Genomic DNA, 230,686 nt, shown 5'->3' on the forward strand with positions numbered 1-230,686 from the left:
CTTCTGCTGCTCGTAAAAAGCTTCGGCTTCGGCCTGTGTCACACCATCGTAGAAGTTCATGGCCGATGTCAGCAGCAAATCCTCGCCGTCGGCCTGATTCACACGTTTGGGCATTACCTCTTCGTCGAAGATCAAAGGGAAGAGTTCGTCGCACATCTCGTCGATGGTTTCGCCCGATTTCAGTGGCAGCTTGCATGCTTCAACCTGATGCAGTGCCTCGCGCAGATACTCGGCCGAGAATCCTGGCTTGAACTTTTCGCAACCATAGTGGTGGTGAATACCACTTGAGAACCACACACGCTTCAGATACACCTCAAGCGCCTTGAAGTCATCGTTATCGTGCGGCATATTCATATCAACATATACAACCTCCAACATCTTGCGGATGCGGAGGTTGTATTTACCAAACTGATCAAATGTAATGTCTCGTCCGAACAGTGTCGCTTTCGACAGGTAGTAAACTAACTTTTTCTGCTGTAACGATAGCTTTTCAAACCCGTTCAAACGATAACGGAGCATTTGCAGATCTGCAAAACGCTCGTCTTGATAGTTAAATCCCACGCTTATTTTGCATTTTTGGGTTTGCGACCACGTTTTACGTTTGTTGCCTTCATGGTTGGGTGCTGCTCCAGGTGCTGCAGACGGTAGTCGCGTGGAGTCATACCCATCACGCGATAGAACGAAGCGTAGAACGACTGGCGGTTAGCAAAACCTACCATATCACTCACCTCCTCCATGCGCAAATCCTGATAGCGCTTGTCAACCAGAATACTCATAGCCTCGTCGATTCTATACTTATTTACAAACGAAGTATAGTTCATGTGGAAACGAACGTTTACCACAGCCGAGATGTAACGTGTGTTTGTGCCTAAATCCTCGGCAAGCTTCTTTGCCGAATAATCCTTGTCGCGATACTTCTTCTGCATGACGATGATGTTCATGATTTTTTCCTGCATCTCGTCCATCATTTTGGGACTTACCAAACTTCTGTAAGCCGCTGCCTTCTCTTTCTTTTCAATAATGTTGTACTTTGCCATTTGCTTTTTTGACCTTTATTTTTAACGATGTGCAAAGATAAAAACTTTTTTTCATTTAACAAAGACAAATACCGAAAATTTGCAAAAAAAGTATTACCTTTGCCGAAAAATTGAAAAAATATGGATATTTTTGGCATTTTACGACAATATTTCGGCTATTCTTCCTTCCGTCAGAACCAAGAAGAAATCATCCGCCACGTGATTGCGGGCAATGATGCGTTGGTGCTCATGCCTACGGGTGGAGGTAAAAGTATTTGCTATCAGATTCCCGCTTTGGCGCTGCCTGGCATTACCATCGTTATCTCGCCGCTCATCAGCTTGATGAAGGATCAGGTCGAGACGCTGCGTTCGAATGGTATCGAGGCCGAAGCCCTGAACAGTGGAAACGACCCCACGCTGGATACCGTGATTCGTCGCAAATGCTTAGCCGGACAGATAAAACTGCTGTATATATCACCCGAGAAACTGCTGGCCGAGATGGATTATTTTATGCAGCATCTGCAGATATCGCTCTTTGCCATCGACGAGGCCCACTGCATCAGTCATTGGGGTCATGATTTCCGTCCCGAATATACCCAGTTGGGTGTGCTGCGCGAAAAATTTCCCAATGTGCCCATGATGGCATTAACGGCCACCGCCGATAAGATTACCCGCCAAGATATTCTTACGCAACTTAAACTAAGGAACGCGCGCGAGTTTGTGTCAAGCTTCGATCGCCCCAACCTTAGTTTGTCGGTAAAAAGAGGCTACAAATCGGCCGAGAAAATGCACTTTATTCTCAACTTCATCAAGGCGCGCCCCAACGATGCAGGCATCATCTACTGTCTCAGTCGTAAAACCACCGAGAAGGTAGCTGCCGACCTGCGTAAAAAAGGTATCAACGCCGCTGCCTATCATGCCGGTTTGTCGTCGTTAGAGCGCAGTCAGACGCAAGAGCAGTTCAAGAACGATCAGCTGCTGGTGGTATGCGCCACCATCGCCTTTGGTATGGGTATCGATAAGAGCAACGTGCGCTGGGTAATCCATTACAACATGCCCAAAAGCATCGAGAGTTTTTATCAGGAGATTGGTCGTGCCGGTCGCGATGGTGCCCCCGCCGATACCGTGCTGTTCTACTCGCTGGCCGATATCATCCAACTTACTGAGTTTGCTCGTCAGAGTGGTCAGCAGGATGTGAATATGGACAAGCTGAAACGCATGCAGGAGTATGCCGAATCCAACGTGTGCCGCCGCCGCATACTGTTGAACTATTTTAGTGAGCAGACCGACCACGACTGCGGCAACTGCGATGTGTGCGACAACCCACCCCAGCGCTTTGACGGCACCCGTTATGTGCAGATGGCCCTGAGCGCCGCCAAACGTGCCAACGAGGATATCCGCATTTCAACCATCATCGAGATTCTGAAAGGTATGCGCTCGCCTGCTGTGATGCGCCAGGGGTTCGACCGCCTGAAAACCTTTGGTGTGGGACATGACCTGAGCCTGACCGACTGGCAGGACTATCTGTTGCAGATGCTGCAGATGGGCTTTATCGAGATAGCCTATAACGATGGCAACAAGGTAAAGGTAACCGCCATTGGCGACGATGTGCTTTACGGTCGAAAACCCGCCCAGTTGTGTGTGGTAGATCATAGCGCCAAAGAGGCACCTAAGAAGAAACCCAAGTTGCGTTTGGAGATACCCACCATCACCATCCCCGGATTGCCCCCAACCACCGGTATCGAGGATCCCAAACTGTTCGAAGCCCTCCGTCAGCTGCGCAAGCAGTGTGCCGAAGAAGAAGGCTTTCCTCCATACATCGTTTTCAGCGATAAGGTGCTCCATTCATTGGCCACCATCAAGCCCACCTCGCTGGCTCAGTTTGGCAACATCCAGGGCATCGGCGAGCACAAAAAAGGCAAGTATGGCGAACGTTTTGTATCGCTCATCCAAAAGTACGTTTAAGGGCGTTTTTTACACCTTATTTATAATAAAAGCAACAAAGAAACTAAAAAAAGGGGCATAAAGTGCCTAATTTTTGCTAAAAACGAGCACAAATTCGCATTTTTGTGCAAAAATATTAGTACCTTTGCATGGTAAAATCATCCAAAGATGGCTAAAAAGAAGATACTATTTATCAATCAGGAGATCACTCCTTACGTCCCCGACAATGCATTGTCACTCATGGGAAAGAACCTTCCAAAGGTTATGCAGGAACGCAGTCACGAGATTCGTACCTTCATGCCAAAGTGGGGTAATATTAATGAGCGTCGTGGTCAGTTACACGAAGTCATCCGACTTTCGGGTATGAACCTTATCATTAACGACACCGATCACCCTCTTATCATCAAGGTTGCCTCAATCCAGTCTGCTCGTGTGCAGGTGTATTTCATCGATAACGACGATTACTTTGGTAAGCGCCTGATAGAGCGCGACGAGCAAGGTGTAGAGTACGACGATAATGGCGAGCGTGCTATTTTCTTTGCACGTGGTGTACTCGAAACCGTTAAGAAGCTGCGCTGGGTGCCCGATATCATTCACTGTCAGGGTTGGATGGCTGGCGTAGTGCCTTTCTATGTAAAGACCGCCTATCGCGACGAGCCTTCGTTTGCCGAGACCAAGGTTGTAACCTCGCTTTACAATAAGAGCATCGAGAAGGATTTCGGTTCTGATTTCAAGCAGTTCATGGAGTTCCGCGATGCCAAGCCCGAGTTGCTTACCGATTATAAGGATACATTCGACTTCGACGAGTTAGGTAAGTTGGCAATCGACTATAGCGATGGTGTTATCCAGGCTGTGCCCGATGCAAGCAAGGTGCTTTGCGATTATGCAGCAGCCAAGAACAAGCCACTGCTCGGTTATCAGGAGGACTTTGGCGATGCCTACGAGGCATTCTATGAGTCGCTGTATGCCGACGAGGCCAAGTAAGAGAAATAAAGTCCAAAACAACGATACATGAAACTTAGATTGTTTACAGCGATTGCAATCACCGCAATGGCGATGGCGTCTTGTAGCGAGGATACCGAAACTATCGGCTCGTCGATTACCAACGAGAGCGATAAGATGGTGTTCTCTACTGGTGTGTACCAGGCTACCTCACGTTCCATCATGGCCGATTCGGTATATTCAAAAACCTTTGATTGCTATTTCGGAAAGGTAAAGGATCCTGAGACCAACTCGTACGTAAAGAACGAGTTTATGGCTCAGTTTAATATGCTCGAAGGCTTTTCACTGCCCGATAAGAGCACCATTCTTAGCGAGAGCGATGGTGATATCGCTGCCGACTCGTGCGAAATCTGGCTCATCTTCGACCGTAGCAAGTGCTATGGCGACTCGCTCACACCACTCAAGGTAAAGGTTAAGGAGCTGGCTGTGCCCGTCGAGGATGGTTCGTACTACAGCAATTTCGACCCCGTTGTCGAGGGCTATGTACGTAAGGATGGCATCAACAAGAGTTCGTCGTTCGCACTCTCAAACCTGCACTTCTCCGATAGTCTTCGCAGCACATCAGGTTACGCCGAGTTTGCAAGCATTTCGCTCAACGATCCTTATACCGATAAGGACGGCAATACCTATAATAACTTTGGCACCTATCTCATGCGCCAGTATTATTCTAACCCTGAGAAGTTCAAGAATGCCTACACCTTTATCCACACATTGGTTCCTGGCTTCAACTTCGAGGTGTCGGATGGTCTGGGTGTGATGGCCAATATCAGTCAGATCGACCTGGTTTCGCAGTTCCGCTATAAGGAGGAAGATTCTACTTACACAGCCTCTATCTATCTGTCGTCGACTCCCGAGGTATTGCAGACTTCACATATCGAGAACGATAAGGCAGCGCTTAACCGCCTGGTAGCCGACAACAGCTGCACTTACCTCAAGTCGCCTGCTGGCATCTTTACCGAGGTAACACTGCCTGTTGACGATATCTCGCTGGCTCATGCCAACGACTCACTGCTGTCGGTAAGCGTTACTTTCGAGCGCGAGAACAGTGGTGTACAGAACACCAAGTACCCCATCGGCACCCCACAGAATATTCTGATGGTGCAGAAGGATAGCCTGTACTCGTTCTTCGAGAATAAGACCATGTACGATTACACCACATCATTTATGGCCACACTCAGCTCCAATGCTTACACCTTTAGTAATATTGGTAACCTGATTACACAGATGGCACGCCAGAAGGCCGAGGGCCTGAAGAGCGATGCTGCCTGGGAGGCCAAGCACCCCGATTGGAACAAGGTGGTACTGGTACCAGTTGCTACCACCAGCAAGACATCTTACGATAGCTACGGCTATAGCACCACAGTTATCTCGGATGTTCACAACCAGCTCGGACTCTCAAGTACCAAGCTTGTAGGTGGTGCTAACTCGCCTATCGAGGTAAAGGTAATCTATGCCAAATTTAAGCAGTAAACAGATATGGCCGACGGATTTTTAGAGAAGCATCACGAGGATTACGAAGCCCGCAAGGCGGCTTGGATCCGGAAGAAGAAGCATCTGCCGAAAGCCGGTAAAAGACAAATAGAGCGACCCGATGACGAGTCGCTCTAATTTTTTATGCTTGGCGTAAGCCTTAACCTATCACCTTGAACTTAGCAAATTTCAGCAGCAGCTGCTTGGTGCCCGCATTGGTAAATTCTACCGTTGCCTTGGTGTTCTCACCCGTACCCTCTATACGTACCACCGTACCCACACCAAAGCGCATGTGCTCTATACGTGCCCCCTCGCGCAGGTCGCTTGCACTCGGGTCGCTCGCCATGGGTCGTGGTGCCACCGCGTTATACACACGCTTAAAGTTGGCACCAAACGGGTTCACGGGCTTTTCTGGCTGTCGTGGAGCCACCGCTCTCGGCTTCGGGTCGGCCTTAAACTGCGTGGCCACCGGGCGTGGGTTCTGCATCCACTCCGGGCCCTCGCTCTCATACCTGCTGCTTCGGCTGTAACCACCTGTGGTACCAGTGCCGTAAGCCCCGCCATCGTAGCGGTTGTAAGCCTTACGCTGGGGCGCACCAAAGCTGCCTGCCCCACCCGCCTCGCTGTGTACCTGCAGCAGTTCTGGGTCGATATCACGTATAAAGCGCGATGGTGTGTCGTACTCCATACGTCCGTAGCGGAATCGGTTCTGTGCACAGGTCAATATACAGTGCTTCTCCGCTCGTGTAATCGCCACGTACAGCAGGCGTCGCTCCTCCTCCAGTTCGCGCATCGAATTGGTACACATCGGACTTGGGAAGATGTTTTCCTCCAGTCCCACCACAAACACCGTTGGGAACTCCAGTCCCTTGGCAGCGTGTACCGTCATCAGCACCACCTTATCGTTGCTGTCGCCATCGTCGCTGTCCAGATCCGTCAGCAGTGCCACCTCCTGCAGGAAATCAGGCAGATACACCTCGTCGCCCATATCCTCCTCGCGTCGACTCTCCACAAAGTCCTGTATACCACCTAAGAACTCCTCCAGGTTCTCCTGTCGCGATATGTCCTCAGGGTTGCGTCCGCTGTAGATGTCCTTGCTGATGCCCGAGTTCATAATGATATCGTGGCCCAGCGTGTAGGCATCCTCCGTTTGCAGGCGCTCTATCCAGCCCTCTATCAGCTGGCGGAAGTTCTGTATCTTCGTCATCGTGCCCTTGCTCACGTCCATCGGGAACAGCACTGGGTCCTTTATTACCCGCCACAAGCTTACCCCGTAAGCCTGCGCCGTTTGTATGATTTTGCCCACCGTGGTGTCGCCAATGCCGCGCGCCGGGTAGTTGATAATGCGCTTAAAGGCCTCCTCGTCATCCGGGTTCGCTATCAGGCGGAAGTAGGCTATCACATCCTTTATTTCCTTACGCTGGTAAAAGCTCAGTCCGCCGTAAATGCGGTATGGTATGCCGTCTTTGCGCATCTGCTCCTCAAAGCTTCGGCTTTGCGAGTTAGTGCGGTACAGTATCGCAAAGTCGCTCCAGTTGCAGTTGTCCTGTCGTTTCAGCTTCTTAATGTCCTGAGTCACTATCAGTGCCTCCTCACGGTCGCTGTAGGCAGGCTTCAGCTGCAGTTTTTCTCCATGCTCGTTTTTCGAGAACACGTTCTTCGGTATCTGTCGCTCGTTGCGTCGTATCAGCGAGTTTGCTGCCTGTACTATCAGCTGTGTCGATCGGTAGTTCTGCTCCAGCTTAAACAGCTTGGCATTGTTATACTGGCTTTGGAAATTCAGAATGTTATCAATGTTGGCACCACGAAAGCTGTAGATACTCTGCGCATCATCGCCCACCACGCACACCTTCTGTCGCTCCTTGGTAAGCTGATACACAATCGATTGCTGCGCGTAGTTCGTGTCCTGATACTCATCCACCAGCACAAACCCGAATTTCTCTACGTATTTCTGTCTTACCTCCTCGTTCTTCTCAAACAGCACCCATGTCTGCACCAACAGGTCGTCAAAGTCCATCGCATTCGCCTGTCGGCAACGCTCCGCATACCTTATATATATATTGGCCACCTGCGGGCGCTTCTGTGTGGCATCATCCGCAGCCCAGGCACTCTGTTGGTACGCCTGCGGCAACAGCAAGTGGTTTTTGGCCAGCGATATACGGTCGGCCACCGATGATGGCTTGTACACCTTGTCATCCAGTCCCATCTCTTTAATGATGGTCTTCACCAGCGATCGTGCATCCGTTTGGTCGTAAATCGTAAAGTTCGCGTTGTAACCTATCTTATCCGCTTCGACCCTCAGTATGCGTGCAAACACACTGTGGAAGGTACCCATCTGCAGGTAGCGAGCCTGCTCCTCGCCTACCAGCCGTCCTATACGGTCCTTCATCTCACGTGCCGCCTTGTTGGTAAATGTCAGCGCCAGTATCTGCCAGGGCTTCATCCCCTGTTCCAGCAGCCAGGCAATCTTATACGTCAGCACACGTGTTTTACCCGATCCTGCACCAGCAATCACCAGACTCGCGCCGTCGCAGTACTCCACTGCAACGCGCTGACTGTCATTTAGTTCGCGTAGTATATCGATGTTCATTCTTATCCTTTCTTGTATTGCAGATGCAAAGATACGAAAAAAGCCGAAAGCAAAAAAACTTTCGGCTCTATTTTTTACGCATTTATGAATAACACCTTATGTCGGTTATCTTTCGGCCTCACCGCAAAGTGTACCCAGATGGCGCCATAGCGATTCTTTTCTATCAGCAATTCATCAAACTCCTGTGCCGATTCCTTGGCGTAATCAATCAGTATCGCCGCATAGCAGATGGCCTGCTCATACCCCGAGGTTCGAATATCCACCGCACATCCCGTTAAGTGATTACTGGTGGGTGCTCCACCAACCTTACGATTTAACTGCGGCGATCGATAACCTGAGTTAATGATAATAGGTTGTGAGGCTTTCTCTCGCAAAACCTCCAGCCAAGTACAGAGGTTGGCAAGGTTCGCAATCGCCTCATGACTAGGAATGTTATACACTTCAGGATATTTGCTCCTAGTGAACTCCCCCAACACGAAATGTTGGGAGAGATTTGCTTTACTGTTCAATTGTACTATAGCTTCCATAATGTTTAATGTTTAATATTTAATGTTTAACGTTTCCTAAACTTTTCGCTCTTAACAAAACTGAAATCTGAAATCTGAAACACATACTTTCTGCTTTTCCAGATTCTTATCATTTTGATGGCCCTACTTGCATCCATGCCTTGCTTTTGGCGCATGCGCTTTGCATCGTCTAATGTAAACTCATCTGGCAACAGCTCCAGCAGATTTCGAGGGCCACGGGTTCCCATGCGCTCGCCTTCTTGGTTGGCTCTTTCAATATCTTCACCAAAGAACTGCATTTTGCACCATAGATCGTACTGCAGGCTCCAACGGACAAAATCTTCAATCGTCTTTTCCCATTGGCAGCCATTGGCCACATACAGCACACAGGCCTTTAACCAAGCTATTACGATGGCACGATGCGACAGGTTCCAATACGTTTCATCCTGCGACAATCGGGCAAATTCAGCGCACTCCTCCTGTAGCTTTTTAGCCAGTTTGAATGCCTGCGGACAATCCACCACGCCATGAGCCGACACAAGGTTGTCGATATACGTTTTCAGTTCAGCATCAAACGCCTCGTCGTATTTGCCGTAAATGGGCTGCTCTGCTCCAATCTCCATCTCTGGGATGGTACAGAAATTGATTCGGCTGATAGGACCATCAGTAAGTACTCGACTGAAGAAGCGACGACCTTTTTGGATAGTAGTACAGGCGTTCCAGTTGAATCTACACTTAGGTCTGGCTGTTACACTCTGGGTACCGATACGTGTTTGTCCGAACTCAGCACCAGGGTCGAAAGCCAAGCACATCAGTTGGAAATGCTGCTTGCCAGTCTGACCTTTCAGCTGCTCAAACAAGTCAATCTCGTTCAGCTTTACATACACAAAGTGGCCTTCAGCCTCGTCCATACGGGTAACCAATGCGGGCTTGGTCATATCGGGATCAATCTCTTGTATCACCAGTCCTTCTGGTCGCACCTGTTTATCCTTATTAGCACCCTTCTTTTGGCAATCCTTTTTCCACTCGGCCTCTCTTCGGGTGTTCTCGGCATCGCGGGCTTTAATATCGGCCATGATATGACGGATAGGCTCATCTATACAGCCTTTACCTGCGCCCGTATGCGCCATCAAGCAGTTCATCAGCGTGGCCTCATGCTTCACGTAATCGGTGTACTCAAACTCTACCTCTTTCAAGTGTGTGCCAAGCGATGGAAACACCGCATGCGCCACCGCAGCTTTGTATTGGTTGGGGGTATTCTTGGTAAGTAGTTTAATCAGTTTCGGCAGTTTTGCTGGCATCTCAGGAGGAATAGGAGCAGAACGATCACTCACTTCTGCTTCTTTATCATCCCCCAGTCTCCTACTCTTCGTAAATATTGCCTCTTCATCCTTATTCAGTTTTCGTTCAGGATTGTAATACTTGGCATAAAAATCACTCAGGCATTTCTGTACATTCGCATCGGCCCAATGTTCGGGCATCAGTTCCGCCAAAGCTCCGTTTGCCTCCTCCTTACTTAATAACTGGTTACAGCCACTCAGGAATATCTTCACCGCATTATGCCTACCACCAATATCCGTAAAGTCCGATTTCTCCAGTCCCTTAGCCTTCAGCACCGCCTCCATCACAAACCTCACCCTCTCATCAATTGGTTTATTTTGCAACGGACTACAGGACTTTGCTGTGACCAGGGACTGGTCCCTGTCGCAGGATGTGACTGGGCCCTGTCCCTCGTCACGGCTCTCGCGGCTATTCTCGCGGCCATCATCCGTTGCTAAATCATCTTCCCAAGGCTTATAGTGCTTCCTCGCCTTTTTAGCCCCAGCCGGCACCTGCTCCTCACCTTTACGCTCACGGTTTTTCAATCGGACGTATTCCGCCTCGCACTCCTCAACCGTCATGGGTTCATCAAACAGCTCGTCGTTGAGAAAAAGTAAATCATTTTCATCACCACTTGTTGAGTAAACCACCCTTTGCAAATCATGCACATTAGTATCCATCTCAATCTGCAGAATGGTCGCAATGCGCACCTGGTTCTCAAGAATAGTATAGCCAGGCTGGCGCTTACAAACCAAATGATATCCTCCACTCGCACTCTTCTCCAGCAGCATCAAGCCTATCTCATCTTTCTTGGCCAGTATCTGCTGTGCCATTGCCGCACTTTGGTCGGCATCATAGCAATCCACATCGTGAAAAAAGTAGCTACCAATGCTCTTGCAACCAGCCAAAGCCGAGCTATTCAGTACACCGATATTGTAGGCAAACTGCACCAATTGCGCCTTAGCTTTCTCATCGCCTTTGCGCGCTTTGACTAAGTTCTCCAGATTCTCCTTGGTGTTTCTGAGCGCCAAGAAATCTTCACGATTCTTTACCAGATAAGCAAACTTCTTACCCTTATTAACTATGCGGTAAATCATTTACTAAATCCTTTCTTTTGCAGGTGTTTAATGATGGGGCAAATACCCTTTCGCAGGATGGTTGGTAACTGGGCGCGCAGTTCGTTAGGTACCACAAATGTTACGCGATCGTTGCCATCAGCACCAAACGACAAACTGGCGTAATCTCCTTTAAATTCAGGCTTATGGCGTAATCGTTTGGTTCTCACAAACTCAAATGATCCGTTGGTCAACAATTGACCTAATCCACGACCACGAAAAGCCTCCACTTGTCCTATACTCGGATTATCTGGCAGGAACTGCACATAATCCATTTCCAAATCACTCTTTGTAACGGCCATCATGCCGTTAACAGTTACGGTCTTGTTTAATTTGTTACTTGTTTTCATTTTGTTTTTGAGTTTTAAAGCGAGAAGAAGTTTCGGATTCCTTGGCCATTTACTCGAGAATATCCTCCTCACGTCAACTCAAATAACTAGTAAAATATGAAATAAGGAATGTTTTAATCTTTTAATCGTTTCTTTAGTACGCTTGCCTAAGCAAGAATCTTTAATGTTTAATCTTTAATGTTTAATGTTCAACGTTTAATCTTGCAAATCTCGTTCGCAACAACGTCCATAAACGCTTGTCCATTGTACTCGCGAGTTTGGAATCGCAAATCAGCAACCACCAGTTCGTTCTCAGCAAACTCTATGGTGGCCAGGTTACCAAGTGTTGTAACCACATAGCTGTTAGCATATTTGCCACCAAGTTCCTGTAACACTAAGGTTCGCTTGTTCAGCACACCATTCTCACTTTTCTCACTCTGCACGGTAGTCATCACTCCGCACTTTTTTACTCTTAAAATCATTGTGTTCATAATTCTTTTACTTTTTAAGTTGTTAAACAAATTGTTACATTTTATCATTTTTACATTTTTAAAATTCCAAATAAATGCTTCCGTATTTAGCTTGGAACTCTTTTCTGATTTCCTCGATACTTTTTCGAGTAATGCGATATCCGCGATCATACGCTTGCTGCTCCTCAGCTCTCACGTTAGCCAGATACAGCAGATATTCTTTTCGTTTAATCCCAGCCATGACCGTTTTCAATCAGGTTAGTTATAAAATCGCGACCTTTCTCAGTCCAAACCAGATAGGTTTCGTATTTCAGCTTGCCTTTCAGCGAGTAACTCACATTCAATCGATCGGCCGTCAGCCCTAACCCTTCGTACTTGGGTAGTAGTCGGTACTGTCCGCATCGCCATCGTTGAATCTTCATGTCAACCAGAAACGAGTTCAGGTCGTGCGCTGTCATGTTGTAAACGGCAGCAATCTCCGAAACCGTCAAGCAGCCGTCGCTCTCCTCGTTCACCTCATCCAGCTGCTCGCCTACTATCTCTTCCGACTCGTGCAGCACCTCTTGCTTGGTGGTAAGCAATCGCATCGACTGGTGTTGTGCCAGTCGTTCCATTTCCAACTGTTCCCATCGCAGCACCAACTTTGCTCGCATCTCATCGTCATACTTAGTGGCGACATAGAGACACTCGGTTTTGGTGAGCGAATAGCATGGCTTTAAACGTCCACGCAAATCCTTATACTCAATGAGTCCAAACTTGGACCCATTAACTTTTTCCCACGCAGGCTCCATACTTCTAATGTCGCGCAATACGTGATTGTGTTGTTTCCCGCAAATCTCCGCTATTTCCAGCGACGTCATGTGCTGCTGGTTATACTGAGCATGCATGCGGGTTGTAAAACTTGAAGTTGTTTTTGAAATTGTAATTGTATTCATAATCTTTAAAATTTTAAATTGTTATTGTTTAATAATGTACGTGCGCCTCTGTGCGCACATGTGCGTATATATACGCCATTTTATCGCCCTCCGCCGTTCGGAAGGTGAATGTTGTACCAGCATGTCAAAGATCACGTCGGCAAAGGTAGAGTTCAACTATTCAACTCAAAAATTAATTTCAGTTGAGTTTTCAGTTGAACGGACAAAAATGCCCGCAAACGCCTTTGTTTACAGGCACGAAAAAAACAAAAAAAAATTCTACCAACATTCCAGTTGAATGCCAGTAGAACTTTTCAGTTGAATTTTAAGGCTTAAATCAGTCTTTCACATAGTTGACAATCCAGTCAGCAATATCCCCTTTCTTACCCCTACCCATATACACGGCAAAGGTTTTACTATCTGTGTTATCATCGCCCACGATAGCCGATGCAATACCCAAGTCGCTGCCTTGTATTACGCCAGCCCTTTTCAGACCATACACTACAGCAGCCTTCAGTTGGGGCCGCTTGCTGGCTATTTGCCATTCGTCAGCTATAACGCTACCTATCTTCGATTTCATCAGACTGCTCACCAGCTCATCACGCCACATGGTAGAATATTTCTCCTTATCAACCGAAACCGCATCAAACCAATCCTGCTGCAGCATTCGGCTGATGGTATTATAAGGTGCAAACAGGGTTGTATTCTCCAACGTTCCTGTTTGTGTAGGTTGTAGCACATTTACAAGTTCTGGGTTCAATCGGGCCATCTCCTTGTGTATCAGGTACAGCTTCATGTCGAGTTCAAAGATGGCTTGCAGCTGCGTATCGCTAAAGTCGTAGTAATGATTTTGGATGTATTTCCCGTATTTCTTGTAGTCGATAATAAGTATGGTGTCGTTCCAATGTATAAACTGCCGCCACTGGGCACATGCTACACAAAAATCGTCACTCATCACAAAATCATAAGGCAGAAATCCCTTCAGATAGTCGAGCCTAACCTCGTTCAATTCTTTCTGCGACGGCACAGGCGCAAAATTCATAATACCTTTTGTTAGCGATTCGGCTACCACTTTGGCCTGCAGTTCTCTCAGTTTGTCGATGGTTACACACAGGTTCTCGTACCGCCATTTCTCAAATCTCTTCGATATCGCATCGCCGCTGTAGTTCTGCTTTTTGGCAAAATAGAATTTCTCAAACATGGCAGAATCGCAATGCATCAACGCTTTCTCAGCCTCAGCCAATAGCGTTTTCAGGTCTTCGATGTAGCATTTCAGACTCTCGTAAAAGCTTTCACCTTCCATGTCGCTACAGATTCTTTCACACCACAGCCAGAACAATTCTTCGCGACGCAACCCTGACGAGATGCTGAACGCCTCCATGCACTTACCACGTTTCAGGTCTTCGATATACCCCGGTAGTAACTTCACGGCACCCTTCAGTTGTCGCATAAAGAACCGAGCAACAAAGGCTCTAATTCTACTGTTTTCAATAGATACCACACAATATTGGCTGGCTATTTCCCTGGCAAGGTTGAGGTAATTTTTTAAACTTGGCAGGTAGTCAAGGGGCGCTCCGCAGCCAGCAGCCGAAGCTGCCCCAAGTTGAGCTCTTTCAAGCTCATTGTTGATAGTTTCCATCGTTTTTCAAATTAATTTAATGTTGTTTATTAGTTAAAAAATCGGCTGCAAATATAATACTTCTCCAGTAATCAAAAGCAAAAATATTAATCTTTTTTATTCGCGAGCGCCACTAAATTTTTAGCGTATTTCCTTGGTTTTTCCAATAGATTCACTATATTACAACAGTTACCTGCTGCGAGTCGCAGCACCCCACCAAAAACCGCCCACATTTTGTAAATAAAACGTAGAAAAACCCCTCCACAAAAAATTTTTCACCCAAATCCCAAATTGCAAACTCCGACCTTACAAAATCGCCCTAAAATTCAAACAAGGTGGTCGCATTTTGCAGTAACTTTAGGATATTTTTTAGTTTTTCTATCAAAAAAATGCTTTTTTATTTGGAAATTCAGAAAATAGTTGTAAATTTGCAACCAACAAGCTTACCCCGCTTCCCGTAGAACAGCGCGCTTAGGGTGAGCCTTTTTTATTATTTAATCATGAACAAAGTACCATATCCCAAACATATTCAGACGTTTGCTAATCAAATTAGCATTCTTAAGCAGCGTGGTTTGTCTATAAACGACGAAGAGGAAACAGAAAAATGGCTCCGTAAAGTCAGTTACTATCGCATGAGCGGTTACTGGTATCCACTTTTGGAAGATAGACAGAATCACATCTTTAAACCAGGTAGCACTTTTGAGCAGGCAAAGATGCTTTATGAATTCGATAGCCATCTGCGTCGTATAGTGCTCTCTGCTATTGAGCGTATCGAAATTGCTATTCGCACCCAAATGGCCTACGTTATGTCTCAAGCTCATGATGGTTACTGGTTTACTGATGTCGATCTATTTACAAATTCGTCACAGCATGCCAAGACGCTTGCCAGTATTCACGATGAGTTTCACCGTAGTGACGAACAGTTTGTAAAGTCGTTCAGACGAAAATACAGCAATCCATTGCCTCCCAGTTGGATAACACTCGAAATCACATCATTTGGAACAATGTCTATCCTTTATCAGAATCTTAAACCTGGACGTTCTAAGCGTGATGTGGCAGCCGCCTTTGGAGTTAGCGATACAGTATTCGTCTCATGGCTCCACACTTTGGTTTACGTCCGTAACATCTGTGCCCATCACGCACGCCTTTGGAACAGAACTTTGGGTGTGCGCCCCCTGATGCCACGTCAACCTCGTAACACCTTTATTCCGCAACCAGCCTCAGGAACACAACGTACCTATTTCGTACTTGCCATCATCCGCTATTGGCTCAACCTTATCGAGCCATCCAACAAGTTGCCACAAGATCTTATTCAACTTTTTTCTCTCTATCCAAGTGTTTACCCCGGTGCTCTCGGATTCCCCCAATCTTGGCAGCAGGAAGCTTTGTGGAAGTAGTTGACTAATAATAGCTGCCGTTTCATTATAGAATCAAAATAATGCAGTTAATACAAATAATCTCCGAGAAAACAAACTTTTCTCCAATAGTTTCATTTAATGACAATCATCATTCGATCAATAAGTTCACTCAAAAGCCTTAATGACCTCTTCGTATTTCTTTATCCAGTAGGCCCCTCGTTGTTCCTGAAGACTCAACAATAACGACTTATTAAACACCTTGCCTTTCGTTTCATCCAAAGGTTTTTCTAAATGGATAAGCCAATATGTATTGTCGCGTGTGGGTTTATAGTCAGAAGTATGTGATGCCATTTCTGCAACTTGCTCTCGAGTTCTAACCTGCGGTTTCAAACCTGATATACGGCATAGTTGTGCTTTCTTCGAATCCTTTCCCAGAAACGCCAATACATATTCTGCACCAAGCAACTTTGGCATTGATAACACCTTACTAATGGGCAATATATAGTTTTTTGATTTTTCAAACCACTCCCATTGCTCATCAGAACCAATTCGGCCAACAAGCACATGATGAGGTTGTTCTGCTTGGATTGCACCATTGAAGTCAACCAGCACCATTTCTTTATATGCCTGGCAAATCTCTTTATTTTCTAATTCCTCACGACGTTTAGCAGCAAGTTCAAGAAAAGATTTTTCTATATCAATGCCCAGATACTTTCTACCAAGTAACGATGCAGCGACGCCTGTTGTACCACTTCCATTAAATGGATCTAACACCCAGTCACCTTCTTTTGTGGATGCCATAATGATTCGAGCCAATAAACTCAAAGGCTTCTGTGTAGGATGCTTTCCACACGATTTTTCCCATTTTGATACAGCTGGCATTCGCCACACATCAGTCATCTGTTTGCCGTCGTTCAACTGTCGCATCAGTTCATAGTTGTAACGATGCTGTGCCTTTTTCGATTTCTTGGCCCAAATAATGTACTCTGCAGAATGCTTGAATACTCGATGAGAAACGTTATCAGGTGGATCTGTCTTATTCCACGTCACCACATTAAGAATCTTAAACCCCAGTTCAGATAACTGCTCCGCTACAGAAAAGATGTTATGGTGTGTACCGCTAATCCAAATGGTACCATTATCCTTCAACTTATCTTTACAGGCTGATAACCATTTGTGATTAAACTCATCGATATATTCTGACGAAGGCGCTTTGTCCCACGCACCTTTATCCACGCATACGACCTTACCATTACTTACACTAATACCACCATTACTCAGAAAGTAAGGAGGATCGGCAAATATCATATCAAACTTAAAGTCGAACGCATTAAGCACCGACACACAATCACCCTCAACGAGGGTAAAATCTTTATTGGTTGAACGGTAATATGGTATGATTGTAGTCATTATTGTTTTGATATTATTTCTGATAGTTTGCTATTAATCTCCTCATCGCTTCGTTTGAATATAGTCGCAAGAACTTCTACAGAACATTGTTTCTCTTCATACAAAGTCTTCAGCAATTCCAAATCCTTTTCAGACCATTGGTTATTGTTCTTACCAATTTCCCTATGAGAACCAACTATAAGCTGCATTTCGTCTGTTCCTTCAGAGAAATTACGTTCTTTCTGCACTCCCATTGGTGATTGTCCAGAACCGCTTCTACGAGTTGTAATATGTGAATCACCTTTGAAACACTTTTCCCAATCACGTTCTGAATTAGGAAGACCAAATTGAAAATGCAAACCGACATTATCCAAGATTAGGCAAATACTTTTTCCTGCAGTTGGACGCAACCCACGCCCCACCTGTTGTAAATACTTTACTAGCGATTTTGTAGGGCGAGCTAATTGTATAAACTCAATATCAGGACAATCAAATCCTTCCGAGAAAATATCCACATTAACAATTATATCTATCAATCCCTTTTTGAATCGGTCAACATAGAGTTTGCGTTCATCTTTAGGAGTTTTGCTATCTATTCGCACAATATTTATACCTGCTTCACGATATTCCTGGCAGATATGGTCACTATGTTTTCTGCTAATAGAATAGATAATACCTTTCTTGCCCTTGGCATATTTAAGATAGCTATCCAATAATTGTGCTCGGATTCGAGTCGTGTCTATTTTTTTCTCCAGCGCAGAAATTTTATAATCACCTTCTACATCAAATTCAGTGATAGAATTTATCTCCTTTTGGATTTCGCTGTTTATACTAATTGAGTAATAATCATATGGTGCTAACCATCCCGCATCAATAAAACTTTGTATAGATTGTGAAATGATGATTCTATCAAATACTCTTTCAAAGCCACCATTATTCATTCGCCAAGGAGTAGCGGTAACGCCTAATTTCTTGGCATTTGGATACATATCCCAAAGTTTTTTATAAGAATTGGCTACGCAATGATGAGCCTCATCTACGATAATATAGTTGACATTCAAGTCACCGGCAACATCTAAATTGTTACGATGTGTAATAGTTTGTACTGATGCCACTTGTACAGGGTATCTCAAATCGCGTTGCTTTCCTCCTGCAATTATGCCATGTGAAACTTTGTATCGTTCCAAATTCTCACTAATTTGATCAATCAGTTCTATGCGATGTGCAATGATCAGAATCTTAACATCCTCATCATTTTGTACACCCCAAGTTTTTATATCACTGATGATAGATGAGAACAGACGAGTTTTACCGGTACCAGTTGGCATCTGAAACATAACTGCGTCACACTCGTCCCATGCTAAGAAGATAGCCTCCTTTGCTTGTTGCTGATAGGGACGCAGCGAATTATCTATTCTCGAAATATCCTTGTAGTTCATTCTGCATCAATGAAGTTAGCCAAATGAGTATTGATGAGTTCCAAACGATTCAAATCTGAACGTGTTAATGCAGAAGATTTCTTTCCCTTCGGCTCGCTAATTAGCGTCATCCAATTAAGTTTGTCTTTCTTGGATTTGAATGCAAGCCCGATGTTAATAGCGAATACTTCTTCGAACTCCTGATAGCTAAAATTTTTATCAATCACGTCGCGGTATTCGGATACCTCCAAGTAATCTTTCCAATCATATTCAGACAGGTCGAAATCATCGTTGTCACCATATTCCTTTATTATTCTACCTTCAACAGAATTCTTTAGAACAGCCACGTTGTTCAACCATTTAGCACCATACACCATTTCTAACCTAGCAAAGAGAAGCGTTCTAAGCTGTTTTCTTATATCAGCTTTACGATCTGCGCCTTCTTGCTGTAAAGATTGGTCTTGTGTTTCTTTCCATTCTACCAATTCTTCTGGTGCATATTCGGGGAACTTTTTATTGATTATATTCTGATAAGAACGAAGCCAAAAAGTATCGGCACCTTGTCCCAACACTCCTTTAATAATACGATTATCTTCATCAGAAAGATTGTTGAGACTATTAGCCAAATGTTGAATGTACGGTTCTATTGCTGCGATTCTATCAGGAATAGACGATTGTGGATTTATTGCGTTTATCTTGATAAGATATGTATGCAGAGATCCTAATAGTGCAATAAATGCAAAAGTGGCACGGTTAGAGAAAAGGTAGTCTTGTTTCACTTCTTCAGTCATAATAGAGTCAGCTATAGCATAGCCTCCATCAATGAACTTTGTGATTCTTGCACGAGAATCCTTCATCGCCTTATCTATATCCGTCTCGTTTGTATTGTAAATGCAGACATCCGTATCACCTGTCCATTGAGTTGATGTCGCTTTAGGTATTAACCCAGATCGACCTAATGCTGTGTCAAACGGTTTGAATGCCAACAATGAGGAGTCCTCTCCTACTGAAATCTTATTATATAGAACATGATTTGAATTGGCAGCCAACGCTTTTATGCAGGATGAACGTAATGCTTTCATTCTAGAGTCCAAACGGGATGATTTCCAATAAAGATCTTCTTCTAAGTCTAAGCGAAGACTCGGACTTACAGCTTTCTGGTTCTCGTTAATCTCCATAAATATTTTTAACTGTTCTTCCGATTCCATACTTTCAAAAGCCACCACGGGAATTGTGCTATCCTCTTTATGCAGAGACTGGGCATATCCATATACACGATGCTGACCATCAATGATATAGGCAATACCATAGGCGTTTGGAATGCGGAGGAATCCAAATTCAGATTGAGAGTCTTTCTGAGCCTTAATGGGGGTAAACTTTACTTTCAAATCCTCCTTTACGGCACTAAAATTGATAATAATGGAATTTGGGAAATAACCACCACCATCAATAAACTTAGTAATACCTTTCAGACGTGAAGGTACAAGAAGGCGCTGATAGGTCGGTGCCATCGAATCGTTAACACGTGTTCTATGTAACACAAATCCTATTTTTAGCAATGTACTGGGTTCTATGGAGAATATATAATAGTTACGTTCTCCCATTTTACCTCTCAATACAGGTATCTTTATAACCTCATCGTTGATCAGTTCATCCTTAAACATCAAACCATAGAACTGGTAGATAACAGATTCCTTGTATGACTTGATAAGGTTATTGATGTAATTAAAAGAATTATCATTCAGATGGAATATTCCTGCATTAGCCATACGAGCTATATCTTCATCGTTTACGCGATAATTGCGTGATGCGAACAGAAATTTTACACGTTTATCTTTTCCATATATTTGTTGCAATGTTTTAGCAACGCCATCCATATACAACTCCATTTTGTTGAGTTCCGTTTTAAAACTATGGCTTACTGCTGTTTGAGCAGCCTTACATTCTACAACAAATATAGCATCATCTCCTACGGCAACAACATCAAGTTGCAGAGTATCTTCTTTGTTAGCCCCCCATTGAACCACGAGTTTTTCGTCACCATTTAAGATGCGGAATCCAAGTTTATAGAACATACACCACACATCATCTTCAAACTGCACACCATGATCCTTTTTGCGAGTCATCGTTGTTTTGCGGGCAGAAGAACGCACTACAGAATAACCCATCTTCTCGTAGTCTTCAACTTCATTGTGAGGCCTACTGATAGTATCAAACTCTGTGTTCTTTGCCTTGAATTTAATTTTCAAAGCATCTTCCTCGCACATCATATGCGACTTGATTTTTTCCACTTGTAGTTCTGTCAGATGTTCCATATCATTAATATTTTGTATTCATTTCTTCAATAATCCTCCTACACCATTTCACAATATTATCAGATCTCCTCTCATATACAGTCTCACTATATCCGGGGTAGTATTCTTTTGTTAGTTCCAATGCAAATGTCGAATGGTCTTCGTTAGGAAGTACATAGATTCTTGCAAAAATTTGTCCCATCAACTCATCTGATATTATTCTCGCATATATGCGTTCTGATATCTCTGCGGGATTGTTAGTAAATATATCTACAGCAAGAGTAGTTTTGCTCCAATCGTCATTAATTAGGTCAAGATATTTACAAGCATTTGTGTAGTAATCAGCTTGACGGAGTGTAAAACCGCAATAATCAGCCAGTTCCTGCTTACTACATCCAGGATGCATATAGATATACATAAAGGTATCTACCACCAAATCCAAATTATTTGCTTGAATTAAAACCTTTCCCATAGCTTAATACCTTCTGATGACGACTTCGGTTTGCTTCTTTCGTTTTTCAGGATCTGCATTGATGAATCTCGTAGCGAGTACCCGATTAAGATTATACCCTTCGTATAGGTTTTCAAAATACGAATCTCCATTATCAGTTTTACTATCAGAATTACTTAACATTATCAGGCAATTCCGATTATAAAGCCTATCGCAGAACACTTTCAATTCTTTCTGTTGTCTGTCATCAAACGGCTCGTTCGTATATTCCTTAAAAGACGATGTTTCGTTCAAAGGACGATAAGGAGGATCGAAATATACAAAGTTTGAATTATTTCTGCTGAGGTTATGACTTACTTGTTTATAATCTCCTGGCTTGCGAATCACCAAATCAACAGAATTAAGAAGCTGGTGATCGGCCATTATCAGTTCTTCGTTGCAGATGACGGGCTTCCTGTAACGTCCGTATGGAACATTGAATCTCCCTGCCGCGTTTACTCTGTGTAGCCCGTTAAAACATGTATGATTTAAGAATATGAATAACGCAGCCCTTTCGTCAGGATGTATTCCTTCGCTATTATACTGATCGCGATAGAAATAATACAAATCTCTTCTTTCTAGGAAATCCACTCTAAAGTAGTTATCTTCAATATTCCTCAATCTATCAATAAGTGTTTGAGGCTCGTTGGTAACCAATTGATAACAACGGATAAGATCTGCATTGATATCATTGATAACGGCCCGCTTGATACACTTATGGCGTTGCAGCATGTGAAATAGCATTGCGCCACCACCAACGAAGGGTTCTATGTAAGTTACATTTTCAAGATCGTCGAAATCAGTTGGGAGTAGTGCTTCCAACTGCTGAAGGAGATTTCCTTTTCCGCCTGCCCATTTTACGAAAGGCTTGGGCGTGATGGCCTTTTTCTTTACTACCGTGTTTTGAGGCATCGGTCAGTTTATGTTCTGACTGATACCCGTTAGTCAGAGGGTTCATAGCTATTCAACGACAATATATACGAAAAAAACGGGGTATCCTCATCTGCCGTTCCCCATTTAGGCCGTCGGAAGCCCTCTCAAAAGAACAACAGAGTCTGAATACCCACGCTGGCCAATATACAATGCACCCAAAAGTGTGCGTGAGGGTATTAGCTACCCTCGCAGCACACTCCGGGATGTATATACAACCCGTCAGCATCCATCTCCGCTTTTGTCTTGATTTGAGATTTGAATTTCCGACGTTCAAATGGTCAAAACAAAGCATCAATGACGCTTAATCCGTAATGTCGTGTCTCAACCCACTATCCCGAAGGCGTGAGTACTGACGTTGCAAAAGTACAAAAAGTTTATGAGATTCCATCCAATTAAACAGAAAATATGCAATTTAATATGAATTTTGCTTTAAAAAGTGTGTCTATACATTACCAAATACTCCCATCTACCATTTTCAGACCTTCGTACAAGTTCACGACCTGCTTGTAGTTTAGAAACTTGACTCGATTTTCGATAGGTGAAAACATGGATACGTGCAACTTGTCTTCATATTCTTTCTTACGGCTTGAATCTGCTACAATGAAGAAACCGGCATTGAAATCCTGAAGCTCGTAAAACTTGGTTAATGAGTTCTTGATGTCAGTTGTATGTTCAACCTCGTAAAAATCGGATGGCATATTGCGTTCGTTAAACCAAATAACATCTATCGTACGTGCTCTACGCTTCAAATCATCATAAGTAAAGTCAGGTAGTTCAGTGGTATCCGTTATCTCTCCTAGCCTCTTATCAATAAAGAGCTTATTCTGATCTTGCGCTGGTACGTATGTTGTATGGTGGCGGAATTTACCGATCTCAACAAGCAATCCCTGATAGTAACCATGACTGAATTGTTCCACGCTTTTTTTGTTTCCTAGCTGTAAATCAAAATGCTGTAATACAACATCGCGCATTTCTTCTAAGGCCCAAAGACCGGGCTGTATTTTGAAAATCTTCGGGCTGTTTTGAACGATACGACGAATAGAAGCATCTGGAGTCTTTGTGCCCCATGTCGTGAAGTCCACAAGTTCGTTAAGTCTTCGTAGTGTAGCATAGCCTCCTGCATCACGAAGCACTTCAATTACTTGCTGTTCCTGGGTAATACTCCTCATTTCAATAATGCTTGCTATTTCGATTTACTCTAGGCGAAAGGCTATTGTATGTCTCAACACCGCCAGTACCTGATTTGTATATGATGGTATCAATAAAGTACAGATGGTCCTCATCGTCAATGAGCAACAATGTTACTTTTTAGACTAATCAGCTGGAAAGATTACCAAGCCGTTGCTCTCGCAAGTTCCTCAATCTTCTTAAGGCCCCCTCACGTGGTAGCGGATGCGCTTTCCAATATGCAACCTTTGCCATCTTGATAGCGTTCATTTTCTTGTGATAATCGTTCAGAACTACATCCATTCATCTATTAATTAGAAATTATCGCAGCAAATATACATCTTTTTGGGATAGAATCCAATTATTTTCATGTTTTTCTTTAGAAAAGTCCAAAAATATTTGGAATAAAATAAAAACAATCCTATATTTGCTACAAAGAATAAGTATTTAGAGAAAAATGGGAATAAAGAAGGTTACGTACGAGGAAGCATTAGCACGCATTAAGCGTTCGCTTGAAATCAGGCGGAACGTTGAACGACGTATGGCTGATGAATGGGAAAATATGGGGTTAAAAGGTACTGTCGAGTCCCTATGATTTTTTCTGCTCACATAGGGTATAATTCCCTTATGGTTTCGGCAGCTGTAGCTTCGTTATATTGGTATATATCCATTAACAACAGTTTGGCACATTCGCGCCAGGCAAATTTTCTTACTCCCATACGTGCAGCAATCTCGCGCGCAACCTTAACAAGTTCCTTAAATGGATCAAAATCTTTATCATTTTCGTCTAAGCCATGCAGATAACGTAAAATAGACGCGTGGGATTCACGGCCGAGTTTAGTCCAAAAATCGGAATCGTAAATAGTAGCGATGCCCATCTGCATAAAAATCTTGCTAAAGGTCATACTTAGTTTCAAACCTCTAGTCTGGAAACTTGTATCTACACCCAGCGACTCCAACTTATCAATCTTATCATAAAAAGCCTTGGCTACATCTTTTATATCGCCACAATTATTTAAACGGCGTTCGGTAACCTCAAGCGGTTCAAAACGGGTAAGATCACCAAGCGAGCGAACATGTTCGGTGCGGGCTGCTTGTGCCTTAGATAGCTGAGCATCTGTAAGGATGGTACGAACCTCGAAGACATTCTCTTTTCCCGACCGACGAATACCATGACCAGTACAATCGGTTGTGATACGGACCGTGATGCGTTCTACACCATTTTCATCGGGCTCCATCGGACTAACAGTGAACGATCTTGTTGAAGTAATAAATTTCATCAAGAGCTCGTTCTTATCGCCACTCACCCCCATACGCTCGGCATAACGCTGAAAAAAATGAGGGGTAAAAATGAGAACACAATTCATGTCGCCACCATGAATCAGTTCGTTAAAACCTACCATGAAAACACCAATAGAGCTGGCTGTTTCGAAATAACAAAAACAATTAGGCATGCAATTAGAAGCCAAGCTATCAGGATAGTAAAAGGCATTTTCGAAGCATATCCAACGATTGCCTTCTGACGAAGTGTAATAGACTGGCTTAGAGAGCATTGGACGCTGAGAATAAGCACACTTACGCAGCAAATCGTCGCGCATGGCTTCATAACGTTTTTCGCCACCGAACTGTTTAATCATCCAGTATTTAGCTTTTTCGTATTCTTTGGCCAAGGTGGCCCACATAACGTCTGATGGAGTATTTAAATTTATCATTTCATTTATTCAGTTTGTTAAGCGGGGCAAAAGTACAAAAAAGTTTTGAAAAAAATACAAGAATGGGGCTAAAAATATGCAATATAAAAGAAAAAAGTCCCAAAATATTTGGAACTTATTGAAATTGTTCTTGCTTTTTAGCAAGCGGCAGAGCCGATCGCTTATCTTTGCTACAAAAAAGACACCTTCATGGTGTCTTATTTTGTAAGCTTATCAAATACCGATTTACCTAAATCTGTTAGTACCCATTCGCCATCCTTGCGGCCACCTTTTCGAGTGAGAATGCCACTTGTTTGCAATTTTTCAATATCACGTTTAATAGTTCTAATCACCACACCTGTCTTTTGTGACATTTCAGATATTGTTATTGATGCGTTTGTATATATCATTTGCAATATAACCAATTGTCTTTCAGACAGTTCCTTGGTGACATCTTTGGTGACATCTTTGGTGACATCTTTTACGCCAACTTCCTCCTCAGCATTGGCATAAATGATGGTTTGGAACTGAGTGGGAGTAGATTTGAATACAGGTTTCAATTCGTCCCTGTAGCCCTCCAGCGCTTTTGTTTCGTTGCAGATTCGGGTTAATCCGCTTCCACGTTTCTCCATGTAGTCGAGCTGGGCCATCACATTGGCAAGAATGGGGTTGCGGCGCTCGGAAGACACATCAGCAATATTCAGATTCTGAATTAGCATGCCGTTATACATACCGCCAGGCGAGGTTACAACAATGCGATCGTCGTAAATATCCAGATGTACCTCGGACCCCATCACGGTATAATCACGATGTATAAAGTGGTTTACCATTGCCTCTAACACGGCACGCTCGGCATACTCGGGTTTGTTTTTGCGACCATCAGGCAGTTTCTCCCAGCCACGCTTGGTGTTAGATTTCACAAAGTTCATAGCCTCATTAAGCAATAGCAGTACGTTGCCGGTGTACTCAGCATCGTTAATGGCATCGCCCTTCTCCTTGCCATCCCATCGTGTACAATACAGACGCGACTGCGACATCGGACTGTAATCGGCAAACAATGCACCTGCATTAGTAAGCTGACCTTCTTCAGTTACAAGTCCGAAAGATAGGAGATACTTTTTATCCCATTCCTGACCGGTTCGCTTTTTAAAAGTATTAGCCAAGAAAGCAAAAGAGTTGTCCTCAACTTTATAGTCGGTAAGCAGCGAGTCGTAAGTCCTGTTGGTACCTTTCAAAACCAAACGTAGCATCTGTTCGGAGGTGGCTGGCAGGCTCTCGTCGCCCACACGTATAAAGGCAATGCGCTGACCATCACCCACGTAGTAGTATGGTGTGTAATTACCGGACTTTACCTTCAGCTGTAGTACATACATCCCGTCTATCCTATGCGGAATCATTTCTACATCTGGCAAAGGATCCATATAGTCGCGAATCTTGCAACTGATAGCTTCGCACACATGCTGCACATCGGCTAGTCCTACTACGATGCCCTCATTATTTACACCATAGAACAGACTACCACCCATGCCATTGGCAAAAGCGCTTACACTCTTAAGCCAGCTTTTAGGTTTGCTTTCCTCGAGTGCAACTTTATAGTCGTAAGCTGTACATTCAGCTATCAGTTCTTGTATAGTCGTCATTTTCAGTTCATTATTTTTAGTCTTTGCTTGCAAAGGTACAAAAAGTTTTGGGAAAAAATACAATATTAAGGCTAAAAATTCAATATACAAGAAAAAAGGACGGAGAAAACGATAACATTCTCCGCCCCATATGTTGCATTGTTATAGATTTACCAGTCGGACAACCCGTATATATAGCCTTCATATTTTTTTGCGAGATGATCTTTCATCAACTGTGGTTGTATTAGCTTTTATAATCGGTAAATCCCCAATGGACTGTACACTGGCATTAAAAAATGAAACAAAGAAGAACTGAGCAAGAAAAATAATCACTTCACGAAAGAAAAATTTCAGTAATTTCAGTTTCAGTTTTGTTAGTGAGCAAGATGCATATTTGCAAAAAATCAACCTATTTAATATAACTATTATATATATTACAATATATATAATAGTTAATCTTTGTATTGAGTTTTAACAGCACATAAAAGAAACTGAAACTGAAATACTGAAACCGCTAAGTAGCCGAGTGTACAAATTAACAATTCATTAACAGTTGATATTTTTATATATGACGAAAATTTCGTACCTTTGCATTGTCAAGATGAAGATGGAGATGAGGCTCCCACACGAGGAAAAAGATTCTCCCACGTGCACTAAGAAAATCTACCTCACGTGAGCGCAAAACCAACATCGGAGTTGAGACATTAAACATTAAAGATTAAACATTAAAAATTATTTTTACAACAACACAAAAACAAAATTAGAATTATGGCATTGAAAGTTAAAGCACAGGAAAAGTTGCAGAAGATTGGCAAGTATGAGGGCACTTATCGCTACATCATGATGCCGGAGTTGTACACCTCACTCTCTCAGGAAAAGGTGATTAAGGAGGCTGCCCTGCGCAGCGGAGTTAGCAAAGGCATTATGCAGGCCTGCTGGGATGCTGCTGGCGAGGTGATTAAGGCTTGGGCCACAGAGGGTCACTCGGTTGCGCTGCCAGGTTTGGGAACCATGCGATTCGGTATCCGCGCCAAGAGTGTGGCCAAGGTTGATGAGGTGAAAGCGGGACTGGTAACCAGTCGTCGAATCATCTTCACCCCAGCGGTGGATCTGAAGGAGGAGCTGGCAGGCACAGCCATCCAGATTACCTGCTACGACCGCGATGGTAAGGAGATTAAGCGTGTGACCAGTACCGACCCAGGTACGGTTGAGGATCCCGACGAGCCAAGCAATGGCGGTGGCAATACCGGTGGAAACACTGGTGGTAATACCGGTGGCGGCAATACCGGTGGCGGCGGAAATCATAACGAGCCGATTGGAGACTAAGGGCTTGGGGCTTAGGCCCCACCCTTCCTATTAAACATTAAACATTAAACATGAAACATTAAGAGATTATGAGTAAGAAAGAGACATTAAAGTTCATCGTGCAGATGATTGCATCGATCGCTACGGCGATAGTAACGGCACTGGGCACCACGAGCTGCGTTGCAACAATGTAAAAATGCAACAATGTAAGAATGTAAAAAACCTCAGGTTTCTTTGCGAAGCCTGAGGGTTTTTGTATTCCTGATAAGGTAAATGCATTATTCGATAGCAAAATGCATCTCTACGGGACTGTTATTGCATGGCAGCTGTTTGTTGAGTTTGATCCAGCGGCTCCAGCCGGTAGCCTTGTCGAATGACAACTGCTCGTAGGTATCTGCCAATGTGGATGGCCAGGTGGTTACTTCTGGCTCTGCTACGCCACTCTTGTAAGTTTCAAGTTTGCCGTCGGCATGGTAAATTTTGTGTCCTTTCAGAATCTCAGGTTTTTCCCTATCATAGTCGTAAAAATAGTAGTTACCCTCTACGCCTAACATGATGCTGCAATCTACCGACAGACCTTTGTTCATCAGGAAATCGCTGCAATACTGACTTACCAGACAGTTGTTGAAAGCTGTTCCTATCTCGAGAGCGAAATGATCATCGTAAACGTCGGGCAGTGCATCTACTATGCTCTTGGCGTAATCTACCAGATCGTAGCCCGGACGCTCGTTGTTAACCTTGAAGGCGTATTTGGTGATGGTATCAATCTTTGCCTTATGGCTTTCGTCGGCGTAAGCGGCCACGAGTTTATCGGTAAACTCCTTGAACTTTGCACCAAAGGCATCGAGGGCGCTGGTGCGGGTAACGGTCATGTCGTGATAGTCCCACTTGGAATCTGTACTTCCCTGTGCAGCTTGTTGGGCAGCATCCTTGTCCCACTTATCGACGCTGGCTTTGTTGAAGTTCTTCAGGGCTGTTTCTATGTCGCCAGTGTTCTTTGCCAGCTCGTCGATTAGTACCGAATAGCTGCCGCCAGCTCCAGGCACTGTGAATGATGACAGGATAAAGTAGTTGGCAAGTTCCTTGAGTTCGAACTGATACTCGATGGTATTCATGAGGCAGGCATCGAGATAAATCACGTCCATGTGAGCATTAGCACGACCGATGGCATACTTTAATGACGATGCGGTGAAGTGTTCGTTAGGGGTGTGGCTTTGGTCGTAAAGCACGCCTCTGGTTTGTGACGGCGCATTAAATGGCAGGTCGTCGTGTGGCTGATAGCCGCCACCATGGTCGCTCACAATCAGGATGTAGTGCTTGGCAGGACAGGCTTTGGTGGCCCAGTTGATGAAGTTGGTGAGCGAATCGACATTGGCCACGTAGTTGTCCTTGGGGCCATAAATATACTCCTTGTTCAACAGAACATTTTCATCGGGGGCATTTACGGTATTGTCGACGACGAAACGTACGGTCTGCAGTTCCATATCCTTAATAGCCTTTACGGTCTCGTCGGGCAGTTTTTCGTTAAGCATGTCGAACCAATACTTCTGCATATCTTCGGCCGACGAGTACTTGTACTGGCAGGCTATCTTTACCTTACCGTAGCTTTCGGACTTGGCTTTGTAGAAATCCATCATGTTGCCTAAGATACCAATGTCGAGATTGCGACCTCCATAACCATATAACAGGATGGCATACTCGGTTTGCCCTGATGGACGGTCGGAACCAGCAGAATTATCATCATTTACACAAGCGGTCATCACCGTCATAGTCATTACGCAGCAAAGAACGGCTGCAAGGGTTAATAGGTACTTTTTAGTCATAATCATAAAAGGTTAGTTAAACTTATTTTTCTTCGTTTGAAATCAAGTGTACATCGCACTGAGGGAAGGCGATGGTGATGCCCGCGGCGTTGAGGGCCTCGTAGATCACCTCCTTGGCACGATCACGATAACCAATCTGCTCGGCCACCAACACATACTGTTTCACATTGATGTCAACAGCACTGTCGCTCATATTTCCCACAACCACATAAACACCGTACTTGGGATCCACAATATCCCGTCCGTATTTATCTTTGGTACACATCTTCTGCATCGCCTCAACCAACACCTCACGCACATGCTGCACCGAGGTTCCGTAAGCCACACCCACGGTGATAATCGTCAACTCATACGAGTTGTTACGCGTCAGGTTGTTGAAGTTCTTACCAAACAGCGACGAGTTGAGGAACGACATCTCCGTGCCCTCGATAGTCTCGGCCTGCACACACTGGTAATTGATGGCCGTTACCTTACCACGGATACCATCGCACTCTATCCAGTCGCCTACACGCAGTCGTCCACCCATCAGCTGTATGCCGTAAATAAAGTTGTTGATCACATCCTTGAGCGCCAGACCGACACCAGCCGACAGACCTCCCGCTATCAGTCCTAACGACCCCGTAGGAATCTGCCATTCCGTGATAACCACCAAAGCAAACACCATCCAGATAAACACACTGATGATACTGTTGCCCAACGACAGGTTGATTTCGTTCGGACGGATGGAATCACGGTTATGCTTGCGCATAAAAGTAACGTAACGGGCATACTGCCAGATGGCGTGTACGGCCCTGCTGATGTAACGCAAGACGTAGAAGAGTATCAGCAGATAGATGATACTCTGGGCCGATATGCTCAATGTCTCCACATCGTTCATGTCGGTGAGATGGATAAACGGTCGTTCGTAGAAGCGTACAAACAGATCGTCGAAGTCGAAGATGCCTAACGACAGGCGCACACACAACGGCAACGAGAGCAGCACAATGCAGGGGATGGCCACCTGACGGATCAGGTCGTAGAACCACGTAGCACCAAACAACAGCTGTTCGCGGTCGTCGCCCGATACGTAGGTGATACGATTGCGCAGACTGTCAACCCGCTTGTCGATCCAGCGTTCCTTGTAGCGGCTCATCAGGTCGCGTATGCACACCACGGTGAGCCAGGCTGCCAACAGGAAATACCACCACACCAGGATGAGCAATGCCACAAAGGTATAGCCCATAAACGCGAACCCAAAGGACACCAGATAAACGGCCAATGCCCACCAGCCCAAGGTGCGGTCGATTGATGTGGCCTTACTGCCCAACCAGATACAGCAGCACAACTGCCAGATAACAATTAGCAGCAGGATGGGTGGAAACAGCAGCACCATCAGCTTGTCGGGCATAAAGGTGATACGGCACGAGATAATCATCAGCACCACCAGGAAGGTGGCCGAATAGAGCATGATGCCCTGTCGGAACTGCTCGGGCCTTACGCGCAGCAACAACGAGCCCGTGATGGCAATCAGCAGCCACAGGAAGGTGTTGATATGCGCCACACCCAGATTGATATATTCGTCGCCATACAGCGAGAATCCGAACACCACGAAGTAAATAAAGGTGCCTAGCAGTATCGAGATGATAGACAGCTTGCGCTTCGGCACATAGCGCTTCAGCCTTGTATAACGGTAGAGCAGCCATAGTACGAGCAGGGCCAACGCCCAGAACAATACCAGTCCCACCAGCTGTACGATACATACGACGACCAGCATGGTATTCTCGGCCTTACTCGAAAAGTGTTGTAAGAACGCGATATCATCCTCGTCGTCGTTATCCAAATCGCTTTCATCCATCCCGTCGCTCAGTTCCTTCAGGCTGTACTGTCCCCGCAAGTCAACTTTGGTTTTATTCCAATAATAACCAGGGTTGGCCATAATGTCCAAAAACGGCGTCTGTCCGTCCACAAAGATATAGCGTTCCAGTGCCTGATAGCGCTGCTCGGCATAGTCGTAGGTCTCCTTCAGTCGCAGGTATGCCTCCTGATAGTGCGTACTGTCGGCCACTATGGTAGCACGGTTACTGGCGTTCATCTTCAGTATCTCTGACACGAAGAAGATACACGAGTCGCGATATGCCTCGCCTATCGAATCCAGCACAAAGGGGGCAGATAGCGAATCCTTGAAGGCTATCCTGATAACCTCTTTTTCCAGCAATGAGAGCGAGTCGGAAAGATGCACATCGAGCGAGTCGTTACGGTACAACAAGCTGTCGGGCAGTATCTCCATCTCTATCTCCTTCATCATCGGCGGCAGTCGTCGCAGGGCCTCAATCAGTCGGGCATTGCGGTCAATCTCGTAGTTCAAACCGTTCACAATCCGGTCGTACGGGCGTCGGTCTTTACTGAAGTCCTTGTAGTTGGCCGTCACCTTCTTCAGCGCGTAGGCCAGATCGAACGTCATCTCCTGTTCCTGGGTGTAGAGCAGGATCGAGAGCTCGTTCGACTCGGTAATCACGTTGATCATCCGCTTATGCTGACGATCAAAATCCTCGTTAAAGCGCTTCTGCGCATCCGAGCGCTGCATAAAGGTTGCCTGCAACTCCGTACAAAGGTCTTTCAGCGTGTTGGTCAACGACCTTCCGCTCACAACAGCCATCAGCGGCAGCGAGCACACGCACAGAGCTAGAATGATTGTGAACAGTTGTTTTTTCATTGTCAGAGATATTATTCTAATTTACCGCCTCCAGTTATTAGTATCACGCCGCAAATATAAAGAATTAATTCTAAAGTTCCAAGTTTTTGTGGATAAAAATATTGCTGCCAGGAGCTGATGCCTGACATCAAATAAAACATCACCGCTTAAGGGCGGTGATGATATTCTGGATGAGTTGGGGTGAGTTATAGGGGGTGGCAGAGTTGATGCCTCGGACGACTGCATACGAGAAGTTATCGGCCATGCACTCCTCGGGAGAGATGACATATTCGGTGTTGTGGCCTACAACAGTCCAGAAGTCGCTGGCTTCGGTGACATCGTAAACCTTGCTCATATCGTCGAGTGGCACAAGGCCTGGCTTTACAAATTGGAAGAATACAATCTGGTTGCCCTTTTCGGCGCTGGCTTCGGCCCATGATTTATCGTAAAGCAGTATGAGCTCGCAGCGGCGCTTGGTGCCGTTGATAGTAAAATAGGCATAGTTGTCGAGGTGCTCAACATCGGGGTTGATACCCATGCGCTGTGTGATGGCATCGGGGAACGTGATGTCGTGATCCATGACCGTAAAGCCTATCAGGGCATACATCTTCTGACGGAATGCTGGTGAGTTGCGTGTTACGCAGTGGAACAACTCGTGGGCCACCAACTCGGTAAAACGCATCAATGCAATCTTATTTTTTTCGGCTGTTCTTTCGGCATTAGGCAGGCACATGCCCAAATACGTCTCGTTCAGGAATATGATGTTCTTGATGGTATATCCTGCCGAACCGCCTTCTTCGGCCTGGGTGGTTTTGGCGAATACGATTTCGGAGGGTACGGGCAGTTGGCAGCCGATGCTGTTCAGGCTGTCGGTAATCATACCTACGATGGTAGCCATAAATTCACGTTCGGCATCGGTCCAGTCGCGTGTCTGCTGCCAGGCCATCGTCTGCAGTTCGGCGAGTGTACTACCCTCTTTTCTTACTCGCCAGTCGATATCCATCTGATTCATCTTGGCGTAGTATTCGGTGTTGCTCTGCATCAGTTTACGTGTCTCGTCGGCCGAGGCTAAGCGGTAGTTAATGTTGGTACCCTCAGCAAACACATGGGTGCTGTAGATACTAAGGATGGCGACTAACGCCGATTTAAAAATCTTATTCATATTTATTATGGTTATAAAATTAATTTGCGTGCAAAAATAGTAAAAAAAGTTGGAATGATGTCATGTTATTACGATTTTTTGTATCTTTGCAGGCAAAAATTAGATTAGTAGTATTAACAAGACATAAGTTATGAAAAAGGTATTATTTGCAGCGGCTATCATGATGGCTGCAGGGGCTAAGGCCCAACAGGTTAACTACACCATCAGTGGTGTGAGTAAGGATAATGGCGCCAAGGTGGTAGTGATTGACGCTCAGGCGCGTAAGATGGAGAACGCTACGGTTGAGAACGGCAAGTTCAGCATTAGCGGTTCGGCCGAGAAGAATGCGTTGCTGATAATCAGAAACAGCAGCGTTAGCTGGATGATGCCCATTATCAACGATGGTACACCTATCACTGTGAACCTGAACGACACTACCGTAACTGGATCGGCCCAGAACGAGCGACTGGTGCGCTACGATATCGACATGAATGCGGCCTACGGCAAACTGGGTGTAAAGGCTGGCCTGGAGAAGATTTATACCGACGAGGTGAACACCATGATTCCTGTGGCTTTTGTGGAGCAGTATCTGGAGGAATTCGGACTGGAGAAGCTGCAGAAGACGATGGCTACCAAGCCTGTTTGGGCTAATCACCCCGCCGTGCAGAGTGCTATCAAGGAGTATGAGTTTGAGCAGGCCGACAGAGCCAAGAAGGCTGCCTACATTGGTAAGCAGTTTACCGACCTGGAGGAGCCCGATACCGACGGCAACATGCACAAACTGAGCGAGTACGTAGGCAAAGGCAAATGGGTGCTGGTAGATTTCTGGGCTTCGTGGTGCGCTCCTTGTCGCGCTGAGATGCCTAACGTGGTAAAGGCTTACGAGAAGTATCACGATAAGGGATTTGACATCGTAGGACTCTCGTTCGACAACAGAAAGGAGCCTTGGGTAAAGGCTATCACCGACCTGAAGATGCCTTGGACACATCTGTCGGACCTGAAGGGCTGGAAGACTGTGGCTTCGGGACTGTACGAGGTGAACAGCATTCCTGATAACCTGCTGATCGACCCACAGGGTAAGATTGTGGCTCGCGGCTTGCGTGCACAGGGACTGCAGGACAAACTGAAGGAGATTTTTGGCGAATAAAAACCAACGGCATGCTACATCTGCAGAAAGAACACGACATCATTGCCTTCTCGACTGAGCGAGGCTTTGTGGATATGGACGAACCTTACCAGGGGTTTAACATTACCTGGTATACCGACGACGATGCGCAGCACGTAGCCGATTGCCGACGCGACATGTGCCAGATGCTGGAGATAGACGACCAGCATCTGGTGCTGCCACGCCAGGTACACGACACGAAGGTGGCTGAGGTAACAGCCCAGAACCTGGGCGACCGCTTTGAGGGTGTCGACGCCCTGATTACTACCCTGCCCCGTACCTGCATAGGCGTATCAACAGCCGACTGTGTGCCTATACTTTTGTATGATGCACGCACGCGCGCGATAGCAGCTGCCCACGCGGGATGGCGAGGCACTGTGGCACGTATCGGCCGCAAAACCATCGAGGCCATGCAGCAGCGATACGGCACCAAACCTGAAGACCTGAAGATAGTGATAGGCCCCAGCATCGGTCCTGATGCCTTTGAGGTGGGCGACGAGGTGTACGACGCCTTTGCGCAGGCGGATTTCGACATGAACCGCATAGCCTTTAAGCGTAACGGCAAGTGGCACATCGACCTTTGGCAGGCCAACGCGCTGGATATGCAGCTGACGGGCGTAGATGAAAAACACATTGAAACAGCCGCCGTTTGTACCTACGAGCACTACGACCAATTTTTCTCGGCCAGGCGCCTGGGTATAAAAAGTGGAAGAATTTATACGGGAATTATGATAAAATGAAAGTAAATGGCTAAAAATTCTTTCAGAAATTTGGCCATTTGCTTAAAAACACTTACCTTTGCAGCGCCAGTGGATGAAGCCCTGCTTGTTTAAGGGTACCGCTAAAGGCAAGATAAATTGCATAGGAATATGAAAGTATTGAAATTCGGCGGAACGTCCGTAGGTTCCGTAAAAAGCATTCTTAGCTTGAAAAAAATCGTTGAGACAGAGGCTCGGACGCAACCTGTCGTAGTAGTAGTTAGTGCGCTGGGCGGTATCACCGATAAGTTGATTGCCACATCGCAGATGGCCCTGAAGGGTGACGACAAGTGGCGCGAGGAATTCGACGCTATGGTGACACGACATCACCAAATGATCGACACCATCATTACCGATGACAAAAAGCGCGTAGATTTATTCAATAAAGTGGATCAGCTGTTCGACCAGTTGAAGAGCATTTATTATGGCGTATATCTGATTCACGATCTCTCGAAAAAGACCGAAGATGCGATTGTAAGTTACGGCGAGCGTTTATCGTCGAACATCGTGGCCACACTCATTAAGGGTGGCAAGCGCATGAACAGTCGCGACTTTATCCGTACAGAAAAAAAGAACGGCAAGCACCGTCTGGTGGCCGATTTGACCAACCAGCTGGTTCGCGAGGCGTTTAAAGATATGCCCGAGGTGGCTGTGGTACCTGGCTTTATCAGCCGTGATAAGGACACCAGCGAGACCACTAACCTGGGACGTGGCGGTAGCGATTACACAGCCGCCATCATTGCTGCAGCACTGGATGCCGAGGTGCTGGAGATCTGGACCGACGTGGATGGCTTTATGACGGCCGACCCACGTGTGATTAAGACTGCCTACACCATTAACGAACTGAGCTACATCGAGGCGATGGAGCTGTGTAACTTTGGTGCCAAGGTAATCTATCCCCCAACCATCTACCCCGTTTGCGTAAAAAACATTCCCATTAAGGTTAAGAATACATTCAACCCCGAACACCCGGGCACGCTGATTAAGGATCATATTGAGAACGACCAGAAGCCTATTAAGGGTATCAGCAGCATTAAGGGTACCACGCTGATTACGGTTACCGGACTGTCGATGGTGGGTGTGATTGGTGTGAACCGACGCATTTTTACCACGCTGGCCAATAAGGGTATCAGTGTGTTCATGGTATCGCAGGCATCATCAGAGAACTCAACCTCAATCGGTGTGCGCGACGAGGATGCTGCCGATGCTGTAGAGGTGCTGAACGACGAGTTTGCCAAGGAGATTGAGACGGGCGCCATGTTCCCCATGCATGCCGAGAGCGGACTGGCCACCATCGCTATCGTGGGCGAGAACATGAAGCATACACCAGGTATTGCCGGAAAACTGTTTGGCACACTGGGCCGTAGCGGTATCAGCGTGATTGCCTGTGCACAGGGTGCTTCGGAGACCAACATCTCGTTTGTAGTGGATGGCAAGTTCCTGCGTAAGTCGCTCAACGTGCTGCACGACTCGTTCTTCCTCTCTGAGTACAAGGTGCTTAACCTGTTTATCTGCGGTGTGGGTACAGTGGGTGGCAAGCTGATTGAGCAGATTCGCAGTCAGTACGAAACGCTGATGCAGCGCAACGGACTGAAGTTGAACGTGGTGGGTATCGCCTCGTCGAAGGCTGGTATCTACGACCGCGATGGCATCGACCTGGAGAACTACCGTGAGCTGCTGAAGGCCCCCGAGGCGCAGGGTAAGAACCTACGCGACGAGGTGATCGGCATGAACATATTTAATAGCGTGTTTGTGGATTGTACCGCCAGCAAGGATATTGCAGCGCTGTACCAATCGTTCCTGGAGCATAACATCAGCGTGATTGCAGCCAACAAACTGGCGGCTTCGAGCGATTACGCTAACTATATGAAGCTGAAGAAGACGGCTCGCGACCGTGGTGTGTGGTTCCGTTACGAGACCAACGTGGGCGCTGGTCTGCCTATCATCGGCACCATCAACGACCTGCGTAACTCGGGTGATAAGATCCTGAAAATCGAGGCTGTACTGAGTGGTACGCTGAACTTTATCTTTAACGAGATAGCTGCCGACGTGCCTTTCTCGGAGACGGTACGACGTGCCAAGGAGCAGGGCTACAGCGAGCCCGACCCACGTATCGACCTGAGTGGTACCGACGTGGTTCGCAAGCTGGTGATCCTGACCCGCGAGGCTGGCTACAAGGTGGAACAGGCCGACGTAGAGAAGCACCTGTTTGTGCCTAACGAGTACTTTGAGGGCAGCGTGGATGACTTCTGGAAGAAGTTGCCTGCACTAGATGCCGACTTTGAGGCTCGTAGACAGAAGTTGGAGGCCGAGGGTAAGCGTTGGCGTTTTGTGGCCACGATGGAGAATGGCGTAACGAATGTGGCGCTGCGCGAGGTGGATATCAACCATCCGTTCTATCGTCTGGAGGGCAGCAATAACATCGTGCTGCTAACCACTGAGCGCTACAAGGAGTACCCGATGCTGATACAAGGATACGGTGCCGGCGCCAGCGTAACAGCAGCCGGAGTGTTCGCCAACATCATGAGCATCGCGAATATTTAATTTAGGCACGAATTACACGAATAACACGAATTTAAGATATGAAACACATTATTATACTTGGAGATGGAATGGCGGATTTGCCCGTAGAAAGATTAGGGGGAAAGACGCTACTACAATATGCGGCGAAGCCGATGATGGACCAACTGGCAAAGGAGGGACGCTGCGGGCGACTGATTACGGTGCCCGAGGGATTTCCTCCTGGCAGCGAGGTGGCTAACACAGCGATTCTGGGTTACGACCTGAATAAGGTGTACGAGGGTCGCGGACCACTGGAGGCAGCCTCGATAGGCTACGAGATGGCCGACGACGATCTGGCACTTCGCTGTAACATTATCAACCTGCAGGACGGTAAGATTATTACGCATAACGGCGGTAATCTGGAAACAGAGGATGCCCGCCTGCTGATTGACTATCTGAACGAAACTCTGGCCAAGCCCATCAATGAAAGGGAGGGCTGCGAGCGCGTAAAGTTTATTACGGGCATACAATATCGCCACCTGCTGGTAATCAAGGGCGGCAACAAGCATATTACTTGCGCCCCACCCCATGATCATCCTAACGAAGAGTGGCGCCCACTGCTGGTAAAGGCTGATATACCCGAGGCACAGGAGACAGCCGAACTGCTGAACGAGCTGATTCTGAAATCGCAGGAGCTGCTGCCTAAGCACCCTTATAATCAGGCTAAGGCCGCTAAGGGCGAGCGACAGGCTAACAGCATCTGGCCTTGGAGCGGTGGTTATCGTCCGTCGATGGAAACGCTGATGCAGCAGTACCCAGAGATTAAATCGGGTACGGTGATTTCGGCTGTGGATTTGATTCGCGGTATTGGTCACTACGCTGGCTTGAAGATTGTGGAAGTGGAAGGTGCTACCGGTTTGGCCGATACCAATTACGAGGGAAAGGCGCAGGCAGCAATCGAGGCGCTGGAGCACGACGACTTTGTGTTTGTACACGTTGAAGCCAGCGACGAAGCCGGACATGATGGCGACCTGGAACTGAAGTTGAAAACCATCGAGTATCTGGACCAGCGACTCATCAAGCCCATCTACGAGCACATCCTTAAGATGAACAAGCCCGTATGCCTGGCAGTACTGCCCGACCATCTGACACCCGTTGAGATGCGCATTCACGTGGGTCAGCCCGTGCCATTCCTGATTTGGCACAAAGGCATCGCCCCCGACGAGGTGCAGCAATACGACGAAGTTAGCTGCGTCAGTGGTTCATTCGGTTTGCTAAAACTCCAAGAGTTTATGCAAACCTTCATGAACATTGATAAAATGTAAAAATGATAAAATGCAAAAATTAATTTTTACATTATTAAATTTTTAAATTGTTACATTAACGAAATATCGAAGATATGAAGTACTATAGCACCAACGGCAAGGCTCCTATTGCCGACCTGCACAAAGCAGTAGTTAAGGGACTGGCTGAGGATCGCGGACTGTATATGCCCGAGCGTATCAACAAGTTGCCCCAGGAGTTTTTCGACAACATCGAGAAAATGAGTTTTCAGGAGATTGCCTACACCGTAGCCAGCGCTTTCTTTGGCGAGGATGTAGATCCTGATGCCCTGCATGATATTGTGTACGACACCTTGGCATTCGATTGCCCAGTGGTGAACGTAAAAGACAATATTTACACCTTGGAGTTGTTCCACGGTCCTACCCTCGCCTTTAAGGATGTGGGTGCCCGTTTTATGGCGCGCTTGCTGCAGTACTTCATCAAGCAGGAGTCAGGTCATAAGCAGGTGAACGTGCTGGTTGCTACCAGCGGCGATACCGGTTCGGCTGTGGCCAACGGATTCTTGGGTGTTGAGGGTATCCACGTGTACGTGCTGTATCCCAAGGGCAAGGTAAGTCCTATCCAGGAGTGCCAGTTTACCACACTGGGTAAGAACATCACCGCTATCGAGGTGGATGGTGTGTTCGACGATTGTCAGGCGCTGGTAAAGAATGCCTTTATGGATGCCGAACTGAACGAGCACATGAAGCTGACATCGGCCAACTCAATCAACGTGGCCCGTTTTCTGCCCCAGGCATTCTACTACTTTAATGCCTACGCCCGCATGAAAGAAAATGCAAAAATTGAAAAATGTAATAATGTAAATAATCTGGTGATGTGCGTGCCATCAGGAAACTTCGGAAATATCTGTGCAGCGCTGTTCGGCCATGAGATGGGACTGCCCATCAAGCGATTCATCGCAGCCAACAATGCCAACGATATCTTCTACAAGTATCTGCAGACTGGCAAATACGAGCCTAAGCCATCGAAGCAGACTCTGGCTAATGCGATGGACGTAGGCGATCCTTCGAACTTTGCCCGTATCTACGACCTGTACGATAAGAGTCACGAGAAGATTAGCGCGCTGATTAGCGGTGCTACCTATAGCGACGAGCAGATTCGCGAAACCATGCGCGAGTGCTACAAAGCTTCGGGTTATATCCTGGATCCTCATGGTGCTTGCGGCTATCAGGCTTTGGCCGACGGACTGCAGGCTGGCGAGGTTGGTGTGTTCTGCGAAACAGCCCACCCAGCTAAGTTTAAGGAGAAGGTGGATGAGATTCTGGGCATCGACGTAGAAATACCTGAGCGCTTGGCTGCCTTTATGCGTGGCGAAAAGCAAAGCGTGGCCATGAGTAAGGACTTTGCAGACTTTAAAGATTATCTCATGCATCAATAATTTAGCAACGGACAACAGGACTAACAGGTTGGATTTATCCTAAGAAAAAAATCCTAAAGTCGTGTAGTCCGTTGCCAAAAATCAAAGTGAATCGAGGCGGTCGGAGTATAATGCTCTGGCCGCTTCGTTTGTTTCGTCATCGGTCATATCAACCAGCGGATGCATGTTAATCTCATCGAGGTTGATACCAATACGATCCAGATTCTGGTTGGTAAACGTGAGCTGTGCACCAAACAAACAGATGGTCCACGATATCTGCAGCCACAGCATAAACAATGGCAGGGCGGCAAACGATCCGTAGATGGCGTTGTAACCTGTTACCCAAATCTGCGAGTGGATGTAGAACAACTGCAGCAGCTGCATGGCCACACCCGACAGGATGCCTGGCACAATGGCGCTTTTAATCTTTACGTCGGTATTGGGCATATATACGTAAAGACCTACAAACAGCAGAGAGAGCAGCAGATAAGGTGAGAAATCGAGCAGATAGCGTACAGCGCGACCCAAGATAACCACACCATCGGTATGCTGCGCAATGGTGGCCATGAAGATGGAAAGACCCATCGACACCACAATGATGATGGGGAATACAAAGAACATGGCCATATAATTGGTAAGCGATCGCATAATGGGGCGCGCATTGCTTACCTGCCATATCTCGTTAAACGTTTCCTCAACATTGTTTACCAGCATCAACACCGTGTAGAGCATAAACAGCAAGCCCACACCCAGGAAGATACCACTCTGCGTGTGGATGAGGTAACTGTTGACAAAGTCGGTCAGGATATCGGCCACCTGCGGCTGCGACGATAAGGCATCGCGAAACCATATCTCGATATACTTATTATAACCAAAGCCGCGGGCAATGGCAAAGATAACCGCCAGGATGGGTACGATGGCCAGCAAGGTGCTGTAAGTAAGAGCCGACGCCTGCGTCATCACTCGTTTCGTAGTAAAGAAACGAATGGTGAGAACAAGTGTACGGTATATCTTTTTGAGTGTCATAATTATCAAAAAAAAGCACTGCCCCTATAAGCCGGGTTCTGTACCATGCAGGCATGGCGTTTGTCATTTATCTAGTCCATGAGTCACCCCATGGCTCAAGCGTTCTACCCTCCATCGTGACTTGCGTCGTTGGGCAGGCAACCCTCAGACGATGGTATACATGAACTTGCAGCCTCCAGTCGACACAGCCCAACGATCACCCGCTGGCTGGTGGTCTCTTACACCACCTTCTCACCCTTACCTCAAAAAACTGAGGCGGTCGTTCTCTTCTGCCGGCACCTACTGTCACCAATAGCTTCTACTTTCAGAAGTGGAGCGCCTTATGCTGCCCGGACTTTCCTCTCGCGCGACCTTTCAGAAGCGCCAGCGACAAACCGTTGCAGTGCGTTTTCTGCGTGCAAAGTTAGCAATAAAATTCATAAATCACGAATAATATGCACAAAATTATACTCATAATTAAAAATAAGCAATTAAAATCATAATAAATACTTAAATTTGTCAGTAATTTAAGATTTTGAGTGTTAATCGCAAATGCTCGTTAAGCTTTTATGCCTAATTGTTAAATTGGGACAAATCTTTGCGTCAAATTGTCAGTATTTAAAATAATGCACTTATTTTTGCACCATCAAAACGTGAAAGGAAACCTGAATGTAGAATTTAAAACATTAAAAAAATGAATGAGAATATGAAAAAGATCGTAAATGCAGCAACTCCCGCCGTATGCGCTGTTGCTTTGACTCTTTCAGTAGTAGCATTCGCTAACTCTAACGCAGCTACTGCTCCAGCTCCTATCGTTACATCGGCTCCAGCAGCACCAGCTGGTCAGCCAGTAGACCTTACCTATGCAGCCGAGAAAGCGCTGCCAGCGGTGGTTTACATCAAGAACACCCAGAACTCAAAGATTGAGACCGTTGAGTATAGCGATCCGTTTGAGGATTTCTTCTCTGATCCATTCGGCGGTTTCTTTGGTCGTGGTCAGGGCAACGGTGGCCGTCGCCAGCGCCAGGTGCAGACACCTAAGCGCGCTGCTGCCGGTTCGGGTGTGATTATCTCGGCCGATGGTTATATCGTAACCAACAACCACGTGGTAGATGGTGCCGACGAGTTGACCGTTAGCTTGAACGAGGGTTCGAAGGAGTATTCGGCTCGCGTGATTGGTGCCGACAAGACCACCGACCTGGCGCTGATTAAGATCGACGGTAAGAACCTGCCTGCTATCGCTATCGCTAACAGCGACGATGTAAAGGTAGGCGAATGGGTTCTGGCTGTAGGTAACCCACTCGGACTTAACAACACTGTAACTGCAGGTATCATCTCGGCCAAGGCCCGTACACTGGGTGCCAACGGCGTAGAGAGCTTTATACAGACCGATGCCGCCATCAACCAGGGTAACTCTGGTGGTGCGCTGGTAAATACCCGTGGCGAACTGGTTGGTATCAACGCCATGCTGGCCTCGCCTACTGGTTCTAACATCGGTTACGGATTCGCTATCCCAACAGCTATCATGAACAAGGTGGTTGACGACCTGAAGCAGTATGGTAACGTACAGCGCGCCATGATTGGTATTCAGGGTAGCGACGTGAAGAGCTACGTTGACAACCAGAAGGATAACGGCAAGGAGATCGACCTGGGTACTATGGAAGGTATCTATGTGGCTAAGGTGGTAGAAGACGGTGCTGCCGAGGCTGCCGGACTGAAGGAAGGCGACGTGATTACATCTATCGACGGCAAGAAGGTGACATCGTTCGGCGAGCTGCAGGGTGTGCTGGCCAAGAAGCGCCCAGGCGACAAGGTGGCTATCACCTATCTGCGCGCCAAGAAGAGCCACAACGCTACTCTTACACTGAAGAACGAGCAGGGCAACACCAAGGTGGTGAAGAATGCTGATACCGACGTGCTGGGTGCCGACTTCCGACCCATTACCGATGCCCAGAAGAAGCAGTTGGAGATTAACTATGGTCTGGAGGTAGTAAAGGTTAACGGCGGAAAGATGAAGGATGCCGGCGTACCAAAGGGATTCATCATCCAGCGCGTGAACGATGAGCCAATGCATACCTTCGACGACCTGCAGAATGCCGTGAAGGAGGCCAACAACTCTAAGGATCAGATGCTGGTTATCCGCGGTATCTTCCCAACAGGTAAAAAGGGTGGTTTTGTAGTATATCTGCAGAACGAATAAGCACAAATAGATAAAAAAGAGCCACGAATGATTAAAATTCGTGGCTTTTTTTTGGTTGTTTCAGGAAAAAGTCTTACTTTTGCGGCCAACTTAAACATATTATTACCACGATGAGACAACTAAAGATCACTAAATCTATAACCAACCGTGAGAGTGCGGCTCTGGAAAAGTATCTACAAGAGATTAGTAAGGAGACCATGATCTCGGCTGAGGAAGAGGTTGAATTGGCACAGCGCATAAAAAAAGGAGACACTAAAGCGTTGGAGCGATTAACGAAGGCTAACCTTCGTTTCGTGGTATCTGTGGCTAAGCAATATCAGAATCAGGGATTGTCGCTGCCCGATCTGATTAACGAAGGCAATTTAGGATTGCTGAAAGCGGCCGAACGTTTCGACGAGACACGCGGCTTCAAGTTCATCTCGTATGCCGTATGGTGGATACGTCAGAGCATTCTGCAGGCCATCTCAGAGCAGAGTCGTATCGTACGACTGCCCCTGAACCAGGTGGGATCGGTAAACAAAATCAATCGTGAGATAAACCGATTTGAGCAGCTTAACGAGCGCCGCCCATCGGTAGATGAGATAGCCGAGAAAGTGGATTTGCCACAAGAAAAGATTGACGAGGCGATGGCCATTAACGGGCACCAGATTAGTGTGGATGCACCGTTTGTTGAGGGCGAAGACAACAGCTTGCTCGACGTGATGGCCAACAGCGATGCCCCACTGGCCGATAACCAGTTGGTTGAGGAGTCGCTGAAATCGGAGATACAAAACGCCCTGAGTGCCCTGAACGAGCGCGAGCGCAACGTGGTAGAGGCATCGTACGGCATTAACCAGCCCGAGCTGACACTCGAGGAGATTGGTACCAAGTTTGGATTAACCCGTGAACGCGTACGTCAGATAAAAGAAAAGGCTATCCGCAAGCTAAGAAACAGCAAAGCGAATAAATTTTTAAAGACATATTTAGGATAATGAGATTATTTAAACAGCTTACACTTGCCATCGTGCTGATGGCTGCCGGCACCGCTAACGTGCAGGCACAAAATGTGAAGGTTCCACATGCGTATATGTTCGGATTCGTTGCTTCGTTCAACGATTCAACCGTATATTTCACTAATATCCAGAAGGTTGACAGCGTTTGGGTTACCAAGAAAAAGCAGATGCTGGCTGGCAGACATAACTACAGCTATCAGCTGCGCGAGTTTTTTGCCAATCAGCGCAACCTGCCCAACCGTACTTGTGTGGTAGTGGCCAACGTTGACCGCAAGAAGGTTGAGAAGAAGTACACCAAGATGAAGAACAAATATCTGGTTAAGAGCAAGAAACCCTACGATGTGCGCAACGTAGCCGAAACGGACTTTAAGTTCACCGCCGTAGATATGAGTAACGATTAAATAAAAAAGCCCTCGCAAATTTGCGGGGGCCTTTTTGTTATCGGGGATTATTGATTTCAAACACCTTCATGCGTTCCTCGAGTTGCGCGTATTGGTGATCCTCGATAAACGAGGTACATACTCGCAAGCCTTCCTGTTCGGAACCACAGGTAATCAAGCAGATGGCCGAAACTCCGTAGTACATCAGTTCCTTAGCCAACTGGCCAGATGTCATGCCGGGATAACCAATGGTAAAGTAGAATCCGTCGGCAATGGGTTCGTCCAAATCCTTATCGTAGACCACATAGAAATTGTGGCGACAGAAGATTTCCTTCAGTTTCTTGGCACGCTCGCCATATACGCTAATCTCCTTGCGGAAATCGTACTTACCCTCGTAAGCGGCCTTGAGCATAGCGGCCATTGCATATTGGGCGCTATGACTGGTACCCGAACTCAACGCATACAGCATACGGGTTGAGAATACAGGACCGAAGGGCAGGCCCTGATAACGGGCAGCCAGATCGGGAAAATGGCGATGGAACAGCTTATCGCTGATGCAAACCACACCAATACGCTCGCCAGCATAGCTGAATGCCTTTGAACCTGAGATGAGCAGCATATAATTATCGGTATAACGGGCTACTGTGGCCTGATAAGGGGCCTCGAAGGGTTTCGAGAGATCCTTACGGAAGTCCATAGCAAAGTAAGCCAGATCCTCCATCACGATGGCATCGTATTTGGTGGCCAGCTCGCCGATAATCTGCAACTCCTCTTCGCGCAAACAAATCCACGAGGGGTTGTTGGGGTTTGAATATACGATAGCGCAGATGTTACCATTGCTCATGTAGCTCTCGAGCTTGCCACGCAGCTTGTCGCCACGATAGTTATACACGTCGAAAGTCTCGTACTTCACGCCCATTACCTGCAGCTGCATCTTCTGTACTGGGAATCCTGGGTCGATAAACAGCACGGTATCCTTCTGTTTGTCGCACTGCGAGCAGGTGAGGAACGAGGCGAAAGTGCCCTGCATCGAACCTGTTACAGGTACGCAGCCTTCGGGTTTGATATCTACGCCGATAAAGGCTTTTACAAACTGCGAAGCAGCCTCCTTGAGTACGGGCGCACCCTGGATGTCGGGATACGAATGGGCAATGCCACCTTCGAGGGCTTTTATCTGGGCATCAACGCCTACCTGAGCGGCGGGCAAACCAGGAATACCCATCTCCATCTTGATGAACTCTACCCCACTCGCTTTCTCGGCCTTAGCAGCTACCTGCTTCACCTCGCGGATGGTAGCCTTGGCAAAATCCTCAATGCCAAGCTCCGCTACCAGCGAGTCAACTATTTCTCTTTTAATCGGAGTTTCCATAAAAATTATTTTTTGGCACGGATTAACACGGCTCTTTTTCAAAGAGACACTGCTGTTTTTATCGCAGTAAATCCGTGTCTTTTAATTTATTAAAAGCCGCGTTAATCCGTGCCTAATTAATCATTTTTGCGCTACTTTACCGATGGCGAGGGCTTTGATGTTAGCCTCTACGATGGCATCGCCTTTGCGGGCGAAGACACGACGGATGGCATCCTCTAACTTATCGTACTCGATACCCAAGGCTTTCTGGGCTGCACCCAGCAGAATCACGTTGGCCGAACGGGGCACACCATTATCCTTAGCAGCCTGCTCGATATCCAGCACAATCACATTCTTTACGCTCTCCAAATCCTGCTTAATCTTCTCGATATCAGGATAGTTTGGAATATTTACGAAAGGAGCACTCGAAGTGATAATCCAACCATCCTTAGCCAAGAATGGCAGATAACGCAGAGCCTCCATGGGCTCCATCGAGATAATCACATCGGCACCACCCAGCGGAATCAGATCGCTGCTGATGGGGTTGCTCGAGATGCGCAGATTCGACTGTACGTCGCCACCACGCTGACTCATACCGTGTACCTCGGCCTGCTTGATATAGAGGTTCTCCTTCATGGCAGCCTCGCCTATGATGGTAGCAATCGAGAGGATACCCTGACCGCCTACTCCACAAAGAATTATATCGGTTTTCATCGTTTTATTTTTTATTTTCTGCTATTATTATTTATTGGCTTTCTTTTGCTTAAGGTGGCGCTGCAGCGTTTGCATGCACTCACGACGAGGAATAATCACGCTCACACCGTGATAGTTAATCTCCTCGCGGATGGCTGCTGTAATCTCGGGCATGTTCTTGGGGATGGGGTTAACCACCTTGAGGTGATCCTCTGAGAGGCCCAGTCCCTTACAGATAGCCTCGAACTTATTGGTACCAGCCGAATCCTGTCCGCCAGTCATAGCGGTGGTCAGGTTGTCGCTGATAATCACAGTGATGTCGGCATTCTCGTTGATAGCATCCAGCAAACCAGTCATACCGCTGTGGGTAAAGGTTGAGTCGCCGATGATGGCTACAGCAGGCCACTGACCAGCGTCGCTGGCACCCTTGGCCATTGTGATAGATGCACCCATATCTACGCAGCTGTGGATGGCTTTGTAGGGAGGCAGGAATCCCAGTGTGTAGCAACCGATATCACCAAACACGCGGGCGTTGGGATACTCCTTCAGTACCTCGTTCAGGGCGGTGTAAACATCGCGGTGACCGCAACCCTGACACAGTGCAGGTGGACGTGGAGTTACATCCTCGCAAGGTGCATAGCTCTCGCTGCTCTCAAGACCCAGTGTCTTCTTCAGGAAGTCGGGATTCAACTCGCCTGTACGAGGCAGCTCGCCTGTTAAGCGACCCTTGATGACAGCGTTGCCGGGCATCACACCACGAACCTGATCCTCGATGAATGGCTGACCCTCTTCGGCTATCAGTACCTGCTCGCAATCGTCGGTCATACGTCGGATGAGCTTCTTGGGGATAGGATACTGCGAAATCTTGAGTACGGGGAAAGGACAACCTTCGGGATAGCACTCCATCAGGTAGTTGTAGGCAATACCGCTGGCGATGATACCCAACTTATGGTCGGCGCCATCGATATACTTGTTATATTTGCTCTCAACAGCCATCTGCTCCAGCAAAGGTTGCTGACCGGTTACTACTACATTACGCTTGCGGGCAAAGGCGGGCAAAAGTACCCAGTTACTAGCCTGGGCATTGTAGTTAAGCTCGTTCTGTGGGCGGGCCTCGTCTTTCACCTCAACTACGGCACGACTGTGAGCCATACGGGTGGTAACACGCATCAGGATGGGCAGGTGCAGATTCTCCGACATATCGAAAGCCTCCTGCATCATATCGTAGGCCTCCTGCTGCGAGCTGGGCTCCAAGGTTGGAATCATGGCAAACTTAGCATAGAAACGTGAGTCCTGCTCGTCCTGCGATGAGTGCATCGATGGGTCGTCGGCTACCAGAACCACAACACCACCGTTGGTACCCGTCATAGCCGAGTTAACAAACGGATCGGCACAAACGTTCAAACCTACATGTTTCATACACACCAGTGCCCTCTTGCCCATATACGACATACCGAGTGCAGCCTCCATAGCCGTCTTCTCGTTAGTGCTCCAACGGCGGTGGATGTTGCGCTCTTTGGCAATGGCCGACTCCTGGATATACTCAGTAATCTCCGTTGATGGAGTGCCGGGATAGGCATATACACCGCTCAGACCAGCATCGATAGCGCCCTGAGCAATAGCCTCGTCTCCCAATAAAAGCTTTTTCATCTGACTAATTTATATTTTACAATTTTACGATTTTCAATTATGTGATATTATCTATCAGGGGCAAAGGTAGGCATTTTTGCGCAAATAGCCAAAAAAATACGGCTTAATTTGCATAAGCCGTATTTTTATTCATATAAACTTTCAGTTTTTTAATTTCTACAATCTAAAATCTTACAATTTTTACATTTTCTAATTGTTACATTTTTACATTATCAGAAAGTGTATCCGATGGTAAGCAAACCTTGGCTGCGCTTGTTGCTAACCTTAGTAACACCTGTGCTAACGCTTGTTGAAGAAGCGAGACTCTGATAGTCCTGGAATGGGTGGAACTCACCATCAGTATTGCTCAGCTGGTAAGCCAGGTCGATGTTCATCTTACCTACCTTGAAACCTACACCGCAGGTAAAGCGATTAGTATCCTTCCAGTTTACATAGTCGGTTGTAGAAGCGTACATAGTGCCTGGGCTGTCGACAGTCATATCGCGAACACCATCCATCTTGTAACCGCTGGTGATGTAGTTGTAGCCTACACGGAATGCTACTTCGGGAACGGGCTTGTACTCTGCACCCAACTTCAGGGTTGATACACCCTTGAGCGAACGTTCGGTATTGGCCTTCATGGCTACATCCTTCGAGGTCTCGGCATTGTCGTAATAGTCGTAACCATCGATGATGCGGTTCTGGCTGGCGCTGTAGTCGGTGTACTCGTAACCTGCACCCAGAGCAAACTGGGTACCGATGGTGGTTCCAAGGCTCAAACCAAACTTCCAAGGTGTGTGGTAAGCAAAGTCGTAGCTCTCCTGACTCTGACCTTTATCCCAAGAACCGTAAGGGGTGTTGTTAACCATAGCGCTTGAGTTGCTCGAGGTAAGCTCGTACCAGGTTGGTGTGTGGATGTAAGCACCGATGCGGAATGGCGACTCCTCGACAGGACGGAAGATAGCACCAAACTTCAGGTTGATACCAGTACCGGTAATCTTACGCTCGTCGCCATAAGCCAGCGAACCAGTTTTAATACCTTGCGAATCAAGGATGGTCTCGGCATACTCCGAATAACCCTTATAGTGTACATCCTGTACGCCAACAGTCAGTCCCCAGAAGAAACGGTCGTTGTAGTTACCGCTCAGGTTGAAGTCGTAATCGGCAATCCATCCGCGATGGGCACGATCAAAGCTGTAGGCACCAGCCTCGTTCCAATAAAAGTACTGATCATCAGGATCGAGCAGGAACACGTTGGCGTTCATATAGTCGGCCTGATTATAGCGGTATGAGCGATAGTCGCCCTCCCATCCCATCACTTCGCCTTGCTTGTTCTCGTCGAACTCATAAAGTCCGCGAGCGGCCTTTTCGTAGGTGAGTCCGTTCTGTGAGCAACCGCGCAATGAGTTGGCAGCCGACAGAATCTGGTCGAAGTTCTTACTCTTGTGGTAGTTGAAGCCCACATTAATAAAAGAGGTGGGACTAACGCGAGCCGAGTAAACAAAACCAGCCTGATCAAAGCTCATATTGGTTTTATTCAGTCCGTCGAATTCCTTAGCGTCGGCCTGCGAAACCACGCCGAAACTCAAACTGGCTGTTGAGTGGCGGAAGAGTCCGATACCAGCAGGGTTCGTACCCATGGTTGAGATATCGGCACCCAAAGCCTCCATTGCTCCACCCATACCTACATAGCGGGCGGTTCCGTTCAGATCGCTACCCAGCAAGCGGGCGCTCTCGTATGTATCCTGTGCAGCTGCTGGCAAAACTAAGCCCATAGCAATCGCTGCCAATAAAACCTTCTTCATAATGGCAATATAATGTTTAATGTATTAATGTTCAATGTTCAATGTCAGCGGCGTCCTCCCATACGGCTACCACCGCCGCCACCGCCACCAGAGCTACGAGAACCTCCGAAGCTACCACTGCTACTGCTGCTGCCAAAGCTACCGCTGCTTGAGCGTGATGGACTGCTGTAAGTAGAGTTAGAGCGAGTTGGTGACGAGTAATTATAATTAGAGTTGTTACCACCACGGCGACCGCTGAAGTTACCAGAGTTGCTGCGCTGTGTGTTACCGCTGCTATATACACGGTCGCCACCCATTCTGCTGGCGCGATCTCTCAGGCTGCCCATACGCGAACTGCTGTTGGCAACAGAGTTGCGGTATGAAGGTCGACGACCTGTGCTGCCCTTGATGTCGATAGAACCGGCATTGCCTGTATGACCGTAGTAGTGTGTTCGACCACCGCCGCCACCACCATAGTAATAGGGATAACCCCAGTAGCGATAAGGCGAATACCAGCTGTAGTAGCCGTAGTAGCCATAATATGGCCAACCCCATGTGCTCCAATATGGATCGTACCAGCCGTAGTAGTAAGGATCCCACCAGCTCAGGTAGTATGGATTGTTCCACATTACGCTGCTATACCATGAACCATAGTACCAGGGATCGTACCAGCCGTAACGACTGTAGTACCAAGGTGAGTGCCAACCCCAAGTGCTTGAACCAGCACGATAACCAGCCCAGAAAGCAGCATTGCTGCTCACGTCGTAGTCATCAAAGCGAACCATGTTCTTGGTCAGGGCAAAATCCTCAGCCTCTAGCGTGTCGGCAGGATAAACACCCTTTCCATCAGTAAAGTCGATTACATCTAACTTGGTAGTATCACCGTCAATCACCTCGTAGCTGCTCTTGGCTTTTGACTGCGGAGCCACCACGGGGGCGATATCCTTCACATGCTCTACCTGTGCCTTCTTCTTTGGTACGAAGTAGAGGTCGTCGTCCTGAGCCATCATCGAGAGAGGCATGGCTCCGATCAGCATTGAAATTAGTAACAGTTTCTTCATTTTCTTCTAAGTTTAATGATTCACGTTGCAAAAATACAACGAATTTTGGTGCAAAAATAGGGAAAAACCCTAACTTATGATAGGATTTTCCCTAATTTTTGTAATTTTGCCTCAAAAATTAACGATTATATGAAGTATTTTGAGGTAGAATTCACCATTTCACCCTATTCGGCCGATGCTGCCGACCTGTTTGCATCGCTTGCTGGCGAGGCTGGTTTCGAAACTTTCGAGGAAACCGAAACAGGCTTGAAGGGTTATGTGCAGCAGTCGCTCTTCGATGAAGATGCACTGCGCGAGTGTATCGAGGATTTCCCTTTCGAGGGTACCTCTATTATATATAATGTACGCGAGGCCGAGGATCGCGACTGGAATGAGCAATGGGAACAGGAGGGTTTTGAGCCCATCGTGATTGCCGACCAACTGGTGATTCACGACGGTCGCCATCTGCCCGAGGTGGATAGTAAGGTACAGATCGAAATCGATGCCAAGCTGGCCTTTGGTACCGGTACCCACGAAACCACACGTATGATTTGTACCCAGCTGCTGAAGTTGGCCAAAGGTCGCGTGCTGGATTGCGGCACAGGTACGGGTATCCTTTCTATCTGCGCCCTGAAATTGGGTGCAACCGAGGCTGTAGGTTACGATATCGACGAATGGAGCGTAGATAATGCCCGCCATAACGCCGTGATTAATCGTGTTGACGATCGATTCACTTCGCTTTTGGGCGACGCTAAAATACTCGAAAATATCGACGAAAAATTCGATATTGTGCTGGCTAACATCAACAGAAATATCCTTTTGGCCGACATGCCGATGTTTGTTAGCAAGATGCACGAGGACTCGCTGCTTATCCTAAGTGGCTTCTACTCAGACGATTGCGAAATTCTGATAGAAAAAGCCCATTCCATCGGACTAAAGTTGGTATCGAAGACTACCGACCATGATTGGGCTTGCCTAGTACTGAAGCATTAATATGCAGATAATATAAATATTGTTAAGAATACACCGAAACATTTGGTGATTACATTTTTAATCAGTACCTTTGCACTCGATTTTAATGGTTAAGGTTTATGGTTGATTAATTTAGTTTTTTAACGAAAGAGGCTAGCAGTGAATGCTCGCCTCTTTTTGTTTTATAAAAAATCGCAGAAAAACGCATTTTCGTTTGGCGGTTAGCAAAATTTGCCTTATCTTTGTCGCCGATAATTCATTTATCAACTATTTTGTACAACCAATTAAAACTTTTCAGAAATGAAGAAACTAACAATGATGATTGCTGCCCTTGCAATGGCTATGACTATGCAGGCACAAACCAAGTTCCACGACGTTGAAGCTAACGAGGCTAAGGGCGCCGTTAAATCAATCAGCATGACCGTGATGGGTATGCCACGTAACACCACCTTTACCGAGGACGGTAAGATGCAGCAGGACGGTCTGACCGATGCCAAGTACGACGAGAATGGTTACATTCAGAGCGCCAAGATGAGCATGCAGGGCCAGGAGGCTGAGGTTAAGTTCACCTGGGAGAATGGCAAGCTTGTCAGCCAGACCACAAACGTTATGGGTCAGGAGATTAAACAGGTCTTAGTTTACGACGAGAACGGACTGGTAAAGGCTCAGAAGATGAACATGATGGGTCAGGATGTTGAGGTACCCCTCACCGACTATAAGTTCGACGATAAAGGTAACTGGATTAGCCGCAAAATGAGTATGATGGGACAGGAAATGGAAATGACCCGTACCATTACTTATTACGAGTAAAACGCATAAACATTTAGTTTATATCTAAAGGGCTCACTTTTTAATAAGTTGGGCCCTTTTTTTAACACTTTACAAGACGCTGTTTTTGGAAGTTTAAAATAAACTTCGTATCTTTGCAAGCGATTTTATGCAATCTTCAAAATAAAAACCAATACGAATATGAAAAAAGAACTGAAAAAGGTGCTGGTTCTCGGATCAGGTGCCCTGAAAATCGGACAAGCAGGAGAGTTTGACTATTCAGGCTCTCAGGCCCTAAAGGCACTTCGCGAGGAAGGTATCAAGAGTGTACTCGTAAACCCTAACATCGCAACCATCCAGACCAGCGAGGGTATTGCAGACAAGGTGTATTTCCAACCGGTAAATACACACTTCGTAACTGAGATTATCAAGAAGGAGCGCCCCGACGGCATCCTCTTGGCATTTGGTGGACAGACCGCGCTTAACTGCGGTACTGAGCTTTACTTGAACGGAACTCTGAAAGAGTATGGTGTTGAGGTACTTGGTACAAGTGTAGAAGCCATTATGAACACCGAAGACCGCGACCTGTTTGTAAAGAAACTGGGCGAGGTTGATCTGAAGGTTCCTGTAAGCCACGCTGTAGAGTCGATGGAAGATGCCCTGAAGGCAGCTCACGAGATTGGATTCCCCATCATGATCCGTTCGGCTTATGCACTGGGTGGTCTGGGTTCAGGTATCTGTCCCGATGAGAAGAAGTTCATTGAGTTGGCCGAGTCGGCCTTTACTTTCGCTCCACAGATTCTGGTTGAAGAGAGTCTGAAGGGCTGGAAAGAAATCGAGTTTGAGTGCATCCGCGATGCTAACGACCGTTGCTTTACCGTTGCCTCGATGGAGAATTTCGACCCACTGGGTATCCATACTGGCGAATCCATCGTAGTTGCGCCTACTTGCTCGCTGCGCGAGGAGCAGGTTAAAATGCTGCAGGAAATCACTATTAAGTGTGTAAAGCACCTGGGCATTGTAGGTGAGTGCAATATTCAGTTCGCATTCAACGCTGAGACCAACGACTACCGTATCATCGAAATCAACGCGCGCTTGAGCCGTTCTTCGGCTTTGGCATCTAAGGCTACTGGCTATCCCCTCGCCTTCGTTGCTGCCAAGATTGCACTTGGATATACACTCGATCAAATCGGCGAAATGGGCACTACATCAAGTGCTTATGTAGCACCAAGTCTCGACTATATGATCTGTAAGATTCCTCGTTGGGACCTGACAAAGTTTGCTGGTGTGAGCCGTCAGATTGGTTCGTCGATGAAATCGGTTGGTGAGATTATGAGTATCGGTCGCAGCTTCGAGGAGATGATTCAGAAGGGCTTGCGTATGATTGGTCAGGGCATGCACGGTTTCGTGGGCAACGACCACACCAAGTTTGATAACCTCGACGAGGAGTTGGCTAACCCAACCGACCTGCGTATCTTTGCTATCGCTCAGGCTCTCGAAGAGGGCTACACCATCGAGCGTATCGAGCAGCTTACCAAGATTGACGTTTGGTTCCTGGAGCGCCTGAAGCATATTGTCGACCTGAAGCACGAGCTGTTGAAGTACAATCAGCTTGAGGAACTGCCCGATGAGCTGCTGCTGGAGGTAAAACGTTGCGGTTTCAGCGATTTCCAGATTGCCCGCTTCGTGCTCAAGCCACAGGGTGGAAATATGGAGAAGGAGAATCTGGCTGTTCGCAAGTATCGTAAGCAGCGTGGCGTAGTGCCATCGGTTAAGCGCATCCCAACAGTTGCCTCTGAGCATCCTGAGCTTACCAACTACCTCTACTTCACCTACACCCATGTTCCAGCATTCGGAAATCCCGAGGGTGAGAAATATGTAGCTGCACACGACATTAATTATTATAATAATGAGAAATCGGTGGTAGTACTCGGTTCGGGTGCTTACCGTATCGGTTCGTCGGTTGAGTTCGACTGGTGTTCGGTTAACGCCATCAACACCGCTCGCAAGCTGGGTTACAAATCTATCATGATTAACTACAACCCTGAGACCGTTTCGACCGACTACGACATGTGCGACCGCTTGTATTTCGACGAACTTTCGTTGGAGCGCGTGCTCGATGTGATCGATCTCGAGTCGCCACGTGGTGTCATCGTTTCAGTAGGTGGTCAGATACCTAATAACCTGGCAATGAAATTGCATAGACAGGGAGTTCCCGTGCTTGGAACCTCGCCTGTTGACATCGACCGCGCTGAGAACCGCGACAAGTTCTCGGCCATGCTCGACAAGCTTGGAATCGATCAGCCAGCATGGCAGGCACTCACCAGTTTCGACGATGTGAAGGATTTTGTGGCCAAGGTGGGTTACCCCGTTCTGGTTCGTCCTTCGTACGTTCTTTCGGGTGCCGCCATGAACGTTTGTTACGACGAAGCAGAGCTGCTACGCTTCCTGAATATGGCTACCGAGGTATCAAAAGAGTTCCCTGTAGTAGTATCTAAGTTCATGACAGAGACTAAGGAGATAGAATTCGACGCTGTAGCCGACAAGGGCGAGGTAATCGAGTACGCTATCTCTGAACATGTGGAGTATGCAGGTGTTCACTCGGGCGACGCCACGATGGTTTTCCCCGCTCAGAACATCTATTTCTCTACCATCCGTCAGATAAAGAAAATTGCACACAAGATTGCAGCCGAATTGAACATCTCTGGACCGTTCAACATACAGTTCCTCGCCAAGAACCGCGAGGTTAAGGTTATTGAGTGTAACCTGCGTGCCAGCCGTTCATTCCCATTTGTGTCAAAGATTTTAAAACGTAATTTTATCGAAACAGCTACCAAAATCATGCTCGACGCACCTTATCAGAAGCCTGACAAGAGTGAGTTCGACATCGACCGCATTGGTGTGAAGGCCAGTCAGTTCTCGTTTGCCCGTTTGCAGAATGCCGACCCAGTTCTGGGTGTCGACATGAGCTCAACTGGTGAGGTTGGTTGCTTGGGCGACGACCTGAACGAGGCCCTGCTCAACTCGCTCATCGCAACCGGTTACTCTATTCCTAAGGATGCCGTTCTGATTTCTTCTGGTGGCGCCAAGGGTAAGGTAAGCTTGCTGGAGCCAGCACAGCAGTTGGCCAAGAAGGGTTACACCATCTACGCCACCGCTGGAACCGCTAAGTTCTTTAACGATAACGGTGTAAAGGCTGTAGCTGTAGCATGGCCCGATGAAGAATGTTCAATGGTCAATGGTCAATGTTCAATGATTAACGTGATGGATCTTATCAGTCAGCACAAGGTTGGTTTGGTTATCAATGTACCAAAGAATCACACCAGTCGCGAGCTTACCAATGGTTACAAGATCCGTCGTGGTGCCATCGATCATAACATTCCTTTGATGACTAACGTGCGTTTAGCCAAGGCATTTATCGAGGCCTTTACCGCTATGAGCATCGATGATGTGAAGATCAAATCATGGCAGGAGTATAATAATTGATTGAACATTGACCATTCTTGCCTTGCAAGCCAGCAGAGCTGGAGCGGACGATTGACCATTATTGCTGCGCCTTTAGAGACAGTACAATATAAATGGTCAGTGGTCAATGATAAATGGTCAATGTTCAATGGTCAATGTTCAATGATAAATGATTGACGAGTATAAAACACTAAAAAGCGGAGGTGAGGGATATTACACTGAAAAGCGTAGCAAGTTCCTCGCCTTCGCTCATCATGTAGAAACCCTTGATGAAATCAAGGAATTATTAGCCGGATATCGTAAGAAGTACTACGATGCCCGCCATGTTTGCTATGCGTATATGTTAGGTGCCGAACGATTGGAGTTCCGCGCTAACGACGATGGCGAACCATCGAGCACAGCCGGCAAACCCATTCTGGGACAGATTAACAGCAACGAGTTAACGGATATCCTGATAGTAGTGGTGCGTTATTATGGTGGTGTGAACTTAGGTACATCGGGTTTGATTGTGGCCTATCGCGAAGCAGCTGCCGATGCCCTAGCCCACTCCGAGTTTGAAACCCGTCAGGTTGAGGAGATTGTGACCTACATTTTCGCCTATCCGCTGATGAATGATGTGATGCGAATTGTGAAAGAGATGCAGCCACGTATTGTTTCGCAAACCTATGATAATACCTGCGAAATCAAGCTCAGCATTCGTAAATCGGAAGCCGAACAACTACGCAACCGACTCTCTAAGCTGTCATTCGAATAAAAATCGCATTTTCCGCAAAAAATGTTTGGTGGTTTCCTAAAAAAGCATTACCTTTGCACTCGCAAATATAAAACGAGTACATCGATTTGCTTAAGCTTGATTGGAGAGTTGGCAGAGTGATCGATCGCGCTGGACTCGAAATCCGGTATACCCCTTTCGGGTATCGGGGGTTTGAATCCCTCACTCTCCGCAAAGAAAAGAATAAGGCTTCGGAATTTCCGGAGCCTTATTTCTTTATTATCCCTCTAATGGAGCATCTTTGAGTTTCTCAAGTGCCCGGCATAACTGATCGGGGCACGATGTACCTTTGGCACCACAACGAATGCCGTTAATCTTGGGTATCACATCGTCAATCTTCTGTCCGCGCACCAACTGGCTTATTCCCTGAAGGTTGCCATTGCAACCTCCAAGGAAAAACACCTGCTGTATCACGTTGTTCTCATCGGCAGTCACGTCGATCAGTTTCGAACATGTGCCCTGAGTTTCGTACTGTATATGCTTAGTCTTCATCGGCTTAGCTTAACTTGTGAATCACCAGACCTGAACGCAGTTTTGGCTCGAACCAGGTTGCCTTTGGTGGCATAATCTTACCGCTGTCGGCAATATCCATAATCTGCTGCATAGATACGGGATAGAGAGCAAGCGCAGTACGCATCTCGCCTGAGTCAACACGGCGCTTCAGCTCTTTCAGTCCGCGCAGTCCGCCTACAAAGTCGATGCGCTGTGATGAGCGCAGGTCGCCGATGTTCAGAATCTCATCCAGAATCAGGCGGCTCGAGATATCTACATCCAGCACGCCGATTGGGTCGGTATTGTCGTAAGTACCCTCCTTGGCCTTCAGGCTATACCAGTGCTCGTCCAGATAGAGCGAGAACTCGTGCAGCTGCTGGGGCTTGTAAATCTCGGTACCCTTATCCTCAACCTCGAAGTTTACCTGCAGGGCAGCCAGGAACTCTTCTGATGACATGCCGTTCAGATCCTTCACTACGCGGTTGTAATCCAGAATGGTGAGCTGCGATGCCTGGAAGCAAACTGCCATAAAGTAGTTATACTCCTCGGTACCATTGTGGTTGGGATTCTGCTTCTGCTTCTCGGCACCAACCAGAGCGGCAGCAGCCGAACGGTGGTGACCATCGGCGATATACAGCGATGGCATCTGGGCAAACTGCTCAGTAATAGTCTGCATATCCTTAGCGTCGCTGATTACCCAGAACTGATGACGGAAACCATCGATAGGAGCAACGAAATCGTACTCGGGCTCGGTAGCAGCATAACGCATAATCAGTTCGTTCAGTACAGTGTTGTCGGGATAAGCGAAGAATACAGGCTCGATGTTAGCATTGTTCACACGAACATGCTTCATGCGGTCCTCTTCCTTATCTCTGCGGGTCAGCTCGTGCTTCTTGATGTTGCCCTTCATGTAGTCATCTACATAAGCGCCAACCACCAGTCCGTACTGCGTCTTTCCGTTCATGGTCTGCGCATAGATGTAATAGTGGTCGTCGGCATCCTGTACCAACCAACCCTTATCCTGGAACTTCTGGAAGTTCTCGGCAGCCTTCTCGTACACACGTGGGTCGTACTCCGATGTGCCTACGGGGAAATCAATCTCTGGTTTGATAATGTGATAGAGGCTCTTCTCGTTGTCGCCAGCCTCTGCCCTCGCCTCTTCACTGTCGAGCACGTCGTAAGGACGGCTCTCAACTTGCTCTACAAGTTCTTTTGGTGGGCGAATACCCTTGAATGGTTTGATAATAGCCATGTTATATATGAAACATTAATGATTAAACATTAAAAGATTAAAGATTGGCCTTGATTTTTTCGATCATCTCGGCATATTCGGCGTCGGTAAGATATACCTTGCCTGGGTTCATCTGGAACACGCCGCCGTAATCGGGGCCATCTACATATTTGGGAGCCAGGTGGAAGTGCAGATGCGACAGCTTGTCGCTATAGGCACCATAATTGATTTTCTCGGGGTTGAATGCTTTCTGCATGGCACTAGTCACCTTGGCCACATCGGCCATAAAGGCGTTGCGATCTTCGTCGCTCAACTCGTTCAGGTCGTTAACGTGGTCCTTATAGGCCACCAGGCAACGACCGCGATAGGTCTGCTCCTTAAAAAGAAAAGCTCGCGACACCGACAGTTGAGCAAACTCAATCATCAGGTCGTGAAGCGTCTGATTATTCGTGCAATACAAGCACTGTTTGGGATCACTTTGCATAATTAAAATAGGTTTTAGGAAAATACAAAAGTGCACAAGTAGGGCTTAAACCCTCCTGTGCACCTGATATGTAAGTATATTACTTGTTTACCTGGAACTTGGTGTCGCCATCCTTGAAGAATGCGTTGATCTGCTTGGCAGCAGCGATACCAGCATTGATGTTGGCCTCGGCTGTCTGAGCACCCATCTTCTTAGGAGTTGAGAAGTAGCGACCCTCGAACTTAGCGAACTCATCGTTAGCATCTGGCATGATGTCGGTCACGAACTTCAGGTCCTCACGCTCAGCCATCAGCTTAATCAGCTCGGGCTCGTTGATAACCTCCTTACGGGCTGTGTTAACAAGCACGCCACCCTTCTTCATCTTGCCAACCAAAGCAGCGTTGATGCTCTGCTTGGTCTCAGGAGTAGCAGGGATATGGAGTGAAACCACGTCGCAAGTCTCGAACAACTTCTCCTGGCAGCAAACAGCATGCACGCCAGCTGCCTCGATCACTTCTGCAGGGCAGAAAGCATCGTAAGCATAAACGTCCATACCGAAACCCTTGGCGATGCGAGCCACATTGCGACCTACATTACCGAAAGCCAGGATACCCAGCTTCTTACCCAGCAGCTCACTGCCGCTCTTACCGTTGTAGAAACCACGAACGGCCATCACGAGCAATCCGAATACCAACTCGGCTACAGCGTTTGAGTTCTGACCTGGGGTGTTCTCGGCTACTACGTTGTGAGCAGTAGCAGCAGCCAGATCGATGTTGTCGTAACCAGCACCGGCACGAACCACAATCTTCAACTGCTTAGCAGCGTCGAGTACCTCAGCATCCACCTTATCGCTACGGATAATGAGTGCGTCGGCATCAGCAACGGCTGCCAGGAACTGAGCCTTTTCTGTATATTTCTCGAGCAGTACCAGCTCATTGCCGGCTGCCTCAATCTCTGCCTTAATACCATTAACAGCAGCTGCTGCAAATGGCTTCTCTGTTGCAACTAATACTTTCATTTTACTCATTGAACATTGAACATTGACCATTGACCATTATTTCTCATCGACAGTTTTTGTTGTTTTGATAATTTTGGTCAGGGTTGCTGCGATTTTTCCACAATCATTATAAATAGATTCAAATTGCATTTTATCCAGATATTCTGACTCATGGAGCAACTCCAGCCAATATTCAGTTTCGTTTGCCTCCTTTAAAGCAATATTTAACTTGTTAATAAAATCCATTCGACTTTGAGCATTAACACTTTCGCGAATGTTGGCTCCAATGCTTGTGCCACTTCTCAGTACTTGCTTTGACAGGACATATACCTGTTTTTCTTCTTTCAGATAATTATATAATCTGATAATTCGAAGAGCAAAAGCTTTACTGTCATTCAGCACCTGATTGTCCGCCTTCATAATGGTCAATTGTCAATGCTCAATGGTCAATGACTTAATGATTTGCTTCGAATTCCTTCATGCAAGCTACGAGAGCGTTGCAGCCTTCGATGGTCTGGGCGTTGTAGCAAGATGCACGGAAACCACCAACTGAGCGGTGACCCTTAACACCAACCATACCCTTTGATACTGCGAAGTCGAGGAAGTCCTTCTCCAGCTCCTTGTACTCGTCGGCCATTACGAAGCAGATGTTCATCAGCGAACGATCCTCAGCCTTAGCTGTACCTACGAACATCTTGTTGCGGTCGATCTCGCCATAAACAATCTCTGCACGCTGCTGAGCCAGCTTATCCATAGCCTCTACACCACCCTGGGCCTTGATCCAGCGCAGATTCTCGAGAGCGCTGTAGATAGGAACTACAGGAGGAGTATTGAACATACTGCCCTTATCTACGTGTGTACGGTAGTCGAGCATGGTTGGGATCTCACGTGGAGCCTTACCCAGAGCGTCGTCCTTAACAATCACGATAGTAACACCTGCCATAGCCAGGTTCTTCTGAGCACCAGCGTAGATGGCATCGTACTTAGCAACGTCAACAGGACGGCTGAAGATATCTGATGACATATCGGCAATCAGACGAACGGGAACGTCGAGGTCCTTACGGATCTCAGTACCATAGATAGTATTATTTGTTGTGATGTGCAGATAGTCAGCATCAGCGGGAACAGTCCAATCCTTAGGGATGAAGGTATAGTTGGCATCAGCTGAAGAAGCCACCTCTACTACCTCACCGAAAAGCTTTGCTTCCTTCATAGCCTTCTTAGCCCAAACACCGGTGTTCAGGTAAGCAGCCTTCTTAATCAGGAAGTTATAAGGAATCATACAGAACTCCAGACTGGCACCACCACCAAGGAAAATCACGGAGTAACCCTCGGGAACGTTAAGGAGTTCCTTTACGAGAGCTACAGCCTCGTCAACTACAGGCTGAAAGTCCTTTGCACGATGGCTGATCTCCATCAGAGAGAGACCTGAGCCGTTGAAATCAAGACACTGCTGTGCGGTCTTCTCAATCACCTCGCGAGGAAGCATCGAGGGACCGGCGTTAAAGTTGTACTTCTTCATTTGATTGTTTATTTATTAAATGGTTTATATTCTATGTCTTTGAAAAACGCTGCGAAATTACACTTTTTATTTTAATCCACCAAATATTTAAGCAGAAATTCACAATATTTCCTATTTTTCTTTCATTTTGTCAACTCAATATGGCATTTTTCTACCGCTTTTGATAGATTGCTACACCTTATTATATATTATGACGTTGCAAAGATACTGAATATTTGGCACGAATTACGCGAATTAACACGAAAATAATTATTAATTCTTTAAAATTCGTGAAATTCGTGTAATTCGTGCCTTAAAATAGCTATCTTTGCAATCGTTATGATACAGAAAGAACATCATATTATTATCAGTCTGGCTTCGAATATCAATCACGAGGCCAACTTAGAGGCTGCCCGCACCCAGCTCACCCAGCTGCTCAGCGAGGTACATTTCACCTCCGCCATCTACACCGAACCCGTAGGAAATGGTCAATGGTCAATGGTCAATGGTCAATGGCCCAAATATCTTAATCAGTTGTGCAAAGGCACCACTGCCTTGGGTATGAACCTGCTGAACGAGGTGCTGAAGGAGATTGAGAAACGTCTGGGTCGCACGCATAACGAGGATGGTATTGTAACCGTCGACCTTGATTTGCTGGAGTACGATGGCGAGCGTTTTCACCATCGCGACTGGGAACGAAACTACGTAAAGGACTTAATTAACGAATTATGAGAAAATTGTTTATTATCAGTGCGTTACTTTTGTCATCTTTTAGCGCACAAGCACAGAACTTCGACGATTATTTCGAAGATAAAACCCTGCGATTAGACTATACTTTTGCAGGCGATGCTACCCGTCAGCAGATATTTGTCGACGAGTTGATAAGCTTGCCCCGCTGGTACGGGCGCAAGCAGCATCTGGCCGAGCTGCCACTCAAGGGCAACGGACAGATTACCGTGCGTTCGCTCGCCGATGGAATGGTGATTTATCGCCACTCGTTCTCAAGTTTGTTCCAGGAGTGGGTATCTACCGCCGAAGCCAAACAAACGCAGAAATCGTTCGAGAACGTGTTTCTGGTGCCCTTCCCCAAATCGCCCGTCGAAATCAAGGTCGAGCTCTTTGATTACCACGATCAGGTCATCAGCCGTCTTACCCACAAGGTAGATCCTAAGGATATTCTGATTCGTAAGGCTGGCGAGCGCCAGATTACACCCCATGTCACCCTGCAGCAGGCTGCCGATACCGCACGCTGCATTCGTGTGGCTTTTGTGGCCGAAGGCTATCAGCAGCAGGAGATGGACGTGTTCCTGAACGATTGTCGTATAGCGATGGAATCGCTGTTCGAGCACGAGCCCTTTAAGCAGAACCAGCTGAAGTTCAATATGATAGCTGTGATGCCGCCATCTGTTGAGAGCGGCACCAGCGAGCCCAATAAGGGCATTTGGAAGAATACCCCACTCGGCTCGCATTTCGACACCTTCTATAGCGAGCGCTACCTCACTACCCTGCACCTGAAGAAGCTGCACGATGTGCTGGCAGGCATCCCTTACGAGCACATCATCGTGCTGGTAAACACCGATCGCTATGGTGGCGGCGGTATCTACAACTCTTACAACCTTACTTATGCCCACGGCAAGCACTTCCGTCCCGTTGTGGTTCACGAGTTTGGTCATTCGTTTGGCGGTCTGGGGGATGAGTATCCTTACGGCGACGACGATCCTATGTATTTTGCCGATACCGAGCCTTGGGAGCCTAATCTCACAACAAAGCACGATTTCAACGGCAAATGGGAGAACCTGATTAAGGATAAAAAGGCCGGTTTTATCGAGGGCGGCGGTTACCTCTCAAAGGGTGTTTGGCGTGGTTACGAGAACTGTCGCATGCGCACCAACGAGGAACCCGAGTTCTGCTTGGTTTGCCAGCAGGCCCTGCAACGTTTAATTGATTTTTATACTAAATGATTACTGAAATACAATCCTTACAACAGCCTGGCATTGAGGTGTTTGGGACGCTCACCGAAGCGCAGCTCCGAAACAAACTTGATGCCGAACGCGGCTTGTTTATTGCCGAGAGTCCTAAAGTGATACGTGTGGCCCTGCAGGCTGGCTATCAGCCCCAGGCGCTGCTTTGCGAGCGCAAGCATATTACAGGCGATGCAGCCGATATTATTGCCGCCTGTGGCGATATTCCTATCTATACTGGCGAGCGCGAACTGCTGGCCCAACTTACCGGCTATACCCTCACCCGTGGCGTGCTCTGCGCCATGCGTCGCAAACCTGAATTGAGCGTACAACAGGTGCTGGGTAGCATTCCCAGCGGACAGAAACATCGCATCGTGGTGATCGATGGCGTGGTTGATACCACCAATATCGGTGCCATCTTCCGTAGTGCAGCCGCTCTGGGCATCGATGCCGTATTACTTACCCGTAACAGCTGCGATCCCTTGAATCGCCGCGCTGTGCGTGTATCGATGGGTTCGGTATTTTTAGTTCCCTGGACTTGGCTCGACTCTTACGATACCCTGCGCTCATTGGGCTATCAGACAGCCGCAATGGCCCTCACCGATAAATCCATCTCGCTCGATGATCCTGTGCTGAAGCAGCAGGAGCGCCTGGCATTTATCATGGGTACCGAGGGCGACGGTCTGCCCCAGCAGACTATCACCAACGCCGATTTCACCGTGCGCATACCGATGTCACACCAAGTTGATTCACTCAATGTGGCAGCGGCAGCGGCAGTGGCTTTCTGGGAACTCAGAAAGTAAGTACTTATTTATCAGATAGTTTATCTACGTATTTCATCTCGCGCATAATCCTTCCTTGGCGCTTGTACATATAGCCCGAAGGATTCTTGCTCGAGAATTTACGTGGATTAGGCAGTGTAGCTGCAATCAGGGCGCATTGGGCCTTTGTTAGCTCCGATGCATCGGTATTAAAGTGCTCTTCGGCAACGGCCTGTGCACCATAGATACCATCCCCCATCTCAATCGAGTTCAGATACACCTCCATAATTCTCTCTTTACTCCACATCAGTTCGATGAGTGCTGTAAAATACACCTCGAACCCTTTACGCACCCACGAGCGTCCAGGCCAAAGGAACACATTCTTAGCCGTTTGCTGCGAGATGGTAGATGCACCCAGCTTACGTTTCTCTGGGTGCTTGCTGTTACGTTTGGCAGCCTTCTCAATAGCCTGGAAGTCGAAACCGTGATGCTGCAGGAATTTAGCATCCTCGCTCGCCATCACCGCCATAGGCAACGATGGTGATATCTTGTCCAGCGATACCCAGTGGTGTTTCAGCTTCAGGTCCTTACCCTCGCTAATCTGCTGCGAACAGCGTATAAACATCAGAGGTGTAAAGTAAACCGGCAAGAAACGTAGTGCCATAACAGCAAGAATAGTGGAGGCAAAAAATACCACCACTATCCATTTTATTATGCTCTTAAATACTTTCAATTGAAAATGGTCAATTGTCAATGTTCAATGTTCAATTATTTAGAAGCTTCAGCATTAGCATCCTTAATCATCTGCTCCGAAGCGTACATGTAAACCTCAACGCGACGGTTCTGCTTGCGGCCCTCGGCTGTGCTGTTGTCAGCAACTGGGTTGGTAGAACCCTGACCGTCAACCGACTTAATCTGTGAAGCAGGAACACCCAGCGACTTCAGATAGTTAGATACGCTCTTAGCTCGGTTAACCGACAAAGGATTGTTGATAGCATCGCTACCAGTATTGTCGGTGTGACCGTAGATAGCAACGTCGCAAGCGCTGTTGTTCTTCAGTACGGTAGCAAACTGCTGCAGTGAGCTCTTTGACGAGGCATTCAGGTCAGCCTTGTTAGTAGCAAACAGAATACCCGAATCAAATGTAACCTTAACAGCCTCAAGTCCGTTAGCGTCGGTGATAGTCTCAACCTGAGCGTTCTTAACGGCCTCAGCCTCCTTCTTAGCCTTGTCCATCTTCTTACCGATGATTGCACCAGTACCAGCACCTACAGCACCACCGATAGCGGCACCAACAGCTGTGTTACCAGCAATCTTGCCAATAATAGCACCCAGGGCAGCACCGCCACCAGCACCAATCATTGTACCCTTAGCTGTGTTACTCATGTTACATCCAGCCAGCACCATCGAAGCGCACAGTGCTACGGCAATTGATTTCATACTTTTCATACTCGTTCTAAATTTGTTAATTAATCGTTTACTATTGTTTCTGCCTGCAAAGATAGTACATTTTTTTAAAGCGAGTATCATTAAATCGATAATTTTTTGTATTTTTGTTCCGATTAATGATTTTTATGTAGAGAGATGCAGGATTTTACTCAGCAGTCGATTTCAGACTAAAGCAGAATGGCTTGTTATAGTGGCGCTGCGAATAATAGGTAACCGAAGGGTGCTTCAGGTTCATCACCATGGTCCAGGCTGTGCCCAGGAACCCTTCGCGCTGTGGTTGCGATACCGATGCAATCGCGTTTGTAAGCTGTTCCATGTTCATCACACCGTTGTTTTCGGCATATCGCTCGCATAGCATGTCGTAACGCTTATCGCCAGGCTCCAAACCCGCATTCAGTTTCTGCTCGCACAGATAGTGGTTAGCCACAGCAGGCGATTCTACCACCACCATTTTATTGTCCACATACTCCACTACTACCCTTTTGCCCGTAGCATCGGCCATCGCATAGTGGTGAGCCGAACCTATGTCCGAGTGCATATCTATCCCCTCCAGCAGTTTTAGCGCCTCGTCAACGGTAGCAGCATTTTTCAGCATATAAGGTATGGCAGCCGTTGTGGTCAGGTCGGGTTTGCTGGTGTTCTGGTGCGTCTGCACAGTGTCGCCAGCCATCAGGTCGGCAATGGCCAGTCCCTTCTCGTTAATACCGTCCAGCGCCACAAATAGTCCTGTAAGCGCCATATACTGATTCTTAAATCCCTCGGGTTTATAGTTCTCGCCAAAGTTGTAGAACTCCACGTTAAAGGTGGTAATTGTTTCGTAGCCTTTGTCGGGGATGCAATGCATTATCACGCCAATGGCCGATGTGAAATCAAAGTTGCGCCCCATCAGAATGTCGCCCTCAGGCGTGTTTACGGTCAGTGCCGAGCATCCGTATGTCTGCTTCGATGTACTGATTTCGGGCTTGTAATGACCCTTCGACAGGAATTCGATGGCATATCCGGCCAGCTCGTCGGCTTTAGCTATGCCACCCTTGGCCATCAGTCCGTCAAACCCGTCGTCGCCCTTGTACTCCATGTAGTACAATCCGTCGTCCAGTTTCACACACGAGTTTGCACCTTTAACCAGATGGCCGAACTCCAACCACACGGCAATTCCCAGTAATACAACCAATCCCATGACGCTGAATAGCGCAATTTTCAATACTTTCTTCATTAGTTTATAGTTTATAATTAACGTTTTCAAATTTATGTTTGATGCTGCAAAGATACAAAAAAGTTTCTTCTAACTTGCTTTTTTTGAAAGAATTATGTAAAAAATGCATATAACTTACGGAGACATTATGACATCTCCGTAAGTTTTTCTTTTTATGCATTAATAAAGTTCACTTTGCGTCGATTACTGAATGGACGTACCGCAAAGTGCAGCCAGATGGCACCGTAGCGGTTCTTCTCAATCAGTAGCTCGTCGAAGTCCTGATGGCTCTCATCCGCATAATCCAGCAGTATATTTGCATAGCGTATTAATTGCTCTGTGCCCAACACCCGGATATCAACGGCGCACCCCGTAAGGTGGTTACTGCCAGCTACTCCGCCAACCTTTTTATTTAACTGCGGACTGCGATACCCCGAGTTTATATGGATGGGCTCCTCGCCTACTCCATATTTCTCATTATACCGCTTCCTTAACTCTTCCAGCCAAACACACAATCGCTTCATATTTGCAATCGCCTCATGACTTGGGATATTATACACTTCAGGATACTTGCTCCTGGTGAACTCCCCGAGCACAAAATGCTCGGAGAGGTTTGCTTTACTATTTAACTGTACTATTTCCATATTTACATTTTCTCATTTTTAATTTTTACATTTTTCCTTGTATTTATCGCTCTTTTTGTAACTGTAATCTGTAATCTGTAATACATACTTTCTGAATACCCACTGATGTATCATTCTGGCACACTTGCGCTTATCAGTTTGCAGACCTTGTTTAGCACGTGCCTGCATTGCATCATTAAGCGTAAACTCATCGGGCAGCAAATCTAACAGATTCTTAGGACCGGGCTGCTCTCTATATTCACCTTCATGGTTTGCCTTTTCAATATCAGCACCGAAGAACTGCATTTTGCACCATAGATCGTACTGCAGGCTCCAACGGACAAAATCTTCAATCGTCTTTTCCCATTGGCAGCCGTTGGCTACGTACAGCACACAAGCCTTTAACCAGGCTATTACGATGGCACGATGCGACAGGTTCCAATACGTTTCGTCCTGCGACAATCGGGCAAATTCTGCACACTCCTCCTGTAGCTTTTTAGCCAGTTTGAATGCCTGCGGACAATCCACCACACCATGAGCCGACACAAGGTTGTCGATATACGTTTTCAGTTCAGCATCAAATGCCTCGTCGTATTTGCCGTAGATGGGCTGCTCAGCACCAATCTCCATCTCTGGGATGGTACAGAAGTTGATACGGCTGATAGGACCATCGGTGAGAACACGACTGAAAAAACGACGACCTTTTTGGATGGTAGTACAGGCGTTCCAGTTGAACCTACACTTTGGTCTTGCTGTTACACTCTGGGTACCGATACGTGTTTGTCCGAACTCAGCACCTGGATCGAAAGCCAAGCACATCAGTTGGAAATGCTGCTTGCCAGTCTGACCTTTCAATTGTTCAAACAAATCAATCTCGTTCAGCTTTACATACACAAAGTGGCCCTCGGCTTCGTCCATACGGGTAACCAATGCAGGCTTAGTCATATCGGGATCAATCTCTTGTATCACCAGTCCTTCGGGGCGTACCTGCTTATCCTTATTAGCACCCTTCTTTTGACAGTCCTTTTTCCACTCAGCCTCACGTCGGGTATTCTCGGCATCGCGGGCTTTGATATCGGCCATAATATGACGGATAGGCTCATCTATACAGCCTTTACCTGCGCCCGTATGCGCCATCAGACAGTTCATCAGCGTGGCCTCATGCTTCACGTAATCCGTGTACTCAAATTCCACCTCTTTCAGATGTGTGCCAAGCGATGGAAACACCGCATGCGCCACCGCAGCTTTGTATTGGTTGGGGGTATTCTTGGTAAGTAGTTTAATCAGTTTCGGTAGCTTTGCTGGCATCTCAGGAGGAATAGGAGCAGAACGATCACTCACTTCTGCTTCTTTATCATCCCCCAGTCTCCTACTCTTCGTAAATATCGCCTCCTCGTCCTTATTCAGTTTTCGTTCAGGATTGTAATACTTGGCATAAAAATCACTCAGGCATTTCTGTACATTCTCATCAGCCCAATGTTCAGGCATCAGTTCAGCCAATGCCCCGTTTGCCTCCTCCTTACTTAGCAACTGGTTACAGCCACTCAGGAATATCTTCACCGCATTATGCCTACCGCCAATATCCGTAAAGTCCGACTTCTCCAGCCCCTTAGCCTTCAAAACCGCCTCCATCACAAACCTCACCCTCTCATCGACTGGTGTGACTGGGGACTGGTCCCTGTCGCAGGATGTGACTGGGCCCTGTCCCTTGTCACGCCCCATCGCGCGGTCATCCGTTGCTAAATCATCTTCCCACGGCTTATAGTGCTTCCTCGCCTTTTTAGCCCCAGCCGGCACCTGCTCTTCACCTTTGCGCTCACGGTCTTTCAATCGGGCATATTCCGCCTCGCACTCCTCAACCGTCATGGGTTCATCAAACAGCTCGTCATCAAGATAAAGTAAATCTTTTTCATTACCACTTGTTGAGTAAACCACCCTTTGCAAATCATGCACATTGGTGTCCATCTCAATCTGCAGAATAGTAGCAATACGCACTTGATTCTCGAGAATAGTAGTACCAGGCTGGCGTTTACAAACCAAATGATATCCTCCACTCGCACTCTTCTCCAGCATCATCAGGCCTATCTCATCCTTCTTAGCCAGTACCTGCTGCGCCATTGCTGCACTCTGTTCGGCATCGTAGCAATCCACATCGTGGAAAAAGTAGCTGCCGATACTCTTGCAACCAGCCAAAGCCGAGCTTTTCAGTACACCGATATTGTAGGCGAACTGCACCAACTGGGCCTTAGCTTTCTCGTCGCCTTTGCGCGCTTTAGCTAAGTTCTCCAGATTCTCTTTGGTGTTTCTGAGCGCCAAGAAATCTTCACGATTCTTTACCAGATAAGCAAACTTCTTACCCTTATTTACTATGCGGTAAATCATTTACTAAATCCTTTCTTTTGCAGGTGTTTAATGATTGGGCAAATACCCTTTCGCAGGATGGTGGGCAACTGGGCGCGCAGTTCGTTAGGAACCACAAAAGTTACACGATCATTACCATCTGCACCAAACGACAAACTGGCGTAACCACCTTTAAATTCAGGTTTATGGCGCAATCGCTTGGTACGAGTAAACTCAAACGATCCATTGCTAAGCAACCGGCCTAAGCCTCGCCCGCAAAATGCGTCTGTTTGTCCTATACTCGGATTATCTGGCAAAAACTGCACATAATCCATTTCCAAATCACTCTTTGTAACGGCCATCATGCCGTTAACAGTTACGGTCTTGTTTAATTTGTTATTTGTTTTCATTTTGTTTTTGAGTTTTTAAAGCGAGAAGAAGTTTCGGATTCTTTGGCCATTTACTCGAGAATATCCTCCTCAGCTTCAACTCAAATAACTAGTAATAATATGAAATAAGGAATGTTTTAATCTTTCCAGTACTTTCTTCCAAGCCACTCTTCAAGATAGCCTACGCGGATACTCCATTCACCTTTATTTGTGATGTCGATCTTATACTTCTTAAGAATCTCATTGAACTTGTTGAGTACGGTGCGACGCCACTTAATGAAGTTCTCGTCGTTTTTCTCTTCATTAGGATTAATCGGCGTCTGGTTATATGCCTTAACGCACTCTCGGGCACATTTCACATAGTCCTCGTTAAACTGGTGACCTATAAAGCCATACAGCATGTCAATCATATACGCCTCTTCGCATTCCAAAACTCCAAGCACTCTATTACCTTTCTGGTAGTGATTCCATGCTTTGGTAAGCCCTTTATACAGCTCGCCCAGATAAGTCAAGCAGTCTTCTACACTTGAATCCCGACTAATAGTAACGGTTGGCACACACTGGGCAAGATGGTCCTGCATAGGTAGCCAGTCGTAGTCTATAGCCTTGTCCACTTGATTGTTTTTTACAGCCTCCAGCATCATACATGTGCTGCGGAGGTTCATCTCCATTGCTTTAATTGCTTCACTTAAATACATAACTTTTTTAATCTTTAATGTTTAATCTTTTGGATTTCGTTCGCAATCACGTCCATGTACACCTGTCCGTTGTGTTCGTGGGTTCTGAAGCTCATGCTACAGGCAACCAGCTCGCCCTCAGTCCACTCGATGGTGGCCAAACTGCCCAGGGCTGTTACCACAAAGCTGTCCTCATACTTGCCACCCAACATCTGCAGTACCAGTGTACGCTTGTCAAGTACGCCATTCTCACTTTTCTCACTCTGTACGGTAGTCATCACACCGCACTTTTTCACTCTTAAAATCATTGTGTTCATAATTCTTTTACTTTTTAATTGTTACATTATTTCATTGTTACATTTTTAAATTTCCAAATAGATTGAATCAAAATTTGAAACTCTTACGAATTCCTCTCGTATCTCTTCGATACTTTTGCGGGTAATACGGTATCCCATATCCACCGCCTGTTGCTCTTCAGCTCTCACATCAGCCAGGTATCTCAGATACTCTATCCGTTTCACCCGGCCTTCTGATCTAATTTTAATTTTTACTTTTTCCATTTTAATACTTTAATTTTTATCAGACGACTATCATCTGATTTCCGACGGCAAAAGTAGAGTTCTATTATTCTATTCAAAAATCTTTTTCAATAGAGTTTTCAATAGAACAGCCCCCAATGCCCGCAAACGTCTTTGTTTACAGGCAAGAAAAAATTAAAAAAAAATTCTACTAACATTCCTATAGAATGCCAGTAGAACTTTTTAATAGAATTTTAGGCTTAATTCAGTCTTTCACATGGTTACAAATCCAATCAGCAATGGGCCCTTTCTTCCCCATTCCCATATAGATGGCAAAATTCTTACTTTCTTTTTTATCATCGCCCACAATAGCCGATGCAATACCCAAATCGCTGCCTTGTATTACGCCAGCCTTTTTCAGGCTACCCACCACAGCAGCCTTCAGCTGTGGTCGTTTGTTGGTTTTCTGCCACTCTTCGGCTATCACATGCCCTATCTCCGATTTCATCAGACAGCTCACCAGCTCATCACGCCACGTGGCAGTATATTTCTCCTTATCAACCGAAACTGCATCAAACCAATCCTGCTGCAGCATCCTAGTGATGGTATTATAAGGTGCAAATAAAATAGTATCTTCCAACTGTCCTGTTTCTGTAGGTTGTAGCACATTTATCAGTTCTGGGTTCAGTCGAGCCATCTCCTTGTGTATCAGATACAGCTTCATGTCGAGTTCAAAGATGGCTTGCAGCTGCGTATCGCTAAAGTCGTAGTAATGGTTCTGGATGTATTTCCCGTATTTCTTGTAGTCGATAATAAGTATGGTGTCGTTCCAATGTATAAACTGCCGCCACTGGGCACATGACACACAAAAATCGTCACTCATCACAAAATCATAAGGCAGAAATCCTTTCAGATAGTCCATTTGCACCTCGTTTAGTTCTTTCTGCGACGGCACAGGCGCAAATCTCATGATACCTTTTGTTAGCGATTCGGCTACCACTTTGGCCTGCAGTTCTCTCAGTTTGTCGATGGTTACACACAGGTTCTCGTACCGCCATTTCTCAAATCTCTTCGATATCGCATCGCCACTGTAGTTCTGCTTTTTGGCAAAATAGAATTTCTCAAACATGGCAGAATCGCAATGCATCAACGCTTTCTCAGCCTCAGCCAATAGCGTTTTCAGTTCTTCGATGCAGCATTTCAGACTCTCGTAAAAGCTTTCCACTTCCATGTCGCTGCAGATTCTTTCGCACCACAGCCAGAACAATTCTTTGCGATGCAACCCCGACGAGATGCTGAAAGCCTCCATGCACTTACCACGTTTCAGGTCTTCGATATACCCCGGTAGTAACTTCACGGCATCCTTCAGTTGTCGCATAAAGAACCGAGCAACAAAGGCTCTAATTCTACTGTTTTCAATAGATACCACACAATATTGGCTGGCTATTTCCCTGGCAAGGTTGATGTAAATTTTTAAGCTTGGCAGGTAATCAAGGGGCGCTCCGCAGCCAGCAGCCGAAGCTGCCCCAAGTTGAGCTCTTTCTAGCTCATTGTTAATTGTATCCATACTTATAGTTTTTATATAACAACGTTTATTAGTTAATTATTCGGCTGCAAATATAATACTTCTCCAGTAATCAAAAGCAAAAATATTAATCTTTTTTATTCGCGAGCACCACTAAATTTTTAGTGTATTTCCTTGGTTTTTCCAATAGATTCACTATATTACAACAGTTACCTGCTGCGAGTCGCAGCACCCCACCAAAATCCGCCCACATTTTGTAAATAAAACATAGAAAATCCACCAAACAAAAATATTTTCAGCCAAATCCCAAATTGCAATCTCCGACCTTACAAAATCGACCTAAAGACAAACTAATCAGCAAATCATTGACATCAAGCGATCATTTTATGTTAAATATGTATAACAATAACAATATTGTTACTATTTTGTTTGTATGTTAGCAACAAAATCGTTACTTTTGCTAGTGTTGGAGGGCTTTTAGATGGTTTAAAACAATGAATAATATGAAGGTTGAAGCAATTGTGGAAAGAACAGACAATGGTTATTACTCCATTGCATGCGATGCCCAGATTGGAAACTTCTGTTTGGGTGGGTATGGAAACAGTGTTGACGAAGCCAAAGCCGACATGGCAGCTATCGTGAAGGAAGCTCAGGAAGAATACGTGAAAGAACACGGCAGTCTTCCCAAGAATCTTCAGGAAATCAAGATTGAGTACAAATACGATCTACAGTCCTTTTTCAATTACTTCGAATGGATTAACATCAGCAAATTTGCCAAGTTTGCAGGTATCAACGAAAGTAAAATGCGCCAATACAAGATAGGTGCTGCCTATGCAGGCGAAAAGACCAAAGAAAAAATCTTGGTAGCCATCCAAAAAATGAGCGCAGATCTAGCTGCCGTTTCATTATAGAATCAAAATAATGTGGTCGCAATTTGCGACCACATTTATTTTGAAACATCTACAACATTCATATAAAGAGTAATCATGAATCTTTTTTTCTTTGTGACCTAGCCTTCCTTATCTTTCTCAACTTTCTAGAATCTTCATGCGCCACATACACAACATAAGCAAAAAGAATCAGGATAACCGCAACAATAAGAAGCGACCACCATTTGAATACATAAATAATAACATATATTGCAAGCAAGACAAGAATTACCCTGCCTATTGTAGTGTTAAACAGCAACCATAAATAAGGAAAAGCACCCATAATTATTCTATTTTTGTTTACCAACATTATGCCACAAGAATGATAGCTGCTAGAGCACAAAGATTAACAGCTGTATCCTTGTTATTCCAGAAACCATCCGTTAGCTTATGCTCTATAATGTAGTCTCGCAACTTCAGACGCCATTCTTTGTTTTGCAGCAATATCCACAGAGCCTCATCAAAATAGGCATAATCTACACTTTCTTTCAACCATGCCTTTGATGGAGTACGCCCTTTACAGAGTCGTTCACCCTGATAGTTCAAATGCCAGAACCCATCAGATTCCAAATGCCAGAATGGTTTTTCAATACCAGTTAGATTGTCAAACTGAGATTCCTTAGCATATTTCGACATCAACATTTTATATCGTCCTTCGAGCCAATCGTTTATTGCAAACTGATTATTCCGGAACACATTAGCCTCAACACCATCAATAATTGCCAGCAACAGGACAGGCTTAGCCACAATAATCTCACCATGAATCTTAGCCTGTCTAATACTCATTATCTGCTTTGTGTAATGCTTAAAGCATTGCTCATAGCTAAAAAAGCTTATAACCCTATTCATAACTTTACGCCTTTAGTTGGCGCAAAGTTACAAAAAAATAGGGAAAGTTATAACATATCTACGATATAATTAAATTTCTTCAGGTTCATCGTCATCAGACCCACCAGTCAAATCTTCTTTCTTATCAACAGCAAATGAGAGAAAAGTATCAAGAAGAGAAGAATTTCGAGAAAGCCAATTCGAATCTTCCTCTAGCTTTTCGTGAATATAATCAAACCCAAAATTTGCATACTCTTCCATTTTCTTCTTCAATTCAGCAACAGCCCGTTGGACAGTCAGTTCGCCTTTGTCCAAAGCTATAAAATCTATGTTCGTGCGAGCTAACAATGCGATAAACATATAATATCGAAGCTGGGGATAAGCCTTTCGCATCTTTCGATTCTCAATGTTTCCCCAATACATTATTGGTTGACCAAGTCCTTTTCGCTTAATCGGATCAGGATTTAACGGTTTTGGGTTGTCTGCATATAATCCAATGAAGAATGCAACGATGTACAACTCGTAGCCAGCTCCAAGAATTTTAGCTTTTGACTCAGTATACTCGTTATAGCCTTTGCCATAGTCACAATATTGACGTAATAACGGTTCGAATCTAACCTCGAAATCTGGGTTCTTTTTTGCCCATAGATCATATAAAGTCTCTGCCATAATTACTTAATTTTTGTAGTTCTTACTCTAATTGTAGAAAGATCGTTTTTGTTAAAGCCCACCCTATCCTTTTCTATTCTATAGATTGGACATGAAAGAGAGTACGCAGCAGATTTGATATTGCTTTTTTGGGTAGCCGCATCAAATTCTAACATATCTTTGGTTACAATAACACACTGTTTCTGGATTTTATTGATTATTTCGTAGAATTCTGTTTCCTTCATTTGTCCAAATGAAGATGTAGGCGCATCAAAGATCAGTGGATATTCAGTTTCTCTTTTCTCTGCAGTAACTTTAGCTATAGCAAAGAGGACCGCCATATACATCGTTGTCTTTTGCGACTCAGACGGACTGGTCACTATAGTACCATTTTCACTCCTGAGCACAACATCTATACTTTCAGTTTCCTGACTGCGCATCATTTCAATGATTCCATGGAAATCGTTACCACTTAGTTCTGCTAAATACTTGTTAGAGAGTGTTTTGAGGTGAGAAATAAAATTCTTACGATTGGTCTCGCGTGCAGAAACAAAAGCCTTATAGATATGATCAAAGATATTGTGTATACGCCCAAGTCTGGTTACTTCCTTGTTACCAGTATCCAAAGAAGACAACTCACTCTCAGTTTCTTCCTTCTCTTTACGTAGACCTTCAAGTATCACACGCAATTCTCCTAATCTTTGCTGGGCAGACTCATGCCTATTCATAAAATCGCGGACATCCTTAGCAGAACGATTAATATCTTCCTCCGAAATGCCATTCAGTTGTGATAATGTCCGAGACTTCTCGTCCTTAGCATCATCAAGCGCTTGTTGCCATTTCTGCATTTCCTTGGTACGGTCAGCAATAAATTCCAATTCCTGTTGAATCGTATCGGTGCGATTAGCGACAGAACGTTCTTTTGGACCGCCATAACTTATACTGAGGTGCTGTAATTCTTCAACATAATTGAATTTAAAAATATCCTCATCCTCAGTCTTCTGTTGTTTCTGTCTATTTTTTAACGCTTCTTGAAGTTTTTGAACCATAAATTCATATGCTTCTGAACCTTTGGGAGCTGGTCTTCCGCAAACTTTACAACATTCATCATCAATCATTTCCACCAAATATTCTTCATTTGGAACGAACCATGGAAGTTTTGTTTTACCTTCAGGAAGAGCCAAAGCAGCCAATTGCTGTTGTTTACCTTTTTCAATTAAATATTCGTCATGTTGTTTACGACGCTCTTTACTGAATAAAGAAACTTTTTTCTTGAATTCCTCAAAAATCTTTGGATAAGCACACAATATCCACTGATTATCTAATAGAGAAGTATTAAAGTCTACATTAGTATAGCTCCTCATTCTTCTGACTTTCTCCTCGTAGTCCTTTATTCTCTCATTGATAGAATCAAGCTTTTCTTTAATTTCACGATTGTCAACCATTTTATCGAGTTTACCCTTATAGACTCGAGAGTTCTCTTCTTGATCTTTAATTTGCCGACGTGTATCTGAGATTTCACTCTCAATTCTATTAAGTACATGTTCTAAACGCTGAGCCTCCTGTGCCGTTTTCTTATCTTTCTTCAACTCGTTTGAATGAGCCTTACTTGCTTGTTCTTTTAAACTAAGAGTTAGTTCAGCAAACTTGTCAAGTCGAGTTATATCTGAGAAGGTTCTTAGTAATCGCTTTAATGCTTCAGTATCTTCGTGGAAAATATCAAGTTGAGTTTCGCCTTTAAACATACTGTATCTACGAATCTCTGCATCAAAGCACGAATTAAGTATCTGTCGACCATCAATTTGCTCACGTTCGATACCATTGAAACGGTAACCATAGAATTCTCTTGACACAATTTCAACCGCGTTAGCATCGGTCTTTCTAAAGGAAAAAGCTTTCGTCAATTCCTTTTCGCCCTCATGATCAAATTTAATTGTAACACGAACTTCATCTTCATCGCCTACAATCATTTGAGACTTACGCATCTCCGATATATTGAAGATTTCATCCTTCTCACGTAATCCCGTTGTATCAAACAGCCATTCTAAGGCTTCGAAGAAAGTGGTTTTACCATCTCCATTGTCTCCGATAATTAATGTGAGTCCTGTTGGATTAAACTCAAATCGATTCTCATTTCCATAGTAACTGCGAAAGTTACGTATTTCAAGTTCTTTTAAAATCATAACCGTCAGCTTAAATGATTACACACTTCTCTATAAATGTCCCTGTCAGACACATTAGATGATTGCCTTTCAATAATACGACCAACAGCACTTACAACTTCATTATCTGACTCTATTGCATCATCAACGGTCAGATAATCGTCTGGGTCATATTCGCCATACTTACAAAGTATAGGTTCTTTCAAAACTGCTTGAAGTAATTTGTCTTTTGCTCTATATTCCATAGACGTTAAAATATTGGTAAATTATAATATGTCAAAATATCTTCTAATTCTTTTACTGTATCACTGCTATTCTGTGAAAGATTAGCAAACTCACGAACCCTTTTCATCTCGTTGTTCAAAAGATTGCGTTCCATTTTGTAAGAAGACATAGCGTAATCAATCTTAGGCGCAACTACCAGATCATGGATAATCGCATACTTCTTATCTTCATGAGTACGCAATATTCGTCCTCTACGTTGGATAAACTGTCTTGGGTTTCCTGTACTAGCACAGAATATCGCCATCTCGCTACGAGGCACATCAACACCTTCGTCCAAACATTTCATTGATGTCAAGACATCTAATTGTCCTTTCGAAAATTTTTCGAGTATCCCGTCTCTATTAGCTGTTTCACTTGTGAACTGCATGACAGTTGTATGAGGGTCAACCTCTGCTACAATACGAGTATATTCATCAATAAGGTGCTGAGTTTCAACATCATCACTTATTGTGTCTTGACTATCGCTGTCATTATCAAAGTACTCCGCAGGCTCATTACCTTCAGGGACATAAATGAGAGAATATTTCAAAGAGCCATTAGTTTTTATTCTATCTTTCAATATGTCGTAAAATACAGTCTTCTTTCCAGATGCTTTATGAATAATACGTTTTCTCTTCAACAATAGCGACATAAGTATGTCATCTTTTTTAAATCGGTCACTATCAACTAAATAATACTTTGCCAACTTAACGGAAAGTTCATTGTATTCTTGCATCTCTTCAGAATTGAGATATACTACATGAGGATAATAATAGTATTGACACAGCTTACCTTCCTGTATAGCTTGCTGCATAGTATATTCAAAGGTATAATCTTCTTTTATACCAAAAAAATCGTTAATCGCATTATTTCCAGCATCATCAAACTGCCTTTGTGGTGTAGCAGATAAACCAATCCTTCTACCATAAGGTATGTATGGTAATCTTACTTTTATCTTACCCGCCCCAATATTGTGACACTCGTCTGCTATAAATAGAACCTTTTTTCTTGGGAGTTGCGTCAGAATTGTAAAAACATTATCTCGCGCAAATGAGGCATATGTAGAAATTATGATATAATTAAGTTTGTTATCATCATTAATTTTCTCTTGCAAAATGATGTTGTCAAGTGATTTCTTCCAAGAAACATTTTTTGAGTAAACCTTTATTATGCTATCGAAGTGAAACTTTTTACATTCGACAGCCCATTGGTCAACAAGAACGGTAGTTGGTACAAGTATTATTGCTTTATAACAACCAGCTTTTCCTTTATATATATTAAGAAGACAATTCAAAGAAGTTATTGTCTTACCAGTACCAGTAGCCATTGCAAATAGACCTTTCTGCTTATTTGCAACCCATTTTTCAAAGGCTTTATTTTGGTATTCATGTGGACCTGTGACATAGGGGAACGCAGGCAAATCCTGATCTTCCTCACTATGATTATATTTCTCCTTAATTAAGGAAATAACGTTGTTAACTTTTTCCCGGGTACGTTTTAATGCATACGCAACATTGTTATTGATGGGATATTCTTTCTTTTCTTTTCGAATTATTTCTTCTTCCTCTTCGAGAAGCTCTTCTATCTCTTTCTTTCTGAAGCAATTTTGTATATTACTCCTAATTTTGGATGCATCAACATATACGTAATTAGGATTCTGCTCAGCAAAAGCGGTTTGAAATAATTCTTTATTGTGCCGAACCCTATTCTCTGCAACACTACCATCCCAATCACAGTCTATAGATATACTTTCAATATTTTCAATAAGTGCATTCCGAGAGAAATTACATGATCCATTAAAGCAAATGGAATTGTAGGCATCGCTAAACACTCCTTGCTTAGGATGTGATATGCCAACACTGTCTCGAGGACGGATGATTTTAATTTCCAATCTATTTTCCTGTATTAGAAAAGACAGGCAATCATAAAAATGCCGATTTCTCTTTGAAAGTGTATTTTTAATTTTCTCCAAATTGTCTATATCAAAGAAATCAAGAACACTTCCTTCTTTTCCTTTAGCTATAAAATCCTTATCTGCTTGCGTAAGTACATCATTGATGATAAGACGCATTTTCCCTCCATGATATAAGAACAAAGCAAAACCATCAGCCAAAACTTCTATGGCAGAAGAGGAGAAAAAGCCTAACATCAAATCAAACGATGTAGCATTGCACAGACATTCTGAAAAGAAACCTACCGGTTCCCACTCTGTTCTGGAATCAAATTGCCTGTGACTTGGCCATATTACATCATTCTTCAGCATTGGCGATTTCTTTATATAAAACAGTTCGTACACATGATATCATCACCAAGGATCTCGGCAAGGGTTGTACCCTTGTTGTTTGCTCGGCTTTCTTTTTGGCGACGGATGATGTCGAGTTTTATCTGGCGGATACGTTCTGGTTTAATGAGGTCGGCTAAACTCTCATTCTGATTCCACGTGTATCCATCTTTTTCAAACTCCATCGCTTTCTTAAAGAGGTCGGGATGTTGCTCATAGAGCCATATCCATTCTATCTTCTGCTGGAAGAAACAGAAGTAACAACCAGAACGACTGCGGCAATAGGTTCCCGTTTCGCCATCTACTTCGAAAGGTATTTCCTCGTAATAGGCAGGTACTCCTACTCCACTTTCTCTCAGTAATCTGAAAATATCGTCCTTTACCAATATGTCGGTATTATCAAGCAGGGGGAACTCATCCAGTTTCCCCACTGGGTAATCAGTTGTCTTAAGAAACTCGAACACCGCATGATTAAACAACTTAACGTCGTAATCAAGTAATGCATTCATTTTCTTAGAATAAAAGAACTGCTTGGTAATCGGTTTCTTTACCGTATCCATAATCTCTTCCTTGAGGAACCCTTCTGGACAAAGACGCTCGTATATTTCCGTTATCTGTTCCAGGTTCTCATTGTGCAAGAACTTGTTGATGACGTCAATGCTCCATATATTTTTACGGAATGGGAATACAGCTTGGATATTGGGCTTAGAAGAGATATAACCATCACGATCCTCATCGCCTCGAATACCAACATACGAAACTGCATAATCGTCACCAACGTATTCCTCGAACTTATCGAGTTTCATCTTTTTGGTACACCAACGAGCCTGGGGAGAAGGTAAGAAACCACCCATAGCTTTTAAGAAATGGTGGAATGGTGTTGGCTCAGGACTACCCTCGGCAGCTCTCAGTCTTTCAATCTTACCCAAATAGGCCTCCAGGCGATTAATCAGCGTTTCGGTTTCAGCCAACTCACAACCGGTATCTGAATTATAGTACTCAATCTTTAATGATGGGTACGTCTTTTTCAGATAGATGGCGAGAGCAGCACTATCCTTACCACCTGAAATTCCTAATATATGTCTTACTTTTGTCATTTCATTTTTTTACTTAATATCGACAGTAATGTACATACGTCGACGTTATTATCACCTGAAAGCAACTGATTGATTTTCTTCTCCAAATCAGCAGCCTTCGATTTATCTTTCTCTGGTAGAACATAGGTCTGAGTACGAACACTACTACCTTTGCTAGTTACCATATCGAATGAATATGCCTCATTCTGTTCTTTATCGCCAACCTTCTTTGATATATCGGAATATTTCTCGCATTCGCGTAATAGATATACCAAATCATCAGCTAATTTATCTTCTTGTTCATCACGCAATGCATCAAGTCGCTGTTCGAGAATGGTATAGCAGATTGACTGGTACCACTCAGTGCGATTATCATACTCTGTCATTACATGGTGATAGAACTCACGTTGCTTACCTGTCAACAGATAGTCTTTAACATTGGCCAGTCGCTCACGTACTTCAACTATATATTCAGAATATTCATAACTCTGTAAGCCAAAACCTTCCACAAGTCTCGCTTCAATACGATCTATTAACTGAGTGTAGCATGTACGCAGTTCCTTTATGGCTCGCTGAATGATTCTTCCATACTCGTTAATAAACTCTTCTTGTTTCAATATTTCCTGAGTAAAGCCTAATGCATCAGGCAGATCTTCAAAGAAAGCCTTTTCTGGATCCTTAGCATTTGCAAGTACATCACGGAATCTCATTGTTGACTCATGATCGAATTTACGAGTATGTTTGGTATATTCGTTCAAACGAACATAGAAACTCAAGAACGGCTTGATTGTCTCAATAAAATTCGAATTTGTAATAGCATGCTCGTCACCAAGATTAATGAATCGGCGATATTGGTTGAAGAAGCCCATCTTCATACCATCTACAGCAAACTTCTTAACTGCAAAATCACCAGGATGCTTCTGCAACAAATCAAAGAACTCCATGTTGACATTTGGCATGAAAGCACCATTTGACACATTGTACAAAGCAAAATCCTGACGCTTAATATATAGGTAGGTTGGAATCCAGAATTCAAGGAATCCTTGCTTTAGCTTATAAGGCTGAGCTGATAGTATCTTTATTAATTCAGAGATTTTTCGCGCTTTATTCTCTGAACTATTTAAGAACTCCTCACAGGCATTCCATAAAGGCATAAAACCTTTGTTGGTAGGCATATCAGCAAAATCGCCATCCAGATGCAATCCTGTATTCTGCAGTAACGATGCATAGATAGTCTTTTCTGGTGGGAACTTGTCGTTAGCAAATCCCAGCCCCACTTCAGAGTTGTGATCTATCAAATGGGTGAGATAACTCTTTCTAGCAGATGATATAGTACCACTAAGCTTATGCTTATTGAACAGTTCATTAATCATCACGGGTGTCTGGCTATATACCTTGTCGCAGACTCTTGACAGCAACTTATTGAAATCACGATGCGAAGCTACTTTTTGCACCTTTCCATCAAACACCCAAACAACCCGATCCTGATACGAGAATAGATTATCACTAATTGCTTTATTCAGAAGATTCTCTTCATGCTCCTTTTGCTTTTGAATTTCAGTAAAGGCCACCCTATCACTTTTATCAATTACTCGTTCCAAAAGGTACAGATATTTCTTGATATTATAAAGATGTTCTATGATAGCCTCTGTATTAGTAAAGTAGGCAAAAATCAACGCATGATCATTTTCTGAACTGAACTCTTTGATTTGGGCCAATACCTTTTTGTTGGTCGAGAAAATCAACTCTATATAACCATCAGTATCGCCAGTAGGCACAACATCTAAGGGTTCTTCGCGAATCAAATAATCAAAGAATCGTGGTGTTCCCTTCTGATAGAAATGGGCTTTTACTGGAGATATTCTTCGATTAAAGAACACGCTTAATTCATCAACAATAGAATCAGGTCGTGCAACCTTCATTCCTGCTTCAATAATTTCTGCTTCGAGGTCAATATCAGTACCCTCAAACAAAACGAAACGCTCCTTATATGCAGCATATCGAATGATTTTCTTTGCTGACAACTTCTGAATAATCTCTTTGGCATTATCCATTGCCATCGCCTCACGAGCATAATCAGTCAGGTTTCTTTCAGTAAGCTTGAAGCCTGCTGTACCGAACAAGTTAAGTAAACCTATTGCCTTAACCAGCTTTGTAGCATTAAGCATCTCGTTTTTATCGCTCCAGTCTTGGCCCTCAACTCGCTCTATCGAAACCTTGATAGCCCCCCAACTCATAGAGTCGGCATTTGCATCTTTCAGATACGAATAGAAGTTGTACAGAATGTAGTCGTAAACATTCTGAAGATTATATGTAAGATGGTCATCGGCTTCAAACTCCGAGATTGAATTACTTCCTTTTGCTGCAAGGAATGTAAAAAGCGATCGTTCATTTTGTCCATATCGACGGATAGCCGACGTAATTGTATAAGCAGAGAACAAATCTAATGGGTACAACTGCATAGCCGTATCCACCGAAAAATCCTGTGAGACAAAACGTGTAGATTTTGCTAACTCTGCAAGCTTTAATATATTATCGGTAGCCTTATGACTCTGCTGCTCTTGTAACTGTATCGATGCCAAATGAAGCAGCTGTTCGATCGGTTCTACAAAGGTTATCTCCTTAAAACGACCTTTCACCTTTGTCCATTCATTAGTTTGCTCTTTCGTCAAACCTTTAGCATAAGCACCAAAATTCTGGTGTAAGGTTGTTAAAAGCATTATCTGACGAGTAGGAACATTTATCAATTCCGACAACTTCTGCAAGAAATACAGCTCTTTTTCAGGATTGTTCTTTGCAGCATGCTCTAAAACTTTGCCAAATTCATCAATAACAATCAGTAAGAACTTTCCCTTTTTCTGGCATTGATTATAGTAATCCTTCAAACTATCAAGGATACTGTCGGTGTTACCTTCGATATTCAGAGCTCGGCTCAAAAGTGTCGACATTTCGGCATAATCGCCAACAATATTCATTATTTCAAACGCCTTTGCGTCTGAAAGATTCTTGGAATCCAAAAGATATCTCTTCTTGCTTGTTTTCTTTAAATCGGCTTCAAGTGCCAACAAGAAACTCGACTTTCCAGTACCATACGAACCAATGATAGTAAAAGAATGAATGCCAGAATGGAAATCGTTCACAATGTTGTGAATCGCATTCTTAGCATTAGGCGTTACCAGGTATTGCATACCCTCAGCAAAGCCGTTTTCTATATTTGCGGATAAACTAAATGTCCGTGCCATAATAATTATCTAATACATGTTTAACATCCAACTCTTTAATGAATTGAACTTGTTTGATACCAGCTACATCGCTATAAGCGAAATACTGATTATACTCGTTTGCCAAAAGCTTCAGCATCTCAATCGTTTCATAGTCCTGCATACAGAACACAAGTCCTACTCTCTCTTGAATCGTATCAAATGAGATGGTATTATCACCTTCTTGCTCCTTCAACATCAACAGGCCATAAAGGAATATCTCTTTGGTAACCTTACGTTTACCATCTACATTGAAGTAATAACCTTTACCTTCTGAATTTTGGCGAATTAAATCAAGATCTATCAACAATGATGAGAAGTCTTCGTTTGATTGTGGCTTACGGGGTAAGCAATAGTTCTGAAGCAAAACACCTACATCCTTTTTAACTGTATTCTCATTATACAATGTAGCTTTCCCTGCTTCAGCCATTTTCAACTTCACATAGGTCAAAACCTGTTCACGTTCAAAGCTTGTACGTTCTCGCTGTACACCACAGAAGAACATTTTATATAATGTTGCTTCCTCAGAAAATACCAAATTAAAATGGAGTAACCACAAGGTTGCAATATCTTCTAGATACTTATCCTTACCACTTATTTCATCGAAGAGGTAGTCACCAAGCCAGGTTATCTTATCGCTCGCAGTAACACCAAAAGCCTTTAGCCAGAATCGAATAGAAGCAACCATATTCTTACCAACTCCCAATCCGATAACAGCCTCTGGACTATTAAAGTCGTTACCTGACACGACAAAATCATACCCTTTCTTTAGCCAAAGCGACTTACAAGGGAATGACTCGTGACCAGAAAACGCGTATTTCACGCCTTTTGCCTTATTACTTGCATTCATTGTCTTTAGTTCATAAATTATAGGGGAAATAAAAAAAGCGCACCCTCATCCCTTGTATATTTACATCCGAGCCGTCGGCAAACAGGCCCTAACACGATACACAAGGAAAGGGTACGCCTATACAGGCGTATCCCAATCCCAAGAGGTCGTGTTTCTAAACTAGTTTTGCCGACTATTTGGATGTAAACCTCATCAGAATTTTGAATACTCAATTTCTGTCCCGCAATGTCCTGCAAAGTGGTCCACACTCACATTAGAGATAGGTTTCTGCCATCACAGAGCACAGAGCTCAATCTAGCAGTTTCCACAATGCAGGGACAAAGGTACAAATAAAAAGTGAAATCTGCGCAGTTTTACGAGGATTTTCTTGAAAAAATAGCAAAATAGTTTGGATTATCAGAAAAAGTTCCTAGCTTTGCAGAGTGAAAGGAATAATTCGATTGACAATGGAAATTAAGAAGATAACGTACGAAGAGGCATTAGCACGCTTTAAGCGTTCGCTTGAAATCAGGCGTAACGCTGAACGACGTATGGCTGATGAATGGGAAAAGATGGGTTTAAAAGGTACTGCCGAGTCCCTATGATTTTTTCTGCTCACATAGGGTATAATTCCCTTATGGTTTCGGCAGCTGTAGCTTCGTTATATTGGTATATATCCATTAACAACAGTTTGGCACATTCGCGCCAGGCAAATTTTCTTACTCCCATACGTGCAGCAATCTCGCGCGCAACCTTAACAAGTTCCTTAAATGGATCAAAATCTTTATCATTTTCGTCTAAGCCATGCAGATAACGTAAAATAGACGCGTGGGATTCACGGCCGAGTTTAGTCCAAAAATCGGAATCGTAAATAGTAGCGATGCCCATCTGCATAAAAATCTTGCTAAAGGTCATACTTAGTTTCAAACCTCTAGTCTGGAAACTTGTATCTACACCCAGCGACTCCAACTTATCAATCTTATCATAAAAAGCCTTGGCTACATCTTTTATATCGCCACAATTATTTAAACGGTGTTCGGTAACCTCAAGCGGTTCAAAACGGGTAAGATCACCAAGCGAGCGAACATGTTCGGTGCGGGCTGCTTGTGCCTTAGATAGCTGAGCATCTGTAAGGATGGTACGAACCTCGAAGACATTCTCTTTTCCCGACCGACGAATACCATGACCAGTACAATCGGTTGTGATACGGACCGTGATGCGTTCTACACCATTTTCATCGGGCTCCATCGGACTAACAGTGAACGATCTTGTTGAAGTAATAAATTTCATCAAGAGTTCGTTCTTATCGCCACTCACCCCCATACGCTCGGCATAACGCTGAAAAAAATGAGGGGTAAAAATGAGAACACAATTCATGTCGCCACCATGAATCAGTTCGTTAAAACCTACCATGAAAACACCAATAGAGCTGGCTGTTTCGAAATAACAAAAACAATTAGGCATGCAATTAGAAGCCAAGCTATCAGGATAGTAAAAGGCATTTTCGAAGCATATCCAACGATTGCCTTCTGACGAAGTGTAATAGACTGGCTTAGAGAGCATTGGACGCTGAGAATAAGCACACTTACGCAGCAAATCGTCGCGCATGGCTTCATAACGTTTTTCGCCACCGAACTGTTTAATCATCCAGTATTTAGCTTTTTCGTATTCTTTGGCCAAGGTGGCCCACATAACGTCTGATGGAGTATTTAAATTTATCATTTCATTTATTCAGTTTGTTAAGCGGGGCAAAAGTACAAAAAAGTTTTGTAAAAAATACAAGAATGGGGCTAAAAAAATGCAATATACATCAAAAAAGTCCCAAAATATTTGGAACTTATTGAAAATGTTCTTGCTTTTTAGCAAGCGGCAGAGCCGATTGCTTATCTTTGCTACAAAAAAGACACCTTCATGGTGTCTTATTTTGTAAGCTTATCAAATACCGATTTACCTAAATCTGTTAGTACCCATTCGCCATCCTTGCGGCCACCTTTTCGAGTTAGGATGCCCAACTTTTTCAACTTTGCCAAATCTCTTTCGATAGTTCTTTCTACATTAAGATTCTTTTCCGACATCTTTTCCGACATGGCCTTTGCTGAAATCCTGGAATTAAGAGACAATATTTTCAGTATAACTATCTGACGCTCAGATAGTTCTTTTACGACATCTTTTCCGACATCTTTGGTGACATCTTTTACGCCAACTTCCTCCTCAGCATTGGCATAAATGATGGTTTGGAACTGAGTGGGAGTAGATTTGAATACAGGTTTCAATTCGTCCCTGTAGCCCTCCAGCGCCTTTGTTTCATTGCAGATTCGGGTTAATCCGCTTCCACGTTTCTCCATGTAGTCGAGCTGGGCCATCACATTGGCAAGAATGGGGTTGCGGCGCTCGGAAGACACATCGGCAATATTCAGATTCTGAATTAGCATGCCGTTATACATACCGCCAGGCGAGGTTACAACAATGCGATCGTCGTAAATATCCAGATGTACCTCGGACCCCATCACGGTATAATCTCGATGGATAAAGTGGTTTACCATTGCCTCTAACACGGCACGCTCGGCATACTCGGGTTTGTTTTTGCGACCATCAGGCAGTTTCTCCCAGCCACGCTTGGTGTTAGATTTCACAAAGTTCATAGCCTCATTAAGCAATAGCAGTACGTTACCGGTGTACTCAGCATCGTTAATGGCATCGCCCTTCTCCTTGCCATCCCATCGTGTACAATACAGACGCGACTGCGACATCGGACTGTAATCGGCAAACAATGCACCTGCATTGGTAAGCTGACCTTCTTCAGTTACAAGTCCGAAAGACAGGAGATACTTTTTATCCCATTCCTGACCGGTTCGCTTTTTAAAAGTATTTGCCAAGAAAGCAAAAGAGTTGTCCTCAACTTTATAGTCGGTAAGCAGCGAGTCGTAAGTCCTGTTGGTACCTTTCAAAACCAAACGTAGCATCTGTTCGGAGGTGGCTGGCAGGCTTTCGTCGCCCACACGTATAAAGGCAATGCGCTGACCATCACCCACGTAGTAGTATGGTGTGTAATTACCGGACTTTACCTTCAGCTGTAGTACATCCATCCCGTCTATCCTATGCGGAATCATTTCTACATCTGGCAAAGGATCCATATAGTCGCGAATCTTGCAACTGATAGCTTCGCACACATGCTGCACATCGGCTAGTCCTACTACGATGCCCTCATTGTTTACACCATAGAACAGACTACCACCCATGCCATTGGCAAAAGCGCTTACACTCTTAAGCCAGCTTTTAGGTTTGCTTTCCTCGAGTGCAACTTTATAGTCGTAAGCTGTACATTCAGCTATCAGTTCTTGTATAGTTGTCATTTTCAGTTCATTATTTTTAGTCTTTGCTTGCAAAGGTACAAAAAGTTTGGGGAAAAATACAATATTAAGGCTAAAAAATACAATATACAAGAAAAAAGGACGGAGAAAACGATAACATTCTCCGCCCCATATGTTGCATTGTTATAGATTTACCAGTCGGACAACCCGTATATATAGCCTTCATATTTCTTTGCGAGATGATCTTTCATCAACTGTAGTTTATAAGGATCGCTATATTTTGCAGTTCCCTTTTTTGCTTTGGAAGTTTTTGGTACGAGATTGCCCAACTTTTGTTTTATCCGTGTTTTTTTACTCGTTTTTGTCAGAACAGACTTAGCATAAACATCTTCTGGTACTCCATTTAAATATTCAGATGGAGGCGATATAGGTTTGGGAGTACTAACTTTTTGTGTTAGATTGCTGATATAATTTCTGAGAACAAGAAACTGTCCATGTGTAATTTTAGAATTCAGAGAAATATTCTTCCCCAAAATTGATCGAGCTGTTTGTATGCCTATATTAAGTTCTTTCAGGATTTTACTCAGTCTTCCTACCATAGCTTTAATTGTTTTATTTATTAGTAGTAATATTTTGTATTAGCTTTTATAAGCGGTTAATCCCCAATGGGATATATCGTTGCAAATATACATCATTTTTGGATAGAATCCAATTTTTTTCGTATTTTTCTTTAGAAAAGTCCCATATTTCTTAAAGAATCTCTCTTAACTCCATTATATCGAGCATGTGGTATCTTACCTGATCTATTTCGGCGTGCCAGCTCTCGTGGAAATGTCCGTAATACCAATTACTTAAAGGATGATTCTTGCTATAAAGATAATCATAGATCTGGTCCATCACCTGGCGCTCATATCTCACATCGTCTAACAAATCAGCATCGTGTGTAGCCCAACTCTCCAAGAAATTGTGAGATGACAACTCACAAAATGACGGCGAGGTATGGGTTATTACGGTGTCAACAGCACATTGCTGATCTATCGCATTTAGCTTCTCCTTGTTGAATTCAGGAAGCTCGTTTGACCAATAAAGATTTGGCATAAGTGGATCAGCCGGATTGGGCAAATGAAATTTATTAGAAGCCATACGAAGAGTTCTGTCGATGGAAGTTGCTCCGCCTACACAGAGAATAGTATGGCCACAAGCTTTAATTACCGAATAGTCGCTTAGCGTACGCCAGCGTTGGTGTTTGATTGGTAGTCTATTAAAATAAGCTGGATTATCATGATTTCCTCTTATAAAAGCTATCCAGTTATTGGATTTTGAAAGCCGGTCGCGACAACGATTGTAAACAGCCTCATAATAGCCGGGCCTTTCAAAACCGAATCCACAATCACCAGCTACAATGATAAGTGTATCGGTCATTTCATACTGTACGCAGCACTTAAATACGAGCTGAGTAAAATCACCATGAATATCGCCACTAACTACGATTTTCTTGGCGCGAGGGTATTCTACTATATTGCAGTTTCTGTTCACTATTTTTATTTGTATTATTGCATGCAAAGATACACTTTTTTGGACAAACCTCCAAATGTTTTGCCAATTTTATGAGGGAATATTCGCCTATTTCTGATAAAGAAACCGATTTGATTACGGTTACAGATTACAGTTAGGTTTGTGTGAGGTTGGTAATGGTGAGAAAAATGGTGTATTGAATTTTACTATATATATAATTAATTATATATATAGTAAAATTTTAGTTTGATATATTTTTGGCTCATATACCTATCTGTAATTTGTAATCCGTAACCACTGCTGGTTAGCTCTTAAGATTTTAACAATTCATTAACAGTTGATACTTCTCTATATGACGAAAATTTCGTACCTTTGCATTGTCAAGATGAAGATGGAGATGATGCTCCCACACGAGGAAAAAGATTCTCCCACGTGCACTAAGAAAATCTACCTCACGTGAGCGCAAATCTACATTAAACATTGAGACATTAAACATTAAACATTTATAATTAAAAATTTATTTACAACAACACAAAAATTAAACTAGAATTATGGCATTGAAAGTTAAAGCACAGGAAAAGTTGCAGAAGATTGGCAAGTATGAGGGCACTTATCGCTACATCATGATGCCGGAGTTGTACACCTCGCTCTCTCAGGAAAAGGTGATTAAGGAGGCTGCCCTGCGTAGCGGAGTAAGTAAAGGCATTATGCAGGCCTGCTGGGATGCTGCTGGCGAGGTGATTAAGGCTTGGGCCACTGAGGGTCACTCGGTTGCGCTGCCAGGTTTGGGAACCATGCGATTCGGTATCCGCGCCAAGAGTGTGGCCAAGGTAGATGAGGTGAAAGCCGGACTGGTAACCAGTCGCCGAATCATCTTCACCCCAGCGGTGGATCTGAAGGAGGAGCTGGCAGGCACAGCCATCCAGATTACCTGCTACGACCGCGATGGTAAGGAGATTAAGCGTGTAACCTCGACAGACCCAGGTACGGTTGAGGATCCCGACGAGCCAAGCAATGGCGGTGGCAATACCGGTGGAAACACTGGTGGCGGCGGAAATCATAACGAGCCGATTGGTGATTAAGGGCTTGGGGCTTAGGCCCCAGCCTACTCCTATTAAACATGAAACATTAAACATTAAACATTAAACTATGACAAAGAAAGAGACATTAAAGTTTATCGTGCAGATGATTGCATCGATCGCTACGGCGATTGTGACGGCACTGGGAGCCACATCGTGCATGGGAGCAATGTAAAAATGAAAAAATGTAAGAATGCAAAAAATGGCAGATTGAAAATTAAAAAAGTCGTGACGGAGTGATGCCGTTGCGATTTTTTTAGTATTTTATTTTGTATTTCGCTCGATTTTCAGTACCTTTGCACGCAAATTAGGAAACATAGAAGAAAAATATGGCAAAAGAATTAAAAGAATTAACGAAAAGAGCCGACAACTACAGTCAGTGGTTTAACGACCTGGTAGTTAAGGCTGATTTGGCAGAGCAGAGCGCTGTACGTGGCTGTATGGTTATTAAGCCTTACGGTTATGCCATCTGGGAGAAGATGCAGCAGCAGCTCGACAAGATGTTTAAGGAAACTGGTGCTCAGAACGCATACTTCCCACTGCTTATCCCAAAGTCGTTCCTCTCGAAGGAGGCCGAGCACGTTGAGGGTTTTGCTAAGGAGTGTGCTGTGGTAACACACTACCGCCTGCGCGCAAAGGAGGATAAGAGCGGTGTTGAGGTTGACCCAACAGCTAAGCTCGAGGAGGAACTGATTGTACGTCCTACTTCGGAGACTATTATCTGGAATACATATAAGAACTGGATTCACTCATGGCGCGATCTGCCACTGATGTGCAACCAGTGGTGTAACGTAATGCGTTGGGAGATGCGTACCCGCCCATTCCTGCGCACATCGGAGTTCCTTTGGCAGGAGGGCCACACAGCCCACGCTACTCGTGAGGAGGCCGAGGAGGAAGCACAGAAGATGCTGAAGGTATATGCCAAGTTTGCTGAAGAGTGGATGGCTGTGCCTGTGGTACAGGGTGTGAAGAGCGAGACTGAGCGTTTTGCCGGTGCGCTGGATACTTACACCATCGAGGCTATGATGCAGGACGGTAAGGCACTGCAGAGCGGTACCAGCCACTTCCTGGGTCAGAACTTTGCCAAGGCATTCGAGGTTACTTATCTGAATAAGGAGAACAAGCCAGAGTACGTATGGGCTACATCGTGGGGTGTTTCGACCCGACTGATTGGTGCGCTGATTATGACTCACAGTGATGATAACGGACTGGTATTGCCTCCACGTCTGGCTCCTATCCAGGTGGTAATTATTCCTATCGCTACCAAGCCTGAGCAGATGGAGCAGGTTAACAAGGAGGTGACACCTATCATAGAGGCTCTGCGCGCTAAGGGTATCACCGTGAAGTTTGACGATGCTGACAACAAGCGTCCTGGCTTTAAGTTTGCCGACTACGAGCTGAAGGGTGTTCCCGTACGTTTGGTTCTGGGTGCTCGCGACTTGGAGAACGGCACTATCGAGGTAATGCGCCGCGATACGCTGGAGAAGGAGACTCGCTCGATTGACGGTATCACCGAGTATGTAGAGCAGCTGCTTGAGGATATCCAGAAGAATATCTTTGAGAAGGCTAAGGCTTATCGTGATGCCCGCATCTACGAGTGCGAGAACTACGAGGAGTTTAAGGAGAAGGTGAAGGACGGTGGATTCTTCCTGTGCCACTGGGACGGTACTGCCGAGACCGAGGCTAAGATTAAGGAGGAGACTCAGGCCACTATCCGCTGCGTGCCTTTTGGCGTAGAGCAGACTCCTGGTGTGGATATGGTAACTGGTAAGCCAGCGAAGGCTCGCGTGATTATAGCTAGAAGCTATTAAACATTAAACATTAAAGATTAAACATTAAACATTTAAGATTTAATGATAAAAGTAAAAGAGGAACCTTCTCAGGTTCCTCTTTTTTTAACCATAAACTAATGTTCTAAAAAAATATATTCAAACATTACTTTATGGAGGCCGAAATATCACTTACCTCACGATAAATCCATTTCTAATTAACCTTAATAATCTAATACCATGAAAAACACATGTGCAAAGGTAATTCATTTCTTCTGAAAGTGGAAAATCAGAAGCCATAAACTACATTAATTTAACGTTTGTTTAGCAATTCATCGTCCCGCTTCAGGATATTTTGCATTTCGAAACGCTTAATTCTTTGGCTTTGTGCTTCGGTAAATTGGGGTGCTGCGATGGGCTGCCAGGCGGTGGTAAAGTAGTGTACCCTACTCTGTCCGTAGATGGAATCGACGGTAAACGTTTCGATCATCACTACGGTGCTGTCCATCAGCAACATATCGGTTCGCAACGACGGGTTCATGCGGATAGTGAGACTATCATCGCCCAGCGCAATCATCTGGCTGGTTCCGCCTAACTGATTCTTTACTTCGGCCTTCATCCCTGAATCCAAAAAGTCGATAAAATCCAAACGATTATTCTTGGAGAGATAAGGCATCAATGAGTCAGGCATCTGCCTGAACACATCACGCAGGGTGATGCTCTGAGCTGATGCCTGATTAAGTGTTGTGGCCAACAAAAGGGCCATCATGAATTTCTTCATCCGCGACTGGGTCTTTTATCTATTACACGAACGGCCTTGCCCTCGCTTTGTGGCAACGAGCCCTTCTTAACAAGTTTTACTACTGGGGTGAGCAGAATCTCGTCCTTGAGTGCACGCTGGATGTCCTTCATCATCTTCTGCATCTCGGGATAGATCTCGGTCTCAAGGCTGTCGAGCTCAACCTCAACGGTCATCACATCGTTATCGTCGATGGTCTCGAGGGTGATGAGGTAGTTGCTACCCAAACCAGGATACTGCACGAGAATCTTCTCGACCTGCATGGGGAATACGTTTACACCCTTGATGATGAACATATCGTCGGTACGGCCCTTGATACGGTCGATACGACGGTGGGTACGTCCGCACTTACATGGCTCGGCGATGATGCGGGTGAGGTCGCGCGTACGGTAACGCAGGATAGGCATCATGGTGCGGTCGAGTGTGGTAAGAACCATCTCGCCCATCTGGCCATCGGGCACTGGCTCGAGGGTGTCGGGATCTACAATCTCAACGATATAGTTGTCCTCCCACAGGTGCATACCTTCCTGATACTTACACTCGAAGGCTACACCAGGACCGTTCATCTCGGTCATACCAAACGAGTTGTAGGCCTTTACGCCCAGCATGCGCTCGATGCGGCGGCGCTGCTCTTCGGTGTGGGGTTCGGCTCCAATGCAAAGGGTGCGCAGCTTGGTGGTGGCAGGATCGACGCCCTCCTCCTTAAACACCTCTGCCAAACGGATGGCATAGGATGGAATGGCGTGCAGGCAGGTGGTACCAAAATCCTTAATGAATTTGATCTGACGCTTAGAGTTTCCGGCTGCGGCTGGTACCGTCATAGCGCCCAACCACTCGGAGCCGTACTGGAAACCAAGTCCACCGGTAAACATACCGTAACCTGAAGAGTTTTGGAACACGTCGCTCTTGCGGCATCCTACCATATACAGGTTGCGGGCAATCATGTTAGCCCACGAGCAAATGTCGTGTTCGGAGTAAACAACCACACATGGATTACCGGTTGTACCACTGGTAGAGTGGATACGTACGGCATCGTCGAGATTGCCGCCAACGAGTCCGTAGGGGTAGTTATCGCGCAGGTCCTGCTTTGTGGTGAAAGGAATCTTACGCAGATCGTCCAGACTGTTGATGGAGTCGGCCGTGATACCCAGTTCGCCTAATCGTTTCTTGTAGAAAGGCGACTTCAGACATACGTTGATCGTGTCCTTTAGTTTCTTAACTTGCAACTGCTGGAGTTGCTCTCTTGGCATTTTCTCGATTTCGGGCTGCCAGCACTCGCCATCGGGCTTGATGGTAGCCATAATCTTCTCGTCAGTCATATCTTATAGTTTATTTGGTTTATCGTTCTATGTAATTGTTATTTCTGTGCCAGCTGCATCATCATCACGGCGGCTAAACCGGCCGTTTCGGTGCGCAGGCGAGCTGAACCTAAGCTTACTGATACCCAACCGGCAGCTACGGCTGCCTTCACCTCGTCGATTGAGAAATCGCCCTCGGGACCTACCAGCACGGTTGCATCCTGACTGTCGGATGGTTTGCGCAGCTCGTCGAACAGCTCTACACGGGGTACCTCCTCGTAGCAGTGGGCGATGTACTTACGACCCTGAATGGGCTGCTCGAGGAAATGGTTGAAGTGTACCATCTCGTTGACCTGGGGCTTCCAGGCTTTGTGGCTCTGCTTAACGGCAGCGGTTACAATCTTATCCAGGCGCACCAGCTTTACCAGGCGGCGCTCGGAGAACTTACAGTTAAGGAACGACACCTCGTCGATACCAACTTCGGTGGCTTTCTCCATCATCCACTCCATGCGGTCCATCATCTTGGTGGGCGCAATGCCTAAGTGCAGGTGGCCTTTCCACTGGGGCTCCTGTGGCAGCTTCTCCAATATTTCGTAATAGCAGTGATGGGTGGCTGCAACCGTAACCTGCGCACGGAAGTAGTTACCTACCCCATCCATCAGAAACAGCTCGTCGCCACTCTTCAGGCGCAGCACACGCATGGCGTGCATGGCCTCGTCGGTAGGCAGCTCGGTCTGGTTCTCGGCATCAGGCACAAAAAAATATCTTGCTTCCTTCATATTCTATTTAGAGTAATCTGTGTTATTTCTTTTCCGGATGGAAAACAAGGGCGAACGATATACCTACTGCGAGTGCAAATGCGGCAAAGATAAACCAGCATGTGGTCCACTCGCCCTGCAGGAATCCATTCTCCCAATAACAGTAATGGTTTACTATCTCGCCGGCTGCCAGCGTACCTACGGTAGCGCCAACACCATTGGTCATCATCATGAACAAGCCCTGAGCCGATGCCTTGATGCTGGGTTCGCACTCCTGATCGACGAAGATACCACCCGACACGTTGAAGAAGTCGAAGGCCACACCGTAAACGATGCAAGAGAGGATGAACATGATAACACCTGGCATGGCGGGGTTACCAACACCAAAGAATCCGAAACGGAACACCCAGGCGAACATAGACATGAGCATCACAGTCTTGATGCCATAACGCTTGAGGAAGAATGGTATCATGAGGATACACAGGGCCTCGCTAATCTGCGAGATACTGGTAAGCAGGGTGGCATTGTTAGCGGCAAACGAACTGGCTATGGCTGCATCGGCACTACCCTTGAAGCTGGTAATGAACGGACCGGCATAGCCATTGGTTACCTGCAGGCACATGCCCAGCAGGGCCGAGAAGATAAAGAACAGGGCCATGTTGCGGCTCTTGAACAGCTTGAAGGCATTGAGGCCAAGGCTCTCGATGAGCGAAACCTTCTCCCTTACCACCACCTTACACTCGGGCAATGTGAAGCAATAGAAGCAGAGCACAATGCTGAGGATGCCTGATACAAAGAACTGCATGTAGGTGTACTGGAACTTATAGGCGCTGTCGGCGAGCGTCATGCTGAAGCTGCCATCCTGCCATACGGCGCAGTTAACAAACCACATGGTTACGATGAAACCCACGGTGCCCAGCACGCGGATAGGTGGAAAGTCCTTAACGGTATCAAGGCCGTTGTTCTTCAGAATGGTGAACGCGGCTGTGTTAGACAGCGCGATGGTGGGCATGAAGAATGCCACACTGAGGGTGTAAAGGGTGATGAACAGCGACTTATCGGCCAACTCGTTGCCGAAGCCTGCCTGGAGGCCTAACCACCAGCAGCCCAGCATAAAGCCGCCTGCTGCCAAGTGGCACAAGCCCAGCAAGCGCTGTGGCTGAATATACTTATCGGCTACAATACCCATCAATGTGGGCATAAAGATACTTACAATACCCTGAATAGCATAGAACCAGGAAATCTTGTCGCCCAGTCCGGCCACTCCGAGGTAATTTCCCATACATGTAAGATAAGCTCCCCAAACTGCGAACTCCAGGAAGTTCATCAATGACAAACGGAATTTCAGATTCATAATTATTACTTAGATACTTGGTTTTACTTTTTGGTTTCTTTCTTGTGCATCTTCTGGATATCGCCAATGGTTAACGGGCGTCCGGCTACATGGCGGCCTGGGCGGCGTAGCGAATCGTACTGAGCCGTATCGGGCTGCAGTTCATGGATGCTGTCGGGCTGTTGTGGCACAACGGGCTGATTGGTAAGCTTGTTATGGAAGCGGAACAGCTGGATGTTGTTGACAAACAGCAGACAAAGATTGCTGGTGGGGTCGGTAGATGGGCGCATGCCACACATCACAAAGCCCTTGATCTCTTTGACACGCTCCTTGCAATAAGGTATGCGCAGGTTTGTGATGCCCGACGACGAAACGGTAGAATACTGCTTAACAGTACTATCGTTGGCATAGGTAACGGCCATATACACCGAGGCCTGACGATTGCCTTGCTGCATAAGCCATGTGGTGTTCATACTCAGCATAAAGCTGTCGCCTGCACGATAGGCAGTGTCGGCTTTCTGAGCAAACTGATAAAGATGATACGGACGATCGTTGAACAGCAGGAGTGCACGGTTGCCTTTCCATACATCGGCCGTATCGCCACTGAGCGAGGCAGCTGCAATCTGCACATCGCCAACAGCGGCACCGTATTTCTCGGCCTCGGTATTCAGGCGTTCCTGTACATGCTTGTAAATCTCTTGGAATCGGTCGGCACGGGTATAATAATATACCAACGACGAATCGAATTCGGCTTGTGTGAGTCCGTGCTTCTTGAGCACTAACTCGAAAGTCAAACGGCGGTTGTAATCCTGATTACCCTCCTGCTGCGCGGCAATGCCTTGCGCTACGTGGTAATCGTAAATCAAATCCTCCATATCGTCGGGCTGGATATACTCCGATGGCACCGATGGCTTACAGCTAATCATGAACGCAGCTGCGGCCACCAAAACAATATGTAAAGCCTTACTCTTCAACGTTATTCGTTTCTTTCTTAAGTGTAATCTTACTTATTTCTTCACGATAGAACAGCAACAGCAGCACTACGCTGACACTGATGCTGGCATCGGCAAAATTAAATACCGGACTAAAGAATACAAAGTGCTGTCCGCCCACAAACGGCATCCATGTGGGCCATTCGGTTTCGATCAGCGGGAAGTAGAACATATCTACCACCTTACCCATGAGGAAAGGTGCATAACCCGTACCAAAATCAACTAAGTATGACAGATAGTAGGGCGACGACTCGTTGAACATCATGCCGTAGAACATGCAATCGATGAGATTGCCTGCAGCACCGGCCAGCACCAACGAGAGGCACACGATATAGCCTGTGCGGGCATTACGTTTTACCTGCTGCCAGATGTAATAACCCAGCACACCGATGGCAACCACACGGAACAATGACAGCACGATCTTGCTGCCTAACTGCATGCCAAAGGCCATGCCCATGTTCTCGATAAACGTGATGTAAAACCAATCGGTAACGCGGATACTCTCGTGCAGCGTCATCGACGTTTTCACCCAGATCTTGATAGCCTGGTCAATAAGGAGAATGGCGACTATGATTAATGTCGCCAATCTTCCTTTTGTAATCAGAGGTCCGTGCGTCACTTTTTCTGGTTCAGCTTAGACTCTACACTCAGTGTTGCATGAGGAACGGCACGCAGACGCTCCTTTGGTATCAGCTTACCGGTAATACGGTCGATACCATAGGTTTTGTTCTCGATGCGAACCAATGCAGCCTTCAGGCCCTGAATGAACTTCTGCTGGCGGGCGGCCATCGAGATCAACTCCTCTTTCGACTGGGTAGCACTACCCTCCTCTAATGCCTTGTAGGTGGGTGATGTATCGTCGACGTCGTTGCTGTCCTCGTTGGTCAGTACGCGCATCATCTGTTCGTAATCACGCTTGGCCAAAGCCATCTTCTCATTGATAATCTGACGGAACTCTTCGAGCTCTTCGTCAGTATAGCGAGTCTTCTCTGCCATAATACTTAATTGTTTAGTTATTGATTATTTTTAATTCTTTGTAACTGTTATGTTCAACTTGAAGTCATCGAACTCAACCTCCTGACCGTCATTGGGTTGTAGAGTAATATCATCGGCCAGAACCTGAGTCTTGATGTAGTCGGCAAAGCTGCTTACAGCCTTCTCAACCTCGGCATTCGGAGCAAGTACCACGCTGATACGGTCGGTAATCTCGAAACCGCTCTCCTTACGGATGTTCTGGATGCGGTTGATGAGCTCGCGGGCCATACCCTCGTTCTTCAACTCCTCGGTGAGTTCAACCTCGAGTGCTACAGTAAGGTTACCCTCGTTGGCTACCAGCCAGCCTGGAATGTCCTCGCTGATAATCTCAACATCTACGGCCTCGACAGTGATGTCCTGACCCTCGACATTGATACCGATGGTACCCTGCTTCTCGAGCTCGGCAATCTGCTCCTGTGTCAGGGCGTCCATTGCGGCAGCTACACTCTTCATGAGCTTACCGAACTTCTTACCCATGGTACGGAAGTTACACTTTACCTTCTTAACCAGCACGCCAGCACCCTCAACAAAACGCAACTCCTTAACGTTAACCTCGTTCATAATCAGGTCCTTAACGGCTTCGATGTGCTTCTTCTGAGTCTCGTCGACAGCAGGAATCATGATGGCCTGCAGTGGCTGGCGCACCTTGATGTTAACCTTGCGGCGCAGGGCCAGAACCATCGAAGTAATCTTCTGTGCCATCTGCATGCGAGCCTCGAGATCCTTATCAATCTGTGCCTCGTCGGCTACTGGGAACTTATCCAGGTGTACTGAGTCGAGCTCACCACCCAGGTCCTTATACAGCTGGTCGGCATAGAATGGTGCGAATGGAGCCAGCAGCTTGGCAACGGTCATCAAGCAGGTGTAGAGAGTCTGATAAGCCGAGAGCTTATCTTCGCTCATCTCCTTACCCCAGAAACGTTTGCGGTTCAAACGTACGAACCAGTTACTCAGGTCGTCGTTTACAAACGCATCGATCAGACGACCGGCACGTGTAGGATCGTAGCCATCCAGCTCGGCCTCGACGCCCTTGATAAGGGTGTTCAGGCATGAGAGGATCCAGCGGTCGATCTCAGGACGCTTATCGAATGCCACCTGTGCTGTTGCGGGGTCGAAACCGTCCACATTAGCATAGAGTGCGAAGAAGCTATAGGTGTTATAGAGTGTTCCGAAGAACTTACGACGTACCTCATCTACGCCCTCTGGGTCGAACTTCAGGTTGTCCCAAGGCTCTGAGTTGGTCATCATATACAGGCGTACAGCATCGCTACCGTACTTGCCAATCATATCGAATGGGTTTACTACGTTACCAACGTGCTTCGACATCTTATTGCCCTTGGCATCGAGCACCAGACCTGAAGAAATTACATTCTTGAAGGCTACTGAGTCGAAGATCATGGTAGCAATAGCGTGCAGGGTGAAGAACCAACCACGGGTCTGGTCGACACCCTCGTTGATAAAGTCGCAAGGGAATGCGATACCCTTATCAATCAAATCCTTATTCTCGAATGGATAGTGGATCTGTGCGTATGGCATAGAACCAGAATCGAACCACACGTCGATCAGGTCGGTCTCGCGCTTCATGGGCTTACCGCTCTCTGATACCAGAATGATGTTATCAACGTATGGACGGTGCAGGTCGATCTTATCGTAGTTCTCCTTGCTCATGTCGCCAGGAACAAAGCCATTGTCCTTCAATGGGTTGCTAGTCATGAAGCCGGCCTTAACAGCCTTCTCGATCTCGTTGTAGAGCTCCTCAACCGAACCGATGCAGATTTCCTTGCCATCCTCGTCGCGCCAGATAGGCAGTGGTGTACCCCAGAAACGTGAACGAGAGAGGTTCCAGTCGTTCAGGTTCTCCAACCAGTTACCAAAGCGGCCTGTACCTGTGCTCTCGGGCTGCCAGTTGATAGTCTTGTTCAGTTCGAACATACGATCCTTCTTGGCAGTTGAGCGGATGAACCAAGAATCCAATGGATAATAGAGTACGGGCTTATCGGTACGCCAGCAGTGAGGATAGTTGTGCACGTGCTTCTCGATCTTGAGTGCGGTGCCCTCCTGCTTCATCTCCATACAGATAACGATGTTCAGGTCCTCGGCCTTAGCGGCTGCCTGCTCGTCGTACTTACCATCCTTGTTGAACTCGGGTGCATAGGCGTTCTTTACGTAGTCGCCAGCGTGGTGACCGTAAGCCTTTACATCTACACACTTCTCAACAAAGTTATTATCCAGTTCGTCCATTACATAGTACTTACCCTGGAGGTCGACCATTGGACGTGTTTCACCTTTCTTATTAATAAGGAACAGGCTTGGGATGTGAGCATCCTTAGCTACCTTGGCGTCATCAGCACCGAAGGTAGGCGCAATATGTACGATACCTGCACCATCCTCGGTGGTTACGTAATCACCAGGGATAACGCGGAAAGCCTCGCTCTCCATCTCAACAAACTGATCCTTGCCATTCTCGCTGGCGAATACCTTCTCAGGATGTGCTGCGGCATACTCCTTTACATAGTCGGCAGCATTCTGATCGAGCTTAGCCGATGGTTTTACCCAAGGCATCAACTGCTGGTACTTCATACCTACCAGCTCCTGACCGGTATAACGGCCTACGATGCGGTAAGGTACAAACTTCTCGCCCTTGTTGTACTCAGGCATCTCGTCGCCATCGGTGATGTTACCCTCGGGTGAGAGATAAGCATTCAGTCGGCTCTCGGCCAGAATGATGGTCATCTTCTCGCCGTTGTAGGCGTTGTAGGTCTGTACTGCTACGTAATCAATCTTCGGACCTACGCAGAGTGCGGTGTTCGAAGGCAATGTCCAAGGAGTGGTTGTCCAGGCTACGAAGTAAGCCTCGCCCCACTTGGTCCACTCTTCCTTAGGATCGAGGGCCTTGAACAGCGCTGTAACAGTGGTGTCCTTTACATCGCGATAGCAACCAGGCTGGTTCAGCTCGTGTGAGCTCAGACCAGTACCGGCACCTGGCGAATATGGCTGGATGGTGTAACCCTTGTAAAGCAGGCCCTTGTTGTAGAACTGCTGCAGGAGCCACCACAGTGTCTCGATATACTTGTTGTCGTAGGTAATGTAAGGATTATCCAGATCAACAAAATAGCCCATCTTCTCGGTGAGGTCGCGCCACTCCTGTGTGAACATCATCACGTTCTCGCGGCACTTCTTGTTATAATCCTCGGTTGAGATGTACTTCTCTGATGCTTTGTTGTCGATATCAGCCTTGGTAATGCCCAGCTCCTTCTCAACGCCCAACTCTACGGGCAGTCCGTGGGTATCCCAACCAGCCTTACGCTTTACCTGATAACCCTTCATGGTCTTATAACGGTTGAAGGTATCCTTAATGGTACGAGCCAGCACGTGGTGAATACCTGGATGACCGTTAGCCGAGGGAGGACCCTCGAAGAATACAAACTGTGGACATCCCTCACGTTCGTCAACCGAACGCCAGAATACGTTCTTCTCGCGCCACATCTCCAGGATATCATTGTTAACCTGGGTCAGATTCAAGCCGTTATGTTCTGCAAACTTCTTTGCCATATCCTACTTTTTTAGCTTCTATATTTTAACCTTTATTATTTAGCGTGCAAAGGTAGTGAAATTATCTGACCTGACCAAAGAAATAAATAATTTTAAGATTTATCCGCGAAAAAATGCGCAAAAATTTCGTATATCCAAATAATTTGCCTATATTTGCCGTCATAATTCTAATAATAACAACTTAAAACAATCGAATTTTAACGTATGATTACATTTACAATGGTTCTGCAGCTCTGTATCGTACTTGGTGCGCTGTGGGTTGGTTCCCGTTATGGCAGTCTGGCCTTGGGAGCTATTTCGGGAATTGGATTGGCTATTCTGGTGTTTGGCTTCGGACTTAAACCAGGAACGCCACCAACAGATGTTATTTACATCATCATTGCTGCTGTAACGTGTGCAGGAATCATGCAGGCTTCGGGCGGTATGGACTGGCTGATACAGATAGCCGAAAAGCTGCTGCGCAAGCATCCTGACCACATCACGTTTTTTGCACCGCTATGCACATTCTTCCTGACGGTGCTGGTAGGAACAGGTCACGTGGTTTACACGCTGATGCCTATCATCTGCGACATCGCGCTTAAGAAAGGTATCCGTCCGGAGCGCCCGTGTGGTGTTGCCTCTATTGCCTCGCAGGTTGGTATCACGTGTTCGCCTATTGCTGCGGCTGTGGTGGCCTTCGTCACCATTTCTAATGCCAACCACTTCGACATCACCATTCCTCGTGTACTCATGATCAGCATTCCTGCTTGTCTTTGCGGACTGATGGCAGCTGCTGCCGCTTCGTATCATCGCGGACTTGACCTGGATAAGGATCCTGAGTTCCAGAAGAAGATTGCCGATCCTATTCAGCGCGAGTATATCTACGGTTCGAACGCTACCACACTCGACAGACAGATTCCACAGTCGGCAAAGAATGCTGTATTTATCTTCCTGGGTGCGCTGGCTGTTATCGTAGTGTTTGCTGCCCTACCCGACCTGCTGCCTTCTTACCCCACCGTTAAGGCGGTTAAGGGTGCTGGCGACCTGACGCTTGCAAGCGGTGTTACCATCACGGCTTCGGCGCTGGCCAAAGCTGGTGTTGTGGCCGAAGGATTTACCGAGAAAGGTATGGTGGACCTGAAGATGAACTTGGTGATTCAGATTGTGATGATTTCGGCAGCTGCGCTGATGATTATCTTCTGTAAGGCTCAACCTAAGAAGGCGGTGGCTGGTCCGGTTTGGCAATCAGGTATGGTTGCGGTAGTTGCCATCTATGGTATCGCCTGGTTGGCCGACACATACTTCTCGAACTACATGAGCGAGATGCAGTCGATGCTGGCCGACATTGTCAAGGAATATCCATGGAGTATTGCTATCGTATTCTTCCTGGTTTCGGTGCTCATCAACTCGCAGGGTGCGGTGGTTGTAGCCATGCTGCCGTTGGCCTATAAGCTGGGTATCCCTGGTCCCGTACTGCTGGGTGTGCTGCCAGCCGTTTACGGTTACTTCTTTATCCCTAACTACCCATCGGATATCGCTACCGTTAACTTCGACCGTTCGGGCACTACGGTGATTGGTAAATACCTGCTGAACCACTCGTTCATGATGCCTGGCTTGATTAGCGTATTCACCTCTACGATAGTAGCTTATCTGCTTTCAATGATATTCTACTAAAAGGTATAAAAATAGCCCTCGCCGATGTGACGAGGGCTTCTTTTTTTATCTATATGCTTTAGAGATTCAAGCTCTTCTTCAGGGCCTCGATCTTCTCCTCGGCAGCCTTGGTGCAGCGCTCGTAATCGGCAGCATCCTTAAAGCTGGCATCCTTCACCTCGGTGTAGAACTTAATCTTTGGCTCGGTACCTGAAGGACGAACTGATACCTTTGTACCATCCTCGCAGAACCACTGCAGAACGTTGCTGGTGTCAGGCATATTCAACTTCTCAACACTACCGTCGGCCTTCTTAGCCTCCAGAGTCTTGTAGTCCTTCCACAGGCAAACCTTGCTACCACCCAGCTCCTTTGGAGGATTAGCGCGGAAGTCGGCCATCATCTGCTTAATCTCGTCGGCACCGGTCTTACCAGGACGAACCACATTGATGGTTACCTCCTTAGAGAATCCGTACTCCTTGTAGATATTCATCAGCAGGTCGTACAGAGTCATACCGTTATCGCGAGCCCATGCAGCAATCTCACAAATCAAGCAGATAGATGCTGGAGAATCCTTATCGCGAACCTTATCGAATGGCAGGAATCCGAAGCTCTCCTCACCACCACCGATGTACTTCTTAACGCCCTCAGAGATGCGAATCTCGTTGGCAATCCACTTGAAGCCTGTATAGCAGTCGCGATACTCTACGCCGTTCTTCTTAGCAATCTCGGCAATCACCTCGGTAGTAACGATGGTCTTTACCAGGAACTCGTTGCCCTTGAGCTGACCGAGCTTCTTCTTGTTGGCGATGATGTACCATGAGAACATCATACAGGTCTGGTTACCATTCAGAATCTCCCACTCGCCCTTAGCGTTGCGGCAAACGATAGCCAAACGGTCGGCATCTGGGTCAGAAGCGATTACCAGGTCGGCATTCAGGCGTGTACCAAGCTTCATACCCAGTGTCATAGCCTCGGCATTCTCGGGGTTAGGACTAACTACTGTGGGGAAGTTACCATCGATAACCATCTGCTCGGGAACCACGTGGATATTCTGGAAGCCCCATGAACGCAGAGCCTCAGGAATAATGACGCGACCAGTTCCGTGCATGGGGCTGTAAACGATATTCAGGTCCTTCTGGCGCAGGATGACATCCTGATCAACCATAGCCTCCTTAACAGCCTGCAGGTAATCCCAGTCCATCTCACCACCGATGATGTCGATGAGCTCCTTGTTACCATTGAACTTAACGTCCTCGATCTTTACCTTGTTAACCTCGTCGATGATACCCTTATCGTGTGGAGCCAGCACCTGAGCACCATCGTCCCAGTATGCCTTGTAGCCATTATACTCACGAGGGTTGTGCGATGCGGTTACGTTTACGCCAGCCTGACAGCCCAGCTGACGGATGGCGAACGAAATCTCAGGTGTTGGGCGAAGGCTCTCGAACAGATAAACCTTAATGCCGTTAGCCGAGAAAATGTCTGCTACAGTCTCTGCAAACATACGACCGTTGTTGCGGCAATCGTGACCTACAACAACCGAGCTCTGCTTGCCTGGGAATGCCTTCAGGATATAGTTGGCAAAACCCTGTGTAGCCATACCTACAATGTACTTGTTCATGCGGTTGGTACCAGCACCCATAATACCACGAAGGCCACCTGTACCAAACTCAAGATTCTGATAGAAAGCATCGATCAGCGCTGTCTTGTCAGCATTGTCGAGCATTGCCTGTACTTCCTTACGTGTCTCCTCATCAAAGGCTGGAGAAAGCCATTCCTTAGCCCGTGCCTCGCACTGAGCAATCAGTTGAGCGTTGTCTGCCATAATCTTTCTGTTTTATTTCTTTAGATTATAAATAAATTCTATTTTGCGAAATTACAAAAATAAAACGAGAAACGACCTAAATCATCTCTCGTTTTATAATTCATTAACTAATTAATTCTTCTTATCTTACTTCTTCAGCAGTTTATCGATTTCATCAAACTGTTTACCCATATTCAGGTTGAAGTAGATGCGATATAATGCGGGCGCCCACTTATCGAGCTCGCTTGGAGCCATTTCGCGATATTTTTCCATATAGGGGCGAGCCTTTTCGTACATCTTCAGAATCTGCTTCTTGTTCTTTCGGGGATCCATGCGCTGGGCAATGTTCAAGCAGGCCAAACCGGCTGTGTAATAAATGTCGGGCTGCTCTGGGTTTACCTCAATCAGCTGCTCGCTGAACTTCAGGCAGTCGTTATACTTCTTCATGTTCAGCATCACGGTGCTCTTGGCAAACAGATACAGCTCGTTGAGCGAGTCGATAGCCAATGCCTCGTTAACCACACTGTCAGCCATCTGATAGTTGCCGCGAGTGTTGTAAACATCCATCAGTCGGGGAAAGAAGTAGTTGGATTTGGGGTACTTCTTAAAGCCCTGCCAAAGGGTTGCGATATGCATCGAGTCGTCGTCGAGTTTATCCCATGCTTCGGCCATATACTGCAAGGTGTACTCCAGCTTCTGCTCGTCGCGCTGGGCTGTAGCTGCATGGCGCAGGGTAAGTACAGGGTCGTTCAAGCGATAGCCGCAATAGGTAGCCCAGTAAGCCACCTCGCCCATCTTGGGGTCCTTGTACATATAGTCGTAGCCTGTAAACAACGGCTGTCGGTCGCAGTCGAGATAGGTCTCAAAGAATTCAAGTGCGGTCATGAAATCGCCCTTCTTGAGATGGTGGGCGCCTCCGTAATAGATATTGGGGCGATAACCATTCATCTTGGCAGCGTTATCCTTGCGATATTCGGGGTGCGAGTTACCTTTCTTGTCGGGTATGGCATCGATAGAATCCAATTTCTCGGCTACGGTAAACATACGCTTAGCCAGATTAAAGAAGGCAGCTGTATCAACCTTCTGCTTGATATACATCTTCTCGTTAATGGCCAGATACTGCTTCTCAACCGACTGCAACCAGATGTCGTATATACGTACGTTCTGCTGGTTGGCAGAATCCTTCAGCAAGTCGGTCATCAGCTTCTCTGCCTGCTCTAAATTCTTCCCACTCTTCAGTATGGTTCGTGCTTCGCCAATCTGCTTACGCTGAGCGCTCATAGGGGCACTCATTATCACGCAGCTTATGGCCATAATTATCAATCTCTTCATCCAGTTTATACCTTATTATATATATAAGCGGGTGCAAAGGTATAAAAAAATGCTTAAAATGTTTGCAAACTACAGATTTTTTAGTATTTTTGCATCGTATTTATCAACTAATAACCTATTTGGGGCATGAAAAAGAAATATCTTTTATTGGGTTACGCAGTTATTGCGCTTTGTATTTTTATTATTCTATTAGCCATCACTGTTACGTCAATTGCAGGCGCTCAGGGAGCGCGAAACCATATGGCCAATCCAGAGAATCGTAAAGGTATCTACGATACGGCCGCCAAAGTGAGCAGAGATACTGGACTGAAGTTCCCGGAGTTCCGCATTAAGGAGCACAAACCTGGCGAATATCTGGAAGGTGGACAGTTCCGCGATACTCTGATTGTGTATTTCTACAAGGGTATCCCCGACTCTGTTTATCGCTCGTTCGAAGAGCGTGCTAAGAGCATCGAGGCTGGTAACGACAGCTGCAAGAGCGTAGAGATCGACAGCGTTACTTATAACTATCAGGACTTTTATGTAGGTGGTTTCTCAAGCTATGTAGGTGTGCAGGTATCCAGGAATTCGCCTTACGGTCGCATCATCTTCGGCAACTGGAAGCCAGCTAAGAAGTAGTTTGGTATAAACTTTGCAAAGATTTCAAGGAAAAGTTTGGTAGGTTCGAAAAAAATAACTACCTTTGCAGCCGATTTCTTAAAAAGAAGTCAAACAAGGCTGGTTCGGTAGCTCAGCTGGATAGAGCAACTGCCTTCTAAGCAGTAGGTCTTGGGTTCGAGCCCCAACCGAATCACAACAAAAAAGGTTAGCGAGTTGCTAACCTTTTTTGTTGTTTACTTAAATATTACCTTGCTTCGGCAACATTCGGTATCGCCATCTTTGCAGATGCGGATGCAATATTCGTTCTCGCCTGTCTGCATGCGGTAGAACGAGAGCGTATCACCCTGATGGGCCTCGGCTACGTAAGCTATTTCGAAACGCTTAATCTGATGCTCACGATACCAATCCAAATCCCATAAGTCGAGCACATGCTCGATGTACTTCACGGAATTGATATGCCCATTGATATCTACATCGTTATATTTGGTTTCTACTGTACCAACCAGCTGGGCGCTATCGTCCATCTTTACACGACCGCCTTTATCAATGGGGCATTCCTTGTCATCTACAATCCAGTTGTTGATGGCACCGTTGTCAATCGCAAAGATATCGGTTGGCTGGCGGGTTTCGGTATCAATCATGGCCCAGATACTGCGTCCGTAGCCATATACCTTACCATCCTCGCCTACTACACGGAAGTTACGACTGGTAAAGAAACGCATAGCACTCTCAACCCATGTCTCAACATTAAACTTAGTGTACATCTGTGGCATCTCGTCCATCTCGATGGCCAGTCGTGAGAGTACCCACGAACGCTTGATGGTCATGAGATATTTCATGCCAAAACCACGTGCCGACGAGTGATAATCGGCTGCATTCAGCATGTGATTGCCCATATGGCCCATAAACAATCGCTGCGAAAAGTCGCAGTGAAAGGGCTCTGCTAAAAATTCATATTTTCCTACTTTATCCATTCTCCTGTCTCGACTCTAAGAATTCACTAACCTGCTCCTGCATACCACGGGTTACGGCAATACGTCCGCTACGGGTGTACTGTAGCACGCAACCAAACGTGTCGAGGGCGCGGAACAACGAAATAATATCCTCGGTTACACCATGCATCTGTACAATGGTATAGGTGGGATTCACCTCGATCATGCTGGCCTGGAACCTGCGGATAGTACGCGATATCTCAGGATTCTCGAGCACCATCGGGGTTGACAGCTTGTAAAGACCCGATTCACGGATAAACAGCTGTTCGTCGGTAAAGAAGTTGGCCTTTACCACATCTATCTTCTTCTCAATCTGACGGGTAATCTTTACTATCTGATCTTCGTTGCTCCAAGCAGTGATGGTGTACTTATGTACGCCAGGAATACTTGATGCCGATACATTCAAGCTCTCGATATTTACTTGGCGACGGGTGAACACAGCTGTAATCTGATTCAGAATACCAGCCACATTCTCCGAGTAAACCAGCAGTGTATATAATTTCTTCTTATTTTCCATAATTATCAAAACTATTAAATCTCAAGCTGCATTTTGTCAACGTCCATACCTGGAGGTGTCATTGGCAGAACATTATCCTCCTCGAGGATGGCGCACTCCAGCAGGAATGGGCCATCGGTAGTAAGCATCTTCTTTACAAGGCCGGGCAGATCCTTACGATCGACTGCTGCCGCATAGTTAATACCATAACCTTTGGCAATGAGCTCGTAGTTAGGGTTCATCATCTTGGTGAACGATTTACGGCGCATCCAGAACATATCCTGCCACTGGCGTACGTTACCCAGGTAGTGATTGTTCATCACAATCATCTTTACAGGCTTCTGCTGCTCCATGATGGTGCCCAGTTCCTGAATACACATCTGGAATCCGCCATCGCCCATAAAGCAGCATACCGTACGGTTAGGGTCGGCAAACGTAGCACCGATGGCTGCGGGCAGACCGTAGCCCATAGTTCCTAAACCACCGCTGGTACACAAACTGCGCTTGTGGTGATACTTAAAGTAACGGGTTGCAAACAGCTGGTTCTGACCAACATCCGTAACAAGAATGGTATCGTCTGGAGACATCTCGGCTACCACGTTTACTACCTCGCCCATCTTCAGCGGACCTTCGGTTGGATGGATGGCGGGCTCGATGACCTTTTCGCGCTCCATAGCGTCTAACTCCTTAAACGAGTCGCGCCACTTCTGATGGTCGTTGGCCTCAATCAGCGCTGTGATAGCAGGTAACGATTCCTTACAATCAGCTACTACAGCTACGTCGGTCTTTACGTTCTTATCTATCTCGCTACGATCGATATCCAAGTGAATAATCTTGGCCTGTTTGGCGTAGGTTTTCAAATTACCAGTTACGCGATCGCTGAAACGCATACCGATAGCAATCAGCACATCGCACTCCTGCTCCTTCAGGTTCACGGCATAGTTACCGTGCATACCCAGCATACCCACATTGAGTGGATGATTTGATGGCAATGCCGAGAGGCCTAACATGGTACGACCAGCAGGGATATCAGCCTTTTCGAGGAATGCCTGTAGCTCTTTCTGTGCATTACCCAGCTCTACACCCTGACCAACAAGAGCCAAAGGTTTCTTGGCATTATTAATCAGTTCGGCAGCCTTGCGTACAGCCTCGTTATCCAGCTTTGGATAAGGTACATACGAACGAATGAAGTCGCACTTCATGGGCTCCCAGTCGATCTCCTCTACCTGTGCGTTCTTGGTAAAATCGAGTACCACAGGACCAGGACGACCCGTACGGGCAATATAGAAAGCACGACTTACAGCCCAGGCAACATCTTCGGCATGACGAATCTGGTAGCTCCACTTTGAGATAGGCTGCGATACGCCAACCAAATCTACCTCCTGGAAGAAGTCAGTACCCAGAGCGCCTGTTGGCACCTGACCGGCAATCACCACAATAGGTGTAGAGTCCATCATGGCATCGGCAATACCTGTTAACGTATTGGTGACACCAGGGCCGCTGGTTACCAAAACTACACCTACCTCGCCACTAACGCGGGCATAGCCCTCAGCGGCATGGGTTGCACCTTGTTCGTGGCGCACCAATATATGGTCGAAACATTTCTTTTCGCCTCGTGTATAATCAAAGAGCGCATCGTAGGTAGGCATGATCGAACCGCCGGGATAACCAAAAATGGTTTTTACACCCTCGGCCTTCAACGCCCTCATCAGCGCCTTTGCACCTGTTATTCTATCCTTCATAATTCATTGTACATTGATCATTGACCATTTAGTCGATTATTCTAACACCGCCTTTATCGGCACTCGATACGCTCTGGGCGTAGGCGCGCAATGCCTTGCTAACCACGCGGTTACGCTTAAGTGGCTGCTGTGGGCGTGCAGCCAGCTCGTCGTCGCTCAGTTTTACGCTGATAGAACGACTGGGGATATCAATCACGATGATATCGCCATCCTTTACCTTGCCGATGTTACCACCATTGGCAGCCTCGGGTGAGATATGACCGATACTCAAACCTGATGTACCACCCGAGAAACGACCATCGGTAATCAGCGCACACTCCTTACCCAGGTGCATGCTCTTAATATAGCTGGTAGGATACAGCATCTCCTGCATACCAGGACCTCCCTTTGGTCCCTCGTGGGTAATCACCACGCAGTCGCCACTCTTTACCTTGCCACCCAGAATGCCCTCGCAGGCATCCTCTTGTGAGTCGAACACCACAGCAGGGCCCTCGAAGTGCCACAGACTCTCATCTACACCAGCGGTCTTAACTACGCAACCGTCCTGGGCAATGTTACCAAACAGTACGGCCAGTCCGCCATCCTTGGTGTAAGCATGGGCCAAGTCGCGGATACAACCGTTTTCGCGGTCGGTATCAAGTGTGCCCCACTCTTCGCTCTGCGATCCCATCTTGGTTGAGAAGCGATTGCCAGGAGCCGTCTGATAAATGCGATTAGCTTCGGCATCTACAGCACCATCCACAATACTATATTTCTGCATGGCCTCGTTGAGTGTCAAGCCATCCACACGTGGGGCTGTGCCATCAATCAATCCACCTTTATTCAGCTCGTTCAGAATACCAAGAATACCACCTGCACGACCGCACTCCTGTACCGAGTACTTCTGGGTGTTAGGAGCCAGCTTACACAAGCAGGGAACCTTGCGGCTCAGAGCGTCGATATCCTTCATGGTGAAGTCGGCACCAGCTTCCTGAGCCACAGCCAACAAGTGCAGCACCGTATTGGTACTACCACCCATAGCGATATCCAGAGCCATCGCATTCATGAAGGCCTTGCGGGTAGCAATATTGCGTGGCAATACGCTCTCGTCGCCATCCTCGTAGTAAGCAAAGGCGTTCTTTACCACCTGACGGGCAGCAGCCTTGAACAGTTCGATACGATTGGTGTGAGTTGCCAAAATGGTACCATTACCAGGCAGCGACAGTCCGATGGCCTCAGTAAGCGAGTTCATCGAGTTGGCTGTAAACATACCCGAGCAGCTACCGCAACCAGGACAAGCACACTGTTCTATCTCCTTGATTTCGTCGTCGGTCACACTTGGGTCGGCACCTTTAATCATGGCGGTAATCAGGTCGGCATTCTCGCCGCGCCATTTACCAGCCTCCATCGGGCCACCACTACAAAACACCGTAGGAATATTCAGTCGCATTGAGGCCATCAGCATACCAGGTGTAACCTTATCACAGTTTGATATGCAAATCATGGCATCGGCCTTATGGGCGTTTACCATATACTCTACGCTGTCGGCAATAATATCACGACTGGGCAGCGAGTACAGCATACCATCGTGACCCATAGCAATACCGTCGTCGATAGCAATCGTATTGAATTCGGCAGCATAGCAGCCCATCTTTTCGATTTCCTCGCGCACAATCTGACCAATCTCGTGAAGATGTGTATGACCGGGCACAAACTGGGTAAACGAGTTCACAATGGCAATAATGGGTTTGCCAAACTGCTCGTGTTTCATACCCGTGGCCACCCACAATGCGCGGGCTCCAGCCATTCTACGTCCTTCTGTGCAGACTGCGCTGCGTAACTGGTGTTTCATATACCTATTTACTTTTAAAATCCGAAATTTAGCCGCAAAAATACAAATAAACTATCAAATAGCCAACTATTTCGGAAAATTATTAGTAAATTTGCAGCAAAATAATGATTACTAATAACAAATTGAAATGAAAAAGGGACTAATTACAATGCTGTTGGCAGCCCCGTTATCGGTGTTTGCCCAACAGCGACAGGAAATCACATTGAGTGATAACTGGCTCTTCTCACAAAACAAATCTGATTGGCAAACCGTTTGTGTGCCTCACGATTGGGCTATTGCAGGACCGTTTGATAAGAAATGGGACTTGCAGAAGGTGGCTATCGAACAGAATGGCGAAACCGAAGCAACCGAAAAGAGTGGACGTTCGGGTGCCCTGCCCTGGATTGGCGAAGGACATTATAAGCGAACCATCACTATCCCAGAAGGTTACAAGCATGCAATGCTGGTGTTCGATGGGGCTATGTCCGAACCTACAGTAAGCATCAACGGCATGCAGGCCGGCTATTGGGCCTACGGCTACAATACCTTCCGCGTGAATATCACCCCATTTATACAAACAGGCGACAACCTGCTGGAGGTTGATCTGCAGAATGTAGAAGAGAGCAGTCGCTGGTATCCTGGCGCTGGTATCTACCGTCCTGTAAAACTGGTACTTACAAAATACGGATGGATTGATCCTTGGAAAACTTATATCCGCACCCGCGAACTGAGTGCCAACCTGGCTGTACTTGATGTAAACGTGGGTATCGGCAGTGCGCTGGATGGTGGTTTAAAATTCGATGTGGAGATTTGCGATGCTACTGGTAAAGTAGTAGCAAGCGGCAGTAGTGACGACCTGAACAACGAAGGCATTGCACAAATGGCTATAACCGTTAATCAGCCCCAGCTGTGGAGCCCTGAGTCACCTTATTTATATACTGCTCGCATCAAATACTCGCAGAGTGGCGAACTGCTTGATGAAGTAACACAGAAGTTTGGTATCCGTACCATCAAATGCTCAAAGGATGGTGGTTTCCAGCTTAATGGCGTATCGCGCAAAATTAAGGGTGTTTGCTTGCATCACGACCTTGGTCCGTTGGGTGCCGCCATCAACAAGAGTGCACTTATCCGACAGATCAAGATGATGAAGGCGATGGGTTGTGATGCAATTCGTACATCGCACAATATGCCCAGTCAGATGCAGATGGATGTTTGCGATTCGTTGGGTATGATGGTGATGGCCGAGAGCTTCGACATGTGGAAATATCCCAAGTGCAAGAATGGTTATGCACGTTTCTTCGATGAGTGGTGGGCGAAGGATATCACCAACCTGGTGCTTGCCAACCGTAATCATCCCAGCATCATCATGTGGAGTATCGGCAACGAGATTCCTGAACAAGGCAATAAAGTCGAAGGTCCGAAGATGGCCAAGGCCCTGCAGGATCTCTGTCATCAGCTCGACCCCTCACGTCCCGTTACACAAGGTATGGACCGTGTAGATGAAGCCGTAAACTATGGTTTTGCTGCTGTCATGGATGTTCCAGGTTACAACTACCGACTGCCTAAATATAAACTGTATTACGAAAAGCTGCCACAGGGATTCCTGTTAGGTTCCGAAACGGCTTCAACCGTCAGCAGTCGCGGCGTATATAAGTTCCCTGTCGAGATTAAGGACAACTCGCAGTATGCCTCATGGTCGCCTGGTTATATTCCTGGTGCCGTACTGAAAGAAGACGGACAGTGTTCGGCTTATGATGTGGAGCATTGCTCGTGGAGTAATCTGCCCGACGACGATTGGGTGATGCAGGACGATCTGCCTTGGGTGATTGGTGAGTTTGTTTGGACAGGTTACGACTATCTGGGTGAGCCTACCCCATACGATGAGTACTGGCCCTCGCGCAGCAGCTATTTCGGCATCTGCGATTTGGCCGGTCTGCCTAAGGATCGTTATTTCCTGTATCGTTCTAAGTGGAACAAGGATCAGCATACTATCCATCTGCTGCCTCACTGGAGCTTTGGCAAGGAACGTGTTGGCAAGGTAACACCAGTTTATTGCTACACCGATTATCCTGCAGGCGAACTCTTTGTAAATGGTAAGAGTCAGGGTAAGGTAACTAAGAATCCAGCCGAGCGTTTGGACCGTTATCGTCTGCGTTGGAACAATGTGGTTTACAAGCCAGGCGAGGTAAAAGTGGTGGTTTACGACACCCAAGGCAACAAGGCTGGCGAGCAGACCATCCGTACAGCAGGCAAACCATCAGCCATCGCTTGTGATGTTTGGACACAGCACGATGCCCCATGTCTGAAGGCTGATGGCGACGATTTAGCCTTCGTTACTGTATCACTTACTGATAAGAATGGCATCATGATTCCAGAGGCCGACGATCAGCTTACTTTTGAGGTGACTGGTGCAGGTACCTTCGAGGCTGTCTGCAATGGCGATGCCACCAGCTTAGAGCCATTTAAAGAGCCAACCATGAAGCTGTTTAAAGGTCAGTTGGTAGTTATTGTTCGTGGTGCTAAACAGCCAGGAACAGCCATCTTGAAGGTAACCGATAAGAGCAGAAAACTGAGTAAGACTATCGAGATTAAAGTAGGCTAATAAGACTACTTGCTAACACGATAACAACCATGATGATTTCAGCTGTGCGATTTACTCGTACAGCTGTTTTCATATCTGCTGTAGTCAACTCGCGATCGTTATCACCAATATAAGGTTTATCGAATACTTCGCCGAAATACTTATGTGGTCCACCAAACCTGCAATTCAGAATGCTGGCTAATGCAGCCTCAGGATAACCGCTATTTGGTGAAGCATGACAGCAACCGTATTTGCGCACGAAACCAAGGCACTTTGGGCACCAAATAACCATCAGTAACGCAGTTAAGCGCGCGGGGATGTAGTTGGCTACATCATCGATACGGGCAGCCCAGCAGCCAAACTGCAGGTAGCGTTCGGTATGGTAGCCAATCATCGAGTCGAGTGTGTTCACCATCTTATAAGCCAGCATACCAGGTGTGCCCAGCAACATCAACCAGAACAGCGGCGCTATTACTCCATCACTCAGGTTCTCGGCCAGCGTCTCGAGTGCTGCCGTACGTACCTCTTGTGCCGACAGCTCCGAGGTGTCGCGACCCACAATACGGGCCACCTGCGCCCTACCCTCGTCTAACGATCTGTCTAAGGCCAGAAACACCTGTCGCACCTCACGGATAAGTGTCGTTCCCGCCAAGCAGTAAAACACAGCGATGGCGTCGAACGCCAATAACAAATAAACGTTAACCAATAAACAGCACTTACGGATAAACCACGTAGTAGCAAATATCGCAACGATGAATCCAATAGCCATCAAAGCACCTTTTAGTTTGCGATGGTTACCATGATTCAGATGCCGTTCGCCAAAGGCAATCATTCGTCCGAACCACACGATGGGATGCGGCAACTTCACTGGGTCGCCGAATATCAAATCGAGTAGCCAACCTATCAATAATGCTATCGGATTAATCATGACTCATTATCTCATAAATACGCTGTATATCAACATGCTGGCGCACGTGGGCTGCCAACTTATTATACTGCTCGTTCTTAAAAGAATCGGCATCCTGCGCTGTGAAAGTCTGCTTAGTACCCAACAGATAGTCGATAACCGACTGATTGTCGAGGAAACCGTGAATATATGTACCAATACAATGATCCGTCTGCATGATCATCTCATCGGTATCACTCACGCCCTGATGAATCTCGTAACCCTGACAGGTCTGACCATTAAACTGGAAACTCACCTGACGGGTGGTCTTCTCTGCGCTCATGGTGGTGTGGATGGGCAGCAGTCCAAGACCAGGCAGACTGGCTATCGAACCTTCCACACCATCAGGATCATCCACCGAAAGTCCCAGCATCTGATAACCACCACAGATACCTATCACCATCTTACCATCGCGATGGGCGCGCATGATAGTCTGTGCACAACCGTTCCGACGCAACTCCAACAGGTCGTCGAGGGTTGATTTCGTGCCAGGCAGGATGATGAAATCAGCCTGCTCCAGATCCGAGATATTATTGGTATAAAACAGGTTCACACGCGGATGACGCTCCAGGGTGTCGAAATCGGTATAATTGGAGATATGTCGCAACAGCACCACTGCCACGTTCACCTTACCAGCTATCAACTGCCGGCGCTTCTGCTCCAGCGCCACCGAATCCTCCTCGTCGATATAGATATCCTTATAGTATGGCACCACGCCTAACACAGGTACTCCACACAGATCCTCGAGCATCCGTCGCCCCTCGTCGAAAAGACGCATATCACCACGAAACTTATTGATGATAATACCCTTGATGAGTTTTCTATCCTCAGGTGTCTGCAGTGCAATACTGCCATAGACCGATGCAAACACGCCACCTCTATCAATGTCACCCACCAGTATCACATCCGCCTGCGCATGGCGTGCCATCGGCAGATTCACCAAGTCGGTTGCACGCAAATTGATTTCCGAGATACTGCCAGCGCCCTCCATCACGATGGGATTATAGCGAGCCGCCAAGCGATCGAAGGCTCCGCATACTTCCTGTCGGTAATCGATATCGGAACAGCCCCGCCGCCAGTAGTCGTAGGCATGCTTGTTGCCCAATGGCTTGCCATGCAGCACCACTTGCGACGTATGGTCAGAACTGGGTTTAAGAAGTAGCGGATTCATATCCGTCTCACAAGGGATGCCAGCCGCCTCGGCCTGTACAGCCTGTGCACGTCCTATCTCGAAACCGTCGGGTGTGGCATAAGAGTTAAGCGCCATATTCTGTGCTTTAAAAGGCGCTGGCGCATATCCATCCTGACGGAAGATGCGACAGAAGGCTGCAGCTAGGATGCTCTTACCCACATCACTGCCTGTACCAACGAACATCAGGGGGTGTAACTTCTTCATAAGTCGCGACCAGGTTTTAGTTGTGCAGCATCATCAAAAGTCAGAATCGCATTACAGAGTGTCGCAGCCAGATTGCTACCGCCTTTACGTCCTTCCACTATCAGTTTGGGAATATCGCGGAAAGGTTTCACCATGTGTTTCGACTCGCACACATGCACAAACCCCACAGGTGCCGCGATGATACCGGCTGGATGCGCTTTGCCTTTGCGCACCAGTTCACACAGTTCCATAAGCGCTGTTGGTGCATTGCCAAAAGCAAACAGTGCATCAGGATGCTCCTCCACGGCCAGACGAATGCCAGCCTGCGTACGCGTGATACCCAAGTGCTCTGCCATCTCAGTAGCACGTGGGTCTGAGAGATAACATTTCACCTCAAGACCCAGTCGCTCTACCGCTCCCTTGCGGATACCACTGGTCACCATCGTCACATCGCTGATGATCGTCTTCAGTGTGCCATCCTTCACCTTCTGATAGAGCGTTTCTACAGCCCCTTCGTCAGAATACAGGATATTCTCCATATCAAAGTCGGCTGTAGTATGGATGGCATGCAGCAGTGCCCATTTATGGTCGAGCGGATAGTCCTGTCGTTTCAGTTCCTTTGCGATGGTGAGGAATGAGGTTATCATGATGTTCTGCCCCACTTTCTCGCCTTCAGCCACCACCTCACGGTAGTAACCGCGTGGCGTAATCAGGCGGCCGTCAGCTATATAGGACTGGGAATTACCGATGATGATGACGGTAAACATATCCACATCCTCAGGGTCGAAAGCGCCGAGAGTCGTCAACTTCACCACCTCGTCGTCGCGACCCGCCTGGCGCACATAGCCCACAGGGGTTTCAGCCGAACGATGCTGCAGGAATATCTCTTGCAAGCGATACAGCTGCCAGTAGCGCCCATGCGATTTGGGATTATAGACCGCCGTCACAAAGTCACCCATCGCAGCCGCCACTATGCGACGTTCTATCACCTCCCAAGGCGTCATCAGGTCGCTCATCGAGATGATACACATATCATGCCCGATAGGCGCACCCAACAGTGAGGCAGCCTTCTGGAAGGCGGATATGCCCGGCAGCGACACGATTTCGATATCCGAGCCACGTTCGCGGCGCATCTCATAGATCAAGGGCGTCATACCGTAGATGCCGGCATCACCCGAAGAGATCACCACCACCGTCTTATCCTGTTCGGCCAGTTCAAAAGCCTGTGCAGCGCGCTGGCGTTCCTTCTTCATACCCGTGTCGATACACTCACAGTCGGCCTTTACATAAGGCATGATAAACTGGAAGTAATACTGAAAGCCCACTATCACGTCGGCCTGTCGCACTGCCTCGAGCACTGCAGGTGTGATGTCCTGCTGCGAACCAGGACCAATGCCAGCTACGATAATCTTTCCCATATCCTCTTAGTTTTTGAATTTTACTTTCAGTCCTACCACCAGCATGCGTCCTGGTGTGTATAGCGCATACTTGCGCGTAGAAGAGTCTAAGCGACGGTCAACCTTATCGAAGATATTATCTACACCGATGCTAGGCTCCAGATAAGCCCACTTGGCCACATCAAAGGCATGCGTGGTATGCAGGTTCCACAAACCGAAACCAGGCGCATCTTCATAACTGCCCGTATAATAAGTCTTCGACTGCAATCGTCCATTCAGGTTCACGGTGAGTGCATATTTGCCCCAGGCATGATGGTAGTTGGCTGCCACCGTAGCAGCGTGGCGCATACTGCGCTCCAGCACCGTCCACACCTCACCACTATGGGTGCGGGTATACGTATAAACATAGTTGACTGAGAGGTTGAAACCACTGAAGAGATTAGCCGACACATTCATCTGCACACCCTTCACGTCGCCTTTATCACTGTTCTGATACAGGGCGTAGCTCACCATCTTGTCGGCCTGGTCCTGTGTCATCTCCGGGAATTCTGTCATGAGCATCTGCCTACTGGCATCATCCACATCCACATTCTGTTTCACCACCATATCGTTGATACGGTTCAGATAGCCCGTCACACTCACAGCCAGAGCCTGTGTACGATATTCAGCATTCAGTGCGAAGTAGTTGCTCTTCTCAGGCTTCAGGTCCTGATTGCCAAAGCTGATCTGTGCCTTACCACGATTCACTGAGAAATAGTGGTAGTAGAGTTCATCGAGCCCAGGTGCACGGAAACCGGCAGAGTAAGTAGCTCGGAATCTGAAGTTTCCCGGTGCATACATCAGTGTGGCTTTTGGTGTGAGATGCTGGTCAAACGTCTCATGATGCGTCAGTCGCAATCCCAGTGTCGCCGTCAGGTTCTTCAGCAGCGTCATCTCGTGCTGGGCATAGGCAGCGAGCGAATACACATGACTGTCGATATTACCGCTGGTGGCATTGAGATACTCCTTGCGCCAGTCGGCACCGAAGATGGTGGTAGAGTGCGCTGTCAGTCCCAGGATGGCTTTCAACTGTCCCTCCATCATGCGCTGCTTCTTCGACTGCACGTAGTCGCCAATGGCATTGGTCTTCGTGGCCACATCATACTCCTTGCCATAACGGAAACGGTCCACCACGAAATCGGCCTGAATCGAGTTCTTGGCCGTAAACTTATAGATTCCGCCCACGTTCCATCGCAGTCCTTTGTAGCGCATCTCGTAGTCGGTACCGCCAGTGATATCGCTGCGTGTTTCTGGGCGATCGGTTATCTTATATGAATAGTCTATACCCGCATTCAGCGCCAAATGCTTATTGGGGGTATAAGTAAATTTCTGTCCGATGATATCAGAGCGATAGCCGGTGAACAGCGGGGCTATCGACGCCTGAGTTTCTGTGTCGGAACCTTTCACCAGTTCCAGGTCGTTGTTACGATAACTGTCGGCCCTATCATGCATGAACGAGGTGTAGGAACCGAAGCCATTCTTGAAGATGTCGAGACCAACCGACTCTGTGAGCACGCCATGCCCCGACACACGCGTGTCGCTGCTGACGCTCATCATATCCTGTGTAGGCTGATCGGTGATGATATTGATGACACCCGCGATGGCATCACTACCATAGAGTGACGAGGCAGCCCCATCAAGCACCTCGATACGTTTTACGCGCGACATGTTGATACGATTCAGATCCACATTGTTTGAGATGTCGCCCGATAGTTTCTGACCGTTTATCAGAATCAGGATGTATTTATTGCCAAGTCCGTTCAGTCTGAGGAAGCTCCCCATGCTGCTGGGAGCCATCGATGCCTGCGGCATCATGCGTGTGAGTGCGCCGTCGAAGGTCGTGATACCTTGTTCACGCATCTCCTGACTGGAGAGCACTCTTACTGGTGTGGCTGTTGATTTCAGGCGCTGGTGATGACCAGAGCCAGTGACAACCACAGGATTTAGGTTATACGAACGACGGACAGCATTCGAGTCCGTCTTATGAATTTGTGAAAAGGCGGTACTCCCCGAAAGGAGTACCACCAGGAACGAGAAATATTTAATCCTCATTTAACAAAACTAATCTTAATTATTCGGCAGCTGTTGTAGGAGTCGAGAGGGCGTCGTCGGTGCCCAGCTTGGCGATAGCCTCACGGGTGTGGTTCATCCACAACTTGCGCACGGCACTACGCTCAGCCAGTCCGGGGATATACTCCTCGCCGCTCTTATACTTCTTCCAGCAAGCCTCAGTGTAGTTGGTCTCATAGGCAGCAGTCTCAATGCCTGCAGCATTAAACATAGAGAACCAGCTTTCATCATCCTCATCATCAGCCATATCGTTGTGGGCGTGATCACCGGCGATACTCATCAGCACAAACAGCTGAGCCTTCTTGCTTGCATTCTCAGGATAAGATATGGTCTTGGTTACATCGCCAATCTGATAGTCGAATGTGCCACCAGCAATGTGGTTAAGAACATCCTCGGCATAAGTCTCGTCCATATCAACGGTACCTACATAGAAGTTAGGATTGATTTCGCGCAGATACTCCTCGAGCTGCAGGTAGCGCACGTTACCACCATAGTAGTCGTAACCCTCTGGATTACCATGACCCATGAAAGCCACGATACCCTGAGCCACAGCGGCCTTCACGTCAGCCTCGTTGTTCAGTGTGGTAGCCAGTGTCTTGGCGTCGCTCTCCTCAGCCATCAGTGGGGTACCTACAACCACCTGGCGGTCCAGACTCTTCATGTAAGCATCAGTGAAGTCACCATTACGGTTGTTCATAAAGTCCTTCACATAGCTGTCGCGCACACGGCGATACTCTTCACCAGGGATTACCTGCAGCGACTGTACCACCACCTGCTTGTAACCAGCCAGACCGATAGCGGTGAGCCAGTGCTCGGGGTCGTAATAGTCCTTAGGTTCCACATTCTCACCCGCACGGGCATTGTTGATACAGATGGCCGAAGAGAATGAGAGATATACATCCCATCCACCGAACTGAGCCTTGTAGTCATCCACCACCTTATCAAAGGTGTCATAGGCCTGTTCCCAGGTAGAACCGAAGGCTACCAGCAGGATCACCTTGTCACTCTTCTTCTGTGCATTCACTGTCTGGTTCACAGCCTGCTGATACCTGTCATAGTTCGACTGTGTTGATTTGTTGTCATCATCGCTGTCGCAAGCTGTAAACAGTGCGCTGCCCACTACTGTCAGCATGGCCAGCATCAAAAACTTAATCTGTTTCATTGTTGTTGTAATTAAAATTAGACTTAAACTTATTTGATAGTTTCTTACCTTGATTGAATCTCAGCGTGAGCGAGGCATAGATAGTTCTGCCTGGCGAGGTGGTGCCCAAATGCAGTCCGTGAGGCGTGCGGTCCACGAAATCAAAGATGTTGTCGATACCGGCATCCACTTTCAGCAGTCGGCCTATCTGATGATTGGTTGAGAGTCGCCACAATTGATAACCCTTGCCGTCGCCGTCTATCTGATAGTAGCGCTTACTGCTCAAGCGTCCGTAGATACCCACGCCCAACTGGTATTTCTTTGAGAACTGATGATTCCAGGTGGCATATACGTTAGCCTTGTGATGCGCCATACCGTCGATGGTCACCTTCTGCATCACGTCGTTCTCAGTGTCATACTGGTTGGCTTCGGTGTCCAGATAGCTGTAGCTACCACCAGCGGTGAAGTGCTTACCCTGATAGCGCACGGTGAAATCCACGCCATAGGTCTTGGCATCTTCCATATTCTGATATTGACGCACACGGATGGGGTCGTATTTCGTAATCAGTTCGCCCGGAGCCTGCTTGGTAGGTATGGTCACCAGCGTGATCATGCGGTCCACCTTATTAATATAAGGCGCCAAGGTCAGCGTCAGGTGCCCGATGGTATATTCCACGCTGGCACCGAAATAATTCGAGGTCTGTGCCTTCAGGTCTTCATTGCCCAGGTAGAGATACACACCATTCATATTCTTGATATACTGATAGTGCAACTCCTTAGGCGTAGGTGTCTTGTAACCCTGACTCCAGGTGGCTCGCAGTCGCAGGTCGCCCAACTTCAGCATGGCTGACAGTTTGGGTGTCAGTCGGGTGCCGAATCCCTCATTGCGGGTCAGTCGCAAACCGCCTGTGATGTGGAGTGGATCCAGCAGTGCCCACTCGTCCTGCACATACAGTGCTTCGGTATTGTCAGTCGCTTTTCCGCCAGCCACACGCATCGGCGCTTTCAACCAGTCGTAGCGATACTCCAGTCCGGCACTCAACTGCTGCTCATAGGGCAACGCAAAGATTCCTTTCAGCGAGATGTTAGTCAGTCGCTGGTCGCTCTGCAGTTCCTTATCACCGGGGAAGTAAGGGAAATAATTGGTAAAACGGCCGTTCACATAGCCATCCGTCAGCGTGGTGTCGGTATAGGCGTAGTTATAGGCATGCTTCTTCCAGTCGGCATCCAGCGTAATCACGTCGGTCTTGTTCAGCTTCCACTTACCACCTACTGACGCCGACGCATTGTTGTACTGCAGATCCCATGTCTTCACGTCCACACCGGGATGATGACCGCAGGGGCGATAGATGCGCTTCCAGTAGATGCTACCGTCGGCATAGAGTTCGATGGCAGGCGTGAGCTGATAAGTCAGTCGCTCAGCTATCTGCCAGTTGGTATGCCGGTTCACCGTCTTGTTGCGCGAGTCGGTGATGTGGTATTCCGTTTGTTGGATAGCTTCCTCGGCGGTGTTCTGCCAACCGTCGGAGTGCTGCAATTGGAAGTTGGTGTAGCTCGACAGTTTACCATAGTTGAGCGCCACGCCGTTATGCTGCCTGATGTCGCCATAAGTGCCTACGCGCGTGGTGTTCTCCACCATCACGCCCTGTTCGCGATGCTTGCGGGTGATGATATTGATCACACCAGCTATCGCATCACTGCCATAGAGGGCACTCGAGGCACCCTTCACGATTTCTATCTTCTCGATATTATGCGGGTCGATAAGACTCAGGTCGTTCTCGCCACCATTATCACCATGCAGGCGCCTACCGTCTATCAGTATCAGCACATACGCGTTGCCCAGACCATTCATCTGCAGTCTGCTACTCATATCGTTCTCGCTGAAATCGAACGATGCCGTGAGTCCCGACAGGATATCCTCGATACTCTTGCCGGCATACTGCTGCAACTGCCGGCGACTGATTACTTCGGTCTGCACGGGCGCATCTTTCAGCAGGTGCTGCGTACCAGTACCTGTCACCACCACCTCCTGCAAACTATCAGCACGCCAAATGTCGGTCTGGGCATTTGCACCAATAGCAAGCAAACTCAGGCCTATTGCCAATTGCTTCCCTAGTTTCATTACTATCAAATTATCACAACCGCTAACTCCTGAACGGTCTAAAGTTAAATTGTCAATCTTCAATTGACATTCGGCAGGTCTTCTGACTTTCCTCAGTCTGTCTTACCTTCCCGAGCCTGTGGCTCAGTGGCGTTATACAGGCAAACCCTTTTTGCGAGGATTACAGCTGCAGGTACAGTTACGGATTCTCACCGTATTCCCTTTTCATCGTAGTGGCATCGGCCACCAGATGACCTTATTTTGGCGACAAAGGTACAACTTTTTTCGGTTAACCACACATATTTAGCAGAAAATTTATATATTTGCACCCAAATCAACTTCAGAAGATGTCGAACAAGACAGCGTTTATGATAGCAGCACCCACCAGTGGTTCAGGCAAGACAACCATTGCCCGAGGCCTGATGCAGTGGTTCACCCAGAACGGTTACCGGGTGCAGCCCTTCAAGTGCGGGCCCGATTATATCGACACTAAATTCCACACAGCTGTCTGTGGGCACCCGTCGGTCAATCTCGATACCTTTATGACTACGCCCGCACACGTACGCGCGCTATTTGCGCACTACGGGACTGATGCTGACATCTGTATCGTCGAAGGTATGATGGGCCTTTATGATGGCTACGATCGCGAACTGGGTTCGTCGTACGACATCGCCCGCGTGCTTGATATTCCCGTGATTCTGGTGGTCGATGCTAAATCGGCAGCCTACTCGATGACAGCCCTCTTATCGGGCTTTATCCACTTCCGCGGCGACGTTCGTATCGCTGGTATAATATTTAACAAAGTTGGTTCGCAGCGCCACTTCAACATGCTGCGCGAAGTGTGCGATGAGCTCCATGTCAAGTGCCTGGGCTACCTGCCTAAATCGCCCGACCTGGAGCAAAATTCACGCTATCTGGGGCTCGATTTCTCACAACTACCCGAGTCAGACCAGTTGACTGCCCTTTTAGAGGAGAATATCGACCTCCCATCTCTCAAAAGTCTCACTACCACGCTCCATGACGAGGTAAAGTCCCAAACAAGAAACTGCGAGTTCCGGCATCTGGAAACGAAAACGCTTATAGCCAGGAATCATGAAAGTTTTTCGTTCATCTATCAGGAGACTTTAGACCAGTTTGGCGACGTCATTTTCTTCGATCCTGAGAAAGATGTGCCAACTTTTGATGGCATCGACCTGCTCTATCTGCCAGGCGGTTATCCTGAGAAGCACCTGGAGGCATTAGTGCCCAATCAGGCTTGTCTGCATGCTATCAAAAAATTTGCGGAAGATGGCGGCAGGATTGTTGCCGAATGTGGCGGTATGATGTACCTCTGTCAAGCCATCATTACCGACGATGGAAGTTTCCCCATGTGCGGTGTACTGCCCTACTCGATCACTGCCCGCAAAGCTGATCGCAAGCTGTCCTTAGGCTACCGCCAGTTCACCCTCGATGGCAAGACCTATCGAGGGCACGAATTCCATTACACGCAATTCATCGGCGATACCCCTGAGAGTATCACCCAAGTCTATAACGCTAAAGGTGAGCCTGTACCAACGCCAATTTTCAGATATCACAACGTACTAGCCAGCTACACGCACCTTTATCAAATACCCAGCATCCTATGAAATTCATCGTCATCGGTATCACAGACAACCCCAACCCCTATTTTCCCCCTGAGGTGATGGCCATCATACGCGATGGAAAGGTGTTTTCTGGCGGCAAGCGCCACCATGAGATTGTAGCCCCGCTGCTGCCTGCAGATGCCGAATGGATAGACATCACTGTACCGCTCGATGCCGTATTTGATAAGTACTCTCAACATGCATCACTCCACTCGACCTTTGGTCGCTCGCAAAGCGAGAACACTAGAAACTCAACAGAAATCATCGTCTTTGCTTCTGGGGATCCGCTGTTCTTTGGGTTTGCGAATACGATTCGTAGGAAGATTCCAGATGCTGAAATCATCGTCTATCCTACCTTCAACTCGCTGCAGTTGCTGGCCCACCGATTGGTGATGCCCTATCACGACATGCGTATCGTGTCGCTCACAGGGCGCCCCTGGGCAGAATTCGACAGAGCACTCATCGAGCGCGCACCGAAGATAGGTATTCTAACCGACCGTGAACATACACCTGCCACGATAGCCCAGCGCATGACCGACTACGGATATACCGATTTCATCATGCACGTGGGCGAGAAATTAGGCAATCCATCGGAAGAGCACCTTTCTACGCTTTCGCCGAAAGAGGCAATCCATCGTGATTTTGCCATGCCTAATTGCATCATCCTGGAACACCGTGGCGCAGTGCCACCACGACCATTCGGCATTCCCGATGCAGCCTTCACACTCCTCGACGGGCGCGAAAAGATGATCACCAAGATGCCCATCCGCTTGTTGACGCTGCAGGCCCTCCAGTTGACCGGTCGCCATGTGCTCTGGGATATCGGCTTCTGCACAGGTAGCGTCAGCATCGAGGCGCGCCTGCAGTTCCCACACCTGCAAATAGAGGCTTTCGAGATTCGTCCTGAGTGCGAATCCATCATCCAGCAGAACACTCGGAAGTTTGGCGCGCCAGGCATCCATACCCATATAGGCGACTTCCTAAAGACAGACGTATCAGGCCTGCCCCAACCTGATGCTGTATTCATAGGCGGTCATGGAGGAAAACTTAAAGAAATCATAGCTAAGTTGCTGACAGTCATATCAGATAACGGCATCATTGTATTCAATAGCGTCACCTCACCGAAGGTCACCACCGACAGTCATCAGCTTTGGGATGAAGCCTGTGCCGAACTCGGTTTGCAGCAATTCCCACCCCAACACATACAATTAAATGATTATAACCCCATAGAGATATTATCATGCAAAAAATAGCCATCATACAGATTAGCGATGCTGGCAGCGAAATCGCCAGTCAGTTGCAGTGCGAACTCGGTGCCGAACTCATCCAACGAACCGATGTTGGTAACCAATGGGCAGCCTATGATGCCTTCGTTTTCATCGGTGCCATGGGCATCTGCGTGCGCACCATCGCCCCTTACATCGAAGACAAGCATACCGACCCGGCCGTGGTCTGCATCGACAGTTTTGGGCTCAACGTCATCTCCGTTCTCTCCGGCCATATCGGTGGCGCCAACGACTTGACACGCCACATTGCCGCCCATCTTGGTGCGCACGAAGTGATCACCACCCAGAGCGACAATGCCGGACTGTGGGCACTCGACACGTTGGACAAGCAGTTCAACTGGAATATGGTGGGGTTTGACGATATCAACGCGTGCATCAGCGCTTTCGTGAATCGCGAGCCCACTGCACTGCTCATGGATATCCGCGACGCAGGTACCGACTTTCTGGAGCGCACCCTGCCCGACCATGTCACCATCGTCAACAGCATAGATGAGGTTACCCCCAAAAGATTCAGACTGCTTATCCAGGTGACGCCCTACATCATCGACACCCCACCAGGCGTACTCAAGGTGTGCTATGTGCCAAAGGTAGGCGTACTGGGATTTGGTCTGGCTAGTCATCCAGCCAACTACGAGCACATCCTTGAAGAAATCGACGAGGCCATCACTGACAACGATATCATGCCTTGCTACAAGCGCTTCTGCACCATCGATGTGAAGCGGGATGAGGAGTTCTGCGCCAAACTCCAAAAAGAAACAAATAGCGAGGTGGTATATTACACCGGCGAGGAGTTGGCCAAAGTAGAAGTACCCAATCCCAGCGAAACCGTAGAGAAACATGTGGGCACGCCCTCAGTCTGCGAGGCAGCGGCTATTCTCGGTTCCAACCACGGCAAACTGATTCTTCCTAAGATAAAAGGTAAGAACTGGACGGCGGCCTTGGCCATCGACCACAAATACCTGCGCGAGCAGAAAGGACACATAGAGATTGTAGGCGCAGGCCCTGGCGATCCCGATTTGGTAAGTGTACGAGGACGCAAGATGCTCGAAAGGGCTGATTTGATACTCTATGCAGGCTCACTTGTTCCAAAGGCTTTGACGGAGTGCCACAAGCCAGGAGCAGTAGTTCGTTCGTCAGCTGATATGGCACTCGAGGAACAATGCGAGCTGATGAAGAAGTTCTATGACGAGGGCAAATTCATCGTGCGCCTCCATACAGGCGACCCATGTATCTTTGGCGCTATCCAGGAACAGATGGCCTTCTTCGATGCCAACCACATGGAATACCATATCACTCCAGGCATCAGCTCGTTTCTGGCGGCAGCAGCCGAACTGCAGAGTCAGTTCACGATTCCAGAGCGCTGTCAGACGATTATTCTGACCCGTGGCGAAGGACGCACACCCATGCCCGAGAAAGAACAGTTGCACCTGTTGGCCAAGAGTCAGAGCACGATGTGCATCTTCCTCTCAGCCAGTATCGTAGATGATGTGCAGCGCGAACTGCTGCAGGAGTACCCCGAGGATACGCCCGTAGCTGCCTGCTATCACCTTACCTGGCCCGACCAGAAGATCTATCGCGGAGTACTTAAAGATTTAGCTCAGATAGTTCACGATAACCACTTGACGCTCACCACGATGCTCGTTGTTGGAGAGGCTATCGACAACCGTCAAGGACTGTCTGAACTCTATTCAAAAAACTTCACTCATCTATTCCGAAAAGGCAAAGCATGATACTGGTATTTGGTGGAACAACAGAGGGACGCAAAGCCGTGGAGGTGTTGGAAGAAGGGGGTTCGCCCTACTTCTACAGCACAAAGACCGGCGAGCAGGACATCACGCTGCAGCATGGTGTGCGCATAGACGGCGCACTCGATGAGGCAGCAATGATGCACTTTTGCACCGAGCACGGCATCCGGATGATAGTGGATGCCGCCCACCCCTTTGCAGCACTGTTGCACCAGACCATTGCCAAGACTGCCAGCGCACTCTCGCTGCCCGTAGTACGCTTTGAACGCATCTACCCGCCATGCGACCCTGCCATCACCTGGATTGACGACTACACCCAGATACCACACGACATCCATAGCCTTCTCGCCACCACCGGCGTGCAGAGCATCAGCAAACTGAAACCGCTCGCGGCCGATGGAATCAGTATCTTTTATCGCATCCTCAACCGACCGTCGTCGATCGCCTTAGCTCTGAAACAAGGTGCCACCCAAGCGCAGCTATGCTATTACGACGACCCCAATGATATACCCGTTCAAGCAGACGCTATCTTATTGAAAGAAAGCGGTTTATCAGGCGGATTTACAGAAAAGGTAGTAGCAGCCAAAGCCTGCGGCATGCGTGTGATAGCCATCAAGCGCCCAGAACAGCCCAAATCATTCATCGTGGTTGACGGTCCTTACGGGTTACGGAGAATGGTAGAGAAGCTACTGCCAGAGTTCTATCCCCTGCATAGCGGACTCACCACGGGCACCTGTGCCACAGCAGCAGCGGTGGCAGCCTGCATCCGACTGACTTCAGGCGAGATGCCTGCCGAAGTGCCTGTGATGCTGCCTAACGGCGAGACCATCCATGTAGCAGTGAGCTATGGCGACGACTATGTCGCCTGCATCAAAGAAGCCGGCGACGACCCGGATGTTACCAATGGCATCGAGGTCAGGGCCCAGGTCACCGAATCCGATCACTTTGAGATTCTTGGTGGCGAGGGTGTTGGCAGGTTTACGCTGCCTGGCTTCGATTATCCCCCAGGCGAGGCTGCCATCAACAAGGCACCACGGGAGATGATTCGCCAGAACTTAGAAAGATTGAAGATGGAAGATGGAAGATTGAAGATTGTGATTAGTGTGCCGCAGGGGGCTGAGATTGCGCGCAGGACTTTTAATCCGCGATTGGGGATTGAAGGGGGCATCTCCATCATTGGTGTTTCGGGCATCGTAAAGCCGTTTAGCGAGGAGGCGTTTGTGGATAGTATCCGTAAGTGTATGACGGTGGCTAAGGCGTCTCAATCGGCAAGAGTGGTGATCAATAGCGGCGGAAAGAGTGAGCGGTTTGTGAAGGCCCTCTACCCCGAGCTGCCCCAACAGGCGTTTGTGGAGTATGGCAACTATATTGGCGAGACGCTCAAGATAGCCCACGAACTGGATATACGCAGCATCACACTCGGCGTGATGATAGGCAAAGCTGTCAAACTGGCGGCTGGTCATCTCGACACGCATAGCAAACGCGCCACCATGGATAAAGCGTTTATCAGTGAGATGCTGCACGAGGCCCATTGCGATATCGACATCAGCGATATCACCTTGGCACGCGAGATATGGGAGAGACTCTCCCCAGAACAACAACAGGATTTTGCCGACGTCATCATCAGCCATTGCGCCGCTTATTGTCAACCGCTACTGCCCAATGGCGAGTTGACTATTCTTCTGATTGCCGACGACGGAACAATACTACCGCTATCACCGGCGCACCAACCAGTGCCGTCACGGAGTTAACGGGCAGTGCACCCTCGAAACCAGGCATACGGGCTATGAGATTGCATACCAGCGCCAAGGCCGCCCCACAAAACATCGTGGCAGGCATCAGCACGCGGTGATCGCTACTGCCAAACAAGGCGCGCGCCAGATGGGGCACCGCCAATCCGATAAACATGATAGGTCCGCAATAAGCTGTGACGATGGCCACCAGCACACCCGAGCTCAGAATCACCAGCAGTCGGGCACGCTTGATGTTCAGTCCCAGATTGGCAGCATATCTATCGCCCAGAAGCAGCAGATTCATCGGTTTCACCAGCAGGCAGGCCAGCGGCAGCAGCACACACATCAGTACCACAAACAGCACCATTTCATCGCCCGATACGCGCGAGAACGAGCCTAAGCCCCACACCACAAATGCCTTCACATCCTCTTCGGGCGAGAGAAACTTCAGTACACCGATGATGGCATTGGCCAGATAACCTATCATCACACCGATAATCAGCAGCGTCACATTTCCCTTCACCTTCTGTGAGAGCCATACGATGAGCATCATCACCGCCAGGGCACCGATGATAGCCGCCACACTCATGGCAGCATCGCCCAGATAACCCAGTCGGCTCAGTGCCACGCCACCTATCCTACCCGACAGTAGCACCACGAAAGCCACACCAAGCGCCGAACCATTGGAGATACCCAATACCGAAGGTCCTGCCAACGGATTGCGGAACACCGTCTGCATCTGCAGTCCGCTCACCGCCAGTCCGGCACCAGCCACAACAGCCGTCATCACCTGTGGTAGTCGTGATTGCCAGATAATATTCGTCCATATCTCGTTGGAGGTATCACCAGCCAGAATGCGGCACACATCCCCCACCGGAATCTCTACCGACCCCAGCAGCAGGTTTACAATCGCCAGCACAGCGATACCCAGCAACAGTGCTATGAACTTCGGTGCTTTCATTTCAGCAAGCGATAGAATGTAGGTTTATAATCAGACTCCACCAGTTCTGGATGGAAGATAGCCACAAAATCCTTCAGCAGCACGTCGGGCCTCACGGGCGATATCTCGTAATAGGCCGTCTGCTTCATGTTGCAGTAGATCACCTTTTTCTCCTTATAAGCCTTGAAGAGCTCGTTGCGCGGTTCAGATGCCTTCAGCGCCTCGTACGAGAACTCACCAGGATAACTATTCAAGATGCGCCAGTAGTCGGCATTGGCTGCCAAGGCATACATCTTCTCAAACTCCAAGTCTTCGCCACTGGTCTCCTCATCGTCGATCACGTAGTCGGCTCCTGCATCGCGGAATATCTGAGCCAGATAGTTCTTGCCGCCCACCGCATGCCAGTTGCCGTAGTGCATCTCACCACTCAGCACGGTGGGGCGTTTTGTCACGTTCTGTGTTTTCTCTTTCAGAGCGTTATACCGACTCTCTATACCGGCAAACACCTCGTTGGCCTGCTGCTCCTTACCTATCAGCATACCCACAAACTTGATCCATTCAGCCTGTCCCAGTGGGTCGAGCTCTTTATAGCCCAGATGGGGCACTAGTGTGATACCCGTCTCCTTGATTGCGTCATAACCGCCACGTTTAGAGGGAGATATCAGGATTATCTGAGGATTTGCTGCAAGCACTATTTCGGTATCAAAATTACCCTCCATACCTATCTTTACAATCTTGCCTTCCTTCACGCGTTGCAGGATATCCTGGTTATAGAGGTTCTTGGTGCCAGTGATGCCCTTCACCACATCGTGCGCATCCAGGGCGGTGAAGTTAGACAGTTGCAGGGCCGTCATACAGATGGTGCGCGTGATGGGCACCTGAATCCTGGTATAGCCCTCAGGCGCGTCGGCATCCGATTTCATCAGTGCAAAATGATACTTTTCACCGATATTCACCAGTCGCACGCCGGCCGAATCCTTCACGCTGAACCCTGTGGCATATTTCACTGTGATAGCAGCGGTAGAGTCGGCCTCACCATCGCCCTGCGCCTGTTGCACACCCTTACCCTTGCACCCCACAAAGAGTGCTGCAGCCACTATCATCCATGCTATTTTCTTCATTTTTTATCATTTTATTGGTTTCGTGTGTGCAAAAGTACAAAAAGTTTTCATATCTTTGCCCTCAAAAACGAAAATTATGCAGATAAATATTGATCAGACACATTGGTACGACAGGATATGGGCGGCACTGATATTTTTTACGCGGTTGCCTTTCTGGCGATTGCATCAGCCGCCTAAGGCTTGTTATGCCACGGTAGTGGAACACTGGCCACTGACAGGTTGGCTCACCGGCGGCACCATGGCTGCCACGCTCTATTTCGGCAGTTGGTATCTACCTTATTCGATAGCCGTATTGCTGGCCATCGTGGTACGACTCCTGCTGACAGGCGCGCTTCATGAAGACGGATTGGCCGACTTTCTGGATGGTTTTGGTGGTGGCGGCAGTAACCGCGAACGTATCTTGGCCATCATGAAAGATTCGCATATCGGCACCTATGGCGTTATCGGTTTGATTTGCTACGAACTGTTGCTATTTGCTGCTTTGTTCGCCATGCCTCCCGCTTTGGCTGCACTCACCATCTTGGTCGCCGATCCATATGCCAAAATGGTTACTTCGCAACTCATCATTATGATGCCATATGCCCGCAATATCGAGGAGTCGAAAGCTCGTACCGTATATCGTAAAATCAGTGTAAAGGCTGGTATAGGGTTAGCCATTCAAGGGCTCCTGCCAATGGCGGCTTACATCTGGTACACGGGCATGCGCTGGGATCTGATTATCTTCCTTCCTGCCCTCGTGATGTATTTCCTTTATCTGCTCATCTGGCGCAAGATTCACGGCTATACCGGCGACTGCTGCGGTGCCGTTTGCCTGTTGGTTGAGTTGAGTGTTTATTTGGTTGTTTGTACGCAATGAAAAAGATTATATTGATTACAGGCGGTCAGCGCTCGGGTAAGAGCACCAAAGCCGAAGAACTAGCGCTGCAAATGAGCGCGAATCCCGTTTACTTAGCCACCGCCCATATCTGGGACGATGAGTTTCGTGAACGAGTACGTAAGCACCAAGAGCGCCGCGGTCCGGAGTGGACGAATATCGAGGAGGAGAAATACCTCTCGAAGCACGACCTCACGGGGCGTGTGGTGGTGATAGACTGCGTGACGCTGTGGCTGACGAACTGGATTTCGACTGAAACCACCGACATCGACACAATCCTAACAGCAGCGAAACAAGAGTTCGACCAATTCACCGCTCCCGATGCCACCTATATCTTCGTGACCAACGAGATAGGACTGGGTGGTGTGAGCACCAACCAACTGCAGCGGCGATTTACCGACCTGCAAGGTTGGATGAATCAATACATCGCCCAGAAGGCCGACGAGGTTATCCTCATGGTCAGCGGCATCCCAGTAAAAATCAAATAAATCCCTGTTAATCCGTGCCTAAAAAAATGAAGTCATTCGCAATTCAACCCGTTGACCAAACGATTAAGCCAAGTATTCTGGCAAAGATTGACAACCTGAACAAGCCCAAAGGTTCACTGGGCCGATTGGAAGAGTTGGCCCTACAGATATGTTTGATTCAGCAGACGCTGGAACCGAGTCTCGCCCACCCCTGTCACCTGCTGTTGGGCGGCGATCATGGCATCGAGCGCGAAGGCGTGAGCGTGTCGCCACGCGAGGTCACCTGGCAGCAGATGATCAACTTCACCCATGGCGGTGGCGGTGTGAACATGTTCTGTAGGCAGCATGGTTTCAAGTTGCGTATTGTGGATGTGGGTGTGGATTATGATTTATCGGGCATCGATGGTATCATCGATCGCAAGATAGCCCGCGGCACCAAGAACTTCCTCTATGAACCCGCGATGAGTGAGGCCGAGTTCGACCGCGCCATCCAGATAGGCAGCGACTTGGTTGACGACTGCGTGGCCGAAAGCTGTCGTGTGCTCAGTATCGGTGAGATGGGTATTGCCAACACGTCGCCTTCCAGCATCTGGATGCACCTGTTCACGGGCATTCCCTTAGCAGACTGCATCGGTGCCGGAGCCGGCCTAGACACCCCCGGCATCCAGCATAAATATCAAGTACTCTCGCAAGCCGTCAACAACTATCACCTCTCAAATCTCCGCTCGACCTCAGGTCGCTCGCAAGGCGAGAACTCTCACCTCTCACCTCTCAGTTATTTTGGTGGTTTCGAAATGGTAGCTGCTATCGGCGCCATGCTAAAAGCCGCCGAAAAGCATCTGGTGATACTCGTCGACGGCTTTATTATGACGGCCTGTGCGTTGGCTGCTATTCAGCTATATTCTGCCGCTCAGGACTACATGATTTTTGCACATTGTGGTGATGAGAGCGGCCACAAGCGCATGCTCGATGCGATGGGTGCAAATGCCTTGCTGCATCTGGGTTTGCGATTAGGCGAAGGCACTGGTGCTCTCTGTGCATTCCCGATAGTTGATTCAGCCGTTCGGATGATGAACGAGATGAACAACTTCGAGAACGCCAATATCACCAAGTATTTTTAACGGAGCATTTCCTTTACAGCACGCTCCAACTGACGGTCGCGACCGTTGATGTAATCCTCGGGTGTGTTATACACCTCGATATCAGGATTCAGTGTAGTGTTCTCGCCGAACACACCACGCATATCGCGACAGCCCACCTGAGGAATACCGAAAATCATTCCGTTCTGCAGGGTCTCCCACCAAACGGCAGTCATTGTTCCGGCTACAGGTGCACCAATCAGCTTACCAATCTTCAGCTCCTTATATACCCATGGGAAACCATGTCCGTTACTGTAGTCATCCTCGCAAATCAGCACGCACGATGGCTTCAGCCATTTGTTATAAGGATCAGAGCCTACATACTTACCATGAGGCACAAACTCCTGATACTTCTTACCGCTCAGCAGGGTGCACAAATCGTCGTGTAACCAACCACCACCGTTGTGACGCTCGTCAATTACAGCAGCAACACGATTGCGGTTCTTGTCGCTCAGAAGCTCACGGTAAACCGTACGGAAGCTGTGACTATCCATAGCCTTTACATGCACGTAGGCCAGCTTGCCATCCGAGAGACTGTCGGTCATCTCACGCTGACGGTCCACCCAACGCTTATACAGCAGTTCTCTCATGGTGCCGCGGCCGACAGCCTTGATGGTCACGTCGCTGCGCTTACCGGTTGAAGGATTCAGAATGGTTAAACGTACGCGCTTTCCAGCCTTTCCATCCAGCAGTGGGAAGTAGTCGTCGTTAGCCTTGATGGCTACACCGTCGATAGCCTCAATCACGCAACCAGCCACCACACCAGTCTTCTTCTGAGCCAGTGGCGAGCGCTTGATAACCTCTTCGATACGCAGTCCGTCGCCCTCGTAGTTCTGGTCGATAAACACGCCCAGCGAAGCAGTGCTTAGTGCGGCACCGGCGGGATAATAGCGTGCACCGGTGTGCGAAGCATTCAGCTCGCCCAGCATCTCGCTCAGCATATCCTTGAAGTCGTACTCATTATTAATATATGGCAGGAAACGGCGATAGTTATCACGATAGCTTTCCCAATCTACATTGTGCAGATTCTCTACATAGAACTTATCCTTAACCTGGCGCCAGATGTGGTCGAACAAGTAGGCACGCTCCTCGTAAGGACGATAGTTGAACACGGTCTCGAAATCGATATTCTTGGTAGATTTCTTACCCAGCTCCAGTTTCTTGATACCACCGCGTGTGGCCAGGAACAGGTTGTCGAACTTCTTGTCAGCCTGCATACGTCCGCGACCGACACCCTTCATCAGCCGTTCGGTCTTATCCTCACGGATGTAGTGCACCCACAGGTCGTTATCACCCTCGTACGAAGCCTGATAGTACAAGGTGTCGCCCTTCAGGATGGCATCACCCATCTGACCTGAATTGTCAGTCACACGAATGATACGGTCGAGGCGGTTATCCAGGTCGAAGGTGAGCAGTTTTTCTGCCTTGGGCTTCTCGGCTGTCTTCTTCTTGTCCTTTTTCTTCTTGCTGTCCTTATCGTCAGCCTTTTCATTCTTCTTAGCCTCCTTCTCAGCCTCTTCCAGTATTTCCTTATCCTCCTTACTCATGGTAAAGCGGTCGTAGGCATCCACGTCGAAGAACATCACGTAGTAGTCGCTCTCGGCACCCCAGCTGCCATGACTGCGATAGCCGGCACGGTCACTCTCAAACAGCATGGCCTTGCCTCCCAGCACCCAGCGGGCAGCACCCTCGTTGTAGCCACTCTCGGTCAGGTTGTGCACCTCGCTATTGCCGCTGGCATTAATCAGGGCAATATCATTACTGTTCCAACCGCCTGTGCCGATATAGCTGGCCAAGAGCCACTTGCTGTCGGGACTCCACTCAAACCAGATGTCGCCATCGCTGTACGAGTAGTTGTACTTACCATCCAGCACAGTGCGCTCAAGTCCGGTCTTCAGGTTAATCACGCACAGCTCGGCACGGTTCTTGAAGTAAGCTACCTCCTTGCCATCGGGACTGTACTGTGGCTGCAGCGAAGTCTCATTGCTCTGTGTCAGACGCTCCTCTTGCAGGGAGGTAGCGTAAGTAAAGAGTTTCTCGTTCTTATTCTTCAGTTTGGTCTGATAAATCTGCCATACGCCACCGCGCTCAGCGCAATATACCAGACTGCGACCATCGGGGCTGAAGTTCACGCTGCGCTCCTGCTGTGGGGTGTTGGTAATCTGCTTGGTGGTCTTATACTCAACCGATGTCACAAAGATGTCGCCACGCAGAATAAAGGCCACCTCTTTGCCTTCGGGCGAAAGACTGATTTCGGTGACACCGCTCGAACGCAACTGACGAATCAGGTCCTTGTCCTGACGGTCGCCGGTAATAGTTACCTTTACCTTCTGTGGCTCAGAACCTTCCTTCAAGGTATAAATTTCGCCATTCTGACTGTAGCAGAGTGTACCCTCGTTGCTTACCGAGAGATAGCGTACGGGATTCATTGTGTGGTGCGAGAGCTGCTTTTTACCTGTGCCGTCGATATTTCGGCGATACACATTAAAAGTACCATCTTCCTCGCTGGTGTAATAATACGAGTTGGCATCAGCCCAGCGTGGTGTACGATCCTCGCCCTTAAAGTCGGTCAGTCTGGTGTAGTGTCCATCCTGCATCATCCAAATGTCGCGACAGATAGGACTCTGATGGTGCTTGCGGAAAGGATCCTCGTAACCCTTATAGTCGTGATACAATATACGACCATCCTTGGCAAAGCTGATATCCTCCATTGGCAGTGTTGAGAACATGCGAGGACGACCGCCCTTGATGCTCACCTCGTACACCTGATTCTCGCCAGGGAACAGAATCGACTGTGCCGATGGCATCCACGAAGCCGAGAACAACACATGTTCGTTGCCTCGCCAAACCATAGGCATCTCGTCGGTGCTGTTGGTGGTCAGTCGCACGGGCTCGCTGCCCTGGGCATCCATCACATACACATCCATGCTACCCTCGCGACTTGATGCGAAGGCCAACTTGGTGCCGTCAGGACTCCACACGGGACAGGCATCATAAGCCGCATTAGTGGTCAGCTGTCGGGCTTTTCCGCCTGAAGCAGCTACCGTATAGACATCGCCTTTATAAGCAAAGGCAATCGTTTTGCCATCCGGCGAGATGGCCGTGTACCGCATCCACAGCGGTCCTTCTTCGGCATGCACACTCAGCCCCGTCATCAGGAGCCCGGCAGCCAAAAGCATTTTACTTGTTTTCATGTCGTTATTTATTGTTTATTGTTGTTATCATCGCGAAAACAGATGCAAAGATAAGTAATAATACGTAAAATGCAAAAAAATACGCTATTTTTTCGCTTATTTCATTACTTTTTGTTACTTTTACAGCCAAAAACCATTCAATATGAAACGAATTTCTATTTTAGCATGCGCCTTAGGTCTGGCTTGGAGCCAGCTCTGCGCTCAGACCACTACAGCCGAAGTGCTCTTCGAAACCACCAAGGGCAACATCCGTATCGCACTCTACGACGAGACACCACAGCACCGCGACAACTTTTTGAAGCTTACCAAAATGGGCTCGTACGATTCGCTGCTGTTCCATCGTGTGATTAAGGATTTTATGATCCAAACGGGCGATATCTTCAGTAAGAAAGCAAAACCCGGACAGTTGTTAGGTTCGGGTGATTACGATTATACTACCGAGGCTGAGTTCCGTTTACCTAAGATATTCCATCGTCGAGGTGTGGTAGCTGCTGCACGCGAAGGCGACGAAAAGAATCCCGAGCGCCGTTCTGGTGCCAGTCAGTTCTACATGGTTTGGGGTAAGGTGTACGACGATCGCCGACTGGATTATACCCAGCAGAAGATCGATTCGATTACCAATGGCCAGGTAAAGATTACACCTGAGATGCGTGAAGTTTACAAAACCATCGGTGGCACGCCCCATCTGGATGGTCAGTACACCGTGTTTGGTGAGATTATCGAGGGTTTGGATGTAGTCGAAGCTATCCAAGGTGTGGCCGTAGATAAGAACGACCGCCCCTTAGAGGATATCCGCATCCTGAAGGCCACCGTTACAAAGGACCTCCCTGCCCCACCTGCTCCCAAAGCTACTCCCAAACGTAAAGTAGCACCAAAGAAAAGAAGATAATACATATTATTTGTTATTCATATCGCAAGCGATATTTAGTTAATTCTTCTTAAAGTGTTATCTAAATCGCTTGCGATATAAATTATTCTTATTACCTTTGCACCGCTTTTAAGTTGATAACATCACAAAAACAACAATATATATTAAGTACAATGATTTACGGAAAAACGAAAGGTACCGATTTTGAAAAGCTGTGCGACGGAGCTGCTAAGGCCGAGGCGCAGGGAGTAATGGTTTATTATGCGCTGGCTCGAATGGCTCGCGAACAGGGCTATCCCGAAGAAGTTTCAGCTACGTTTATTGAGATGGCGAATCAAGAGGCAGTACATGCAGGATTCTATGCTACCCTGATGGCTAAGTACGATAGCGATATCTGGAAGATTGCCGAGAACTTTGCCAAGGGCGAATATCACGGCGAGCAGCAGGTAAACCAGTTTGCTCAGGCATTACGTGCTGTAGGACTGGATGAAGCAGCCAACGAGATGGATGTGTTTGCCAAGCAGGAACGTCATCATGGTGATACGCTTACAGAGTTGATTAGCAAGTATAAAAAGTAAATCAGTATGGATAGTCAGAGTGCCATCAATTTGGCAGAATACATGAATGGCAGCATTCGCAATATCATGGCTACAGCCTATAAGAATGTGCTGAGTAATCCCCGTGAAGCGAAGTTTGCCTTCAAGATGCAGCGCCTGTTCGAGAAATCGGAAAAACGCCGTAAGAAGATGGCAGAAAGCGAAGGTTTAGATGTGCCACCTTTCTTAATTAGTAGTATCTCAACCACCTGCAATCTGCATTGCAAGGGTTGCTATGCCCGCTCCAACGGAATAGCCGAGGATAAAGAGTCCGACCGCAAGGCCACACTTACTCCCGAGCAGTGGCGCCACATTTTTGAGGAGGCTGCTGAGATGGGTATCAACTTCTCGCTGCTGGCTGGTGGCGAACCTATGATGCGCAAGGATATTCTGGAGCAGGTGGCTGAGGTTAAGGACATGATATTCCCCATTTTTACCAATGGCACACTGATTGGTCCATCGTACATGGAGTTTCTGCGTAAGAATCTGAACATGGTGCCTATCATCAGTCTTGAGGGTACTGCCATCGGTACCGACGAGCGTCGAGGTCAGGGTGTGTTCAAGCGTGCTATGCAGTCGATGGAGATGCTGAAGACCGAGAATCTCTTCTTTGGTACCAGCATCACCGTTACTACCGAGAACATGCAGCTGGTAACATCTGCTGATTTCATTAATCAGCTACGCGGCTATGGTTGTAAGATCGTGTTCTATATCGAGTATGTGCCCACAGAACCAGGCACTGAGCATTTGGCATTTAGCGATGCACATGTGGCCCAGATGGAGCAGGTACTCGAAGAACGCCGCACGATGTATCAGGATATTATCTTCCTGTCGTTCCCCGGTGACGAGAAGGCTTTAGGTGGCTGTCTGGCCTCAGGTCGCGGCTTCTTCCATATCGGTCCAGATGGATCGGCCGAGCCCTGTCCGTTCTCTCCATTTAGCGATAGTAATGTATTAGAACTTGGTGTACGACAGGCACTTAAATCACCTTTATTCAAGAAGATTAGAGCTGCCCGTGCATTAGGTTGGGAGCACACAGGCGGCTGTACCCTCTTTGAGCACCGCGAAGAAATAGAACAGATGATGAACAAATAAATAAGCTCAAGTAGATTAAGCTATAGCACAACTGCAGTGCCGCTGGCGGCTACCATCAGCATAGAGCCGTTAGCACCAATGGTTTCGTAATCCAGGTCGATGCCTACGATAGCGTTAGCACCTAACATCTGGGCGCGCTCCATCATCTCGCGCATAGCCTCGTCCTTGGCCTCGCGCAGCACCTTCTCATAGCTACCGGCGCGACCACCTACGATATCACGAATACCAGCAAACAGGTCTTTAAACATGTTTGCACCGATGATTGTTTCACCTGTCACTACACCCTTATACTCACGGATAGTGTGACCTTCGATTGTTGGAGTTGTTGAAAGTACCATAATTTTAAAATTTAAGTTATTATTACCAATATTCTTTTGCGTCAAGTATCACATGTTTCTGCTGGCCCTGTGGCGTCACGATATCAAGTTCGTGGCGTGGTGCTTTGTGCAAGGCTTCCTCCTCGTCCCAGGTGTAATCCTTTACATCGCGACCATTAATGGTGGTAATCGTGTCGCCGATCTCTACACCAGCCTCATGGGCCTCGCTCGAGTGGTTCATATAATACACCACCCAACCGCGACAGATATCCGTACGGTTTCGCCAGCCGTAACCATATCTCTTACCGATGGGGTCATCAGCCTTATGCCGGCGCAGATAAAGTTTCAGGTTCTGGGCATCGATAATAATGTTAAACCTATCCCAAACGTCGTTACCGATAATACCCAGATAAGGTCGGTCGCTCATAGCCCCTACCCCCTCGGGTACATAGCTGATATCAGTATAACGGATGGTGTCGCCACCTATCAATATATGGTCGCTCATCATTTCAACCGATGTCTCCATCGCCTTGTCGCCAATGCCAGGCTGAGCCATATCTGCCAGGTAGCGCTTGCCTTCAATCTTATCAAGAGCGAACTCGGTCACGGCACCCGACGTAAAGGTAACCGAACCACCACTGCCCGTATCCATCAAGTACCAGCCACGTATCTTCTTGCCACCCAACTGTACTTCTGCCTGCAGCATAATCCTATTATTCTCGTATTTTATGGGTAACTGCTGATAGCCCTCGGTATTGGGCTTGGTGCTGGTGTACTGCTTAAGATACTGCTTTTCGAAGTTGATCTCGAGCGGATATTTCGAGATATCCTTGATACCCCAGATACCATCCACATGGCGACTTACAATGTCGCGCAACTTAAATATCGGCACTATCTGATATTGCTGCACCACATTTCCCATCTGTACCTTGGTGCCATCGGCTATCACACGTACCATGGTCGATCCTGCGGCACCACCAGCTCTGGCCTTACCTACTTTCTGTGGATGCCAGAAAGATTGCGCAAGCGCTACGCTGTCGATACCAAAGATGTTAGCTGCACCTGTATCAAACAGCGTATTTACGTGCAGCTTATCGTTAATGATAGTCTGCAGATAGATATGTCCATGATACACAAACGGCATCGTATTATCGTTGGCATTATTCTGTGCCAAGCCATTCAGACTGCTTAATGCAAGTATGATAGTTGATAACAGTTTCATAAAATAGCGTTTTTAAATAATCCTATCTGTTGCAAAATTAAGCATAATTTCTGAAAGGCCCAAAAATATTAGCGTTTTTTGGTAATTAGCATAAAAAAAGAAGCAATATTTGGTGGTAAACAAAATAATATGTACCTTTGTCAGCGAAAACAAACAATAAATATCAAAAACAAACAGCAATCAAGATGATAAAAAAACTGATTTTTGCACTGGTGATTGGAGCCAGTAATAGCGCATTGGCTCAGGTAAGTATGGTAAAAATGCAACCCGCATGTGGGGCACAGGATGTAAATATCGATACCCATTTGGAGCTCACACTTTCCGACACTGCCTCGATCGGCCAGAAAGGTTTCATCTCGGTTTACGATAAACAATCGGGCAAACTGGTTGATCGCTTAGACTTAAGCATACCTGCCGGTCCTACACAAGGACAGTCGCGTAATCCTGCAGCACAATACACGTCTATACCTTATACGTATAAGGCATCACAAAACATCACCAACCGCAACACCAAAGCCGGAACACCATCGGGCGTAAACGCTATCGATAGGTCGCGCTATCAGTTGGATATCATTGGCGGATTCTCCGATGCCTTCCACTTCTACCCCATCATCGCTCACGAGCGCCGCTTTACCATCTACCTACATCATAACATGTTGGAGTACGGGCACGAATATTACGTAACCATTGATAACAACGTCATTAAAGGTTTTAAAGGTATAAAAGGAAAAAATGCGTGGTCTTTCAAGACAAAAAGTAAAGCTCCCGATGCAAATAAACGCACGCTAACAGTTTCTGCCGATGGACAAGGTGATTTCTCTACGATACAAGGTGCCATGGATTTTATCCCTGATTCGCTAGCTACAGAATACAGCCGTTATTGCGTGCAGGTAAAAAATGGCGATTATCAGGAGTTGGTATATTTCCGCAACAAGCGCTTTGTAACCATCCAAGGCGAAACACGCGATAGCGTGGTTATCCATTACCCCAATAACGAGGTGTTTAATCCTCATCCATCTGATATCAAGACCAACGAGGTGCGTGGCACATTCCCATCACGACGAGCAGCCTTTGCAGCCGACAACTGTAGCGATCTGATTTTCAAGGATATCACCATTAAGACCGATTGTAAAGGTCAGGCCGAAGGACTCTTGGTTAATGGCGAACGGAACTACTTTGAAAACGTTCATGTTATCGGCGACGGCGATGCCCTGCAGGCCAATGGTAGCTGTTACTGGTTAAACTGCCAGATTGATGGTGGCGGCGATACGATATTAGGTCGAGGTCCTTCATTCTTTAATCATTGTACGATAACCAGCTATGGTGCGTTTATGTGGATACGCAACACTGCCGAAAACCATGGTAACGTGTTTGTTGATTGTCACTTCAAAGGCTTGTCGGATTACGCAGAATTGGGTCGTTTACCCGACAATAAGGGGCGTAACTATCCCCATGCCGAGTGCGTACTACTCAACTGCACACTCGAGAACATCCCTGCAAGAGGCTGGGGCGTGATTGATAATGGTGCCCAAACAGCCACCATCCTCGAGTTTAACAGTCACGATACCGAAGGATATCCTGTAGATACTACCAAACGTAACCCTCTCATGCGTCAACTGCATCCAGTCCGCGATGCCGAGCTGATTGGAAAATACTCGGATGCCAACTGGGTACTTTACCATGGGATTTAAGATTATATAGGAAATACAAATGCAGACAAGCTTCACAGCTTATCTGCATTTTTAAGTTGTTTTATTATAAATGATTTACTCAAAAAGTTAATTCACTTATTTCAGTCGCTGGTAGCCGTAAGCAGCTGTACTGCCCAGCTCTTCCTCGATACGAATCAGCTGATTGTACTTGGCCATACGGTCGGTACGAGAAAGTGAACCAGTCTTGATTTGCCCAGAGTTTGTGGCTACTGCGATGTCGGCAATTGTAGTGTCCTCTGTTTCACCTGAACGGTGAGAAGTCACTGTGGTGTAGCCGTGACGGTGAGCCATTTCAATAGCCTCCAAGGTCTCTGTCAACGAACCAATCTGGTTCACTTTAATCAGTATCGAGTTAGCAGCGCCCATCTTAATACCCTTCTCCAGGAAATTGGTATTGGTCACAAACAGGTCGTCGCCTACCAACTGGCAGCGGTCGCCAATCTTCTCGGTCAGTTTTACCCAGTTATCCCAGTCGTTCTCATCCAGTCCGTCCTCGATAGAATCGATAGGATACTTGGTGATGAGCTGCTCCAGATAAGCAATCTGCTCATCGGCTGAGAGCTTCTTGCCGTTAGGATCCTTCTTCGCACCATTCTTAAGCTGACGGTAGTCATAGAACCACTGTCCGTTCTCGCAGGTAGCAAACTCCGATGCGGCGCAGTCCATAGCGATCTTTACATCCTTACCAGGCTCATAACCAGCTTTCTTGATGGCCTCTACAATGGTGTCGAGTGCATCCTCAATGCCGTCGAAGTTAGGCGCATAGCCTCCCTCATCACCTACAGCTGTTGACAGTCCACGTGCCTTGAGCAGCTTGGCCAGGTTATGGAATACCTCAGCACCCATACGGATGGCCTCGCGCTCATTGCTGGCACCCACAGGACGAATCATAAACTCCTGGAAAGCGATAGGGGCTGCAGAGTGTGCACCACCATTTACAATATTCATCATAGGCACGGGTAAGGTGTATGCATTGCAGCCGCCTATATATCTATAAAGAGGTACATTCAGTGCCTTAGCTGCAGCCTGAGCACAAGCTAACGATACACCGAGGATAGCGTTGGCACCCAGTTTCGACTTGGTGGGAGTTCCGTCGAGAGCCAGCATCTTATAGTCGATGGCACGCTGTTCCAGTACGCAGTCTCCCTTCAGCGCAGGTGCAATCACTTTGTTTACGTTGTCAACGGCCTTCAAAACGCCCTTGCCCAGATAGCGCTCTTTGTCGCCATCGCGCAGTTCCAGGGCTTCGTTCTCGCCGGTTGATGCACCTGAAGGTACAGCGGCGCGACCCATTACACCATTCTCAAGTGTTACTTCTACCTCTACTGTTGGATTACCTCTTGAATCGAGAATCTCTCTCGCATGAATCTTTTCAATTTTCATTTTTTCTTCTTACAATTATAACTAATAACTAACAAAATTGCGCTGCAAAGGTACGGCGAAAAAAAGAAGTGCGCAATACCTAAAACACGGGGTTTTAAGCACGGCGCACTTACCACGTATGCAGAAACGGATTAATTATAAGTAGGTATTCGCGTTACATAGAGATGGGCACTACCAGTTTGAAGGTGATGTTGCGGCCCATGTTATATACGCCTCGGCGACCGGTAACCACATTCTCGTCGGCATACTTCAAACGACTCAGGTGATTCTGATAGGCCTTGTTCAGCAAGTTATCGGCGGTGATGTATAACTCTGCTATCTTCTTACCTTTTACCTGAATATCGGTTCCTGCCGAGAGATTCAGCAACGCATAGCCGGGTGTGACAGTTTCGGTTTCGTCGGCGCTATAGATATGCGACTGCTTCAGATAACAGTCGAGACCAGCTGCAATATAGAGGTTGTTCAGCACCGAACGGTGGGCTGCATCGGTAGTATGGTGATGATTTACCGTGGTATGCGAGTGGTGGAACAGCTCCCACTTCAGTTCCGAAGCCCATTTGGGTGCTGGCGTAAAGGGCAGATACTTGGTGCCAGGATCGGCATGCATCTGCTGTGCATCTACATACGAGAAGGTGTTCGAGAAATGCACGCTGTGTACAGGATGTAAGTCCACGCCAGCCTCGAAGCCTAACAAGCGGGCATCGCCCTGGGTATAGGCATAAGTCAGGTAGCCTTCTTCAATCTCCTCGGCCAATCGATGGGTGAAAATGTAATTATCGATGCGATTGGCAAAGAGTGCCAACTGTGCTGATACATATTGCGAAGTAAACTCCAGTCCCAGATCGGCCTGCATACTATATTCAGCTTTCAAATCTTGGTTACCAATCTCGTAGCGCAAAGAACCCTCGTGTACACCGTTCGAAGCCAGTTCACTCATGTTTGGTGTGCGGAAACCGCGGGCCAGATTCAAGCGTACATTAAAATGCTCGTTAATGTTGCATACAGCACCGATGCTACCTGTTACACCATTGAAATGGCGACTGAAGTTGGCGAAACGAACGTCGCCATCTTCCATCAGCTCGTAACCGTGCAGTCGGCGATGATCGTAGCGTAATCCACCGTTCAGTGTCCAGTTGTCGCCAAGTCTCTTGGTGGCGGTGGCATAGAAACCGAAGTCGAACAGTCGGTAGTCGGGAATCAGATACTCCTCGCCCTCATTATCCGACTTCTGATACATACCACCAATACCAGTCGACAGTTTCCAACCGTTAAACTCGTTGGTAACGTAACGCAGGTCGTATGTCAGTGTGTGCAACTTGAAATACAGCTCGTACTCATCCATTTCCTCCTCGAACTCCTGACGGCGGTTCTGCTGGTAGCCGATGATGGCCTTCAAGTAGCCCGACGACAGGTTCAGCGAGTTGTCCCATACCACCTTGTAGTGCTTTACCTGCTGGAATGGGAGTGCTTTCGAGTACTGATGTCCGGTCCAACCCTCTTCGTGTTCCAGTTCACCAGTCTCGGCATCACGCTCTCCTTCAACGATTCCCGGTGTTAAGTGATAGGCGGTCCACGTCAAGCGCGAGTGCCCCCACCCTTTGTTCAGTCCCAGCATCAGTCGTCCTGCTCTTTCGCGGAACTGTGAGCCAGGCACATAGCCGTCGTACTTATTCTTATAGGCATGTGCCATCTTATCGCTATAGCGGGCGTCCCACACAAAACCTTTCTGGTTGCCTGCCATTTGTAACGAGTAATTAAACAAACCATTGTTGGTTTGGTATTCGGTACTGATATTGCCTTTCAGCTCGCCCTCGGCCAATGTGGGTTGAGCGTGCAGGATAACCACGCCTGCCATGGCATCCGATCCGTACATCAGTGAGGCAGGACCTTTCAGAATCTCGACACTGCCCACGCTACTGCCATCAACCTCAACGCCATGCTCGTCGCCCCACTGCTGTCCTTCCTGGCGCACACCTTCGCTCATCACTACCACGCGGTTATAACCCAGTCCGCGGATGATGGGTTTCGAGATGCTACCACCGGTAGTGAGCTGACTCACACCTGGCTGGTGGGCGATGGCATCGATGATATTGGTAGAGGCCGTGGCCTTTAATATCTGTGGTGTAACAATGCTCACGGGTGCTGTAGCGTGTTTCAGTTTTGTATCGCCCGTTACGCCTGTTACTGTTACTTCGTTTAAGTTCAGATGGCGGAAAAACACATCTGTTGAATCTTCAATATGGTGATGTTTACTATTATCCTGAGCTGCCAAGGTCATGCATACGCACAACAATGGCAGAATGATATATCTTGCTTTCATTCTGTTTTGTAATTAATTGTATGTTATATAAATATGTATGTAAATAATCCGAGGTAATCAGAGTGTTGGAGGACCTCGGGTTACGATGTTGCCACAGCTGTAGGTGCGAAATCCGCACAAGGGCTGAGCATAACTCTTGATACATACATGAACATATAACGTAACAGCCATTACAGCGGCTGCCAACATAGTCAGCGTCAGGAACTGGCACAGCACGCAGTCGTGATCCCACGAGGCCACCGACGAAAGGTGACCATGACAACTATGGTGTACGCAGTCGCTACACTCGGTAGTTGTTGTGTCGCCAGTTTCATGAATGTGAATAGACGACAGCAGCAGTATTGGCACAAAAACTGCCAATAGCATCCAAGCCGCCATATGTCGTTTATTCGCTAGTTTCATATATTCGGCTGCAAAAGTACACATAAAATCCCAAAGCACAATTGTTTTGCCTTGGGATTTAACTTTTGTTGAATTCTGTCGTATTTAATTATTCACTGGCAGGGTGATAACGAAGCGGCATCCGGTGGTGTAATCTGGATCGATAGTGAGCGTGCCGCCAAGCAATTCGGCTGAACGACGGGCTACGGTAAGACCCAGACCGATGCCTTGCACAAACGAATCCACCTTATAGAATCGCTCAAACACGCGTTCCTGCTGGTCTTTAGGAATACCCTTGCCGGTATCCTCTACGGCTATCTGCAACTGTTTGTTATCAGCTTTTACTTTGATGGTTACACTACCCTTAGTGGTAAACTTCAAAGCGTTGCTCATCAGTCGGTCCAATATCTTGCGGATGGCTGTGGCATTGCTCTTTAAGCGATAATCGGCAGGCAGCTTGCTGCTCACACTCAGTGCCAGTCGCCCTTGGTTATCAGCCTCACTGGCATCTATAGCCTCCTGACAGATGGCTGTCACATCTACCTCATCGGCAAGCTGATACATACTTTGGCTCTCGCTTTCCGACAACTCCAACAGTTCGTTCACAAAGTTGGTAATCTCGGTGGTGTTGTGACTGATGTCGGCCATAATGCGGTTGCGGTCCTCGTCGCTCAGATCGTAGTCGGGATTGCTCACCACCTGCGCAAACCCCGTGATGATATTAAGCGGAGTACGTATCTCATGACTGATATGCTGAACAAATGCCGTCTTCATACGGTCCGACTCCTTGGCATGTTCCAGCGCCTTGGCCAATCTGGCCTGCGAACGATGACGCAACACAATGTATATCAGCATGATAACAATCAGTATGATCAGCGAAACCAGGCGCCAGGCTTGACGGGTATGCAGATTCTTTTCACGTTCAGCTGCCATTTCAAGCTCCTTCTGATGCACAGCCTCCTGCTCTAGTGCATCGGCATGTCTCGATATGTTGATGACCGAGTCGAGATGCTCTATGATGTCAATACTGATAGCCTTCGCAGAGTCCAACCTACCCGCATTACGGTTGGCCTCGTATTTCTTTAGCATCACTTTCTGAATCATCTCGAGCGTATAGCTTACCTTGTATTCTTTAAGGAGCTCATTCAGGTCCTTAAAATTGTCGGCAGCCTCCTGCCAGCGGCCTGCCACGCCCAGATAGGTTCCACTCAAGTTGCTACCTTCGGGTGTACGGCTCATACCTGTTTTCATAAAGTTCTGATAGCACTCGGCAGCTTCGGCTGAACGGTGCAGACCCTCGAGGGTGATGGCACGATAGATATGGTATCGGGCCCACTGTTTTTCGGCATAATCCTTACGTGCATCTTTTGCTGACTCATAGCCTCGTATCAGTTGGGCCATACGATCCAGCCATATCAGGGCTTTCTCGTAGTCGTGAATCTCGATATAATTATAGCTGATACTGATAACGCCCACGATGGCATCGCGATAGGATGTGGCATAATTGTGACGCTTGATATAGTCGAGATGAAAATCGTATGCGCGATTAAAATTTTTGTTTGTAGCTGCCTCGCTGATGCCGTGACGAGTCTGACAGCAACCTGCATAGATGAGTAGATTGGTGTATTCGCTCGTGGTGTCGCATCCCAGTTTCTCCAGTCGGTCGATGGCTGGTTGTGCTATCTTCAGTACCGCCTCATACTCTCCCCACAAATACTTCAGGCCTGCCAATCGCTGGGCAATACCAGCATACACCCTGACATCCTCGTCGCCAGTCGAATTCTCAACAGCCGTAAGTCCCCGTTTCCAATACAGCTCGGCCATACGCTTCTGCATCAAGCGGTCGTAGGCATAGCCCATCCAATAGTCGGCTTTTCCCTCCGAAAAGAGTCCCAACTGCTCCACGCTGTCGGTCAGTTCAATTATGCGGTTGTAATCTTTGTCCAGATAAGCATCGTACACCATGTGCTCGGCGTCTTCGCATCGTTCCTTAAATTCAGCATCATGACATCCCGTTAGAGATATCGGCAAAAGGAATGCACCGGCTATTGATATAGCAATAGTTAATAGTTTTTTTTTCATTCTATAATTTTGTTCCGTTGTTATCAGCGTTCAGGGTGCAAAATTACTAAATAATGCTGACGTGGCAAAGTAATTTTAGAAGATTAACGCAAATCGGCCTTAAAATAAGGGCAATACGAATAAGAATGGGGAATTTTGAAAAATGATGGTGTGCAAATTTGGGAGGATTGATGAAGGAGTTAGGTTGCCAAATCGTAACCCGTTTACGACCTCGTTGACAGTTAAACTTTTCTAAATCCGTAGGGTGTAAAATCGCAGAATAACGAACTTCACTCCGATTGGTTTTCAATGACACGAACTGCATGGTTTTGCCGAAAAAGCGATTCGGAAATTGGTATTATCTTTGCAGCCCGAATTAAAAAAGGATGAAGTATGTCAAGAAGCACATTCAACATTCTCTTCTATGCCAACAAGAGCAAGGAGAAAAACGGAATTGTCCCTATCATGGGACGAGTAACAATCAACGGAACGCAGTCGCAGTTCAGTTGTAAGAAGAATATCCCACTGGCCATGTGGGATGTAAAGGGTAATTGTGCCAAGGGAAGAAGCAAGGAGGCTTTGCAGATTAACCGTGACCTTGATAATATCAAAGCGCAGATTATCAAGCATTATCAGCGTCTGTCTGACCGCGAGGGATTCGTAACGGCTGAGATGGTAAGAAATGCATATCAGGGATTGGGCAGCGAGTATGAAACGCTGCTCGGAGCCTTTGATAAAGATATTGCCAATCTGAAACGTCGTGTAGGCAAGGACAGGGCAGAAGGGACCTACAAGATACAGATGAGGTCGAGGAACTACATTGCAGATTTCCTTCGAACAAATTACAAGCGGAACGACATTGCCATGCAAGAACTGACACCTGACTTTATCAAAGAGTTCAGTGTGTACCTTAGCAATGAACGCGGCTTGGCGCATTCCACCATCTGGCTGTCGTGCATGCACCTGAAGGGAGTGGTAGGCAGAGCACATGATAATGGCAAGATACAGCGCAATGTCTTCGCACAGTTCCATATCAGCCCCAAATGCAAGGAACGCACATTCCTGACAGAAGAAGAGTTAAAGACGGTGATGACACATGAGTTTGAAGATGCCAATCTCGCCTTTATCCGCGACCTGTTCGTATTCATGAACTTCACGGCACTATCTTTCGTGGACTTGAAGGAACTGACTACGGACAACATTGTAGAGATAGACGGTGACAAGTGGATAATTGGCAAGCGTCACAAGACCGACGTACCCTATCAAGTGAAGCTGTTAGACGTTCCACTGCAAATTATCGAGCGTTACAGCAACTTCCCCAAGGAGAATCCGAAGTCAGTATTCGGTGAGGTCAATTACTGGAGTGTCTGCAAGAAACTGAAGACGGTCATGAAGGAATGCGGTATAGACAAGCCTATCTCCGCTCACTGTGCAAGACACGGCTTTGCCACAATGGCCTTAACCAATGGCATGCCCATAGAGAGCGTGAGCCGTGTACTGGGTCATACGAACATTGTCACAACTCAGATTTATGCCCGCATCACGACCAAGAAGCTGGATAATGACCTGACAATGTTGGGTAACAAGCTTAACGCATCATTCAGTAACATCAAAACAGCATAGACACATGGAACAGAGAAACATCATTGAGTGGAGTGAGCATAGTGAGTACAGGGAACTGACTATACCGAGTGGAGAGATTTGGATGAGCGAGTCCGAACTGGTTGACCTTTTCGGAGTGTTCATCCCGAAACTAAGGAACACCATCCAAACACTCTACAAAGAGGAACTGGTGAAACCCTATGAGACAGAGCGGACTATCAAACAAAGCCGAAACCTGTACCTCACCGTATATAACATGGAGTTGGTTCTGTTACTTGCCTTCCGTCTTAACTCTTATCAGGCAAGGGCTGTCCGCAAGGAACTGATGGTACGAATTGAACGAGACCACAAGCCGTTTGAGGTGATATTTACGAATGTAGGCCGTAAACAATTCCAATAAAGGGACGATTTGGATTAAGATATTGTTGCCAGTTTACTTCTATATGGAGGAACTGGCAACAATTCTATTTCTCAATAATAGAGGCTAATAAATTCGTGGCTATCTCAGCATTCTTGAATCTAATGAGATTGTCTTCAATAGAGTGGTAACCAAGGATGTTGACGCTGCCATACCATATAATGCTCTTGTCGATAATAGCAGTATGTAGGGAAAGACGGTCAATTGTGATAATCTGCATCCCTTGATGTAGCAAACGAAGAGTATCATCGTTCTCTTCTTTTGTATAGAGTACAATTTCTATTCCATTTGCAGTTAAATCAATAAGTCGCTCTGCTATTTGTGTGTTCCTACCAATCTTTACTCTGGGACATGAAATAACTATAGAACGTTTGCACTGAGTCAAGTCTGAGATAAATGGTTGCACGAAGTTCTGACCATCATAGATTAAGTCTGCTGTTGGGAACAGACTTTCAAACATCTCATTATTTCTGATTCTATAGCCGATTGAGGCATATCCTTTCAGACGTTTACGATACATGGATTCGCAAACAGGAACTCGTATGTCGATATAGTCATAGACTTGCACATCCTTTTTCCCCTCAAACTCACGATGCAGTCGGCCAGTGTATTGTTGTAGTCTGCCTTTCCATGCTATGGGCGATACCAGAAACAGCGTATCGAGACGGGCATAGTCAAAGCCCTCGCCGACATACTTGCCTGTGGCAATAATAACAAGTGGCTCAGTGGAAGGAATAGAATGCAGTTGCTCCATCTTCTGGCGTTTCTCCTTGATGCTTTCAGAACCAACAAGAGTAATCACGTTAGGGCAGTGAGGTTTCAGAAGTTCTGCCAATATTGTAACATGCAAAGTCCTGTCAGTTAATATTATTGGCGAACGACCTTCTTTTTGGGCCTCAATAACATCCTTGACGATAAACAAATTACGATATTCGTCTTCTGACAGTTGCTGAGCGACCTGAGTAAACGAAAGGGCTTCACCACTTACAGGTCTGAATGGAGTAAACCGAGGCACAAGCAACCGCTGGAAGGTCTGGTTCTGCATCTGGGCTTTGGCATCAGTAGCATATCTGATCGGGCCACATTGCATGAAGAGAACGGGGTGATGCCCGTCTTTGCGAAATGGTGTCGCAGTCAGACCATATACATATCGGGCGTTTACAGCCTTCAAAACTTGTTCGTAATTTACAGCCGATATATGATGACATTCATCAGCTATGACCATACCGTAGTCTTTCACAAAGGATTTTACTTCGTTATCCGTCATGCACGATTGCAAAAGGGCTATGTCGATGATACCGTGAAGCCTGTTTCCTGCTGACGAAAGAGTACCAATAGGCGAAAGAACTTTTTTCCGTCTGTGTTTTCCAACCTCAACTTCAGGAACATCGTCTATTACAAGAAATTGCTCCAATCTCTGAACCCATTGGTCAAGTAAGGCTTTGGTATGAACCAATATCAGAGTGTTTACGCCATGCTTGGCAATAAGAGCAATACCTGTCGTCGTTTTTCCGAAAGCAGTCGTTGCAAAGAGCACACCTGTGCTATTTGCAGCCAAAGCATTAACCGCCTCTTGCTGATTATCCCGGAGTGTGCCGATGAAATGAACAGAAATAGGTCTGCCGTGATTAGTCTTGTCATCGTAGCGATAAGTAACTCCTTTCTCTTTAAGCAATGTAGTGACGACATCCTCACATCCACGAGGCAAAGCAAGATACTCATCCGTTAAGTCAGCACACGAAATGATACGTGGTGTTGAATAGGTGGAGAGTCGCATTGCCTGTTTGCTATAGAATTCAGGATTGCGGAATGAGGCGATACGTCTGAGGTGGTTAAGAACCTTTGATGACAATTGGCTCAATGGTATATAGAGCATATTCGAACGAGTGATAACAACCTCTGACGAGAAGTCTGATTTTTCAATCTTGGTTGCAACGGGGACTTCCCAAGGCTTGATCTCGCTAGTCTTTGATAATTCGCCAAGTGGAAGGATGTTAGAAGTCTGCCTCAATATCATTTCCAACGCATCCTCTGAGAGTTTCTTCACATTCAATAAATACTCCCATTGATCATCGTATGGCTCGAAATATTCATTCACAAACACACTGTTACCTTTTTTGCGAGCATTGCCTTGTAAGGGAAGGGCTACAAGATTACCAAAACCTCCCTCTGGCAATGTGTCCTGATTAGGAAAGAATCTGTCATATGACTTGAAATCAATCTTCCCGTTTCTATTCATTGCTTCTGTAAGGATGGCATTACCCAATCTTCTGGCTTTCACCGCCAGTACAGGAGTCCCAAAGAATATCCACACATGAGCACCATTGCCAGAACGGGAACGCTCGACTGAACAAGGAACGCCCCAACTCTTACACACATCGACGAATGCCAATACGTCTTCCTGATAGCCGTGTTCACAGTTCTTGTCATCAAAGTCGGTGCATAACAGGTTGCATGTATTATCCTCCTTGAGGACATATAGGCCAATAACATCTTCACCATTGACATTCTTTCCTTCCAAGTGATGGTAAAAGTCATCGTATGTCAATGGCAAGAACTGACGATTTGGGCATTCTGCACATTTATGAGCTTTCTTGTCGCAAAGCAGACGGTTCCACTCATTCTGACAAACAGGCTGATAACCAGACTTACCGCTTGCTTTGCTATACCAGCGTCTGGCGAAGACATCCTCACGTCCTTTGAACAGATTCCGAAACAGTTCAATCTTTTCCTGTAGCGACAATTTTTGCATGGCTGTCGGCTCCTGAACAGCAGGCACAAAATCTTCACCAAGTCGTTTCCTCAACTCGGCATTTTCGACTTCCAGCTTCCTGATTCGTTCAAGAAGTTGTTGCCGTTCAGCCATCCACTCCTGATAATTCTCTAATGGCATAGATATTATAACACCATTTGCCGGAATCGATTTTGTAACTCTTCAAGCCGCTTTAACAGTGCATCAAAGTCCAAAGGATTGCCATAGATAAAACTCGACTTCATGTTCTCGTAGTCACTACGGAATCTGTTTTGTATTTCGCCAACGGGACAAAACGAAATCTTGTCTGGCATATCCAGTGAATAGTCAACGCCACCGACATGATAGAACTTTTTGCGATGCTCCACAATCTCGGTATATAGAAGCACATTCTGCAATGCAGATCTCGCGTATTCTGTATCCATCAGTTTCTCCAAGTCGTAGAGGTGTCGGCTCATGCGAAGTGTTCTGGGATGTCTGCGCTGGTATTCTTCATTCAAGAGAAAGGCTTTCTCAAGAAAGGTGCGCGATGGGGATATGGTAGCAATATCGGTCATTGTCTCACCGTCATCATCCTTGAACTCATCAGAAATCAACGAAGAAATATGCTTCACCTCAAATGGTTCTTTCATTGACAGACAACTGATCTCAATTTTCACCACGGGCTTCACATATGAATGACCGGAATTAAAGATGCTGGGATAATGTACCAATAGCACTGTCGGGTCTGCGTCATGGTCAATAGGCTTTTCACCCTCTGCAGTCATGTGAGTTGTGACTGCTTCCACTTTCACGTTAAAACCTATACTTTCCAGTTTCTTTTCAAGTTCATTTTTCAGTTCACCATGTACGAAGTCACGTGATGCTTTTCGTAGCATCTTTATCTGGTTGTTGTTCTCGCATCTGGCACACGCAACACCTTTTTCTATTAGGAAGAAGTCACGATATAGAGCAATGTCGATGTCTTCACTGAATCGGTTGATGATGTTCCAGCCCTTGCTCAGACTTGTACCTCCCTTGAAATAAGTGTACTTTGATGTGCTCAGTTCGAACAATGCCTTTAATACGGTTGTCACCCACCAATCTTTTTCTACCGATTCTTGGTCGATGTTCTTCAAGTCCGATATACGGTTGACCATATAAAGACGGTCTGCCAAGTTGTTATCTATCCATCTACTCATGGTTAATCTCTTTTTTCAGAGTTGTTACTATCTTTCGAATCCAGGCAGGTGCAAGTTGCAAATCCTTCTGCCATGTCTTTTCTTCGGGATGCTCTGTCAACAATTTGCGTATGATGCCGATATGTTCGTCTGTCAGGTCTTCTTTGCCAATAGCCTTCAGTGCCTGTACAAGAACGGGCATCAACTCACCTTTATAGGCAAAGTTCTTGGGAACGCTACGCCTGAGCCGGATAGTACGATTCCCTAATTTGATCTCCCTTGCAGAGCCACTGGTTATGTACTCCGAATTCATAGGTACTTGTGTTGACAGACCTAACAGATTCATGGCCGTGTTGCCTGTTGGCAGGATCTTGGCTTTGTCGCGTTTAGCGATAGCCTTTATGATGTCGCCCACAGGAGGAAAGACAACGCCAAACTTGCTCCGCATAGGCTTGACATAGATTCCGTAGGAGATTCGCGAAATCAGTTCCTGTCCACATAACTCAGACAATATCTGTCTTACATAGACATCATCATAATTCGGGAAACTGTTGTTGAAAAACAGACTTCCGTCCTGACTTCTGTTAATCACATTTATAATATGCTCTTTTACTGTCATTTATGCTATGATATTTTTATTCGTCAACATACAAATATTTGCAAAATTTGTTAGTTCTCGACTGCAAAGATAATACATTTTTCTTAAATGAGAGCAATGTAGAACATATTTTTTTCTGGGGGAATGATAGAAAGAAGGATTTTCCATGCCATTCCAAGTGAAATGACACAGAAAATCCAAAGAAAAGACAAGAACAAACATTTTTCTAATCTTTACGGTATGCAGGATGGTAACATTCCTCTAACAGCTTTTCAAGGTCACTCTCACGATAGAGCACCTTTCCACCTAACTTGATGTAAGGTACAATGCCGCTGTCACGATACTCCTGCAATGTGCGACGGCTTATCTTCAGGCGGTGCGACACCTCCAAATCCGACAAGTACCGCTCTCCGTTCAACAAAGGACGATAATTGTATGTAACCTTGTCAAACAGCGTCTCAATCTCCTTCATCGACTTCATGGCATCCACCAAGCCGTCAGTTCTCAAAGTAATCAACTCTTTCAGATAATTCTCCATGTTTTACTTTTGTTTATTATTCCATTCCACACTAAACCATTACAGCCCCGTTGGTTCTGGGCTTTCGAGGCTTTCGCCATGCCGCATCCTTCTTCCTGTCTGCTACCACCCTCATGATGCTCTCTACATCCTCCGGCTTGTAATAAGTCTTGTGGCTAATCTGTGAATATGCCAGAGTGCCGTTGTCCCTCAACGTCTGCAACGTTCTCGGACTGATGCGCAACCTGTCGCATACCTCCTGATTATCCATCCACTCGCCCAGACGCTTGTCTGAGCCTCGCTTACCCATCTCCATCATCTTCTTGACGAAGTGATCAAACTTCCCTGCGAACTTCTCGTAGGCATCTTTTTCGATATTCACAATCTCCATCATTATTATATTTTTAAGTTATACTTCATGTTTATATGGCTCTTTTCGGAACCGTCGGCAAAGGTACTTCAAAAGTTCCTGTTGCCTGTTGTTTGGAAGTTTTCTTGTCTGAATTAACAATTCAGCCTTTCTTTATTCTAATGCCCTCAGAGCTTGCTCATCAGGAAAGATACCCGCAGCATTGTGTGGCACTCCGCCACCAGCTGCGTATTAGGCTACACCCTTCTATGGCATCCCTTTGCGGCATTGCAAGCAACAGGGGGTAGTAGGCTACCCCTATTGCGGGTTGGTGCAAGCACCTTTGTGCCATTTTCCTATTTGTCAATGCGAAGGTACTACATCCACTTCATTCTTATCGCCTTTCCAAAGCATGTGTCACCGAATGTCCCACTAAAACGGTGACATTGGTGACACTGATTCTTCAATTCCAGTGCAAAAGTAACGTTTTCCATGCCTAACTGCTACATCTCTCAGACAACTTGCGCAGTTTTGCCCTCAAAATCGGCGCAATCAGCGCAAGCAAGGCATCATCCATCTGTTCAATTGCGGTGCGAAATTACATATTCCTGATGTAACCACCAAATTTTTAGAGGCAGTTGGCACTCGTGGCATCGATAATGGGTGCCACGAACGCCACCATTTTCACTGAAATCACATCACTATAGCGAGTAACTTCACCAAAGGCACAATATCAACTATACCGTTAAAACATTAAAATGATAAAACGATAAATTGATAAATTGCTAAATCAGTCAGCTGATTGATTGCTCAAATGAGAAGTTGATTTTGAAATTGATTGGCAAACACACTCACCAATTCACCAATTGGCTGAAGGACTGACAGCACAACGGACTAATGGATGGACTGACGGATGGACTAATTTCACAAAGGACATGGTACACCTTTATTATATATAGAAGCCATTGAAGCCACTATAGCCACTTGCTTCACCTTATCTACTTGATACAACGTATCCACTATAGCCACTCGGAAAAACAGGGAACCAATCACCTGAAATACCACACATCCTCTATGATGTATGCAGAATGGGGCAACATAACCCAAACGCTTGGAGGGTAATTTCAATCATCTTACTTTTGCCCAGAAAAACGGTCATCAGCGACAGCTTTGGCCATAGTAGTAACAATTAAACCAAAATCAAATGACAGCAAAAAAGACCAAGAATGTGCCTCCGACAAAGGAAGAAGACGAGGCATTGAGAACCTTCATGTATGGTGACAGACTTCGCTCATCTATCAGCATGGAAGAACGCTACCCAGATCTTGAAGAGAGCGATAACTCCGCCATCTCCACTGACACTAATGCAGTGATTCCACCCCCTACAACAGAAGAAGCCCAAGGCCAAGAAACTTCACCAAAGAATGAACAAGAGGAAGAACCAGAGCCGAAGCCTGTTTCTTTTCCTGCTGGTAAGCAGTCACCTGCCCACCGTGTCAGCAGCAAGCAGCGTAGACTTTCACTCGATGAGTATGGCACCGTCTTTCTCCCTGTACCCAAGATTGACCACCCAAAGCCCGTGTTCATCAGCGAGTCACTACGCGACGAACTTGACAAGGTGGCACGTAGGCTCGGAGGCAAGCGGATGAGTGCATCAGGCATCGTAGAGAACATGGTCAAGCACCACTTAGGCATCTATGGGGAGGATATGGAACAATGGTTTAAACTGTGAGCGATAAGACTGGAGTCTGTGACCAGACAGGCGTGGTTTGACACCGAAGGTGGCACAATCGTCTGGAAACTACGTTTTGAGTGCGGCGAGGTTATGTTTTCGGCATCCCGAAAACGACCTCGCCCGCACTCCCGTTGCGAGGGAAATCCGCTCCCCACTGGTCGCAGATTCAGTCAGTCCAGTCACTAAAGTGAATACACTGAAGCAATGATAATTACAGGCACTCAAAACACGAAGAAGCACGGAGGCAGACCGACAGTTGCTGAAGCAAGACGGTTGACAAGGGCAGTCACGGTCAAGTTCTCCAAGAAGGATTACGAAATCCTGAAAGTCAGGAGCAAGAAGGCAAATAAACACATGGCCGAGTACATCCGAGACTCTACCCTAAACCCTGATGTAGCACAGAAGCCTTTAGAGGCGGTAACAAAGGACTACCGTATGCTTGTAGGCATGGCGAACAACCTCAACCAACTCACGAAGATGGCTCACCAAGAAGGAATCATATATCTGTATGTTCCGTTAAACAGTCTGCTGGGTGACATCAGCCATATCGTAAGAGAGTATAAACAGGACGCCGACAAAAAGAGAAAAAGATGATAGGAAAGATTATGAAGGCTGCATCGTTCAAGCGGTGCGTCCAATACGTGACAGGCAAGGAAGATGCGAAAATCCTTGCCTCCGACGGTGTGTTGCTGATGTCAACGCAGGACATCATTGACAGCTTTGAGTTCCAGCGGCAGTTGAATCCCAGGATCTCCAAACCCGTAGGCCATATCGCTCTGAGCTTTCTGCCAAAGGACAAGGACAAACTGACAGACGAGATGATGGCCCGGATAGCAATGGAATATATGGAACTGATGGGCATCAAGGACACTCAGTTTATCCTTGTCCGCCACTTTGATAATGGCAATCCCCACTGCCATCTGGTCTATAACCGTATCAACAACGAGGGCAAGACCATCTCAGACCAGAACGATTTTAGACGGAACGAACAGGTGACGAAACTGCTTAAACGGAAGTACGGACTCACTTTTTCCAATGGCAAGGGAACCACTAAAACCGAGCGATTAAGAGGAAATGAAAAGACGAGATACGAGGTTTATCACATTATTATGAACACACTGGCACAGGCCACTTCATGGCGAGAATTCACAGATGAACTAAAGCGAAACGGTGTTACGATGGACATTGTGATGAAGAAAGATGGAAGTACTAAGATTGCCGACATACAGGGTCTTCGCGTCACCAAAGACGGTAAGGCCTTCAAGGCTTCGCAGATTCGAAGAGGAATGACATACACAAAGATGGACAATATTCTGAAGAGGAATGCACATAAGGAACAGGATACCAAAGCCTCTTGTCAGCAGCAGACAGGCCAAAGCGAACAACCCAGGCAAGCACAAAGACCAGAACAAAAAGAACATCATGAAGAGTCTCAGCAGCACTCTTCCAGTTCATCCATTCCTATTCCATCATTGGGATTGTTCGATACAACTAATCCTGTCTATGACCCAGAAGATGAAGCCTTTCGTCGCCAGATGCAGCGTAAGAAAAAGAAGACGAGTCAATTAAAATTGTAGTAATGAGGATAGGGGGCGTTTGTCCCTCATTCTTTGTAATGTCTTATAGTAATGCCATTTTTATCATCAGCTATCAATTGCAACATGTCATTTCTATTTCTTTCCCTTTTATATTATATGTTATGCCATATTTGCCATGTCCGCAACTATTTACAATTTCCCTTTTAATATAGCACTCTCACTACCAACAGAATTGTACCTGTATGAACGAGTTACCTTTTTCCCATATTCAAATGTATATACTACTTTTATTGATGCATTTTGATTATATGTTTGATTATTGTTTGAATATGAAAAAGAATATACATCAGACACCGCAGAGCTAGTTACCTCTCGATGCATAAAGAATAGATTATTTATATTTGTTTTCAAAGAAAGCATTTTATAGTCCCATCCTATCGTTATTGAATATTGCCATGGAATCTTCTGGATGATTTGGTTGTTAACAATCTGTTTTTGAGGAGTATTCACTACGAAAGATGCGTACAAGTCTTTTCTTGACACGTCTACTTGAAAGTTGCTCCACAATGTATGCACACTTTCACTGACATCACCTGCCAATTTCGTATGTTTATAGCCTCCGTTTATTTTTATATTAATTTTAGTTGATGGTTTGTAAACAGCAGATAAATCAAGTGAAGTCCGTTGATATCTGTTTTCGCTGGAAAAAGTATTAATGAGGTTGTCTCCATCGTAATGATAAACATTGGCAATTGCGTGATTTATATAATAGTATTGGAAGTTTGAGGAAAAAGACATATTGTCGAGACTCCAGTTGTAACTAATTCTAGGCATCAGAAGGATGCTGTTGTCCATTTTCGGATTCCCACGACGAATCATAATACGATCTATCCGCTGTTCCGCATTATTTATTGTATTGGGACTAGGATATGTATTCCCTAATGCTAATGATAATTGCAATCTTTTTTTCTTGCTAATCATATATGCACCCATCAAATTAAGTCGAGGAGTTAAATGGCTTATAGATGGGCTTCCTGACAATTGATATGTCATATAAGAAAGTCCTGGATGAATATTTAATAGTATATTTCCATATATTCTTTTAGAATAATCAGCAAATAAAATTGTTTCAGAGGAATATAGATGCTGTTTCCTATTTTCACTTAATTCATAAGCAATTTGACTATTTCTAAAATATTCATGCAAGCTGAATGTTATACTGCTCTTATCTTTCAGTGAGATACTGTAATTCGCATTAATTTTGGTATATAAATAGTCCTCTGAAGCATTTGACTGGAATGTGTAGTCCAATTCATCATAGTACCTTTCGTATTTACGCTTTGAATAGTAACCGTCAAGAACCACATCTATATGTCTAGAATCAGAAATATCTTTTGAATAATATAAATATGTCGTCGGTTTAACGTATCTCTCATTTTCTTTTTTTAAAAATCTTGCGGATGGGTATGTAGAAGAGTAAGAAATAAAGCCTTCATTGGTATCTTTACCTGTTTTTTGGCGTTCGATGCCAGCCCTTATCATCCACATCTGCTTTTTATCAATTTTGCTGATACTTGCAATCCCATACAAGTTTTCCAGACGATTATTTAGAGAGTAACTGCTATTCTTGATTAAGTTTCCTGTTTTGAAATTTACATATCTTTCAGCCTCTTCATCATTGTCATTTAAACCACAAACATTGTATCCGCCCCATACATTAATATTATAATTGTTGAAAGAGTATTTTGAAACAAGATTGTAATCACCAATAAGATAGCCAATGCCTTGTTTACCTTCCAGCAAAGTATATCCTCCAGACGTAGGTTCTTTTAAAACAAAATTTATGGATGAGGCATCGATAGAATATTTTCCTGAAGGAGAATCAAAATACTCTATCTTTGCAACTTCTTTAGGTCGTAACGATTCTATCTCACGATAAGTAGCTTTACGTCCATTTATGTAGAGTGTTGCTTGCCCTGCTGGTGTAACAACTTCTCCTTTCTGATAATCAACAGACACATTCGGTATCATCATCCGATATAACAAGTCAAAACCACTATGTGTATGTTTACGTTGTAACTCTGTTGGAATGCATATGATATGGTCATCTTCTAACACCAAATTATTTCCTTTAACAACGATTTCTTGTAACTGAATAATATGATTAATAGAATCATTGCCTGTTGTTTGCTGCTGTGCAGTTGCTGAATTTGTAGATAATAATGTTACAAATAATACTATAATATGTCTCATTATTCCTTCTTAATTTGATCCTCTGTATGCTTTATTATAAGTTCTTTTATGTATGCTTCACGTTTCGAGCAATAATCCTCTAAAAAAGAGTCTGCCGAGAAAATTCTCTTAAACGGACATCCTCCATCGCATATTGGGAAACAAAAACACTTTTTACATTTATCAGATTCCAAAGGGTCATTTGCTAAAAGATATTTTAAGCAAAGACTATTTAAATTTGAAAAATCAGAAATGTTGCCTATCTCTTTATCTTGTAATCCTATGTCATTCCAACATTTATAGAGTTCTCCAGATGGACCAATTACAAAACTATTCAAGTGTCTTGCGCTACATTCTCCAAATGAAGGCTTAGGATATAATGATATTGGGATACCATACAAATCATGTTGTTTAATTACGAAATTGCCCCTATCAGAAAAATCCATACAATTGCAATTGGCTTTTGAGGAAAAATCATCCGTAACATAGCCAGGGTGTATGTTTATCTTATAGTCATGGTATCTTCCTGTCATGAAATTATACAGTTTATGGTATTCCTCAGAATTGGACTTGTCTATATTAACTCTTAACGCAACTCTGACATCAGGATACTTGAAGAACAAATTATCTATATTGTGAACGATTCTCTTATAGCTGTCTGCATTTTTGTAATGGGGACGGCGTTTATTGTGAACTTGCTCTAATCCGTCTATGGTGATTTGCAATCCCATTATCTTTAGATGTTTCAGTTTTGAAATTTTCTCATCGTCAAGGAGATACCCATTGGTTATCATAAAGGCTTGATAATTAGGATACTCTTGCATAAACATCTTTGACAACCTTTCAATAAATCCAAACTTCAGAAGAGGTTCCCCTCCATACCATGTAACTCTCAGATAATTTGTCTTCTTGAAAATTTTAGTAAACTTAATGATACTATTTGCCATCTTTTCTTCGTCCAATACATTTTTACTTTTAATACCGGACTCATAACAATAAGAGCATCTAAAGTTACATGCAGTAGTAGGTGCGATTGTTAAGGATAAATAGTTCTTGTCATATCTTGCTAATGTCCTTTCCAATTTGATACGATTGTAGATGTTTATATCATTGTCGATGACAACATATTGCTTTTTCAATTCTTCAAGAAAAGGCGACGCGACATCTGCAAATTCACCTTTTGCACAAGACTCTAATCTGTACTTGTCGTCAATATCAAAGCGCATCAGATTGTTTGTGTATGAATTATATAAGTAAATGTTACTACCTAATTCAAAAAGATAATTATATATTGACCAAATCATACTTATATTTATTTCTGTTAATGTAAAAAAGAGGAAGCGTTAGGCAAATGCGTCGCCCAACGCGACCTCCTAATGTTTAAGCCATATTGCCTTTGCAAGTACAGTCAGGATTACAATTCCAAGCATCGCAATCACTCCAAGGATCGCAGTATTGCCGAAGTTCTTCTACTCTGTCTCCTCCAACAATGCCACCTAAAGCAGCATTCGTTAGACGATTTTCAAATGTAACATGTGCGTTACTTTTCTCAACGAAATCAATCTTTTTCATCTTATTGAAGTTGAATTAATAAATTACATTATGGTGAAGCATTTTAAGTCATAACACCACGATGACCCATATTTTGTGCACTAATATGCTTTATATGTTAAACAGTATTCTGCATAAGAAATCCCTTGGCCTCATCTGGTTTAGGACGATGATGTCGGTATAGTCGGTGGTGTAGTGACGGCGGTAGTTGCGTGTGCCGAAGAGGTTAGAGCATAAAAGTCCTGCCTCGAAGGTCTTGGCGCGATAGGATATGGAGAGATCGCTGAAATAATTGGTAGAAACGGATTTATCGTTACTATGATAGAGTTCATTCGTCCATTCTATCTGCCATTTGCCTGGCAATATGAACACTTTTAACTCATGGTTCCACGATTGAAGTGCATTTGTCATCGACTGGTGGCTGTAGTGGTAAGCAGACTCTTCCTCTATGGAGAGCCAGCGAGTAGGCTTCAATGAGAACCGCAGCGAGGCTCTACCGTTGCGGGTATGCTGACGAGCAAGAGAGTGATTGATCAGCAGGTCGTAATTGGTCCATGAGTAACTTCCGTTCAGTGTTATACTGAGCTTTGCCCAAAAGATGGATTTTCCCAAACTGCCAGAAAGGCTATAGGTCTCACGGTTCTGACGGAAATCGGTAGCCTGACGAATATAGACATTATTCACAAGATGACTCTGATAGATAACGGCATCACGCAGATTGCTGTAACCAGATGTGAATCTACTGAACATACCTGTCATCACATTACGATAGCCTAATCCTATATTTGCCGTTTGTCCCGTGGTGTTTTCAAACTGTCCTGAGCCTTGCTGACAAGAGATGTAATCGGTGTAATAAGGCTGACAGGTGATAGTGGTGATGTCGCTGGGAGTCCATCGGTAACTGTAACTGCCGCTGATCTCAAGTTTGGAAGTCAGACTGTAGCGGATGAAAAGGCGCGGCTCGGCAAGGAAATTCTGGCTGTTCTTCTTCTGATACTGACGCATGAGCCAACTAAGCCGCCCGTTCAGGCTGATGGTCCATGCTCCTTCACGATAACTGATTGACGGCTCCACGTATGGCAGGTATTCACTGTAGCGGTCTTTGTTGTTCAGTGTCAGCCACTGCGTTTTTGTTTCAAAACCTGCCTGCCATGTCACTTTTAACTGCTTGATGCTGTGTTGATAATAGGCGTATGCATTCCAATATAGCATTTGTTGAGTGATTTGCTGAGTGCTGTCATTGGTTAGAAGTAACGTGCCTGGCAGATAACTGTAACTAAACAATGAGGTGACGGAATAACTTTGCCCATTCTTCAGTTTATTGATGAGTTCGAGGTTATCCACGATGTATCGTTTGCGAGGCTCAACCCATTGAGGCGTCGGGCGTTCGTTTAATATTGAAAGTCCCTCATTCTTGTTAAAGTCAATATAGCCTTTTAGTGTGTTCGACAGATATTGTTTATCGTGGTTTGCCTTATAGAGCAGTTCTGCCTGCCATTCGCTACGGGTACTTGTTGCTGTCTGTTCCTCAGTGATAATGGCAGAGTCGGCATCCAGATAGACGGTCTGCCTGTCCTGTTGCTGTCGGCTCCGGTCATAAAGCCCTGTCACTTGCAGTTTCAGATCATCGTCCTTTTTCGTCTTGAACAGCCAGTTGGTGGCGGCAATATAGGTATCATTGAACTTGCTCCTTCTCGCATCGAGACTTGGTGCCCCCAGATTAATATTGTTCAATATACCATCCTCTGTAGGAGCAGTCTTGTCGAACTGCGTCAAATCGGCAACTTCGTGCTCAATATCCTTGCCAGTATTGTTGGCCTTTACCATCGAAATGCTCTGCTTTTTGCGTCCAAATACCATCTCCAGCCATTGAGCATCGCGCAACCAGTCGTCGCCATAACCTGTAGCCACATCTATCACACCCTGCCATACATTCTTAGCTTCGTCTTTCAGTACCAGATTGAGTGCAGCCTGTTCAGAGAACTTTATATCTTTGAGAACTTTCACGGGTTGATGATTCTCATATACCTGTACGCTCTTCACTTTGTCAGCTGAAAGGTTTTCACTCGCCATCGCATACTTACCACCCAGCAAGTCCATTCCTTCTATATAGAACTTGTTGATAGCCTTGCCCTGATACCTGATAGTACCTGATGGGAGAACTTCCAATCCCGGCATTTTAGCTATTACATCGGCTATCGAACGGTCCTGTTTCAGTTTAAAGGATTCTACGGAATAGGTCAGCGTGTCGCCTTGCTCGCGGATGCGCTGTGGCGTTACTTTCACTTCCTTTAAGGCAATGGCCTGTTCTTGCATCTTGATGGTCTGGCCATTCTTATAATCTTTCAGCGGAATCACCACCTTGCCAAAGCCCATCATCAGAAACTCAACACTCTTCGCCTCTTTCCCTTGCGGAATGGTCAACGAGAAATGTCCATCCTGCCTAGCCCTTGCAAATGCAACGACAGAGCCGCCATCCCCTTTTGCCACGACGGAGGCAGACACAAGCGGTTTCCCACTCTTGTCCGTCACCCGCCCTGTGAAGGTCTGCGCTTTACCAGTGAGAGAGACTAATATAATAAGGTATAGCAGCAAACGCTTCATTTTTTCTTTTTAGTAGAACTTTTCTTCTGCGGATATTTCTTCTTGACATTAACACCTGGGAACTTCTCGTAGAGGATACGTGTCTTGGGAACTATCTTAACTTCATTTCCCTGAGGATCCCACATCCTTGTTACCTGCCCCGACATTCCTGTCATTTGAGAAAAATGAGCAGAAGGATCCCAATACTCCAACATCATAATTTCAGCAACACGTTCTGGCATATATGTGTCAATGACACCTGATTTCGGTGTCTTCATTTTAATATCATGCCCATCACCTTTCTCTATACCGATACAATTGAAACGGAAACAGCCTTCTGAATCAGATGCGTATAGTATCAAACCCGGCAAGCCGCAAAATTTCCACGGACCATCACTATATGGCAAGCCAAGTGTGTACCATACCGTCCATGTTCTACCTCTGAATGTGGTAATAGCTTTGTGGCAAGTATATTCGCATACAATGGTATCACCCTCTTGGAGTTGCCAATCAAACAGCCCATCAATCTTATCGCGACAAGAAATCCAGCCAGGCATGTGAACAAATTGCATATAGCCACTTTTGGGGGTGTTTTTAAACACTTCATCCCGCATAGAAGCATAACCAACATAAGGATTCTTAACCCTTTTGCTAACAACGTCACTTTTGTTTTTTGCCAGGAACTCGCCAATAACACTGACAAATTGCGATGAATTTTCCCCAATATCCAAACGCATCAAGTCTTTCTCCTGTTTGGGTTCTTCCTCAAACTTTTGATAATAAACATCATAAGTCACTGATAGAATAGTAGAATTACTTGCATGACTATTCATCATTATCAGATATGAAGGAATAGTCATTTTTAATATAATGTTAAAAAAAGGATTCATACGCATACAATCGCCTCTTTAATGAGAGTATGCCAACTAAATAGGCATACTCTCATTTGTTTAACAGGTAATAAATGCCCAATCGCCATAAGCATCATTTAAAACCTCAACAGCATCATCAACAGATACAGCTGATTCCATTACAATCTCTTTGGACCAGCCGCTTTCAACGTCAAGGACAACGCATTTGATTTTTCTTCCACCATTCACATTGTTCATCTGAGCCTTGCTCATTTTGAACATTTCTAAATTTGTTTTGTTCATCTTGAAAAAAAATTAATTAAACTTAATTTGTTAACTCTCATAGGTGAAAATTAAGGTCATATCACCAAATTGACCCATATTTTGTGCACTAATATGTTAATTACGAAGATTCCTATGGAACAGATACTTGAGAGGTCCTATTATCCTTTCTGCTACACTAAGGTCATCGGTGATAATCTCCCCAACTCCAGAAAGGTCGCCAGTCTGACGAATTGCCTTGCCGTATGATGTCGTTTGGCTATTCTGTAGTTCAAAGGTCGCTGTATAGATGTCCTCATCGGGCATCAGTGCAACAGAAGTTATACACCCAGTCAGAAAACCATACTCCAAATAGGGATAACCATCTAGTTGAATATTGACCCGCTGACCTATCTTTACCTTGCCAGAACCTGCAACAGGAATCTTTGCCTTGCCTATTGATTGTTCCTTGCTGCTGCTGATAACGGAAAACGCCTTGTCGCTGGAAGTGATGTTCTGGTTTATCTTCCACAGGTTGTTATATGACACGAATCCTTCTATAGGACTCTGAAGCAGATATGTCTGTTTCCACTCTCTAATAGCCGTCCTTGTGCCCTCCCATGCTGACCAAAGTATAGTCTCCTGCTGTTGTCGTTCCTGTTCTTTTTGCAGCTTCAGTTCTGAGATGGTGTTATATATTTGTGCCATTTGGATTTTGGCATTAGCCAACGATGAGCGTATCTGTTCGGCAGACATATTACTGCTAAGTAAGGATTGTTCGGTAGATTCCAAGTCAGAAGTGGAAGTTAGTCCTTTGTCGTGGAGAGTCTTTTCCCGTTGATAGTTTTCGTTACTTAGGAATTTTATACGTTGGCTATAGCAAACCAGTTTCTCAATGGATTCTACATATTCCGAGTAAGGCCTTAGCTGTGCTTCCTCTGCGGCAATGCGCTGGTCATAGAGATTCTTATTCACAAAATTATTATAATCAGTGATTGCCTTGGCTAATGTCGTATAAGTACTCTGGATACTGCCGAGATGTGCATCATCAAGATGGAGGTTTATTCCTTCTCCATTTTCGAACAGTACGGACAATATGGAGTCAAGTTTCAGCACATCCTGAGTATTGGCAGGATTTTCTATCACCGCTATCACATCACCAGCATTGACATGTTGTCCGTCTTGGGCGTACAACTCTTGCAATCTGCCAGATGTTTTAGCCACAATCCATACAGGCGGCTCTGTTTTTGTGATTGTAACAGTGCAGGTAATCGTATCTGGGTATTTAAATATAAAGCATCCGATGAACAGAACCAGCAATATACCGCCAATCACTGACGAGCCAACGCTCAGCAGTGTATGGGGAGGTGTTGACAGGATCTCCTGTACGTCCTCACTTCTTATAATACTATCCTTATTTCTCTTGGGCATCGTGCATTATACATTTAATTGGTTCTTGACTAAAGTGTAATATACCCCATGACGGCAAATCAGTTCTTCGTGGGTGCCCTGCTCGCAAATCTTTCCTCCTTGTAGCACCACGATTTTATCGGCATCTCTCACTGTGCTCAGACGATGGGCGATGACTATAGCTGTCCTGCCTTGCATAAAACGGTTGAGCTTTTCCATTATCAGGTACTCGTTATTGGCATCAAGCGAGTTTGTGGCCTCATCCATAAAGATGAACTCAGGATTCTTATAGACGGCGCGAGCTATAAGGATACGCTGTTTTTGGCCCATGCTTAGTCCATGGCCCTCAGCTCCTATCTTTGTATTATAGCCTAATGGCAAATCCTCGATGAAATCTCTGATGTTGGCTGTTTCTGCTGCTTCACGCATTCTGTCTTCATCAATCCGCTCTTCTCCTGGGGCGATATTTCGGGCTATAGTGTCTGAGAAGATGAATCCGTCCTGCATCACTGTACCGCAGTGCTTACGCCACTCCCGTTTGTCATAGTTGGCAATATCCGAACAGCCCAACACTACTTTCCCCTTGTCTGGTTCATAGAAACCTAATATCATCTTAAGCAGTGTGGTTTTTCCGCTGCCACTAAGACCTACTATGGCAGTTGTCTTACCTTTAGGAATTGCCAGGTTTATGTCATCAAGTGTAGGCACCTCGTTGAGTTTGTCGTATCTGAATGTCAGATGTTCTATCCTAATGTCTGCATTCTTGATATCTGTAATCTTGGTCTTGCCTGCAGGGCGTTCGTCGTCTCTGTTATAGATTTCCTGTAGTCGGTCTAAACTCAATTTGGCATCCTGATATTGACGGACAAAACCTATCAGTTGGTCAACAGGACTATTCAATTGTCCAATGATATATTGGATGGAAAGCATCATGCCAAGAGTGATGTTTCCTTTTATAACCAATGCCGCAACAAGGGCTGTAATAATAGCATTTTTCATCTGATTTATCAACACGCCACCCGACTGCTGGTATTGTGACAGGGCTAGCCCTTTGACGGTAATCCTGTATTTTCGAGCCTGTATATGCTCCCATTCCCAGCGTTTCTGCTGTTCGCAGGCATTTAGTTTGATTTCCTGCATGCCACTCACCAGTTGCACCATATTACTTTGATTGGCCGAATTTTGTGCAAACATCTTATGGTCGAGAACAGCCCTCCGTTTCATGAAACCCCATACCCAGGCAATATATAAGCCACTACCGATAAAGAATATAAAGAATATCATCCAGTTATAGAATAGGATGACCAGTCCAAAAATGATGATGTTGACAATGGAGAAGAGTGTTGACAGACTGGTACTGGTCAAAAACTCTTGTATTCTAGTATGATCATTGATGCGCTGAAGAATGTCGCCCGTCATCTTCGTGTCAAAATAGGCGATGGATAGGCGCATTAGTTTGGCCAGATAGTCAGATATCAGCGAGATATTCACCCTCATGCCGATATGAAGCAATATCCAGCCTCGGATAAACTCCACAGATGTGCTACTGATAACGAGCACCATTTGGGCTATCAGCACTAAATAAATATAGCCTAAATTCTGATTGGTAATACCGAAGTCAACGATAGACTGTGTGAGAAATGGCAGGATAAGCTGTATCAACGAGCCTGTAGCTAATCCGATAAAGAGTTGTAGAATCAGTTTCTTATATGGTCGAAGATACTCAAACAGGAACAGCATGCTTCGCTTATTCTTTTTGTCATCGTCTTCATCTGAATGACTATAGAAATCTGGTGTTGGCTCCAGACAGAGCACAACACCTTCATCTTCGCCATCATTTCTGCCAGATAGCCAACATCTTTTAAATTCCTCTTCTGTATATGTTACTTTACTGCCTGCAGGATCTGCAACATGAAACAAGTGTCCATTCTTATTTTTTTCTATCCGATAGAGTACCACGAAGTGGTTCTGGTTCCAGTGGATGATGCAAGGCAGGGGCACATCCTCTATCAGCCGTGAAATAGGAATACGTAGCCCTATGGTATGCATTCCTAGTTTCTCTGCGGCTTCACTGATACCCAGCATCGACACCCCCAGTCGGGAGATAAAACAGTTCTCCCGCAGATATTGCAGGGAATACCGCCTGCCATAGAATGCGGCTACCATCCTTAAACAGGTCGGGCCGCAATCCATGGCATCATGCTGGGTATAGATAGGGAAAGACTTCATGATTTTAAAATGTATTTCAGATCCCCTATATCATAGACCTCCGGCAATTCATGACCATCTACAACAATTGTCGGAGTTCTTACTATTTGATTCCTCTCACAATAAAGTCTAACCTCTGGGGCTTTTGCTGCTAATGATACAATTTTGACTCTGGCTATTTGGCTTAATTGGGAAATGGCTGCCTCAACAGTTTTGCATTTTTTGCATTGGGGGTGAACAAAAACGGTTATTGTATCTGTTCCATTTATCCCACTGCATTCTGCATAATTGTCACTAATTTCTTCAAGTTCTCTTTCCTGCGACAATAGCCATTCAAAGAGTCCCCTTCTATACAGCACCGACAAACGATTCCTCAATGAATATGTCTGCCGAGAAAGACTCACGTTGCGGACTGTAAAAGACCATATCAAATAAGATATTAAAACAGAGAATATAAAAATATAGGGGGTGCCAACCTTTGGTAATGGTGCATTAGTGGTTATAAGAATGGTGTCTAACCATGTAATTAGGTTGACTGACATACAGTACAAGCAAACCTTGTGGATGACAGTTATTTGATACACTACCGAATAGACTGTAAAACAACAGCCAATTATTAGGAGTATCAGTGAAAATGTCTGCCATCCGTTGTTAGAAATCAATACAAGGAACAGTTGAGTAGAAAAGAAGAAAAAGCCCAAGTCGCTCAATCGAAGAAATCTCCAAAATCTGCTACCCTTGGAATCAAGTACACTTTGACAATCTATGAAACGTCCGATTTTACAGTATCTTCCTGTGGAATTACTTTCAGAATAATCCTTTCTGAGTAAAGAAATCGAAACCCAGATGCCAATGAGAGACAAAAACACATGACTCATAGTGAAAAGGTTTGGTTGTAATAACATCGCAAATGCGACGACTATGGCAGAGAAAATTAGCTCTAGGTGACTATTGCATATGTTATCAATGGCATCACGTAGCCATACATAGTTATATATAGGTGTGGCATTAGTTTTTTTAGCGGCTAATACTACACCGTCCCATTTGGGCAAAGCCTTTTCTTTTTCATTGTCATTTGTAATGATTGCAAACCCCTCCTTACTATTTGAAAGCACCATCAAGTATGGATAGTCCAACTCCTTTAGATATTCTTTAGGAAGTTGATAGACACTATTGTCAATGTGCAATGAATCAAGTGAATCGCTTATTCCTCTAAGTGTTGTACCAACTGGAGTGTCAAGCAATTTTCGGACTACAGAGTAAGGCACCTTAATGCCTAAACTCTGTAGAAATTGGTGTAATGCCCATTGTACTTGATTCATCCGTAATGCGTTAAAGGTTAATGTAACCGTAGAAACAATAACAGCCACGAACAATCTGGAGTTCATACTCCCCAGAGAGATATGACGGCAACGTTAAACTTGTGGTCTCGTCAGTTATAACCACCATGTATTCCACATCGCCGTCTTCGTTTAGTAACCGGAGAATGCAGCCATCACAAGATGTAGCAAAAATCAAATTGTGCCCTTCAAGACTGACAGAAGGAATTACAACAGGACTTCTCTTAATTGGCTTTTGATCTTCTGTCGGGTCTGTAAGTGATACCTGAAGAAACACTTCATCACATACGTGTTGCACTTTGGCATCAGATAAAGATGCCGATAAAATCAATACTAAAGCTAAAATACTTCTTTTCATTTCCTTTGCATATTTGTATTTTTCTGCAAAGGTATCTCAACATAATTATTCAACCAAAAATCTGAGGCTTTTTCGTTTCGTCAAAATTCGTTGAGAAAGAAATTGCCCCCCCCCTAAAACCTATTATAACACAATGAGTTACAAAAAATATTCGTCAAAATTCGTCAAGAGCGATGAAGCCTATTTATGAGGTTATTTTTAAGCGAATGAGCATCTTTCTTTCCATAAAGTTTTTCATTAGCACGTGATTTTGCATTCGATACCGTTGAGGCAAAAGAATCTGTCATAAGTGATATGTTCTTTTCTTGGATATCAAGAATAAGAAGAATGCATATGCGCTGTTCTAATTGTGATAAAGATCTACCTTGTCCAAAAGACTTATATGTAACTGGGATGTCTTTGCTAAATTGAGATATCAATAAGTTCCATTCAGTCCCTGTTGGCTTAATTCTTTCAGATTTGCTGGTTGCTTTCTTAATAAACTGTTGTGCGATGGCACTACCGAGAAAATTTTCAAGATTATCAATACGTGTGATGTCATTTGCATCCTTTTTATTGTTGTTCTTAGCCTCCAGGAATTCTATTCTTTTTGACAACTCAATCTCTTGTTTTTCTTTAATCGCTATTATACTCTCATAGTCTTTTTCCTTTAATATCCTTAATTCCTCCTGAATAGCATTTCTTTGGGATTTTGCACTATTAAGTGTTTCTTCTAATTCGGCTATTCTTGCCTTTTTTTCTTCCTGATTCTTTCTATACAGCCAAACAACGACAATAATAACTATTAATAAAACTATTGTTGCAAACGAGATAAGACTAAGCAGATATAGTCTATCTTGAGCCTTTTCTCTTTCTTGTTCAGCCTCTTTTTGACTTCGGCTGTAGTTATAAAGAGAAGACATCTGGTGAATTGCGTCTGTCTGCATCTTATTATGCAAAGAGTCTTGTGCTGCCTCATATAAGCGGGAAAAACAATTCACAGAATCAATATTATGTTTTTCTCTATATATGGATAGTAATCCTTTGTATCCTTCTGAAAGATATCCATATTTGATGGCTTTACGGAAATAATATTCTGCAGAACCAAGTTGGTTGATAGCAAGTTCATATAGGCCTTTTGTATAATAGTAATGTTCACGGCCTTTGGCTATATTCCCATACTCGTCAAACAATCCAGACTCTTTTTCGAATATATCCATCGCATGTTTTGCCTTGGTCAAATCACCACGTTCTAAATAAATAGATATTGAAACGACTAATGCATCCGCAGCTTCTTGGTGTTCCCCCAACTGTTTCAATGACGAGTATGTATTATTTATTAGATTTAGCACACTATCCTTTTTGTTAAGAAGATAATAAGGCCTTATAAGCTGCTCTGTTTCCATAATATAATCTTTAAGATTCCCATTCCTACGAATATACTCAACATAATGCCTCAACGCCCATATCTCATCATGAGGAAGATTCTGCTTATGGAATATTCGGGACATTTGTCCATACACGACTGTTAAAGTTCTAAAATCACAAGATGTATTGGTCGTGTCAGCCATAGAAATGGCATCATAATAAGCTTGTAATGCCTCTGGTGCCTCTTCCATATCGCTATAAGCCCGTCCTAACAGATAATATGCAAGCATTATTTCATTGGCATTTCCGTTGTCTTTATAATAAGCAACAACATCTTTGATAATCGAATCTGATGTGAATTTTATACCCGATTTATTTTCAGCCTTTAGTCTTATGAGTTCATAATGCATCCTGTCACCTTTTCCCCATTCATTCTTGTCAGTATCGAACTTACTTAGCAACGTAAGTGCGGAGTCTGGGTTATCATCGGCAATTTTACTGATCTCATCTAATTGCGCCATCATCTTTCTGCCATTGCAACTACACAATGCAGCAATCACTATACCTAAATATATAAATGTCAGTTTCTTCATCTTTTGTCAAACCATTAAGTAATATCCATTTGCTATCTTCTGATATTATTGAGTGCAAAGGTACAAAAAAGAATCGGAAAAATTTGTTTTTTCACTTTTATTTAACGGTTCTGACATAATAAAGTGTCCACAGAATTTGGTTATTTCAACAATTCTTCTTACCTTTGCAGCGATGAAGGGTCATTAAAACGGCTGGTGGCTCGGAGTCACGGGTTCTTTGAAAGCAATTCAATGCAGAACGTGGAATTGAGAACGGTCTCCAAATCGTAACCCGCGACATTTCCCAATCCCCCGAACTGCCTTTATACAAAGAAAGATTGCTTTTTCTATCCAAAATTAATAAATAATTTTGGCACTAACCACACTAATCCCATTTATTTTATGAAAAATCGCGTAATTAGTGCCATAAATCAATCCTTTACCTGCTTTTTCGAGGTCATGATGTTCAAAACCATGTCATCGGTTTTACACATGGCCTCGGCACCAATGCTGGTAAGATTGTGGATGCTCTTGTCAACACAGTCGTCCACGATACCTTCGTCCTGCGATACGCATTTGCCCTCCATAGCCAGCAGTGCTGACAGCAAAGCCGTGCTGACGCCACTGGTAATCTTCAACGAGCACGATGGTTTGGCACCATCACAGATCATACCCGTCAGATTGGCAATCATATTCTTTACAGCATAGCAGATACGCTCGTAGTCGCCTCCCATCAGGTAGGTAATGCCACAACTTGAACCTATCGAGGCTACCACACAACCGCAGAGTGCCGACAGCTTTCCAAGACTCTGTTTGATATAGATGGCCGTCAAATGACTCAGCATCAGGGCACGCAGCAGTTCCTCCTCCGTATTCTCGTTTTCTTTGGCATACACACATACGGGGTTTGTGGCACAGATGCCCTGATTACCCGAACCTGAGTTACTCATCACGGGGATCATGGCGCCACCCATACGGGCATCACAAGCCGAAGCTGTTCGCGAAATAATGTGCGAATAGATGCTGTTACCGAAGATGCCTTTGGCCAGCGGACGATCGATGGTCTTACCCAGATTATGACCGTGGTTGCCCTTCAGCGCTTCGCGGGCAGCATTCATATTGTAGGTGCGTGCCTCCTCAATAAAACGTATCTCGTCCAAAGGAGCGGTAGTTGCAAAGTCGTACACCAGTCGCATGTTCAGTGCTATCTCGTCATCTTCATCGCTCGCCGCAGTCCTGGCGTAACTGGCATCACCCGAAACAAAATGGGTATGACTGCCTGCGATGATAGCCGTTTCCTGTCGGTCGCCTGCCGATGCAATAATCTCAATGTACAGTTTGTCGCACTTTCCATCCTTTAACCGGATGTCAATTCTATCCTCCGTGATATATTGTTTGCCCTCTTCAAGTGCCTCAGGAGTAAGGTCCTTCAGCACCTCCAACTGGTATTCGCTCTTGCCTATGAGCGCACCCAGGGCGATGGCAATGGGAAGTCCTATCATACCTGTGCCTGGAATACCAACACCCATAGCATTCTTTAGGATATTGGCACTCAGCAGTGCCACAATCTTTTCTGGTTTACAGCCTAACTGCTCTTTAGCTTTTGCCGTACACAGTGCCACCGCCATCGGTTCGGTACACCCGATAGCAGGCACCACCTCTTTATGCACCAAAGCTATTATCTGTTCGCGTATATCTTTACTTATCATAGATTTTTAATAATTTGGTTGCAAAGATACGAAAAAATCCCAAAGCATGTTAATTCTGCCTTGGGATTTATGATTTATTTATCGTTTATATTATCGAAGCAAGTGCCACTACCTTCCGTTTGGTTTCCTCGGTCTTCTGCTCGTCAATCTTGGCAGTAACAAAGCCCATGTTCTCTACCTTCCAGTAGTTGCAGATATCGCGGAACTCGGCTTTAGCACCATCATATACACCAGGCGAGTACGACGATATCAGCAGCGCCATCTTCCTCACGTTGGCTGGCTTGTTTACGCAGTACATGCGCTGGATAGCAGCCTGAATCTGTGCACAGATTGTAAAGTAGTAGATGGGTGCAGCCAGTACAATTACCTCGGCCTCGTTCATCATGGGACAGAGTTCCTGCATGTCGTCCTTCTGGATGCAGGTGCCGTTGCCCTTCGTATGACAGTACTCGCATGCCAAGCAGCCTGCAATCTTCTTTTTAGCTACGTTCACCAGTGTCACCTCATGACCTGCTGCCTCGGCAGCCTTCTTGTACTCTTCCGCCATCCAAGCGGTGTTTCCATTAGCTCTTGGAGAGCCTTGTAAAATCAAAACCTTCATAATCGTAATTGTTTAGTTATTATAATATTGTCGCAAAGTTACAGCACAACTTCCATGGTTATTTTCTGTACTTTCATGCCCATGTTTTTGTAGAAGGATAATGCGGCATCGTTGCCATCCCATACATTCAGGGTGATGTTGTTACAACCAATCGATGCGGCGTAATCGCGCACGTATTCGTACAAGGCCTTGCCCACATGCTGGCCGCGTGCATTTTCATCTACACAGATGTCATCTATATACAGTGTTTTGATGTCCTGCAGCAACTTGTCGCCCTTTACTTCGTTTACCATGCAAAAAGCATGACCTAACACTCCCCCATCTTCGAAAACAAAGATAGGTTTGCTATCATCACCCATCAAGGCCTCCAGCTCCTGCTCGTTATACTTGGTGGTATAAGGCTTAAACAAGTCGGGGCGCAACACATGGTGCACCATGTTTACCTGATGCAACAGTTCAATAATACCTGGTATATCTTTTAATTCTGCTCTTCTAATCATCGTTTAAATTAATTAATTATTTAGCTAACTCTTTTTGCATCTCCAGTCCTATCTTGTTCCAATAAGGTAGGTGCTACTTTCGTCCCTTGAACGTATAACCAATACCTTCAACCGCTGTGCGGATGGCCTCTTCGGTGGCAGTACCTTTGATAGTAAGGGTGTTGGCAGATGCACTGGCCTTAGCTTTCTCAACGCCAGGCAAATCCTCAACGGCACGAACCACGGCAGCCTCGCAATGACTGCAATGCATGTCCTCAACGCGATAGATGGTTACATCGGGGGCTAACGTTTTTTTGGTGGTAAACTTGCTAAAAAACTTCATCATAAGCGCAAATATAATTAATAATGTTAATACTGTGGCACAAACAATCTTGAACACACTTGGCATAGCCGATTCATTCATGCAACAAGCATCCTGAACGGCAACGGCAAAGTCGAGCCCCGTAGCATTGAGCAGCAGGCCGAAGAGAACGGCAAAGCCTACGATGGTCATCAGATAAATCGATGTAAAACGGCGCCCCATCGACTTATGAACCACCAGGATTGATGCGAGATTAACGGCAGGCCCTGCCATCAGCATCACTAATGCTGCACCAGGCGAGAGCCCCTTCATCATCAGCGCGGCTGCCACGGGGATGCTACCCGTAGAACAGATATACATCGGCACTGCAATGATCAGAATCACCAGCATCTGCAACAATGGCTGACTGCCGAAACTGAGGAAAAACTCATCAGGCACAGCCACCTGAATCAGCGCTGCTACTATCAGTCCGATAAGCAGTCGCAGACCGATGTCGCGAAGCATATCGTAATAGGCATATCGCAGAACACGCCAAATTCTGTTTCCACTTTCCACCTCACACGAACAGTTGTCGATGCTGGAGATATCATCTTCGCGAACCAGTCGGTTCACCAGCAGTCCACCACAAACACCGGTGATAAGTGCAGCCACAGGACGGATAATGGCAAAGCCAAGTCCCATCAGCGAGAATGTGGCCAAAATGGAGTCGATACCCGTCTGTGGTGTGGCAATCAAGAACGAGGCAATGGCTCCCTTCGAAGCCTTCTCGTTCCTCAAACCAATAGCAGTTGGGATTACTCCGCACGAACACAACGGCAGTGGCACACCTAACAGCGCCGCCCAAAGCACCGAAAACTTATTGTTACGCGAAAGATAATTTGCATAAAACCTCTGCGGCACGAACACGTGCAGCACGCCTGCGATGAAGAATCCCAACAGCAGGTAGGGAGCCATCTCGCAAACTACATTCAAAAGCGATATAAAGAAACTCTGTAAATCCATCTATCAATATTACGGAAAGTGCTATTCACTATAGTTATGATCCACTACGACAACCACTTGCTGGTCGGGCACTAACGGCTGAAGTTCTGCGGTAAGCTGACTGATAAAGGCTGCCTCGTCGTGGACGGAGATATCAGGCACAACATCTACAGACAGATACTTCCTTTTCTCTGAATAGTAGAAGCCATGCACCTGTACGATGTCCTTGTGGGCTGCAAGGGTCTGTGTCACCGTTGCCTGCAACTCGGCCCGCTTGTTATCGCCCGTAGCGATGGCATATACGCCAACAGTCATGATAATACCATGCTTCACATACATCTGCGTAGAAATCCGTCGTGTCAGTCCGTGAATCTCATGGGCTGTCATCGTATCATAAACGTTGATGTGCAGCGAACCAATCTTTACGTCTGGACCGTAGTTATGCAGTATCAGGTCGAAGACACCATGAACTCCCTCAAAGTCTGCGACCTCCTTCTGAATCTGTTTGGCGAAATCTGCCGAAATGCTCGTTCCCAGCAGTTCGTTGACAGGCGAAGCCAGCATCTCGATACCAGCCTTGATAATCACAACCGAAATCAGTGCACCCAGAATACCATCCAGCGATACACCCCACAGCAGCATAACACCAGCCGAGATAAGCGTTGCCAGCGTGATAACGGCATCGAACAGCGCATCAGAGCCGGAGGCAATCAGCGCATCGCTCTTCAGTTGTTCGCCCTTCTTCTTCACATACTGGCCGAGGATGAGTTTTACCACAATGGCCACCACAATAACCACCAGTGTCGTCGTAGTGTATTCTGGCTCCGTAGGGTCGAAGATTTTCTTCACCGACTCGATGAGCGAGGTGATACCTGCCGACAGAACAATAACGGCAATGATGATGGCGCTGAAATACTCGATGCGGCCAAAACCAAAGGGATGCTTTCTGTCGGCAGGACGCTGCGAGAGCTTGGTGCCTACGATGGTGATGACACTCGACAGTGCATCGCTCAGATTGTTCACGGCATCCATCACAATAGCTACACTACTGGCCAGTATTCCTACAGCGGCCTTAAAGCCAGCCAACAGCACGTTGGCTACAATACCAATCCAACTGGTACGGATGATTTCTTGACTACGATCCATTGTATCTTGTATTAAAGTCCAGTATGTGTGGGATTAATCTTTTTGATGATTCGGGCAGGATTACCGCCGACGACCACATTGTCAGGTACATCCTTTGTGACGACAGCACCAGCGGCAATGACGGCATTCCTACCGATGGTTACGCCTGGACAGATGATGGCTCCGATACAGATCCATGCATTCTCTTTGATGGTCACCTGTCCGAAATGAAACAGGTTGTGACGATCATAGAGATCGTGATCCACCGTTGCAATCTTAACTTCGGGGCCAATCAGTACGTTGTCCTCTATCACCACCTTCCCAGGCGAGAGAATGGTGGCACCTTTGTTGATAGTGACATTCTTGCCGATTGTCATCCGACATCCGCAGTCGCAATAGAATGGGGAGACGATAGCGACACTATCATCAATCTTGCACTGGAACAGTTCTTCCAACAGTCCCTTATAATCAGGATCAGTGGGCTTTTTGGCAGAGATTTTCAGGCACAGCTCATGACTTCTTATCATCTCACCCTCCACGTTGCGCATACGAGGGTCGTTCTTGTAGCCAGAACCCGTAGCATCTATGATATCAAACATACCTTATTGTTTTTATTATTTGGCAAATATACGAATAAGTGATAACAAAATGGTATTAATTAACATTATTTAGGATATGCCAGGTACCAGGTCCCTGACATATACGAGAAGAAAATCCCAAGGCAAAAACGCTATGCCTTGGGATTTAATGATTTTTATTTACTTGGGCTGAAGGTCGGCGTACTCCTGGGTTACGTTCTCGATGCACGGGCAGGCCTTTTGCGGATTAAGATCGTGGTGCCCCACGATAACCGCACGGGGATAGCGGCGATGCAAATCTGCCAGTAGTGTGCGCAGAGCCGCCTTCTGTTCCGGTGTACGCGTATCAGCGGGTTGTCCGCGGGCATTCAGTCCTCCTTCGTAGCACACACCGATGGAGTACTTGTTATGGTTCATGCAGTGAGCCCCAGCCAGCCATTCCGGTCTACCCTGCTCTATCTCTCCGTTACGACGGACCACGTAATGGTAGCCAATGCCGAGTTTAAAACCTCGCTGGCGATGCCATGTATCTATCTGGGCTGCCGATGAAGTCTGCAAGGGTTTCACTGCCGAACAATGAAGAACAATCATTGTTATCGACCGCATGACTGTACAGCAATAGTTCCCAGAACTGTTGTAATCACTGTTGCTGCAAATCGCAACCACTTAGCTACTCTATTCCAATTTACTTTTATCATAAAATTACTACAAATTATTAATTAATTATTTTTCCCAACCTCCTTAGTCCTCCTTATCTTAAGGAGTTTTCCATCACCCCCTAGCCCCCTCTTCATAAGATGGGGTCTCGACTCTTTTCCCCACCCCTTTCCCTATCCCAGGAAAAGGGGCTTTAGTTGATTCCGAGGGAAAACCCTCTCCATCAAAGTTTTGGTATGGCTCTCCAGCCTTTGCCCCTTCGGGGTTCGCCATATTTTGCTTAATGGGGGCCAGCCCCCAAACCCCTTATAATCTATACCATGTTCAAGCACCGAGGGTATTAGGGGCGAGCAGCCCCTATTAGACAATATAGGCCGAAGTCCCGGCCTGCCAAAACATAGCATGGATTTGGGTTTCCCCAAATTCAGGATTTAAGTCCCTTGCCAAAGATTGGCGAGGGGTTTGGGGAGTGGTTTGAAGCCCTCCTTAGGATGAAGGAGGGTTGGGTGGTTGTGACCCCTGCAGGGGGTACCCTGCTAACTTAATCACCAATAGGCTCGTGACTTGAGTTACCGCCTCCACCGGTATTACCACCTGAGGTATTACCGCTGCCACCGGTATTGCCACCGCCATTACCAGTAGATGGTGATTCGCTCTCGGTGTTCATGGAGTTATCATGTGTCTCCTCGAACACCACATCCTTCAGCAGGGAGATGGCCGTAACATACTTCTGCTTAACGGTGCCATCCGTGCGCTTCTGCTGACCAACCACAACACGCTCTGTCTCAGGCTGGAACAGGATGCGACGTGTAGTGATGGTTGAAGCCGAACACTCATCAGCCTTTGCCACACCGATGCTCGAGAAACCAACCTTCAGGATACCGATGCCCTCCAGCTTAATCTTCTGTCCCATCTCAAAGAAATGCTTCATGGCCTCGCCCAGCTCCTGCAGCACAGCCTTGATATCGCTCTTCTTAACCGAGGCCTGACGCTGGATAAAATCAGCAATCTCGTCGGTACCCACAAAATGGTTGTCGTAAACTGCAGTGGCAAAATACTTACCGTAAGCCTTCGCATTGGCGCGGTTGTTGTTCTTAAGTTTAATAAACTTCTGACTCATTTTTAATGTTTAATCTTTAATGTTTAATGTTCTCGGCAGCCGAGGTAGGTTGTGGGTTGCTCAGATAGTCTGTGTGTGCTATCCGGATAGTCTTTACCAGGTGTTCGGATAATCCCTATAGGGGTATGGAGATAATCTGAACGAGTGGTTCGTGACGTCTGAGCGAGGCATAAGTGCCATCCCCACGGCTCATCTTGCTTACCGCTTACAAAGATACCACATTTCGGAGAGCGTTTTGTCTGCATATTCAGCACTATCCGTACAATCGGCAGATTCTGCATTAATTTAACATTCATTCAAATAAAATCGATTTTTTTCTTTGTTGCTATCATAATTAATCGTATATTTGCGCAATATAACCATCTTACTCTATTAATTATTTTACAATCTATGGTGACATTCTTGGTTATTTTACAACTGTTTATCGTATTGGCCCTTATATTTATCGGCGCCAGGGTTGGTGGAATCGGACTGGGCATCTACGGTATGGTGGGTGTGTTCATACTCGTGTTTATCTTCGGCATGCATCCCGGCAAGGTACCCATTGATGTGATGCTGATCATAGCATCGGTAATTACGGCTACGGCGGCGCTGCAGGCTGCTGGTGGCTTGGATTACATGGTAGGATTGGCAGCCAGGTTCCTGCGTAAGCACCCTACACACATTACTTATTATGGTCCGCTCACCACCTGGTTGTTCTGCTTGGTAGCAGGCACAGCCCATACCTCTTACTCGCTGCTGCCTATTATCTCGGAGATTGCCAAGAATTCTAAGATACGTCCGGAGCGCCCCATGACGGTGGCCACCATCGCGGCCTCGTTAGGTATCACAGGTTCGCCCATGTCGGCGGCTACGGCAGCTGTTATATCCACCGACCTGCTTGGCGGACAGGGCATAGAACTGAAGGATATCCTGCTGGTGTGTATCCCAGCCTCGCTGATAGCCATCCTGGTGGCTTCGTTTGTGCAGAACCGTGTGGGCAAGGAACTTGAAGATGATCCCGAATACCAGCGCCGTGTACGTGAAGGACTGATTGACCCGGAAGCCGAAGCCATGGCGATGGCACAGATGGAGCAGAGTCCCAATCCACGTGCCAAGTGGAGTGTGCTGGCATTCCTGTTGGGCGTTGTGCTAGTGATTGTTTTTGGTAGCGCTCCTTCGCTGCGTCCATCGTTCGAGGTTGACGGCGTGGTTACCCAGCTATCGATGCCTGAGACCATCGAGATACTGATGATGTCGATGGCAGCAGTGATTCTGCTGGTTGGTAAGGCCAGTGTGAAGCAGGCTGTGAGCGGCAATATATTCAGTGCAGGTATGAATGCCATGATAGCCATCTTTGGTATTGCCTGGATGGGCGACACCTTCTTTAATGGCAACCTGGAGTTCTTTAAGAGTCACATAGCCGACGTGGTAACACAGTATCCGTTCCTGTTCAGCGTGGCCCTGTTTATCATGAGTATCATGCTGTTCTCGCAGGCAGCCACGGTACGCACGCTCTTCCCGCTGGGTATTGGCTTGGGCATTCCGCCATTGGCACTCGTGGCTATGTTCCCCGCTGTCAACGGTTACTTCTTCTTCCCCAACTATCCTACCGAGGTGGCAGCCATCAACTTTGATACCACGGGTACTACCCGTATCGGCAAGTACGTGCTTAACCACTCGTTCCAGCTTTCGGGCTTTATCACCACTTTTGTGAGCATTGGCGTAGGCTATCTTATTATAACATTCCTATATTAAACTTATATCGCCCCCACCCCGTTAGTCAATACACAGCCAGTACTTGATGCGCTCCACCATCTGGGCAGTAAACCCCGTATCACCGCTATGGTAGTGCAGGCGGTACAGATCGCGCAACAAGTCGGGGCACCTGTTAATATCGCGCCACAACTTTTTCATTCGGCTCTCAGGTTTAATGTTACCGGCATACAAAGCATCCGCCAGTTCTTGCTTAGAATAGTCTTTTACTTCTAACATAATTACTTATATTATTTAAAAATTTTACTATTTAACTTATTGGTATTCAGTTATTTATATATAATAGTGTGATTTTGTGAATTAGAGAAATACAAAGTTTTGTATACAAAAAGGGAAAATGTGCAACATTTTATTTTTTGTATGATAAAAGTTGCATATTACTAATTCACTGATTCACACTTTCGATCACAGAGGCAGTCCAAGTTGCTGATATTCAGCCGCTTCGTCGTCATCCGCCTCTTTAAATTCAAAGTTAAAATCTTCGGAGGCAATATATACTTGCTGATGGTCGAGCGGGATTTCAACAACCTTAAAGAAGTTGCCATTACGCTTATGCATGCTTTCATATCCCAGTTCGAGCATAATATCCCCTATCTTACGATTTGAGAAAAAGTTATTATGCCTGCCATAGTTTAAAAACAGGTTTATCATCTGCGAACTCATCAATTGATAAGGTTCATTCTTCTTTGGCTTGCGCAAACGTATCACAATCATCTGCTCTTCGGGGCTGATAACCCTGAAAGGCTCGTTAAGTTGCTTTACACGCTTCTCGTCGGCTTTCGAAAAGTAATACTTAAACCCCTCATAGTACTCCTTTTGTAGCTGAGCATACAACTGTGCGTAATCGATGGTCCACTCAAACGGACTGTCAATCTCGCTTAACTTAAAGCAAAGCCATCGCCGGTTACCGGTTGCATCTGTCAATATCTGTTGCTCGTTGGTTGATGCGCATAGCGAGGCTAAACGTGGTTTCTCCTCACGTGCGCGACCATATACAGGGCGCTCTTTTATCTTATCGGCAGTAACCAATGCTTTCAATTTAGCCAGCTCCGTTCCCTCAAAAGCCGACACCTCCTCGAGCTCTATCACACAGTGCTCCTGCATAGCTATACGATCGTCTTTCTGCGATACAGAGTTGGTGCGGTTCTCCATAAAATAGGATTGGAGCTGTGGTGGCAGCAGATGACGGAAGAACTCGGTTTTATACTTTCCCTGCGGACCAACGAGCGTAAAAATACAGTGATTCATTACACGGTCGTCGAGCCATGTGCCCACCGCAGCCACCATCCATTTATGAAAAGCCCAGTGCATGGCCTCCTGTGCCTCCTTGTCGGTCATATCCGGTGTGGCCGAAACAGCATGGATATGGTCGGATAGCTCTTTCACACGGTCGATACCATCCCACTCAGGTAGCAGCTTCATATATTGTCGGATGGGATGCACTTTCAGCGCAAAGTCGCTTTTATAAACAGCCCTCAGATGTTTCTCCTCTACACGCTTTCCTGTATCAAGTTCTATCTGATACATGCGGGTGTTTATCTCTACATCATCAACAGGTTGCCATTTGTCGGATGTTAATGGCGGCAACGAAGAAATCAGGTCATCATCATCATCCCCATCAGTTTCGGCGATATCATCCCTCGAGCACCATAGCAAGGCGTTGGTTAATATATTAAAGCAGCACACGATACGTTCGGATAGCCATTTTCTTATTTCGGGCAGTGTCATCAGTACGTTACCGCGTGGTTTCTCCATCCCGGGCAGGCGCCAGGTGCCATGCAGTGCTTCCTTTTTATAGCAATGACTGATGGCCCTGTCGCGCTCTTTCTTTGTGTGGTCGCGCCACTCTACATCGGCAAACTTCACAAGCTCGTCTTTCGGCACACCGTAACGGTTAAACAGGTAAGCGGCATGCAGTATGTAATCGTGATGGTGACCAGGCTCATAGCGTATCTGTTTCTGCGACAACTGCTGCTCGATATGTTGCCACGCCTCTTCAGCTTTTACCTCGAACGATTTAGCATCGTAAACCTTACGGGGACGGCCGTGTTCCTGATGCTCGCAGTTCTGTTCCACTATCATATCGTCGGAAATAACGAAAGGTACGGCCTGCTCGTTAAAATACACATCGGGATCGCCAGCCAAACACGACAAGCGTGTAAAATCGCTGTTGGCCTTATCGTAAGGGTGCTGTGCCACGGCAGCCAGATACTCATTACCCTTGATAAAAGCGCCCTGCCACGAGGTATCATCGATACGTTTTCCACCCTCGCGCTCGTAACAATAGATGATGTGCAAACCTAATCCGCCTATCGAGCGATACATCAACAGTACATGCGGATCCTTGGAGAGCCGCTCGATGGCGGCCTCCAATTCTTCCACACTCTCAAAATGATCGATATCACACAGGGCAAGCCTCGTCCATCCACAGGCCTGCGCCGCACTATGTCCTAACCCACTAAAATTTACTGCCACACCAAAGGCAGGCTGCAGTTGCGATTTGATATAACTATCAGCCTGCTTTTTGCCCATCGCTGCCATTGTTTTACGATAGCTAACGGTATTGGCGGCAACAATTTTATCGTAACGTATAAAGTGTACAATCTCATTTAGAGTTTTAAGTACGTTAGAGTAGCTTGTATGGTTAGCAAATAGTGATACCTTTAGTTTGTTAATATCCATCATTTCAATAACTTTTTATAGCGTTTATAACTGCGCAGTATGGTGTTAACCCGTTTGCTGCAAACAGGATTATCAGCCAGATTGGTAAACGTGGCCAGAATAACAGCCAGTTTACGCTGTGAGCATTATAAACCATTAGGCTGAGTGGTTGCCTTTACCAAAAACTTATACACATCGCCTTTACTTATGAGCTTAAAATCAAACTCAACCCTAACTAATTGGTCGGGGTTACTCTGACTATAAACCTCATTGATAGCTATAGCCAATTGATCGAGCGAAGCACGCAATTTATGCATATCACTGGGATACACAATCCCATAAAGAGAGTATTCCCTCTTTTCAATTTTGTTCATACTTGTTTTTATTTTTTTATTCTACAATCCGTGTGCCTGAGGTCGTCAGTCAGCACACACCATTAACCGATAAGTAGAATCTATCAGTCGGGTGAATGTTCGAATCTGGCGCCCATCTCAAGGAAAGCCTTCCATGAAGCTGAGCCGGGGTGAATGTTCTTAGTTATTATCATCTATATATCTGTTTTTAATGTTATTGTTACACGCAAAGTTAACAACAAGAAATGAATCTTGCAAATTATTAGGGACGTTTTTATTAAAAACATCCCTAAAACCTGCAAATTGTTGTACCCACGGCCCAATTTTGATGCTAAAAAGCAAGAAAAACGCCATTTTTCTTTGATTATTGTCCGCTTTTAACTACCTTTGCAAACGATCGCCGGCACATACCATAGTGAAAGGCTACGGGTAGGCGAACTCTGTTCGGGAATGGTGCCGGTGTGACTTTTGTGGGTAAATAAATAACAGCATTAGCTGATTATTCGGTACATCTTGAAACCTAGGAAATTTCACAGATTGAACAACCGATGATTAGTCACTGATGTCTGCGTCGTATGGCGTGGACATGACTTATCTGGTTGTTCGGGCTTTCCTAGGGCCTCAAGATGTAGATAAGGCGGTTCACGCTTTTTCTATGTCTTGCGGTCCCATTAGTTTAGCCCGTGTAAATCCCGATAAGTCGGCAGTGCTATAAACCGAATAATAGCAACTATGACCGACAAACAACAGTCAGCCGCCGCTGCAGCCTTTGCTGAGCGGTGGAGAGGCAGAGGGTATGAACGGGGTGAATCACAGTCATTCTGGATTGACCTCCTGAGCAACGTGTATGGAATCGATACACCTACCAATGGTTTTATCACTTTCGAAGACCATCAGATGGTGGATAGCTCAAACTTTATCGATGGTCGCATACCATCCACCAAGGTGCTTATCGAACAGAAATCACTGGGTAAGGATTTGCGTAAAGGCATCCACCAAAGCGATGGTTCGCTGCTTAATCCATTCCAGCAGGCACGCCGCTATGTGGTGAGTCTGCCTGTATCCGAACATCCACGATGGATTGTCACCTGCAACTTCTCAGAGTTTCTGGTTTACGATATGGAGCAGCCCAATGGCGAACCCGAACAGATACTACTTGAGAATCTAGGAAAAGAATACTATCGCCTGCAGTTTTTGGTAGATGCAAAGAACGACCACCTGCGTAAGGAGATGGAGGTATCGATGCAGGCAGGCGAAATAGTGGGTCGCATCTACGAGGCACTGCTCAAACAATATGATGATAACTCTACCGAGGCCCTGCGATGGCTAAACATCCTGTGTGTGCGCATCGTATTCTGCTTGTATGCCGAAGATGCAGGAATTTTCAGTCACGACCAATTCCATGATTTTCTGGTAACTTACGAGGCCAAGGACCTTCGCCGTGCACTGCGCGATTTGTTCGAGGTTCTAAATACCCCTAAAGAGCAACGCAGCAAATACCTGCAGGCAGAACTGGCTGCATTCCCATACACTAATGGCGGACTGTTTGCTGAAACCATCGAGATACCGCAGTTTACCGATGAGCTGAAGCAGACACTGCTGCAGAATGCCAGTCTGGATTTTGACTGGAGCGAAATCTCCCCCACTATATTTGGTGCCGTATTTGAGAGTACGCTCAATCCTGAGACGCGTCGCAGTGGTGGTATGCACTACACCTCGATAGAGAATATCCATAAGGTTATCGATCCATTGTTCTTGAACGACCTACGTGCTGAACTCGATGAAATATTGGATGAGAAAGTTGAGAAGCAACGCGTTCGAAAACTCGATGCCTATCAAGACAAGTTAGCATCGCTCACCTTCCTGGATCCTGCCTGCGGCTCAGGTAACTTCCTGACCGAAACCTACCTGAGTTTGCGCCGATTAGAGAACGAGGCTATCCGTTCTAAATACCACGACCAAACCATGATAGGTGCATTTATGAACCCCATCAAAGTGAGCATCCACCAATTTTATGGTATCGAGATTAACGACTTTGCTGTAACCGTAGCCACAACAGCTTTATGGATCAGCGAGGCTCAGATGATGGCTGAAACAGAGAAAATAGTAACCTTTGAAGATAACTTTCTGCCTTTAAAAAGCTACTCAAATATCCACGAAGGCAATGCCCTCCGCACCGATTGGGAAACCGTAGTACCCAAATCCCACCTTACTTATATAATAGGTAACCCACCGTTTGTGGGAGCTAATATAATGAATGATAATCAAAGAGCTGATATAAGGTCCATTTTTGGTAGTAAATGGAAGAACATCGGTGAAATGGACTATGTAACAGGATGGTACTTGAAGGCAACTCAAATGATGCATGGAACAGATATACGTACGGCTTTAGTTTCGACAAATAGCATATCACAAGGAGAACAAGTTGCCAATCTATGGAAACCACTCTTTGAAGAAGGTGTTCACATAGACTTTGCCCATCGCACATTTCGCTGGGATAGTGAAGCATCACTTAAAGCACATGTTCACTGCGTAATTATAGGATTTAGCTGCACGAACGATAAACATACAATGACCATTTACGACAATGCAAAGGAACATAAAGCATCAAACATTAATGCATATTTGATGGATGCCCCAAATGTATTTGTCGAGAGTAAGAGCAAACCCTTATGTAGGGTACCTTCTATTCGTAAAGGCAATCAACCTACTGATGGTGGTAATCTTATAATAGAAGCAGCTGATCTTGAAAACTTTCTTGCTTGTGAACCAAAATCAAGAAAATTTATAAAACGCCTAATTGGATCAAAAGAATACATAAACAATAAAGCAAGATACTGTCTTTGGCTTAAAGAAGCAACACCTGCAGAATTAAGGCAGATGCCAACAGTTCTTAACCGCATAGAAGGCGTGCGGAAAATGCGAGAATCAAGTAGTGACGAAGCTACTCGCCGTCTTGCCAATTATCCTCACTTATTCCGTGAGACGAACAACCCTGAAACGTACATCGTAGTTCCCAGCGTCTCTTCTGAGCGTCGTCGTTATGTTCCAATGGGATTTCTTACCAAAGACACCATTCCTACCAACCTCGTTTTAATTATACCTGATGCAACTTTATATCATTTCGGTATTCTTGAAAGTAATGTTCATATGGCTTGGATGAGAGCTGTATGTGGACGATTAGAAATGCGATATCGATATTCCAAGGATGTTGTTTACAACAACTTCCCCTGGCCTACTCCAACAGAAGAACAAAAAGAAAAGATAGAGCAAACGGCCCAGGCTATCTTAGATGCCCGTGCCCTCTACCCCGACTCTTCTTTGGCCGACCTCTACGACGAGCTAACCATGCCCGTTGAACTCCGCAAAGCCCACCAAGAGAACGACCGCGCCGTCATGGCAGCTTATGGTTTCCCCATCAAGACCACGACCGAAAGCCAGTGTGTAGCCGAGCTGTTCAAACTATATCAAGAACTTACAAACAAAAAACCAATAACGATATGATATAAAGCCATCAATAATAAAAAAACAGGAAATTATTTGGAAGTTTCAAAATATCTTCCTATCTTTGCAGCGTGAAAGGTGGAACCAAGTAGAGCCACGATGTGCGGAACGGTGGCATCTGTGTGATGATGAGCAATTCGACCTTGCCGCTTGGTTTCATAAACATAGCGCCCATCACTCAATCGAGGGATGGGCGTTTTCTATTTTCACATATCGCTTTCCATTAAATTCCTTCTTATCTATACGACGTGTTGCCGTAATGAAGTTTACAAGCTTTACCTGTTCGCGATTTACTTTCATTTTATAGTTCGGATGAATGATGAATTTGGAAACTTCGTCGGTATAGATGAAGCATTCGCCATCGTAGTATAGATCCATCTTAAATCGGCTTTTGGGAAAACGCACAAGTTCCTCAGCTGAAACAACCAGTCCCTTGGCACCTTTTGAGGCACGCATGCAATGCTGTAACTGTTTAGCGCTCATATATAATTGCTCGCAAGCCAACTTTATGCCATTGTTCTGAGCAAACTGCACCATTCTCTGTTCCACATCACCGATACTAAACGGCTGTATAGCAGAAAAACCTTTCTGCTCTATATCAATCAAAACAGCTGTGATCTGTTCTTCTATCGTTGGTTTATCTGATTCCATATACTTTCTTAAGCAAATCGCCTACAAAGATAAGACTTTATTTTAAACCCAACAAGCATATAGGCAAAAAACAAGAAAAAAATCCACGATGTGCGGTGCTCGTCCCAGACTTCCGAAATATCATCGAAGGTCGCAATAAGTTGGTCTTCTTCATGAGGATCACATTCCCCCTAAAGCGCATCTCTTTCTTAGGGAATAATGAATAATAAAGAAGCAGGGCATTTAACTGCCCTGCTTTCTTGTTATTATTTATCTTCACCATGCAACCACTGCCACTTCCATGTTGCCATACGTTCCAAATCAGGTGAGAACTGGATGATATTGCCATCGCGAGAAACATAGCCTAAATCAATAGCCAATTGCAAATCTTTATCGTAATCATTATAGCTTTCCCATCTAGCTTTCTTCATAGCCATCACAAAGTCGTCGTAAAAACAGCGACCTTTTCCTATCTTTTCCAAACAACATAACAGGTGATAAACAAGTTTGCCATTTTCCCCGCTCTCAACATAGTTGCCATAAAGCTTCGCCAACTCAATTAGTTCGTTAACCTGCAGCTGATAGTCGGCATACCCGTCTTTCAGCTTGATATTCTCAAAGGTAACACCAACTTCATCCCAATTATTAATCTGACGCCATAATCCACTTAAAACTTCTCGTGGAGATATTATTAATTCGTCACTATTCCATATATTTACTTTCAAAGCAATATCTTTTCTAACCTCCAAATAATAACTTTTGCTATCATTATCGCCATAATAACATTTGATATCGCCTTCAACTTCCTTCATCTTGCAGTTATCGGCTAGATTAATTTTTAATCCTGTCATCATTATTCTTTTAATAATGCTCTTCATTGGCAGATATCCATCAGAGCAGAACAAATCCATCCATCCAATCTTGACTAATTTGTCCTTCCCGATGGTGTCACCAACAAAGCCTAAGAAGATCGGGTCACTTATCATAGGCCCCATATCATCAGGTATATAGCAATGCTCAAAGTCAAGCATATATTCATTCGGCATACGGTAAACAGCTTTGCTTTCGAAACACATTTTACCCTCCTCGTTCACTTTTCCTGTTAGCATAGTACCTATCAACTGCGCAATAGTTGTAAACGGGCCTTCATAAACGAAAGCATAGACCGCATAGGGCTTTTCTGCGGGTACGTAATGACTCTGATAATTTGCTCCCTGAACCGTAATTGGTCCTGAGTAATGATTGTGAATTTGATCCATAATTTGGTTTATTTTTATTTAGTAACTTATGTATTTGTAATTGCGCTTGCAAAGGTACTAAAAGTTTTTTAAACTCAGCATTAAATAAGAAAAAATATATCCTAAAATAGGACATGTTTTTTAGTCACCTACATCTCTTCATTAAGAGCTTCCCCCTTAAACACATCTAGTTCTTAGGGAATAATGAATAAAAAAGAAGCAGGACAGTAAAATACCCTGCTTTCTTGTTTTATGCTATCGGATGAGGTTTAAATGTTCCATCAGGAAATAGAAAAGAAACATCTACAATATCTCTCTGATGGTATTTCATAAATAACGCTCTATTGTTTTAGACATACTTTTACGAGAATGACTTAGAAATGCGTTTCTAAGTTCTCTATGCGCTTCCACTTCATCAGGCTTAGGCTCGTAAGGAATATGTTCCTTTTTAGCGAATAGCCCTGTGGCAAGTAAAGCGGCTAACTTACGCCTTGCTAGAGCGTTGTTTGGATTGTATTCTAATGTTATGGTGCACATAATTGTATGTATTATTTGAATTTGGGTGCTAATATAAGGATTTATTTTATATAAACAAAGTAATTATTCAAAAAAATGACAATAATCGAGAGTTAACCCTCCTGATAGAAACTCCCCCTTAAGCGCATCTTGTTCTTAGGGAATAATGAATAAAAGCATTTTTCTTTAAAAATATTTGGAACTTTCAGAAAGAGTTCCTATCTTTGCAGCGTGAAAGGTGGAACCAAGTAGAGCCACGATGTGCGGAACGGTGGCATGGCTGCAGCAATGCAGAGATGATGAGCAATTCGACCTTGCCGCTTGGTTTCATAAGCATAGCGACCATCACTTGTTTGAGTGGTGGTCGTTTTTATTTTACCTTTTTATAATCTGTTCTTCTACCGTGGGTTTATCTGATTCCATATACTCTCTTAAGCAAAATGACCACAAAGATACGACTTTATCCTGAAATACCAAAAGAAAGGAAAAATATTAGCCGTTTTGTTTGGTTATTATAGTGAAAATGACTACATTTGCAAACTTAAAAAAAAAAGATTAATTTCGGGATATTCCCAAAGTAAACAATTTTATGAATAGAAACTTGAACGTAAAACTAAACCAAAAATGGTTCGGAAACCGAATACTGCCAAGAGATGCATATCGACTTGACGGTGTTTACGATTTTAAGGTGCGTAAACTATTCACCACCTGTTGTGAAGTTATCGACGAATCTACCGATATCACGGCGTATTTGCGCGGCACGGCTAATCTGAAACTGTTTAAAGGGCAGATAGTAAAGTGTCGCATTTTGTCGGTTAAAGAGAAACATCCGCATATCGAACTGGCTGATTACCGAGGATTCCAACGTACAGAAAGAAGTTTAACAGATGAGAAGTTAACCGAGCTGCTTGATGTCAGGGAATTGTCGTGGAATAAGAAAGATTTTATCAGGCTGTTATTAACTGAAGAGAGGGAAAAATCGTTCGAGAGCCAATGTCATAAATGGATTCAGGGACTGATAAATAAGAAAATCGACCTGCAAACGGTTAAGATGGATTGCTCCGACTTGCTAGAGTTATCAGAACTACTCGATCTTTGTGCCGATAGCGAACGAGAATTTTACCAAGACCGACTCACGCTCATAATAGAGCAGTTAACCTACTACATCCAGTCGGATGAATTAATTGCCAACGAGAATGATACCGATTCAACCGAAACACCTACTAACTTTATCAACAGTTTGTTTAATAAGCTTAAGGTTTCTGGTTTTGTATATCATCCCATCAAGCATTTTAATATCCTGTCGAGTATTTTCCTGCGTCGACCCGACCTGATGAATGGCCGTATTAAGGAACTGCTGGATATCATCTGTCAGCGACATATCGAGAACTGGCGAAAAGAGCCGTTCTGTAGCGCTATCATTAAACTGCTGGAACTATATGTTCGCGAGTGCGATGGAAGGATTGATAAAACCAAGGATAACCTCGAACTTATAAAGAACAACATTCAGGCGTTGGCTTTGCAGCTGTTGTTGCTGCAGGATAGTCCAGATACGTCGATTGCTGATTTCCGTCTGAATACAGCACGACTCTGTGCAGTGTCGTCGTATCTCTACCCGCTGCATCCCGACTGGCTTATAGATATGGCTTACTACTATCTGTTCCACTCAGATGCTAAGTTGGTAAACTATACCATGGATAAGGCTCCCCTATTGCCACACTACATCGCCAGTCTTTACCCTTGCGAGCCGATAGATACCACCAACTCGTTTACGCAGAACAAGATAAAACTGCAGATTTCAACCGATGGCATCATGCTGTTCTCGCCTAATTCGATACAGAATCCCTGTGCGGTTTTTCCCCAAACACTCGAGTTGTGGCAGGGCATGCAGGTTATTCTTGGCGCCAAGCCAAGTGTAAATTTGGCCACAGCCAAACCTAACGATCTTACCCCATACCAGCAAGTATGGCAAGAGATTGAGAACGAGATGTTTAATGTGGGACAAGTAATAACCACTACAGGAGTTAAGCGACGCAAGCAGCATAAGATAGGCGAACTGGTACGCATCAGTTTTATCAGTCAGGATAACTACAGCAACAATAAATACTATTGTCATATCGAAGACGAGATAGGTGGCGAAGGTTTTATCTATATGAGCGACATTGTGGCTTATACGATTTCAAGTTCTTTGCGACTTTTCCTTGCTCCCGATGGTGGCAGATATGTGTTTATGGCTTCAATCATCGATGAGTACAATGGCTATTTCCACTTCTCGATGTTACAGGAGATAAAGGATAATGTGCTCGACTATTACACCTACGACGAAGATATTATCTGCTCGCTGGGTGGTAGTCCTAACGCTTCAGGTATTGCGCCTGCTGTTTCAAGGGATGGTATCAGCGTAAGCCTGCGCAACGCCATTGGCTTTGAGGGGTTGGAAAAAAACTCGATTGTTAGTTGCAGACTGATAGGCCGTAGCACTGGTACGTTCCACATACAATGCGAAATGAACCAGATTACCACATACGATTTCGACATTGTAAGTGCCTTTAAGAATCTGATGGAAGATTATGCCGTGGGATGTGTGTATGATGAGAATATCGGTAAGCAGGAAGAAGAAGCAATCCTGGAGAGTGACCGGGTGCTCGACGAGAGCTATGTACGCGAACTTATCTTTCTGATAGATCGTATGGCGCAGATAGATAAGGACTATATAAAGATGTATAATTATCTGGCCTTTGCCCGAACACTATCTATGATGATTGGATGGGAGTCGCAGGCTGCATATTACAAAGGCAGAATGGACATCATCACCATGCTTCACTATTTTGCCCGTAATTCTAAGGTAGATGAGGATAAGCTAGAACAGCTGGAGAATGTAAACTCTGAGCTGTTTGCCAACAACGAGATTTTGCGCGACCGTTTTGTGCAGCTGCAAGCTGTAAGTTTCATGAATAAACCAGAGCATAATGCCGATCTTTTCGAACTCACCAAAGGCAGCCCGTCAATCAGCGAATTGGCATCGTTGGTATTGGCCTATAATATCACCAAGGGCAGCCAGATGGAAAGCACGGCTACCGATATTCATAACCGCATTAAGCAGCAATTAAATCTTAATGGCTTTGAAACAGGCCTTAAGCTGTATGGTTCAGGACAGGAAACCACCGATACCGAATACAAAACCAGTCTGGTTTTCCCCGCCGGCAGCAAAAAGGTGAAGGAAAATCCCGAGAAACAGATGGAGGAGATTCTGAAGGTTATCAACTCGTTTATGAATACCGCCGGAGGTACGCTCTATGTGGGTGTTAACGACTATGGCCTGGGCACTGGTGTAGAAGACGACTTGAATTCGACCGTTTATCATGGCGACCGCGATAAATACCAGCGCGCCATCCCCGATGCCATGTGTGCCAAATGGGGTAACAGCCTGGCAGCCACTTATATCGAGGATATCAGTTTTGACGCTGCTAATACCGATAAGGATATACTGGTGGTAAAAATCCGTCCCCACCAAGCAGGTGTGCCTTTTGATGGCTATTGGTATGTGCGTGTGGGCAGTACCAAACGTAAACTTTCGAGAGAGGAGTTTGATGAGTATCAGCGACTTAACCGAAAACTACCCGAAGAGATTGAGACCGAAGTTTCTGCTAACCACCATGTGCAGTTCAGCGAGCCCGAGAAACCCGCTGTTAACGGTCCGCTGGTGATTTCAAAGGATGATGAAGTTCGTACCAGTCGTATTCGAAAGAATGTGCCTGCCGAATATCTCGATCCATTAAACTATACCGAACCCATCGGCTTCTTTAAGTTCCTGAGCGGCGGCAAATTCCGCAAATTGGAAGAGTACGACTACGACGACCAGTCGCTGTTAACGCTTGCTGTTTTGGATAACGAATCGAAAAGCTATCTGGTTTTGGGATACGCCAATGGCCATATCGTGAAAGTACCAGTAGAGGAATTGTTAGATTATCAGCAACGCGATTATAGTCGTTATGCAGAGTCGAAACTCGTATTTGCCACTATTGCCGATGAAGATGACGCCATCATGACTATCAGCAAGGAGGATAAAACCCGCCCCAAGGTAGTTATGCGTCTCGACCACCTGTCGAGTTTCGACGAAGGAAAACTGATGGATCCTGGTCAGCTACCTTACAACGAGGGTTTAATGAGCGAGATTATGGGTTATGAGGTTATTCCTGCCCAGTATGTACCCGATTTTGAGGGCATATTGGATAAGAAGAAAACCTTTATCGGTTATCCCGCGAACAATGTTACCAGACCAATGGTAAACACCCTGCATCTCTGGGGTATAAATGAAATCTGAGGCAAAAAAAGTCGGCTTTGAGATGCCGAAATTAGGCATGCTCGAAGCCGAATTAAAATTTATAGAAGGTGTAAATATACGAATTTGAAGCCAACTTTTAACATTAAAAGGTGGAGTTATTTCTTTTTGGTTTTCTTTTTTGGACTTAAGATATCGATCATGAGCTTATCGCCGGAGAGATCTACTTCGAAGAAATGGGGAATGCGGACGGTGCGGCCTTGGGCATCTTTTGTATGGCTATGCACCGACATCATCCACTGACCATCGAAACGCTGGAACAGCATACTGTGACCGTAAGTGGGAGGCGTGATGGGCTCGGGTTCCTGAATCCATGGGCCATCGAGGGTGCCGCTGGCAGAATAAGCCACGCCCTGGGTGTAAACATCATATACCCACGACGTCCATAACATACCCAGTCGGCCTGTACCGGTGCGGAAAACCCATGGACCATCAGTCACCTTATTCCAGGTGATGTTGCCCTGTTCGTCCTTTTCGCGGCTCCAGGGCGAATCGCTGGCACGGAACAGCAGCTTGGACTCGCCAACCGTTCCACTCAGGTCGGGCTTCAACTCAATCTTCTCGATAGTGCCGTTCCAATTCTGCAGCCACTCGCCACAGAAAACCATATAGGGTTTGCCATCGGTATCACGCCAAAACGTACCATCAAGTGTAGGCCGATTGGCAGGTAGATAGGTGGCATCGCCAAAAGCACGATATGGTCCCATAGGGTTATCGGCACGTAACACCTGACTGGCACGGCGCTCGATGACATTACCACGAACGGTATCAATCTTTACAGCCTGATTGGTGAACGTAGCAAAATAGTAATAATAGCCATCGCCCGTCTGGTGCAGCTCAGCAGCCCAGATCATCGGATGAGCACCCATCCATGAGTTGGCATCGAACTCGGTAACGCGAAATGGTCCCTCCCACAGTTTTAAATCTGCACTACGCCACATCATACCGCCAGTACCCGTCATGTAGTACATCTTGGTTTTCTGGTCGGCCAGGATGGCTGGATCGCTTAATCGGATTGAGTCGGTAGGAATATTACTACGAACCTTAAAGGCTCGCGGTTGTGCCTGTGCCATAGTCATGCACATCAAAGCGACAATACTGAGAAATACTCTTTTCATACAAAATATTATTAGTCAAAGTACTATACACAAGATTATTTCTTCTTGGTTTTCTTTTTGGGGCTGAAGATGTCGGAGATAATGTCAAGTGTGGTGTCGAGAAGGGCATCGCCAAAGGAGTAATCTCCATACAGTTTCTGGCGCTCTTCCTGATCTTCAAATAATCCTTTCTGCTCAGGCACCCATACCACTCCTGGAATTTTGAAGGCATTGGGATTGGCTTTAAGATGGCCATAGCGATTAACAAGCAACGACTGTTGATGCTCGGATTCGATACGCAGCAAATGATACGGATCGTACTTCGCCTGCAACTCCACCATAACAGAGTCGACATGATGCATCTCGGCTGTTAAGCTCTGTGCCAAGCCTGCAACAGGAGTCACCAACAATAGCGCTATTAAAGATGTAAAGAATCCTTTTGATGATATCATACACTTATATTTTGAGGGCAAAAGTACAAATATGTTTTGGAATTTACAAGGATTTACAGATTTTTGTTTACCTTTGCACGGATTTAATTAAATATATCAGCATGTTAAGTTATTCGATAATAGGTATGGGAGCCATCGGAGGCTATTACGGCGGACGTTTGGCAAAGGCAGGACGTGAGGTGCATTTCCTCGCGCATAGTGACTATCAATATGTGTTACAGAATGGATTGCGAGTAGAATCGTGCGACGGCGATTTCTGTCTTCCACATATTAATGCCTACGCTACTCAGAAGGATATGCCAAAGACGGATGTGATCATCGTAGGATTGAAATCGGTTAAAAACCACGATGTATTACCAGAGCTGCTACGCCCTATCGTACACCAGAATTCGATTGTAATACTTATACAAAATGGTATAGGACTGGAGGATGATTTGCAGAATGTGTTTCCCGGCCTGCAGATTGTGGCTGGCTTGGCATTTATATGTTCGGCCAAGGTTGGTCCAGGTCATGTTTCGCACCAGTGCTATGGTAGCATTAATCTGGGTAACTACTCGTGCCAGCAGGAAAAGTTCGAGGTGCTGTTGCAGGATATGACAGATGCCGGCATCCAAGCTGCCGAGGTACCATATCTGGAAGCACGATGGAAGAAGGCTGTATGGAACATGCCATTTAACGGTATGACGGTAGCCCTGAACACCAGTACCGACAAGCTGCTGAAGAACCCAGCCACACGCCAGCTGATATACGACCAGATGATGGAGGTGATTGGCGCCGCCAATGCCCTGGGTGTAAACACCCTGACATCTGAATTTGCTGATAAGATGATGCAGATGACCGACGAGATGGTTCCCTATAGTCCGTCGATGAAACTAGATTTCGACTATCATCGCCCCATGGAGATTGAATATCTCTATTCGCGCCCAATCGCAGAGGCAAAGAAAGTCGGCTTCGAGATGCCGAAACTAGCCATGCTCGAAGCCGAATTAAAGTTTATAGAAGCCCAGCTGAATAGCTGAAAACTAATCAGTAGTCTCGATAACGAGTGTATCGCCGTTGTCGAGAGCTGATTTGATGTCGCGGCCACCACTCTGCACCTTACACAGACTGATGTCGTCGCCCTGAACTTCCTCGATCTTCAGCTTGCCAATCTGCTTCTTTGCCTCCTTACCGGCAACGGTCTTTACGGTATATACACCCATGTGCAGACCCTTGTAAGCACCCTCGGCACTGCCCAGGTCGATATACACTTCCTTCTGCTTATCCTTCTTATCGCGGGCACCCTCCAGTACGTTAGCGCGCAAAGGCAGCCAGCGGTTGCAGTATATGTTTACATAATATGAAAGACGGTCAAGGGCCTTCAACATAGCGCCGTCTTCGGTCTCAATCCACGACAAGTCGGTTTCGGTTACGTTGAACGTAGGACTGGCCAGAATCTCGTCGGTCTTGGCGCTCTTAAACTGCATGGTAATACCAATCAGCGCCTTGTAATAGGTCTTGGTGCGGGTCTTTTTCTTATCCTTGTCGATATACTCTGTTTCGGTTTTAGATGTGGTCGATAAGGTAGATACAGTAGCATCTACATAGCGTGCGCCAGGGAGTGCAGCCTCTTGAGCCGACAGCTGTCCGTCGATAGCCGACATGCGGTGCGACTGCGATATACCCTTCAGGATAGCAGCCCCTAACGGCATCCTGATACTTCGACTGATCCTTCGAAACCTCACCTGTCAACAGTACATCCAGTACCTTTTCAAGTGTCTTTGTCTTTTTCACCGTGTAGGTAAGATTGTTCATACCTACCACTACACGGGCATTTCTCTCATCCTGTGCCCAAGTTTCCAGTCCAAAAACCAGACAGAGGGCCATTATCAGCAATTTTCTCATACGTTGTAATATGGTTAATGTTAATATTTGGCGGCAAAGATAGTACTTTATTTTGAAACATACAAGTGCTTGCTGAAGAAAAAAGCAGGTTGGCTGAAATTATTTTGCTGGTATTGAGCATATCACTATCTTTGCAGCGTCGAAATACAACATCGGCGATATTGATAGTAATAACAATTTTAATAACTTAGAAACAATGAAAAAGATTTTATTAGTAATGATGGCCCTGCTGACTATGACTACAGCAATGGCTCAGCCATCGGACCGTAAGGCTCCCAAGAAGATGACGCATCAGGAGATGACAACCCAGATGACCAGTAAGCTGAAACTGAACGATGCACAGAAAGCCAAAGTGGCTGCGCTGAACAAGGAGTATCAGGATATACTGATGCCACCCGAACCACCTAAGAATGCCGATGGCAGCAGACCTGAGCCACCAAAGAATGGCGACAAGGCTATGCCAAAGAAACCCGACAGCAAGCACAAGGCTAAGCGACAGGAGTACGAGAAGAAGCTGAAGCAAATTCTTACCGACGAGCAGTACAAGAATTACCAGAAGATGCAGCCGCCACACGGTAAGCGACCAGGAAAGAAAGAATAAACAAATATAAAAGCGAGCCTGTTATCAAACAAGCCCGCTTTTATAATTATTTTTCGTATCTTGAAAATACCTGATCTACCAGGGCAGCGAATTCTTGGAAAGCATCGGTGTCGCTGAGCGATGAGAGGCTCTGGGCCAGCTGGCGGTAGTACCAGGCGTGGCACGCTGGATCTTTCTGATTAAAGCGCTGCCATACCTGCTCGCCCTGCTCATGATAATGAAGGAGCATGGCGCGCATGTTCGACAGTTTATCGCCAAGCGCCACAATCTTAACATCGCGACTGGCTGCTGCGAGATGATCGATAGCAGCCTGTTTGCGTATCTGCCAGCTGTCGATATGACTCATGCCAGGCACCTCGCTGTCGGTCTCGGAATCAACCAGAGCTGCTACACGGTCGCCAAACTCGGTGCGGATATCGGCCACATTTACACCGGCATCCTCAACCACATCGTGCAGTACGGCTGCTGCCAACAGTTCCTGATCGTCGGTAATACTACCTACGATAGCCATCGCCTCGAGAGGATGAGCAATGTAAGGAATTTTGGTACCCTTACGAACCACACCCGAATGGGCTTTGGTAGCAAAACAGATAGCACGATCAACCATGCTTGAATCGATAGTTTGCTTTTTCTTATCGTGAGGCTTCTCGTTGGTAAGATGCTTCAGCAAATCACTCTGGATGATGCCATTGGTAGCTACCACACTGTTGCCTTGGGTAAAGTCGGCCTCGCCATCGTAATTGGTTACGGTGCCGCCAGCCTCTTTTACTATCAACGCACCAGCCATGAAATCCCACTGACCGATGTACTGCTCGGCATAACCGTCGTATCGGCCTGCAGCCACATAGCACAAAGCCATGGCAGCCGAACCGCACATGCGGATGCTACCTACATGGCCGTAAAGCTCATCGATTAAGCGCTTGATAACGGGCTTATAAGCATCGCTGTTATAAGGCAGTTGCAAGCAGAGCAAAGCATCATTGATTTTCTGTGTACTTACGTGCAGCAGTTGACCGTCCATATAGGCGCCCCCACCCTGCCAGGCGTAAAAACACTCATCGTGACAAACCTCGTAAACCACACCTAACAATACCTCGTGGCCTTGCAACAGCGCAATGCTAACGGCGTAAGGTGCATACTGATGAATAAAATTGGTTGTACCATCAAGCGGATCTACCACCCATAAAAGCTGCTCCTGATCGTGACCAGCCAATCCTTCCTCGGTAATAAAACCTGCCTCGGGCAGTAACTGGCGCAATGCGGTTACAATCAGTTGCTCGGAGCCCTTGTCGACATACGACACGTAGTCGTGTGCATGCTTGCGCTCCACGCTCTCTAACGAGAACTTGCTTCGTTCGTTCCTAATGTAAGCGCCCGCCTGCCTAGCAATCTGGCAGACGGCGCTTGTTAATTGTCTTAACTCCATTTATTTGATTTCCTGGATAATCTTAGCACCCTCTTTCAGGGCTTCCATATTCAGAGGAATCAGTCCGTGGTGGCGCTCAGGCAGAGTTTTGTAGAGAGCCTTCTCTACACCCTTGTCGCTTACCACAGGGGCTACCTTTAAGAGTCCACCCAAAACGATCATGTTGAACACTTTACCGTTTTTCATCTCGGCAGCCTTGTCCATCGCATTAATCTCGTAAACGGTGATATCCTTACGGGTTGGCTTGTTGATGATACCAAAGCCATCGTAAATCAGAATGCCACCGGGCTTGATTTTGGGCTCAAACTTCTCGAGTGAGGGCTGATTGAGTACCACAGCGATGTCGTACTTGCTAAGGATAGGCGAAGAGATGCGCTCGTCGCTAACGATCACTGTAACGTTGGCTGTACCACCACGCTGCTCAGGACCGTAAGCAGGCATCCATGTTACCTCCTTATCCTCCATCAGTCCACTATAGGCCAAGATCTTACCCATTGAGAGCACGCCCTGACCTCCGAAACCAGAAATAATTATTTCTTTCTTCATAAAACTTCGTTTTATGCATCATCGGCTGCACCTCAGCAAAGAGTAAACTCTCTGCATTCGGTTTGCACGATAATTCATTATTTATTTGTAGTATCTTTTAAGTCACCTTTGGGATAGAAGGGGAACATATTCTCCTTCATCCATTCGTTAGCCTTAGCGGGCGAAAGCTTCCAACCGCTGTTACAGGTTGAAACAAACTCTACCAGCGATGAACCCTTACCAGCCATCGAAGCCTCGAAAGCCTTACGCAGAGCCTTCTTAGCCTTGTTGATAGAGGCCACGCTCTCTACACTCTGACGGGTAACATAGCAGGTACCCTCGAGCTGAGCAGCGATATCGGCCATCTTCAAAGGATAACCGTGAATCTCAGGATCACGACCATAAGGACAGGTAGAGGTTTTCTGACCAATCAGTGTGGTTGGAGCCATCTGACCACCCGTCATACCATAAATGGCATTGTTAACGAAGATAATCACGATGTTCTCGCCACGGTTCAGTGCGTGGATGGTTTCGCAGGTACCGATACAAGCCAGGTCGCCATCGCCCTGATAGGTGAATACCAGGCGATCGGGCCAGGTGCGCTTGATACCAGTGGCCAGTGCGGGTGCACGACCATGGGCAGCCTCCTGCCAGTCGATATCAATATAATTGTAGGCGAAGACAGCACAACCTACAGGCGAAACACCTACGGTCTTGTCTTCCATACCCATCTCTTCGATGACTTCGGCAATGAGCTTATGTACCACGCCGTGGCTACAGCCTGGGCAGTAGTGCATATTGTTGTCGTTCATCAGCGTCGGCTTCTTGCAGACGATGTTCTCTGGTTGAACTATTTGATTTCTATCCATTTTCTATTAATTTTGGCAACGGACTACACGACTAACACGACTTTTCTTAATCCTTAAGTCCTGTTTTCCGTTGCTACATAATTTTCTCTTTTAACGCATCTACAATTTCCTCGGGATCGGGGACGATACCTCCCAGGCGACCGAACTGCTCTACGGGAACTGCGCCGTTGGCAGCCAGACGAACATCCTGTACCATCTGACCAGCATTGATCTCGGCTACCAGGATACCCTTTACCTTCTTTGAAAGCTCGGCAATCTGCTTCTCGGGGAATGGGAACAGTGTGATAGGACGGAACAGACCTACCTTGATACCCTGCTCGCGGGCAATCTCTACGCTCTTCTCAGCAATACGGGCAGCACTACCGAATGCTACGATAGCATACTCGGCATCGTCCATCTGCTGCTGCTCAAAGCGTATCTCGTTCTCCTGAATCTTGCGATACTTCTCCTGCAGAGCCAGGTTGCGCTGCTCCATGATCTCAGGCTTAAGCTCGAGTGATGTGATGACCACACGCTCGCGGTTCTTTGGCTTACCAGTTGAAGCCCAAGGACACTCCTTAATAACCTCCTCGTCGGTACGACGGGGCTTGAATGGGGGCAGAACCACCTTCTCCATCATCTGACCGATAACGCCATCGCTCAGAATCATGGCTGGGTTACGATACTTAAATGCCAACTCGAAAGCGAGATCTACGAAATCGGCCATCTCCTGAACTGACGATGGAGCCAGAACGATAACCTTGTAGTCGCCGTTACCACCACCACGGGTAGCCTGGAAATAGTCGCCCTGCGATGGCTGGATGGTACCCAGACCGGGACCTCCACGCTGAACATTGACAAACACACCCGGCACCTCGGCACCAGCCATGTAAGTGATTCCCTCCTGCATCAGTGCGATACCAGGAGACGAAGATGAGGTCATGGCACGCTTACCGGCACCGGCAGCACCATAAACCATGTAGATACTGGCCAGCTCGCTCTCGGCCTGAACTACCTGCATACCGGTAGTCTCCCAAGGCTTCAGCTCTGCCAATGTCTCGATCACTTCACTCTGCGGAGTAATAGGATAGCCGAAATAGCCGTCGCATCCGCATCGAATAGCAGCGTGGGCAATAGCCTCGTTGCCTTTCATCAATACAACTTCCTTTTCCTGTGCCATAATTACTCCTCCACTTTTTTACGATACACGGTGATACAACCATCGGGGCAGACGATGCCACACGAAGCACAGCCCACGCAGGCCTCTTCGTTGACAGCCTCCACGTAGGGGTAGCCGTGCAGATTAACTTTGTTGGCAAGGGCGATAACCTTCTGAGGGCAAGCAACGATGCAGAGGCTGCATCCCTTACACCTCTCGGTATTCACCTCAATAGCGCCTTTCATTTTTGCCATATTCAGTATTTGTTTATGGATTATACATATCTTTACAATAGAAAGCCATGATGTCGTCGAGCATACGCTTGGCTTCCACAGCGGGACTCTCGGGATCGAGCTCAATAGCCTGGATATAGCTGTTGATAGCCTCGTGCCACTGACCGCGCTTGCGGGCCTCATTGCCTTGTTCGTAATACTCTTGTGCCGTCATAATTGTCAATTATCAACTATCAACTGTCAATTATTTATAGTACTCTTTTTTACCTGCGGCTAAGGTATTCTTCATGAGCGAACAGATGGTCATGGGACCTACGCCACCAGGAACAGGTGTAATATACGAGCACTTAGGTGCAACCTCGTCGAACTTCACGTCGCCATTCAAACGGAATCCGCTCTTACGGGTAGCATCGGGGACGCGAGTGGTACCTACATCCACAATCACAGCACCCTCCTTCACCATATCGGCGGTAACAAAGTCGGGCTGACCGATGGCAGCGATAATAATATCGGCGGCACGGCACTCCTCCTTCAGAGTTTTAGAACGCGAGTGGCATACGGTAACGGTAGCGTCGCCATACTGCTTCTGCATCATCAGCTGAGCCATGGGCTTACCTACGATGTTTGAACGACCCAGAATGACACACTTCTTACCGCTGGTTTCGATACCATAGTGCTTAAGCAGGGTGATAATTCCAAGAGGTGTGGCTGAGATGAAGCAAGGCAGTCCGATAGCCATACGACCCACGTTAATGGGGTGGAAACCGTCGACATCCTTACGGTAGTCGATTGCCTCGATAATCTTCTGCTCATCGATATGCTTTGGCAAGGGCAACTGCACGATGAAACCATCTACATCGTCGTCCTTGTTGAGCTTATCAACGCAACATAAAAGCTCATCCTCCGAGATATTATCCTCGAAACGGATGAGCGTACTCTTAAAGCCACAAGCCTCGCAGGCCAGCACCTTATTTTTTACATAAGTTTCCGATCCCCCATCGTGACCCACCAAGACGGCGGCCAGATGGGGTTGTTTGCCTCCTTGGGCAACAATCTCTTTTACCTCCTCAGCGATTTCGGCCTTGATAGCCGCCGCTGTTGCTTTTCCATCAATCAGTTGCATATGTGTTGTATTTAGAACTTGGGCATACCACCTCGCATCTTCATGGCTGCAGCCATCTGAGCCATTTTCGACGAATTGAGGCCGGTAACCATCTTCATCATCTTGCGAGTCTGCTCGAACTGCTTCATCAGTCGGTTCACATCGTCCAACTTGGTACCAGAACCGGCTGCGATACGACGGCGACGGCTTGGATTGATGATATCGGGATTAGCGCGCTCCTTTGGTGTCATCGAGTTAATGATAGCCTCGATACCCTTAAAGGCATTGTCGTCGATATCCAGATCCTTAATCTGCTTGCCAACACCAGGAATCATGGCAGCCAGATCCTTGATGTTACCCATCTTCTTGATCTGCTGTATCTGACCCATGAAGTCGTCGAAGTCGAACTTATTCTTGCGGATTTTCTTTTCAAGTTTCTTAGCTTCCTCCTCGTCGAACTGCTGCTGGGCACGCTCAACCAGAGAAACGATATCACCCATACCGAGGATACGGTCGGCCATACGCTCGGGATAGAACACATCGATAGCCTCCATCTTTTCGCCCGTACCTACAAACTTAATAGGCTTGGTAACTACGGTGCGGATTGAAAGGGCTGCACCACCACGGGTGTCACCATCGAGCTTGGTAAGGATAACACCATCGAAATCCAGACGATCGTTGAACTCCTTAGCGGTGTTAACGGCATCCTGACCGGTCATTGAGTCAACTACGAACAGAGTCTCGTTAGGATTAACGGCCTTCTTCAGGGTCTCGATTTCCTGCATCATCTCCTCATCTACAGCCAGACGACCAGCGGTATCGATAATCACCACATCGTTGGCCTTCGACTTGGCCTCCTGGATAGCGTGGTTGGCAATCTCTACCACATTTTTATTATCAGGCTCGGAATATACGGGAACACCTACAGTCTCGCCCACTACCTTGAGCTGCTCGATAGCAGCAGGACGATACACGTCGCAGGCTACCAGCAAAGGCTTCTTGTGGTTGCGCTCCTTCAGCATCTTGGCCAGCTTACCACTGAAGGTGGTCTTACCCGAACCCTGCAGACCCGACATCAGAATGATGGCAGGCGCACCGGCACGACCCTCGATCTTCAGTTCGGCAGCCTTACCACCCATCAGCTCGGCCAGCTCATCGTGAACAATCTTCACCATCAGCTGACTTGGCTTAACGGCTGTAAGCACGTTCATACCCAAAGCTTTCTGCTTAACGGTATCGGTAAAGCTCTTGGCTACCTTATAGTTTACGTCGGCATCCAACAGGGCACGACGTACATCTTTCAGCGTTTCGGCTACGTTAATCTCGGTGATTTTACCCTCACCCTTCAGTATCTTAAACGAGCGTTCTAGTCTATCACTTAAATTCTCAAACATATTACTAATCTATTTTTAGGGCGCAAAGTTACAATAAAAAAACGACACGCCCAAATTTTACTCGTCGTTTTTTACATTTTCTTTTATTTCTGTTGACTTAGGCCGCATACTGAACTCACAGCCGCAATACTGCTGATTATAGAACTGATACTCCTTAAGCAGTTGGTTGCGGCGTTCGTACAGGCCACCCTTGCGCCAGTTCTGGGCCCAAAATTTTACTTCATTGAACATTGAACATTGAGCATTGACCATTTGCTCTGCTGCCAGGCCGGCTTGGTTTATCTGGTCCAGATTCTTCCATCTGCTCGATGCCAGCGTGGTGGTGAAATACTTAATACCTAATGCCTGGGCCTGCTTGGCAGCGGCTATCAGGCGTAATGTAAAACAGCGTTCGCAACGGCGACCACGTTCGGGCTCCGATTCCAATCCGCACACACCACCCAACCACTCCTCGTGGTTATAATCGCCATCAATCCATCGTAGTCTTAAGCTCTCAGCATGACGCTTACTCTCCTGTTTACGAATCTCGTATTCCTCTCGGGGCCAGATATTTGGATTAAAATAATAAATCACAGGTCGAATACCGTTAGCCATCATCCATTCGACGATAGCCGACGAGCAAGGTGCGCAGCAAGCATGCAACAATACCTCGCTGATATCTTCGGGTTTCTGTATAGCTGGTTGTTTCATCGGGTGCAAAATTACACAATATTATTGTTAATCTTCCCAAATTTTGCATTTATTTCGCCTAAAATGTGTACTTTCGCAGAAAATTTATACTTTACTACAATTAATATAACGATGATGAATTTAAATCTAACTAACAGTATTAAGATGCCTAACCACGAGCTTAGACGTCAGGTAATCGAACTGTGTGAGAAGGTAGAGAAGCCACTGCTGAAGCTTTCTACCAAGGATTATGTTGAGAATGGACTGGGACACCTGGTTGAGCAATTCGACGGTCAGGCCGGTCTGGTAAACATCGAGGTGTTTAACGAACTGCAGCACACCATTACTGGTTGGCCCGGCGGCAAACCCAATGTAGATGATAGCACCCGTCCCGAGCGCGCAAAACCCTACCCCAAGCGTGTGATTGTATTCTCGCCCCACCCCGACGACGATGTAATTTCGATGGGTGGAACCATTCGCCGACTGATGCAGCAGAACCACGATGTGCATGTAGCTTACGAGACATCGGGTAACATTGCTGTAGGCGATGAAGAGGTACGCCGCTTTATGCACTTCATCAATGGCTTTAACACCATTTTTGCCAACGGTAGCGACGAGGTTATTAAGCACTCATACCAGGCAGTAAAGGCCTTTATCAAGGGTAAGAAACCAGGCGATCTGGATAACGAGCAGATTCTGCGTCTGAAGGGACTGATTCGCCGTGGCGAGGCCCGACTGGCTTGTGAGTACAGTGGTATCGACAGTAAGCATATCCACTTCCTCGACCTGCCTTTCTACGAGAGCGGTAAGATTGAGAAGCTGCCTATGACCGAGGCCGACGTAACCCCCATTATCGAGCTGATTAACGAGATTAAGCCACACCAGATTTACGTGGCTGCCGACCTGGCCGACCCACACGGCACACACCGTAAGTGTACCGATGCTGTGCTGGCTGCCATCGACGAGACCAAGAAGGCTGGTGCCGAGTGGTTGAAGGACTGTCGTGTATGGATGTACCGTGGTGCCTGGGCTGAATGGGATGTAGCCGATATCGAGATGTGCGTACCTATGAGTCCTGAGGAACTGCGCGAGAAGCGAAATGCCATCCTGCGCCACCAGAGTCAGATGGAGAGTGCCCCATTCCTGGGTAACGACGAGCGCCTGTTCTGGCAGCGTGCCGAGGATCGCAACCGCGAAACAGCCAAGCGCTACGACAATCTCGGACTGGCATGCTACGAGGCCATGGAGGCGTTTGTAGAGTACAAATTCTAAACGTAATAGATTAAACATTAAAGATTAAACATTAATGAAGACCGTAAACATGAAGTTTAAAGGAATGGTGTTAACAGCACTCATCTCGTTAGGCTCAATGACAGCTGCGGCTGGCGAGCCTGCCAACTACAACGTGGTACCACTGCCACAGTCGATTGTGATAACAAAAGGTGCAGCCTTTGAGGTTGACGCCGACGTACAGATTCTGGCTCCTGCCGAACTGCAGAGCGAAGCAGAATTCCTGAAGCAGTACATCAAAGAGCTGACCAAGTGCGACCTGACCATCGTGAACAAGCGTGCTAAGAAGGTGCGCTACATCGAGCTGGCCGTATCGCCAAAGGTAACCGCTAAGGAAGGTTATGTATTGAACATCAACCAGAAGGGTGTTACCATCCAGGGTGGCACAGCAGCTGGTGTGTTCTATGGTATCCAGACCCTGCGCAAATCGCTGCCTATCGCCTGCAAGTGCGGTAAGCACAAGGGTGGCTGTCTGCCTGCCGCAACGATTACCGATGCCCCACGCTTTGGTTATCGCGGTATGATGCTGGATTGCTCACGCCACTTCTGGAGCGTGGATTTCGTAAAGAAGTTCATCGACCTGCTGGCTATGCACAACATGAACACCTTCCACTGGCATCTGAGCGACGACCAGGGTTGGCGTATCGAGATCAAGAAGTATCCTAAGCTTACCACTATCGGTTCGCAGCGTTCGGGTACTATTCTCGGCACCAACTCTGATTTGGACGATGGTATCCCCCACGGTGGTTTCTACACCCAGCAGGAGGCTCGCGACATTGTGAAATATGCCCAGGAGCGCCATATCACTATCATCCCTGAGATTGACATGCCCGGACACATGCTGGCTGCACTGGCTTGCTATCCCGAACTGGGTTGCACAGGCGGTCCTTACGAGGTAGGTCACTACTGGGGTGTTTACACCGATGTGCTGTGCGTAGGCAATCCTAAGGTTTACGAGTTTGTAGAGGGTGTGCTGGCCGAGATTATGGACATCTTCCCTTCGGAAGTAATCCATATCGGTGGCGACGAAACTCCAACAGTAAAATGGGAGGCGTGTCCTAAGTGTCAGGCCCTCGGACAGAGCAAGGATAAGCTGCAGGCTCACTTTACACAGAAGGTATTCGGCTACCTGACAGCCCATCAGCGCCGTGCCCTGGGATGGGACGAGATTCTGGATGGCTGTCCACAGGATGCCATGATTATGTCGTGGCGTGGTAGCGAGCCAGGTGCAAAGGCTGCCGAGTTAGGTCACGACGTGGTGATGACGCCTACATCGCATGTTTACTTCGACTATCTGCAGTCGAAGGAGGCTCAGTTCGAGCCAAGCCGTTGCGGTGGTTTCATTCCTGTAGAGAAGGTATATTCGCTGGAGCCTGCTCCCGACACCCTGTCAGTCGAAGCTAAGAAGCACATCTTGGGTACACAGGCCAACCTGTGGGCTGAGTATCTGCTGACCGAAGGACTGGTGGAATATCAGGCCCTGCCACGTATGTCGGCTCTGTCGGAGGTACAGTGGACACAGCCTGAGCTGAAGAACTACGACGCCTTTAAGGAGCGCTTGACACGATTCACAAAGCTGTTCGAGTTCTACAACTACAAATATGCCAAGCATCTGTGGCCTGAGCGTCAGTTGCCCAGTCGCTGGCAGTTCTAACAAATTCAAAACATCTACCAACACTTTTTATGAAGAAAATCATTTTACTGCTATTTAGTATCCTGAGTCTGGGCATCCAGGCTCAGGTTAACTTAGTACCTGCGCCACAGAAAGTAACTGTTGGCACAGGCGAGTTTAATCTGGCACAAGGCACTACCATTGCCTACTCATCGGCTGCACTGAAGCCTGCTGCTGAGTACCTGCAGGTATGCTTGCAGCGCTATGCAAAGGTAAACGCCACGCTGGTTGCCGGCAAGCAGGGCGACATCCGACTGACTACCAAGAAAGGTATAGCCAAGGACGGCTACCAGTTGAATGTAAAGGCCAACGGTATCGACATCAACGCTGCCAACTACAGCGGAACCCTGTCGGCTATTGCCACCTTGAACCAGTTGCTGCTGCAGAACGATGGCAAAGCTGCCATCCCTACTGTTGCGGTTACCGATGCACCACGCTTTAACTGGCGCGGATTCCATCTGGATGTATCACGCCACTTCTTTACAGTTGACGAGGTGAAGGAGATTATCGACCTGATGGCGCTGTACAAGCTGAACCGATTCCACTGGCACCTGACCGACGATCAGGGCTGGCGTATCGAGATTAAGAAGTACCCACTGCTGACCGAGAAGGGTGCCTGGCGTATCTACAACAACCAGGACACTGCCTGCATGCAGCTGGCTGCCCGTGATGATAATCCCAACCTGTTGATTCCGAAGAAGAATACCCGTGTAGAGAATGGCGATACCCTGTATGGCGGTTACTACACACAGGATCAGATTCGTGACGTGGTGGCTTATGCCAAGCAGCGCGGTATCGAGATTGTACCCGAGATTGACATGCCAGGTCATTTCCTGAGTGCCATCGAGAACTACGAGGGGCTGTCGTGCTTCCCCACCATCGGCTGGGGCCAGTATTTTACCACCCCACTCTGTCCAGGAAAACAGAAGGTACTGGATTTCTGCAAGGATATCTGGAGCGAGATTTTCAAGCTGTTCCCCTATGAGTATGTACACGTAGGTGGCGACGAGGTGCGTAAGGATACCTGGAAGGAATGTCCCGACTGTCAGAAGCGTATCAAGGATAACCATCTGAAGAACGAGGAGGAACTGCAGTCGTGGTTTATCCATCAGATGGAGGCATTCATCAATAAGAACGGTAAGAAGATGATGGGCTGGGACGAAATCCTGGAGGGTGGACTCTCGAAGACCGCTACCGTAACCTGGTGGCGCACCTGGGTGCCCGATGCACCAAGTCAGGTAACAGCACAGTGCAACGATGTCATCTTCTGTCCCGGTTCGCCCATGTATCTCTCGCAGGCTGAAGAGAAAACCAGCATGCGCAGCATCTACGAATACGACAAGGAGATGCTGAAAGGCATGAACGCCAAGCAGAAGCAGCACGTGATTGGCGTGCAGGGTAACATGTGGTGCGAGTATATCCCTACCCTTGAGCGTGTGCTGTTCCAGTACTTCCCACGTATCTTAGCGCTGTCGGAGCTGGCATGGACAAAACCCGAACTGAAGGATTACGATGAGTTCTACAGTCGCCTGCCTAAGCAGTTTGCCATGCTGCACAAGCTGAACGTGCCTTTCCGCACCCCAAGTCTGGATGGTGTATATCACGTAAACGCCTTTACCACTGAGGGTACCATGGCAGTGAGCTGTGCCGACCCATTGGCAACAGTACGTTACACCACCGATGGCAGCTTCCCCAACAAGAACTCGCAGCTATATAACGGACCAGTGAAGGTTGATGAGACCACGCACTTTATTCTGCGTACGTTTGCACCTAACGGACAGGCTGGTGAGATGATGAAGGCCGACTTCCTGAAGCAGGGACTGCTGGAGCCAGTAAAGGCAGATGCCAGTAAGCTGACTCAGGGTTTGAACGCAGCCTGGTACAACTATCGTGGTGAGAAATGTCGCGAAATCCACAAGGCCCCATTCAATGGCAACTATGCTGCTAACGATGTGGTGATTCCCGAGGGTGTAAAAGGTAACATCGGACTGATTATTACCGGTTACCTGCGTGTGCCCGAGGATGGTGTATATACCTTCTCGCTGATGAGCGACGATGGTAGCTGGCTGAAGATTGATGGCAACATGGTGGTAGATAACGACCGTCCACAGAGCCCTCACGAGGAAGTAAGTCAGCAGGCACTGAAAGCCGGACTGCACAAGATAGAGGTTCGCTACTTTGATAGCAACGGCGGTATGCTTCGCCTCTGGGTATTTGATACCAAAGGCCAAAAGATGCAACCCGCCGACATCTACTTTAAATAAAAAAGAAATCCCGCTTCAGTTTGTTTGAAGCGGGATTCTTTTTATAGATTAATCAATAACTCGGTTTTGCCATCAGCTATGAGTTTTAATACCAACTCGCCAAAGAGTGTGTTCTGCCAAGCAAACCACGGACGGGTGTAATCGTTGGCATCATCCTTATTAAAACTCTCGTGTATAAAACCTGTACCGGCATCGGTAGCTAACAGGGTTCGCATGCACCAGCGAATCTCATCATCATCGGTGGCGGTAAAGCACTTCATCATAATCGACATGGGCCATACCATATCATAACCGATATGCGGACCGCCTATACCCTCGCCTGCCTTGCCACGGAAGAACCAGGGGTTATCCTCGCTCCACACAAAACGACGGGTATTCTGATAGACAGGATCGTCCATAGGCACATCGCCTAAGTAACCCATACCCAACAAGCTGGGCACGTTGGCATCGTCCATCAACAGATGATTACCGAAACCATCCACCTCGTAGGCATAAATCTTTCCGTACTTAGGATGATCAACCACGGCATACTGCTTCAGGGCGGTTACTACCTCACTGGCCAAAGCCTGGCACTCGGCAGCCTTTTCGGTCTTGGCGTTAACCTTAGTGAGAATCTCGGCCATCTTTTTAAGCGATGATACTGCCATGAAGTTAGAAGGCACCAGGAAAGGTAACGAGGTACGATCGTCGCTAGGACGGAATACCGAGGCTATCAAGCCAACAGGTTTTACTGGAGCGCCGTAGCCATTCCATCCCACGGTATCGTAGGTACGATCGGTCATACGGAAGAATCGGTACGGACCATGTCCATCCTTACGCTGCTGCTCGCGGAAGGTTTTTACGATGTTATCAACTGCCTGCAACCAGATGTCGCCAAAGATTGTAGCATCACCCGTTACCAGCCAATACCAATAAGCCAGGCGCACGGGATAGCACAGCGAGTCGATCTCGTACTTACGCTCAAAAACATCCTTCGTCATCCTGGTCACATCCTTCTGCCAACCGGCACCGGTAGGACCATCGTTAAAGGCATTCGCGTACCTATCTATATTAATACACTTCAGCTGGCGCAGAATCACACCACGCAGCATTTTTCTGAGCTTCTTATCCTTGGCACACAACTGCACGTAAGGCCATACCTGAGCACCCGAATCGCGCAGCCACATAGCAGGGATATCGCCGGTATATACAAAGGTATCATCCTCGCCATCTACCACACGGTAATGCACGGTAGATTCCAAGGTGTTTGGAAAGCAGTTGGCAAACATCCAAGCCAGACGGGGATTGCCACTCAGCAGTTTCTGCACCTCACGGATTTTGGCCTCTACGGCATCCGACGTAAAAAGGCGCTCGGCAACCGGTGGGCGTTTGGAAGGATACACCTTAGTATTGTCGGAAACCACAGAGGTGTATCGGGCATTGACTTGCTGTGCTGAGGCTGTGAATAGTGAACAGTGAATAGTGAAAAGTATCACTAAACACCATCTCACACAGCTCACACTTAGCGTATATCTAATCATCACAAAACTTTTCACTCTTCACTAAAATTAAGGACGATTCTTAATCTGAGTACCCCATGCTGAAGGCTGGTTGCCCATCTCGAGTTCGAGTACACCACCCTTTACGATATCCTGGAACATCAGGTACGACTTAGCATAAGGCTTGCCGTTGAGCTTAGCACTCTGTACGTAGATATTCTCCTTGCTGTTGTTATGAGCCTTAACAGTAAATGTCTTACCGCCACCTACGTTAACCTTTGCCTCGTTGAAGAGTGGACTGCCGATGATGTACTTACCACCTGCAGGCTCTACCTGATACAGACCTAACGACGACATGACATACCAAGCCGACATCTGACCTACATCCTCGTTACCCGACAGACCGTCGAAATCGTTGAAGTAGAGCTCACTCATGGTCTGGCGCAGCAACTTGGCAGCCTTCCAGGGCTGACCTACGTAGTTATACATATATAATATGTGGTGACTAGGCTCGTTGCCATGTGCATACTGTCCAATCAGACCAGAGATATCGGGCGAAGCCTCGGCACCCATATCGCCACTGACGATGAAGAGTGAATCGAACTTCTCAACAAAACGCTTCTCGCTGGGGAACAAACTAACCAGTCCGTGTACATCATGAGGTACCAGCCAGGTGTACTGCCAAGCATTACCCTCGGTATAGTCGTCGGCGGTGTGTACACTCTTGAATGGATTGAATGGCTCGTGGAAACTACCATCGCTACCGCGTCCACGCATAAACAGAGTCTTGCGATCGAAATAATGCTTATAGCCACGACTGCGGTTGTAGAAGTACTTGTAATCGGCCTTCTTACCCAACAGCTTAGCTACCTTGGCGATACAGTCGTCAGCCAGGGCATACTCCAAGCCCTTAGCCACAGTCTGGAAAGTAGAGTCCTTATCGTAAGGCAGATAGCCATACTTTTTGAGCAGATCCATACTGCGCTCATCAAGCATAGCCGATGTCTTCATCGCATTAAAGGCAGCCTCCTTATCGGTTACAAAACCTTTCAGAACCATATCGGCCAGCACAGCTGCACCGGGGTTACCCACCATACAGTCGGTCTCGTTACCCATCAGGTGCCATACAGGCAGCTTGCCCTGCTGCTCGAAGATGTGCTGGAAGGTGGCAGCCATATCCTTCTGTTTCTCAGGATGAATCAGTGTCATCAAAGGATGAGCTGCACGATAGGTATCCCAGAGCGAGAAGGTGGTATAGTTGGTAAAGTCGCCATGATGCACCTTACCATCGGCACCACGGTAGTTGCCTGTAACATCGCTGAACACCGATGGTGCAGTCATGGTGTGATAAAGGGCTGTATAGAAGATGGTACGAACGGTCTCATCGTCGGTATCTACATCAATCTTACCCAGCTCGTCGTTCCATGCCTGATTAGCAGCAGCTACGGTAGCCTTGAAATCCCAACCTGGCAGCTCGGCCTTGAGGTTAGCCTTGGCATCCTCGACACTTACTGCCGAGATGGCACATTTTACCATCACTGGCTTTGAGATATCCTCGAAGGTAAGCACCATGATAGAGTCGCCTACCTGCTTCTTCACTTTTACAGGGGTTGAGAACTCGGCTGCAAAGAACACATGCTGATTGCGGGCCCAACCCGACGACTGACGGAAGCCGGTAACCATGGTAGGACTCTCAACAGAAAAACCGCTCTTACGCCAGTTGTCCCAACCGGTACCCTGTCGCAAATCGATACGCAGCATACCTTTATGATTGTCGGCACCGAATGTATAACGGTGGAAACCAACGCGTTTAGTTGCAGTGAGCTCAACAAATACATTAGGCTGCTGCAAACGAATGGCATAGTAACCAGGACGAACCGACTCGTTGGCATGTGAGAACTTAGTCTCGGTAGCGCTGCAATGAGCCACTGGCAGGAAACCGATATCACCCAGATCGCCGATACCCGTACCACTCAGGTGGGTATGACCAAAACCTACCAGTACCGAATCGCTGATGTGATAGCCCGAACACCAGTCCCATCCATGGGTGTGCTCTGTGGGGCCGAGCTGTATCACGCCAAAGGGTACGTTTGCACCCAAGAATACGTGACCGTGACCTCCGGTACCAATCCAGGGATTAACATAATTAGTAAACTCGTTTTTGTGTTGGCAAGCATCTGCCGCCATAACCTGACCAGACACTGCAGTCATGGTCAACGCCAGAATAAATTTATTTAAGCATTTCATAATTTAAATAGGTATATTAGCAATTCGCTTACAAAATTATAAAATAGTGTACGATAACAGAACAAAATGCAAGATTATTATATGAATTTAACCTAAATTAACCTAAAAGTCTTGCTAGTTTGTATAATTATGTTTAGATTTGCACCGTTTTTATAACTATAATTACTATTCAATTAATTAAAACCAACAACATGAAAATGGGAAATTACTTTCTTAGCTCTCACATGAGAGCGTGTATGATGGCCATTTGTCTGCTTTTTGCAGCAGTTGTCAATGCACAGAATGTTACGGTTAAGGGAAGTGTTCTCGACACTAAGGGTGACCCGATTATCGGAGCCACCATTAAGGCCGAAGGCACCCAAACCGGAACGGTTACTAACTATGATGGCGACTTCACCATCTCTTGTCGCAATGGTGCTACACTTAACGTTAGCTACATTGGCTTTGCCCCAAAACAGGTAAAAGCCGAGACAGGCAAAGTTCTCAAAATTGTTCTTGAGGAAGAAGCTACTACCCTGAACGAGGTGGTTGTAACAGCTCTTGGTATCAAGAAAGACCAGAAGAAACTGGGTTACGCCATCAGCTCGATCAACAGTGATGAGCTGATCAAGACTGGTGCTTCTAACTTCGCATCAGCCCTGTATGGTAAGGCTCCTGGTGTTCGCATCCAGTCGGCTCCTGGTGGTAACACATCTGCTGTATCTATTTCGGTACGTGGTATGTCGTCAATCACCGGTAACACCCAGCCTCTCATCGTTATGGACGGTGTGCCCATCCACAATGGTAACACCAATAACGAGGGCTACTGGGACAACCAGCGTATCCGCTCTAACGGTCTGATCGACATCAACCCCGAGGATATCGAGAACATCTCAATCCTGAAGGGTGCTGCCGCTTCTGCACTGTATGGTTCAGAGGCTGCCAACGGTGTTGTGATGATCACCACCAAGAAGGCTGCCAAGGGTACAGGTACACGTGTTGACTTCAGCGCTAACGTTAGCTGGGATAAGATTGCCTACATGCCTGACATGCAGACAGAGTTCGGTCCTGGTTTTGACAACTGGGCATATGGTAGCAACAAGGATCCAGAAGCCTTAACAGGTTTCAACACATCGAGATTCGATCGAAATGGAAATTCGATTGTTACACCTGCACAGGCTCGTTATTATTCGTATGGTCCACGCTACGATGGCAGAGAGGTAACCTATTTCGATGGTACCAAGCGTCCATACGCACCTATCGGTGGCAACCAGTGGAACGAGGTATTCCGCACTGGTTTCAACCAGAACTACAACGTAGCCATCACCAACAGCTCTGAGCGTAGCAACATCCGCTTCTCGTACAACTTCAACGATTCGAAGCCCATGCAGTATAACTCTGCAAAGCACAACTTCAACCTGAATGGTACATTCGATATCACCAATACCATCAAGTTGAACTACACCGCTACTTATCAGAAGCAGTACATCAAGAACCGTCCTTATCGTATCAGCCGTATCGTACAGAACTACAGTGGTATGTTTGGTAGTTTCACTGATGTAAAGTACATCCGTGAGCACACCATGACCAGCCTGGGCTATATGAATAGCGTTTATGCAGCTAACGGCGGTACCACCAACACACTGACTCCCGACGAACAGTTCCTCTACACCCCAATGGGTTCTACATCGCTGATTAGCGAGTACTTCTGGAATATCTTGGGTAAGGAGCAGATCGAGGATCACCAGCGTTTCATCGGTAGCATCAACCCAACATGGGAGATTATCCCTGGACTGACTCTGGGTGCACGTATCGCTACCGACCTGACATCGGATAAGATTGAGAACATGAACCGCGCAGAGAATGCTCACATCTTCTCTACCAACGGACAGTATAGCGATGCTTACGCACTGGAGAACAGCAAGTACGAGATTGTTTACGGTGACGTGATGCTGAGCTTCGACAAGACATTTGCTGACATCCACAACGTACAGGCTAACTTCGGTTACAACGCACGTCAGGAGACATACTACATGTCAAGCGTTAGCACCAGTCAGGGTCTGAGCCAGGAGAACTGGTTTAACCTCGCTGCATCTGTAGGTACTAAGAATGCCAACATGAACAAGCAGGACCTGCTACGCACAGGTATGTTCCTGACCGCCAGCTACGGCTTCGACAACTGGGCATACATCGAGGGTACTATCCGCAATGAGAAGACTTCTACCCTGAAGAAGGGCAACAACTCTTTCTGGTATCCATCAGCCAGTGCCAGCATCCTCTTCACAGAGCTGATGAAGGACAACAAGCCTTCTTGGTACGACTATGGTAAGATTCGCGCTTCTTACGGTATCGTAGGTAACGCTCCTGAGATTTACCGCGCTAACTTGGCATACAGCCAGGGTAACCTGCAGCACGGCGACAACTATGTATATAACTACATGGGAACATCAGTAGGTAACGAGAGCATCAAGCCTGAGAAGAAGTACGAGTTCGAGATTGGTCTCGAGAGCAAGTTCTTCAACAACCGCTTAGGTTTCGAGTTCTCTTACTACCATAATGATATCAAGGACCAGATTCTGCAGACTACTTCTGCCTACTCTATGGGTGCTCAGAGCATGCTAATGAACGTAGGTGAGCTGACTAACTCAGGTGCTGAGTTCAGTATTTATGGAACTCCATTCATGAATAAGGACTGGCGTGTTGACCTGCGTGCTAACATCGCTGTTAATAAAAATAAGGTAAAGAAACTGGCCGACGGTCTGGATGTTCTTTCTCATGCTAACTGGGATAATGGTGCTGCAACCCTCGAATCGCATGTTGGCGAACCTATGGGCGACTTCTACACATACACTTGGAAGACCGACGAGAACGGTAACCGTATCGTAGGCGAGGATGGTTTGTACATCACCGATACTTCTGAGCGTCATAAGGTAGGTAACGCTATGCCTGATGCCGTTGGTGGATTCGCTGCTTCGGTAAGCTATAAGAACTTCACACTGGATATGAGCTTCGACTACCGTATCGGTGGCGACGTTATCAACCAGCCTTGGCAGTACTACATGGATACCGGTATCATCAAGGACGCTGTTGGTGCTCGTGACTACCAGAGCGGTGGTATCTTCTACTACAGCACTACCGAGAGTGTTGACGATAAGGCCAGCATCGTACGTGTTGATCCTTCACAGGTTCCTAACTACCAGCGTGGTGTAACCATGATCGATGGTCACTATGTATGGGATAACGGTGTTATCCAGCCAGGTGTTAAGGAGGACGGAACTCCTAACGACATCATCACCACTCAGTTTGCTATCAACGATATGCAGTACGGTTGGGGTACCAGCGCTACTCAGAGCTATCAGGAGGCTATCCAGAAGAACAGCTACGTGAAGTGTCGTGAGATCAGCCTGTCATATCAGCTGCCTACCCAGTGGACCAAGCGTTTCGGATGCAGCAACCTCACAGTATCTGCATTTGCACGTAACCCATTCTATCTCTATCGCACACTGAAGTTGTTCGATTCTGAGACTACTGATGGTACTAACTGGATCTATCAGGCACAGGTTGGTGGTTCAACTGCCAGCGCACGCACATTCGGTGTTTCACTCCGTGCAAGCTTCTAATAGATGGTGCAATAGAACATTTGAAACTAACTAAAAGATTATAAGATTTATGAAAAAGATATTTTTTACAGTCTTTGCCGCAGTGGGAATGATGTCTCTCGTATCTTGCTCTGATTCGGACTTCAACGAGAAGTATGCAGATCCATCAAAGACAACAACAGTAAGCGTTCCACAGGTGTTCACCGGCGTGCTTGATGCCGGTAACCGCTGGATGAACCTTGATTATTGGCGCTATTACACACAGTCAAGCACTTCTGGCTGCTTCTCAGGTGTAATTGGTAATGCTAATGGCCGCGGTCGTTTCCGTGGTGCCAGCGAGGGATACTTCAATATCCGTTGGCAGGATTTCTATAACATGCTAACTCAGTATCGTGTGCTGGAGGATACATACAACAACCTCTCCGACGACGAGAAAGAGGCTAACAAGATTTTCTTACTCCTGGGTCGTACCATCATGCAGGCTCAGCTCCACGAGGTACTCTCTATCTGGGGAGATGCCCCCTACTCTGGTGCTGGCACACTGTGGAAGACTGGTGACTATGATGGCGCTAAGAAATCTGCCAAGTACGACGACGACGTACAGATCTACAAGCAGATTCTGTCTGACCTGAAGGAGGCTGGCGACTTCTTTGCCGCTGGCAACCTGAATGCCGCAGGTGTTGCTGCTCTGAAGCGTCAGGACTTCAGCTCTGCAGCTGGTTCTGTTGACATCTGGCAGCGTTATGTAAACTCACTCCGTCTGCGCATCGCCCTGCACCTGGCTACCAATGGTGACCTGGTTGCTGAGGCAAAGAGCGCTATCCAGGAGTTGCTGAGTAATCCTACTCAGTATCCTCTGATTGAGAACAATAGTCAGAACATCGGTGTGAACGGTGATACTGCAACTGATCACTTCAACTATGGTAAGGGTGTTTCTCAGGCTCTGGCAGGTAGCTCAATGGCTGCTGGTTCACAGGCTATGCTCGACGCCATGAACGTTCCTGCTAACGGTGTGCCCGATGAGAACACTGACCCACGTCTGGCTGCTGTTTATGACTGCAACCCAGACGACGCTTATATTGCTTACGATAACTCACTCACAAGCAACGAAATCGACAACATCGCCGAAGAGAAGAATAAGGAGTATGTTGAGCGTGGTATCACCACCTCTAACTACTACTGCCGCATTGACACCATCGCCTTCACTGGTTGGGCTGCTTATCAGGGTAACGCCAACTTGAACGGCACTTGGATCAATGCTGCCGAGGTTGCACTGAGCAAGGCCGAGGCTTACCTGATGGGTTACGGTGTAGCTGCCAACGAGGCTGCTGCTAAGGAGAACTTCATCAAGGGTGTAGTACTCTCTAACGAATACTACTGGAACATGAAGACCACTTCTTCACTCTACGTGGAGGGTAACGACTCTTATCGTGGTTTCCGTGCACTCACTGTTCCTACAACTGCCGACTTCGAGGCTTATGCCAACAAGATCTGGAAGGCCACTCAGGAGTGTGTAGCTACTCAGCTCTGGCTGAACTTCAGCTTCCTGAACGAGCTCGAGGCTTGGAACGTGAACCGTCGTACTGGATTCCCCAACGTGAAGTTTGCTAAGGACACCCAGATGGCTGACTATCCTACTCCTCCAAACCGTCTGCCTTACCCAAGCGACGAGTTGAACTTCAACAAGGACAACTGCGAGGCTGCTAAGGCTATCAACTACTCAGAGAGCACTGGTTACTACACTAACCTGTTCTGGGCTAAGCAGACCTACTACTCACTCTATTAAAAAATAGGCTGAAACACAATAATGATCCCGAGACCCTTTGCGGGTTTCGGGATTTTTGTTTATCTTTGCAGCGATAAACCCAAAAACAAAAATGAAAAGACTACTTTTACTATTTATCGGACTGATGGCCTTCTGGCATGCTGATGCCGGAAAGCAAGTAATGAATCGTGTGGTGGTGGCTTACGTCACCGCAGGTACTAACGACGTTCCAGACCCTACGTTGATGACCCACATCAACTATGCATTCGGAACAGTCAACAAAACATTTAATGGTGTAGATATCCAGAAGCCAGAACGCCTACGGGTGATTGCTGGTTTGAAACAGCAGAACCCCGACTTAAAAGTGCTGCTGTCGATTGGTGGATGGACAGCAGGACGATTCAGCGAAATGGCTGCCACCAAACAGAACCGCGCTGCCTTTGCCAAGGACTGCAAACGCATTGTAGATGAGTTCGGACTGGATGGTATCGATATCGACTGGGAATACCCGTCATCAAGCGAGGCTGGTATCTCGTCATCACCCCACGATATCGATAACTTTACACTGCTGATGAAGGAACTGCGCCGTGTGTTAGGAAAACAGAAACTGCTTACCATCGCCACCATCTGCACCGCAAAGTATATCGACTTTAAGAAATGTCTGCCTTATCTCGACTTGGTGAATGTGATGTCGTATGATATGAGCGATCCCAATAAGGCACACCATGCTGCCCTCTACCCCTCGCCTATCTCAGGTTACTGCACCGGCTCTGAAGCTGTCGAGGCACACCTGAAGGCTGGTGTTCCCAAGGAGAAGCTGGTGATGGGAATGCCTTTCTACCAAAAAGGCAGAAGACAGGACGCTGGTGTTGACGAATATCTGCGTACGGGTATCCTGCCCGTTGGCTACACACGTCAGTGGAGCGATGTGGCACAAGCCGATTATATTGCCAACGAAAAGGGCGAGTTTGTATGGGCTTACGAAACCACACGTTCGTTAGGTGCCATCTGTCAGTATATCCTGGATAACAACCTGTGTGGCGGTATGTACTGGGAATACTCGAACGACAGAACGGGTGAGTTCAGTTCGCTGCTGAGTAAAATGCTATTAGAGCAGTCCACCACTGTAGGCCATAAAACCGCAGCCCTTAACACATCAGCCTGGCAGAATACCGAATGGATTTCGGTTGTGAATGCCCCTATAGTAACAGGCCGTGCCGACCAGGTGATTCGTGCTGCAGATGGCGCTAACTGGTTTGTATCTACCATCAAAAACGAAAAGCCCGTAACCCAAGCTAAATGGATGACAACGGGATTAGGTGTGTTTGAACTTTACCTGAACGGACAACCTGTAGGCGACGAAATCCTGAAGCCCGGATTTACACACTACGCCAAAACCAAGCGTTCGTTTACTTACGATATCACCGAGGCTTTCCAGAAGCAGACTGGTAACGAGAATGTACTCTCGGCTCAGGTCACACCGGGCTGGTGGGCTGATAAGATTATCACTCCAGGCGATCACGAAGGTATGATTGGTAAGAAGTGTGCCTTCCGTGGTGTATTGGAACTGACATTTGCCGATGGCACCAAACAGTACTACGGCACCAACTGCAAGGATTGGAAAGCAGGTATTGCAGGTCAGGTAAAGCACGCCGGTATATTTGATGGCGAGGCTTTTGATGCCCGCGAACTGCCTGGATTTGCTACCCCTGAAAAACTCTCAACTCCCGAGGTAAATAGCGAGTTTACTGGCGAGATTGTACCATCCGATGGTGCTGAGGTTTATCTGCGTCGCGACTTGGCATTACGCCCCGCCATGGCCTATATCTGGCAAGGTGTAACCGGCGAGAAGCAAGCCGCCGACAAGAAGGATATCGAATATGGTAAGGTTACCATCAAACGCAACTATGCCCTGGGCGAAACCATCACTCTGAATCCTGGCGAAACGCTGGTTGTAGATTTCGGACAGAATACATCAGGTGTACCATGCTTCAGCTTTAAAGCCAACGAAGGTACTACCCTGACTTGTCTGCCAGCAGAAATCCTGAACGATGGCAACGGTGCCGAGCGCCGTGGCATGGACGGACCAGAAGGTAGCGTGCATCGTCGCAACCTGCGTATCCAGAACACCGGTATCCGCATCGATTACACCTTTGCCAACAACCCCAGCTTTGTAAGCTACTATCCCCACTGCACCTTCTTTGGCTACCGTTACATCTCGGTAACCGCTACCGATAAGGTAGAGATTCAACGCGTTGAATCACTGCCTGTAACCAGCATAGCCAAAGGTCTGGAAATAGGTAAAATCACCACAGGTAACGACCTGATTAACAAGCTGATTTCGAACACCGTTTGGGGCCAGCGCTCTAACTATCTCTCGGTTCCTACCGACTGTCCGCAGCGCGATGAGCGATTAGGTTGGATGGCTGATACTCAAGTGTTTACCGAAGCCGGTTCGTTCTTTGCTAATACCGACGGATTCTTCCATAAATGGACCCGCGATGTACGCGACTCACAGAGTGCTACAGGTGGATTCCCAGGCGTATCGCCTATTGCCCAGTATGGTAATGAGATGATGCGTTTGGGTTGGGCCGATGCCGGTGTGATTGTGCCATGGACAGTATGGAAGCAGTTTGGCGATAAAGCCATCGTAGATGAGAACTGGGAAGCGATGGAACGCTTCATGAATCACATCAACGAGGTGAAATACAACCACGAGGCACTCGTAAAAGAGAATGGCAACTACCAATGGGCCGACTGGCTGAGCTGCGAGGCTTTGGAGACTTGTATTAACCTCGCTTTCGACGAGAACTGGAAGCCACGTCCCGATGCCATTGCCTACTGGAATTACCTGAGTGCCTGCTACTGGCAGATTGATGCCGAGATGATGCGTGACATGGCACTGGCAACAGGTCGCGATGCCTCGAAATACCAGCAGATGGCAGAGGCTGCCCAGACCTATCTGAAGCAGCAGTTCCTGAATCAGAATGGTACCTTTAAGACTGCCGTACTGAACACCATGCAAACCCCTGCCCTGTTTGCCTTGAAGAACCGTCTGGTAGATGGTGCTGCCAAGGAGCGTATGATTCAGCGCCTGCGCCAGAATTTTGAGGAACATGGCAACTGCTTGCAGACCGGTTTCCTAGGCACCAGTATCCTGATGGCTACACTCACCGAAAACGGCTTGGTAGATATTGCTTACGAGCTGCTTTTCCAGCGTAAGAACCCCAGTTGGATTTACTCGATTGACAACGGTGCCACCACCATCTGGGAGCGTTGGAACAGCTACCGTCGCGATAATGGCTTAGGACCTAACGGCATGAACAGTTTTAACCACTATGCCTACGGTGCCGTATGCGAGTGGATTTGGGAGACTGCAGCCGGTATTGCCACCGACACCCAGGTGCCAGGCTTTAAGCAGATTATCATGAAACCCGTACCCGACAAGCGCTTAGGTTTTGTGAAGGCCGAATACCAGTCGGCAGCCGGTTTGATTAAGAGCGAATGGAAATACGAAGGCGACCTGTGGTTGTGGAACTTCACCGTTCCCGAAGGAGCCACCGCCATCGTTACCCTACCCGGCGAGACAACCCCGAAGACATATCCAAGTGGCACTTACCACTTACAAAAGAAACTCTAACAAAAAAGCCGCCCTTCAGCATTTTGAAGAGCGGCTTTCTTTTTGGAATATCTGATTAGTTAATCGGAGTTACCTCAATCACAGGACTCTGACCTCTACCATCCTCAGCTTTCCATTCGATGGTAACCACCTTCTGTTCGCCAGGCATCAAGGTGAAGTAGTTATCGCTGTAAATCACAGGCAGAATCTGCTCGCCATCGGCACCCTTCAGATTGATACGCAGGAATGGAGCTACCGACTTACCAGTGTTCTTCAATGTCACAACAGCCTTGGTACCAGTAACCTTTACGCTCTGCTGCAAGGCTGGTTTTGGCAGGGTGTTCAGGGCACGGAAATTATTCTCCTCTTTGCCCATGATATACTCGTTCTCAGAAATCACACCACGCTTACCTGCAAGTGTCAAACGCAGGAACCATACATCTGATGGCGCCTGAGCCTGCAACTTAGCCAACTTCAGGATGGCCTTGGTGGTATCCTCGTTGCTATTCAAACGAACCTTCTGCTGGCGCACTTTCTTACCATTCAGATCGAATACCGTTACTGTAGCGGTGATACCAGCCACATTTCCTGCAGAGTGGTTCACTACCTCAACGCTATCCGTCAGAGCGTTATACTGAATATGTAAGGGCTCGCAGGCCTTCTTTACACCAAAGTAAGCCGCTGTGGGGTCGAAATAGTAATCGTAAGTCTGCCAAACCATCGATGGCCAGCAAGCATGACTCATCCAGATCAACAGTCCTGCACGACTTTTGCTGGTGCTCTCGTACATGCCACGATAACCGTTATAGTTAATGAGCTGAGCCCAACGGGTAAACTCCTCGGCGCTGCTAGCCTTGCCAAGTCCCTCTTCTACCAGTCCGTTAAACTCGCGGGCACGCTGGGCACCTAACAGGGTGTAATCGTGCATACCCCACTGTACGCTCTGTGGCCAGAGTGAATCAGGACTCAATGTACGCTTCAAACTCTCGATATTCATCACGTTAGGCATACCACGCTCGGTGTGAATCTTACCACTCTGACGAGAGAAGTACTCCTTCATAGGCAGTGCCCAGTATGGACCGTGACCACTCACACCATCATCAGCCGAGCTTGAGATAAACTCCAATCCAGGCGACAGGGTATGTACATACTCACGCAACTTGCGATCGATAGCCTCAGGTGGGAATCCCTCGTTACGTCCTACCCAGATACCAATGCTGGCATGACTGCGGATACGGCGCAGATAATCCTGTGCATTGCTCAGGAACAGCATATCGTCGTGAGGATCAGGTCCGTCGGCTGGGTTAGCCAACCAGAAGTCCTGCCATACCATGATACCATGCTTATCGCAAGCCTCGTAGAAAGCCTCGTCACCAATCTGTCCTACCCAGTTACGAATCATGGTGCAGTTCATCTCCTTGTGATACCCTACAGCAATATCGTACTCACGTGAGCGGTACAGCAGATTGTGCTCATCGAAGCCCCAGTTACCACCCAGTGGAATAAAGCGGCGTCCATTGATATACATGATGAGCGAATCCTTCAGACCCTCGTATTTCATCTCGCGGATACCAGCCTGATAGTTGATGGTAGATGCCACGCCGTTATCAGGGGTGAAGGTAAAGCCAGCCTCGTACAGATTAGGCTCGCCGTAACCATTAGGCCACCACAACTTAAAGTCGCTGCTGGTCA

At 46.5% G+C, this 230,686-nt stretch carries 182 protein-coding genes, 2 tRNA genes, 1 other RNA gene, 3 pseudogenes and 1 riboswitch (2 of these 189 cut by a window edge); of the genes and pseudogenes, 59 read left to right on the forward strand and 129 right to left on the reverse strand.

The genetic code is table 11. The features are described 5' to 3' along the window. Together PRU_RS05130 and PRU_RS05135 are read right to left on the reverse strand one after the other, a co-directional pair. On the reverse strand, positions 1–519 hold the 5' end (the start) of the coding sequence (locus PRU_RS05130) for a dipeptidyl-peptidase 3 family protein (protein WP_080517225.1). It extends 1,389 nt beyond the left edge of the window; 519 of the gene's 1,908 nt are visible here — the first part of the coding sequence; the start codon lies at positions 517–519; its stop codon lies beyond the left edge, outside the window. 44 nt (positions 520–563) lie between these two features. Next, positions 564–1,037, reverse strand: a complete 474-nt coding sequence (locus PRU_RS05135; RefSeq protein WP_013065379.1) for a helix-turn-helix domain-containing protein — start codon at positions 1,035–1,037, stop codon at positions 564–566. Between the two features lie 120 nt (positions 1,038–1,157). Between PRU_RS05135 and recQ the strand changes: the two genes are divergently transcribed. From recQ to PRU_RS05155, 4 genes are all read left to right on the forward strand, one after another. Next, a complete protein-coding gene (gene recQ, locus PRU_RS05140; protein WP_013064594.1) occupies positions 1,158–2,981 on the forward strand; it encodes a DNA helicase RecQ in 1,824 nt (607 codons plus the stop codon). Positions 2,982–3,128: 147 nt separating this feature from the next. After that, positions 3,129–3,944, forward strand: coding sequence for a glycogen/starch synthase (locus PRU_RS05145; RefSeq protein ID WP_013065385.1), 816 nt, complete (start codon positions 3,129–3,131; stop codon positions 3,942–3,944). Between the two features lie 27 nt (positions 3,945–3,971). Beyond that, a complete protein-coding gene (locus PRU_RS05150; protein WP_013065332.1) occupies positions 3,972–5,432 on the forward strand; it encodes a DUF4270 domain-containing protein in 1,461 nt (486 codons plus the stop codon). Positions 5,433–5,438: 6 nt separating this feature from the next. Beyond that, positions 5,439–5,570, forward strand: coding sequence for a hypothetical protein (locus PRU_RS05155; RefSeq protein WP_013065414.1), 132 nt, complete (start codon positions 5,439–5,441; stop codon positions 5,568–5,570). Positions 5,571–5,592: 22 nt separating this feature from the next. On the opposite strand, the gene PRU_RS05160 is transcribed toward PRU_RS05155, so the two are convergent. From PRU_RS05160 to PRU_RS05190, 7 genes are all read right to left on the reverse strand, one after another. Further along, positions 5,593–8,022, reverse strand: a complete 2,430-nt coding sequence (locus tag PRU_RS05160) for an ATP-dependent helicase (protein ID WP_013063563.1) — start codon at positions 8,020–8,022, stop codon at positions 5,593–5,595. A gap of 74 nt (positions 8,023–8,096) precedes the next feature. Further along, positions 8,097–8,549, reverse strand: a complete 453-nt coding sequence (locus tag PRU_RS05165; protein WP_041385739.1) for a YcbK family protein — start codon at positions 8,547–8,549, stop codon at positions 8,097–8,099. A gap of 26 nt (positions 8,550–8,575) precedes the next feature. Then, a complete protein-coding gene (locus PRU_RS15225) occupies positions 8,576–10,945 on the reverse strand; it encodes a hypothetical protein (protein WP_013064363.1) in 2,370 nt (789 codons plus the stop codon). Beyond that, positions 10,942–11,313 (reverse strand): hypothetical protein, encoded by a 372-nt coding sequence (locus PRU_RS05175; RefSeq protein ID WP_041385740.1) that lies wholly within the window; start codon positions 11,311–11,313, stop codon positions 10,942–10,944. The genes PRU_RS15225 and PRU_RS05175 overlap by 4 nt, the downstream gene beginning before the upstream one ends. A gap of 188 nt (positions 11,314–11,501) precedes the next feature. Then, positions 11,502–11,783 (reverse strand): DUF3127 domain-containing protein, encoded by a 282-nt coding sequence (locus tag PRU_RS05180; RefSeq protein WP_041385742.1) that lies wholly within the window; start codon positions 11,781–11,783, stop codon positions 11,502–11,504. A gap of 206 nt (positions 11,784–11,989) precedes the next feature. Continuing rightward, positions 11,990–12,697 (reverse strand): Rha family transcriptional regulator, encoded by a 708-nt coding sequence (locus PRU_RS15230; RefSeq protein ID WP_074684086.1) that lies wholly within the window; start codon positions 12,695–12,697, stop codon positions 11,990–11,992. 316 nt (positions 12,698–13,013) lie between these two features. Then, a complete protein-coding gene (locus tag PRU_RS05190; RefSeq protein ID WP_041385743.1) occupies positions 13,014–14,126 on the reverse strand; it encodes a hypothetical protein in 1,113 nt (370 codons plus the stop codon). Positions 14,127–14,794: 668 nt separating this feature from the next. Between PRU_RS05190 and PRU_RS05195 the strand changes: the two genes are divergently transcribed. Next, the gene (locus PRU_RS05195; protein WP_041386661.1) at positions 14,795–15,691 is read left to right on the forward strand and encodes an Abi family protein; all 897 of its coding nucleotides are present in this window, start codon (positions 14,795–14,797) and stop codon (positions 15,689–15,691) included. Between the two features lie 594 nt (positions 15,692–16,285). Here PRU_RS05195 and PRU_RS16265 read toward each other — a convergent pair. The 8 genes and pseudogenes from PRU_RS16265 to PRU_RS05235 form a co-directional block, all read right to left on the reverse strand. Further along, positions 16,286–17,062 (reverse strand): annotated as a pseudogene (locus tag PRU_RS16265) (DNA-methyltransferase); the annotation flags it as partial. Beyond that, positions 17,062–18,480, reverse strand: coding sequence for a DEAD/DEAH box helicase (locus tag PRU_RS05205; protein WP_013063688.1), 1,419 nt, complete (start codon positions 18,478–18,480; stop codon positions 17,062–17,064). The pseudogene PRU_RS16265 and the gene PRU_RS05205, both read right to left, overlap by 1 nt. Continuing rightward, the gene (locus tag PRU_RS05210; RefSeq protein WP_013063457.1) at positions 18,477–20,774 is read right to left on the reverse strand and encodes a DGQHR domain-containing protein; all 2,298 of its coding nucleotides are present in this window, start codon (positions 20,772–20,774) and stop codon (positions 18,477–18,479) included. The genes PRU_RS05205 and PRU_RS05210 overlap by 4 nt, the downstream gene beginning before the upstream one ends. A 4-nt stretch (positions 20,775–20,778) precedes the next feature. Continuing rightward, positions 20,779–21,225 carry a DUF7226 domain-containing protein gene (locus PRU_RS05215; RefSeq protein ID WP_041385745.1) on the reverse strand — a complete coding sequence of 149 codons (447 nt, stop codon included), beginning with the start codon at positions 21,223–21,225 and terminating at the stop codon, positions 20,779–20,781. Between the two features lie 3 nt (positions 21,226–21,228). Then, positions 21,229–22,155 (reverse strand): DNA adenine methylase, encoded by a 927-nt coding sequence (locus tag PRU_RS05220; RefSeq protein WP_013065616.1) that lies wholly within the window; start codon positions 22,153–22,155, stop codon positions 21,229–21,231. 470 nt (positions 22,156–22,625) lie between these two features. After that, complete coding sequence (locus PRU_RS05225; RefSeq protein WP_013064007.1) at positions 22,626–23,345, reverse strand: hypothetical protein; 720 nt, start codon at positions 23,343–23,345, stop codon at positions 22,626–22,628. 603 nt (positions 23,346–23,948) lie between these two features. Further along, complete coding sequence (locus tag PRU_RS05230; protein ID WP_041385747.1) at positions 23,949–25,055, reverse strand: hypothetical protein; 1,107 nt, start codon at positions 25,053–25,055, stop codon at positions 23,949–23,951. Positions 25,056–25,252: 197 nt separating this feature from the next. Next, entirely contained in the window at positions 25,253–26,674 is a 1,422-nt protein-coding gene (locus tag PRU_RS05235; protein WP_013064434.1) for an ATP-binding protein, read from the reverse strand. Positions 26,675–27,421: 747 nt separating this feature from the next. On the opposite strand from PRU_RS05235, the gene PRU_RS05240 reads away from it, so the two are divergent. Further along, positions 27,422–27,979: an HU family DNA-binding protein gene (locus tag PRU_RS05240; RefSeq protein WP_013064211.1), complete on the forward strand. Its 558-nt coding sequence runs from the start codon at positions 27,422–27,424 to the stop codon at positions 27,977–27,979. 68 nt (positions 27,980–28,047) lie between these two features. Further along, entirely contained in the window at positions 28,048–28,152 is a 105-nt protein-coding gene (locus PRU_RS16040; protein WP_157054591.1) for a smalltalk protein, read from the forward strand. Between the two features lie 84 nt (positions 28,153–28,236). On the opposite strand, the gene PRU_RS05245 is transcribed toward PRU_RS16040, so the two are convergent. The 3 genes from PRU_RS05245 to PRU_RS05255 form a co-directional block, all read right to left on the reverse strand. Continuing rightward, positions 28,237–29,781, reverse strand: a complete 1,545-nt coding sequence (locus PRU_RS05245; RefSeq protein ID WP_177168151.1) for a clostripain-related cysteine peptidase — start codon at positions 29,779–29,781, stop codon at positions 28,237–28,239. Positions 29,782–29,803: 22 nt separating this feature from the next. Next, positions 29,804–32,473 (reverse strand): mechanosensitive ion channel family protein, encoded by a 2,670-nt coding sequence (locus tag PRU_RS05250; RefSeq protein ID WP_013064702.1) that lies wholly within the window; start codon positions 32,471–32,473, stop codon positions 29,804–29,806. Between the two features lie 139 nt (positions 32,474–32,612). After that, on the reverse strand, positions 32,613–33,614 hold the full coding sequence (locus PRU_RS05255) for a hypothetical protein (RefSeq protein ID WP_041385753.1): 1,002 nt from the start codon (positions 33,612–33,614) through the stop codon (positions 32,613–32,615). A gap of 130 nt (positions 33,615–33,744) precedes the next feature. Between PRU_RS05255 and PRU_RS05260 the strand changes: the two genes are divergently transcribed. The 5 genes from PRU_RS05260 to thrC all read left to right on the forward strand — a co-directional run bounded on the left by PRU_RS05260 (position 33,745) and on the right by thrC (position 40,740). Next, positions 33,745–34,740 carry a TlpA disulfide reductase family protein gene (locus tag PRU_RS05260; RefSeq protein ID WP_013064074.1) on the forward strand — a complete coding sequence of 332 codons (996 nt, stop codon included), beginning with the start codon at positions 33,745–33,747 and terminating at the stop codon, positions 34,738–34,740. An 11-nt stretch (positions 34,741–34,751) separates the two neighbouring features. Further along, positions 34,752–35,498 carry a peptidoglycan editing factor PgeF gene (gene pgeF, locus PRU_RS05265; protein ID WP_013064826.1) on the forward strand — a complete coding sequence of 249 codons (747 nt, stop codon included), beginning with the start codon at positions 34,752–34,754 and terminating at the stop codon, positions 35,496–35,498. A gap of 129 nt (positions 35,499–35,627) precedes the next feature. Then, positions 35,628–38,060 (forward strand): bifunctional aspartate kinase/homoserine dehydrogenase I, encoded by a 2,433-nt coding sequence (gene thrA, locus PRU_RS05270; protein WP_013065378.1) that lies wholly within the window; start codon positions 35,628–35,630, stop codon positions 38,058–38,060. A 38-nt stretch (positions 38,061–38,098) separates the two neighbouring features. Beyond that, complete coding sequence (locus PRU_RS05275; RefSeq protein WP_013064065.1) at positions 38,099–39,343, forward strand: cofactor-independent phosphoglycerate mutase; 1,245 nt, start codon at positions 38,099–38,101, stop codon at positions 39,341–39,343. A 74-nt stretch (positions 39,344–39,417) separates the two neighbouring features. Continuing rightward, positions 39,418–40,740: a threonine synthase gene (thrC, locus tag PRU_RS05280; protein WP_013063816.1), complete on the forward strand. Its 1,323-nt coding sequence runs from the start codon at positions 39,418–39,420 to the stop codon at positions 40,738–40,740. Positions 40,741–40,821: 81 nt separating this feature from the next. Here the strand turns inward: thrC and PRU_RS05285 are convergent, their stop codons facing one another. Beyond that, positions 40,822–41,745, reverse strand: a complete 924-nt coding sequence (locus PRU_RS05285) for a YihY/virulence factor BrkB family protein (RefSeq protein WP_013064569.1) — start codon at positions 41,743–41,745, stop codon at positions 40,822–40,824. Between the two features lie 11 nt (positions 41,746–41,756). Further along, positions 41,757–42,131, reverse strand: an RNA gene (gene rnpB / locus PRU_RS15520) — RNase P RNA component class A. A gap of 299 nt (positions 42,132–42,430) precedes the next feature. Here rnpB and PRU_RS05290 point away from each other — a divergent pair. The 3 genes from PRU_RS05290 (at position 42,431) to PRU_RS05300 (ending at position 45,317) form a co-directional block, all read left to right on the forward strand. Beyond that, positions 42,431–43,924 (forward strand): Do family serine endopeptidase, encoded by a 1,494-nt coding sequence (locus tag PRU_RS05290; RefSeq protein ID WP_013063055.1) that lies wholly within the window; start codon positions 42,431–42,433, stop codon positions 43,922–43,924. A 110-nt stretch (positions 43,925–44,034) separates the two neighbouring features. Then, positions 44,035–44,895: a sigma-70 family RNA polymerase sigma factor gene (locus tag PRU_RS05295; protein WP_013064942.1), complete on the forward strand. Its 861-nt coding sequence runs from the start codon at positions 44,035–44,037 to the stop codon at positions 44,893–44,895. After that, positions 44,895–45,317, forward strand: a complete 423-nt coding sequence (locus PRU_RS05300; protein ID WP_033150909.1) for a hypothetical protein — start codon at positions 44,895–44,897, stop codon at positions 45,315–45,317. Before PRU_RS05295 ends, PRU_RS05300 begins: the two co-directional genes overlap by 1 nt. A gap of 37 nt (positions 45,318–45,354) precedes the next feature. Here PRU_RS05300 and PRU_RS05305 read toward each other — a convergent pair whose 3' ends face one another. The 5 genes from PRU_RS05305 to PRU_RS15235 form a co-directional block, all read right to left on the reverse strand. After that, entirely contained in the window at positions 45,355–46,665 is a 1,311-nt protein-coding gene (locus tag PRU_RS05305) for a pyridoxal phosphate-dependent aminotransferase (RefSeq protein ID WP_013065196.1), read from the reverse strand. A gap of 120 nt (positions 46,666–46,785) precedes the next feature. Continuing rightward, positions 46,786–47,358: an indolepyruvate oxidoreductase subunit beta gene (locus PRU_RS05310; RefSeq protein WP_013063028.1), complete on the reverse strand. Its 573-nt coding sequence runs from the start codon at positions 47,356–47,358 to the stop codon at positions 46,786–46,788. 27 nt (positions 47,359–47,385) lie between these two features. Beyond that, on the reverse strand, positions 47,386–48,987 hold the full coding sequence (locus PRU_RS05315) for a thiamine pyrophosphate-dependent enzyme (RefSeq protein WP_013063959.1): 1,602 nt from the start codon (positions 48,985–48,987) through the stop codon (positions 47,386–47,388). A gap of 212 nt (positions 48,988–49,199) precedes the next feature. Beyond that, positions 49,200–50,771, reverse strand: a complete 1,572-nt coding sequence (locus tag PRU_RS05320; protein WP_013064571.1) for an OmpP1/FadL family transporter — start codon at positions 50,769–50,771, stop codon at positions 49,200–49,202. Between the two features lie 44 nt (positions 50,772–50,815). Next, complete coding sequence (locus PRU_RS15235; protein ID WP_049769087.1) at positions 50,816–51,811, reverse strand: hypothetical protein; 996 nt, start codon at positions 51,809–51,811, stop codon at positions 50,816–50,818. A gap of 129 nt (positions 51,812–51,940) precedes the next feature. On the opposite strand from PRU_RS15235, the gene prmA reads away from it, so the two are divergent. The 5 genes from prmA (at position 51,941) to PRU_RS05350 (ending at position 57,939) form a co-directional block, all read left to right on the forward strand. After that, a complete protein-coding gene (gene prmA, locus PRU_RS05330) occupies positions 51,941–52,783 on the forward strand; it encodes a 50S ribosomal protein L11 methyltransferase (protein WP_013063627.1) in 843 nt (280 codons plus the stop codon). Positions 52,784–53,062: 279 nt separating this feature from the next. Beyond that, positions 53,063–53,572, forward strand: coding sequence for a hypothetical protein (locus PRU_RS05335; protein ID WP_074683752.1), 510 nt, complete (start codon positions 53,063–53,065; stop codon positions 53,570–53,572). Positions 53,573–53,731: 159 nt separating this feature from the next. After that, on the forward strand, positions 53,732–57,016 hold the full coding sequence (carB, locus tag PRU_RS05340) for a carbamoyl-phosphate synthase (glutamine-hydrolyzing) large subunit (protein WP_013063373.1): 3,285 nt from the start codon (positions 53,732–53,734) through the stop codon (positions 57,014–57,016). Positions 57,017–57,164: 148 nt separating this feature from the next. Next, positions 57,165–57,749: an IMPACT family protein gene (locus tag PRU_RS05345; RefSeq protein WP_013064188.1), complete on the forward strand. Its 585-nt coding sequence runs from the start codon at positions 57,165–57,167 to the stop codon at positions 57,747–57,749. Positions 57,750–57,851: 102 nt separating this feature from the next. Then, positions 57,852–57,939, forward strand: a tRNA-Ser gene (locus tag PRU_RS05350). Between the two features lie 47 nt (positions 57,940–57,986). Here PRU_RS05350 and PRU_RS05355 read toward each other — a convergent pair. From PRU_RS05355 to serC, 6 genes are all read right to left on the reverse strand, one after another. Then, entirely contained in the window at positions 57,987–58,259 is a 273-nt protein-coding gene (locus PRU_RS05355; protein ID WP_013064145.1) for a TIGR03905 family TSCPD domain-containing protein, read from the reverse strand. A gap of 4 nt (positions 58,260–58,263) precedes the next feature. Then, positions 58,264–59,511, reverse strand: coding sequence for a DUF1015 domain-containing protein (locus PRU_RS05360; RefSeq protein ID WP_013063529.1), 1,248 nt, complete (start codon positions 59,509–59,511; stop codon positions 58,264–58,266). A 37-nt stretch (positions 59,512–59,548) separates the two neighbouring features. Beyond that, positions 59,549–59,974 (reverse strand): HIT family protein, encoded by a 426-nt coding sequence (locus PRU_RS05365; protein WP_013063665.1) that lies wholly within the window; start codon positions 59,972–59,974, stop codon positions 59,549–59,551. Between the two features lie 79 nt (positions 59,975–60,053). After that, on the reverse strand, positions 60,054–60,971 hold the full coding sequence (locus tag PRU_RS05370) for an NAD(P)-dependent oxidoreductase (protein ID WP_013065456.1): 918 nt from the start codon (positions 60,969–60,971) through the stop codon (positions 60,054–60,056). A gap of 36 nt (positions 60,972–61,007) precedes the next feature. Then, positions 61,008–61,370, reverse strand: coding sequence for a four helix bundle protein (locus PRU_RS05375; protein WP_041385755.1), 363 nt, complete (start codon positions 61,368–61,370; stop codon positions 61,008–61,010). 34 nt (positions 61,371–61,404) lie between these two features. Further along, positions 61,405–62,472: a 3-phosphoserine/phosphohydroxythreonine transaminase gene (gene serC / locus PRU_RS05380; RefSeq protein ID WP_013064757.1), complete on the reverse strand. Its 1,068-nt coding sequence runs from the start codon at positions 62,470–62,472 to the stop codon at positions 61,405–61,407. 318 nt (positions 62,473–62,790) lie between these two features. Between serC and PRU_RS15240 the strand changes: the two genes are divergently transcribed. Genes PRU_RS15240 through PRU_RS05395 form a run of 3 tightly spaced genes read left to right on the forward strand, consistent with a single transcriptional unit; the run spans position 62,791 to position 65,215 of the window. After that, on the forward strand, positions 62,791–63,183 hold the full coding sequence (locus PRU_RS15240) for a 2-amino-4-hydroxy-6-hydroxymethyldihydropteridine diphosphokinase (protein WP_013063996.1): 393 nt from the start codon (positions 62,791–62,793) through the stop codon (positions 63,181–63,183). Continuing rightward, positions 63,180–64,412, forward strand: a complete 1,233-nt coding sequence (locus tag PRU_RS05390) for a M64 family metallopeptidase (protein ID WP_013063254.1) — start codon at positions 63,180–63,182, stop codon at positions 64,410–64,412. Before PRU_RS15240 ends, PRU_RS05390 begins: the two co-directional genes overlap by 4 nt. Continuing rightward, positions 64,409–65,215 carry a TrmH family RNA methyltransferase gene (locus PRU_RS05395; RefSeq protein ID WP_013065215.1) on the forward strand — a complete coding sequence of 269 codons (807 nt, stop codon included), beginning with the start codon at positions 64,409–64,411 and terminating at the stop codon, positions 65,213–65,215. The genes PRU_RS05390 and PRU_RS05395 overlap by 4 nt, the downstream gene beginning before the upstream one ends. 4 nt (positions 65,216–65,219) lie before the next feature. On the opposite strand, the gene mtgA is transcribed toward PRU_RS05395, so the two are convergent. From mtgA to PRU_RS05445, 10 genes are all read right to left on the reverse strand, one after another. Next, on the reverse strand, positions 65,220–65,906 hold the full coding sequence (gene mtgA, locus PRU_RS05400) for a monofunctional biosynthetic peptidoglycan transglycosylase (RefSeq protein WP_080517170.1): 687 nt from the start codon (positions 65,904–65,906) through the stop codon (positions 65,220–65,222). Positions 65,907–65,941: 35 nt separating this feature from the next. Then, positions 65,942–66,622 carry an OmpA family protein gene (locus tag PRU_RS05405; protein WP_013065620.1) on the reverse strand — a complete coding sequence of 227 codons (681 nt, stop codon included), beginning with the start codon at positions 66,620–66,622 and terminating at the stop codon, positions 65,942–65,944. A 145-nt stretch (positions 66,623–66,767) separates the two neighbouring features. Beyond that, positions 66,768–67,835: a linear amide C-N hydrolase gene (locus PRU_RS05410; RefSeq protein WP_013065216.1), complete on the reverse strand. Its 1,068-nt coding sequence runs from the start codon at positions 67,833–67,835 to the stop codon at positions 66,768–66,770. 152 nt (positions 67,836–67,987) lie between these two features. Then, complete coding sequence (locus PRU_RS05415; protein ID WP_373314218.1) at positions 67,988–68,338, reverse strand: D-Ala-D-Ala carboxypeptidase family metallohydrolase; 351 nt, start codon at positions 68,336–68,338, stop codon at positions 67,988–67,990. Positions 68,339–68,476: 138 nt separating this feature from the next. Next, positions 68,477–70,819 (reverse strand): hypothetical protein, encoded by a 2,343-nt coding sequence (locus PRU_RS15245; RefSeq protein ID WP_013064291.1) that lies wholly within the window; start codon positions 70,817–70,819, stop codon positions 68,477–68,479. Continuing rightward, positions 70,816–71,187: a hypothetical protein gene (locus PRU_RS15570; RefSeq protein WP_013064986.1), complete on the reverse strand. Its 372-nt coding sequence runs from the start codon at positions 71,185–71,187 to the stop codon at positions 70,816–70,818. The genes PRU_RS15245 and PRU_RS15570 overlap by 4 nt, the downstream gene beginning before the upstream one ends. A gap of 116 nt (positions 71,188–71,303) precedes the next feature. Then, positions 71,304–71,864: a hypothetical protein gene (locus PRU_RS05430; protein WP_224083024.1), complete on the reverse strand. Its 561-nt coding sequence runs from the start codon at positions 71,862–71,864 to the stop codon at positions 71,304–71,306. A gap of 14 nt (positions 71,865–71,878) precedes the next feature. Continuing rightward, positions 71,879–72,160, reverse strand: coding sequence for a DUF3127 domain-containing protein (locus PRU_RS05435; RefSeq protein ID WP_013063205.1), 282 nt, complete (start codon positions 72,158–72,160; stop codon positions 71,879–71,881). A 45-nt stretch (positions 72,161–72,205) separates the two neighbouring features. Continuing rightward, on the reverse strand, positions 72,206–72,403 hold the full coding sequence (locus PRU_RS05440) for a hypothetical protein (protein ID WP_041385761.1): 198 nt from the start codon (positions 72,401–72,403) through the stop codon (positions 72,206–72,208). A 223-nt stretch (positions 72,404–72,626) separates the two neighbouring features. After that, positions 72,627–73,739, reverse strand: a complete 1,113-nt coding sequence (locus PRU_RS05445; RefSeq protein ID WP_041385763.1) for a hypothetical protein — start codon at positions 73,737–73,739, stop codon at positions 72,627–72,629. 641 nt (positions 73,740–74,380) lie between these two features. Here PRU_RS05445 and PRU_RS05450 point away from each other — a divergent pair. Further along, a complete protein-coding gene (locus tag PRU_RS05450) occupies positions 74,381–74,797 on the forward strand; it encodes a pilus assembly protein HicB (RefSeq protein ID WP_228376358.1) in 417 nt (138 codons plus the stop codon). A gap of 327 nt (positions 74,798–75,124) precedes the next feature. Here the strand turns inward: PRU_RS05450 and PRU_RS05460 are convergent, their stop codons facing one another. From PRU_RS05460 to PRU_RS05495, 8 genes are all read right to left on the reverse strand, one after another. Further along, positions 75,125–75,664, reverse strand: a complete 540-nt coding sequence (locus tag PRU_RS05460) for a hypothetical protein (protein WP_041385766.1) — start codon at positions 75,662–75,664, stop codon at positions 75,125–75,127. A 69-nt stretch (positions 75,665–75,733) separates the two neighbouring features. Continuing rightward, positions 75,734–76,312, reverse strand: a complete 579-nt coding sequence (locus PRU_RS05465; protein ID WP_041385767.1) for a hypothetical protein — start codon at positions 76,310–76,312, stop codon at positions 75,734–75,736. A 2-nt stretch (positions 76,313–76,314) separates the two neighbouring features. Beyond that, complete coding sequence (locus tag PRU_RS05470; protein WP_013064822.1) at positions 76,315–78,474, reverse strand: AAA family ATPase; 2,160 nt, start codon at positions 78,472–78,474, stop codon at positions 76,315–76,317. Between the two features lie 5 nt (positions 78,475–78,479). After that, positions 78,480–78,698 (reverse strand): hypothetical protein, encoded by a 219-nt coding sequence (locus PRU_RS05475; RefSeq protein WP_041385769.1) that lies wholly within the window; start codon positions 78,696–78,698, stop codon positions 78,480–78,482. Positions 78,699–78,703: 5 nt separating this feature from the next. Beyond that, the gene (locus tag PRU_RS05480) at positions 78,704–80,980 is read right to left on the reverse strand and encodes a DEAD/DEAH box helicase family protein (protein WP_013065747.1); all 2,277 of its coding nucleotides are present in this window, start codon (positions 80,978–80,980) and stop codon (positions 78,704–78,706) included. An 11-nt stretch (positions 80,981–80,991) separates the two neighbouring features. Beyond that, a complete protein-coding gene (locus PRU_RS05485) occupies positions 80,992–82,095 on the reverse strand; it encodes an adenine nucleotide alpha hydrolase family protein (protein ID WP_013063290.1) in 1,104 nt (367 codons plus the stop codon). Beyond that, positions 82,092–85,316: a hypothetical protein gene (locus tag PRU_RS05490; protein ID WP_013063891.1), complete on the reverse strand. Its 3,225-nt coding sequence runs from the start codon at positions 85,314–85,316 to the stop codon at positions 82,092–82,094. The genes PRU_RS05485 and PRU_RS05490 overlap by 4 nt, the downstream gene beginning before the upstream one ends. Further along, the gene (locus tag PRU_RS05495) at positions 85,300–86,184 is read right to left on the reverse strand and encodes a DUF4007 family protein (protein WP_013063595.1); all 885 of its coding nucleotides are present in this window, start codon (positions 86,182–86,184) and stop codon (positions 85,300–85,302) included. The genes PRU_RS05490 and PRU_RS05495 overlap by 17 nt, the downstream gene beginning before the upstream one ends. A 446-nt stretch (positions 86,185–86,630) precedes the next feature. On the opposite strand from PRU_RS05495, the gene PRU_RS16045 reads away from it, so the two are divergent. Then, positions 86,631–86,768, forward strand: a complete 138-nt coding sequence (locus tag PRU_RS16045; RefSeq protein WP_177168201.1) for a hypothetical protein — start codon at positions 86,631–86,633, stop codon at positions 86,766–86,768. Between the two features lie 10 nt (positions 86,769–86,778). Here PRU_RS16045 and PRU_RS05500 read toward each other — a convergent pair whose 3' ends face one another. The 4 genes from PRU_RS05500 to PRU_RS05520 all read right to left on the reverse strand — a co-directional run bounded on the left by PRU_RS05500 (position 86,779) and on the right by PRU_RS05520 (position 91,013). After that, a complete protein-coding gene (locus PRU_RS05500; protein ID WP_148214880.1) occupies positions 86,779–87,885 on the reverse strand; it encodes a hypothetical protein in 1,107 nt (368 codons plus the stop codon). A 197-nt stretch (positions 87,886–88,082) separates the two neighbouring features. Continuing rightward, positions 88,083–89,516 carry an ATP-binding protein gene (locus tag PRU_RS05510; RefSeq protein WP_013064818.1) on the reverse strand — a complete coding sequence of 478 codons (1,434 nt, stop codon included), beginning with the start codon at positions 89,514–89,516 and terminating at the stop codon, positions 88,083–88,085. Positions 89,517–89,665: 149 nt separating this feature from the next. Then, positions 89,666–90,073 (reverse strand): hypothetical protein, encoded by a 408-nt coding sequence (locus PRU_RS05515; RefSeq protein WP_041385773.1) that lies wholly within the window; start codon positions 90,071–90,073, stop codon positions 89,666–89,668. A gap of 151 nt (positions 90,074–90,224) precedes the next feature. Beyond that, the gene (locus tag PRU_RS05520; protein WP_041386672.1) at positions 90,225–91,013 is read right to left on the reverse strand and encodes a metallophosphoesterase; all 789 of its coding nucleotides are present in this window, start codon (positions 91,011–91,013) and stop codon (positions 90,225–90,227) included. A 527-nt stretch (positions 91,014–91,540) separates the two neighbouring features. Here PRU_RS05520 and PRU_RS05525 point away from each other — a divergent pair. From PRU_RS05525 to proS, 3 genes are all read left to right on the forward strand, one after another. Beyond that, positions 91,541–92,071 (forward strand): HU family DNA-binding protein, encoded by a 531-nt coding sequence (locus PRU_RS05525; protein ID WP_013063682.1) that lies wholly within the window; start codon positions 91,541–91,543, stop codon positions 92,069–92,071. 67 nt (positions 92,072–92,138) lie between these two features. Continuing rightward, positions 92,139–92,243 (forward strand): smalltalk protein, encoded by a 105-nt coding sequence (locus PRU_RS16050; RefSeq protein ID WP_157054458.1) that lies wholly within the window; start codon positions 92,139–92,141, stop codon positions 92,241–92,243. A gap of 154 nt (positions 92,244–92,397) precedes the next feature. Then, on the forward strand, positions 92,398–93,879 hold the full coding sequence (proS, locus tag PRU_RS05530; RefSeq protein ID WP_013064667.1) for a proline--tRNA ligase: 1,482 nt from the start codon (positions 92,398–92,400) through the stop codon (positions 93,877–93,879). Positions 93,880–94,150: 271 nt separating this feature from the next. Here the strand turns inward: proS and PRU_RS05535 are convergent, their stop codons facing one another. Genes PRU_RS05535 through ileS form a run of 8 tightly spaced genes read right to left on the reverse strand, consistent with a single transcriptional unit; the run spans position 94,151 to position 103,604 of the window. Continuing rightward, positions 94,151–94,618 (reverse strand): DUF3256 family protein, encoded by a 468-nt coding sequence (locus PRU_RS05535; RefSeq protein WP_013065132.1) that lies wholly within the window; start codon positions 94,616–94,618, stop codon positions 94,151–94,153. Further along, a complete protein-coding gene (locus PRU_RS05540; RefSeq protein ID WP_013064690.1) occupies positions 94,615–95,937 on the reverse strand; it encodes a phenylacetate--CoA ligase family protein in 1,323 nt (440 codons plus the stop codon). Before PRU_RS05540 ends, PRU_RS05535 begins: the two co-directional genes overlap by 4 nt. A 56-nt stretch (positions 95,938–95,993) precedes the next feature. Further along, positions 95,994–96,713, reverse strand: a complete 720-nt coding sequence (locus PRU_RS05545; protein WP_033151081.1) for a 16S rRNA (uracil(1498)-N(3))-methyltransferase — start codon at positions 96,711–96,713, stop codon at positions 95,994–95,996. Positions 96,714–96,735: 22 nt separating this feature from the next. After that, positions 96,736–98,046, reverse strand: coding sequence for an MFS transporter (locus PRU_RS05550; protein WP_013065010.1), 1,311 nt, complete (start codon positions 98,044–98,046; stop codon positions 96,736–96,738). Between the two features lie 23 nt (positions 98,047–98,069). After that, positions 98,070–98,951, reverse strand: a complete 882-nt coding sequence (locus PRU_RS05555; RefSeq protein ID WP_013064334.1) for a DUF4296 domain-containing protein — start codon at positions 98,949–98,951, stop codon at positions 98,070–98,072. 37 nt (positions 98,952–98,988) lie between these two features. Continuing rightward, entirely contained in the window at positions 98,989–99,603 is a 615-nt protein-coding gene (locus tag PRU_RS05560) for a lipoprotein signal peptidase (protein ID WP_013063735.1), read from the reverse strand. Between the two features lie 29 nt (positions 99,604–99,632). After that, positions 99,633–100,013 carry a TraR/DksA family transcriptional regulator gene (locus PRU_RS05565; RefSeq protein ID WP_013065585.1) on the reverse strand — a complete coding sequence of 127 codons (381 nt, stop codon included), beginning with the start codon at positions 100,011–100,013 and terminating at the stop codon, positions 99,633–99,635. 30 nt (positions 100,014–100,043) lie between these two features. After that, positions 100,044–103,604, reverse strand: coding sequence for an isoleucine--tRNA ligase (gene ileS, locus PRU_RS05570; RefSeq protein WP_013063003.1), 3,561 nt, complete (start codon positions 103,602–103,604; stop codon positions 100,044–100,046). A 204-nt stretch (positions 103,605–103,808) separates the two neighbouring features. On the opposite strand from ileS, the gene PRU_RS05575 reads away from it, so the two are divergent. Then, entirely contained in the window at positions 103,809–105,257 is a 1,449-nt protein-coding gene (locus PRU_RS05575; RefSeq protein ID WP_033151085.1) for an anaerobic C4-dicarboxylate transporter, read from the forward strand. Positions 105,258–105,315: 58 nt separating this feature from the next. Here PRU_RS05575 and PRU_RS05580 read toward each other — a convergent pair whose 3' ends face one another. Next, positions 105,316–107,061, reverse strand: a complete 1,746-nt coding sequence (locus PRU_RS05580; RefSeq protein ID WP_013065481.1) for a phospho-sugar mutase — start codon at positions 107,059–107,061, stop codon at positions 105,316–105,318. Positions 107,062–107,187: 126 nt separating this feature from the next. Then, the gene (locus tag PRU_RS05585; RefSeq protein ID WP_041385775.1) at positions 107,188–108,372 is read right to left on the reverse strand and encodes a tetratricopeptide repeat protein; all 1,185 of its coding nucleotides are present in this window, start codon (positions 108,370–108,372) and stop codon (positions 107,188–107,190) included. Between the two features lie 240 nt (positions 108,373–108,612). On the opposite strand from PRU_RS05585, the gene PRU_RS05590 reads away from it, so the two are divergent. Next, on the forward strand, positions 108,613–108,990 hold the full coding sequence (locus tag PRU_RS05590; RefSeq protein ID WP_033151087.1) for a hypothetical protein: 378 nt from the start codon (positions 108,613–108,615) through the stop codon (positions 108,988–108,990). A gap of 101 nt (positions 108,991–109,091) precedes the next feature. Next, a tRNA-Arg gene (locus PRU_RS05595) sits at positions 109,092–109,165 on the forward strand. 40 nt (positions 109,166–109,205) lie between these two features. Here the strand turns inward: PRU_RS05595 and PRU_RS05600 are convergent. From PRU_RS05600 to ilvD, 4 genes are read right to left on the reverse strand one after another with little or no spacing between them, the layout of a single operon-like run. Beyond that, positions 109,206–109,946, reverse strand: coding sequence for an acyl-[acyl-carrier-protein] thioesterase (locus tag PRU_RS05600; RefSeq protein WP_013064244.1), 741 nt, complete (start codon positions 109,944–109,946; stop codon positions 109,206–109,208). Continuing rightward, positions 109,939–110,481 carry an acetolactate synthase small subunit gene (ilvN, locus tag PRU_RS05605; protein WP_013063605.1) on the reverse strand — a complete coding sequence of 181 codons (543 nt, stop codon included), beginning with the start codon at positions 110,479–110,481 and terminating at the stop codon, positions 109,939–109,941. Before ilvN ends, PRU_RS05600 begins: the two co-directional genes overlap by 8 nt. Positions 110,482–110,495: 14 nt before the next feature. After that, a complete protein-coding gene (gene ilvB, locus PRU_RS05610) occupies positions 110,496–112,205 on the reverse strand; it encodes a biosynthetic-type acetolactate synthase large subunit (protein ID WP_041385777.1) in 1,710 nt (569 codons plus the stop codon). Positions 112,206–112,230: 25 nt separating this feature from the next. Continuing rightward, positions 112,231–114,033 carry a dihydroxy-acid dehydratase gene (gene ilvD, locus PRU_RS05615; protein ID WP_013064029.1) on the reverse strand — a complete coding sequence of 601 codons (1,803 nt, stop codon included), beginning with the start codon at positions 114,031–114,033 and terminating at the stop codon, positions 112,231–112,233. Positions 114,034–114,160: 127 nt separating this feature from the next. Here ilvD and PRU_RS05620 point away from each other — a divergent pair, with 127 nt between their 5' ends. Continuing rightward, positions 114,161–116,614, forward strand: a complete 2,454-nt coding sequence (locus PRU_RS05620; RefSeq protein ID WP_013063425.1) for a glycoside hydrolase family 2 TIM barrel-domain containing protein — start codon at positions 114,161–114,163, stop codon at positions 116,612–116,614. Here PRU_RS05620 and cbiB read toward each other — a convergent pair. From cbiB to PRU_RS05650, 6 genes are read right to left on the reverse strand one after another with little or no spacing between them, the layout of a single operon-like run. Then, on the reverse strand, positions 116,601–117,521 hold the full coding sequence (cbiB, locus tag PRU_RS05625; protein WP_013065304.1) for an adenosylcobinamide-phosphate synthase CbiB: 921 nt from the start codon (positions 117,519–117,521) through the stop codon (positions 116,601–116,603). The genes PRU_RS05620 and cbiB overlap by 14 nt on opposite strands. Next, positions 117,514–118,935, reverse strand: coding sequence for a cobyric acid synthase (locus PRU_RS05630; RefSeq protein ID WP_013063612.1), 1,422 nt, complete (start codon positions 118,933–118,935; stop codon positions 117,514–117,516). Before PRU_RS05630 ends, cbiB begins: the two co-directional genes overlap by 8 nt. Then, positions 118,932–120,332, reverse strand: a complete 1,401-nt coding sequence (cobJ, locus tag PRU_RS05635) for a precorrin-3B C(17)-methyltransferase (protein WP_013063023.1) — start codon at positions 120,330–120,332, stop codon at positions 118,932–118,934. The genes PRU_RS05630 and cobJ overlap by 4 nt, the downstream gene beginning before the upstream one ends. Before the next feature lie 6 nt (positions 120,333–120,338). Next, positions 120,339–122,402: a TonB-dependent receptor plug domain-containing protein gene (locus PRU_RS05640; RefSeq protein WP_013064841.1), complete on the reverse strand. Its 2,064-nt coding sequence runs from the start codon at positions 122,400–122,402 to the stop codon at positions 120,339–120,341. Positions 122,403–122,421: 19 nt separating this feature from the next. Beyond that, positions 122,422–123,582: a sirohydrochlorin cobaltochelatase gene (locus tag PRU_RS05645; protein WP_049769092.1), complete on the reverse strand. Its 1,161-nt coding sequence runs from the start codon at positions 123,580–123,582 to the stop codon at positions 122,422–122,424. Next, positions 123,569–125,683: a TonB-dependent receptor plug domain-containing protein gene (locus PRU_RS05650; RefSeq protein ID WP_013063256.1), complete on the reverse strand. Its 2,115-nt coding sequence runs from the start codon at positions 125,681–125,683 to the stop codon at positions 123,569–123,571. The genes PRU_RS05645 and PRU_RS05650 overlap by 14 nt, the downstream gene beginning before the upstream one ends. 55 nt (positions 125,684–125,738) lie before the next feature. Beyond that, positions 125,739–125,928, reverse strand: a riboswitch (cobalamin riboswitch). Positions 125,929–126,009: 81 nt separating this feature from the next. Here PRU_RS05650 and PRU_RS05655 point away from each other — a divergent pair. Genes PRU_RS05655 through cbiD form a run of 4 tightly spaced genes read left to right on the forward strand, consistent with a single transcriptional unit; the run spans position 126,010 to position 132,066 of the window. Then, positions 126,010–127,287 (forward strand): cobyrinate a,c-diamide synthase, encoded by a 1,278-nt coding sequence (locus PRU_RS05655; RefSeq protein ID WP_013064488.1) that lies wholly within the window; start codon positions 126,010–126,012, stop codon positions 127,285–127,287. Further along, positions 127,284–128,537, forward strand: coding sequence for a bifunctional cobalt-precorrin-7 (C(5))-methyltransferase/cobalt-precorrin-6B (C(15))-methyltransferase (locus PRU_RS05660; RefSeq protein WP_013064865.1), 1,254 nt, complete (start codon positions 127,284–127,286; stop codon positions 128,535–128,537). The genes PRU_RS05655 and PRU_RS05660 overlap by 4 nt, the downstream gene beginning before the upstream one ends. Then, positions 128,525–130,300 (forward strand): precorrin-4 C(11)-methyltransferase, encoded by a 1,776-nt coding sequence (cobM, locus tag PRU_RS05665; RefSeq protein ID WP_013063680.1) that lies wholly within the window; start codon positions 128,525–128,527, stop codon positions 130,298–130,300. The genes PRU_RS05660 and cobM overlap by 13 nt, the downstream gene beginning before the upstream one ends. Beyond that, positions 130,297–132,066: a cobalt-precorrin-5B (C(1))-methyltransferase CbiD gene (gene cbiD, locus PRU_RS05670; RefSeq protein ID WP_013065027.1), complete on the forward strand. Its 1,770-nt coding sequence runs from the start codon at positions 130,297–130,299 to the stop codon at positions 132,064–132,066. Before cobM ends, cbiD begins: the two co-directional genes overlap by 4 nt. Here the strand turns inward: cbiD and PRU_RS05675 are convergent. Beyond that, a complete protein-coding gene (locus PRU_RS05675; RefSeq protein ID WP_013064059.1) occupies positions 131,990–133,009 on the reverse strand; it encodes an iron ABC transporter permease in 1,020 nt (339 codons plus the stop codon). The genes cbiD and PRU_RS05675 overlap by 77 nt on opposite strands. Continuing rightward, the gene (locus tag PRU_RS05680; RefSeq protein WP_013063156.1) at positions 133,006–134,109 is read right to left on the reverse strand and encodes an ABC transporter substrate-binding protein; all 1,104 of its coding nucleotides are present in this window, start codon (positions 134,107–134,109) and stop codon (positions 133,006–133,008) included. Before PRU_RS05680 ends, PRU_RS05675 begins: the two co-directional genes overlap by 4 nt. Before the next feature lie 76 nt (positions 134,110–134,185). Between PRU_RS05680 and cobS the strand changes: the two genes are divergently transcribed. The 3 genes from cobS to cobT are packed head-to-tail and all read left to right on the forward strand — an operon-like array spanning position 134,186 to position 136,571. Beyond that, positions 134,186–134,965: an adenosylcobinamide-GDP ribazoletransferase gene (gene cobS, locus PRU_RS05685; RefSeq protein ID WP_013064988.1), complete on the forward strand. Its 780-nt coding sequence runs from the start codon at positions 134,186–134,188 to the stop codon at positions 134,963–134,965. After that, a complete protein-coding gene (gene cobU / locus PRU_RS05690; RefSeq protein WP_041385779.1) occupies positions 134,962–135,471 on the forward strand; it encodes a bifunctional adenosylcobinamide kinase/adenosylcobinamide-phosphate guanylyltransferase in 510 nt (169 codons plus the stop codon). Before cobS ends, cobU begins: the two co-directional genes overlap by 4 nt. A 26-nt stretch (positions 135,472–135,497) precedes the next feature. Beyond that, on the forward strand, positions 135,498–136,571 hold the full coding sequence (gene cobT / locus PRU_RS05695; RefSeq protein ID WP_041385780.1) for a nicotinate-nucleotide--dimethylbenzimidazole phosphoribosyltransferase: 1,074 nt from the start codon (positions 135,498–135,500) through the stop codon (positions 136,569–136,571). On the opposite strand, the gene PRU_RS05700 is transcribed toward cobT, so the two are convergent. Next, entirely contained in the window at positions 136,568–139,783 is a 3,216-nt protein-coding gene (locus tag PRU_RS05700; protein ID WP_013065268.1) for a S41 family peptidase, read from the reverse strand. The genes cobT and PRU_RS05700 overlap by 4 nt on opposite strands. Positions 139,784–139,925: 142 nt before the next feature. Between PRU_RS05700 and PRU_RS05705 the strand changes: the two genes are divergently transcribed. The 3 genes from PRU_RS05705 (at position 139,926) to PRU_RS05715 (ending at position 142,342) form a co-directional block, all read left to right on the forward strand. Then, the gene (locus PRU_RS05705; protein WP_013064635.1) at positions 139,926–140,672 is read left to right on the forward strand and encodes a peptidylprolyl isomerase; all 747 of its coding nucleotides are present in this window, start codon (positions 139,926–139,928) and stop codon (positions 140,670–140,672) included. Positions 140,673–140,824: 152 nt separating this feature from the next. Next, positions 140,825–141,229 carry a ferritin family protein gene (locus tag PRU_RS05710; protein ID WP_013064066.1) on the forward strand — a complete coding sequence of 135 codons (405 nt, stop codon included), beginning with the start codon at positions 140,825–140,827 and terminating at the stop codon, positions 141,227–141,229. 6 nt (positions 141,230–141,235) lie between these two features. Beyond that, positions 141,236–142,342 carry a radical SAM protein gene (locus PRU_RS05715; RefSeq protein WP_013063390.1) on the forward strand — a complete coding sequence of 369 codons (1,107 nt, stop codon included), beginning with the start codon at positions 141,236–141,238 and terminating at the stop codon, positions 142,340–142,342. Between the two features lie 20 nt (positions 142,343–142,362). On the opposite strand, the gene PRU_RS05720 is transcribed toward PRU_RS05715, so the two are convergent. Together PRU_RS05720 and PRU_RS05725 are read right to left on the reverse strand one after the other, a co-directional pair. Further along, the gene (locus PRU_RS05720; protein WP_013064104.1) at positions 142,363–142,680 is read right to left on the reverse strand and encodes a heavy metal-binding domain-containing protein; all 318 of its coding nucleotides are present in this window, start codon (positions 142,678–142,680) and stop codon (positions 142,363–142,365) included. A 22-nt stretch (positions 142,681–142,702) separates the two neighbouring features. Further along, positions 142,703–143,881 (reverse strand): PDZ domain-containing protein, encoded by a 1,179-nt coding sequence (locus PRU_RS05725; protein ID WP_041385782.1) that lies wholly within the window; start codon positions 143,879–143,881, stop codon positions 142,703–142,705. A 185-nt stretch (positions 143,882–144,066) separates the two neighbouring features. Between PRU_RS05725 and PRU_RS05730 the strand changes: the two genes are divergently transcribed. Continuing rightward, the gene (locus PRU_RS05730; protein WP_143040067.1) at positions 144,067–145,572 is read left to right on the forward strand and encodes a pectinesterase family protein; all 1,506 of its coding nucleotides are present in this window, start codon (positions 144,067–144,069) and stop codon (positions 145,570–145,572) included. 96 nt (positions 145,573–145,668) lie between these two features. On the opposite strand, the gene eno is transcribed toward PRU_RS05730, so the two are convergent. From eno to PRU_RS15250, 4 genes are all read right to left on the reverse strand, one after another. After that, positions 145,669–146,976, reverse strand: a complete 1,308-nt coding sequence (eno, locus tag PRU_RS05735) for a phosphopyruvate hydratase (RefSeq protein WP_013063709.1) — start codon at positions 146,974–146,976, stop codon at positions 145,669–145,671. Positions 146,977–147,130: 154 nt separating this feature from the next. Then, complete coding sequence (locus tag PRU_RS05740; RefSeq protein ID WP_143040066.1) at positions 147,131–149,296, reverse strand: TonB-dependent receptor; 2,166 nt, start codon at positions 149,294–149,296, stop codon at positions 147,131–147,133. 57 nt (positions 149,297–149,353) lie between these two features. After that, on the reverse strand, positions 149,354–149,698 hold the full coding sequence (locus tag PRU_RS05745; RefSeq protein ID WP_143040065.1) for a hypothetical protein: 345 nt from the start codon (positions 149,696–149,698) through the stop codon (positions 149,354–149,356). Between the two features lie 84 nt (positions 149,699–149,782). Next, a complete protein-coding gene (locus PRU_RS15250; RefSeq protein ID WP_013065009.1) occupies positions 149,783–151,759 on the reverse strand; it encodes a sensor histidine kinase in 1,977 nt (658 codons plus the stop codon). Positions 151,760–152,131: 372 nt separating this feature from the next. Here PRU_RS15250 and PRU_RS05755 point away from each other — a divergent pair, with 372 nt between their 5' ends. Continuing rightward, the gene (locus tag PRU_RS05755) at positions 152,132–153,361 is read left to right on the forward strand and encodes a site-specific integrase (protein WP_013064106.1); all 1,230 of its coding nucleotides are present in this window, start codon (positions 152,132–152,134) and stop codon (positions 153,359–153,361) included. 4 nt (positions 153,362–153,365) lie between these two features. Further along, a complete protein-coding gene (locus tag PRU_RS05760) occupies positions 153,366–153,740 on the forward strand; it encodes a hypothetical protein (protein ID WP_049769094.1) in 375 nt (124 codons plus the stop codon). A gap of 64 nt (positions 153,741–153,804) precedes the next feature. On the opposite strand, the gene PRU_RS05765 is transcribed toward PRU_RS05760, so the two are convergent. From PRU_RS05765 to PRU_RS05785, 5 genes are all read right to left on the reverse strand, one after another. After that, positions 153,805–156,651, reverse strand: a complete 2,847-nt coding sequence (locus PRU_RS05765; protein ID WP_041385786.1) for a TOTE conflict system archaeo-eukaryotic primase domain-containing protein — start codon at positions 156,649–156,651, stop codon at positions 153,805–153,807. 5 nt (positions 156,652–156,656) lie between these two features. Continuing rightward, on the reverse strand, positions 156,657–157,691 hold the full coding sequence (locus tag PRU_RS05770; protein ID WP_041385787.1) for a nucleotidyl transferase AbiEii/AbiGii toxin family protein: 1,035 nt from the start codon (positions 157,689–157,691) through the stop codon (positions 156,657–156,659). Then, a complete protein-coding gene (locus PRU_RS05775; RefSeq protein WP_233427358.1) occupies positions 157,684–158,262 on the reverse strand; it encodes a DUF6088 family protein in 579 nt (192 codons plus the stop codon). The genes PRU_RS05770 and PRU_RS05775 overlap by 8 nt, the downstream gene beginning before the upstream one ends. A 232-nt stretch (positions 158,263–158,494) precedes the next feature. After that, on the reverse strand, positions 158,495–158,806 hold the full coding sequence (locus tag PRU_RS05780) for a helix-turn-helix domain-containing protein (protein ID WP_013064966.1): 312 nt from the start codon (positions 158,804–158,806) through the stop codon (positions 158,495–158,497). Between the two features lie 31 nt (positions 158,807–158,837). Then, the gene (locus PRU_RS05785; RefSeq protein ID WP_049769213.1) at positions 158,838–159,176 is read right to left on the reverse strand and encodes a helix-turn-helix domain-containing protein; all 339 of its coding nucleotides are present in this window, start codon (positions 159,174–159,176) and stop codon (positions 158,838–158,840) included. A 1,261-nt stretch (positions 159,177–160,437) separates the two neighbouring features. On the opposite strand from PRU_RS05785, the gene PRU_RS05790 reads away from it, so the two are divergent. The 3 genes from PRU_RS05790 (at position 160,438) to PRU_RS05800 (ending at position 162,446) form a co-directional block, all read left to right on the forward strand. Then, positions 160,438–160,866 (forward strand): DUF3408 domain-containing protein, encoded by a 429-nt coding sequence (locus PRU_RS05790; protein WP_224083073.1) that lies wholly within the window; start codon positions 160,438–160,440, stop codon positions 160,864–160,866. 207 nt (positions 160,867–161,073) lie between these two features. Beyond that, positions 161,074–161,463 carry a plasmid mobilization protein gene (locus PRU_RS05795; RefSeq protein WP_013063008.1) on the forward strand — a complete coding sequence of 130 codons (390 nt, stop codon included), beginning with the start codon at positions 161,074–161,076 and terminating at the stop codon, positions 161,461–161,463. Next, a complete protein-coding gene (locus tag PRU_RS05800; protein ID WP_041385788.1) occupies positions 161,460–162,446 on the forward strand; it encodes a relaxase/mobilization nuclease domain-containing protein in 987 nt (328 codons plus the stop codon). The genes PRU_RS05795 and PRU_RS05800 overlap by 4 nt, the downstream gene beginning before the upstream one ends. 150 nt (positions 162,447–162,596) lie before the next feature. Here the strand turns inward: PRU_RS05800 and PRU_RS05805 are convergent, their stop codons facing one another. From PRU_RS05805 to PRU_RS05890, 19 genes are all read right to left on the reverse strand, one after another. Then, positions 162,597–164,660, reverse strand: coding sequence for a TonB-dependent receptor (locus PRU_RS05805; protein WP_013064190.1), 2,064 nt, complete (start codon positions 164,658–164,660; stop codon positions 162,597–162,599). Further along, a complete protein-coding gene (locus tag PRU_RS05810) occupies positions 164,660–165,943 on the reverse strand; it encodes a radical SAM/SPASM domain-containing protein (protein ID WP_013064672.1) in 1,284 nt (427 codons plus the stop codon). The genes PRU_RS05805 and PRU_RS05810 overlap by 1 nt, the downstream gene beginning before the upstream one ends. 76 nt (positions 165,944–166,019) lie before the next feature. Then, the gene (locus PRU_RS15815) at positions 166,020–166,211 is read right to left on the reverse strand and encodes a hypothetical protein (RefSeq protein ID WP_143040064.1); all 192 of its coding nucleotides are present in this window, start codon (positions 166,209–166,211) and stop codon (positions 166,020–166,022) included. A 90-nt stretch (positions 166,212–166,301) separates the two neighbouring features. After that, positions 166,302–168,680: a TonB-dependent receptor gene (locus PRU_RS05815; RefSeq protein WP_224083027.1), complete on the reverse strand. Its 2,379-nt coding sequence runs from the start codon at positions 168,678–168,680 to the stop codon at positions 166,302–166,304. Between the two features lie 110 nt (positions 168,681–168,790). Further along, positions 168,791–169,669 carry a GLPGLI family protein gene (locus PRU_RS05820; RefSeq protein ID WP_224083028.1) on the reverse strand — a complete coding sequence of 293 codons (879 nt, stop codon included), beginning with the start codon at positions 169,667–169,669 and terminating at the stop codon, positions 168,791–168,793. A 54-nt stretch (positions 169,670–169,723) separates the two neighbouring features. Continuing rightward, the gene (locus PRU_RS05825; RefSeq protein WP_041385793.1) at positions 169,724–169,927 is read right to left on the reverse strand and encodes a hypothetical protein; all 204 of its coding nucleotides are present in this window, start codon (positions 169,925–169,927) and stop codon (positions 169,724–169,726) included. 96 nt (positions 169,928–170,023) lie between these two features. Continuing rightward, complete coding sequence (locus PRU_RS05830) at positions 170,024–171,220, reverse strand: HlyD family secretion protein (RefSeq protein ID WP_177168150.1); 1,197 nt, start codon at positions 171,218–171,220, stop codon at positions 170,024–170,026. 102 nt (positions 171,221–171,322) lie between these two features. Beyond that, on the reverse strand, positions 171,323–173,524 hold the full coding sequence (locus tag PRU_RS05835) for a peptidase domain-containing ABC transporter (RefSeq protein WP_013065603.1): 2,202 nt from the start codon (positions 173,522–173,524) through the stop codon (positions 171,323–171,325). Continuing rightward, positions 173,521–174,825: a vitamin K epoxide reductase family protein gene (locus PRU_RS05840; RefSeq protein WP_041385794.1), complete on the reverse strand. Its 1,305-nt coding sequence runs from the start codon at positions 174,823–174,825 to the stop codon at positions 173,521–173,523. Before PRU_RS05840 ends, PRU_RS05835 begins: the two co-directional genes overlap by 4 nt. A 10-nt stretch (positions 174,826–174,835) precedes the next feature. After that, the gene (locus PRU_RS15820; RefSeq protein WP_041385795.1) at positions 174,836–175,201 is read right to left on the reverse strand and encodes a hypothetical protein; all 366 of its coding nucleotides are present in this window, start codon (positions 175,199–175,201) and stop codon (positions 174,836–174,838) included. A 164-nt stretch (positions 175,202–175,365) separates the two neighbouring features. Next, the gene (locus tag PRU_RS05850; protein ID WP_013065245.1) at positions 175,366–177,141 is read right to left on the reverse strand and encodes a hypothetical protein; all 1,776 of its coding nucleotides are present in this window, start codon (positions 177,139–177,141) and stop codon (positions 175,366–175,368) included. A gap of 410 nt (positions 177,142–177,551) precedes the next feature. Continuing rightward, entirely contained in the window at positions 177,552–178,829 is a 1,278-nt protein-coding gene (locus PRU_RS05855) for an L-cysteine desulfidase family protein (protein WP_013063127.1), read from the reverse strand. Between the two features lie 85 nt (positions 178,830–178,914). Then, positions 178,915–179,430, reverse strand: a complete 516-nt coding sequence (locus tag PRU_RS05860; protein ID WP_013063683.1) for a flavodoxin family protein — start codon at positions 179,428–179,430, stop codon at positions 178,915–178,917. Positions 179,431–179,468: 38 nt separating this feature from the next. Continuing rightward, on the reverse strand, positions 179,469–179,930 hold the full coding sequence (locus PRU_RS05865; RefSeq protein ID WP_013065048.1) for a GNAT family N-acetyltransferase: 462 nt from the start codon (positions 179,928–179,930) through the stop codon (positions 179,469–179,471). 73 nt (positions 179,931–180,003) lie between these two features. Continuing rightward, on the reverse strand, positions 180,004–181,233 hold the full coding sequence (locus tag PRU_RS05870; protein ID WP_013065567.1) for a permease: 1,230 nt from the start codon (positions 181,231–181,233) through the stop codon (positions 180,004–180,006). Positions 181,234–181,254: 21 nt separating this feature from the next. Then, positions 181,255–182,358, reverse strand: a complete 1,104-nt coding sequence (locus PRU_RS05875; protein ID WP_013063412.1) for a cation diffusion facilitator family transporter — start codon at positions 182,356–182,358, stop codon at positions 181,255–181,257. Between the two features lie 11 nt (positions 182,359–182,369). Further along, on the reverse strand, positions 182,370–182,936 hold the full coding sequence (locus PRU_RS05880) for a DapH/DapD/GlmU-related protein (RefSeq protein ID WP_013064102.1): 567 nt from the start codon (positions 182,934–182,936) through the stop codon (positions 182,370–182,372). Positions 182,937–183,095: 159 nt separating this feature from the next. Then, positions 183,096–183,521 carry an N-acetylmuramoyl-L-alanine amidase gene (locus tag PRU_RS05885; RefSeq protein WP_041385798.1) on the reverse strand — a complete coding sequence of 142 codons (426 nt, stop codon included), beginning with the start codon at positions 183,519–183,521 and terminating at the stop codon, positions 183,096–183,098. 592 nt (positions 183,522–184,113) lie between these two features. Continuing rightward, entirely contained in the window at positions 184,114–184,692 is a 579-nt protein-coding gene (locus PRU_RS05890) for an HU family DNA-binding protein (protein ID WP_013063058.1), read from the reverse strand. Positions 184,693–185,082: 390 nt separating this feature from the next. Here PRU_RS05890 and PRU_RS05895 point away from each other — a divergent pair, with 390 nt between their 5' ends. After that, a complete protein-coding gene (locus PRU_RS05895; RefSeq protein ID WP_013063687.1) occupies positions 185,083–186,429 on the forward strand; it encodes an anaerobic C4-dicarboxylate transporter family protein in 1,347 nt (448 codons plus the stop codon). A 21-nt stretch (positions 186,430–186,450) separates the two neighbouring features. On the opposite strand, the gene PRU_RS05900 is transcribed toward PRU_RS05895, so the two are convergent. The 3 genes from PRU_RS05900 to PRU_RS05920 form a co-directional block, all read right to left on the reverse strand. Further along, the gene (locus tag PRU_RS05900) at positions 186,451–186,666 is read right to left on the reverse strand and encodes a DUF4248 domain-containing protein (RefSeq protein WP_013065491.1); all 216 of its coding nucleotides are present in this window, start codon (positions 186,664–186,666) and stop codon (positions 186,451–186,453) included. Positions 186,667–186,852: 186 nt separating this feature from the next. Next, the gene (locus tag PRU_RS15255; RefSeq protein WP_013063516.1) at positions 186,853–189,132 is read right to left on the reverse strand and encodes a VapE domain-containing protein; all 2,280 of its coding nucleotides are present in this window, start codon (positions 189,130–189,132) and stop codon (positions 186,853–186,855) included. Between the two features lie 122 nt (positions 189,133–189,254). Next, positions 189,255–189,482 (reverse strand): hypothetical protein, encoded by a 228-nt coding sequence (locus PRU_RS05920; RefSeq protein ID WP_041385803.1) that lies wholly within the window; start codon positions 189,480–189,482, stop codon positions 189,255–189,257. 711 nt (positions 189,483–190,193) lie between these two features. On the opposite strand from PRU_RS05920, the gene PRU_RS05925 reads away from it, so the two are divergent. Then, complete coding sequence (locus PRU_RS05925; protein WP_013063978.1) at positions 190,194–192,965, forward strand: DNA methyltransferase; 2,772 nt, start codon at positions 190,194–190,196, stop codon at positions 192,963–192,965. 174 nt (positions 192,966–193,139) lie between these two features. Here PRU_RS05925 and PRU_RS05930 read toward each other — a convergent pair whose 3' ends face one another. After that, positions 193,140–193,616, reverse strand: a complete 477-nt coding sequence (locus PRU_RS05930) for a hypothetical protein (RefSeq protein ID WP_041385806.1) — start codon at positions 193,614–193,616, stop codon at positions 193,140–193,142. Between the two features lie 245 nt (positions 193,617–193,861). Further along, positions 193,862–194,854 carry a hypothetical protein gene (locus PRU_RS05940; protein ID WP_041385810.1) on the reverse strand — a complete coding sequence of 331 codons (993 nt, stop codon included), beginning with the start codon at positions 194,852–194,854 and terminating at the stop codon, positions 193,862–193,864. Between the two features lie 1,084 nt (positions 194,855–195,938). On the opposite strand from PRU_RS05940, the gene PRU_RS05950 reads away from it, so the two are divergent. Beyond that, positions 195,939–199,673 (forward strand): AlbA family DNA-binding domain-containing protein, encoded by a 3,735-nt coding sequence (locus tag PRU_RS05950; RefSeq protein WP_013064947.1) that lies wholly within the window; start codon positions 195,939–195,941, stop codon positions 199,671–199,673. A 116-nt stretch (positions 199,674–199,789) separates the two neighbouring features. Here the strand turns inward: PRU_RS05950 and PRU_RS05955 are convergent, their stop codons facing one another. Next, positions 199,790–200,770 (reverse strand): glycoside hydrolase family 43 protein, encoded by a 981-nt coding sequence (locus PRU_RS05955; protein WP_373314251.1) that lies wholly within the window; start codon positions 200,768–200,770, stop codon positions 199,790–199,792. Positions 200,771–200,844: 74 nt separating this feature from the next. After that, on the reverse strand, positions 200,845–201,192 hold the full coding sequence (locus tag PRU_RS05960; RefSeq protein ID WP_143040063.1) for a hypothetical protein: 348 nt from the start codon (positions 201,190–201,192) through the stop codon (positions 200,845–200,847). A 149-nt stretch (positions 201,193–201,341) separates the two neighbouring features. On the opposite strand from PRU_RS05960, the gene PRU_RS05965 reads away from it, so the two are divergent. Next, entirely contained in the window at positions 201,342–202,259 is a 918-nt protein-coding gene (locus PRU_RS05965) for a 2-dehydropantoate 2-reductase (RefSeq protein ID WP_013063394.1), read from the forward strand. 3 nt (positions 202,260–202,262) lie between these two features. On the opposite strand, the gene PRU_RS05970 is transcribed toward PRU_RS05965, so the two are convergent. Next, on the reverse strand, positions 202,263–202,931 hold the full coding sequence (locus PRU_RS05970; RefSeq protein WP_049769096.1) for a hypothetical protein: 669 nt from the start codon (positions 202,929–202,931) through the stop codon (positions 202,263–202,265). A 389-nt stretch (positions 202,932–203,320) separates the two neighbouring features. Here PRU_RS05970 and PRU_RS05975 point away from each other — a divergent pair, with 389 nt between their 5' ends. Beyond that, positions 203,321–203,725 carry a DUF4890 domain-containing protein gene (locus PRU_RS05975; RefSeq protein WP_013065387.1) on the forward strand — a complete coding sequence of 135 codons (405 nt, stop codon included), beginning with the start codon at positions 203,321–203,323 and terminating at the stop codon, positions 203,723–203,725. A 46-nt stretch (positions 203,726–203,771) separates the two neighbouring features. Here PRU_RS05975 and PRU_RS16475 read toward each other — a convergent pair whose 3' ends face one another. The 10 genes and pseudogenes from PRU_RS16475 to PRU_RS06020 all read right to left on the reverse strand — a co-directional run bounded on the left by PRU_RS16475 (position 203,772) and on the right by PRU_RS06020 (position 211,102). Continuing rightward, complete coding sequence (locus tag PRU_RS16475; RefSeq protein WP_373314252.1) at positions 203,772–204,332, reverse strand: HD domain-containing protein; 561 nt, start codon at positions 204,330–204,332, stop codon at positions 203,772–203,774. A 33-nt stretch (positions 204,333–204,365) separates the two neighbouring features. Beyond that, positions 204,366–205,151 (reverse strand): annotated as a pseudogene (locus PRU_RS16480) (inositol monophosphatase family protein); the annotation flags it as partial. Next, positions 205,152–205,697: a 2-oxoacid:acceptor oxidoreductase family protein gene (locus PRU_RS05985; protein ID WP_013063811.1), complete on the reverse strand. Its 546-nt coding sequence runs from the start codon at positions 205,695–205,697 to the stop codon at positions 205,152–205,154. It abuts the pseudogene before it with no gap. Positions 205,698–205,774: 77 nt separating this feature from the next. After that, positions 205,775–206,545 carry a thiamine pyrophosphate-dependent enzyme gene (locus PRU_RS05990; RefSeq protein WP_028907129.1) on the reverse strand — a complete coding sequence of 257 codons (771 nt, stop codon included), beginning with the start codon at positions 206,543–206,545 and terminating at the stop codon, positions 205,775–205,777. A gap of 73 nt (positions 206,546–206,618) precedes the next feature. Further along, complete coding sequence (locus PRU_RS05995; RefSeq protein ID WP_013064312.1) at positions 206,619–207,704, reverse strand: 3-methyl-2-oxobutanoate dehydrogenase subunit VorB; 1,086 nt, start codon at positions 207,702–207,704, stop codon at positions 206,619–206,621. Positions 207,705–207,706: 2 nt separating this feature from the next. Further along, the gene (locus PRU_RS06000; protein ID WP_028907131.1) at positions 207,707–207,937 is read right to left on the reverse strand and encodes a 4Fe-4S dicluster domain-containing protein; all 231 of its coding nucleotides are present in this window, start codon (positions 207,935–207,937) and stop codon (positions 207,707–207,709) included. Positions 207,938–207,950: 13 nt separating this feature from the next. After that, complete coding sequence (locus PRU_RS06005; RefSeq protein WP_013065546.1) at positions 207,951–208,130, reverse strand: tetratricopeptide repeat protein; 180 nt, start codon at positions 208,128–208,130, stop codon at positions 207,951–207,953. A 30-nt stretch (positions 208,131–208,160) separates the two neighbouring features. After that, on the reverse strand, positions 208,161–209,039 hold the full coding sequence (gene folD, locus PRU_RS06010) for a bifunctional methylenetetrahydrofolate dehydrogenase/methenyltetrahydrofolate cyclohydrolase FolD (protein ID WP_013065317.1): 879 nt from the start codon (positions 209,037–209,039) through the stop codon (positions 208,161–208,163). Positions 209,040–209,050: 11 nt separating this feature from the next. Next, positions 209,051–210,412: a signal recognition particle protein gene (ffh, locus tag PRU_RS06015; protein WP_013065532.1), complete on the reverse strand. Its 1,362-nt coding sequence runs from the start codon at positions 210,410–210,412 to the stop codon at positions 209,051–209,053. Positions 210,413–210,469: 57 nt separating this feature from the next. Beyond that, entirely contained in the window at positions 210,470–211,102 is a 633-nt protein-coding gene (locus PRU_RS06020; RefSeq protein WP_013064997.1) for an epoxyqueuosine reductase QueH, read from the reverse strand. Positions 211,103–211,228: 126 nt separating this feature from the next. On the opposite strand from PRU_RS06020, the pseudogene PRU_RS06025 reads away from it, so the two are divergent. The 3 genes and pseudogenes from PRU_RS06025 to PRU_RS06035 all read left to right on the forward strand — a co-directional run. Continuing rightward, positions 211,229–212,353 (forward strand): annotated as a pseudogene (locus tag PRU_RS06025) (PIG-L family deacetylase); the annotation flags it as partial. Positions 212,354–212,402: 49 nt separating this feature from the next. Next, the gene (locus PRU_RS06030) at positions 212,403–214,025 is read left to right on the forward strand and encodes a beta-N-acetylhexosaminidase (protein WP_013063067.1); all 1,623 of its coding nucleotides are present in this window, start codon (positions 212,403–212,405) and stop codon (positions 214,023–214,025) included. Between the two features lie 29 nt (positions 214,026–214,054). Continuing rightward, entirely contained in the window at positions 214,055–216,307 is a 2,253-nt protein-coding gene (locus tag PRU_RS06035; RefSeq protein WP_013065089.1) for a family 20 glycosylhydrolase, read from the forward strand. 41 nt (positions 216,308–216,348) lie between these two features. Here PRU_RS06035 and PRU_RS06040 read toward each other — a convergent pair whose 3' ends face one another. Both PRU_RS06040 and PRU_RS06045 read right to left on the reverse strand, forming a co-directional pair. Beyond that, positions 216,349–217,827: a glycoside hydrolase family 125 protein gene (locus PRU_RS06040; protein ID WP_013064663.1), complete on the reverse strand. Its 1,479-nt coding sequence runs from the start codon at positions 217,825–217,827 to the stop codon at positions 216,349–216,351. A gap of 27 nt (positions 217,828–217,854) precedes the next feature. Beyond that, on the reverse strand, positions 217,855–220,032 hold the full coding sequence (locus PRU_RS06045) for a GH92 family glycosyl hydrolase (RefSeq protein WP_013063899.1): 2,178 nt from the start codon (positions 220,030–220,032) through the stop codon (positions 217,855–217,857). Positions 220,033–220,268: 236 nt separating this feature from the next. Between PRU_RS06045 and PRU_RS06050 the strand changes: the two genes are divergently transcribed. The 3 genes from PRU_RS06050 to PRU_RS06060 all read left to right on the forward strand — a co-directional run bounded on the left by PRU_RS06050 (position 220,269) and on the right by PRU_RS06060 (position 229,015). Continuing rightward, a complete protein-coding gene (locus PRU_RS06050; RefSeq protein ID WP_013065521.1) occupies positions 220,269–223,631 on the forward strand; it encodes a SusC/RagA family TonB-linked outer membrane protein in 3,363 nt (1,120 codons plus the stop codon). Positions 223,632–223,680: 49 nt separating this feature from the next. Continuing rightward, positions 223,681–225,396, forward strand: a complete 1,716-nt coding sequence (locus PRU_RS06055; RefSeq protein WP_013063733.1) for a SusD/RagB family nutrient-binding outer membrane lipoprotein — start codon at positions 223,681–223,683, stop codon at positions 225,394–225,396. 91 nt (positions 225,397–225,487) lie between these two features. Continuing rightward, positions 225,488–229,015, forward strand: a complete 3,528-nt coding sequence (locus tag PRU_RS06060; protein WP_148214881.1) for a family 78 glycoside hydrolase catalytic domain — start codon at positions 225,488–225,490, stop codon at positions 229,013–229,015. Positions 229,016–229,070: 55 nt separating this feature from the next. On the opposite strand, the gene PRU_RS06065 is transcribed toward PRU_RS06060, so the two are convergent. After that, positions 229,071–230,686: the final stretch of a glycosyl hydrolase 2 galactose-binding domain-containing protein gene (locus PRU_RS06065; protein WP_177168148.1), read on the reverse strand. Its footprint extends 1,915 nt past the window's final position; only the last 1,616 of its 3,531 coding nucleotides appear in the window; its start codon lies off the right edge, out of view; it ends in the stop codon at positions 229,071–229,073.

Origin of the sequence: Xylanibacter ruminicola 23 (assembly GCF_000025925.1) — a bacterium.
GTDB lineage: Bacteria > Bacteroidota > Bacteroidia > Bacteroidales > Bacteroidaceae > Prevotella > Prevotella ruminicola.

Excerpts from the sequence above, each read along its gene's own strand:
- PRU_RS05135 (WP_013065379.1), bottom strand. The coding sequence starts at position 1,037 with ATGGCAAAGTACAACATTATTGAAAAGAAAGAGAAGGCAGCGGCTTAC.
- recQ (WP_013064594.1), top strand. The coding sequence starts at position 1,158 with ATGGATATTTTTGGCATTTTACGACAATATTTCGGCTATTCTTCCTTC.
- PRU_RS05145 (WP_013065385.1), top strand. The coding sequence starts at position 3,129 with ATGGCTAAAAAGAAGATACTATTTATCAATCAGGAGATCACTCCTTAC.
- PRU_RS05150 (WP_013065332.1), top strand. The coding sequence starts at position 3,972 with ATGAAACTTAGATTGTTTACAGCGATTGCAATCACCGCAATGGCGATG.
- PRU_RS05155 (WP_013065414.1), top strand. The coding sequence starts at position 5,439 with ATGGCCGACGGATTTTTAGAGAAGCATCACGAGGATTACGAAGCCCGC.
- PRU_RS05160 (WP_013063563.1), bottom strand. The coding sequence starts at position 8,022 with ATGAACATCGATATACTACGCGAACTAAATGACAGTCAGCGCGTTGCA.
- PRU_RS05165 (WP_041385739.1), bottom strand. The coding sequence starts at position 8,549 with ATGGAAGCTATAGTACAATTGAACAGTAAAGCAAATCTCTCCCAACAT.
- PRU_RS15225 (WP_013064363.1), bottom strand. The coding sequence starts at position 10,945 with ATGATTTACCGCATAGTTAATAAGGGTAAGAAGTTTGCTTATCTGGTA.
- PRU_RS05175 (WP_041385740.1), bottom strand. The coding sequence starts at position 11,313 with ATGAAAACAAGTAACAAATTAAACAAGACCGTAACTGTTAACGGCATG.
- PRU_RS05180 (WP_041385742.1), bottom strand. The coding sequence starts at position 11,783 with ATGAACACAATGATTTTAAGAGTAAAAAAGTGCGGAGTGATGACTACC.
- PRU_RS15230 (WP_074684086.1), bottom strand. The coding sequence starts at position 12,697 with ATGAATACAATTACAATTTCAAAAACAACTTCAAGTTTTACAACCCGC.
- PRU_RS05190 (WP_041385743.1), bottom strand. The coding sequence starts at position 14,126 with ATGCGACAACTGAAGGGTGCCGTGAAGTTACTACCGGGGTATATCGAA.
- PRU_RS05195 (WP_041386661.1), top strand. The coding sequence starts at position 14,795 with ATGAACAAAGTACCATATCCCAAACATATTCAGACGTTTGCTAATCAA.
- PRU_RS05205 (WP_013063688.1), bottom strand. The coding sequence starts at position 18,480 with ATGAACTACAAGGATATTTCGAGAATAGATAATTCGCTGCGTCCCTAT.
- PRU_RS05210 (WP_013063457.1), bottom strand. The coding sequence starts at position 20,774 with ATGGAACATCTGACAGAACTACAAGTGGAAAAAATCAAGTCGCATATG.
- PRU_RS05215 (WP_041385745.1), bottom strand. The coding sequence starts at position 21,225 with ATGGGAAAGGTTTTAATTCAAGCAAATAATTTGGATTTGGTGGTAGAT.
- PRU_RS05220 (WP_013065616.1), bottom strand. The coding sequence starts at position 22,155 with ATGCCTCAAAACACGGTAGTAAAGAAAAAGGCCATCACGCCCAAGCCT.
- PRU_RS05225 (WP_013064007.1), bottom strand. The coding sequence starts at position 23,345 with ATGAGGAGTATTACCCAGGAACAGCAAGTAATTGAAGTGCTTCGTGAT.
- PRU_RS05230 (WP_041385747.1), bottom strand. The coding sequence starts at position 25,055 with ATGATAAATTTAAATACTCCATCAGACGTTATGTGGGCCACCTTGGCC.
- PRU_RS05235 (WP_013064434.1), bottom strand. The coding sequence starts at position 26,674 with ATGACGACTATACAAGAACTGATAGCTGAATGTACAGCTTACGACTAT.
- PRU_RS05240 (WP_013064211.1), top strand. The coding sequence starts at position 27,422 with ATGGCATTGAAAGTTAAAGCACAGGAAAAGTTGCAGAAGATTGGCAAG.
- PRU_RS16040 (WP_157054591.1), top strand. The coding sequence starts at position 28,048 with ATGAGTAAGAAAGAGACATTAAAGTTCATCGTGCAGATGATTGCATCG.
- PRU_RS05245 (WP_177168151.1), bottom strand. The coding sequence starts at position 29,781 with ATGACTAAAAAGTACCTATTAACCCTTGCAGCCGTTCTTTGCTGCGTA.
- PRU_RS05250 (WP_013064702.1), bottom strand. The coding sequence starts at position 32,473 with ATGAAAAAACAACTGTTCACAATCATTCTAGCTCTGTGCGTGTGCTCG.
- PRU_RS05255 (WP_041385753.1), bottom strand. The coding sequence starts at position 33,614 with ATGAATAAGATTTTTAAATCGGCGTTAGTCGCCATCCTTAGTATCTAC.
- PRU_RS05260 (WP_013064074.1), top strand. The coding sequence starts at position 33,745 with ATGAAAAAGGTATTATTTGCAGCGGCTATCATGATGGCTGCAGGGGCT.
- pgeF (WP_013064826.1), top strand. The coding sequence starts at position 34,752 with ATGCTACATCTGCAGAAAGAACACGACATCATTGCCTTCTCGACTGAG.
- thrA (WP_013065378.1), top strand. The coding sequence starts at position 35,628 with ATGAAAGTATTGAAATTCGGCGGAACGTCCGTAGGTTCCGTAAAAAGC.
- PRU_RS05275 (WP_013064065.1), top strand. The coding sequence starts at position 38,099 with ATGAAACACATTATTATACTTGGAGATGGAATGGCGGATTTGCCCGTA.
- thrC (WP_013063816.1), top strand. The coding sequence starts at position 39,418 with ATGAAGTACTATAGCACCAACGGCAAGGCTCCTATTGCCGACCTGCAC.
- PRU_RS05285 (WP_013064569.1), bottom strand. The coding sequence starts at position 41,745 with ATGACACTCAAAAAGATATACCGTACACTTGTTCTCACCATTCGTTTC.
- PRU_RS05290 (WP_013063055.1), top strand. The coding sequence starts at position 42,431 with ATGAAAAAGATCGTAAATGCAGCAACTCCCGCCGTATGCGCTGTTGCT.
- PRU_RS05295 (WP_013064942.1), top strand. The coding sequence starts at position 44,035 with ATGAGACAACTAAAGATCACTAAATCTATAACCAACCGTGAGAGTGCG.
- PRU_RS05300 (WP_033150909.1), top strand. The coding sequence starts at position 44,895 with ATGAGATTATTTAAACAGCTTACACTTGCCATCGTGCTGATGGCTGCC.
- PRU_RS05305 (WP_013065196.1), bottom strand. The coding sequence starts at position 46,665 with ATGGAAACTCCGATTAAAAGAGAAATAGTTGACTCGCTGGTAGCGGAG.
- PRU_RS05310 (WP_013063028.1), bottom strand. The coding sequence starts at position 47,358 with ATGAAAACCGATATAATTCTTTGTGGAGTAGGCGGTCAGGGTATCCTC.
- PRU_RS05315 (WP_013063959.1), bottom strand. The coding sequence starts at position 48,987 with ATGAAAAAGCTTTTATTGGGAGACGAGGCTATTGCTCAGGGCGCTATC.
- PRU_RS05320 (WP_013064571.1), bottom strand. The coding sequence starts at position 50,771 with ATGAAGAAGGTTTTATTGGCAGCGATTGCTATGGGCTTAGTTTTGCCA.
- PRU_RS15235 (WP_049769087.1), bottom strand. The coding sequence starts at position 51,811 with ATGAAGAAACTGTTACTAATTTCAATGCTGATCGGAGCCATGCCTCTC.
- prmA (WP_013063627.1), top strand. The coding sequence starts at position 51,941 with ATGAAGTATTTTGAGGTAGAATTCACCATTTCACCCTATTCGGCCGAT.
- PRU_RS05335 (WP_074683752.1), top strand. The coding sequence starts at position 53,063 with ATGAAGAAACTAACAATGATGATTGCTGCCCTTGCAATGGCTATGACT.
- carB (WP_013063373.1), top strand. The coding sequence starts at position 53,732 with ATGAAAAAAGAACTGAAAAAGGTGCTGGTTCTCGGATCAGGTGCCCTG.
- PRU_RS05345 (WP_013064188.1), top strand. The coding sequence starts at position 57,165 with ATGATTGACGAGTATAAAACACTAAAAAGCGGAGGTGAGGGATATTAC.
- PRU_RS05355 (WP_013064145.1), bottom strand. The coding sequence starts at position 58,259 with ATGAAGACTAAGCATATACAGTACGAAACTCAGGGCACATGTTCGAAA.
- PRU_RS05360 (WP_013063529.1), bottom strand. The coding sequence starts at position 59,511 with ATGGCTATTATCAAACCATTCAAGGGTATTCGCCCACCAAAAGAACTT.
- PRU_RS05365 (WP_013063665.1), bottom strand. The coding sequence starts at position 59,974 with ATGCAAAGTGATCCCAAACAGTGCTTGTATTGCACGAATAATCAGACG.
- PRU_RS05370 (WP_013065456.1), bottom strand. The coding sequence starts at position 60,971 with ATGAAAGTATTAGTTGCAACAGAGAAGCCATTTGCAGCAGCTGCTGTT.
- PRU_RS05375 (WP_041385755.1), bottom strand. The coding sequence starts at position 61,370 with ATGAAGGCGGACAATCAGGTGCTGAATGACAGTAAAGCTTTTGCTCTT.
- serC (WP_013064757.1), bottom strand. The coding sequence starts at position 62,472 with ATGAAGAAGTACAACTTTAACGCCGGTCCCTCGATGCTTCCTCGCGAG.
- PRU_RS15240 (WP_013063996.1), top strand. The coding sequence starts at position 62,791 with ATGATACAGAAAGAACATCATATTATTATCAGTCTGGCTTCGAATATC.
- PRU_RS05390 (WP_013063254.1), top strand. The coding sequence starts at position 63,180 with ATGAGAAAATTGTTTATTATCAGTGCGTTACTTTTGTCATCTTTTAGC.
- PRU_RS05395 (WP_013065215.1), top strand. The coding sequence starts at position 64,409 with ATGATTACTGAAATACAATCCTTACAACAGCCTGGCATTGAGGTGTTT.
- PRU_RS05405 (WP_013065620.1), bottom strand. The coding sequence starts at position 66,622 with ATGAAAAGTATGAAATCAATTGCCGTAGCACTGTGCGCTTCGATGGTG.
- PRU_RS05410 (WP_013065216.1), bottom strand. The coding sequence starts at position 67,835 with ATGAAGAAAGTATTGAAAATTGCGCTATTCAGCGTCATGGGATTGGTT.
- PRU_RS05415 (WP_373314218.1), bottom strand. The coding sequence starts at position 68,338 with ATGAAGCGATTGTGTGTTTGGCTGGAAGAGTTAAGGAAGCGGTATAAT.
- PRU_RS15245 (WP_013064291.1), bottom strand. The coding sequence starts at position 70,819 with ATGATTTACCGCATAGTAAATAAGGGTAAGAAGTTTGCTTATCTGGTA.
- PRU_RS15570 (WP_013064986.1), bottom strand. The coding sequence starts at position 71,187 with ATGAAAACAAATAACAAATTAAACAAGACCGTAACTGTTAACGGCATG.
- PRU_RS05430 (WP_224083024.1), bottom strand. The coding sequence starts at position 71,864 with ATGTATTTAAGTGAAGCAATTAAAGCAATGGAGATGAACCTCCGCAGC.
- PRU_RS05435 (WP_013063205.1), bottom strand. The coding sequence starts at position 72,160 with ATGAACACAATGATTTTAAGAGTGAAAAAGTGCGGTGTGATGACTACC.
- PRU_RS05440 (WP_041385761.1), bottom strand. The coding sequence starts at position 72,403 with ATGGAAAAAGTAAAAATTAAAATTAGATCAGAAGGCCGGGTGAAACGG.
- PRU_RS05445 (WP_041385763.1), bottom strand. The coding sequence starts at position 73,739 with ATGCGACAACTGAAGGATGCCGTGAAGTTACTACCGGGGTATATCGAA.
- PRU_RS05450 (WP_228376358.1), top strand. The coding sequence starts at position 74,381 with ATGAATAATATGAAGGTTGAAGCAATTGTGGAAAGAACAGACAATGGT.
- PRU_RS05460 (WP_041385766.1), bottom strand. The coding sequence starts at position 75,664 with ATGAATAGGGTTATAAGCTTTTTTAGCTATGAGCAATGCTTTAAGCAT.
- PRU_RS05465 (WP_041385767.1), bottom strand. The coding sequence starts at position 76,312 with ATGGCAGAGACTTTATATGATCTATGGGCAAAAAAGAACCCAGATTTC.
- PRU_RS05470 (WP_013064822.1), bottom strand. The coding sequence starts at position 78,474 with ATGATTTTAAAAGAACTTGAAATACGTAACTTTCGCAGTTACTATGGA.
- PRU_RS05475 (WP_041385769.1), bottom strand. The coding sequence starts at position 78,698 with ATGGAATATAGAGCAAAAGACAAATTACTTCAAGCAGTTTTGAAAGAA.
- PRU_RS05480 (WP_013065747.1), bottom strand. The coding sequence starts at position 80,980 with ATGCTGAAGAATGATGTAATATGGCCAAGTCACAGGCAATTTGATTCC.
- PRU_RS05485 (WP_013063290.1), bottom strand. The coding sequence starts at position 82,095 with ATGACAAAAGTAAGACATATATTAGGAATTTCAGGTGGTAAGGATAGT.
- PRU_RS05490 (WP_013063891.1), bottom strand. The coding sequence starts at position 85,316 with ATGGCACGGACATTTAGTTTATCCGCAAATATAGAAAACGGCTTTGCT.
- PRU_RS05495 (WP_013063595.1), bottom strand. The coding sequence starts at position 86,184 with ATGAATGCAAGTAATAAGGCAAAAGGCGTGAAATACGCGTTTTCTGGT.
- PRU_RS16045 (WP_177168201.1), top strand. The coding sequence starts at position 86,631 with ATGGAAATTAAGAAGATAACGTACGAAGAGGCATTAGCACGCTTTAAG.
- PRU_RS05500 (WP_148214880.1), bottom strand. The coding sequence starts at position 87,885 with ATGATAAATTTAAATACTCCATCAGACGTTATGTGGGCCACCTTGGCC.
- PRU_RS05510 (WP_013064818.1), bottom strand. The coding sequence starts at position 89,516 with ATGACAACTATACAAGAACTGATAGCTGAATGTACAGCTTACGACTAT.
- PRU_RS05515 (WP_041385773.1), bottom strand. The coding sequence starts at position 90,073 with ATGGTAGGAAGACTGAGTAAAATCCTGAAAGAACTTAATATAGGCATA.
- PRU_RS05525 (WP_013063682.1), top strand. The coding sequence starts at position 91,541 with ATGGCATTGAAAGTTAAAGCACAGGAAAAGTTGCAGAAGATTGGCAAG.
- PRU_RS16050 (WP_157054458.1), top strand. The coding sequence starts at position 92,139 with ATGACAAAGAAAGAGACATTAAAGTTTATCGTGCAGATGATTGCATCG.
- proS (WP_013064667.1), top strand. The coding sequence starts at position 92,398 with ATGGCAAAAGAATTAAAAGAATTAACGAAAAGAGCCGACAACTACAGT.
- PRU_RS05535 (WP_013065132.1), bottom strand. The coding sequence starts at position 94,618 with ATGAAGAAATTCATGATGGCCCTTTTGTTGGCCACAACACTTAATCAG.
- PRU_RS05540 (WP_013064690.1), bottom strand. The coding sequence starts at position 95,937 with ATGGCTACCATCAAGCCCGATGGCGAGTGCTGGCAGCCCGAAATCGAG.
- PRU_RS05545 (WP_033151081.1), bottom strand. The coding sequence starts at position 96,713 with ATGAAGGAAGCAAGATATTTTTTTGTGCCTGATGCCGAGAACCAGACC.
- PRU_RS05550 (WP_013065010.1), bottom strand. The coding sequence starts at position 98,046 with ATGAATCTGAAATTCCGTTTGTCATTGATGAACTTCCTGGAGTTCGCA.
- PRU_RS05555 (WP_013064334.1), bottom strand. The coding sequence starts at position 98,951 with ATGATTAGCTGTAAGCCATCGGTGCCATCGGAGTATATCCAGCCCGAC.
- PRU_RS05565 (WP_013065585.1), bottom strand. The coding sequence starts at position 100,013 with ATGGCAGAGAAGACTCGCTATACTGACGAAGAGCTCGAAGAGTTCCGT.
- ileS (WP_013063003.1), bottom strand. The coding sequence starts at position 103,604 with ATGGCAAAGAAGTTTGCAGAACATAACGGCTTGAATCTGACCCAGGTT.
- PRU_RS05575 (WP_033151085.1), top strand. The coding sequence starts at position 103,809 with ATGATTACATTTACAATGGTTCTGCAGCTCTGTATCGTACTTGGTGCG.
- PRU_RS05580 (WP_013065481.1), bottom strand. The coding sequence starts at position 107,061 with ATGGCAGACAACGCTCAACTGATTGCTCAGTGCGAGGCACGGGCTAAG.
- PRU_RS05585 (WP_041385775.1), bottom strand. The coding sequence starts at position 108,372 with ATGAAGAGATTGATAATTATGGCCATAAGCTGCGTGATAATGAGTGCC.
- PRU_RS05590 (WP_033151087.1), top strand. The coding sequence starts at position 108,613 with ATGGCCAATCCAGAGAATCGTAAAGGTATCTACGATACGGCCGCCAAA.
- PRU_RS05600 (WP_013064244.1), bottom strand. The coding sequence starts at position 109,946 with ATGGATAAAGTAGGAAAATATGAATTTTTAGCAGAGCCCTTTCACTGC.
- ilvN (WP_013063605.1), bottom strand. The coding sequence starts at position 110,481 with ATGGAAAATAAGAAGAAATTATATACACTGCTGGTTTACTCGGAGAAT.
- ilvD (WP_013064029.1), bottom strand. The coding sequence starts at position 114,033 with ATGAAACACCAGTTACGCAGCGCAGTCTGCACAGAAGGACGTAGAATG.
- PRU_RS05620 (WP_013063425.1), top strand. The coding sequence starts at position 114,161 with ATGAAAAAGGGACTAATTACAATGCTGTTGGCAGCCCCGTTATCGGTG.
- cbiB (WP_013065304.1), bottom strand. The coding sequence starts at position 117,521 with ATGATTAATCCGATAGCATTATTGATAGGTTGGCTACTCGATTTGATA.
- PRU_RS05630 (WP_013063612.1), bottom strand. The coding sequence starts at position 118,935 with ATGAAGAAGTTACACCCCCTGATGTTCGTTGGTACAGGCAGTGATGTG.
- cobJ (WP_013063023.1), bottom strand. The coding sequence starts at position 120,332 with ATGGGAAAGATTATCGTAGCTGGCATTGGTCCTGGTTCGCAGCAGGAC.
- PRU_RS05640 (WP_013064841.1), bottom strand. The coding sequence starts at position 122,402 with ATGAGGATTAAATATTTCTCGTTCCTGGTGGTACTCCTTTCGGGGAGT.
- PRU_RS05645 (WP_049769092.1), bottom strand. The coding sequence starts at position 123,582 with ATGAAACAGATTAAGTTTTTGATGCTGGCCATGCTGACAGTAGTGGGC.
- PRU_RS05650 (WP_013063256.1), bottom strand. The coding sequence starts at position 125,683 with ATGAAACTAGGGAAGCAATTGGCAATAGGCCTGAGTTTGCTTGCTATT.
- PRU_RS05655 (WP_013064488.1), top strand. The coding sequence starts at position 126,010 with ATGTCGAACAAGACAGCGTTTATGATAGCAGCACCCACCAGTGGTTCA.
- PRU_RS05660 (WP_013064865.1), top strand. The coding sequence starts at position 127,284 with ATGAAATTCATCGTCATCGGTATCACAGACAACCCCAACCCCTATTTT.
- cobM (WP_013063680.1), top strand. The coding sequence starts at position 128,525 with ATGCAAAAAATAGCCATCATACAGATTAGCGATGCTGGCAGCGAAATC.
- cbiD (WP_013065027.1), top strand. The coding sequence starts at position 130,297 with ATGATACTGGTATTTGGTGGAACAACAGAGGGACGCAAAGCCGTGGAG.
- PRU_RS05675 (WP_013064059.1), bottom strand. The coding sequence starts at position 133,009 with ATGAAAGCACCGAAGTTCATAGCACTGTTGCTGGGTATCGCTGTGCTG.
- PRU_RS05680 (WP_013063156.1), bottom strand. The coding sequence starts at position 134,109 with ATGAAGAAAATAGCATGGATGATAGTGGCTGCAGCACTCTTTGTGGGG.
- cobS (WP_013064988.1), top strand. The coding sequence starts at position 134,186 with ATGCAGATAAATATTGATCAGACACATTGGTACGACAGGATATGGGCG.
- cobU (WP_041385779.1), top strand. The coding sequence starts at position 134,962 with ATGAAAAAGATTATATTGATTACAGGCGGTCAGCGCTCGGGTAAGAGC.
- cobT (WP_041385780.1), top strand. The coding sequence starts at position 135,498 with ATGAAGTCATTCGCAATTCAACCCGTTGACCAAACGATTAAGCCAAGT.
- PRU_RS05700 (WP_013065268.1), bottom strand. The coding sequence starts at position 139,783 with ATGAAAACAAGTAAAATGCTTTTGGCTGCCGGGCTCCTGATGACGGGG.
- PRU_RS05705 (WP_013064635.1), top strand. The coding sequence starts at position 139,926 with ATGAAACGAATTTCTATTTTAGCATGCGCCTTAGGTCTGGCTTGGAGC.
- PRU_RS05710 (WP_013064066.1), top strand. The coding sequence starts at position 140,825 with ATGATTTACGGAAAAACGAAAGGTACCGATTTTGAAAAGCTGTGCGAC.
- PRU_RS05715 (WP_013063390.1), top strand. The coding sequence starts at position 141,236 with ATGGATAGTCAGAGTGCCATCAATTTGGCAGAATACATGAATGGCAGC.
- PRU_RS05720 (WP_013064104.1), bottom strand. The coding sequence starts at position 142,680 with ATGGTACTTTCAACAACTCCAACAATCGAAGGTCACACTATCCGTGAG.
- PRU_RS05725 (WP_041385782.1), bottom strand. The coding sequence starts at position 143,881 with ATGAAACTGTTATCAACTATCATACTTGCATTAAGCAGTCTGAATGGC.
- PRU_RS05730 (WP_143040067.1), top strand. The coding sequence starts at position 144,067 with ATGATAAAAAAACTGATTTTTGCACTGGTGATTGGAGCCAGTAATAGC.
- eno (WP_013063709.1), bottom strand. The coding sequence starts at position 146,976 with ATGAAAATTGAAAAGATTCATGCGAGAGAGATTCTCGATTCAAGAGGT.
- PRU_RS05740 (WP_143040066.1), bottom strand. The coding sequence starts at position 149,296 with ATGAAAGCAAGATATATCATTCTGCCATTGTTGTGCGTATGCATGACC.
- PRU_RS05745 (WP_143040065.1), bottom strand. The coding sequence starts at position 149,698 with ATGAAACTAGCGAATAAACGACATATGGCGGCTTGGATGCTATTGGCA.
- PRU_RS15250 (WP_013065009.1), bottom strand. The coding sequence starts at position 151,759 with ATGAAAAAAAAACTATTAACTATTGCTATATCAATAGCCGGTGCATTC.
- PRU_RS05755 (WP_013064106.1), top strand. The coding sequence starts at position 152,132 with ATGTCAAGAAGCACATTCAACATTCTCTTCTATGCCAACAAGAGCAAG.
- PRU_RS05760 (WP_049769094.1), top strand. The coding sequence starts at position 153,366 with ATGGAACAGAGAAACATCATTGAGTGGAGTGAGCATAGTGAGTACAGG.
- PRU_RS05765 (WP_041385786.1), bottom strand. The coding sequence starts at position 156,651 with ATGCCATTAGAGAATTATCAGGAGTGGATGGCTGAACGGCAACAACTT.
- PRU_RS05770 (WP_041385787.1), bottom strand. The coding sequence starts at position 157,691 with ATGAGTAGATGGATAGATAACAACTTGGCAGACCGTCTTTATATGGTC.
- PRU_RS05780 (WP_013064966.1), bottom strand. The coding sequence starts at position 158,806 with ATGGAGAATTATCTGAAAGAGTTGATTACTTTGAGAACTGACGGCTTG.
- PRU_RS05785 (WP_049769213.1), bottom strand. The coding sequence starts at position 159,176 with ATGGAGATTGTGAATATCGAAAAAGATGCCTACGAGAAGTTCGCAGGG.
- PRU_RS05790 (WP_224083073.1), top strand. The coding sequence starts at position 160,438 with ATGGAAGAACGCTACCCAGATCTTGAAGAGAGCGATAACTCCGCCATC.
- PRU_RS05795 (WP_013063008.1), top strand. The coding sequence starts at position 161,074 with ATGATAATTACAGGCACTCAAAACACGAAGAAGCACGGAGGCAGACCG.
- PRU_RS05800 (WP_041385788.1), top strand. The coding sequence starts at position 161,460 with ATGATAGGAAAGATTATGAAGGCTGCATCGTTCAAGCGGTGCGTCCAA.
- PRU_RS05805 (WP_013064190.1), bottom strand. The coding sequence starts at position 164,660 with ATGAGACATATTATAGTATTATTTGTAACATTATTATCTACAAATTCA.
- PRU_RS05810 (WP_013064672.1), bottom strand. The coding sequence starts at position 165,943 with ATGATTTGGTCAATATATAATTATCTTTTTGAATTAGGTAGTAACATT.
- PRU_RS15815 (WP_143040064.1), bottom strand. The coding sequence starts at position 166,211 with ATGAAAAAGATTGATTTCGTTGAGAAAAGTAACGCACATGTTACATTT.
- PRU_RS05820 (WP_224083028.1), bottom strand. The coding sequence starts at position 169,669 with ATGCGTATGAATCCTTTTTTTAACATTATATTAAAAATGACTATTCCT.
- PRU_RS05825 (WP_041385793.1), bottom strand. The coding sequence starts at position 169,927 with ATGAACAAAACAAATTTAGAAATGTTCAAAATGAGCAAGGCTCAGATG.
- PRU_RS05835 (WP_013065603.1), bottom strand. The coding sequence starts at position 173,524 with ATGAAGTCTTTCCCTATCTATACCCAGCATGATGCCATGGATTGCGGC.
- PRU_RS05840 (WP_041385794.1), bottom strand. The coding sequence starts at position 174,825 with ATGAATCAAGTACAATGGGCATTACACCAATTTCTACAGAGTTTAGGC.
- PRU_RS15820 (WP_041385795.1), bottom strand. The coding sequence starts at position 175,201 with ATGAAAAGAAGTATTTTAGCTTTAGTATTGATTTTATCGGCATCTTTA.
- PRU_RS05850 (WP_013065245.1), bottom strand. The coding sequence starts at position 177,141 with ATGAAGAAACTGACATTTATATATTTAGGTATAGTGATTGCTGCATTG.
- PRU_RS05855 (WP_013063127.1), bottom strand. The coding sequence starts at position 178,829 with ATGATAAGTAAAGATATACGCGAACAGATAATAGCTTTGGTGCATAAA.
- PRU_RS05860 (WP_013063683.1), bottom strand. The coding sequence starts at position 179,430 with ATGAAGGTTTTGATTTTACAAGGCTCTCCAAGAGCTAATGGAAACACC.
- PRU_RS05865 (WP_013065048.1), bottom strand. The coding sequence starts at position 179,930 with ATGATTAGAAGAGCAGAATTAAAAGATATACCAGGTATTATTGAACTG.
- PRU_RS05870 (WP_013065567.1), bottom strand. The coding sequence starts at position 181,233 with ATGGATTTACAGAGTTTCTTTATATCGCTTTTGAATGTAGTTTGCGAG.
- PRU_RS05875 (WP_013063412.1), bottom strand. The coding sequence starts at position 182,358 with ATGGATCGTAGTCAAGAAATCATCCGTACCAGTTGGATTGGTATTGTA.
- PRU_RS05880 (WP_013064102.1), bottom strand. The coding sequence starts at position 182,936 with ATGTTTGATATCATAGATGCTACGGGTTCTGGCTACAAGAACGACCCT.
- PRU_RS05885 (WP_041385798.1), bottom strand. The coding sequence starts at position 183,521 with ATGCGGTCGATAACAATGATTGTTCTTCATTGTTCGGCAGTGAAACCC.
- PRU_RS05890 (WP_013063058.1), bottom strand. The coding sequence starts at position 184,692 with ATGAGTCAGAAGTTTATTAAACTTAAGAACAACAACCGCGCCAATGCG.
- PRU_RS05895 (WP_013063687.1), top strand. The coding sequence starts at position 185,083 with ATGGTGACATTCTTGGTTATTTTACAACTGTTTATCGTATTGGCCCTT.
- PRU_RS05900 (WP_013065491.1), bottom strand. The coding sequence starts at position 186,666 with ATGTTAGAAGTAAAAGACTATTCTAAGCAAGAACTGGCGGATGCTTTG.
- PRU_RS15255 (WP_013063516.1), bottom strand. The coding sequence starts at position 189,132 with ATGATGGATATTAACAAACTAAAGGTATCACTATTTGCTAACCATACA.
- PRU_RS05920 (WP_041385803.1), bottom strand. The coding sequence starts at position 189,482 with ATGAACAAAATTGAAAAGAGGGAATACTCTCTTTATGGGATTGTGTAT.
- PRU_RS05925 (WP_013063978.1), top strand. The coding sequence starts at position 190,194 with ATGACCGACAAACAACAGTCAGCCGCCGCTGCAGCCTTTGCTGAGCGG.
- PRU_RS05930 (WP_041385806.1), bottom strand. The coding sequence starts at position 193,616 with ATGGAATCAGATAAACCAACGATAGAAGAACAGATCACAGCTGTTTTG.
- PRU_RS05940 (WP_041385810.1), bottom strand. The coding sequence starts at position 194,854 with ATGGATCAAATTCACAATCATTACTCAGGACCAATTACGGTTCAGGGA.
- PRU_RS05950 (WP_013064947.1), top strand. The coding sequence starts at position 195,939 with ATGAATAGAAACTTGAACGTAAAACTAAACCAAAAATGGTTCGGAAAC.
- PRU_RS05955 (WP_373314251.1), bottom strand. The coding sequence starts at position 200,770 with ATGACTATGGCACAGGCACAACCGCGAGCCTTTAAGGTTCGTAGTAAT.
- PRU_RS05965 (WP_013063394.1), top strand. The coding sequence starts at position 201,342 with ATGTTAAGTTATTCGATAATAGGTATGGGAGCCATCGGAGGCTATTAC.
- PRU_RS05970 (WP_049769096.1), bottom strand. The coding sequence starts at position 202,931 with ATGCCGTTAGGGGCTGCTATCCTGAAGGGTATATCGCAGTCGCACCGC.
- PRU_RS05975 (WP_013065387.1), top strand. The coding sequence starts at position 203,321 with ATGAAAAAGATTTTATTAGTAATGATGGCCCTGCTGACTATGACTACA.
- PRU_RS16475 (WP_373314252.1), bottom strand. The coding sequence starts at position 204,332 with ATGGTTGATCGTGCTATCTGTTTTGCTACCAAAGCCCATTCGGGTGTG.
- PRU_RS05985 (WP_013063811.1), bottom strand. The coding sequence starts at position 205,697 with ATGAAGAAAGAAATAATTATTTCTGGTTTCGGAGGTCAGGGCGTGCTC.
- PRU_RS05990 (WP_028907129.1), bottom strand. The coding sequence starts at position 206,545 with ATGGATAGAAATCAAATAGTTCAACCAGAGAACATCGTCTGCAAGAAG.
- PRU_RS05995 (WP_013064312.1), bottom strand. The coding sequence starts at position 207,704 with ATGGCACAGGAAAAGGAAGTTGTATTGATGAAAGGCAACGAGGCTATT.
- PRU_RS06000 (WP_028907131.1), bottom strand. The coding sequence starts at position 207,937 with ATGGCAAAAATGAAAGGCGCTATTGAGGTGAATACCGAGAGGTGTAAG.
- PRU_RS06005 (WP_013065546.1), bottom strand. The coding sequence starts at position 208,130 with ATGACGGCACAAGAGTATTACGAACAAGGCAATGAGGCCCGCAAGCGC.
- folD (WP_013065317.1), bottom strand. The coding sequence starts at position 209,039 with ATGCAACTGATTGATGGAAAAGCAACAGCGGCGGCTATCAAGGCCGAA.
- ffh (WP_013065532.1), bottom strand. The coding sequence starts at position 210,412 with ATGTTTGAGAATTTAAGTGATAGACTAGAACGCTCGTTTAAGATACTG.
- PRU_RS06020 (WP_013064997.1), bottom strand. The coding sequence starts at position 211,102 with ATGAAACAACCAGCTATACAGAAACCCGAAGATATCAGCGAGGTATTG.
- PRU_RS06030 (WP_013063067.1), top strand. The coding sequence starts at position 212,403 with ATGAAGTTTAAAGGAATGGTGTTAACAGCACTCATCTCGTTAGGCTCA.
- PRU_RS06035 (WP_013065089.1), top strand. The coding sequence starts at position 214,055 with ATGAAGAAAATCATTTTACTGCTATTTAGTATCCTGAGTCTGGGCATC.
- PRU_RS06040 (WP_013064663.1), bottom strand. The coding sequence starts at position 217,827 with ATGATTAGATATACGCTAAGTGTGAGCTGTGTGAGATGGTGTTTAGTG.
- PRU_RS06045 (WP_013063899.1), bottom strand. The coding sequence starts at position 220,032 with ATGAAATGCTTAAATAAATTTATTCTGGCGTTGACCATGACTGCAGTG.
- PRU_RS06050 (WP_013065521.1), top strand. The coding sequence starts at position 220,269 with ATGATGGCCATTTGTCTGCTTTTTGCAGCAGTTGTCAATGCACAGAAT.
- PRU_RS06055 (WP_013063733.1), top strand. The coding sequence starts at position 223,681 with ATGAAAAAGATATTTTTTACAGTCTTTGCCGCAGTGGGAATGATGTCT.
- PRU_RS06060 (WP_148214881.1), top strand. The coding sequence starts at position 225,488 with ATGAAAAGACTACTTTTACTATTTATCGGACTGATGGCCTTCTGGCAT.